Raw genomic sequence first — 209,044 nt, 5'->3', positions numbered from 1 at the left:
TCCAACTCTTTGATTATCAAGGAGTTTTCCGTTTCGTCTGCGCCGGAAGTGGGGCGAATTATAGACACATCCAGAGGGGCGTCAAGCACTTATTTAACGAAACTGTCATATCGGTCAAAAATGGCTGACAGGGAAGGCAAATCAGCAAACTTGCCCTCCCTAAAGTCTTAGAGACTAGGGAAAGCGAACTGGGAAGCCTCATGGCTGGCGCGCTGCGGCCACCGCTGTGTAATGGCTTTGCGGCGGGTATAAAAGCGAACGCCATCCGGGCCATAGGCATGCAAGTCACCAAACAGCGACCGCTTCCATCCGCCAAAGCTGTGATAAGCCACAGGTACAGGCAGTGGCACGTTCACCCCAACCATGCCCACCTCGATCTCATCGCAGAACAAGCGGGCCACTTCACCATCGCGGGTGAAGATGCAGGTTCCATTGCCGTATTCATGGTCGTTAATTGACTGCATCGCATGTTCAAGACTGTCCACACGCACAATGCAAAGCACCGGACCGAATATCTCTTCTTTATAGATGCGCATCTTGGCCGTGACATGGTCGAACAAGCATCCACCCAGGAAGAACCCCTCCTCGTGTCCGGGTACCGTGAGCCCACGACCGTCCACCACCAGCTTCGCACCGGCACCCACGCCGTCTTCTATATAGCTGCTGACTTTGTCACGATGCTGCCCGGTAACCAGAGGCCCCATATCCAGCCCGCTGGAAGTCCCGGCGCCAATCTTCAATCCATTGATTTGCGGCACCAGCTTGGCCACCAGCGCATCGGCGACCTGGTCACCCACGCATACGGCAACCGAAATCGCCATGCAGCGCTCGCCGCACGAACCATAGGCCGCTCCCATCAATGCGCTCACGGCGTTATCCAGGTCCGCGTCGGGCATCAGCACCGCATGGTTCTTCGCTCCACCCAATGCCTGTACCCGCTTACCGCGTGCGGTGGCTTCTTTATAGATGTACTCGGCGATCGGGGTGGAGCCGACAAAACTCAGCGCCTTGACTTCAGGGGCTTGGATCAATGCATCAACTGCCACCTTGTCGCCGTGCACGACATTCAGTACTCCCTTCGGCAACCCGGCTTCATGCAGCAACTCCGCGATCAACAAGGTTGAGCTTGGATCGCGCTCGGAGGGCTTGAGGATGAAACAGTTGCCGCAGGCGATTGCTAAGGGGTACATCCACAGGGGCACCATCGCGGGGAAGTTGAACGGGGTGATGCCAGCCACTACGCCAAGCGGCTGAAAGTCAGACCACGCATCGATGTTTGGCCCGACATTGCGGCTGTACTCACCCTTGAGAATTTCAGGCGCCGCACAGGCGTACTCGACGTTTTCGATACCCCGCTTGAGTTCTCCCGCTGCATCTTCGAGGGTCTTGCCGTGTTCTTCGCTAATCAGCCGGGCAATACGTGCCTCGTTCTGTTCCAGCAGCTGCTTGAAGCGGAACATGACCTGCGCCCGCTTGGCAGGAGGGGTAATGCGCCACGCCGGGAAAGCAGCCTTCGCAGAGTCGATCGCTTGTTGAACGGTTTCGCGACTGGCGAGAGGTACTTTACGAATCACTTGGCCGGTTGACGGATTGAACACATCGGCAGTGCGGCCATTTTCACTGACCAGGTCGCCATGAATCAGGTGCTGAATGTTGCTCATGCATAACTCCGAAAAACGTTAGCCCGCAGGCGCAGCCGGACTGCGCCTGTGCGCAAATAAAAGATGATCAGTCGATTTGATTAAGGGCCTGGCCGACTGCGTCAAACATGCGATCGAGGTCTTCAGGCTTGCTGTTAAAGGTCGGGCCGAACTGCAAGGTATCGCCGCCGAAGCGCACATAGAAACCGGCCTTCCACAGCTTCATGGCCGTCTCAAACGGACGCACGATCGCATCGCCGTCGCGCGGTGCAATCTGAATGGCGCCGGCGAGACCGTAATTGCGAATATCGACAACATTCTTGCTGCCCTTCAACGCATGCAAATAGCCTTCGAAATGCGGGGCAGTTTCAGCGACCTGCTGCACCAGGTTCTCGCGCTGAATGATTTCCAACGCGGCGAGGCCGGCGGCGCAGGCGACCGGATGGGCTGAATAGGTGTAGCCATGGGGAAACTCCACGGCGTACTCGGGCGTCGGCTGATTCATGAACGTCTGATAGATCTCGGTGCTGGCAATGACAGCCCCCATCGGGATCGCACCGTTGGTGATCTGCTTGGCAATGCACATCAGGTCGGGCGTCACGCCGAAGCTGTCGGCGCCGAACATAGAACCGGTACGCCCGAACCCGGTGATCACTTCATCGAAAATCAGCAGGATATTGTGCTGATCACAGATTTCACGCAGCCGCTTGAGATACCCCTGCGACGGAACGATCACCCCTGCAGAGCCTGCCATGGGCTCAACGATCACCGCTGCAATGTTCGAAGCGTCGTGCAGTTCGATCAGCTTGAGCATCTCATCGGCCAGCGCAATGCCGCCCTGCTCCGGCATGCCCCGTGAATAGGCGTTGCTGGCGAGCAACGTGTGAGGCAGATGATCGACGTCCATCAATTGCCCGAACATCTTGCGGTTGCCGTTGACGCCACCCAGGCTGGTGCCCGCGATATTCACGCCGTGATAGCCACGGGCGCGGCCGATCATCTTGGTTTTGGTCGCCTGGCCTTTCAAACGCCAGTAAGCCCGCACCATCTTGACCGCAGTATCAGCGCACTCCGATCCAGAGTCGGTATAGAAGACGTGATTCAGCTTGCCGGGTGTCAGATCGGTGATCTTTTCAGCCAGCTGAAACGACAGCGGGTGTCCGAACTGGAATCCTGGCGAGTAGTCCAGCATGCCCAACTGGCGGGAAACCGCTTCCTGAATCTCCTTGCGCGTATGCCCTGCCCCACACGTCCACAGCCCCGACAGACCGTCATAAATTTTGCGGCCTTTGTCGTCCGTGAGATAGCTGCCTTCGGCGGCGACGATCAGCCGTGGATCGCGATGAAAGTTTCGGTTCGCCGTGTAAGGCATCCAGTGGGCATCTAGTTTGAGCTGGCTAGCCAGAGACATGTCGGACGATTCGGGCATATTCATCGGAATTAACCTCACTGATCGTGGGGGCCTGACTTCCCATTGAAGTGCGGGCGGGTGCGGGCCGGTTGCAGCTAAAGTGCCACGGGCATAAAGTCTGGAAAATGCTGCTTTTACGATCTTCAGTTGACCGGCCACTAAACTATGAGCACCCGCCGTAATGATCCGCTGGCACAAGTCAGCGATTTTGATATTCGTCTGTTGCGCATTTTTCGTAGCGTGGTCGAGTCCGGTGGATTTTCGGCAGCGGAAAGCGCGCTGGGTATTGGTCGCTCTGCCATCAGTCAGCAAATGAGTGATCTCGAGCAGCGCCTGGGACTGCGTCTTTGCCAACGAGGCCGTGCGGGGTTTTCCCTGACGGAAGAAGGCCGCGAGGTCTATCAGTCATCGCTGCAGTTATTGAGCGCCCTCGAAAGTTTTCGTACGGAGGTGAATGGTCTTCACCGACACCTGCGCGGCGAGCTGAACATCGGGCTGACGGACAATCTGGTCACACTCCCCCACATGCGCATCACCCACGCGCTTTCCCAACTGAAAGAACGTGGCCCGGACGTGCACATCAATATCCGCATGATCGCGCCCAATGAAGTCGAGCAGGGTGTGCTCGACGGCAGTTTGCACGTTGGCGTCGTACCCCAGGCCAGCGCCCTGTCGGGACTGGAATATGAGCCGCTGTATAGCGAACGTTCGCTGCTGTATTGCGCCATCGGTCATCCGCTGTTTTACGTGGATGATGCGCAGCTTGATGACGATCGACTGTCCGCGCAGGAGACCATAGCGCCGACGTTTCGCCTGCCCAGTGAGATCCAGGCCCATTATCAGGCGCTGAAATGCACCGCGAGCGCATCGGACCGGGAAGGCATGGCGTTTCTGATTCTGACCGGGCGTTACATCGGCTATCTGCCCGATCACTACGCCAGCCTTTGGGTGCAGCAGGGTCGACTGCGTGCGCTGAAGCCCAAGTCGCGGTTCTACGATGTGAGCCTGGTGACCGTCACGCGCAAAGGCCGCCGCCCCCATTTGGTGCTGGAAAGTTTTCTGGAGAGTCTGGCCGCCACACGATGAAGCCGACCCTACTCAGTCAGCTTCCCTATGACGCGCAATCACACGGCCGATATATCCGACCAGCCCCTTGATAAACGGGGGTGTACGGCGAGTCAGTAAGCACGTAACTGATCAGTTGGACAGGTTTTTGCAGTAAGGCTGAGAGTCGAAGTCCACACAGAATCGAGAGCCAGCATGCAGCCTGAAGCGCCAGACAATAACGACCTCATCTACGGCCTCAATGACCGGCCGGGCATCGGGCCGGCAACCTTGGCTGCTTTCCAGCATGTGCTTGCTGCATTCGTCGGCATCATTACGCCGCCGCTGATTATCGGATCGGCGCTCGGGCTTGGCGCATACATGCCTTACCTGATCAGCATGGCGTTGATGGTGTCGGGTGTGGGCACGTTCATTCAAGCGCGCCGACCATTCGGTATCGGCGCCGGCATGATTTGCCTGCAAGGCACCAGCTTCGCGTTTCTCGGCGCGGTGCTGTCGGCAGGCTTCATCGTCAAGCAGCGCGGTGGCAGCCCGGAAGACATCATGGCCATGGTGTTCGGAGTATGTTTCTTCGGCGCCATGGTGCAGATTGTGCTCAGCCGTTTCATCGGACAGCTGCGTCGAGTGATCACGCCACTGGTCACCGGCATCGTCATCACGCTAATCGGCGTCAGCTTGATCAAGGTCGGCGTGACTGATCTGGGAGGCGGCTTCAATGCCCCGGACTTCGGCGAGCCGGTCAATCTGGCCCTTGGCGTTTTCGTGCTGGCAGTGATCGTCGTGCTCAACCGCTCAAGCGCGCCCTGGTTGAGGCTGTCGGCCATTATTATCGGGCTCGCGATTGGCAGCCTTGCAGCCTGGTTCAGCGGCAAGCTCGTGCCTCACTCAATCGCCGATGTTGCGCTGGTCAGCATTCCCGTGCCCTTTCGGTTCGGATTCAGCTTCGACTGGGCAGCATTCCTACCGGTGGCGCTGATTTATCTGATCAGCAGCATCGAAACCGTCGGCGACCTTACCGCCAACTGCATGCTCTCCCGCGAACCCATCAAAGGCCCCAGCTATATTTCCCGGCTGAAGGGCGGTGTGCTGGGCGACGGCGTCAGCTGCATGATCGCGGCGACATTCAGCGCCTTCCCGAATACGACGTTCGCCCAGAACAACGGCGTGATTCAGCTCACCGGCGTGGCCAGTCGGTATGTGGGTCTGTACATCGGAGCAATCCTGTTTCTACTCGGACTGTTCCCGGTGATCGGTGCGATGCTTCAGCAGATTCCTAAGCCGGTGCTTGGCGGCGCGACATTGGTGATGTTCGGCAGCGTTGCAGCGGCAGGCGTGCGGATCCTCGCGCAAGCGCCGCTGGATCGCCGCAGCATGTTGATCATCGCCACCTCGTTCGGAGTAGGACTGGGTATCGCGGCGCAACCGACGCTGCTGCATCATCTGCCGCAATGGGTGCAAAGCCTGTTCGACTCGGCGATCACCAGCGGCGGGCTCACGGCCATCGTGATGAGCCTGATGCTTCCGGAAGCCAAAGAAACAAATGAAACGGGCGAAGCCAAAAAACACACAACGGAATCCTTTGAGCACTGATTTACGAGGGCAACGCTTGTCGGATCCTCGCGGGTGCGCTATGTGTTCACCGCGTCGCACCCAATGATCCGTCTGGAACCGCACATGACCCTTGAAGTCCCCGCTCACAGCCCCAGCGCCACCAAACCGGCCAGCCGCATTCGCCAGAAAAACGAAGAAGCGATCTTGAAGGCAGCTGAGGACGAATTCGCTCGTCATGGTTTCAAGGGCACCAGCATGAACACGATCGCGCAGAATGCCGGCCTGCCCAAAGCCAACCTGCATTATTACTTCACCAACAAGCTGGGTCTCTATATCGCGGTGCTGAGCAACATCATTGAGTTATGGGACAGCACGTTTAATAACCTGAGCGCAGACGACGATCCGGCACCGGCGCTGACGCACTACATCCGCGCCAAGATGGAGTTCTCACGACGCCAGCCACAGGCCTCGCGCATTTTCGCGATGGAGATCATCAGTGGCGGCGAGTGCCTGAATCAGTATTTCAGCCAGGACTACCGCGAATGGTTTCAGGGGCGTGCCGCCGTTTTCCAGGCCTGGATCGACGCCGGGAAAATGGACCCGGTCGATCCGGTGCATCTGATTTTCCTGCTGTGGGGCAGCACCCAGCATTACGCTGACTTCGCCACGCAGATTTGCCAGGTCACCGGCCGTTCTAAGCTGACCAGGCAGGACATGGAGGCTGCTGGGGATAACCTGATCCGCATCATTCTCAAGGGCTGCGGACTCACGCCTGCTGTATAACGCCTGAAAACCCAAGCGCAGTCTGGAAACTCAATGCCTTTTACGCTCACCGGCCCCTGCGAGTTTCGCGAAGAGATTCGCAAGAGCCGATTCATTACCCTCGCGGCCCCCATCGACACTGCTGCCGACGCTCAAGCGTTCATCGAGCAGCACAGCGATCTCGACGCCACTCACAATTGCTGGGCCTGGAAACTGGGCGCGCAGTACCGCAGCAACGACGATGGCGAACCAGGTGGCACGGCCGGGCGGCCGATACTCGCAGCCATTGATGCTCAGGATTTTGATCGAGTCGTTGTGCTGGTCATTCGCTGGTACGGCGGGATTCAACTGGGCACCGGCGGGCTCGCGAGGGCCTATGGTGGGGGGGCGAACAAGTGCCTGCAGCAGGCGGATCGGATGCCGTTGGTCAACCGAGTGCCGTTGCAATTCGATTGCAGCTTCAGCGAACTGGTGCTGATAAAGCTGCGAGTGGCTGAACTCAACGGGCTTGTGGAGGATGAGCGCTTCAACGCAAACGGCGTCACGCTCTCAATCGCGCTAGGGCCTGATCAGGTTGAGACCCTTCAGCGCCAATTGTCCGACATCAGTCGCGGACGGATCGTGTTGCAGCAGGCGCAGTAGTCGATCCACGGCCACATCGACGCCTTCCCGGTTAAAACTGGCGCTGCACGGAAAGGCAATGGAATGTAATCGCAGTGGCATTTGCTCACATCTACTGTGCACCCGCCTGTGGACAAGCTGAGCGCACATCGCCGCAGGCCTTGATACATAAGGCTTTGCGCTGCTTGATCATTTTTTATCCAAAAGCGTGCGTTGTGAATAAAAGGAGTGGAAAAACAGGACGTTAGCGCCCTTTATGCCGATGCGGCGCTCGTTTCAGGCGCGTTATACCACCAATCCGCAACTACCCACATTACCTGTGGAGCAATCTGTGGATAACCCGTGCAAGCCTCCGCAGAGTGCCTTGTACGACACGCATTGGGCATAGCTGGATGTTTTTTATACAGACACACCATCAGGCGGTGGTCGATCGTGCGCCATCCTGATCGCCTGACATTCATATCGGAAACGTTCACTCACATATGTCGTAAGCCTCTGTCATCCTCTGCCGCTAACTTATGCGCCTCGCGGCAACTCAGCGCCTCAAGAAACCAAATTCTCACCGCGTCGCGATGTCCATCGTTTGAGTGAAATTTTTCGTTTGTCTGTACAGGAGTCATTCCAATGTCCACCCCTAAAACAGCTCTGATCATCGGAGCGTCACGCGGCCTTGGCCTCGGATTGGTGAAACGTCTGACGGAACTGGGCTGGGAAGTCACCGCCACCGTCCGCGACGCTCAGAAGGCCGACGAGCTGAAAGCACTGCAGAATGTGCAATTACAGACACTGGACATCGACGAGCCGTCTTCCCTCGAAGTGCTGACTCATAACCTCAAAGGCCAGACGTATGACCTGCTGTTCGTGAACGCCGGCGTGATGGGCCCGATGCATCCCAACCCGACCGACGCGACGTCCGGCGAACTGGGTCAGCTGTTTCTCACCAACGCCGTCGCGCCTATCCGCCTGGCCAAACGCTTCGTCGACCAGATCCGTCCCGAGACCGGTGTGATTGCGTTCATGAGCTCGGTGCTCGGCAGCGTCACCATGCCGGACGCCCCAGAGATGGCGTTGTACAAAGCCAGCAAAGCCGCGCTGAACTCAATGACCAACAGCTTCGTGACGCAGATGGGCGAGAACAAACCGACAGTGCTGTCAATGCACCCCGGTTGGGTCCGCACGGCGATGGGCGGTGAAGGCGCCGATATCGACGTCGAAACCAGCGTACGCGGGATTGTCGAGCAGCTTGAGCGCTTTGCGGGGAAAGGCGGTCATCACTTCGTGAACTACAAGGGTGAGACGATTCCCTGGTGATCGAGATGCACGTCGCGGCAGCCTGAGCCGTCGCGACTTGCCGACGCCCGCCACAACACTCTAGAATCCGCCCTCGCCTCGCAGCGCGTTCGTTGCTGCGGCGACCCTGGATCAGCAGACAGGGCAACACTGAGCTGGCGACCTGAACCCACTTTCAGAGGAGCCGGCCAATGCCCGCGATCCGTACCTGGTTGAAAAATCCCCTTGCCGTTTTCACGGCCAATGATCTCGATGCTCGCGGCGGTCTGGTGGTCGAGGGCGGGGTTATCGTTGAGATGCTCTCGCCAGGCCAACTGCCCGCACAACCTTGCGAACACGTGTTCGATGCACGCGAGCATGTCTTGCTGCCCGGCCTGATCAACACTCACCACCACTTTTATCAAACCCTCACCCGCGCCTGGGGCCCGGTGGTCAATCAGCCGTTATTCCCCTGGCTGAAAACCCTGTACCCGGTGTGGGCGCGGCTGACGCCGGAAAAACTCGCATTGGCCAGCAAGGTCGCCCTGACCGAGTTGCTGCTGTCAGGCTGCACCGCCGCCGCCGACCATCATTATCTGTTCCCGCAAGGTCTGGAAGACGCCATTGACATTCAGGTGAAAAGCGTCCGCGAACTGGGTATGCGCGCGATGCTGACGCGGGGTTCGATGACCCTGGGCGAGGCAGACGGCGGCCTGCCACCCCAGCAAACCGTCCAGCAGGGCCAGGTAATTCTCGACGACAGCGTGCGCTTGATCGAGACCTACCACGAGCGGGGTGACGGCGCGCAGATCCAGATTGCGCTGGCGCCGTGCTCACCGTTTTCCGTGACCACCGAGATCATGGCGGAAAGCGCAGCCCTGGCCGAAAAACACGATGTGCGCCTGCACACGCATCTGGCCGAAACCCTGGACGAAGAGGACTTCTGCCTGCAGCGCTTCGGCCTGAGGACAGTCGACTATCTGGACAGCGTCGGCTGGCTCGGCCCTCGCACATGGCTGGCCCACGGTATTCATTTCAACAGCGAAGAGATCGCTCGCCTCGGCCAGGCCGGCACCGGGGTCTGTCATTGCCCGAGTTCGAACATGCGCCTTGCGTCAGGCATCTGCCCCACGCTGGAGCTGCTTGCCGCAGGCGCCCCGATCGGTCTGGGCGTTGACGGTTCTGCGTCAAATGACGCCTCGAACATGATGCTTGAAGCCAAGCAGGCGCTTTACCTGCAGCGCTTGCGTTACGGGGCGGAGAAAATCACGCCCGAGTTGGCATTGGGCTGGGCGACCAAGGGCTCAGCGCAATTGCTGGGCCGCCGTGACATCGGCGAGTTGGCGGTGGGGAAACAGGCTGATCTGGCCTTGTTCAAGCTGGACGAGTTGCGCTTCTCCGGCAGCCACGATCCGATTTCAGCGTTGCTGCTGTGCGGCGCTGATCGCGCAGACCGGGTGATGATCGGCGGCACATGGCGGGTGATTGAAGGTCAGGTCGAAGGGCTCGATCTGAAGGGATTAATTGCAGACCATCGCCAGGCAGCGGCGGCATTAATCAGGGGCTGACACGCGGTTTGGCTGGCGCCGCGGGGGAGTGAAACGACTGACTCCCCCACTGCTGGCTTCAGGCGAAAGCCAAGTTATAGCCCCATCAGCGACAGCATGATGAACGTGGCAAACAGCACAAAATGCGTCATACCTTCGATCGCGTTGGTCTCGCCGTCGTTGAGGTTGATGGCGCAGACCAGCAAGGTGACGAAGATCATGACGGTCTGCACGGGCGTCATCGCCATCTGGAAGGCCTGGCCGCTGTAAAGCGCCATGCCTTCCATGACCGGCACAGTCAGAATCACCGTCGACAGCGAAGCACCGAGGGCGATATTGACCACCGACTGCATGCGGTTGGCCAGCGCGGCTCGCAATGCGGTCAGGATCTCCGGCGCTGCCGAAATGGCGGCCACCAGGATCGCCGTCATCACGGGAGGCGCCCCGCTACCCTCCAGGCCCAGATCCACGGTTTTCGACATAACCTCGGCCAACGCGCCGATCACCACTACGCCGAAAACCAGCGTGGCGATCGAGCGCGTCAGGTTGACCGGCTCGTGTGCTTCTTCGGCCTCACCCTTGCGGCGCTTCTTGTCCGGATAGCTGTAGCTGAAGAAGTAGCTGTGTGGTCCGACCTGCATACGCAGGAACAGCGCATACAGCAGGATCATCGCGCCAATGGTGAAGGCCGAATACAGTTTCCATTTCCCTTCGGGAATGAATTCGGGCACCACCATCGACACCGCCATGGCAGTCAAAATCATCACGCTATAAGACCGCGCGGAGTCATCGTTGTAGGACTGCTCACCGTGCTTGAGCCCGCCCATCAACGCGGCAAGACCCAGGATCCCGTTGATGTCGAGCATCACGGCCGAGTAGATGGTGTCGCGCACCAGCGTGGGTGAAGGCTCGTTGCTCATCATGATCGCCAGAATCACGACCTCGACCAGCACCGCCGACAGCGTGAGAATCATCGTGCCGTACGGATCGCCGACCTTTTCCGCCAACAGCTCGGCGTGGTGAGCCACCCGCAACGACGCGCAGATGATGAACCCCACCAGGGCAATGCCCGCGATCAGCGCGACGGTATGACCGTGGCTGAGCAATTGGTGTTCGTAGAAGTAGGCGAAAAAGGTCGCAATGACCGCCAGTAGAAGAAACTTTTCCTGCTTGAGAATCGTGCCCATCGCTGCCTTTTAGCCCTTTGCGACCCTGGCCGCACATCCATGAAGTGAAGTTTACTGAAGCGCTTGAGAGTGTTGATGTAAACAAAGGTTTCAAGACAGCCTAGCAGCGGGTCGCGACAGATCGTCGCGCCGCCGCATCAAATTGCCATTCATCCTGACGCTGATCCGGACATCCAGACGCCGGGAACGCCTACAACTGCGGGCCCGGATCGCCGATACCCGTGGCGATGAGAGCCACGCAGCGTGTGAACCGTCCGGTCAGGTTTTATTCGGCCCGCGCGCCTGACTCTGTAGAATGCCCGCCATAGCACCTTACGAGACAAAGCCCATGTACGACTGGTTGAACGCCCTGCCCAAGGCAGAACTGCACCTGCATCTGGAGGGCTCACTTGAGCCGGAACTCTTGTTCGCTCTGGCTGAGCGCAACAAGATCGCCCTGCCCTGGGCGGATGTCGAAACCCTGCGCAAGGCCTACGCCTTCAATAATCTTCAGGAGTTTCTCGACCTGTATTACCGCGGCGCCGACGTCCTGCGAACCGAGCAGGATTTCTACGACCTGACCTGGGCATACCTGGAGCGCTGCAGGGCGCAGAACGTTATTCACACCGAACCGTTCTTCGATCCTCAGACCCACACCGACCGCGGCATTCCCTTTGAAGTCGTGCTTAACGGCATAGCCGGCGCCTTGAAAGACGGCAAGGAAAAACTCGGGATCGGCAGCGGCCTGATCCTGAGCTTCCTGCGCCACTTGAGTGAGGACGAAGCGCAGAAGACCCTCGACATGGCGCTGCCCTATCGCGACACCTTCGTGGCCGTCGGCCTGGACAGCTCGGAAATGGGCCACCCACCCAGCAAGTTCAAGCGCGTCTTTGATCGGGCCCGCGGTGAAGGCTTCCTGACCGTTGCCCACGCAGGTGAAGAAGGTCCGCCGGAGTACATCTGGGAGGCACTGGATTTGTTGAAAATCCAGCGTATCGATCACGGCGTGCGCGCCATCGAGGACGAGCGCCTGATGCAGCGCATCATCGATGAGCAGATCCCGCTGACGGTCTGCCCGCTGTCCAACACCAAGCTTTGCGTTTTCGACCACATGGGTCAGCACAATATTCTCGATATGCTCGAGCGCGGCGTAAAAGTGACCGTCAACTCCGATGACCCTGCGTACTTCGGTGGCTATGTGACCGAGAACTTCCACGCGCTGCACACCCACTTGGGCATGACCCAGGATCAGGCCAGACGCCTCGCGCAAAACAGCCTCGACGCCCGTCTGATCAAGCCCTGATCAGCAACCCCCCTGGTCAGTGGCACCCTGATCAGCAGCAGCGTGTGGACGTTCTGCTCCACACGCCGCGCGTCCATTTCGCGCCGTCACGCCGCCGAGGCGATCTTGCTGATTTCCCGCTGGCCGTTGGATGAGACCTGCAACGTGCAGGCCTCTTCTGTCGTGCGCAGCCAACCCAACTGCATGAACAGTTGCAAAAGCCCCGCCCCTAAGGCGCCCCCCAGATGGGGTCGGCGTTCATGGCGATCAACACAGGCGCACACAGCTTCACGTCGTCTATGGGCCAGCGCGGGAATAAAAATGCCACGTTCGGCAAAGCGCGAGATGCCGACACTGGTAACCTCAAGCCGGTGTTCGGACTGTTCAATCCAGCCTGCCCCCAACATCCGCAAATACAGCTCAGCGCCCATCTCGCCCCCCAGATGGTCTGCACACACACTGGCTCTGCATAACGGCAGGGGCGGTAACGGTTGCGCCATGCTGCGGCTGATCAGTTCCGCGCTGACCATGGATGCACTGACCAACGCCTGGACGGCGGTCCGGACTTCCGGCGCAGCGAGTCTGAAGTAGCGCTTGCGGGCGCGGACTTCGTGGCGCAGCAACCCGCCTGCGGCGAGGCGCGCCAGATGCGCACCGGCGGAAGAAGTGGAGAGACCTACCAGCAAAGCCACTTCATCAGCAGCCCGGGATGTTCCGTCCATCAACGCCCACACAATCGCGCTGCGTTTGGGGTCGGCGAGCAACGCAGCGATCTGGCTGATGCAAGGTACATATTCCATGTCTTCACTCCCTGTTGAACATTGTCTAAGCGGACCGGAGCCGGTGCGCAGATCAAGGCATGCCTTTGCGTGGAATCACGGGCGTAATCCGGTAAAGCGCAAGGCCGTTGCTGCGGTCAGCATCATCGTTGTTTAAGCCGAACACAGACTTTGATTTAAATCACATCACGCGAACTCTGATCCCTGGAACTTGCACGCCATACAGATAGTTGCGCCTGAGCCATACAGTTAGAAAAGAGAATTAAATCGGATCCATGACGGCGCTTAGTATAAGACCTGGATTCGGTCGGTGGATCAACTTGTCCATCGACTTACCCTTTGTTTGTGGGCCGTATTGGCAAATGTTCAGCACAATCGGTATGCCCATACATGGCGTGATTGCGACCGGATAGCTCGAACCCCTTTAATCACGGGGGCTTGCGCGGAGGATGGCGGCTCGTGGGTTTGAGGTCAAGGCGATTGCCTACATCGAAAACTCAGAAAACCTTCAAGAAAATAATCTGTGCCAAAGGCGCATCAAGGGTGAACTTGTCGCGATCAAGCACGGCAGTCAGGATCGGTATTTTTAGTGCTGTAAGAAGTTTCCAATCAAGGAGTAGTAAAAGGCCGTATATAAACCGCTCATTTTCGACAGACTAAACATGCTTAGACAGGTGCACGTTAAACATAAGAAAAATCGGCAACGCCCGCGCGTTGCCGACGTCGATCAGATACGCACATCCGCGTGGGGCATCAGCGCATCTCGTTTCAGTTGCGCGCGGCGAGTGATCACCGCCAGGGTCACGGCCAGTACGCCGCACAGCGTAATGACGGTCGCCATCGGCACCGCCGTTCCGTCATGCAGCACGCCCACCAATGCCGCCGCGCCCGCTGCGACACTGAACTGCAGGCACCCCAACAATGCCGACGCGCTGCCTGCACGTTTACCCTGCCCGCCCATCGCGCACGCGGAAGCGTTGGGGATGATGCAGCCCAGGCTGGCGATATAGATAAACAGCGGAATCAGCAGCGGCCACAGCTTTTCGGTGTGCAGGGATGCGATGGTCAGCAGCACGACGGCAGCAGCGAGATAGATCCAGACAGTCCGCGACAGCAACCACGCCGGCCCATAGCGGCCAACAAGGCGGGCGTTCACCTGGGCGATGAGGATGAAGCCGGCAGCGTTGATGCCGAACAGCCATCCGTAGTGTTCCGCCGGGACGCCGTAGAGCTTGATGAAAACGAAAGGTGAACCCGCGATGTAGGAGAACATCCCGGCCATGGCGATCCCGCCGGTGAGCGCATGGCCCAGGAAGATCCGGTCGCCCAGCAGATTCCAGTACGACCCGAGCGCGCCCGAGAGCGGCAGTCGCGGGTGGCCGGCCGGCATGCTTTCCGGCAAGCCCCTGAAAACCGCCACTGCGGTGAGTGCGCTGAACACCGTCAAGGACAGGAAGATGGCCTGCCAACCCACAACGTTGACCAACAGCCCGCCCAGCATTGGGGCCAGAATCGGTGCCAGGCCCATGACCAGCATCAATTGCGAGAACACCTTGGCCGAGTCAACCGGCGAACACTTGTCGCTGACGATCGCCCGTGAAAGCACCATGCCAGCACATCCGCCCAACGCTTGTACAAAGCGGGCCGCAATCAGCCATTCGAGCGAAGGCGCCAGGGCGCAAGCCAGCGATGCAAGGGTGAACAAGCCGACGCCAAATAACAGCGGGATCCGGCGACCGAAGCGATCGGCGATCGGGCCGTAGGCGAGCTGGCCGATGCTCAGGCCGAGGAAATAAGAGGCCAGGGTCAGCTGAACGTGTTTCTCGTCGGTGCCGAACGCCAAAGCGATGGCCGGGAAACCTGGCAGGTAAAAGTCGATGGCCAATGGGCCAAAGGCGCTGAGTGCGCCGAGGATCAGAATCGTTCTGAGGTTCATCAATCTTCCTAAACGGTTTTGCGCAGCGCGACAGTTTAACAACCTTGGATCTGCGCGGCCCGGTCACAGGAAAATTACCAGAAGTTTTTTCAAGACGTCGCTGAGCAAAAAAAGGTGGAACTTATTACGCGCGACCGAGCATCGGTTAATGGATTTCCTACAACGTTTTTACCAATAACTCACAGAAGCGCTTCTAAGCTTTTGTCAAGCAGTGAGGAAATCAAAATGAATGCGCGATGGGCTGTGCTGTGGTGCGTTGTCGTTGTCGCCGGATGTCAGTCTACCCACGACCAGTTATTGGCCGAAGGTTACCCACCGGCATTCGCGGATGGTTTTCAGGATGGCTGCGGGAGCGGGCGGCAATCCATTGATGTCATCAAAGGTCAATTCAAAAAGGACGTGCCACGCTATTTGCGTGACACGCTGTATGCGCAAGGTTGGTCGGACGGGTTTCGCCAGTGCCAGGCGCAACTGGCCAACAGCAATGTTCAGGATCAAGGCCGGGACAGTATCTGGAATGACCGCGACCGCGACTGGGACCGTCAGAGAACCCAGGACGCAGCCAAAGCCTACCGATCTCATTAAACGTCGGTCGCGGCTGCATAACGGGTGAAACTATCGGGGACCGCACATGGCCCAATGTGATTAAGCCATGAACAGGAGCCCCGCCATGAGTCGCGCCTTCGTTAACGAAGACAACGCCGCTGCGCAAATCGACCCGCCGGTTGAACGGCAGATCAGCGTGCAGACCAACTACGTCACCCGGCGCGGCCTTGATCAATTGCACGATCAGGTCGAGCAACTGCAAGCCCAATACAGCGAACAGAACGCCCAAGGCGATGAAGGCGACAAACAGCGCATGGCCGAAATCGAACGGGACCTGCGTTACTTCAACCAGCGCCTGCAAAGCGCCCAAGTGGTCAGCAGCACGTCCGATGACAAGGTTCAGATCGGCAGTTGGGTGACCTTTGCCGACGAGGAAAACGTTGAACAGCGCGTGCAGTTGGTCGGCGAGGATCAGGCCGATGCAGGCAGTCAGTTGATCAACTGGGCGTCACCGCTGGGCAAGGCATTACTGGGCGCCAAGGTCGGGGATGAAGTCACCTGGCAGCGGCCGGTGGGCGATGCCGTGATCGAGGTGGTGCGCATCGAAGCCGGCGACTGAGGTCGTCGACCGACAATGAGCCAGACACAAAAAACGGAGCCCAATGGCTCCGTTTTTCGTAACGCCCAAACGTATCAGGCGAGTTTTTTGTGACGCACGCGGTGCGGCTGAGCGGCGGCATCGCCAAGGCGTTTCTTGCGATCGGCCTCGTACTCGGTGTAGTTGCCTTCGAAGAACACCGCTTGCGAATCGTCTTCGTACGCGAGGATGTGAGTGGCAACGCGGTCAAGGAACCACCGATCGTGAGAGATCACAATGGCAGCGCCCGGGAAGTCCAGCAGGGCTTCTTCGAGCGAACGCAGGGTTTCAACGTCGAGGTCGTTTGACGGTTCGTCGAGCAGCAGGACGTTGCCACCCTCCTTCAACGTCAGCGCCAGGTGCAGACGACCGCGCTCACCGCCAGACAGGTCCTTCACGAACTTCTGCTGATCGCCGCCCTTGAAGTTGAAACGGCCGACATAGGTACGCGACGGGATTTCGTAGTTGCCGATCTTGATCTGATCGGAGCCGTCGGAAATCTGTGCGAACACGGTCTTGCTGCCATCCAGGTCGTCGCGGCTCTGATCGACACACGCCAGCTGCACGGTTTCGCCGACTTCAATGGAGCCGGAGTCCGGTTGCTCCTTGCCCATCAGCATGCGGAACAGCGTCGATTTACCGGCACCGTTACCGCCGATCACGCCAACGATGGCGCCTTTAGGCATGGAGAACGAAAGGTTGTCGATCAGCACGCGATCGCCGTAACCCTTGGTGACGTTCTTGAATTCGATGACCTTGTCGCCCAGACGCGGACCGGCCGGGATGTAGATCTCGTTGGTCTCGCTGCGCTTCTGGAATTCCTGGGACTGAAGCTCTTCGAAGCGTTGCAGACGGGCCTTGGATTTCGACTGGCGCGCCTTGGCACCTTTACGGACCCACTCGAGCTCTTCTTTCATGGCCTTTTCATGGGCCGACTGCTGCTTGGACTCGGCCGCCAGACGATCAGACTTGGCTTCAAGCCAGCCGGAATAGTTGCCTTCGTACGGAATGCCCGCGCCGCGGTCGAGTTCCAGAATCCAGCCAGCGACGTTGTCGAGGAAGTACCGGTCGTGGGTGATCGCAACCACGGTGCCCGGGAAATCGTGCAGGAAATGCTCGAGCCAGGCGACGGAATCGGCATCCAGGTGGTTGGTCGGTTCGTCGAGCAGCAGCATGTCAGGGGCGGACAGCAGCAGACGGCACAGGGCCACGCGACGTTTCTCACCACCGGACAAGTGTTCAACCTTGGCGTCCCAGGCCGGCAGGCGCAGCGCATCGGCGGCCACTTCGAGCTGGCGCTCCAGGTTGTGGCCATCGCTGGCTTGCAGGATCGACTCGAGCTTGGCCTGTTCGGCCGCCAGCTTGTCGAAATCGGCGTCCGGCTCCGCGTAAGCGGCATAGACTTCGTCCAGCCGTGCTTGAGCGTCCTTGATCACACTGACAGCTTCTTCGACCACTTCACGTACGGTCTTGGTCGGGTCGAGCTGCGGCTCTTGCGGCAGGTAGCCGATATTCAGCTCGGGCATCGGGCGCGCTTCACCGTCAAATTCGGTGTCGACACCGGCCATGATTTTCAGCAGCGTGGATTTACCCGAGCCGTTAAGGCCGAGGACGCCGATTTTGGCGCCGGGGAAAAACGAGAGGGAGATGTTTTTCAGGATTTCCCGCTTCGGCGGAACAACTTTGCTCAGCCGATGCATGGTAAAGACGTATTGAGCCATGGAATGAAAACCTGGAATGAGACTGTGAATTAAGGTGCGAGCTTAGTGCTGCGTCGCAAAAAATGCGTTTATCTTCGCGCCGCAACTTGCCTTAGCGCGATTCCGGGCCTTGAATTGATCAAAGCCAAACCCGCGCGGCAGGGACAAACTTCCGAGGACCGGTATTAAAGCTGGAGCAATGCTTGCAAGCCCTTTGAGGCTGCAAGCGAGTCGTGCAGAAACCGGGCGCGTCGCGTGTGGCGCAAAGCTACCCGAATGCACGCAACAGGGCAAACCGCCCGGCCCATTAACGCTGGCACTTAGCCACAGCTCGGTGGCATGCTACCCGCCTTTTGCGCACCGGGCTTATAGTGCGTATCGCACATGCTGATTCAGTCCAGTAGTCAGGATCACAGTTTGCTCAAACCGACCCCCATCTCACCCCTGCGCCCATCCGATAGCGCAACGACCGTGCCTTTAAGGGGCGTGCTCAGGGGTGCGCTCGCGGTCCTGGTTCTGATGATGTTGATGCTGTTGTTATGGCAGATGATCGAGCAGTTCCAGCAGTCTCAGGAACGCCAGCACAAGCGCAGCATCGACTACAGCGTGCAGCTCGCCGATCGGCTGAGCCTGAACATGGCGCTGGACGCTCAGGTGGCGCTGAATGTGCTTGACGACACCCAGGACAATTCGCAACCCGTTGACGATCCAGAGGCCGTGCTGGCGAACCTTGGTCAATCGATGCCGGCGGTTAAAAGTCTGGTCTGGCTCGACATTGACGGAAATATCATTGCCGACAGCGAGGGTGACACCCGTGATGTCGGCTTTCTGACCCAGATGCATTCGGTCATCCAGGGCCATCCGTACTTCTATGCCAGCGACCCAGGCGCCTCCACGTTTTATCTGTTCATCCGTCAGCCGCGCACCGGCAATGAACGCTACTGGGCGCTGCGGCTCAAGCCCGACATCCTGAAGTCCCTGACCCGCCAGAGCGATCTGGATTACCAACCCGTCTGGCTGCTGGAAGATATCAGCAGTCAACGGCCCCTCTACAAAAACCTGCCAGGCGCCGGCCAGTCTGCTGACAGCGAGTTGCAGACCGTCCATCTGCAACCACTGCCCCACAGCGACTGGCAAGTGCGTGGCCTGTTCGATCCGCAGAAAGCCCGGCAGGCGCAGCTCTTGCCGCTCATCGGTGAATGTCTGCTCGCCCTGCTCTGTTCCATTATTCCGTTGTTCGCGCTGCGCAGCCTGCGCCGCCGCCAACTGCAGCTGCATCAAAGCCGTCGCCGCTACAAAGACATTTTTGAAGGCACCGGGGTCGCGCTCTGCGTGCTGGACCTCTCCGGCCTGCCGGCATATCTCAAGCAGTTGCAAGTGAACAGCGGCGAGGAACTGAACGCACACCTGAGCCGCCAGCCCGATCTGATCAACAGCCTGCTTCAGCAATTGCGCATCACTGAGGTCAATCAGGTCGCCGCTCAACTGTTGCGCGCCGATTCGGCACAACATGTCTGGCAACAGTTGATCGAAGGCTGCCCTCGCGCCGGAAACGGTATCGGCCTGCAGATACTCCAGGCCGTCCTCGAGGGTCACCGCCAGCTGGAATTCGAAATTCTGATCCCCGACGCGCAAAGCGGTGACCAACACCTGTGGTTGGTCATGCGCCTGCCTGAGCAACCTGAAGATTTCAACGCCGTCATTCTCAGCATCAGCGATTTCACCAACCGCAAACAGGCCGAGCTATCGCTGCAGGAGCGGGAACAGTTCTGGTCGGATGTCGTGCGTACCGTGCCGGACTATCTCTGCGTTCTGGATGCGGCCACGCGGCGGATCATTTACAGCAACCATAATCTGGGCCTGGCCCTTGGCTACGAGTCGGCCGAGCTGGACGAGATGGGTGAGCAGTTCTGGGAAACGCTGCTGCACCCGGACGATATCGTTGCTTATGAGCAGTTGCGCCTTGCACGCACCGAACACGGCCGCAGCGACCTGATCCAGTGCCAGTTGCGTTTCCGCGCGCGACAGGGCAACTGGCGTCGCTTCGATATCTGCGAACAGGCGCTTGCGGCGGACGCTGACGGGCAGATCCGGCGCATCGTGGGCGTCGCCAAGGACATCACCGACCAAGTGGAAGCCAGCCAGTCCCTGCGCGAAAGCGAGCAGCGGTACCGGATGCTGGCGGAAAGCATCAGCGACGTGATTTTCTCCACCGATCGCCAGTTGCACGCCAACTACTTCAGCCCCTCGGTCAATACCGTGCTGGGTTATAGCGCCGAGTGGATTCTGCAGAACGGCTGGAGGGCAATCATCGCCAATCCTCAGCAGCTCAGCGGCTTTTATGCGCTGCTGCAGAGGATCAGTAAAGCGTCGAGCAAGCCCGAGGCGCTGGCGGACCTGCGCCAGGAAATCACCACCCAGTTATTCCTGTTCGATTGCTTGCGCGCCGATGGTCGCAAGATTCCCGTGGAGCTTCGTGTGGTGCTGGTGTGGGATGACTCCGGAACGTTTAAAGGCGTTCTCGGCGTTGGACGCGATGTCAGTCAGCAGCGGCGCGCCGAGAAAGACCTGCGCATGGCGGCCACAGTCTTTGAACACTCGACCTCGGCCATTCTGATCACCGACCCTGCGGGCTACATCGTGCAGGCCAACGACGCCTTCACCCGGGTCAGTGGCTATGCCGTGTCCCAGGTGCTGGATCAACTGCCGATGATGCTGACCGTCGAGAATCAGCAGGCAGCGCACCTGGGTTACATCCTCAAGCAACTGAGCCAGCGCGGCAGTTGGGAGGGTGAGTTGTGGCTCAAGCGCCGCGACGGCGAGCACTACCCGGCGTGGGTCGGGATTACCGCGGTGCTTGATGATGAGGGCGACCTGGCCAGCTATGTGTGCTTTTTCAGCGACATCAGCGAGCGCAAGGCCAGCGAGCAGCGCATTCACCGGCTGGCTTATTACGACGCACTGACCCATCTTCCCAACCGCACGCTGTTTCAGGATCGGCTGCACAGCGCGTTGCAACATGCCGAGCGTCAACACACCTGGGTGGTGTTGATGTTCCTCGACCTGGATCGTTTCAAGCCGATCAACGATTCACTGGGCCATGCCGCCGGTGACCGCATGCTGAAGGAAATGGCTTTGCGCCTGCTTGCATGCGTTGACGAAGACGACACCGTTGCGCGCATGGGCGGCGACGAATTCACGCTGCTGCTGCAGCCCCGCCCCACCCAACAGGCCGCACTGAACCGGGCAATTCATGTGGCCGAGCAGATTCTCGCCAGTCTGGTGAAACCCTTCGTGCTGGAAGGCCGCGAGTTTTTCGTCACAGCCAGTATCGGTATCGCGCTCAGCCCTCAGGACGGTAGCGAACTGAGCCAGTTGATGAAGAACGCCGACACGGCGATGTACCACGCCAAAGAACGCGGCAAGAACAACTTCCAGTTTTACCAAGCCGACATGAATGCCAGCGCCCTTGAGCGTCTGGAGCTGGAAAGCGACCTGCGCCATGCCCTGGAGCAGGGCGAATTCGCGCTGTATTACCAGCCGCAGTTCAGTGGCGACGGCAAGCGCCTGACCGGCGCCGAGGCCTTGCTGCGCTGGCGTCACCCACGTCGTGGCCTGGTGCCGCCCGTGGACTTCATCCCGGTGCTGGAAGAGCTCGGGCTGGTGGTCGAAGTCGGCGAGTGGGTGCTCAAGGAGGCCTGCCGCCAGTTGCGCGAGTGGCATCTGGCGCGGGTTCGCGTGCCGAAGGTGTCGGTGAATATTTCCGCACGGCAGTTCTCGGACGGTCAGTTGGGCACGCGCATCGCCGGTATTCTGCAGGAAATCGGCCTGCCGCCCGCCTGCCTCGAACTTGAACTGACTGAAAGCATCCTGATGCGCGAGGTGAGCGAAGCCATGCAGATCCTGGCCGGACTCAAGCGGCTGGGCCTGAGCATCGCGGTCGATGACTTCGGCACCGGCTACTCGTCGCTGAACTACCTGAAGCAGTTCCCCATCGACGTACTGAAGATCGACCGCACCTTCGTCGATGGCCTGCCGTCCGGCGAGCAGGACGCGCAGATCGCCCGTGCAATCATCGCCATGGCCCACAGCCTCAATCTGTCGGTGATCGCCGAGGGCGTGGAAACCCACGAGCAGTTGGAGTTCCTGCGCGAACATGGCTGCGATGAAGTTCAGGGTTACCTGTTCGGCCGCCCCATGCCGGCGGCGCGGTTCGAGGCCCAGTTCAGCAACGATGCGCTGTTTATGCTCGACTGACGCGAGTTGCAAGCTTCAAGCGGCAAGCTACAAGCAGAAGCCGCGCCGCATTCAGCTTGTAGCTTGAGGCTTGAAGCTTGAAGCTTGAAGCTTGTAGCTTGTAGCTTGTAGCTTGAGGCTTGCAGCCAGGCTTTAGCCTTGCATCGCGCTCATCACGCACATGACCCGCTTTCATATGCCAGATAAAACCCGATGGGTTAGAATGCCCCCCTTTTCTACTGCCCGATCCCCGAGGACCGCCATGTTCAGCCGCAATTTGACCATCGCCAAGTACGACGCCGACCTGTACGCCGCCATGGAACAGGAAGCCAAGCGTCAGGAAGATCACATCGAGCTGATCGCCTCGGAGAACTACACCAGCCCGGCGGTCATGGAAGCCCAGGGCTCGGTCCTCACCAACAAATACGCCGAAGGCTACCCAGGCAAGCGTTACTACGGTGGCTGCGAATACGTCGATATCGTTGAGCAACTGGCCATCGACCGCGCCAAAGAACTGTTCGGCGCCGATTACGCCAACGTCCAGCCACACGCAGGTTCCCAAGCCAACAGCGCGGTGTACCTGGCGCTGCTCAACGCTGGCGACACCATCCTGGGCATGAGCCTGGCCCACGGCGGTCACCTGACCCACGGTGCGAGCGTTTCTTCCTCCGGCAAGCTGTACAACGCCGTTCAGTACGGCATCGACGGCAACGGCCTGATCGATTACGACGAAGTCGAGCGACTGGCCGTCGAGCACAATCCGAAGATGATCGTCGCCGGTTTCTCCGCCTACTCGCAGATCCTCGACTTCCCGCGCTTCCGCGCCATCGCTGACAAGGTTGGCGCCTACCTGTTCGTCGACATGGCTCACGTAGCCGGTCTGGTCGCTGCAGGCGTTTACCCGAACCCGGTTCCCTTCGCTGACGTCGTCACCACCACTACTCACAAAACCCTGCGCGGCCCGCGTGGTGGCTTGATCCTGGCCCGCGCCAACGCCGAGATCGAGAAGAAGCTCAACTCCGCTGTTTTCCCGGGTGGCCAGGGCGGTCCTCTGGAGCACGTCATCGCGGCCAAAGCGATCTGCTTCAAGGAAGCACTGCAGCCTGAGTTCAAGACTTATCAGGAACAAGTGGTGAAAAATGCCAAGGCCATGGCCGGCGTCTTCATCGAGCGCGGGTTCGACGTGGTATCCGGTGGGACTGAAAACCACCTGTTCCTGCTGTCGCTGATCAAGCAGGACATCTCCGGTAAAGACGCCGACGCCGCACTGGGCAAAGCGTTCATCACCGTGAACAAGAACTCGGTACCCAACGATCCGCGCTCCCCGTTCGTCACCTCCGGTCTGCGCTTCGGCACCCCGGCCGTGACCACTCGCGGCTTCAAGGAAGCAGAGTGCAAGGAACTGGCCGGCTGGATCTGCGACATCCTGGCAGACCTGAACAACGAAGCGGTGATCAACGCCGTACGTGAGAAGGTCCAGGCCATCTGCGCCAAGCTGCCGGTTTACGGCGCTTGATAGCGGTTGGTTGATGTGAAAAAGCCCGGCTTGTTAGCCGGGCTTTTTGTTGGGGCTGTCTCCTCGTATCTGCTTCTTGTCTACGTCGAAGAGGCGCAAGTCATCAGGAGTTAGGGCTGAGATTTCGATGGTCTTTCAATCAAGAACTGGCTATACGCTTCCCTGCTTTAGACGCAGGTAGAGCACGGTCATTGCAGAAAGAAGAACTATCGCGGAATAAAAGAAAAATTTGATCCAGAACCGAAAGTGGCCAGGAAGCTTCTGAAGCTTGTACGGTGGAATGACCTCCTGCTTTTTAAATGCACCCGGCATGATCAAGATCATCGTAATGAACGACTCGCGCATTCTTCGGCCCAGCCAAGTATCACCGTAATAGCCTGCATGTAAGCCGATCATCTCGATGTCGGAAAGATAATCTTCAATGCGCTCCATGTATTTCAAGAAAAAGATATGAGACGAGACCAAGTGGATGAAGATCAAAACGAATTCTATCAGCGTCAACCAAATAGCCGCGTCGTATGAAATCAGGGTGTCCATTCGTAGAGCTTCTCCCCAAGAAGTTCGCCACCTGCTTCGCCCATTGTGCCGCTTGCATAGGCTAAAGCCCCGCCGGCAATAATTCCGCAACCTAAAGCAGCTAGCCCCAAGGTAGGCGCACCAAACACAGCCAGACACACCACCGGCCCGGCTACTGCCCCTACTTCCCCCCCGGCAAGTCCGAGTAGCACGCCACCCGCTAACTTTGCTCCCTCAACGTAATGAGCCCGTGTACATAACTCTTCACGTCCCGTAGAACAGGCTTCCTTAATCTCCAGCGCGGTTGATGCGATATTCAACCCAATCCCAACCGCCGTCCCATGCTTCAACAACTTCGCCACTTTGGCGATCTTCGCAATTCGCGTGGCGTACCCCTGTATCTCCCCGGTGCGCAGGTAACTTTTGGTCGATAACCCCAGCATCTTTTTCAGTGGGCCTTTTTTAGTCAACCCAGTCCCCCATCGGGCTATACCTTCCAGCTGAACATCCAGCCTGGCAAACAGCACTCGCCGTTGATTGATGAATTCCTGCCGGGCGATGGGCGTGCCGCGTGCCGCGTGCCAGCGACAGCTTGTACAGCCGCTCGATTTCTTCGAGGGTTTTCTGCACGCCGTTAAGGTGTTTACTCCAACTGCCAGTGGCGGCGCCGACGCCCAGCGATCCGTAACTGAGCATGTTCTGCATCAGGTCGTAGTTCTTGATCAGTTCGCTGCCCGAGCCTTTAACCTGTCGACGGACGTTCCGCGCCAGGTTCATCAGCTCGGTTTCTTCTGCCGTGAGGCTGCCAATCGAACCGTCGCTGACAATCACCAGTTGGCCCGGCATAACCACCACATTGCGAATATGCGCATTCAGCACATCAAACTTTGCGCTACCGCCGACCCGAGCCTTGAGCGTGAAATAGGTTTGTATGCGGTCATTGATGAACACGTAGGGCTTGGACATGAGGCTGCCCGTCCTTGCTTGACTTCAGATCCAGCAAGGATAGGGACGGGATGTAGGGTTTAGAAGCGTAGGGAGGGGGATTGAAAGTACGATTCGGAACGATCCTACGCAGGCGGCATAGCTCGTCTTACGGACCATTCCCGCACGCGATATCTAATCTGCAGCAACGCCTGCAAAGCCGGCCCGGATCTTCTCTTCCGGCAGTTCATCGGCAATGAACACGATCACGCTTTCGCGCTTTTCGCCATCCGCCCACTCCACATCGAAATCAAATCCGTACAGCTTCAGCACCCCCTGAAACACCAGCTTGCGATCCTCGCCGGCGATATTCAGCACGCCTTTGTAACGCAGCAGTTGTTTGCCGTGCTCTTCCAGCAGGTCGTTCATGAAGGTGCTGAGCTTGTCGATGTCCAGCGGCTGATCACTGCGCAGGACGAGGCTGCTGATCCGGTCGATGGAGCGGCCTGTCGGGGCTGCCGGGCGCAGTGTCATGCCGCCGATGTCAGCGTTCAAGTTGAAGCCGCGCACATCCAGCAGCTCGGCCAGATCGATCTTGCCGTGCTCGACCACCCGGATCGGCGCGCGACGGTTGATGCGGGTCAAGCGCTCGCTTAATGCATTGAAGGTTGCTTCGTCCACCAGATCGGTCTTGCTCACCAACAGACGATCCGCGAAGCCGATCTGCGCCTGAGCGATGGTCTGCTCCAAGTGCGTGTCGGCGTGGGCCGCGTCAACCAGCGTAATGATACCGTCGAGGATGTATCGCTCGCGCAGCTCCTCGTCGATGAAGAAGGTCTGCGCAACCGGTGCGGGGTCTGCCAGGCCGGTGCATTCGATGACCAGCCGATCAAACGCGATCTCGCCACTGTCGAGGCGCTCCAGCAGCAGATACAACGCTTTGGTCAAGTCGGTGTGAATGGTGCAGCAGACGCAGCCGTTGGACAGCGTCATCACCTGCACCGGCTCGTCGCCCAGCAATTGGGTGTCAACGCCGGCGTCGCTGAATTCGTTCTCGATCACGGCGATCTTCAGGCCGTGCTCTTCCTTGAGTAAGTGGCGCAGCAAGGTGGTTTTGCCGGCGCCGAGAAAACCGCTGAGGATGGTGACGGGGATAGGTGTGAACAAAAAAAAGACCTCGATTCGCTGAAAAAAAACAGGAGTGAGGTTGCGGGCGATTCGAAATGTCAGTCAGTACAGCGCGACTGAATTAACGCATCGCGAGCAAGCTCACTCCTGCATGACCAAGGGTCACTTCATTAGCAACACTTGGGCCCGCCCTTCCCGCCGTAACGGGCGTCCTGGCGTTCCCGGAAGAACGCTTCGTAGGACATCACCGGCTTGTCCGGGTGGGTCTTCTGCATATGCTCAACGTAATTGTCGTAATCCGGCATGCCCACCATAAGGCGGGCGGCCTGACCGAGATACTTACCCAGGCGACTCAGATCGTTGAACATAGGCAGCTCCTCGCGTTACAGCGCACTCAATGGGTTTCCGGGAACGCCTGGAATGGCGATTCCTTGTCGGTACGCTCCTTCTTGATCCACGCCGCACGCCCCACTTTCAGCGCATAGAACAGAATGCTCAGGACCACGAACAGGAACAGCGTGGTCAGGGTGGCGTTGGTGTAAGCATTGAAGATCACGTGCTGCATCTGGTCCATGGTCTTGGCCGGCGCCAGCACCTGACCGGCATCCGCCGCGGCGCTGTATTTCTTCGCCAGGGCCAGGAAGCCCACCGCAGGGCTCGGGTCGAACAGCTTGATGAAGCCTGCGGTCACGGTGCAGATCAGCAGCCATGAAGCCGGCAGGATAGTGACCCAGACGTACTGCTGACGCTTCATTTTGATCAGCACAACGGTTGCCAGCATCAGCGCGATGCCCGCCAGCATTTGGTTGGAGATACCAAACAGTGGCCACAACGTGTTGATCCCGCCCAGCGGATCGATCACGCCCTGATACAGCAGATACCCCCACAGCGCGACGCATCCACCGGTGCCGATGGCGTTGGCGGTCCAGGACTCGGTGCGTTTCAGCGCAGGCACGAAACTGCCCAGCAGGTCCTGCAGCATGAAGCGGCCGGCACGGGTACCGGCATCGACTGCCGTCAGGATGAACAGCGCTTCGAACAGAATCGCGAAGTGGTACCAGAACGCCATGGTGTTCTGACCCGGGAACGCCTGGTGCAGGATTTGCGCAATACCCACGGCCAGGGTCGGCGCGCCGCCGGCACGAGCCAGCACAGTGTTTTCGCCGATGTCTTTCGCCACAGCGGTCAGTTGATCCGGCGTAATGAGGAAGCCCCAGCTGCTGACCATCTGCGCGACCGAGTTGACGTCGGAGCCAACGATGGCCGCCGGACTGTTCATCGCGAAGTACACGCCTGGTTCGATGACCGAAGCCGCGACCATGGCCATGATCGCCACGAACGACTCCATCAGCATGCCGCCGTAACCGATGTAACGGGCGTTGACTTCGTTATCCAGCAGCTTCGGTGTGGTGCCCGAAGAAATCAGCGCGTGGAAACCGGAGACGGCGCCACAGGCAATGGTGATGAAGAGGAACGGGAACAGGGTGCCTTTCCAGACCGGACCGGTGCCGTCGGTGAACTGTGTCAGCGCAGGCATTTTCAGCTCAGGCGCAAGAATCAGGATGCCGATCGCCAGCGCGATGATAGTGCCGATTTTCAGGAACGTGGACAGGTAGTCGCGAGGCGCCAGTACCAGCCAGACCGGCAGCATGGCCGCGACAAACCCGTAACCAACCAGCATCCAGGTGATCTGCACGCCGGTGAACGTGAACATCGGCGCCCACTCAGGACTCGCTGCGACCAGACCGCCGACCCAGATCGACAGCAGCAACAGCACGACGCCCACCACCGAAATCTCACCGATGCGGCCCGGGCGGATGAAGCGCATGTAGATGCCCATGAACATCGCGATCGGAATCGTCGCCATGACCGTGAACATGCCCCATGGGCTCTCGGCCAGTGCCTTGACGACAATCAACGCCAGCACCGCAAGGATGATGATCATGATCAGGAAACAGCCGAACAACGCGATGGTGCCGGGAATGCGGCCCATTTCTTCGCGGACCATGTCGCCCAGTGAGCGACCGTTACGGCGCGTGGAAAGGAACAGGATCATGAAGTCCTGCACCGCACCCGCCAGCACGACACCGGCAATCAGCCACAGCGTACCGGGCAGGTAGCCCATTTGCGCGGCGAGCACCGGACCGACCAGCGGACCTGCGCCGGCGATGGCAGCGAAGTGGTGACCGAAGAGAATGTGTTTGTTGGTAGGGACGTAGTCGAGCCCGTCGTTCTTGAGCACCGCGGGGGTGGCACGGGTCGGGTCGAGTTGCATGACCTTGGTAGCGATGAACAGGCTGTAGTAGCGATAAGCGACCAGATAAATGGCCACTGCGGCCACCACAATCCAGAGTGCGTTGATCGCCTCCCCGCGACGCAATGCAACCACTCCCAGAGCCCAGGCCCCAAGGATCGCAACAATCAGCCAGGGCACGTGGCGCAGCAGACCATTATTGTTTTTCATTTTTTTTGTTTCCAACTGAGTGGACTTATTGTTGTTCAGCAAGCGGAGTTTAGCGCCGCCCGAGCGAAAGGCTACCCCCACGATGGTCTAGCGCGATATTTGTCCTATAGTCAACGAAGTGGGCGCTTCAGGCGCTGAAGGAGTAGTTGCGTAATGACCGATAACCACACAGAACGTCGTCGCTTCAAACGCGTTGCATTCGACGCGAAAACAAAACTCAACCAGGGGGGCAAAACCTGGGCGGTTCAGTTGATCGACCTGTCGCTCAAGGGACTGCTGATCGAGAAGCCCTCGCCCTGGGAAGGCGATCCCAACGAGCGTTTCATGGTCGACATCGAGTTGCAGGACGGCATTGACGTCGTAATGGAGGTGCAGCTGACCCACGACGACCACAATCACCTGGGATTTGTGTGCAAGCACATCGAGCTCGATTCAGTGACGCACCTGCGTCGACTGATCGAGCTCAATATTGCCGATCACGATGAACTGGAGCGCGAGCTGGGCGCGCTGATGGGGGACTGATTCTGAGAGAGGCGCCGGGCGGGTGCCGGCACCTGATGGGTTAAATCAGCTTTTGCCTGACGGCTTCCTCAAGCGTGCTCTGCGTCAGGTGCTGAATGATGCCCTCGGCCGACTGGTTGAACGGCAGCGCGAACACCAGCAGCAGTTGCATCCAGGTCGTCACGGTTTCGCTTTTCTCAATCCGCCCCAATACTTTCCCATCGCGGTCTTTGTAGACCGTTTCCAGCACCAGCCGATTGTGGGCAACGGTCGGGATCACCAATAACGTGATGCCGGACAGAATGGCACTGCCCGTGTTGCCGGTTTCTTCATTGCGTAAGCTGGCATACACGTAAACGTCGGACTCTACCTTGTCAGTGGTGACACGCTGAAAACGCCCCGACTGGTTGAAGTTGTCGATTAACACCTTCTCCCAGGCACTGACATTGGTGCCGCCGGCTCTCTGCTCGCCGTTAAATGTGTGGAGCGCCGTAAAGCGCACATACGCCGTAGGCTTGGTCGATTTTTGCTGGCTTGCCAGCGGCCAGTTTTCCACGGCCGGCAAATCGTGTTGCGAGTAGGACACGCAGCCGCCCAGCGATACTCCGAGTATCATCACCAGCGCTTTAATCATGGATTTCATGGTGTTCTGATTCCTTTCAACGGGCATTCAATTGGGTGACTGCGGCATCGGTCAGCTTGGCGATCAGGTCACGGAGCTGTCGACTGCCCAGGCCGGGCGCGGCGTAGTCGGCGTCATACAGGCCTACATTGTGGGGCTCGTCGACTTTCTCCATGGATTTGGCCAGCGTCTGGCCAGTGCGGTCTTCAATGGTCAGCTCACCTGCAAGATCGTAGGTGTCGACGTAGATCGGCCCGTTGACCCAGATGTAGATCGTCAGGGTCAGCAATGCACCGGGGAAGTACGCAGGGTGAGTCGAGCGCTTGCCGTGCAGCGAGGTCAGGTTGAATTTCAACATTACGTCCTGATCACCCAGCCTGGCAGGGAATACCGAGACATCTTTGAAGTAGCCGGCACTTTCGATGTAGTGGTTGATTTGCGCCGTCAATTGCCGGCTGACGTTCTTGCGCAGTTCATCGTTGATCTTCGGCACCGATACGACCACGTCCGCCATCTGCGCGACCCGCGGACTGGTGACCACTGCTGCCCTGTCCGGCTCGCCGATCGGGCCGTAGGTATTGAAAGAAAAACAACCGGTCAGCGACAACAACGCGCCAAGCAAAAGCACATGTGCAATCCGTTTCAAACCAACATCCTTAATTTCGGGCGAACGGCCGCACTCCGGTCCAGGTGAACCGCAGCAGGATCATTCGAATTTCAGGGAAACGTCGCCGCAGCCGCACATCAAAGGTGAGCAAGCGGAAACGAGGCGGCGATACTAATGCGCCATCATTATGACGTCAATTTCCGTTTCCGATATTTTTAAGGGCCGGCGCTCTAGCGCCGGCTCTTCTTACTCCTCGAATAACGCGTCCAGAGCTTGATCCAGGCGAGTCACGCCAATCACTGTCAGGCCCGGCGGGGACTCTTTCGGGGCGTTGCCCTTGGGCACGATGGCGCGTTTGAAGCCGTGCTTGGCCGCTTCCTTGAGTCGCTCCTGACCGCTGGGGACGGGGCGGACCTCGCCGGACAAGCCCACCTCGCCAAACACCAGCAAGTCGCCCGGCAGCGCGCGGTTACGCAGGCTGGACATGACCGCAGCCATCAAGGCCAGGTCGGACGCGGTTTCCAGCACTTTCACCCCGCCCACGACGTTGAGAAACACATCCTGGTCATGGGTAGGGATGCCGCCGTGGCGGTGCAGTACTGCGAGCAACATGGCAAGCCGGTTTTGATCCAGACCTAACGTCACGCGACGCGGATTGGAGAGGTGGCTGTCATCGACCAGCGCCTGCACTTCGACCAGCATCGGTCGGGTGCCTTCCCACGTGGCCATGACCACACTGCCCGCGACCTCTTCCTGCGCGCGTGTGAGAAAGATCGCCGAGGGATTCGAGACTTCTTTCAGGCCTTTGTCGGTCATGCCGAAGACGCCCAGTTCGTTAACGGCACCAAAACGGTTTTTGACCGCACGCAGCAGACGCAGGCGGCCATCGGATTCGCCTTCAAAATACAACACGGTGTCGACCATGTGCTCCAAAACGCGAGGCCCGGCCAGCGCGCCTTCTTTGGTGACATGGCCGACGAGAAAGATCGCGGTGCCGCTCTGTTTGGCGTAGCGCACCAGCAACGCCGCGCTCTCGCGAACCTGGGATACACCGCCAGGTGCTGACTGCAGCTGTTCGGTGAAGATGGTCTGGATCGAATCGATCACCATGACTTTCGGCTGCTCGATGCGCGCCGTGGCGATGATGGTTTCGATGCAGGTCTCGGTCATGACCCGCAGTTTGTCCTGGGGCAAGCCAAGCCGACGGGCGCGCATCGCCACCTGCTGCTGCGACTCTTCGCCGGTGACGTACAGCGCCGGCATGCGCTCGGCGATGGCGCAGAGGGTCTGCAACAGAATGGTCGACTTGCCGATGCCAGGGTCGCCGCCGATCAACACCACCGAGCCATCCACCAGGCCGCCGCCGAGAACCCGGTCTAGCTCAGTGGAGTTGGTGGAAAAGCGCGGAATTTCTTCGACACTGACTTCGGCCAGGGTTTTGATCTGTGCCTGTTGGCCGGTCCAGCCGGAACGACCGCTGGGCGCCGCCGCCGTGCTGTTGTCGATCACGGTTTCAACGAGGGTATTCCAGGCGCCGCATTCGCTGCACTGGCCGGCCCATTTGGGAAACGTCGAACCGCACTCGGTGCAGCCGTACATGCGTTTGGCCTTGGCCATGACACCCCCGATTCAAAAAGGGGCAATCATACCCGATGCGTCAAACCGCGGGCGCAGCGCTGGAAAGCCTGCACTCTTTTGGAGGATTAAATAAAACTTACCGGGACGGACCCGGTCGATTGCATGGATTAAGCGAGATGCAGCTAGCTGACTTACACTGCATTGACCACTCTCATCTGTAACAAAGGAATACACCCATGAGCGTACTAAGCGAGTTCAAAGCCTTTGCCGTAAAAGGAAACGTCGTCGACATGGCCGTCGGGATCATCATCGGCGCGGCATTCGGCAAGATCGTTTCGTCGTTCGTCGGCGATGTAATCATGCCGCCACTCGGGTTGCTGATCGGCGGCGTGGACTTCAGTGATCTGGCCATCATGCTGCGGCCCGCCGAAGGGACCGCCCCTGCAGTGGTGCTGGCTTACGGCAAGTTCATCCAGACCGTGATCGACTTCATCATTGTGGCATTCGCCATCTTCATGGGCGTCAAGGCGATCAACCGCCTGAAGCGCGAAGAGGCCAAGGCGCCAACCCTGCCGCCAACGCCATCGAAGGAAGAGGTGCTGCTGGGCGAAATCCGCGACCTGCTGAAAGAGCAAAACAACAAGCCGGCTGCGCCACTGCCGGTGACGCCTGATCGGTTCGTCTAAGGGCTGAGGGCTGCGAGCATCCGGCTGTTTCTCTGCGTACTGAACGCGGGCTTCGCGAGCAAGCTCGCTCCCACAGAATCGGGGGATGGCTCGAAATCACCGCTCGCCGCTGGACGTGTGGGAGCGAGCTTGCTCGCGAAGATGGCATACCCGCCGCTAGAGACCTGGCGGATGTACCCGCTTCTTCGCGAGCAAGCTCGCTTCCACAGGGTTTGCGTTCGCCCCGGTGTTCAACTACCAGTAATTCTCCACCGCGATCTGTCCCGGCTTGCGCGTCAACGCCAGGCGCATGTCGCGGGTTTTGAGTATCGCGCGGGTGTCCTCGATCATTTGCGGATTACCGCAAATCATCACCCGTGAATGTTCAGGCGTCAGCTCGACGCCGGCCGCTTTCTCCAATTCACCGTTCTCGATCAGCGTGGTAATGCGCCCGTTAAGCGCACCCGGATGCGGCTCCCGCGTGACGGTGGCGATGAACGTGAACTTGTGCGCGTACTCGGCCAGATACTCGCGCTGGGTCAGCTCGGCGATGAGCTGCTGATAGGCCAGTTCCCGGGACTCGCGGACGCTGTACACCAAAATGATGCGCTCGAATTTCTCCCAGACCTCGAAGTCCTGCAGGATCGACAGGAACGGCGCCACGCCGGTGCCTGTGGACAACATCCAGAGGTCGCGACCGTCCGTGAAGCGATCGAGGGTCAGGTAACCCACCGCCTGTTTTTCCACCATCAGGGTGTCGCCCTGACGAAGCCGGCTCAACTCGCTGGTGAATTCGCCATTGGGCACGACGATGGAGAAGAACTCGAGAAACTCATCGAAGGGCGAGGACACCACTGAATAGGCCCGCCACACCGTCGTTCCGTCAGGCTTGGTCACGCCCAGTCGTGCGAATTGCCCTGCCGTAAAACGGAAGCCGGGGTCGCGGGTTGTGCGAAAGGTAAAGAGACTGGGAGTCAGCGGCGTAACGTCCAGCAGCGTTTGCCGGGTGAATTTTTCTGCACTGGCAGTCATGGGGCGCTCCTGGCTCCTGTCTCACAAAAAGGGTGATCAGTGTCCCGCAAACACGCTGCGATAAACACCGCCGGTTTGTAGTGACATCTACAGCGGTCTTGCCGATTTTTAGAGTATTTGGCTATCAGCGTTATCGCAAAGCGGTCCGAAACAGGACGCCAGCGGATCTTAAGCTGCTGATTTAGCTGAGTTTTACAGAGCTACCCGCCCAGTGACTTCGGTGTCACTGCGGCGCGACCGTGAGGCTTGCCGCGTTCAGGGCGGCGATTATTTCCTAGACTTCGATCAGGACGATCAACACCGAGCATGGAGGCACACGATGGATATTCGGAAGCTGGGCGAAGACTGCGACGCCTGCGGGGAGAGTCTGGGCTATAAAGGCCTGACGATCCGAGAGGTGGAGGTGTTGAGGTGGTGCGCCACTGGCAAGACGGCTGCAGAGGTTGCGCTGATCCTTGATGTGACAGCGCGCACCGTTAATTTCCACATTGGCAAAGCCATTCATAAAATCGGCGCTTGCAACAAGATGTCGGCCGTGGTCCAGGCGACCAAAGACGGGGTGATCTAGGCACGGGCAAAGCAAGGGTGAAAAGCCCGGTGCGTACGGGCAAAAACACGTAAAATCGCCGGCTTCGCGAACCTGGACACGCCGGCGCACGTGTAATTTCCGCCGACATGCCGGTAGCGCCATCTACGACTGGAACCGCTCCGCCCATGCCCCTGCTTACCACCCCGTTTGCCCAGCTCGACCTGATCCGCCAACCGGAGCAGCCGGATGAGCCCTTGCAGGCCTTCGATGCTGCCGACGAGTACCTGCTCAATCACGTTGCTGAGCAGGGGGTGACGCTGCAAACACGGGTGCTGGTGCTCAACGACAGTTTCGGCGCGCTCGCCGCCAGCCTCGCCCCCCATGCCACTGTGGTCAGCAGCACGGATTCGTTTCTCGGTGCTCAAGCCCTGGGAAAAAACCTGGTGCGCAACGGCCTGACCTATGACGCCGTCCCGGTGGTCCCCGCCAGTGAGCCACTGACCGGCCCCTTCGACTGGGTGCTGATTCGCGTCCCGAAAACCCTCGCCTTGCTGGAAGAACAGCTGATTCGTTTACAGGCCCAACTGGCTCCGAACGCCAAAGTCGTCGCTGCCGGCATGATCAAACACCTGCCCCGCTCGGCAGGCGAGCTGATGGAGGAGTACATCGGCCCCGTGCAGGCATCGCTTGCCGTAAAGAAGGCCCGACTGCTGTTGTGCACCCCTGAAGCCAAAACCGTTCAACCCTCGCCCTACCCCACCCGTTACACGCTGGACGAGCCGAAGATCGAATTGATCAACCACGCCAACGTGTTCTGCCGCGACGGTCTGGACATCGGCACGCGGGCCTTCCTGCCGTACTTGCCCAAGGGCCTGGGCTCAGCACGGGTCGCCGATCTGGGGTGCGGCAATGGCGTGCTCGCCATCGCCAGCGCGCTGAACAACCCCGACGCGCACTACACGCTGGTGGACGAATCGTTCATGGCGGTGCAATCGGCTCAGGAAAACTGGAGACTGGCCCTCGGCGAGCGGCCGGCGGTGATTCACCCAGGTGACGGGCTGGCGGCGCAGGAGCCTGACTCGCTGGACGTGGTTCTGTGCAATCCGCCGTTCCACCAGCAGCAAGTGGTCGGCGATTTCCTCGCCTGGCGAATGTTCCAGCAGGCGCGCTCGGCGCTGGTCACCGGCGGCGCGCTGTACATCGTGGGCAACCGTCATCTGGGCTACCACAGCAAACTGGCGCGTTTGTTCAGGGGCGTGGAACAAGTGGCAGCGACGCCGAAGTTCGTGATTCTCAAGGCGCGTAAATAGCTCGGTGGGCTCGTCGTGCAGCCTCCACAGGTGAAGCAAAAAAAACCCGCCGAAGCGGGTTTTTTATTGAGCGAGCATCACTCAGTGCGACTTCATGCCTGCCGCTGTCATGAACATGCGCAGCAGCATGGCGACCACGAACAGCGCCAGCACGCTACCAGTCCAGATGACCACCAGCCAGCCGATGCGCTGCCACAGTGGCTTGCCCTGCGCTGGATCAACCTCGCGCCTGTGCTCATCCTGGTTCCGGGCGTCGTGCTGAACAGATTCTTTAACCGACATCGCTAAACCCTCTTATCGCGCAGTCCGGCCCCGGCGATACACCGGGGCCGCGACCTGCTAGTGATAGCCGTGTTCGTGGGTGACTTTGCCGCGGAATACGTAGTAGCTCCAGAACGTGTAACCCAGGATCAGCGGAATGATGAACAGCGTACCGACCAGCATGAAACCCTGACTCTGTGGCGGCGACGCGGCGGCCCAGATCGACACGGTCGGCGGGATGATATTCGGCCACAGGCTGATGCCCAGCCCGCTGTAGCCGAGGAAGATCAGCACCAGCGTCAACAGGAACGGTGCGTAGTTGGCATTGCGCGCCACTGCTTTGAACAGGCCGTACATCGTCAGCATGACCAGCGCTGGCACTGGCATGAACCAGAGCAGGTTGGGCAGGCTGAACCAACGATCAGCGATGGCCTGATGGGCCAGCGGCGTCCACAGACTGACGATCGCCATGACCACCAACGTGGCGAGGGCCAAGGGTCGTGCCAGATCATGCATGGCTTTCTGCAGCGGCCCTTCGGTCTTCATGATCAGCCAGGTGCAGCCGAGCAAGGCGTACGCCACGATCAGCGCCAGACCACAGAAGACCGAGAACGGCGTCAGCCAGTCCAGTCCACCGCCGGCATAGGCACGATCGACCACGGGAATGCCGTCGATGTAAGCGCCCAGTGCCACGCCCTGGAAGAACGTCGCCACCAGCGAACCGCCGATGAATGCCTTGTCCCACAGGTGCCGCTTGACGTCGGTGGCCTTGAATCGGAATTCGAACGCCACACCGCGGAAGATCAGCCCGAACAGCATGAAAATCAGCGGCAGATACAACGCTTCAAGCACAACCGAGTAGGCCAGCGGGAAGGCGCCGAACAAGCCGGCCCCGCCCAGTACCAGCCAGGTCTCGTTGCCGTCCCAGACCGGCGCGACGGTGTTCATCATCACGTCGCGGTCGGTCTTGTCCTTCATGAACGGGAACAGTATCCCGATGCCCAGATCGAAGCCGTCCATGATGACGTACATCATGACGCCGAAGATGATGATCACGGCCCAGATCAGTGGAAGATCGATACCCATGGCTCAGTTCCCCTCAGTCAGGCTGTCTTTGCGGTGGTCCGTGCTGCTTTCATCAGCAGCAGAGAGAGGACGCGCCGGGGTGCGTTTCTGCCCTGGTCCGCCATAGGTCGCGTTATCACCTTCGTGGGTTTTAGGCCCTTTGCGTACCAGACGCATCATGTAGCCAAAGCCGGTGCCGAACAGCAGGAAATACACCACGACGAACAACACCAGGGTAATGCTCAACTGCTCGACACTGTGACGGGACGCCGCATTCGCGGTGCGCATCAACCCGTAGACCACCCATGGCTGACGTCCGATTTCAGTGGTGAACCAGCCCGCGAGCATCGCAATCAGACCCGCCGGCCCCATGCACATGACCAGACGCAGGAACCAGCGATTGGTGTACAGCCCGCCGCGCCAGCGCAGCCAGGCGCTCCACAGACCCACCGCGATCATCAGCATGCCCAGGGCCACCATCACGCGGAATGACCAGAACACGATGAGCGAATTCGGACGGTCTTCCGGTGGGAAGGACTTCAGCGCCGGGATTTGCTTGTCCAGGCTGTGTGTGAGGATCAGGCTGCCCAGATACGGAATCTCGACCGCGTACTTGGTGCGCTCTTCTTTCATGTCCGGGATGCCGAACAGGATCAGCGGCGTCGGCTCATCCCCGACGTTTTCCCAGTGACCTTCGATGGCTGCGATCTTGGCCGGCTGGTGCTCGAGGGTGTTCAAGCCGTGGGCATCGCCCACCATCGCCTGAATCGGCGCAACGATCAGCGCCATCCACATGGCCATGGACAGCATTCTGCGAATCGCCGGGTTATCGCGGCCACGCAACAGGTGCCAGGCCGCCGAGGCGCCGACGAAGAAAGCCGTGGCAACAAAGGCGGCGATTGCCATGTGCGTCAGTCGATACGGGAACGACGGGTTGAAGATCACCGCGAACCAGTCCACCGGAATCACCCGGCCATCGACGATCTCGAAGCCCTGTGGGGTTTGCATCCAGCTGTTGGAAGCCAGAATCCAGAAGGTCGAAATCAGTGTGCCGACCGCTACCATGGATGTGGCGAAGAAGTGCAGGCCGCGGCCGACACGGTTCCAGCCGAACAGCATGACGCCGAGGAAGCCCGCTTCAAGGAAGAACGCCGTCAGGACCTCATAGGTCAGCAAGGGCCCGGTTACCGCGCCGGCGAAGTCGGAAAAGCGGCTCCAGTTAGTGCCGAACTCGTACGCCATGACCAGACCCGAAACCACACCCATGCCGAAGTTGACGGCAAAGATTTTCGACCAGAAGTGATAAAGGTCGCGGTAAGTGTTGTCGTGGGTTTTCAGCCACAAGCCTTCGAGCACCGCAAGGAAGCTCGCCAGACCAATGGTGATGGCAGGGAAAAGAATGTGAAATGAAACGGTGAATGCAAACTGGATTCGGGCGAGATCGAGCGCCTCTAAGCCGAACATAGGTCTTCCTCTATCAGGTGGAACTGGCTTCAGACTCGGGGCCTGCAGCGACTGCCCCCACGGTGTATTGAGTACGAGGTATGGCGTTTGTTCTCTTTGATTCGTGCTCAGGTCGGCGACCGGGGGGATGCGTCAGGGGGCCAGTTCGATCAATACAGGCCAGAGCATTGATCCAGGTCAGCTGACGTGGAAAGAGTAGTCCCATTTCGGCACTTGCTCTGCGTGGTCTTTTGTCGCGTGGCGAGTTGACTCACCTTTCAGGCCGGTGCAGTAGGCGGGAAGCAGAACAGAGAGCGCGGAGTTGCAGCACGGCACTTACAACGATGGCATACACCGCCCTACAAAGGATCGCGAATAAAGCCCAACAGCGCAGACACCAGTCGCTGATAAAGCGCATCCACTTCTGGTACCTGGCCTTTAGCCCTGAGACTGCCGTGAAGCAGCCCGAGGCCGGGCTCGAACTCAGTGCGCACGCCCGCTTCACGCAGCGCGCGCTCGTAGCAGACGCCGTCATCGCGTAACGGGTCGAACTGCGCGACGGCGATGAACGCAGGCGCCAGATTGTGGAACTCCCCGGCGTTGAGTGGCCGGGCATACGCCGACTGTTCGTCCGCCATCATGTACAGCTGCCGGTAATACCCGAGCTCATCGGCAGAAAGAAGCGGTGCGTCGGCACATTCACGCCGGGAAGGCAGATCACTGGCCCCGCCCAGTTCCGGGTAAATCAGCGCCTGCCCGACCGGCTGACGCTCACCGGCATCGCGCAGCGCCAGACACACGGCCGCAGCGAGATTGCCACCGGCGCTGTCCCCGGCGATGGCGATGCGGTGCGGGTCGATGTCCAGCCGTTGCGCCTGGATCTGCAGGGCGTGCCAGACCGCCAGACAGTCGCCGAAGCCGGCTGGAAAGGGGTGTTCGGGCGCCAGTCGGTAATTCACGGCGACCACCACGGCATTGAGGTCGGCCGCCAATGCTGCGGTCAGGAAGTCATGGGAATCGAGATCGCCAACGACCCAGCCGCCGCCGTGGATGTACATGACACACGGCGCCGGATGTTCGAGGGATAGCCGCTGAGGCCGGTAACTACGCACCGCCACGCCGCCGAGGGCGAAATCCCGTACATCAAGGTGCGCCGGACGGGTGGGCGTGAACGCTTCACTCATCCGCGAATACGCGCGACGCTGCTCGTCGATGTCCTCGGAGGCGCTGCTGAAACTCAGCGTTTTGGTCACAAACGCCAACATCTCGGAGGACAGCGGGTAAGACGTAGGCATTGGCTACTCCAGCCCGAGCCCTTGGCCAGGCCCGCTTGCTTATTTGTTCACCGCCACTTGCACGGCGGCCGTTGCATCTTTGCCATCGAAGGTCGTCACGCCATCCAGCCAGCGCTTCATGTCTTCAGGATGATCTTTGAGCCACTGGCGAGCAACGTCGTTCGGCGCCTTGCGGTCCATGATCGGCACCATCATCTGGCTTTCCTGAGCGGCGGTGAACTTCAGGTTGCTCATCAATTTGCTGACGTTCGGGCATCGAGATGCGTAATCCGGGGCTGTCACCACGGAAACGGTCGCCGCGCCTTCACTCGGGCCGAACACGTCTTCACTGCCGGTCAGGTAGGCGATCTTCATGTTGATGTTCATCGGGTGCGGGGTCCAGCCGACGAATACCACCCATTCATTACGCTTGATCGCACGCTGCACCGCCGCGAGCATGCCCGCCTCGCCGGACTCGACCAACTGGAAGCCGCCGAGCCCGAACTGGTTTTTCTCGATCATGCCCTTGATGTTGGCGTTGGCACCGGTGCCAGGCTCGATGCCGTAGATCTTGCCACCGAGTTTGTCCTTGAATTTGGCAATATCGCCGAAGGTTTTCAGCCCGCCCGACGCCACATAATCCGGCACCGCGAGCGTCGCCTGGGCGTCACTCATGCTGGGCACGTCGAGCACCTTGACCTGGTTGGCTGCCACAAAGGGCGCGATGTTCTTGTCCATGGCCGGTTTCCAGTAACCCATGAACACGTCGAGCCGATCGTCACGCAGACCGCCAAAGACGATTTGCTGGGCGGCGCTGGTCTGTTTGACCTCGTATCCCATGTTTTGCAACAGCACTTCGGCGACTGCGCTGGTGGCAACGACGTCAGTCCAGTTGACCACGCCCATGCGCACGTTCTGGCACTTGGCAGGTTCCGCAGCCAGCAGGACGCCGCTGCTCAGCATCAACGCAGCGCAACTGATATGACGAATAAATGAGTTCATGGATGCTCCTCGGGTCAGCGCGTTATTTTATTCAGCTCTTTTCGGCAGTTTTTCAAGGCTTGAAGACCCACGGCAATTCGGTGGCTGCCGCGTTGATGCAAAGTACGCAGCAGGCCTGAGCATCAAGCGCACCAGCGCGACCTGTGCTTGCACTGGGGCGACATTGAATGAGGAAGGGTTCAGCAGATGATCGTTCCCACGCTCCGCGTGGTAATGCAGTTCATGACGCTCTGCATCATTAGGTACACGCAGCGTCCGGGGAGGCGTTCCCACGCAGGGCGTGGGAACGATCAGGTACGGCGCGGGTTAAAGCACCTTATCCAGCGTAATCGGGAATTCCCGAACGCGCTTGCCCGTGGCGTGGTAGATGGCATTGGCGATGGCAGAGGCCACGCCGACGATGCCGATCTCGCCCACACCCTTGGAACCCAGGTCGTTGACGATGCTGTCGTTCTCTTCCACGAACAGCACGTCGATCTCGCCGATATCGGCGTTCACCGGGATGTGGTACTCCGCCAGGCTGTGGTTCATGAAGCGCCCGAGGGTGTGGTCCGTCTGGCTCTCTTCCTGCAACGCCTGCCCAATCCCCCAGACCACGCCGCCGAGAATCTGGCTGCGCGCCGTTTTCGGATTGACCACACGGCCCGCCGCAACAGCATCCACGACGCGATTCACACGAATAGTGCCCAGGTCTTCGTCCACCAGCACTTCGACGAATACCGCCGAATGGGTCGCCGTTGAATAACCTTCGCGCTTGTCGTCAGGCTTGGCGTCGATCTGCACCTCCAGCGTGTCGTGGGACGATTCGCGGACGATGTCGGCGTACGCAAAACGCTGATCATCGATGAGCAGATAACCGTCGCCATAACTGACATCAGCCATGTCCACCACCGCGTATTGCGGATGCGCCATGCGCACGGCGTCGAGCAACTTGGCGCGCAATGCGCGGCAGGCCTGCTGCACCGCGGTGCCCACGGACGACACGGTGAACGAGCCGCCCTGCAACGGCGACGTCGGCAGCGACGAATCACCCAGCACGAACGTGACGTCTTCCGGATTTACGCCAGCGGCCTCGGCGGCGATCTGGGTCATGACCGTGTAAGTACCGGTGCCGATGTCAGTGGTGGCGCTGCTGACAGTGATCTTGCCGCTGCTGTCGATACTGGCTTTGGCGCTGGCCGGCATTTGCATGGCTTCCCACACACCGCCGGCCATGCCCCAGCCCACCAGTTGCCGGCCCTGGCGCATGCTGCGTGGTTCAGGATTGCGCTTGCTCCAGCCGAAGCGCTCGGCGCCCTGCTCATAACAGGCCAGCAGTTCTTTGCTGGAGTACGGCTTGCCTTCGTTGCCGTTGCTGTCGGCGAAGTTGACGATCCGCAGCTGCACGGGATCGACGCCGGCGGCAATTGCCAGCTCGTCCATCGCACATTCCAGCGCGACCATGCCGGAGGCGGCGCCCGGAGCACGCATGTCCAGCGGTGTGTACACGTCCAGCGGCGCCAGCTTGTAGCTCAACTGCACGTTGTCGCATTGATAGAGCATGCCGCTCCATTCAACGACGTGCTCGGCAAAGTCTTCGAAACGCGAGGTCTGGCCGATGGCGTCGTGGGCAATCGCCGTCAGCTTGCCGTCTTTGGAAGCACCCAGGCGCATGTGCTGCAGCGTCTGTGGACGGTAGCCGAAGGTGAACATCTGCTGGCGGGTCAGCGTCAGACGTACCGAACGCTGGAGCTTCAGCGCTGCCATGACGGCAAGAGGCAGCTGGTATTGCGGGCGCAGGCCGGAGCCGAACGCGCCACCGACCAAGGCGGCGAGGACGCGGATCTTCTCCTTGTCCAGGCCAAACACGCTGTGCAGATAATCCTGGCAGTTCTGCGTGCCCTGGGTTTTATCGTGGATCTCCAGGCTGCCGTCGGCCTTGTAAAACACCGTGGAGGCGTGGGGCTCCATCGGGTTGTGGTGCTCGTTGGGGGTGCTGTAGTGAGTGTCGACAGTGACCGCTGACTGGGCGAAGGCGCCTGGAAAATCCCCGCGCGGCTTTGGTGTTTCCGCCGGCGCAGTGTGGGCGTCGCTCTGGCCGACGCTGAGGTCGGTCTGGTGCGACTCGGTTTCATACTCGATACGCACCAGGGAGCCGGCGTGCCGCGCCAGTTCAAGGGTGTCAGCCACCACCAATGCCAGCGGCTGACCGCTGTAGAGCACGCGGTCGTTGTAGAGCGGACGGAACGGCGAGCCTTCAGCAGAATCCGCGTCCTGATAATCCTCGTCATAACTGGCGATATGCGGACGGTTGGTGTGGTCGATGACCGCCACCACGCCGGGCACCGCCAGCGCTTGTGAGGCATCGATGCGCACGACGCGGCCTGAGGCGATGCTGCTGGAGACAACGCTGGCGTGCAGCAGGCCTGCCTCCGGGTACTCGCCAGCGTAGCGGGCCTGGCCGGTGACTTTCAGGCGTCCATCGACGCGATCCATCGGTTGGCCCAGCGCGGAGCTTCCCGGGATTGGTGTGTTCGCGTTCATTAAACAGTTCCTCCCAAGGTGGCGTCGCTCAAGGCGCGAACGATCGCGCGGCGCGCCAGCTTGATCTTGAAAGCGTTGTGCGCCAGCGGCTGAGCGTCGCGCAGCATCGCGTCGGCAGCAGCAACGAAGTTTTCCCGCGAGACCGGCTGACCCTTGAGCGACTGCTCCACGGCCGTGTCACGCCAAGGCTTGTGGGCAACACCACCGAGGGCGATGCGCACATCACGAATGACGTCGCCATCGAGCTCAACGGCAGCAGCTACCGAGATCAGGGCAAAGGCGTAAGACGCTCGGTCACGGATTTTCAGGTAGTGGCTGTGCTGCTGGAAACGTGGCGCAGGCAGTTCGACGGCGGTGATCAGCTCATCGTCGGCGAGCTGGTTGTCGCGCTGCGGCGCATCGCCGGGCAGTCGGTGGAAATCAGCAAACTCGATGACCCGGGCACCGGCACGCCCCTGAACATGGACGCGAGCTTCCAGCGCAGCCAGCGCGACACACATGTCCGAGGGGTGCGTCGCGACACAGGCATCGCTGGCACCGAGAATCGCATGGATGCGGTTCAGGCCCTCTTTTGCCGGGCAGCCGGTGCCAGGCTCGCGCTTGTTGCACGGCACGGTAGAGTCGTAGAAGTAGTAGCAGCGGGTGCGCTGCAACAGGTTGCCTCCGGTGCTCGCCATGTTGCGCAACTGCGGCGATGCGCCCGCCAGAATGGCTTGGGACAACAATGGGTAATCACGTTCGATCAACGGGTGCCACGCCAAATCAGCGTTGCTCACCAACGCGCCAATCATCACGCCACCGCTGTCAGTGGCGCGGACGTCCTTGAGCGGCAGCCCGGTAATGTCGATGAGGTGCTCAGGGCGAGCGACGTTTTCTTTCATCAAATCCAGCAGGTTCGTACCGCCGGCAATGAAACGGCTGGCAGGCCCTGCGAGATTGACCGCCTGAGCGATGTCCGATGGCTTGCTGTAGCTGAAGGGATTCATTGGCCGCGCCCTCCCTGATCCGGTGCAGCATTCATCGATGGCAAGACTTCCACCACCGCCGCGCGGATATTGCTGTAGGCGCCGCAACGGCAGAGGTTGCCGCTCATCAGTTCTTTAACTTCGTCATCGGTGCTGGCGCGGCCTTCGTTGGCCAGGCCCACCGCCGAGCAGATCTGCCCGGGCGTGCAGTAGCCGCACTGAAACGCATCATGCTTGATGAACGCTTGCTGCATCGGGTGCAGCGTGTCGCCGCTGGCGAGCCCTTCGATCGTGGTCAGCTCGGCGCCGTCACACATGATCGCCAGGGTCAGGCACGCATTGATGCGTTTGCCGTCGCGCAGCACGGTGCATGCACCGCATTGGCCGTGGTCGCAGCCTTTTTTGGTGCCGACCAGATCCAACTGCTCGCGCAGCAGATCCAGCAGGGTGGTCCAGGGCTGTACGTCCACTTGTCGGGTCTGGCCATTCAACGTCAGAGCGATGGAATGCCCTGCGAACGCCTGTTCATTGGTTGCACTCATGGGAAGCCTCACGGTAGGTACTCGATCAGCGCAGTGATCTGCGTCTTAAGGGGTACGACTTGTGCGGTTTCGGAAACGTTCAGGGTTTGTGACGGGCGTTTTGCCGCAGTTGGCGCGCCCCCACGGGGCAAGCCGATCCAGACATTTGCAATCCGACGACAAGCGCCCGGCCCCATCGCCCGGAGCTGCTGGTATGATGCGCGGCTTTTTGCAACTGGCAGAATTTGTGCAAGCCGTTTCGGTGAGCTGTGCTTTGCTGTTTCAGTCGACTACATAAATGACGCGGAGCGTCACCGGGGAGCCTTAAATGCTGGAGCGGTTGTTTCAACTCAGGGCACATAACACCAATGTGCGCACCGAAATTCTGGCCGGGGTCACGACCTTTCTGGCCATGGCCTACATCCTGTTCGTGAACCCGAGCATCCTTGGCGAGACCGGCATGGACAAGGGCGCGATCTTCGTCGCCACCTGTCTGGCTGCCGCCATCGGCTCAACCGTCATGGGCCTGATCGCCAACTACCCGATCGCCCTCGCGCCGGGCATGGGCCTGAACGCCTTCTTCACCTACACCGTCGTGCTGCACATGGGCCACACCTGGCAAGTGGCGCTGGGCGCAGTGTTCATTTCGGCCGTGATGTTTTTCCTGCTGTCGATCTTCCGCATCCGCGAATGGATCATCAACAGCATCCCGCTGCCGTTACGCTCGGCCATCGCTGCCGGTATCGGCCTGTTCCTGGCGCTGATTGCGCTGCACAACGCTGAAATCGTGGTGACCAACCCGGCCACTATGGTCGGCCTGGGCGATCTGGCCAAACCGGCACCGATCCTCGCCGCCCTGGGCTTCGCGCTGATCGTGGCGCTCGAAGCGCTGAAAGTGCGCGGCGCCGTGCTGATCGGCATTCTGGCCGTCACCATCGTCTCTATTGCCATGGGCTTCTCGCCCTTTGGCGGCGTGGTGTCGATGCCGCCTTCGCTGGCGCCGACCTTCCTGCAGCTGGACATTCCCGGCGCACTGAACATCGGTCTGGTCAGCGTGATTTTCTCTTTCCTGTTTGTTGATCTGTTCGACAACTCCGGCACCTTGATCGGCGTTGCCAAGCGTGCGGGCCTGATGGGCAAGGACGGCCACATGCCGAAGATGGGCCGTGCGCTGATCGCCGACAGCACCGCCGCGATGGCTGGCTCTCTGCTGGGCACGTCGACCACCACCAGTTACATCGAATCGGCTGCGGGCGTGAGTGCTGGTGGGCGAACCGGTCTGACGGCCATTGTGGTTGCCGTGCTGTTTCTTTTGGCGCTGTTTTTCGCACCGCTGGCCGGCAGCGTTCCGGCATTCGCCACCGCCCCTGCCCTGCTGTTCGTGGCCGTGCTGATGACCTCGGGCCTTGCCGAAATCAACTGGGATGACATCACTGAAGCGGCGCCGGTCGTCATTACCGCGCTGGCGATGCCATTCACCTATTCGATCGCCAACGGCATCGCCTTTGGCTTCATTTCCTGGACCGTGATCAAGCTGTTGTCGGGTCGGGGCCGCGAGCTGAATTCGGCGCTGGTGGTGCTGTCGATTCTGTTCGTGATCAAGCTGGGCTTTTATCCATGAGTTCTACGTTCGACCCTGCAAACTACAGCGTTCAGCTCGATGAGAAGGCCGCGCGCCTGCGCGAGTTGCTGGCGCCTTTCGAGGCGCCCGAGCCTCAGGTCTTCGACTCGCCGCGTGAGCATTACCGCCTGCGCGCCGAGTTTCGCCTGTGGCGCGACGACGGCAAGCGTCACTACGCCATGTTCGCGCCGGGCGACAAGCACACGCCGATTCTGATCAACGATTTCCCCATCGCCAGCCAGCAGATCAACACGCTGATGCCGGTGCTGCGGGAGCGTTGGGAAGCCAGCAAGACGCTCAATCACAAGCTGTTTCAGGTGGACTTTCTGACCACGCTGGCCGGTGACGGCATGATCACCCTGTGCTATCACCGCCCGCTGGACGACGCCTGGCAAGTCGAGGCCGAGCAATTGGCCGCCGACCTGAATGTCAGCGTGATTGGTCGTTCGAAGGGGCAGCGTCTGGTGATCGGTCGCGATTATGTGACCGAGCGGTTGGACGTCGCTGGCCGGACCTTCAGCTATCGCCAGCCGGAGGGCGCGTTCACCCAGCCTAACGGCACGGTGAACCAGAAAATGCTGAGCTGGGCGTATGACGCGCTGGGCGACCGCGATGATGATTTGCTGGAGCTGTATTGCGGCAACGGCAACTTCACGCTGCCGTTGGCGACCCGCGTGCGCAAGGTGCTGGCGACCGAGATCAGCAAGACGTCGGTCAATGCTGCACTGAGCAACCTGGCGGACAACGCTGTGGATAACGTGTCGCTGGTGCGCCTGTCGGCTGAAGAGCTGACTGAAGCCCTGAATGAGGTGCGCCCGTTCCGTCGTCTGGCCGGTGTCGACCTGAAGAGCTACGACTTCGGCAGCGTGTTCGTCGACCCACCCCGCGCCGGCATGGACCCGGACACCTGCGAGCTAACGCGGCGTTTCGAACGCATCCTGTACATCTCATGCAACCCGGAAACCCTGGCCGCGAATATCGCACAGCTGCACGACACCCACCGGGTCGATCGCTGCGCGCTGTTTGATCAGTTTCCGTACACCCATCACATGGAGTCAGGGGTTTTGTTGGTTCGTCGGTGACGGCGCGGCATCAACCCTTCCCCGCTAAAAAGCCGGTCCTACTATCATCAGTAGGACCGGCTTCAGCCGGGAACAGACCTCCAGACGTTTCAACTAATCTCCATGCACACGCAGCATATCCGGCGCCATCCATCATTAAATTCCTGACAGCTAGCGGCGAACGGCGCCAGACCGGTGTATAACTCTCGGCCGTCTTTCGCTTCGATGGATGCCTTGCCTTGAGTTCCGAATCGCCCGCCCCGCCCTCTGAATCCGCTAAAAGCGCCCTGCGACTACCCGGCTTTTTTGCCTTCCTGACCGCGCGCCTCGCTGCCGTCTTTGCCATGCAGATTCAGGCAGTGGTTGTCGCCTGGCAGGTCTACGACATGACCCGCAGCCCGATCTCCCTGGCCTATGTGGGTCTGGCGCAGTTCATTCCCATGTTGCTGCTGTTGATGCCGGCCGGCGACCTGATCGACCGCTATGATCGCAAGATGATCCTGACCATCAGTTGGTCGGTGCAAGCGGTGTGCAGCCTGATGCTGATGCTGTTTTCGGTGACACACCATCAGGATACACGGCTGATTTACGCCACCCTCGCCCTGTTCGGCTGCGCCCGCGCCTTTACCGGGCCTGCGTTGCAGAGCCTCCTGCCACAAGTCGTCCCGCGTGAAAAACTCGCGTCGGCCATTGCGACGAACAGCATGATCATGCGCATCGCTACCATCGCCGGGCCTCTGGTCGGCGGCGGCCTGTATGCGGCAGGCGACGGTGGGCTGACCTACTCGGTGTGCATGGCCAGTTTCATCGCCGGTGTGCTGTTGTTGATCCGAGTGCCGGTGCTCTACGCCGGCAAAAAGCAGATCCTCGAGTCCACGGCCTGGAAGCGCTTTACCGCAGGCATTGCGTTCATCCGCTCGCGGCCGATCATCCTCGGCACCATTTCCCTCGACCTGTTCGCCGTGCTGCTCGGTGGCGTCGTGGCGCTGCTGCCGATTTATGCCCACGAAGTGCTGCACCTGGGGCCGCAAGGCCTGGGTGCGCTGCGCAGTGCGATGAGCCTGGGCGAGGTCGGCACCGGGCTGTACCTGAGCTTCCGGCCTTTTGATCGACACGTCGGCCTGGTCATGTTCATCGCCGTCGCGGTGTTCGGCGTCGCCAATCTGGTGTTCGCGCTGTCGACGCTGTTCTGGCTGTCGCTGATGGCCTTGATGATCGCCGGTGCGGCGGACATGGTCAGCGTCTACATCCGCTCCACGCTGGTGCAGTTCTCTACGCCGGACGACATGCGCGGGCGGGTCAACGCGGTGAATATGCTGTTCATCGGCTCGTCCAACGAACTGGGCGAATTCCGCGCCGGCAGCAGCGCAGCACTGTGGGGCGCCGTGCCCGCCGCGATCATTGGCGGGCTGTGCACACTGGGTGTTGTGGGCGCCTGGATGGTCGGCTTCAAGGCCCTGCGCCAGGTCAACCACTTCGCCGACGCCTCGCCGGTCGAGACCACCGAGAAGCAGACTGCGCGGGTTTGATGTAAGCCCTCACGGGTATTTTCTGTTGGCGCGTACCCTCTGCGCGCCGCGCAACTGCGAACACGTCCCCGCCTCTTTTGCACGATCACTGCGACGAATATCGCCCGCTACGGAATGTTCCGTAGGACGGCCAATGGCGCCAGCGTAGGACCGATCCGAATCGTACTTTTGCCCCCCCTCTTGGCGCTTCAAAGCCCAAAGCCCCCTCCCTATCCTTGCTGCATCTGAACTCAGTAAGGACACGCGGCATGGCATTTGACGGATTCATCAAACTGGACGGGATCGATGGCGAGTCGCTGGATGAGCGCAACAAGCGCTGGATCGAGATAGTGGCCTACGATTTCGGCGTCAGCCAAAGCACATCGGCCACCGCTAGCTCGAACGGCGGCGCGGGCTCAGGTCGGGCCAGCCTCAGCGACTTCAGCTTCAGCAAGCGCCTGGACAAATCCAGCGCTTCGTTGTTTGAGGCCAGTTGCGCGGGCACGCACATCAAGGACCTGACCTTGTGCCTGTACCGCGCGGGAGGCGACAAACTCAAGTACTACGAAGTGCGCCTCGAAGAAGTGATCATTTCAGACTTCAGCCAAAGCGGTGAAAGCGGCGAGCTGCTGGAACACGTGCAAATCAACTTCGGCCGCGTTCGCATTCTGTACACCCAGCAGAAACGCAGCGATGGCGCGGCAGCCGGCAATGTAGTTGGCGGCTGGGACCGCATCGCCAACAAGCGCTTTAGCTGAGGACTGGGAATGTCCAAGCCATATGTGTTTATCAATGACCGCATACAGACCTACTTCACACTCAAGAACCGGGTGGGCGGGGGTGCGAAGTTCGATGTGCTGAACGCGCAGATTCGAAACGTTGTGGTGATGCCGGGCCAACTGGTAATTGTCAGCGACGGTTCAAACGGCACTCTCACAGCCGAAGAAACCGAGCTGATGAACCTGGCGCGTAACGTCCATCGTCAGGTGAAAGGCGCGGGCAGCCAGCTCATCGAGAACTATGACCTGCTGCAGAACATGCTCAGTTATGGATCGCTGGGTATTGGCGCTGCCACCGGGAGTTGGGGCAAGCACCTTGAGGGCGTGAAGCAAACTCTGGAAGAGATCGAGCGGCTTTACAAATTGTCGCTGGAGCGCGGAACCCCCATTGCCCGGCAGGAGTTCATCAACCAGCGGCGAGCTCTGTTTGCCACGCTTGATAAGCAACTGGAAGGCATTGCCCGCTGGGGTACCGGGCTACGGAAAAAGGGCCCGCTGAAGAAGATGCTGGGGTTGTCGACCAAGAGTTATCTGCATACAGGTGAGATCCAGGGGTATGCGGAGCGAGTTGGGAGGATCGCCAAGGTGGCGAAGTTGTTGAAGTGGGGGACACCTGTGGGGATTGGGCTGAACACATTGTCCTCTTACTTGGAGATAAAAGAGGCTTGTTCGGTAGGCCGGACGGAAATGTGTACAAGAGCAAAATATGCTGAAAGCGGAAAATTCGTATATGGCGTTGCTGGAGGTATAGTAGGTGGTTCGTTAGGCGCTTTCACACTCGCCCCGATCTGCATCGTTTTAATAGGAGCTGCCACAGGAGGGGTTGGTGCGCTAGGGTGCGGCATCGCAACCAGCGCCCTAGGGGGATACGCTGGGGGATTGCTCGGTGAAAACATCGGGAAATATCACGGAGAGTTAATCTACGACTGGATTCCGTGATGCATTCCATCGTTTTGGGCACGTCATGTTTTATCTTATTATTTTCGATGTGGACAAATATCATCGTAATGGTTTGGTTCACCTACAAAAACATAGAATATCTTGAGCACCTACTATCTGACTGCAGGTGCATCAATGATTTCAGAGCGATTTGGCAGGGAGGAATAATCGGCAGGCACATGAGATTTAATATGGTGATGATGGTAATCACCTTTCCAGGCGCAATGTACCGGCGAGGCGATACCACTCAAGATGCTCACCAACGTATTCCTCTTCGCCTGAAAAGGTGGATCTGGAGAATTTACATCTGGCTTTTTCTGAATGGGTTCTGCCTGGCCCTGTTGGCCTACTTGATAAAGGTGTCACGTTCCGCGCCAACCTGACAAGTACAGAACTGAATCCCTCGGAATAAAGCGAGGCTACTAATGAGTCGAGAACCTGATGCCTGCATTATCTTACGGGCTACTAGGATTAATCCTAACCATTTCTATATGGACCAACCTTCTGCTTTTGCTGTGGTTTGCGTACAAGCACCTGGACCTTCTCGAGCATCGCTTGTCAGGGAGTAAATGCATCACCGAGACGAGAAATTTATGGACAGGAGGGATGATTGGAAGGCTTATGCGACTCGGCATGGTATTTATCGTTATGTCCATGCCAAGACTCATGTACGTCAGGGGTCATGCCGAGAAAGATGCCCACCGGAGTATCCCCCGCCCTTTGAGACGATGGATGTGGGGAATCCACATTGCGCTTCTTACCAACTTCATCGTCTCAATGGCGCTGGCGTGCTTAATAAAAATTTCTGAGCGGTCGTGACTTGCCTTAAGGTTAAACACATGACTTACACTACGACTACTGGCCTGCTCGGGCTGACTTTAATAATATCAATATGGATCAATATCCTCGTCATGGCATGGTTCACCTATCGAAACATTAACCATCTTGAAAACCGACTATCTAACTGCAAGTGCATCAGTGACACCAAAGCCCTTTGGCAAGGAGGATTAATAGGCAGGCAAATGCGGTTGAACATGGTAGTTACAGTCATTACGCTGCCCAAAGCGATGTATCGGCGAGGCCACATCACAAAAAATGCTCACCACTCTGTGCCTCTCCAACTTAAATTGAGGATCTGGGGAATTTACAGCTGGCTTTTCGTTAACTGTACGTGCTTGGCTACATTGGCCTGGCTAATAAAATAATTATGCCCGAGAAAGTCTGGTGGGTGATGGCGGTATTTGGAAGCATATCCCTCAATCTCATCATGATGATTTATTTCCAGCTAAATAAGTTAGCCATGGGGGAAATGGACGCCATGAGTGACAACATCTCAACCGGGCTGCTCTCATTCATCATGCTACTGATGATCGCCGCCCACATTGTGGGCTCCCATATATTCTTCTACATATACCTAGAAAAGATCGAAGACTACCTATGTGATATCGAGATGTTTTCATTGAACAGAGCGGTCTGCGGAGACAGTATTTTTGGACGCAGGATGAGAGAAACGTTCGTAATGCTGGTTGTAGTCGCACCTGAAATCTTCTGGAGGCAGGAGCGCATTCCTAGGCAAAAGCTTCTCAAATTACCTCGCCGACTGCTTTGGGGAGTGCGGATAATTTATGGCTCGATGATTCTCATCGGCGTGAGTAGCGGACTGCTCTACTATTTTCGCGCGCCTCATTAACGCGCTCAAAGGGCGCTGCCTTGGCATGGGCTATTTCTCCGCAGGTTGAAAAACACAAATAAGGTTCCAAGCTGCCCCCCCCCACCAAACAGCTCTGCAGGTGAGCAATACCTCTGAAGAACCGATTCGCGAACTATTCCCCCTCCTCTCCTCTCTTAGTCCAGCAGACCAGACGGCGCACGCCCGCCGTCTACACTTCCCACACGACCAAAAGAGGATTCCCCCATGCTATGGAAAAAAGGACGTCGCAGTGACAACGTCGTGGACGCACGCGGCGATACCGGGGGTGGCGGTGGCGGCGGGATGCGCATTGGCGGCAAGGGGCTGGGGCTTGGCGGGATCGTGATCATCGTCGCGATCGGTCTGCTGACCGGGCAGGACCCGATGCGGATTCTGGGTGAGATCACCGGCCAGATGGGTTCGGAGCAGACCGCAGCGGTCAATCCGCAAACGCGCCAGGCGCCACCGGCCAATGACGAGCAGGCCGATTTCGTCCGCGCCGTCCTGGGCGACACCGAGGACACGTGGCAGCAGGTGTTCCAGCAAATGGGGAGTCAGTACAAGGCGCCGACGCTGATTCTGTTCAGCGGACGGGTGCAGTCGGCATGCGGCTCGGCGTCTTCAGCGAGCGGCCCGTTCTACTGCCCGGCTGACCAGCGCGTGTACCTGGACATGGAGTTTTTCCGTGAAATGAGCCAGCGCTTCAAAGCGGCGGGCGATTTCGCTCAGGCGTACGTGATTGCTCACGAAGTCGGCCATCATGTGCAGACCTTGCTGGGGGTTTCGGCTAAAGTTGACGCCGCCCGCCAGCGTGGCATGAAAATGGAAGGCGACAACGGTTTGCTGGTGCGTCAGGAGCTGCAAGCTGACTGCCTGGCAGGCGTTTGGGCCAACAACGCACAAAAGCGTTTGAACTGGCTGGAGCCGGGTGATATTGAAGAGGCGCTGAACGCCGCCAACGCCATTGGCGACGACCGCTTGCAGCAACAGGGTCAGGGCCGGGTCGTGCCGGACTCGTTTACCCACGGCACCTCTGCCCAGCGGGTGCGCTGGTTCAAGACAGGTTTTGCCCAGGGACAAATCAACCAATGCGACACGTTCGCCGCCAAGAGCCTCTGATCACATGATGAAACCGCTTTCGATCCTGTTGTTGGGCACCCTGATGAGCCTCAATGCTCATGCAGCGGATCAAGCGGTCAAGTCCATCAGCCCCGACCGGCTGCAGATCAACGGGACGACCCAGGCCACCCTCGGTCTGAGTCAGAATTGGGTACATCCCAGTCCGCAGGTCCAGCGGGTAGTCATTGTGTTTCACGGTCGGCTGCGCAACGCGCAAACCTACCTGCGCAGTGTAGAACGCGCCGCCAACCAGTCACGGCAGCGCGCGAAAACCCTGCTGATCGCCCCTCAGTTTCTTGACGAAAAAGACATCGCAGCACACCGTCTGCCCGATTCCGTGCTGCGCTGGCACGCCAATGACTGGATGGCGGGCGAGAAGTCACTGGGGGCCAAGCCGGTCAGCTCTTTCGTGGTTATCGATCACATCCTCAAGCGTCTGAGCGACAGCAAGCTGTTCCCCAACCTGAAGGAGATCGTCATCGCTGGCCATTCCGGCGGTGCTCAGGTGGTGCAGCGTTACGCGATGATTGGTGGCAAGGAAGACGCGTTGCTGAAGAAGGAAGGCATCAAGCTGCGTTATGTGATCGCCAACCCCTCTTCGTACGCGTATTTCGACGCGACCCGGCCCGTGGCGGTTGATGCGGCAAGCTGCCCGACCTTCGACACCTGGAAGTACGGGCTGAACAAGCTGCCTGCCTATGCCGGCAAGGAAACACCGGCCGAGCTTGAGGCCGCGTACGTGAAGCGGGACATTACGTATCTGTTGGGCGAACTGGACACCGATCCTGAGCACCCGGCCCTGGACAAGGATTGCGGTGCCGAAGCGCAGGGGCCACAGCGCCTGGCTCGGGGTCGCAACTATTTCGATTACCTGACCAAGCGTCATCCGGAAGGTTTGAATCAGCGGTTGGTGGAAGTGAAAAACGTCGGCCACAACGGCGACGCGATCTTCACCTCGCCTGAAGGGCAGACTGCGTTGTTCAAGGCGAATTGATATCCGCGCGTTTGGTAGGACTGGTTTCGGCCGGGAAGAGGCTAACGCGTACACCATCAATTTTGCGGTGAATTGCAGGACGCCTTCCCGGCTGAAGCCGGTCCTACAAATGAACGCAGCCGCCGGTCCCACTGTCTAGACGCGGCATTATGTAGGACCGGCTTTAGCCGGGAAGAGGCCGGTTTTCACACCATCAATTTGGCGGTGTAGCGCCAGACGCCTTCCCGGCTGAAGCCGGTCCTACCAGAAGGGTGGAATCAGCTCTTCGCGCCAATCATCTTCTTTAACGCCACGCAATCCGCTGCATGCCAGTCAGTCAGTTCCGGCCAAGGGTTTTCCGGGAGATTGACCAGCACCGTCCGGGCGCCGGCCGCTCGACCACAGGCCAGGTCGAACTGATAGTCACCCACCATCACCATGTCCGAAGGCTGCACGTCCCACGCCTGGGCGAGTTTGAGCAGGCCACCCGGATCGGGTTTCGGCGCAGCTTCGTCACGACCGAGCACATCGTGTACCGCAAAGCAGTCAGCGATGCCGATGGCCTTCAGCGTCACGTGGGCAAGCTCGCGGGCGTTACGGGTCAGAATGCCGAGACGATAACCCCGCCCTGCCAGCTCCCTCACCAACTCGACAGCACCTGTCGCGGGTTTGGATTCGATCGCCAACGCGCGCTCGTGCTCCAGCAGCCAGGCGTGTTTGGCCGCCGCAACATCCGTCGGCAACGCCGCGAGATGCCCGAGGATGTCATCCTCCTGAGGGATATCCAGCGCACGCTTGATCGCTGGAAAATCATGGGCGGCCACGGTTAGCGTGCCATCCATATCGAATACCCAGTGGCGTACTTGATTGAGGCTCATGACCAATCCTTGCGATGGCGAATCAAACCTTCCTGACTGACCGAGGCCACAAGCCTGCCTTCGCGATTGAATACGCTGCCCCGGGAGAACCCGCGCGAATTACCGGCCCATGGGCTGTCCATGGCGTATAGCAGCCAGTCATCAGCGCGCAGTTCACCGTGGAACCACAGCGAATGGTCAAGGCTGGCAATCTGCATGTCTTTTTGCCAAACCGTCTTGCCATGGGGCAGCAGCGAGGTGGTCAAGAGATTGAAGTCCGAGGCGTAGGCAAGCATGTAGCGGTGCAGGGCGGGGATGTCGGGCAGCGTGCCGTCGGCGCGAAACCAGATGTATTTAACCGGGTCGGCAGGCTTCGGGTTATAGGGGTCGGACTCGGTCACCGGCCTGAACTCGATCGGCTTGGGGCACAGCAGTTTGTCCTTCATGTGCTCCGGAATCAGCTGCTCGCGCTGGCGCATCAGCTCAAGCTCGGACGGCAGGTTTTCCGGGCCGACCACGTGCGGCATTTGGGTCTGATGTTCGAAGCCCTCTTCGTCGTACTGAAACGAGGCGCTGCAGGTGAAAATCGGATGGCCTTTCTGAATGGCCGTCACCCGGCGCGTGCTGAAACTGCCGCCGTCGCGGACCCGGTCCACCTGATACACCACGGGCAAGTGCGCGTCGCCGGGGCGCAAAAAATAACCATGGAGCGAATGCACATGGCGCGCGTCTTCGACCGTTTTGCTCGCCGCCGACAGCGACTGGCCCAGCACCTGACCGCCAAACAGCTGGCGAAAACCAAGGTCCTGGCTGCGTCCGCGGAAGAGGTTTTCTTCGATGGGCTCCAGGCTCAACAGCGACACCAGATCATCCAGCACGTGACTCATTCGGGGTTCCTTACACGGTCGTCTCGCCGACCGTTGTTACATCAATCAGGCCATGGGCGCCGAATGTCGGCGCAGATGGAAGTGGGACGAAATGATACAGAGGTTTGTAGCCCGATTCCCGCAGCGAATCACAGCGTCGCCAGCCAGCCCGCCCGGTTGATTCGATACAGCACATGGGGCCTGAGCGGATGGCCGTTGGGTAATTTCGGATGGTCGAAGTTGTCAGCCGGATCGTTGCGCATGCCGATGGCCTGCATGACCTTCTGCGAGGGCAGATTGTTGACCGCCGCGAACGCCACGATTTCATCCAGATCCAGGTGCTCGAAACCGCAGCCGAGGACGGTCCAGGCAGCTTCGCTGGCATAACCCAAGCCCCAATGCTCGCGGGCCAGGCGCCAGCCGATCTCCACCGCAGGCGTAAATCCTGCCTCGAAGCCCACCACGGCCAGGCCGGTGAAGCCGATGAATTCCCCGGTGTCCTTGCGCTCCAGAGCCCAGAACCCAAAGCCATACTCGGCAAAATGCCCGCGCACTCGGCCGATCAGTTTGGCGCTCTCCAAGCGGCTCAAGGGCTGCGGAAAGTAGCGCATTACGTGTGGATCGGCGCACATCTGCGCGAAGGCTGGCAAATCATCATCTCGCCATTGACGCATCAACAAGCGTGCGCTGTTGAGCTCAAGAATCGGCTCCATCGATCGTCTCCCTTGTGCCTCGCCTTTCACATTGCCCGCCGACTGGCGATCTCTCCGCACAGGCAAATCGCTGTGCGGTGATCGTCAGAACTGGCAAGATTCCCCTTCGAACCAGACGCGTGCCCACCATGCCCCTGCCCCTCATTTATCACGAAGACTACAGCCCGGACTTTCCGCCCGACCATCGTTTCCCGATGGACAAGTTCCGGCTTCTGCGCGACCACCTTATCGACACCGGCCTGACCACAGATGCTCAATTGTTTCGCCCGCAGGTCTGCCCAACGGACATCCTAGCGCTGGCCCATGACCCCGGTTACATCAGCCGCTACATGGAAGGCGCTCTGTCGCGGGAAGATCAACGTCGCCTTGGCCTGCCCTGGACCGAGGATCTGGCCCGACGTACGGTACGCGCGGTAGGTGGCTCTTTGCTGACAGCGGAACTCGCGCTGCAACACGGACTGGCCTGTCACCTCGCCGGCGGCACCCACCATGCACACTTCGATTATCCGGCCGGGTTTTGCATCTTCAACGACCTGGCGATCATCAGTCAGTACCTGCTGCAAAGCGGGCGCGTCGACCGGGTGCTGATTTTTGATTGCGACGTGCACCAGGGCGACGGCACCGCACGGATCCTCGAACACACCGATGACGCGATCACGGTCTCGCTGCATTGCGAAAAGAACTTCCCGGCGCGCAAAGCCCAAAGTGACTGGGACATTCCGCTGCCGATGGGCATGGGCGATGACGATTACCTGAAGGTGGTCGACGACACGCTCAATTACCTACTCCCGCTGTACCAGCCCGATCTGGTGCTGTACGACGCCGGGGTGGATGTGCACAAGGACGACGCGTTGGGGTATTTGCAGCTGACCGATGCAGGGGTTGCCCGCCGTGACGAAGCGGTGATGCGCCACTGTCTGGGCCGGGACATTCCGGTGATGGGGGTGATTGGCGGTGGCTATAGCAAGGACCGGGAAGCCCTCGCCCGGCGGCACGGGATTCTGCACCACAGCGCCGAGCGGGTATGGGTGGAGCGCGGACTTTGAATGACCGCTGAAACTCATTCGCCAGCGTGATCGCTCCCCAGACTTACTCACATCCTCTGTGGAACTGCCTGTGGATAACCTGAGTGCAAGGCTACATTCCCCTGACAACACTGGGTCCGGCGCGCACTGTACGTTTTTTGATCGATAAGTTTTCCACAGGCTGGCCGCGTTTCACGAAGCTCGCGTAGAATGCGCGCCCCTCACCCAACCAGTGTCCGCTTAACCATGACGTCAACCGCCACCTCAAGCACCCAGACAGTCACCATCATCGGCGGCGGCCCTGCCGGCCTGATGGCCGCCGAAGTGCTGAGTCAGGCGGGCTTCAAGGTGGACCTCTACGACGCCATGCCCTCGGTCGGGCGCAAGTTTCTGCTGGCCGGCGTCGGCGGCATGAACATCACCCACTCCGAGCCGTCGCCCGCTTTCTTCTCGCGATACGCTGAACGTGCCTCGGTGATCGCGCCCTTGCTGCGCAGCTTCGGCGCACAGGCGCTGTGCGAGTGGATTCACACCCTTGGCATCCAGACGTTCGTTGGCAGTTCGGGCCGCGTGTTTCCCACTGACATGAAAGCCGCGCCGCTGCTGCGCGCCTGGCTCAAGCGGCTGCGCGAGTCCGGCGTCGTTATCCACACCCGTCATCGGTGGCTGGGGTGGAATGCCGACAACACGTTGCGAATCGCCGGTTCCGAAGGTGAAGTCGCCCTGAACCCTGCCGCCACGCTGCTGGCGTTGGGCGGCGCCAGCTGGTCGCGCTTGGGCTCGGACGGTGCGTGGGTACCGCTGCTTGAGCAACGTGGGATCAACGTCACGCCGCTGCAAGCCGCCAATTGCGGGTTCGAGGTCTCGGCCTGGAGCGAACTGCTGCGCAGCAAATTCGCCGGCGCGCCGCTGAAGAACATCGCGATGGGCCTGAAGGGGCAATCCCTGCGGCTGGGAGAATGCGTGGTTACGCAGAACGGTGTCGAGGGCAGCCTCGTTTACGCTTTGTCCGCGCAGATCCGTGAGGCGATCAATCAGTCGGGTTCGGCCACGGTCGAGATTGATCTGCTGCCCGGCAAAACCAGCGCCGAAGTACAAAAGGCCCTGAGCAAACCCCGCGGTTCACGCTCGATGTCCAAGCATCTGCACAGCCAGCTGGGCCTCGACGGGGTGAAAGCGGCGCTGTTACGTGAGCTTACCCCCGCTGCGACATTCGCTGATCCGGCCCTGCTCGCGCTTGCGATCAAGGCCTTGCCGCTGACGCTGATCAAGCCGCGTCCGCTGGATGAAGCCATCAGCACGGCGGGCGGGGTGACGTTTGAAGCACTGAACGAGCACCTGATGATCCCGTCGCTGCCCGGCGTCTTCTGCGCCGGTGAGATGCTCGACTGGGAAGCGCCCACCGGCGGCTATCTGCTGACCGCCTGCTTCGCCAGCGGCCGCGCGGCAGGGCTGGGGATGGTGGACTGGTTGCGCCGCAAGTAAGGCTCAGCGCAACCAAAGGGGACTCACGCCGCGCGATCAACCTGCGGCTTCAGGCCACTGCCGATACCCTGCTTGACCGGCGCCTTGCCGTTCGATGCTCCGGTAACCCACTTGCCCAACTCGACGCCCTTCAGCTCGATGTACTTATGAGCCAGGGCAGCCAGGCCAATCGCCACGAGCGTCACGGCGACCACCAGCGCGTTGTTGCCCAGCTCCGACCCGGTGTCCATGAAACGCTGGCCGTTGATCATCGGCGACAGATCGCGGCCGGTGAGCTTCTGCGCCACGATGAACACCGTCGACAGGCAAAACAGCAGCGCGGCATGGGTCATGTAGATGGAGTACGACAATTTGCCCAGCAGCCTGAATACGGCGGTTTTCAGGAAAGTCGATACCAGCCCGGCCTCGAACGCGAACACCAGCACCAGTACGCAGAACGTCAGACTGGCGATGGGCGAGCGATCACTGAAGTCGTTCATCACCATCCAGTATGTGGCGTAGGTCAGCGCCACTTCGAACACCGTCATCAACCAGCGCACCGGCACGAATCTGTCGCGAACCAGCAGGTAAGCCAGGTACGTGATGTTGCCAGCAAAGAAGCAGGACAGCCCTAGCATCGCGCGCCAGACCAGCGGTTCGTTCTCGGTGAAGATCATCGTGAACGCGACGACGGCCACGCAGGCAAACATCAGAAAGCGGCTTCTCAACGAAAGCAGGCACAAGGCGCCGAACAGCATGTAGATGTAGAACTCGATGCTGATGCTCCAGGACGGGTAGTTAAACGACATGGTTTCGGTGAGCGTGGTCCAGGCTTGCACCAGCAGCAGATTGGGCAGGATCTCTGAAGGGTCGAACAGCCCTGTGAACGGCACGTTGTTCAGGGAGAAGCCCTTTTTGTAGGCGGCCCAGCGCACCAGTTCAAAGAGGATGAACACCAGCAGCATCACGACGTGTAGCGGGTAAAGACGAAACACGCGGGAGACGATAAAGCGCTTAAAGCCGAATCCCGCCTTCATGCCATAAGAGTGGGCGAGGACAAAACCGCTGAGCACAAAAAAGAAGTTGAGCAGGATCTCCGCTCTGCGAAAAAAAGGCAGCTCGATGAACGCGCCCACGACATGCAGGTGATAGAACACCACCAGCAGCGCAAACACGCCTCTGAAGCTGTCTAGCGTGGTGAATCGCTGAACTGATCCCATGGCCCAACGTCCCGTCCTGATTGAGAAAACGCCCTTGGCGGCAGCGAAGTTTCGCGGCCTTTACACGGTAGGGGGTGGGCCGAGTTATCGACAGTTGAAATATTTCATGTCCGATACAAACGACGGCGCAAAGTTTGACGCCAGCGTTTGACATAGGTGACCCATGAGTCACGCTGCGGATGGGAGGTCGCGGCATGAGCGACGCCCGTCAATGTTTTGTTGCCAGCTTTTGCCAGCGGGCTACGTGGAGGTCAACAGCCCTGGCAGCGGGGTGAGCCGCCCGCGGGTCAACTATCAACGCCGACGATGTTCGCTACCACTCGTATTGAGTTCTGATTAATTTTGCGGCGAGTAACATCAGCTCCATACCGAGTTACCCACTCATCAAACGTACTGGAGCAACCCTCATGAAAACCAACACACTGATCCTTGGCATGGCCTTCTCTGTACTGGCAACCAGCGCGTTCGCCCTGCCCGCTGCTGACTCAAGCCCAGTTGCAAACGCGCCGATCGTGGCTGAAAACGGTGCTTCCCACACCAACGTCAATCGCGTTGCTGCTGATGGTGCTGATCGCGTTGGTGCAAACCGTGTTGCTGCTGACGGTGCTGATCGCGTCGGTGCTAACCGTGTTGCTGCCGACGGTGCTGATCGCGTCGGTGCAAACCGTGTTGCTGCTGATGGTGCTGATCGCGTCGGTGCTAACCGTGTTGCTGAAAACGGTTCGTCGCACACCCAACTGGGTCGTATTGCCGCTGACGGTGCAGACCACGTAGGTGCCAGCCGCCTGAGCTGATCGACACCCCGCTCCTCCCCCAGCCCGGCCTTTGCCGGGCTTGATTGTTTCTGGGCCACGCGTTTTTTCTACTGCCTGTACCTCTCCTCTCACACGACTGTCGGACAATTCTGATATCGGTTTCAGATTCTCCCCAGCCTGCCGATGCATTCGTACACATGAATGTTGTGCTGGTTTCCATAACAAAAACCCTCCAGCTGACGATTTCAAATATTTACGGATTCTGGAGAAATGGAATGAACAGCTGGTTTGCAAACATCAGCGTCAACATGAAGTTGGCCCTCGGCTTTGGCGTGGTGCTTGTATTGACCGCCCTGCTGGCCGTCGTGGGCTGGAACAGCCTCGGCAACATGACCTACCGCAGCGACCGCGTTGCCGACATCAACAAGCTTGGCCAGAAGCTGACAGACCTGCGGGTATCACGCCTGCAGTACATGCTCAGCAATGGCGACGAAACCGCAGCGCAGACTGTGCAGACCGCGCTTGACGGCTTCAAGGCGCAGCAGCAATTCCTGCAGAGCACCTTCACTCACCCACTGAACGTCCCGCCCATCAAGGCGATGGGTGAGCAGATCAGTGCGTATCAGTCGTCGCTGAACAAGATGCGCGAGGCCTATCAGGCAAGCGCCAAGGTTCGCGCCGACATGGGTGTCGACGCGGTGAAAGCGGCGGACCTGATCGCGGCGATCAACGACGATGTGATGAAACTTGAGCCGACTGACGAACGCCGTTTCGAGCAGTACGAGGCGGTGATCAAAGCCAAAGAAGACGTGATGCTGGTGCGCTACGAAGTGCGCGGCTACACCGCCAATGTTTCTGCCAAGACGGAAGAAACGGCGACGCGTCAGTTGACCAGCGCCATCGACGGTCTCGCTCCGCTGAACGCCATGTTTGGCGGTACTCAGGCCGAGCGTCTGAAGCAACTGGAAGGGGCACTGCAGGGGTATCGCACCTCGGTGAAGGGCTTCAAGGTCGCGGTCGACAACATCAACGCCGCGCGCACCGAGATGACCGAAGAGCAGAGCGCCATCATCAAACTGGCGCAGCAGTTGAATGACTTGCAGATCACCCTGGGGCAGGCCGACAGCCAGCAAGCCCGTACGCTGCAGTTGGCCGGCACGCTGCTTGCGCTGATTCTCGGGACGCTGGCGGCGATCATCATCACCCGTCAGATCACCCGTCCGCTTCAGCAGACCCTGGCCGTCGTCGATCGCATTGCCTCCGGTGATTTGTCCCACGACATGGTCGTGACTCGCAAAGATGAACTGGGCGTCTTGCAAATGGGTATCCAGCGCATGGGCGCCACGCTGCGCGAACTGATCGGCGGCATCCGTGACAGCGTCACGCAGATCGCCAGTGCCGCTGAAGAACTGTCGGCCGTGACCGAACAGACCAGCGCCGGGGTCAACAGCCAGAAAGTGGAGACCGACCAGGTCGCCACCGCGATGCACGAAATGTCAGCCACCGTTCACGAGGTGGCGCGCAACGCCGAGCAGGCCTCGGTCGCCGCCTCTGCCGCGGACAAGCAGGCACGGGAAGGCGACAAAGTGGTGGGCGAAGCGATCACACAGATCGAGAAGCTGGCCAGCGAAGTGGTTCGTTCCACTGACGCGATGTCCGTGCTGGAACAGGAAAGCGACAAGATCGGCAAGGTCATGGACGTGATCAAGGCCGTCGCCGAGCAGACCAACCTGTTGGCACTCAACGCTGCCATTGAAGCCGCGCGTGCGGGTGAAGCCGGTCGCGGTTTTGCCGTGGTCGCCGATGAAGTGCGTGGCCTGGCGCAACGCACTCAGCAATCGACCGAGGAGATCGAAGGACTGGTCGCCGCGCTGCAGAACGGCACACGCCAGGTTTCGGAGATCATGCTCAGCAGCCGCAACCTGACGGACAGCTCCGTTGCCCTGACCCGCAAGGCCGGCACTTCGCTGGAAAGCATTACCCAGACAGTGTCGAACATTCAGGCCATGAACCAGCAGATAGCCGCTGCCGCGGAGCAGCAGAGCTCGGTGGCCGAAGAGATCAGCCGCAGCATCGTGAACGTGCGCGACGTGTCTGAACAGACGGCCGCCGCCAGCGAAGAAACCGCCGCGTCCAGCGTCGAACTCGCACGGCTGGGCAATCAGCTGCAAATGCTGGTCAGTCACTTCAAGGTGTAAACCCGCTTTATCTGCGTCGGGCGAAAAGCCGCTCGACGCAGGCGGTGCATGGGTTTGAAGACGAAAAGCGCAAGCGCATCGGCAAGAAAGGGATTTACTGATCCCACAATTGCCACATACTGCCCGCGCTGTTTTATTTCGTCATATTCATCTCAAACGCCGGGTTTATCTCCATGAAAAGAATGTTGCCTTACCTCCTCAGTGCCGCCCTCTCCCTCGTTCCAGTCGCTTTTTCCCATGCCGCTACGGCACCTGCCCCTGTTCAACTGATCGTCCTGAGTTCCGGCGGGATCATGGGTGCGTTCAAGGCTGTTGCGCCCGATTACGAACAGCGTGCCGGCGTAAAGCTGCAAGGCGAGGTGGCGCCATCGATGGGCGCGACGCCCCAGGCGATTCCCAACCGACTGGCCCGCCACGAGCCGGCCGACGTGGTGCTGATGGTGGGTGCAGCGCTGGACAAGTTGATCAAGGACGGCAAGGTCGATCCGAAAACCCGCGTCGATCTGGGCAAATCCTACATCGCCATGGCCGTGCGCCATGGCGCGCCGCACCCTGACATCAGCACCATGGAAGCCTTCAAGCAGACCCTGCTGGACGCTAAAAGCATCGCCTATTCGGACAGTGCCAGCGGCGTGTACCTGTCTCGCGTGCTGTTCAGCCAGATGCACATCGCCGACCGGATTCAAAGCAAAAGCCGCATGATCCCCGCCCAGCCCGTCGGAGAAGTCGTCGCAGGCGGAGACGCCGAGATCGGCTTTCAACAGTTGAGCGAGCTAAAGCCGGTAGAAGGCATCGACATCATCGGCCTGATCCCCGACCAGGCACAGCAGATGACGCTTTACTCGGCGGGCGTCGTAACCCAGAGCAAACACCCTGAACAGGCCAAACAGTTTCTGGAGTTTCTGAGTTCAACCGCAGCTGCCCCGGCGATCAAAGCCAGCGGCCTGGACCCGATCGCGAAGTAACTGCGGACGCAGATCCTTCAGTTGGCGGATGACCTGTGGGAGCGAGCTTGCTCGCGAAGAGGCCATTACATCCGCTAGATATTTGGTGGAGGGAAGATCGTCTTCGTGAGCAACCTCACTCCCACAGTGACCGTGTTCGCCGAAGCCCTATCAGCTGCCAGATCACTTGTGGGAGCGAGCTTGCTCGCGAAGAGGCTATTACATCCGCTAGATATTTGGTGGAGGGAAGATCGTCTTCGTAAGCAACCTCACTCTCACACTGGACTGCGTCGTAAGCGCACTGGATGGGCTTATGTGAGCGCCAACTCAATCAACTCACCGCGCACTTGATCACCCTCGATGTGCAGCATGCCCACCGTGATCGGCAATTTGAACCGTCGCGGTCCGGCGCTGCCCGGGTTAATGAACAGCACGCCATCGCGCGTCTGCTGCACAGGCCGATGGGAGTGCCCGGTGACCACCACTCGCACCCCGTCCGGTAAAGAGGCCGGCACATCGGCCAGTATGTGCGTGATGTAAATCGCGACATCACCGATACGCAAAACCGCTTCATGGGGCACGTCGCGAGCCCAGGCATCATCGGTATCGTTATTGCCTCGCACCACCGTCAGCGGCGCGATGGTTTTAAGTGCGTCGAGGATTTCCGGCTTGCCGATGTCGCCGCCGTGGATCAGGTAATCGCAGCCCTGCAACGCTTCAAGTGCCTGAGGACGCAGCAGGCCGTGGGTGTCCGAGATCAAGCCGACCTTTACGCTCATTGTTCAGCTCCCGGATGCCGACAGGGCAGCCTGTTTCGATTGCACGCGCTTCATGCTGATCATCGCCAGCAACGCGACGACGGCCACCAGCGAGGCGAAGAACTCGCCCACATGCTCCAGGCCAAACACCCGCACGCTGAAACCAACCGCCACCACCGGCACCGAGATCGACACGTAAAGCACCACGAAGAAGGCAGACGTGACCGCTGCCTTCTGATCAGCCGGGCTGCTGGCGGTGACCGCACCCATGCCGGCGCGCAGGATCATGCCTTGGCCAACGCCTGCCACCAGCCCCGCGGCGATCAACAGCCCCAACTGCGACGTAGCAATGCTCAGCCCCAGACAGATCATCCCGACAATCAGCCCGACGCAACCGAGGGTCATGTGCCGGTCCTTCGGCAGCACCTGCAGCAACGCCTGGCCGATGATCGACGCGACGAAAAACAACCCGATCACGGCACCGATCAACAACCCCCCTTGCTCGTGCATGACGTGGATCATCACCGACGGGACCATGCTGGTGAACAATCCTGCCACGCTGAAACCTGCCAGCCCGGCGATTGACGCGGAGATAAACACGCTGCGCACGGACGCCGGAACCGATGGTTTCTGAATACCCAGTTTCAGCGTGTGCGGGCGCTGCACGGTCTCCCGAATCAGGGCAATACCGACAGTCGCCAGCACCAGCATTACCAGGTGCACGTAGAACACCAGATGCAGCGCATCCGGCAGATACTGCGAGGTAAAGCCGGCCAGCAAAGGCCCGATGCCGAGGCCGAACATATTCGCGGCCGTGGCCACCAGCGTGGCGTTTTTCCAGGTCTTGGGGGCGAGTTCGATGACAGCAACCGTTGCCGTGCCGGTCATGATGCCCGCGCTGAAACCGGAGAAAAGCCGTCCGATCAGCAAACCGCCAATCGAATCGCTGAGCAGAAAGATAACCGCGCTAATCGCCCCCATTGCCAGCCCTGCCAGCAACAGCGGCTTGCGCCCCAGTTGATCGGACCAACTCCCGACCGCCAGCAACGCTGCGATCACGCCCGCGGCGTAGATTGAGAAAATGATGGTCAGCCAGCTTGCGTCGAAGCCGAGGCGTTGTTGATAGAGGGCATACAGCGGCGTGGGCAGCGTGGTGCCGACCATGGCAATGAGCAACGCGCAGGCGGCGAAGATGAAGTCGCGCGATGAAGTTGAAGCAGGCAGGGACATGAGCGCTCCGGGCACTGTATGAACAAGACACGCAGTGTCGCTGATACCGATCAGGCAAGGTAGACCTGCGAGCGCCGTCGGAGGCTTGTGCTCAGGCAGTTTTGACGAATACGTGAACATATTCATCATCATGTTAAACACTTTGACTTTGCGCGCCTCTCGCCTATTCGACCTGATAAGCCCCCCAACAAAGCCATACTGTGGCGGTGATTAAGGCCAATACGACAGATTTAAAAAACCGCAACACCCGATACAACAAAAGACTTTTACTGAATGGAAGAATAATTAAAAGCGTGCACTAATCCGCTGTTTGGCTAACCAGGGAAAGTTCTTTAGAGTCGCGCCCTTAATACCGGCTCAACAGTGAAAAACGTGTGAATAACGATCTACAACTTGTGAAATCAGCACTGGCGCGATTTGGCGTCATGCTGGCGCTTACGCTCTTCAGTATCGGCATGGTGTTCATCGACATCTTCGTCGCCAAGACCGACATCCTCGAAACCTCGTTCACCGAGGTCAGCCAGGAAGTCATGCTGGCAATCATCGCCGGTCTGTTCTGGCTTTCGGCGCGGCAGCCGGGGCAACGTGGCGTCGGCATCCTGATTGGCGGCTTTTTCGCCTGCATGCTGATCCGTGAGCTGGACGGGCTCTTCGACCCGATCAGTCACAGTTTCTGGCTGTGGCCTGCGCTGCTCACCGCTGGCACCTGCGTATATAAGGCCTTGGGTTACAAGAACGCGTGGCGCGACGTGGTCTCGGGGCTCGCCCGTTTTTCCCTGCGTCCGGCGTTCGGTTTCATCATGGCCGGTTTGTTGGTGCTGATCTTCTCGCGACTCTTCGGCATGGGTTCGCTGTGGCATGGCATCCTTCAGGGCGGCTACGCGCGGCTGGCGAAAACCACCGTTGAAGAAGGCGTCGAACTGCTGGCCTACAGCATCTGCCTGGGCGGCGCGCTGGACTACTTTCTGGAGCTGCGCCGGGATCTCTCGCGCTTTGACGAACTCACCGAATTGCAGATTTCCATGCCCGTCAAAGCCGGACGTCGCGCTGTTGCCGAGGCAATGGAAACCAGCGTCTGACGCTGGCGGCCGGGTATCGACCGAGCGTCATCAGACACTCAACCAGCTCCCGAAAATAAAGGCGTCGGTTTACATGCCCGCGCCGACACGGGCATCCCTTTCGCGCCCTCCATCGTGCTAGCCTTGGCACTCTTTGGAGGGATGCGACTGCCCCGCAGGTTGTCCCGGATTTCAGGCAGCCAATCGCCCATGAGCAAGAAAACCCCCGTCACCATTTCTGACATCGCCCGTCGCGTGAACATGACCCCTGTCACTGTTTCCCGTGCGCTGAACAAACCCGATCTGGTCAAGCCCGCCACGCTCGCACGCATCCTGGAAGTGGCGCACGAACTCGATTACGTTCCCAATGCGTTTGCCCGCAGCCTCAAGCGCAGCGAGAGCATGATCATCGGTGTTATTACCGCGTCGGTGGACAACCCCTTCTACAGCGAGATGATCAAGGCGATCTCCCGCGAGGCGAAAACCCGCGGTTACACCATCATGCTGGTGGACACCGACGGCTCCGAAGAACTCGAAGCCAAGGCGGTGGATACGCTGCTCAGTTACCGCGTGGCTGGCATCGTGCTGTCGCCGGTGTCGGACGAGCCGGCGTACCAGCCGGTCTATCTCAGCCGCCTCAGTAACGGCGACATTCCCGTGGTGCAACTGGACCGCGCATTGCCTGCCAGCCCATTCAGTCATGTGGTGCTCGACAACTATCACAGCGGCCTGAAGGGCGCGCGTTACCTGCTGGCGCAGAGCCCGGCCATGGGGCGCATGCTGGTGCTGACCGGCCCCGCCCATTCGCGGATTTCCGAGGAACGTCTGAAGGGCGTGAAGGCCGCGATTGCCGAGAGCGGCAAGCCGGTACAGCTGGATGTGTTTGCCGGGGACTACACTCTGGAACCGTCGCACCAGAGCACGCTGGATTACTTGCGCGACCACCCGCTGCCGGACGCGATTTTCGGCTTCAACCAGCTCATCACGCTGGGCGCCATGAAAGCCCTGCGCGACCGAGATATTGCCCACCACAGCGTGGCCATCTGCGGCATCGACCGGTTGCCGTTCGCCGACATCTTCGGCATCCCCATCGCCTGCATTGCCCACGACGCCTCGCTGGCCGGAAGCAGCGCGATAAAACTGCTGCTGGAGCGGATCCAGGATCGGCATCTGCCGAAGGCGCAGGTAGTGATTGTCGGAGAGCTGGAGAATGGCGTCGGCGGGTGATGTTTCATCCGCAACCCTCGCTGTGAAACCTACCAGCTCTCAGGGCAGATGCAGATCTTGTGGGAGTGAGCTTGCTCACGAAGGCGGCAGTCCAGCCATTGCATTTCTAGCGGCTGGAAGTCAGCCTTCGCGAGCAAGCTCGCTCCCACAGGAAGTGTGGCTGATCCGCAATACTGTCGGCGCCTGGGCTGGCCTCTTCCCGGCTAAAGCCGGTCCCACTAAAAGCAGCGCGTGCATTCTGTGGGACCGGCTTCAGCCGGGAAGCTTTTGATCTTGATCGTTCCCCCGCTCTGCGTGGGAATGCATCCCGTGACGCTCCGCGTCACCTCCCCCGGCCTGAATGCGCGTCGTCTGCGGGAGGCGGAGCGTCCGGGGCGGCGTTACCACGCGGAGCGTGGGAACGATCAAAAGGGGGATTTCGGCTTGATGGCAACCATAGAATCTCCCACAAGAGGCTCGCATCAAGCCTCAACACTTGCGGCAAAACCGAGCGTCCTAGCGGCTCGTATACCCCCCATCAATCGGCAGCGACACGCCACTGATCATCGACGCCGCGCTGCTCAGCAGGAACAGGATCGGCGCTGCGACTTCTGCGGTTTCGGCGAAGCGGCCGAGGGGGATCGCCGCCAGCGCGGGGTCGCGTTTGCTCGGCTCGCTCCAGGCCATCTGCGCCATGGGCGTCAGCGTTACGGTGGGATTGACGCTGTTGACGCGAATCCCGTAACGGCCCCATTCGCCACACTGCACACGGGTCATGGCATCCATCGCCCCCTTTGATGCGCAATAGCTCAAGTGGTCGTCCAGGGCCACCAACGAGGCCTGGCTCGACACATTGACGATGCTCCCCACCACGCCTTCGCCGATCATCTTCTTCGCCACCGCCCCCGCGATCATCGCCGCCGCCCGCACGTTGACCGCCATGACCTGATCGAACGCCGCAGCGCTTACCTCGGTCGCGGATTCCAGTATGGAAATCCCCGCGCAGTTGACCAGGCCGTGCATCACTGGCAAGTCCGCCAACAGTGCGGCCAATGACGGCTGATCGGCCACGTCCACACGCAAGACCTGACAGCCCTGCCCCGCCAGTTTCTCCAGAGCCGATGCGTCGCGACCCAGGGCATAGACCTCGGCGCCACTGTTCAGCAGTTGCTGCGCGACCTTCCAGCCGATGCCGCTGCTGGCGCCGGTGACCAGAATGCGCTGGCCGCTGAAATCAAATTGAGCCGTGTTCACAGTCACGCTCCCTGCAGACGATGCATGATCGGTTTGAGCGCCGGGTACAGCGCCACGTAATCGGCGAACAGTCGCGAATACAACTCGACGTTCTCCGCTTGAGGCTCGGCCCGGCGCTCCAGTTGGACCCAGCCTTTGTGAACCTGCGCTTCATCCACCAGCCCGACCGCGTGGGCCGCCAGCAAGGCTGCACCGAGCGCCGCCTCGACCTCCTGAACGATGGTGTATACCGGGAAGTGGGTGACGTCAGCGATGATCTGCATCCACAGGTCCGAGTGGCTGGCGCCGCCGACCACGATCAGCCGAGGGTCCAGGGATTGCGCGCCTTTGGTGCCCGCTTCGATGTTGTGGCGAAGCGCAAAAGAGACGCCTTCGAGCACCGCGCGGTAAAGGTGAATCCGGCTGTGATAGAGGCTCAGGCCGACAAAACTGCCGCTGGCTTTGGCGTCCCACACCGGACTGCGCTCGCCCATCAGGTACGGCTGGAACAGCACGCCGTCGCTGCCTGCCGGGATCTTCATAGCCGCGCGTTCGAGAATGACATGACTGTCTTCGCCGGTCTCGCGCCCCTGCTGCTCTTCGGCCTGACAGAACTGCTCGCGAAACCAGCTGACCGAGGCGCCGGCGGTGATCGCGCCGCCGAAGATGTAGAGGTCTTTGGCGCCGTTGAAGACGTGGGGGAAACTGACCAGACCGTGCCGGGCATCGACCTGCTGATTGAGGTAGCCCCAGCACATGCTGGTGCCGATCATTGCCACATGGTTGCCGGCCTGAGTAACGCCCGCGGCGAAGGTCGCCATGGCGGCATCGACACCGCCGCCTAGCAGTGGGATGCCAGGGGTAAGCCCAAGCCGATCAGCCCATTCGGGCAACAAGCCGCCGACCACATCACCGGAATGAACCAGCCGCTGGGGCATCATCGACATCGGGATGCCCAGCGCATCGAGCATTTCTGCCGACCAGCCCCGCGCCTGGACGTCATAGACCCCGCCGATGTTGCCGGCAGAGCTGTGATCCACCGCGACCTCGCCGGTCAGGCAGTAATTGATGTAGCTGTTAGGCGGCAGCAGATAGCGCGTGTCAGCCCAGACCTGCGGCTGTTTGTCCTTGAGCCAGAGCATTTTGGTGAAGCCGTAATAACTGTCCACCGAGTTGCCGGTGATCGTGTAAAGCCGCTCCAGATCCACGTGCTGATTGACCCACTCCACCTGTGCTTCGGCGCGGCGGTCCATCCAGATCAGACACGGATACAAGGGTTCGATCTGCGCATCGACCGCGATGCCGGAGCCGCCATACAGGCTGCTGACACACAGGGCTTTGACGCTGTCCCTGGGCAAGGCGCTCTTGCGCATGCACGCAGCAACGCAGATTTCCACGGCGTCGAGCCAGACCTGCGGCCATTGTTCGGCCCAGCGCGGTTTGGGGGTGTCGACCTTATAACTGTGGCTGTGCTGCGCGATGATCCGGCCTTGGCCATCGACCAGCAATGCCTTGGTGCTTTGGGTGCCAATGTCGACACCGATGACGTAATCCATCCGGGTGCGCTCTTGTTGTTATGGGGTTGCTTGAGGTGTGCCACCGTCCCTTGCAGGAGCCATCGGAGGTCACGACGGTCGCGAAAGCGTTGTGTCAGGTAAACCGCATCGCGACTGTCGTAAACGCCGATGGCTCCTAAAGAGACAGTGTTATCCGTTAACCGGTTTGAGCAGCACCTTGATCGACTTGGTCGAGTCCGCCAGGGCGAACGCTTCGGCGTAGTCGTCCAGACCGAAGTCGTGGGTGACGATGCCTTTCGACGTCACCAGCCCACGCTCGAACAGGTCGATGGCAATCGGGTAGCAATACGGGCCCAAGTGAGCGCCGCGTACGTCGAGTTCCTTGCGGTCGCCGATGATCGACCAGTCAGCGCTGGTCTCGGCGCCGAACACACTGAACTCAACAAACCGGCCCAGCTTGCGGATCAGATCAAGACCTTGGGTAACGCCGATCGGCACGCCCGTGGTCTCGATGTAAACGTCGCAGCCGTAGCCGTCGGTGAGGCCATTGATGATCTCTTTGGCGTTGTCGCGACTCGGGTTGATTACCACGTCGGCGCCAAATTTTTTCGCCAGCTCCAGACGCTCGTCGACCATGTCGATAACCACCAGCTTCTTCGGCGTTTTCAACGCAGCGACTTGCACCATGCACAGGCCCAGGGTGCCGGCACCGGCGATCACCAGCACGTCGTCGAGCTGAACATCACCGCGGTTGACGGTGTGAATCGAACAGGCCATCGGCTCGATCAACGCCGAATCTTCCAGCGACACCGACTCGGGGATGTGATGCACGATGGCGGTCTTCGGGATGCGCATGTACTGCGCCATGCCGCCCTCGGCGACGTCTTTCTGGAAGCCGAAAATGTTGTGCACTTCGCACATCCAGTACTTGCCGGATTTGCAGAACTTGCACTTCTCGCACGGGACGATTTGCTCGGCGATAACCTTGTCACCCACCTTCACGCCGAAGTGCTCTTCAGCGCCCTCGCCCACCGAATCGACGTAGCCAAAGAACTCGTGGCCCGGCACCACAGGCGCCTTGACCCACGGGCTCTCGCCGCCCCAGAACATCGCTGCGCCCGAGTGGCATTTGCAGTCACTGGCGCAGATCCCGCAGGCACCGATGCGAATCACCAGTTCATTGGCCCGCGCAACGGGCTTGCTGATCTGCTCCAGACGGTAGTCTTTCGGCGCATGGCAGACGACGGCTTGCATGGTGTTTGTTGTGTTTTGTTCCATGTCGGGTTACCTGTTTTGATGTTTGGATGACGGCTGAGATAGCCGATATCGTTTCAAATTCATCAGTGACTGGACCGGCCCTATCGCGAGCAAGCTCACTCCTACAATGACCGCGTCGCCCTGTAGGAGTGAGCTTGCTCGCGATGAGGCCAAATCAGTCACTATCAAAATTATTTATGCCGCTGCCGACTGATGAAAATCGCCAGCAAAATGATTCCGCCCTTGATCACGCTTTGCACATAGGGCGAGACGCCCAGCATGTTCAAGCCGTTGTTCAGCACGCCCAGGAGCATCGCGCCCACCAGCGTGCCGATGATTACGCCGCGACCGCCGGCGATCGACGCGCCGCCCAGTACGACGGCTGCGATAGCATCCAGCTCGAAACCGACGCCGGCGTTCGGTTGCCCGCTCATCAGCCGCGACGACAACACCAGCCCTGCAATCGCCGCCGTCAGCCCGCTGATCGAGTACACCAGCAGCTTGAACCGCGAGGCGCGCACGCCGGACAGACGCACGGCTTCTTCGTTGCCACCGATGGCGTAAACGTAGCGGCCCACCCGTGTGTGCTGCAGCAGCACCCAGGCGAAAAAGTACGTCGCCAGCATGATCAGAATCGGCACCTGAATGCCGAACAGCGTGCCGCGCCCGAACCAGGCGAACCAGTCCGGCATGCCTGCAATCGGGTAGCCGTCGGTGTACATCAGGCCCAGCCCGCGGGCGATGCCCATGGTCGCCAGCGTGACGATGATCGGCGGCATTTTCAGGTACGCGACGAAGATGCCGTTGCCCACTCCGAAGCCCACGCCAATCAGCAAACCGATGAGGATCGCGATCGGCGCCGGGACGCCTGCGACCATCAGCCCGGTGGTCAGCGTGCCGGACAAGGCCATCACCGGACCCACCGACAAATCGATGCCGCCGGTGAGGATCACGCAGGTCATGCCGACCGCGATGATGGCGTTGATCGACACTTGGCGGGCGATGTTTTCCAGATTCGCGCCGGTGAGAAACTTGTCGCTGGCGAAGATCATGAAGACCGTCACCACCACCAGGCCAACGAACGGGTAGAAGGCTGGCGAGCGAATCAATCGAGCGAAGTTGACCTTCATCCGGTTGGGCTGCGCGGTCATGGTTTTAATGGAGGTGTTCACTGTTCAGGCTCCCGGTGGCGTGGCGCATCACTTCCTGCGGATTGATGGCCGAAGCCTCCAGCACGTTGACGATAGCGCCCTTGTTGAAAACGGCCACGCGGTCGCACATGCCGATGATTTCCGGCAGTTCCGAAGAGATCATGATGATCGCGAAGCCTTGTTCGGTGAGTGTGCGCATCAGGGTGTAGATCTCCGCTTTCGCGCCGACGTCGATCCCTCGGGTCGGCTCGTCGAAGATCAGGATGTCGCAGTGGTGATTGATCCAGCGCGCGATCACCACCTTCTGTTGATTGCCGCCACTGAGATTGATGACCCGGCTTTCACAGCTCGGCGCCTTGATCGACAGCTGCTTCATCAGCTCGGCGGTGGTGGTGTCTTCCTTGTGCCGGTCGAGCAGGTGCGCCGCGCCTTCGTACTTGCCCAGATTGTTCAGGGAGATGTTCTCGCGAATGGTGAAATCCACGATCAACCCTTCGCTCTTGCGGCTCTCCGGCAACAGGCCGATCCCACTGGCGAGCGCTTGCGCCGGATCATTGAGGTGCGCCGGCTGACCCCGCAGCAGCACATCCTTGCTGAACACCGGCAACGCGCCGATCACGCCCAGCGCCAGTTCCGTGCGCCCGGACCCCACCAGCCCGGCGAAGCCGAGAATCTCGCCCTTGTGCAGATTGAAGCTGTTGTGCGGGCCATTACGGGTCAGCTGAATGTCACGCACTTGCAGCACCACTTCGCCCTGGGCGCGAGACTGCTTGGGCGGAAAGTTCGCTTCCAGACGCCGCCCCACCATCATCTCCACCAGCGTGTCGATGTCACTGTTGGCGACAGTCAGTGCGCCGACATTGGCGCCATCACGCAGCACGCTGATGCGGTCGCAGACCTGAAAGATTTCCTCCAGGTGGTGGGAGATGAAGATCACCGCCACGCCCTGGCTTTTCAGCTCGCGCATGATGTCGAACAACAGCTCGGCCTCGGACGGGGTCAGGGTGGCGGTGGGTTCGTCGAGAATCAGCAAACGCGCCTCAAGGGCCAACGCCTTGGCGATCTCGACAAACTGCTGCTCGGCCACGCTCAAGTGCTGCACCGAGCAATCCAGATTGATCTTCACCCCAAGCCGGTCGAACAAGGCGATGGCTTTCTCGCGCATCTCGCCTTTGCGCAGCAAGCCGAAGCCGTTGACGATCTCGTGACCGAGGAAAATATTCTCCACGGCATTGAGATAGGGGATCAGGCTGAATTCCTGAAAGACGATGCCGATGCCGGCGGCAATGGCTTCGTTGTAGGTCGCGAAATGCTGCTCCGCGCCATCAATGAGAATGCTGCCTTTGTCCTGATGCTCGACGCCCGCGAGGATCTTCATCAGGGTCGATTTGCCCGCACCGTTTTCACCGAGCAGCGCGTGAATTTCGCCGCGCTCGACCTGCAGGTTGATCGACTTGAGCGCCTGCACGCCGGGGTAGCTTTTACAGATGTTTTCCAATTGCAGAAGACAGCTCATGGGCACCTCGTCGCAGCAGAACATCGCTGCGCAACTCACATCAATCTGTGGCGCTCGCCTGGGCCAAAAAAAGTCTCAGGCGAGCAGCGCCACGCCCGTTACCAGCTGAAGGTTTTCGCCTTCGCCTGATCCACCAGTAGGATGTCGACCGGAATGGTCGCCGGGACTTGCGAGCCCCACTTCTTGGCGAGCGCCAGCCCCAGCGCCAGCCGTACCTGGTCGCGAGGGTACTGAGCGGAAGTGGCGATGAACTTGCTGTTGGGCTTCTGGATTTCCTTGATGGCTTCGGGCGCGCCGTCGACGCTGGTCAGCTTGACGTCCATGCCGCTGGACTCGATGGCCGCCAGGGCGCCGAGGGACCCGTTGTCGTTGACGCTGAACAGGCCTTTGAGATTGGGCTGCGCCTGCAGCATGTTTTCAGTCACAGTCAGCGCTTGATCACGCTCCTGCTTGCCGTTCTGAATGCTGACAATCTTGATGTCCTTGTACTTGCCCAAGGCTTCCTTGCAGCCGCGTACGCGCTCAAGAATCGGCACCACCGCGATGCCGTCGAGAATCCCGACGTCACCCTTCTCGCCAATGTGCTTGGCCAGGTAATCGCAGGCCTGCACGCCGGCGTCGAAGTTCTTCGAGCCGACGAAGGAGTCCAGCGGGCCATTGGCCTGAGCGTCCACCGCGACGACCACCACGCCTTTGTCATGGGCCTGCTTGACCGCAGACTGAACGCCGACCGAATCGGTCGGGTTAATGATCAGGATATCGATGCCTTTCTGCAGCATGTCTTCGATGTCGCTGATCTGCTTGGACACATCATGACGCGCGTCAGTGACCAGCAGCGTGGCACCGATGCTGGTAGTGGCGTCCTGAAGGGCGTCCTTCATGGTCACGAAATAGGGGTTGTTGATCTCTTGAAACGAAGCACCGATTTTCAATGGGCCGGTCTTGGCGGCGTCTGCGGCCTGGACATTGATGGCGCTGCCGCAGGCGACGGCCACGGCGAGGGAACAGAGAGCGGCGGAAAAGCCCTTCATGAGGCGAGTTGTCATAGCGAAAAATCCCGTTGTTTTTATTGTTAAAGCGGAAATGTCATCGTTAACATTTTCGAAATTAGCAGAGAAACAGGGGGTTCGCAATATCCGCCGGTAACCGTTGGTAAGCCCGGGATGACGACCGCTGGCGAGTTTCCCGAGCTGGCGCGTTGACAGCGTACAGATCTCTGCCGATACTCCAAATCGCGTTGTACGACAACGCATAACCGATAACAAAAATAAAAAGGAATGCTTCCATGACGATGACAGTCAATCGGCGCCTGTCGCCCCGCGTTATCCGCCACACCTCCCCCTCTCTTTGTGTTCCACCTGCCTCTCTCGTGCCTGTGCGCGCGTGTGTTTTCGCCGACGCACCCGCGAGCGAGTGATCAGCGACGGCCGTTTCGATCAGGCAGTGAGCCTCATTCAAAACCGGTGACGTGAGCACCCCTGTCCACGCCTGCGGCGCCTCGGCGGCGACCTTCGGTGCGGGACCGTTTTGTCAACAGAAAGGGAGAACAATAAGTAATGAAGATCCAGACCAACCGTTCGTGGCTGTTGCTTGGCGCTGGCAGCGTCGCCTTCAGCCTGCCATTGATGAGCCTCGCTGAAGGTTTTATCGATGACACCAAGGCCACGCTCAACCTGCGCAATGCCTACTTCAACCGCAACTTCACCAACGCGGCGAACCCGCAGAACTACGCCGAAGAATGGACGCAAAACTTCATTCTCGATGTGAAATCGGGCTTTACCCCGGGCACGGTTGGCTTCGGCCTCGATGTGCTGGGCCTGTACTCGCAAAAACTCGACGGCGGCAAAGGCACCGGCGGTACTCAACTGTTGCCTATCCATGATGACGGACGCCCCGCGGACAACTTTGGCCGCCTCGGTGTGGCAGCAAAGGCGCGGCTTTCCAATACGGAATTGAAGATTGGCGAATGGATGCCAGTGTTGCCGATACTGCGTTCCGATGACGGCCGGTCGCTGCCGCAAACCTTTCGCGGCGGGCAGATCACCTCCAAGGAAATCGCCGGCCTCACGCTGTACGGCGGCCAGTTCCGCGGCAACAGCCCACGCAACGACGCGAGCATGGAAGACATGTTCATGAACGGTAAATCCGCCGCGTTCAAGTCGGACCGCTTCAACTTCGGTGGCGGCGAATACACCTTCAACGAGAAGCGCACCCAGGTCGGGCTCTGGTACGCGCAGCTGGAAGACGTCTATCAGCAGGAGTTTCTGAACCTCATCCACAAGCAGCCGATCGGTGACTGGACCCTGGGCACCAACCTGGGCTACTTCCTCGGCAAAGAGGACGGCAACAAGCTGGCCGGCGAGCTGGATAACAAGACCGCCTACGCGATGCTGTCCGCCAACTACAAAGGCAACACCGTCTACCTCGGCCTGCAGAAGGTCTATGGCGATGACCAGTGGATGCGCGTCAATGGCACCAGCGGCGGCACCCTGGCCAACGACAGTTACAACTCCAGCTACGACAATGCCAAGGAGCGCTCCTGGCAACTGCGTCACGACCTGGACTTCGCGATATTCGGCATCCCCGGCCTGACGATGATGAACCGCTACATCAGCGGCGATAACGTGCACACCGGCACCGTGACTGACGGCAAGGAGTGGGGACGCGAGTCCGAGCTGGCGTATACGGTGCAGAGCGGCACGTTCAAAAGCCTCAACGTGCGGTGGCGCAACTCGTCGATGCGGCGTGATTACAGCACCAACGAGTTCGACGAAAACCGGGTGTTCATCAGCTACCCCATTTCGCTAATGTAAGGGGCAAACGCTGTCGCATGCAGTCAGTGGGACCGGCTTTGGTCGGGAAGACGTCGGCCGTCACACCGCAAACGTGATGCTGCTCGAACTGACCTCTTCCCGGCTGAAGCCGTTCCTACCATAGGCATGCATTCCCCTGGTGGGACCGGCTTTAGCCGGGAAAGCGTCGGGCGTCACACTGCAATGTGAAAGCACGGCATTCTCTCGGCATCTGGGCAGTTCGGACGAACATTTCAGACAGGCGTCGGATGGCTTACACCTTCGTCGCGTTGACAAAATTTGCGGGCCCTGTTGATAATCCCGCAAGCGTCATACGACAACCGATGACACCATAAAAACAACATCAGAATCAGGGCTTCCCACGATGACTGAATTCAACGCCCAGGCCCCGCTCAACCGCATTTTGCTGACGGGCGCCGCTGGCGGCCTCGGTAAAGTCCTGCGCGAAAGCCTGCGTCCGTTTGCCAAGATCCTGCGTCTCTCCGATATCGCCGACATGGCACCGGCGGCCGGCCCGCGCGAAGAAATCCAGATCTGCGACCTGGCCGACAAAAACGCAGTCCACCAGTTGGTCGAAGGCGTGGACGCCATCGTCCACTTTGGCGGCGTCTCGGTAGAGCGCCCTTTCGAAGAAATCCTCGGTCCGAACATCTGCGGAATCTTCCACATCTACGAAGCGGCGCGCCGGCATGGCGTGAAGCGGGTGATCTTCGCCAGCTCTAACCACGTCATCGGTTTCTATCGTCAGGACGAAGTCATCGACGCCAGCGCCATGCGTCGCCCGGACAGCTACTACGGTCTGTCGAAGTCCTACGGCGAAGACATGGCCAGCTTCTACTTTGATCGCTACGGCATCGAAACTGTCAGCATCCGCATCGGCTCTTCATTCCCTGAAGCACAGAACCGGCGCATGCTCGCCAGTTGGCTGAGTTACGACGACCTGACCCAGCTGATCGAACGCGGACTGTTCACTCCGAACGTCGGCCACACCATCGTTTACGGCGCTTCGGACAACAGCACGGTCTGGTGGGACAACCGCCTGGCCAATCACTTGGGCTATCAGCCGAAAGACAGTTCCGAACAGTTCCGGGCCAAAGTCGAGGCGCAGCCGATGCCGGCTTCCGACGACCCCGCCATGGTGTACCAGGGCGGTGCGTTCGTGGCGTCCGGGCCGTTTGGCGACGAGTAAGACTCAACGACGGCCAGGCCGACTGTGAGGTCGGCCTCTTATAATAAAAATCACGGAATGATCGTCATGGACGCAGAGCTGATTCTCGATGCACGTAACGCGACCGGTGAATCGCCGGTCTGGAACGCCCAGGAACAGGCGCTCTACTGGGTCGACATTCCGGCCCGTCGCCTCCATCGCTGGAGCCCGCAAGACGGTCTCACCACGAGTTGGGAAACGCCGGAGATGCTCGCCTGCATCGCCCGCTACAGCGACGGCAGCTGGCTGGCCGGCATGGAGAGCGGCCTGTTCCGCCTTCATCTCCAGGACGATGGCACTGTCACCACGCAACTGCTCAGCAGCGTCGAGCACGCGACTGACAACATGCGCTTCAACGACGGTCGCTGCGACCGCCAGGGCCGTTTCTGGGCCGGCACCATGTTCATGGACATGGCGAAGGCACTGACCGTGGGTTCGCTGTATCGCTACAGCGCCGGCCAGGCCGATCCGCTGACTGCCCAGCTTACCGACATGATCGTACCCAACGGCCTGGGCTTCAGCCCGGACGGCCGCGTCATGTACCTCTCGGATTCACACCCTTCCGTGCAGAAAATCTGGGCGTTTGATTACGACACCGACACCGGCACGCCGCACAACCGCCGCCTGTTCGTGGACATGAACCAATACGCCGGCCGCCCCGACGGCGCAGCGGTGGACGCCGATGGCTGCTACTGGATCTGCGGCAACGATGAAGGCGTGATCCATCGTTTTACGCCTGCGGGCAAGCTGGATCGCTCGCTGAGTGTGCCGGTGAAAAAGCCCGCCATGTGCGCCTTCGGCGGCTCGAATCTGGACACCCTGTACGTCACGTCCATCCGCCCCGGCGGCGACCTCAGCGACCAGCCCCTGGCCGGTGGCGTGTTCGCGCTAAACCCAGGCGTCAAGGGACTCGAAGAACCCCTGTTCAAGGGCTGAGCCTCAGGCCAGCTCCGTCGCTCCACCGCATTAAAAATGCCCCACCGTTCTATCTGAAAAAACAATAACAACACCGGAGAACATCCATGGACGTCAAACGCAAGTTGCTCCTCGCCGCACTCCCTCTGGCGCTGTGCCTCTCAAACACAGCGCTGGCGGACATCAAAATCAAGTTTGCCGAAGTACACCCCGCAGGCTATCCGCCCGTTGTCGCTGAACAGGACATGGGCAAAAAGCTGGTAGAGCAAAGCAAAGGCGAGATCAGCTTCAAGATGTTCGCCGGCGGTGTACTCGGCTCCGAGAAGGAAGTCGTGGAACAGGTCCAGGCCAACGCCGTCCAGATGACCCGCATCAGCCTCGGCATCGTCGGGCCGGTGGTACCGGACGTGAACGTATTTAACCTACCTTTCGTGTTCCGCGATCACGCCCACATGCGCCACGTGATTGATGGCCCGATCGGCCAGGAGATGCTCGACAAGATCACTAACTCCGAAGCCAAACTGGTCGCACTGGCCTGGATGGACGGCGGCACACGCAACCTCTACACCAAGAAACCGGTACGCACCCTGGCCGACCTCAAGGGCATGAAGATCCGCGTGCAGGGCAACCCAGTGTTCATCGACACCATCAACGCAATGGGCGGCAACGGCATTGCCATGGCGACAGGCGAGATTTTCAGCGCGCTGCAGACCGGCGTGATCGACGGCGCTGAAAACAACATGCCAACCCTGCTCGAACACAACCACTATCAGAACGCCAAGTTCTACACCCTCACCGAGCATCTGATCCTGCCGGAGCCGGTGGTGATGTCCAAAGCCGCCTGGGAAAAGCTGAACCCGGAGCAACAGGCGCTGGTGAAGAAGCTGGCGGTCGAAGCTCAGGCTGAAGAACGCGTGCTGTGGGACAAGAAGTCAGCCGAGAGCGAGGCCAAGCTGAAGGCGGCAGGCGTCGAGTTCATCACGCTGACGCCTGACCAGAAGAAGGCTTTCTATGACGCAACAGCCGAGGTGCGGGCCAAACATGGCGCGCCTTACGCTGACCTGATGAAGCGCATCGAAGCCGTTCAATAAGCCCTTCAGCCCGATAACACTGCGGTGACGGCCCCGGCCGTTCACCGTCGTTGTGGTGAGCCTATGAAAAACACGATTCTGCGCTTCAATGACGCACTGTATCGCCTCTGCATCGGGATCGCGGGCCTGTCGATGCTGACCATGGCGCTGATCATCCCTTGGGGCATCTTCGCCCGCTACGTCCTGGGCACCGGCTCCAGCTGGCCGGAACCCACCGCCATTCTGCTGATGGTGGTGTTCACCTTCTTCGGCGCCGCCGCAAGTTATCGGGCCGGTGCGCACATGGCGGTCAACATGGCCACCGACCGCCTGCCAGAAAACGCACGTAATGCTGCCGCAGTGCTGGTGCAGATTCTGATGGCGGTGGTCTGCGTGTTCATGGCGGTCAAGGGCATGAAGCTGTGCCTGAACACCTGGAACCAGTTTCTGGGCGAGATGCCAGCGCTGCGGGTTGGCATCTCCTATCTGCCGATTCCCATCGGCGGCGTACTGACGCTGATCTTCGTCCTGGAGAAGCTGTTTCTGGGTGACCAGCGTCACCGTCGGGTGGTGAGTTACGACGTGGTCGAATCCAGCGAAGAGGCAGCATGATGGACGCATTTATTCTGTTGGGCAGCTTCATCGCGCTGATCCTGGTCGGCATGCCGGTGGCGTTCGCCCTCGGCCTGTCTGCGCTGATCGGCGCGTGGTGGATCGAGATCCCGTTCGACGCGCTGATGATTCAAGTCGCGGGTGGCGTGAACAAGTTCTCGTTGCTGGCGATCCCGTTCTTCGTACTGGCCGGCGCGATCATGGCCGAGGGCGGGATGTCCCGTCGGCTTGTGGCGTTCGCCGGGGTTCTGGTGGGCTTCGTGCGCGGCGGCCTGTCGCTGGTGAACATCGTTGCCTCGACGTTCTTCGGCGCCATCTCCGGCTCGTCGGTTGCCGATACGGCGTCGGTGGGTTCGGTGCTGATCCCGGAAATGGAGCGCAACGGCTATCCGCGGGACTTCTCCACGGCGGTGACGGTGAGTGGTTCGGTGCAAGCATTGCTGACACCGCCCAGCCATAACTCGGTGCTGTACTCGCTGGCCGCCGGTGGCACGGTGTCGATCGCGTCGCTGTTCATGGCTGGCATCATGCCAGGCCTGTTGCTCAGCGCCGTGATGATGGTGCTGTGCATGATCTTCGCCCGTAAGCGTAATTACCCGAAAGGCGAAGTGATACCGCTGCGCAAGGCGTTGAAAATCGCCGGTGAAGCCCTGTGGGGCATGATGGCGATGGTGATCATTCTGGGCGGCATTTTGTCGGGCATGTTCACGGCCACCGAGTCCGCAGCGATCGCAGTGCTGTGGGCGTTCTTCGTCACCATGTTCATCTACCGCGATTACAAATGGCGCGACCTGCCCAAGCTGATGCATCGGGCCGTGCGCACGGTTTCCATCGTGATGATCCTGATCGGTTTCGCCGCCAGCTTCGGTTACATCCTGACGCTGATGGAAATCCCGATGAAGATCACCACGGCGTTTCTGACGCTGTCGGACAACCGCTACGTGATCCTGATGTGCATCAACGTCATGTTGTTGCTGCTGGGCACGGTAATGGACATGGCGCCACTGATCCTCATCCTCACCCCGATCCTGCTGCCGGTAATCGTCGGCATCGGCGTCGATCCGGTGCACTTCGGGATGATCATGCTGGTCAACCTGGGCATCGGTTTGATCACGCCGCCTGTAGGGGCCGTGCTCTTCGTGGGCGCTGCGGTGGGCAAGGTCACGATCGAGGCCACAGTGAAAGCGCTGCTTCCCTTCTATGTCGCACTTTTCCTGGTACTGATGGCGGTGACGTACATTCCTGCGATCTCGCTGTGGCTGCCAAGCGTGGTGCTGTGATTACGGTGACAAAAAGAAAAGCTGTTGAACTGAAAACGCCCTCCTAGTGAGGGCGTTTTACTGTCGGTGCCTGCGTAGTCGCCTTCAATCCGAGGCATCCACTGACACGCGATTGCGCCCGTTTTTCTTGGATTCGTACAGCGCCTGATCCGCCCGTTCGATCAGCATCTTGTAGTCGTCCATCGGCGAGGTCATGTCAGCGACACCCAGGCTGATCGTGCAATGAATGGCTTCGCCTTCCTGCATGACGTCCAGCGCCTCGACGGCCGCGCGCAGACGCTCGGCAAACATGGCGCCCCCCTGCTTGTCGGTGTCCGGCAGCAGCACTGCGAACTCTTCGCCACCGTAACGGCCGGCGATGTCAGCGTCACGGATGTGCTCACGCACCACGTCCGCCACCCGCTGGATCACCCGATCACCGCATTGATGGCCAAAGGTGTCATTCACGCGCTTGAAGTGGTCGATGTCGAACATCACCAAAGCCGCCGACGAGCCGTACCGCACGTGCCGTGCATGCTCCAGACGCAATGCTTCTTCCCAGTGGCCGCGGTTGTACAGGCTGGTCAGGCGGTCGGTGCTCGACAGCTTCTGCAGCTCGCGGTTGGCCGCCTGCAATTGCAGACGGTTCGTCGCCACATCGGTGACGTCGTAGATCACCAGGCACACATGGGTCACCGCCCCGGTCGTCGACCGCAGGGGATACATCGTGGTGTTCTGGTACATGAAGTCTTCTTGCCCGGTGATGGGCTGATAGCTCTTGAAATGAACCAGATAAGGGCGCTGCTCCCAGATCGTGAACGCTGGCGTGCCGAGGGTAATCACGCTGTCGATCTTGTTCTTCAGCCAGCGTTCGTTGATCTCCGGAAATAACGAAAAGAACGAACGGTTCGCCGCTTCATACGACAGTATCCCGGAACGGTTCTCCATGAAGGTGTTCCAGACCTGCACGCGGTATTCCTGATCCAGCACCACCACGCCGACGTCGATGTTCTGCGTCACGGTAAGCAGCCAGTGCAATTCCTTGAAATCGATACGATCGTTCATGAATCAGCTCATCAAATGGGCGAGTTTCCGCGACAGCAGCTCGACCGAGTCCTCGGTGAACAACATCAACAGATCGAAATGGATGTTATGGCCTTCCAGGCTGTAACTGATCTCCACAGCCAGCGTCTTCTTCCAGCGCCGCTCATTGAGACGGATCAGCTCTTCAATGCCGCTATGCAACCCCAGCACCTGGGGGTGGCTTTGGGAAAATGCGACGTCGAGCTCCTCCGCAATGCCGCTCAGGCAGGCTCCGATCAGGATGGAAGACAGATCCAGCAACATCTCCATATCAGAGTAGTCGGCATCGTCGATTTTCATCAACTGCGCCATATCGGCGATTTCCGAATCATGGAACAACAACAGCGCTTCGCCGGCGATGCCGCCACCGATATAGCCCTGACACACCGCCGTGAGCCGGTCGTTGGCCTGTGCATCGGACAACGCCATGTGCAACTCGCCCACTTCCAGCATATTGACGTTGGGCAGCGGCAGTTGCACAAACACGCCCAACACCCTCGCCAGCAACGCGGCCGCGCGGCCCATCGCGACGTTCACGGTCTCGCGGAATGCATCATTGAAACTGATGGGGGACTGGTCGACGCTCAATGCCGGGGCGACCGACTGATTGGCGCTCTCCCCCAGCAAGCCCAGCCGCTGAAGGGTCTGCTGCAGCTGATCTGGATCGGCCGGTTTTTTCAGAAACGCGAGTGCGCCCAGTTCGAGGGTACGACGCACCGCCTCTTCCTGAACGTCGCCGGAGACAATAATGACGCTGGCTTGCAGGTTTTCCGCGCGAATGGCGGCCAACGTCTGGTAGCCGTCCATGTCCGGCATCGTCAGATCCAGCAACACCACGCTGCCCAGGCCCTGACGAATCGCCTCGACCCCTTCACGGCCATTGGTCGCCGTGGTCACTGACACATCCCACTCAGGCGGCAGGGATTTCATCAGCTGCTTCCGCGCCATATTGGAGTCGTCGCAAATCAATAAGGGAATCGTGGGCATTTACTTCTCACAGCAAAAGAGTTTCAGGCCTGGGCCGATGCAAGGCAGCGCCATTATGGGTGAACAGTGCTTCGCACCAGACTGTAGTTGATGACGGCAGATCAAGGCATTGAGACTGTGGGTAGTTTCTCCACCGAATCCACAAGGGGCTGCGTGATATGCAAGTAATGTGCTCATCAGAATTCGATCATTCCGAACAGATGGATGTCATCAACTCATTTGGATAGTAAGTCGCGCTGTAGCGTAGCGCACCGCGAGTGCAGAGCCTACGTAAGATGCTCCCGAGCTAGCGGAGCAGGCTGAAAGACGCACGGAAATCAGCGCACAAAAAAGCCCCGACGCGAGCGCCGGGGCTTCTGATGACCACATCACTGTGGCCTTCGGGTGAACCGCGAATCAGTCAGCTGACGACTTTCCCACTGTCAGCCGATGGTTCCGCATGTTCTACCGAGTGGAATTACTCAGCTTTCAGGCCATCAGCCGAAACAGCCTTAACGCCTTCGATTTTCTTGGTGATGGCTACAGCAGTTGTTTTCTGTGCTTCAGTCACAGCAACAGTCGACGACAGGGAAACCACGCCTTTGTTAGTCTCAACCTTGATGTCGGAGCCTGGAATGCCTTTTTCGGTTACCAGGTCAGCTTTGACCTTGGTGGTGATCCAGGTGTCAGAGGTAGCCTCTTTGGTTTTGGCAACTTCGTTTGCAGCTACAGTCATTGGCGCTTGAGCAGAGGTCTGAGCCATGGCTACGTTAGCCATAGTCAGAGTCAGAGCAGTGGCGGTAGCAGCAGCAATAGCGAACTTCTTCATACGGGTAACTCCTGTTTTTCTCAGAATCTGCGCCAATCTCGTTGGCTGCAGGGTTACTGGTATATCGCAAGCGCTGTGCCAACCCGCGCTCACAGATATATTCCTTATGAATCAACGACTTATATTTTCATGGATCCGCAGCTGTCGTGCAGATTGCCCGCTTTAAGAAAGTTCCACTTGCAAGATGCATGTTCTGACGAGCCGCCGTAGTCTGGTTTTCGTTTCTAAGCCATTAATTGCATTCAAAAAAAAGAGCCCCGAAGGGCTCTTTTTATCAGCTACAGAAGAGAGGGTTTAAACCCCCGACGCCTTGGCAGCTGCGACGTCTTTGATCGACAGCTTGATGCGGCCGCGGTTATCCACGTCCAGTACCAGCACTTCGACTTCCTGACCTTCTTTCAAGATGTCGGTGACTTTCTCAACGCGAGCGTCGCTCAACATGGAGATGTGCACCAGACCGTCTTTGCCCGGCAGGATGTTGACGAACGCGCCGAAGTCGACAATGCGCTCGACCTTGCCAACGTAGATCTTGCCGATCTCGGCTTCAGCGGTAATACCCAGAACGCGCTGACGTGCAGCTTCAGCCGCTTCCTTGGTTTCGCCGAAGATCTTGATCGAGCCGTCGTCTTCGATGTCGATCGACGCTTTGGTCTCTTCGCAGATGGCACGGATGGTCGCGCCGCCTTTGCCGATCACGTCACGGATCTTGTCGGTGTCGATCTTCATCGCGATCATGGTCGGCGCGTTTTCCGACAGCTCGGTGCGCGACTGACCGATGATGGTGTTCATCTGACCCAGGATGTTCAGACGCGCTTCCAGCGCCTGACCCAAAGCGATCTCCATGATCTCTTCGGTGATGCCCTTGATCTTGATGTCCATCTGCAGCGCGGTCACACCTTTGGCGGTACCGGCCACTTTGAAGTCCATGTCGCCCAGGTGGTCTTCGTCACCCAGGATGTCGGTCAGGATGGCGAACTTCTCGCCTTCTTTAACCAGACCCATGGCGATACCGGCAACCGGCGCCTTCATCGGAACACCAGCGTCCATCAGGGCCAGCGAAGCACCACAGACCGAAGCCATGGAGCTGGAACCGTTGGACTCGGTGATTTCCGATACGACACGAATGGTGTACGGGAACACGTCGGCAGCAGGCAGCATGGCCTGAACCGAACGGCGGGCCAGACGGCCGTGACCGATTTCACGACGACCTGCGCCACCCATGCGACCACACTCGCCCACCGAGAACGGAGGGAAGTTGTAGTGCAGCATGAACGGGTCTTTTTTCTCGCCTTCGAGGGTGTCGAGCAACTGAGCGTCACGCGCAGTACCCAGGGTGGCCACGACCAGCGCCTGAGTCTCGCCACGGGTGAACAGTGCAGAACCGTGAGTCTTCGGCAGAACGCCGACTTCGATGTTCAGCGGACGCACAGTCTTGGTGTCGCGACCATCGATACGCGGCTTGCCGTTGACGATGTTCTCGCGAACGGTGCGGTATTCGATTTCGCCGAAGGCTGCTTTCACTTCACTTGCGGACGGGCTGCCGTCTTCAACAGCCAGCTTGGCAACGATCTGATCCTTCAGCTCACCCAGGCGAGCATAACGATCGGCCTTGACGGTGATGGTGTAGGCCTCGGAGATCGCTGCGCCGAACTCGGAGCGGATGGCGCCCAGCAGTTCAGTGGCTTCGGCTTTCGGCGCCCAGTTCCAGGTTGGCTTGGCAGCTTCGGCGGCCAGCTCTTTGACGGCCTTGATAACCGACTGGAATTCGTCGTGGGCGAACAGCACGGCGCCCAGCATCTGGTCTTCGGTCAGTTCTTTGGCTTCCGACTCAACCATCAGTACCGCTTCTTCGGTACCGGCAACGACCATGTCCAGGCTCGATGCTTTCAGTTGCTCGTAAGTCGGGTTCAGCAGGTAGCCGGTGCTCTCGTGGAAAGCAACGCGCGCGGCACCGATCGGGCCGTCGAACGGAATGCCGGAGATTGCCAGGGCAGCCGACGTACCGATCATCGCAGCGACGTCCGGATCGGTTTTCTTGCTGGTGGAGACGACAGTGCAGACAACCTGCACTTCGTTCATGAAGCCTTCTGGAAACAGTGGGCGGATCGGACGGTCGATCAAACGCGAAGTCAGTGTTTCTTTTTCGGAAGGACGGCCTTCACGCTTGAAGAAACCACCAGGGATCTTGCCAGCGGCGTAGGTCTTTTCCTGGTAGTGAACGGAAAGAGGGAAAAAGCCTTTGCTCGCGTCTGCATGCTTGGCGCCGACCACAGTCACGAGAACGGTGACGTCGTCGTCAACGGTGACCAATACAGCACCAGAGGCTTGACGGGCAATGCGGCCAGTCTCGAGGGTTACGGTCGATTGACCGAATTGAAATTTCTTGATTACCGGGTTCACGGTTTCCTACCTTCTTTGTGGCTCTTGGGGAACTGGTTTCTTGCGAATTCTTGGGCAGCGAGGGGAATCGGACCCTTCGGCAGCCCAGATACAACTAGAGGCTGGGAGCCCGCCAGCCCACTGGTAAAACCAGTGGAGCATGACGAACAACCAACCTCTATCCGAGTCGTTATTAGCGACGCAGACCCAGACGACCGATCAGGGCGCTGTAACGGCTAACGTCCTTACCTTTCAGGTAATCCAGCAGCTTGCGACGCTGGTTTACCATACGGATCAGACCACGACGGGAGTGGTGATCCTTACCGTTGGCCTTGAAGTGGCCTTGCAGTTTGTTGATGTTGGCGGTCAGCAGTGCAACTTGCACTTCTGGCGAACCAGTATCACCAACAGCTTGCTGGTAGTCGGTTACGATCTGAGCTTTATCTTCAACGCTGAGTGCCATTTGGGCATTCCTTTTATCAAGAAACCGCTCCTGGGAGACGGCTTCAACAGGCCGAGAGCTGACTCTCGTATTTAAATGTGAGGAGTGACCATGCCTATTAACAGCCACCCTCGTACCGCCGTGCCAGGAAACCCTGCCGCGACGGGTCCGGTCACTCTGACCGAATCAGTCGACGCGGCGCAATGCGCCCGTCCTCACTCACTTCACCGATCCCGATGAAGCGTCCTTCATGATCCTGCACCCGCACCATGCCAAACTTCGGCGCGTCGGGGGCTCTGACTGGCTGACCATGCAACCAGTAAAACGAACTGTGCTCCGAGAACTGCAACAACGGCCAATCCAGCAACCCGCTGTCCGATGGCATCAGGAAGCGATCGACCGCCTCATTACCGCCTTCGGCATGCACCGCTTCCAGCTCTTCCAGCGTTACCGTCTGGGCCAGCGTGAAAGGGCCGGCCTGGGTGCGACGCAACTGAGCGACGTATGCACCGCAGCCCAGCTTCTCACCGATATCTTCCACAAGGGTACGAATATAGGTGCCTTTGGTGCAGTCGACAGCCAAACGAGCGGTCTCACCTTCACACGCCAATAATTCCAGGCGCGCAATAGTAACAGAACGCGGTTCGCGCTCCACCACTTCCCCAGCCCGGGCCAGCTTGTATAACGGCTGACCGTCCCGCTTGAGGGCGGAGTACATCGGCGGTATCTGACTGATATCCCCGCGAAATGCCGGAAGCACTGCTTCGATATCCGAGCGACCAACGGTCACAGGCCGCGTTTGCAGAACCTCACCCTCGGCGTCGGCCGTGGTGGTGGTCTTGCCGAGCTGCATCAGGGTTTCATAACCCTTGTCGGAGTCGAGCAGGTACTGCGAAAACTTTGTCGCCTCACCGAAGCACAGCGGCAGAACGCCGGTCGCCAGCGGATCAAGACTGCCGGTGTGGCCGGCTTTTTCTGCGTTGAGCAACCAGCGCACTTTTTGTAGCGCGGCGTTGGACGTGAAGCCCAGCGGCTTATCGAGCAGGATGATCCCGCTGACGTTACGGCGAATACGCTTGACCTGAGCCACGCCTTATTCCTCCGGACCGTCTTGCTTGGGTGCGGCTTGGTGCTGACCATCTTCAGCCACGGCACGCTCGATCAAGGCCGACAAGTGCGCGCCACGGGCAACGCTTTCGTCGTAATGGAAATGCAGCTGCGGAACGCTGCGCAGCTTCATCTCACGCGCCAGTTGCATACGCAGGAAGCCTGCAGCGGCGTTTAGCACTTTGATCGACTGCGCGATCTCTTCGGCGCTGTCCTGACCCATCACGGTCATGAAGATTTTCGCGTGACCGACATCACGGCTGACGTCGACGGCGGTGATGGTGACCAGACCCACGCGGGGGTCTTTGATTTCACGACGGATCAGCTGTGCCAGCTCACGCTGCATCTGATCGCCGATACGTTGGGTACGGCTGTATTCTTTTGCCATGTCTTGTTACCTGTCACTGCTGACCCATGGCAAAAGCCATGTGGTCTGAAAGCGGCAAACGCCCGGCCTGGCGAGAGCCGGACCGGGCGTTGCGTTTAGAGTCCATGACCGACGCCTGGCATTTTCATGCGGCGCAAGCCACGACTCCTGAAGCTCGCGATTTAGAGGCTGCGAGCCACTTGGACCTTCTCGAAGACTTCGATCTTGTCACCGACCTTGACGTCGTTGTAGCTCTTGACGCCGATACCGCATTCCATGCCGGCACGTACTTCGGAAGCGTCATCCTTGAAGCGGCGCAGGGATTCCAGCTCGCCTTCGAAGATAACGATGTCTTCACGCAGTACACGGATTGGACGGTTACGGAAGACAACGCCTTCGATGACCATGCAACCGGCGATCGCGCCGAATTTCGGCGAGCGGAACACGTCGCGGACTTCAGCGATACCCAGGATATTCTCCCGAACGTCACTGCCAAGCATACCGGTGAGGGCCTTCTTGACGTCTTCGATGATGTCGTAGATGACGTTGTAGTAACGCATATCCAGACCTTCCTGCTCGACGATCTTGCGCGCGCCAGCATCGGCACGCACGTTGAAGCCGAACAGTACAGCGTTGGAGGCCAGTGCCAGGTTGGCGTCGCTTTCGGTGATACCACCGACACCGCCGCCCACTACACGCACTTGCACTTCGTCGTTACCCAGGCCATTCAATGCACCCTGCAACGCTTCCAGAGAACCACGGACATCGGATTTGAGGACGATATTGAGCGTCTTCTTCTCTTCCTGACCCATGTTCTCGAAGATGTTTTCCAGCTTGCCGGCGTGAGCACGGGCCAGCTTGACTTCGCGGAACTTGCCTTGACGGAACAGAGCCACTTCACGGGCTTTCTTCTCGTCGGCAACAACGCTCATCTCGTCGCCAGCGTCCGGCGTACCATCCAGGCCGAGAATCTCGACCGGGATCGACGGACCGGCTTCCTTGATTGGCTTGCCGTTCTCGTCGAGCATTGCCCGAACGCGACCGTAGTTGGAGCCAACCAGAACCATGTCGCCCTGACGCAGCGTACCGTCCTGAACCAGAACAGTGGCAACCGGGCCACGGCCCTTGTCCAGACGCGATTCAACCACAACACCACGACCCGGAGCCGACGGCGTTGCCATCAATTCCAGAACTTCGGCCTGCAGCAGAACGGCTTCAAGCAGCTCGTCCACGCCGGTACCCATCTTCGCGGAGACCGAGACGAAAGGTGTCTCGCCGCCCCACTCTTCGGACGTTACGCCGTGAACGGACAGCTCACTGCGGATACGGTCCAGGTCGGCGCCCGGTTTGTCGATTTTGTTAACGGCTACGACCAGCGGAACACCGGCAGCCTTGGCGTGTTGCACGGCTTCGATGGTCTGCGGCATCACGCCGTCGTCTGCAGCGACAACCAGAATCACGATGTCGGTTGCCTTGGCACCACGGGCACGCATTGCGGTAAACGCAGCGTGACCCGGGGTATCGAGGAACGTCACCATGCCACGCTCGGTTTCTACGTGGTATGCACCGATGTGCTGGGTGATACCACCGGCTTCGCCAGCAGCCACCTTGGCGCGTCGGATGTAGTCGAGCAGCGAAGTTTTACCGTGGTCAACGTGACCCATGACCGTTACAACCGGCGCACGGGAGAACGTCTCACCTTCAAACTTCAGGGACTCGGCCAGGGAATCTTCCAGCGCGGTGTCGCTGACCAGGGTCACTTTGTGGCCCAGTTCTTCAGCGACCAGCTGGGCAGTTTCCTGATCCAGAACCTGGTTGATGGTGGCCGGAGTACCCAGCTTGAACATGAACTTGATGATCTCGGCAGCTTTGACCGACATCTGCTGAGCGAGATCGCCCACGCTGATGGTTTCGCCGATCTTCACTTCACGAACGACAGGGCCGGTAGGGCTCTGGAAACCGTGCGCGTTGCGCTTCTTCAGCTTGGCCTTGCCGCGACCGCCGCGACGGAAGCCATCGCTTTCTTCGTCGGTAGTACGAGGAGCAACGCGTGGCGTTGGCGCCTTTTCCTTGACCGATGCGCGATGCGGGGCGTTCTTGCGATCGCCATCACCACCGCCGCTGCGACGATTGTTATCGTCGTTGCGTGGTTTGTCAGGGCGACGCTGTTCGTCTTTCTTGCGATCGGCGACAGGCGCAGCAGGTGCCGCAGCCGGAGTCTCCCGAGCTGGCTCGGCAGCTTGCGGAGCCGATGCCGGCGCTGCAACAGCCTCGGCAGCGGGGGCACCCGACGAAGGCTGACGGCGCGCTTCTTCTTCGGCACGCTGGCGGGATTCTTCTTCAGCCTTTTGACGAGCGGCGTTTTCTACCGCACGACGTTCGTCCAGCTCGCGCTTGCGTTCGGCTTCGATTTCTTCCGGGCTGCGCTGAACAAAGACTTTCTTTTTACGTACTTCAACGCTGATGCTTTTGCTGCCAGCAACGCGAAGGGTACTGGTGGTCTTGCGCTGCAAAGTGATCTTGCGCGGCTCTTCCACCTTCGCCTTGTGACCGCTTTTCAGGTGCGTCAACAAGGCTTGCTTTTCGATATCGGTCACAACTTGTTCGGCGGCGTTGTGCGGCAAACCTGCCTCACGCATCTGCTGTAACAGGCGCTCTACCGGTGTGTCGACCGTCTTGGCCAGTTCTTTCACCGTGACTTGCGTCATGCACTTCTCTCCTCAGGCCGCATCTACTTACTCGAACCAATGGGCTCGGGCGGCCATGATCAACTTGCCGGCACGATCATCGTCAATGCCGTCGATGTCGAGCAGATCGTCAATAGACTGCTCGGCCAGGTCTTCGCGGGTAATTACGCCGCGCACCGCCAGTTCCATCGCCAAATCCTTGTCCATACCCTCAAGCGAGAGCAGGTCTTCGGCCGGATGGGCGTCTGCCAGCTTTTCCTCAGTAGCGATGGCTTTAGTCAACAAACGATCCTTGGCACGAGCGCGAAGCTCGTTGACGGTGTCTTCGTCAAAGCCGTCGATGTTGAGCATTTCTTCCAACGGTACGTAGGCAATCTCTTCCAGGCTGGTGAAGCCTTCGTCTACCAGAACCTGAGCGAGATCCTCATCGACTTCCAGCTCGTCGATAAAGTTGCGCAGGATGTCGCCGGTTTCCGCTTGCTGCTTGGCCTGGATGTCCGATTCGGTCATCACGTTAAGGGTCCAGCCAGTCAGCTGACTGGCCAGACGCACGTTCTGGCCACCACGGCCAATCGCCTGGGCGAGGTTGTCTGCGCCTACAGCGATGTCCATGGCGTGGGCATCTTCATCAACGATGATCGCTGCCACTTCGGCAGGCGACATGGCGTTGATGACGAACTGCGCCGGGTTATCGTCCCAAAGCACGATATCCACACGTTCGCCGCCCAACTCGCCGGAAACAGCCTGCACGCGAGAACCACGCATGCCGATGCACGCGCCTTGCGGGTCAATGCGTTTGTCCTTGGAGCGAACTGCGATCTTTGCACGCGAACCAGGATCACGGGAGGCAGCCATCACCTCAATGAGTCCTTCGGCGATTTCCGGAACTTCAATCCGGAACAGCTCGATCAGCATTTCCGGCGCGGTACGCGACAGGATCAACTGAGGGCCGCGGTTTTCGGTGCGGATCTCTTTAAGCAATGCACGGACGCGGACACCCACGCGGAAAGTCTCCCGCGAAATGATGTCTTCACGCGCCAGCAGAGCTTCGGCATTGTTACCAAGGTCGACGATGACATTGTCACGTGTAACTTTTTTAACAGTGCCGGAAATGATTTCGCCCAGACGCTCACGGTAGGCGTCCACGACTTGAGCTCGCTCAGCTTCGCGAACTTTCTGCACAATGACTTGCTTGGCAGTTTGCGCAGCGATGCGGCCGAACTCGATGGAATCGATCTTTTCTTCTACTACGTCGCCAACGTTGGCGCCCGGGTGCGTCAGGGCAACTTTGCTCGGCCACGTTTCGATAGCCGGGTCGTCGAGGTCGTCTTCTTCGACGACGGTCCAGCGACGGAAAGTCTCATAGGCACCTGTTTGACGATTAATCTCGACACGCAGGTCTACTTCATCTTCAAAACGCTTCTTGGTGGCCGTGGCCAGAGCTATCTCAAGCGCTTCAAAAATCACATCGGCCGGTACGCCTTTTTCATTGGATACCGATTCAACAACCAGCAGTACTTCTTTGCTCATCGTACGCCTCGCCTTTCGCAAGCCATTGGATCCGCGGGATCCGCTGTATCTGGCACGTCTTAGTCAAACGTGGGAATAATGTTGGCTTTGTCGATCAGATCGATCGGCAACAGAAACTCGTGATCTTCAACCTGAACCACGACGTCCTGCTCCTCCACCCCGCGGAGAAGGCCTTGAAAGTTGCGTCGACCTTCAAACGGCGAACGCAGCTTTATCTTCACTTGTGCCCCGGCAAACTCGGCAAACTGCTCAATCGTGAACAGTGGGCGTTCCATGCCTGGAGAGGAAACTTCGAGCGTGTATTCGGAGCTGATCGGATCTTCCACATCCAGAATACCGCTGATCTGACGGCTGACGATCGCGCAATCGTCCACCAACACGCCGCCTTCTTTATCGATATAGACGCGCAACATCGAGTGACGCCCTTGAGACGAATACTCGATACCCCAGCATTCATAGCCTAGGGCCACGACCACCGGGGCCAACAAGGCCTGCAACTCTTCTAGCTTGCTCGACACCTGAACCCCCTCGTCCATGCTGCAAATAAAAAATGGGCAAAAGCCCAATCATGAAAACGCCGGCGAAAAGCGGCGTCATAAAGTGTCCAGCTAACAAAAAGCCCCTGAAAAGGGGCTCCGCTAAAACTGGTTGCGGGGGCTGGATTTGAACCAACGACCTTCGGGTTATGAGCCCGACGAGCTACCAGACTGCTCCACCCCGCGACAAAGCTGGGGCGGAAGTATACGACCGATCCAAATTTGGGTCAATCCGACACATCCACCTACAAGAAAGCCCGCTACTGCGGGCTTTCTTGTTAATTGGTACCGAGAAGGGGACTCGAACCCCTACACCCTATGGGCACAACCACCTCAAGGTTGCGTGTCTACCAATTCCACCACCTCGGCATTACAACTCTTTTGCAGCCCCAAAAACAGCTGCGAATCCGTTATTACTTTTGCTCTGGAGTGACAGGAACATCAGCAGGTACTGCAGCTGGTTTCTGTTGCCCTTCCAGAACCGGAACATCATCTGCTGCCGGCTTTTGCTTCACTTCCAGTACCGCTGGATTTGGCAAACCTACTTGAGTCAGCTGGTGAGCTTTCTCTTTAGCAAAGTAACCTAACCCTAAGCTAGTCATGAAGAAACAGGCGGCAAGTATAGCAGTAAGTTTACTGAGAAAGGTAGAGGAACCTTGTCCACCGAACACAGTATTTGATGCACCTGCTCCAAATGATGCGCCAGCGTCGGCACCTTTACCCTGCTGCAGCAAAACCAGAGCAACAACGCCCAGAGCACCCAGCAGATGAAGAACGACTACGACTGTTTCCAGCATTTTTTCAGTTTCCTGCGGCGCGAATGATCGCACCGAACTCATCTGCATTCAGGGAGGCGCCACCAATGAGGCCTCCATCGATATCCGGCATGCCGAACAGTTCGGCCGCATTGGCCGCCTTCACGCTGCCGCCATATAGAAGACGCACACCTTGTGCGACTTCAGAATTCTCTTTCATCAACTGCGCACGAATCGCTGCGTGCACTTCCTGAGCCTGTTCCGGCGAGGCAGTCAATCCGGTACCGATGGCCCAGACTGGCTCATAAGCAACTACCGCATTAACGAAAGCACCGATGCCAAGCTCCTCGATGATGCTGTCCAGCTGCTGCCCGACAACTTCAAGCGTCTTGCCCGCCTTGCGCTCTTCGAGCGTCTCGCCGATGCACAGTATCGGAGTCAGACCCGCTGCCTGGGCAGCCTCAAACTTGCGATTGAGTACTTCATTGCTTTCGCCCATTACCTGGCGACGCTCTGAGTGCCCAACAAGCACAAACTTGCAGCCTGCATCCGCCAACTGAGTCGACGACACCTCTCCGGTCAACGCGCCTTGCCCGGCTTGATGGGCGCAATTCTGCGCACCAACTGAAATCGACTGCCCTTCCAGGCAATCAACTACAAGACTCACGTGCAGGCTCGGCGGGAAGACCGCCACATCTACGCCACCCGGAAGGGCGAGATTTGCAAGACCCTCGATCAGCTCAGCGACGCTGGCGCGGGTACCGTGCATCTTCCAGTTACCAGCTACCATAGGGCGACGCATGCTGTACCTCGTCGGTCAAAGTGGGCGCAGATGTTACCCAACAGTTTCAACACTGGCAAGCCGAAATCAGGCGCAAACTTCAGCAACGAGTTTTGCCAGTTCATCGGCATACCCACGGACCATGGTTTCGTCCTCGCCCTCGACCATTACCCGCACCAGCGGCTCGGTACCGGACTTGCGCAGAAGAACACGCCCACGCCCGCCCATGGCGGCCGTCACGCGGTCACACGCTTCAATGACAGCAGGGTGCTTGACCGGATCAACGCCTCCACCCTCAAAGCGCACGTTAATCAGTACCTGAGGGCATTTCTTCAAACCTGAACGCGATTGCGCGAGGCTCTGACCGGTACGCTTCATCGACAGCAGCACCTGAAGCGCGGCGATGATCGCATCCCCCGTCGTGGTATGCCGGAAGCACACGACATGACCCGAGTTCTCGCCGCCCACCTGCCAGTCACGCTCCAGCAGCTCGGCGATGACATAACGGTCGCCCACGTTGGCGCGCACGAACGGGATGTCCAGATCCGCGAGTGCCAGCTCCAGCCCGAGGTTGCTCATCAGGGTGCCGACGACACCTCCCTGCAACTGGCCCCGCTCCTGCAGGTCACGCGCGATGATGTAAAGCAGTTCATCGCCATCGACGATCGCGCCGGTGTGGTCGACCATCAGCACGCGGTCGCCATCACCGTCAAAACCGATGCCCAGGTCAGCGCCATGCTCGACAACGGCAGCCTGCAGCGCTTCCATGTGGGTGGAGCCGCAGTTGTCATTGATGTTGAGCCCGTTGGGGGCCGCCGACAGCACGGTCACCTCGGCGCCAAGCTCACGGAACACATTCGGCGCCACTTTGTACGTTGCACCGTGGGCGCAATCGACAACGAGCTTCAGCCCCTCAAAATCAGTACTGGTCGGAACACTGCTCTTACAAAATTCGATATAACGACCCGCAGCGTCGTTGATACGCGACACTTTGCCCAGCTTATCTGACTCCTCGACCGTCATAGGCGAGTCGAGGAGCTCTTCGATCATGAGTTCGATTTCATCAGGTAGCTTGGTGCCCTGCCCGGAGAAAAATTTGATGCCGTTGTCGTAGTGCGGGTTGTGCGACGCACTGATCACGATGCCCGCTTCGGCATGAAACGTACGCGTCAGATAAGCAATCGCAGGCGTCGGCATCGGACCCAGCAGCATCACATCCGCTCCGGCTGCGGACAAACCTGCCTCAAGCGCCGACTCGAACATGTAGCCCGAAATACGTGTGTCCTTGCCGACCAGGATCCGGCATGCGCCCATTTTTCGGAAGGCCATCCCTGCTGCCCATCCCAATTTCAGCATGAAATCAGGGGTGATCGGGAATTGGCCTACACGTCCGCGGATACCGTCGGTACCGAAGTATTTTTTTGTGCTCATGGGTGCTCCAGATTTCTTATTTAGCTGATTCAACGGCAGCAATCATACGCACCACGTCTACCGTCTCCGGGACGTCATGCACACGCAGGATTTTTGCGCCTTTGACCATCGCCATGGCGGCAAGCGCCAGCGCACCATTTAGACGCTGATCAACAGGCTTGTCGAGAACCTTGCCGATCATGCTCTTGCGAGAGACGCCGACCAGCAACGGACGGCCCAAAGCATGGAGCGCCTCCATATGCTTGAAGAGGCTCAGATTATGCTCGAGGGTTTTGGCAAACCCGAATCCCGGATCGAGGATGATGTTCTCAACCGGAATGCCTGCCGCGACGCACTGCTCCATGCGCTCGCGCAAGAATGCACTGACCTCGGCGACCAGGTCTGTGTAGTGAGGATCATTCTGCATGTCCGTAGGCTCGCCGCGCATGTGCATGAGGCAAACAGGCAAACCCGTCGCTACAGCGGCGTCCAGCGCCCCGTCTCGACGCAGCGAGCGAACATCGTTGATGAGGCCTGCCCCCAGTCGCGCCGTCTCGCGAATGACGGACGGCGTTGAAGTATCTACTGAGATAATGACATCCAGCTCGGCGCTGATCGCCTCGACGACAGGCGCCACACGCTCCAGCTCTTCAACAGGAGAAACAGATCGCGCACCAGGCCGAGTCGACTCTCCACCGACATCGATCAAGGTCGCGCCGGCCATCATCATCGCTTCGGCATGACGCAACGCGAGGTCGCGCTGCGCAAAGCGCCCGCCGTCCGAGAACGAATCAGGAGTGATATTGAGGATTCCCATCACATGCGTGCGGGATAAATCAAGAACCCGGTTGCCGCAAGGCAACCGGGTCAGGTGAAGCGCAGAAGTCATGTCAGACCTTAGTGTTCAGCAGCAGGGCCGCCAATCGGCGATTCCGGACGCGGACCTACAGGCGCGATTGGAGTACCGGAATCTCCGGAGCCACCTTCCCAATCACGAGGCTCACGCGGTGTGCGGCCTGCCATGATGTCATCGATTTGTTCGGCATCGATGGTTTCGTACTTCATCAGCGCGTCAGCCATTGCTTCCAGCTTGTCACGATTATCCGTGAGGATCTGTCTGGCCGTGCCGTAGCACTGATCAATGATGCTGCGCACTTCAGAGTCGATAAGACGTGCCGTGTCACCTGAGAGGCTGGAATTTTGACCGCCGCCACCACGACCGAGGTACCCGCCTTCGTCTTCGTCCGAATACATCAACGGACCCAGCTTCTCAGAAAGACCCCACTTGGTGACCATGTTCCGAGCGATCTGGCTGGCCCGCATGATGTCGTTGGAAGCACCGGTAGTCACGCCATCGAAGCCCAGTGTCATTTCTTCCGCAATACGCCCACCGTACAGCGAGCAGATCTGACTGATCAATGCACGCTTGGAAAGGCTGTAGCGATCTTCTTCGGGGAGGAACATTGTGACACCCAACGCACGACCGCGAGGGATAATCGACACCTTGTACACCGGATCATGCTCTGGCACGACGCGACCAACGATTGCATGACCTGCCTCGTGGTAAGCCGTGTTCCGCTTCTCTTTGTCGGACATGACCATCGACTTGCGCTCGGCGCCCATCATGATCTTGTCTTTCGCCAACTCGAATTCTTTCATCTCGACGATGCGCTTGCCGGTACGAGCGGCGAACAGCGATGCCTCGTTGACCAGGTTTGCCAAGTCGGCACCGGAGAACCCCGGAGTACCACGAGCAATCACACCTGGCTGAACGTCGTCACCCATTGGCACTTTGCGCATGTGTACCTTGAGAATCTGTTCACGACCGCGGATATCGGGCAAGCCCACGACCACCTGACGGTCGAAACGGCCTGGACGCAGCAGTGCCGGGTCGAGGACGTCTGGACGGTTGGTGGCGGCAATCACGATGATGCCGTCATTCATTTCAAAGCCGTCCATCTCAACCAGCAACTGGTTGAGCGTCTGCTCACGCTCATCATGACCGCCGCCCATGCCGGCGCCACGGTGGCGACCTACTGCATCGATTTCGTCGATGAAGATGATGCAAGGCGCATGCTTCTTGGCCTGCTCGAACATGTCACGGACCCGGCTTGCACCAACACCGACGAACATTTCAACGAAGTCAGAACCGGAAATCGTGAAGAACGGGACCTTGGCTTCACCGGCGATGGCTTTCGCCAACAAGGTTTTACCAGTACCCGGAGGACCCACCATCAGAACGCCACGCGGGATGCGACCACCCAAGCGCTGGAACTTGCCCGGGTCGCGCAGAAACTCGACGAGCTCGCCGACTTCTTCTTTGGCCTCATCACAACCGGCAACGTCAGCCAGTGTCGTCTTCACCTGATCTTCGGACAGCAAACGCGCTTTGCTTTTGCCAAAGCTCATCGGGCCGCCCTTACCACCTGCACCACCTTGCATCTGGCGCATGAAGAACATGAAGACAGCAATAATCACGAGGATGGGGAAGCTGGCGACGAGAAGCTGAGTCCAGATGCTTTGCTGCTCTGGTTGCTTGCCTTCGATCACAACGTTGTTGTCGACCAGATCACCGATAAGACCGTTATCCTGGATAGCCGGTCGGATGGTCTTGAAGGAGTCGCCATCGCTGCGTTTGCCGGTGATGACGTAACCGTCAACGGCAACCTTCTCCACCTTGCCGTCCTTCACCTGCTGGATGAATTCGGAATAGTTGAGGGTCTGCGGCTCGTTAGGACTGGAGAAGTTGTTCATCACGGTCACGAGAACCGCCGCGATGATCAACCACAGGATCAAATTCTTTGCCATATCGTTCAATTAGCTACCCTCTGAAGCAAGCTCCACGCTGGAGCGTGCCTCGCATGATATTTACCGGCCTAACGTACTACAGATCCTACAGGCGTGGCAGGCGGCGTCTGTAACCCTTTGTGAAACTTTGACTACGCGATGTTGGTTACGCTCCCTTGATTAAGCTATTTGAAAAAAGCTATCGCTTGATCAAAGGCGCTCATCGCTTGCCGATCCTTCTATGCCGCGAAACCCGCGACCCAACAAATATTGCTCCCTGGACCGGTCCCGCGACGACAAAGGCTTGCGCATCTGCACCTTGTCGAACAGCTTGCGGATGTCCTTGTGGTACACGTCAAAGCCCTCACCCTGGAAGACCTTGATCAAGAAATCCCCACCAGGACGCAGTACACGGCCGGCCAGATCCAACGCCAGTTCACAGAGGAACATCGCGCGCGGCATATCCACAGCGCTCAATCCACTCATATTGGGGGCCATGTCGGAAATCACAAGGTCTACCTGCGTATTACCCACAGCCTCAAGGATCTGGGCGAGCACTTCATCCTGGGTGAAATCCCCCTGGATGAAGGTCACGTCGGGGATGCTGTCCATTTCCAGAATGTCCGATGCAATCAAACGGCCCTGACCACCAATCAGACGACTGGTCACTTGGGACCAGCCGCCTGGCGCTGCGCCAAGGTCGATGACCGTCATGCCGGGACGAATGATTTTGTCTTTTTCCTGGATCTCGAGAAGCTTGTAACTGGCGCGGGAACGGTAACCATCCCGCTGCGCCATTTTGACGTACTTGTCGTCGAAGTGTTCTTTAAGCCAGTTATGGCTGGTTTTGGAACGTGCCACGGAGCACCTCAAAAAATTAGGACGAGTCGCGATTAACCGGGCGGTCCCGGACTCGCTCGGGTAAACTGGCCGCCGCTTTTTACAAGATCAGACGCAGAGGTCAGATTATGCCGCTCACTCAAGAGCAGAAGAAACAATACAAATCCATTGGTCACCATCTGAAACCGGTGTTGATGGTGGCGGACAATGGTCTGACTGAGGGTGTGCTGGCCGAACTGGAGCGCGCGCTGGGCGATCACGAGTTGATCAAGATCAAACTCAACATCCTCGACCGCGAAAGCCGCCTGGCAGCCATCGCTGAATTGTGCAAAGTCGGCAAGGCCGATCTGGTGCAGGTCATCGGCAAAATGGCGCTGATCTACCGCAAGAACCCGAAGGTCAACAAGCAGCTGTCCAACGTCCACCGCTTCAACTGATCTTGTCAGGTCAGCGAGCGATGATCGCTGGCCTTCCGATTCGGTGCCCACCTGCAAAGATGAGCGCCGACCCGGCAGATCCCGGTCATACCAGAGCTGCGACTGCCGGCTCGAAAGATCAACCAATGACCTTCGAACCGGCTGCCTGAATCAACACCCGCGCAATGCGGGTGTCGATCATCAAACGTGACGCACTTCCACGATTTCGTACTCGATCACACCGCTCGGTGTTTTCACAGCGACGACATCGCCCTCTTCTTTGCCAATCAACGCGCGAGCAAGCGGCGAACCTACCGAAATCTTGCCCAGTTTGAAGTCAGCTTCGTCCTCGCCCACGATATGGTAGGTGACGCGCTCATCCGTCTCTACGTTGGCAATTTCGACCGTCGTGCCGAAGATCACCTTGCCAGTGTGAGGGATGGTAGTGACGTCGATGATCACCTGATTCTGGATCCGGCCTTCGATGTCGCGGATACGCGCTTCGACCATGCCCTGTTGTTCGCGAGCGGCGTGGTATTCGGCGTTTTCCTTGAGATCGCCCAGCTCACGCGCAGTCCCGATGTCCTGGCTGAGCTTGGGCCGAACCACCTTGGTCAGGTGTGCGTGTTCTTCTTCCAGGGCGCGAGCGCCCTGAACGGTCATTGGATACTTGATCATGCTTTGAGTCCTGCGTGTAGATCCTGCAAGCGGCGCACGGTTTTTTCAGGACCGAACTTGAGCGCTTCACAGATGGCCTCGCCCGCAGCAATGGTCGTGGTGCAGTAAATCTTGTGCTGCAGGGCATTGCGGCGAATGGAGTAGGAGTCGGCGATCGACTGACGACCTTCGGTGGTGTTGATGATCAGCGTGACTTCGTCATTCTTGATCATGTCGACCACGTGTGGACGGCCCTCGGTCACCTTGTTGACGCGCCGAACTTTCAGACCGGCCTCTTCGATCAGGCGCGCAGTGCCGGCGGTTGCAACGATGTCGAAGCCCAGCTCGATCAAGCTGCGTGCAACACCTGCCACCAAGGGCTTGTCGTCATCACGCACACTGATGAACGCCGTTCCGCCAGTCGGCAGCACTTCACTGGCGCCCATCTGGGCTTTGGCGAAGGCTTCGCCGAAGGTGTCACCGACGCCCATGACTTCACCGGTCGACTTCATCTCAGGGCCGAGGATCGGGTCAACGCCCGGGAACTTGGCGAATGGGAACACCGCCTCTTTCACGCTGTAGAAATTGGGAATGATTTCTTTGGTGAAGCCGAGTTCTTTCAGCGTTTTACCGGCCATGACGCGAGCTGCAATCATCGCCAGCGAGACACCAATGCACTTCGAAACGAACGGCACAGTACGCGAGGCGCGCGGGTTCACTTCAATGACGTAGATATCTTCACCCTGCAATGCCAGTTGCACGTTCATCAGACCGACAACGCCGAGCTCCAGGGCCATTTTCTTGACCTGCTCACGCATTTCGTCCTGGATATGCGCCGGCAGCGAATACGGTGGCAGCGAGCATGCCGAGTCACCCGAGTGAACACCGGCCTGTTCGATGTGCTGCATGATTGCGCCGATTACCACGTCGGTACCGTCGCAGACCGCATCAACGTCCATTTCGATCGCGCAGTTGAGGAAGTGATCAAGCAGCACCGGGCTGTCGTTGGACACTTGAACCGCTTCACGCAGGTAGCGCTTGAGCTCGTCTTCTTCGTAGACGATTTCCATCGCACGGCCGCCCAGTACGTAGGACGGACGCACCACCAGCGGGTAGCCGATTTTCGCAGCGGCCCGAATCGCTTCGTCTTCGCTGCGCACCGTAGCGTTTGGCGGTTGACGCAGGTTCAGTCGCTCAACCATTTGCTGGAAGCGCTCGCGGTCTTCTGCACGGTCAATGGCGTCCGGGCTGGTGCCGATGATCGGCACGCCTGCGGCCTCCAGCGCGCGAGCCAGTTTCAACGGGGTCTGCCCGCCGTACTGAACGATCACGCCTTTCGGCTTCTCGACGCGGACGATTTCCAGCACGTCTTCCAGGGTCACTGGCTCGAAGTACAGCCGGTCGGAGGTGTCGTAGTCGGTCGATACGGTTTCCGGGTTGCAGTTGACCATGATGGTCTCGTACCCGTCCTCCCGCAGCGCCAGCGCAGCGTGCACGCAGCAGTAGTCGAACTCGATGCCCTGGCCAATGCGGTTCGGACCGCCACCCAGAATCATGATCTTGTCGCGATTCGTCGGGTTGGCTTCGCACTCTTCCTCGTACGTGGAGTACATGTACGCAGTGTCGGTGGCGAACTCGGCTGCGCAGGTGTCAACGCGCTTGTAGACCGGCAACACGTCCAGCTTGTGACGGTGCGTGCGCAGGTTTTTCTCGGTCACACCCAGCAGCTTGGCCAGGCGTGCGTCCGAGAAGCCCTTGCGCTTGAGGCGATACATAATGTCGCGGTCAATCGCCGACAGACCGAGAGTCTTGACCTTCTCCTCGTCCTTGATCAGATCTTCGATCTGCACCAGGAACCAGGGGTCAATCATGTTCATGCCGAAAATCTGTTCAACCGTCATGCCGGCACGGAAAGCGTCGGCTACGTACCAGATGCGCTCGGCACCCGGAACCGTCAGTTCGCGCTTGAGAATGCTCATGCTTTCCGGATTGCTCAGGTCCAGCTTCGGATCGAGACCGCTGACGCCCACTTCAAGGCCGCGCAGGGCTTTCTGCAGGGATTCCTGGAACGTGCGGCCGATGGCCATGACTTCGCCGACCGATTTCATTTGAGTGGTCAGACGCGCGTCAGCTTTCGCGAACTTCTCGAACGCAAAGCGCGGCAGCTTGGTGACGACGTAGTCGATCGACGGCTCGAACGACGCCGGGGTCTTGCCGCCGGTGATTTCGTTCTGCAACTCGTCCAGCGTGTAGCCAACAGCCAGCTTGGCTGCCACTCGGGCGATCGGGAAGCCGGTAGCCTTGGACGCCAGTGCAGAAGAACGAGAAACCCGTGGGTTCATCTCGATCACAACCATGCGGCCGGTGTCAGGGCAGATACCAAACTGAACGTTGGAGCCGCCCGTTTCGACGCCGATCTCGCGCAGAACCGCCAGCGAGGCGTTACGCAGAATCTGGTATTCCTTGTCGGTGAGCGTCTGTGCTGGCGCAACGGTGATGGAGTCGCCAGTGTGGACGCCCATCGGATCGAAGTTTTCGATGGAGCAGACGATGATGCAGTTGTCCTTTTTGTCGCGGACAACTTCCATTTCGTATTCTTTCCAGCCGATCAGCGACTCGTCGATCAGCAGCTCTTTAGTCGGCGACAGATCGAGACCGCGGGCGCAGATTTCTTCGAACTCTTCACGGTTGTACGCGATGCCGCCACCGGTGCCGCCCATGGTGAAGGACGGACGAATGATGCACGGGAAACCCAGCTTTTCGAGGACTGCATTGGCCTCTTCCATGCTGTGAGCGATACCGGAACGCGGGCACGCCAGGCCGATGGATTTCATGGCTTTGTCGAAACGCGAGCGGTCTTCAGCCTTGTCGATGGTGTCGGCATTGGCGCCGATCATTTCAACGCCGAACTTCTCCAGAACGCCCTCGCGCTCCAGGTCCAGTGCGCAGTTCAGTGCGGTCTGGCCGCCCATGGTTGGCAGCAGCGCGTCAGGGCGTTCTTTTTCGATAATCTTGGCGACGGTCGCCCACTTGATCGGCTCGATGTAGGTCGCATCCGCCATGGCCGGGTCGGTCATGATGGTGGCCGGGTTCGAGTTGACCAGAATGACGCGGTAACCCTCTTCGCGCAGGGCCTTGCAGGCCTGGGCGCCGGAGTAGTCGAATTCGCAGGCCTGGCCGATCACGATCGGGCCAGCGCCAAGAATCAGGATGCTTTTAATGTCTGTACGTTTTGGCATGGGTTGTCACTCGAATCCTGTGTCAGTCGGCAAGCCGTCTTGAACATCTCAGGTGCCGGGCGGGCTGTCGGATCGGGTCCGGTCCGCCGCGGTCACCTGTTCGCTACAGTCGCAAGGCAGCCTCAGCGGCATTTGTCCATGGCTGTGATGAAGCGATCGAACAGCGGCGCGACGTCAGTCGGGCCCGGGCTCGCTTCAGGGTGACCCTGGAAGCTGAACGCGTCCTTGTCGGTGCGCTCAATGCCCTGCAGGCTGCCATCAAACAGCGACTTGTGAATCGCGCGAACGTTGCTCGGCAAGGTCGCTTCGTCCACCGCAAAACCATGGTTCTGGCTGGTGATCATGACCACGCCTGTGTCGAGGTCCTGAACCGGGTGGTTGGCGCCGTGGTGGCCCAGATCCATCTTGATGGTCCGAGCGCCGGAGGCGAGCGCCAGCAGTTGGTGACCCAGGCAGATACCGAACACCGGAATGTCAGTCTCCAGCACATCCTTGATCGCTTGAATGGCGTAGTCGCAGGGTTCCGGATCGCCAGGGCCGTTGGACAGGAAAATGCCGTCCGGCTTGAGCGCAAGCACTTCGCTGGCCGGGGTTTGCGCCGGTACGACCGTTACACGGCAACCGCGCTCCACCAGCATGCGCAGGATGTTCAGCTTGACGCCGTAGTCCCAGGCGACCACGTGGTACTTCAAGTCGGCTGCGGCGACTTCGGGGCTGCTGTCGGACTGCAGGTTCCAGACCGTGGAGCGCCACTCGTAGGTGTCTTTGGTGCTGACTTCCTTGGCGAGGTCCATGCCCTTCAGACCTGGGAAACCTCTTGCTGCCGCGATGGCTGCCTCTTCGGAAATGTTGTCGCCAGCCATGATGCAGCCATTTTGAGCGCCCTTCTCACGAAGGATGCGCGTCAGACGGCGCGTGTCGATGCCCGCAATCGCAACGGTTTTATTGGCTTTCAGATACTCATCCAGGGGCATCTTGTTACGCCAGTTGCTCGCAACCAGTGGCAGGTCGCGAATCACCAGACCCGCCGCCCAGACGCGGTCGGACTCAGCATCTTCCGGTGTAGTGCCGGTGTTGCCGATGTGCGGGTAAGTCAGGGTGACGATTTGCTGGGCATAGGAAGGATCGGTAAGAATTTCCTGATAGCCGGTCATTGCGGTGTTGAACACCACTTCACCAACGGTTTGACCGTCGGCACCAATGGCTTCGCCGCGAAAAATGCTGCCATCAGCAAGGGCGAGTATGGCTGGCTTAGTCAAGAAGACCTCCCGTAATAAAGCCTGAAAGGGCGATCGCAGGTTGTAAAAAAGCGGAATGACGTATAGACACGTCACCCCGCTTTTTTCATAGAATTATCTGCGCGCTTTTAGTGGACACACTAAAGCTGTAGCTTACAGAAAGAGGTCTTTTTAATCCACCGCTAAAATTGCCGTGAGGGCTGGGGAGTGCGACGGGACATCGCGTAGCGGGTGTGTGATGGCTTGAAACTGCGGGCAGGATACAGGGAAAGCCCCTCTCCTGCCCGCATTGTTACTGGTGACATCTAAGCGCCGGAAGACTCAGCGCAGGTCGAGTACGTCCTGCATGTCGTAAAGACCCGGCGCCTTGCCATCAAGCCACAGCGCAGCACGCACTGCGCCCTTGGCAAAGGTCATCCGACTGGAAGCCTTGTGCGTAATCTCCAGACGCTCACCCTCGGCGGCGAACAACACAGTGTGATCACCCACAACGTCACCGCCACGGACCGTGGCGAAGCCGATCGTCTCCCGCTCACGAACACCTGTGTAGCCCTCACGACCGTAAACGGCGACCTTGCTCAAATCACGTCCCAGGGCATTGGCAACAACCTCACCCATGCTGACCGCCGTACCCGACGGCGCGTCGACCTTGTTGCGGTGATGAGCCTCGATGATCTCGATGTCTGCATCTTCACCCATCACTCGCGCCGCCAGATCCAGCAGCTTGAACGACAGGTTCACTCCCACACTGAAATTGGATGCGAAGACGACTGGAATATCCCGGCTCGCGTCCACCAGCAGATGCTTTTGTTCGACGCTCAAGCCGGTGGTACCAATGACCATCGCCTTGCCCGCCTTACGGCAGAACGCCAGGTTTTTCAGCATGACGTCGGGCAATGTGAAGTCGATCAGGACGTCAAACTCGTCCATGACCTGCTCCAGATTACCGGTCAACTGAACACCGATACGCCCCAGCGATGCGAGTTCGCCGGCGTCTGCACCGATCATCGTGCTGCCGGGACGGACGATTGCCGCTGTCAGCCCGGTGAGCGGCGCACGATCCTGCACCGCCTCGATCAGGTTCTTGCCCATGCGCCCGGCGGCGCCCATCACAGCAATGCGTCGCATGCCCTGCCCCTTAGAGATCGCCGAAGAAACGCTTCACACCTTCAAACCAGCCACTGGCTTTAGGCGAATGAGAGCTGTCGCCTTCGAGGGATGCGCGGAACTCTTCGAGCAATTCGCGCTGACGACGACCGAGATTGACCGGGGTCTCTACCGCCACACGGCACATCAAGTCGCCCGCGCCACCGCCACGCACAGGGGCAACGCCCTTCCCGCGCAGACGGAACTGCTTACCGGTTTGCGTGCCTTCCGGGATTTTCAGCTTGACGCGACCGTCCAGCGTCGGCACTTCCAGCTCACCACCCAGCGCAGCGTCGGTGAAGCTGATCGGCACTTCGCAGTACAGGTGCTTGCCGTCGCGCTGGAAGATGGCGTGTTCACGCACGTTGATCACAACGTACAGGTCGCCCGTAGGACCGCCCTGCGTGCCCGCCTCACCTTCGCCGGACAGACGAATACGATCGCCGGTATCGACGCCTGGCGGCACCTTGACCGACAGCGTCTTCGATTCTTCGACACGACCTTCGCCATGGCAGGAGTCGCAAGGGTCGGAAATGATCTTGCCGTTGCCGTGGCAACGCGGACAGGTCTGTTGAACAGAGAAGAAGCCCTGCTGCATACGCACCTGGCCAATGCCGCCGCATGTCGGGCAGGTCACAGGGGAAGAGCCCTTTTTGGCGCCGCTGCCGTCGCACGGCTTGCAGTTGACCAGTGTCGGGACACGGATGCTGACGGTGGTGCCACGCACGGCTTCTTCAAGATTCAATTCGAGGGTGTAGCGAAGGTCGCTGCCACGCTGGGCACCGCCACGACCACCGCCACCAGCACGGCCGCCACCGAAGAAGTCGCTGAAGACATCGCCGAAGATGTCAGAGAAGTTGGCGCCACCGCCGCCGAAACCACCACCCCCCATGCCCTGATCCACACCGGCATGACCGTATTGGTCATAGGCCGCGCGCTTGCTGGCATCGGAAAGCACTTCGTACGCTTCGTTGGCTTCTTTGAAGGCGTCTTCCGAAGCCTTGTCACCCGGGTTGCGGTCGGGGTGAAATTTCATTGCGAGACGGCGATATGCCTTCTTCAGTTCCGCTTCGCTGGAGCCACGCTCCACTCCCAATACTTCGTAATAATCACGCTTTGACATAAATTTTCCGCACTCTTGAGGACGTCCGGCATGACCCTCCTGAGCCTGCCGGACTCGTTGAGCCCCTTTCAGGCCCGGACCCAACTCACGTCATTAAACGATCCTGGTCTTGGTTCAGCGGCCTTTGATCGACCGTGAAAAGCGGCAGAACAAGCCGGAGTGCAGGAGCATCCGGCTTTGCCACAAAGCCCGCGATACAGCTTCGCGTGCTTGAAAATTTTGGGTGTTCCAGACACGCCAACGCGGGAGCAAGCTCCCGCGCGGCGACATCCTACCAGCGACTGTTAGAAAGCAGTCAACCGGCGATCAAGTGAGCCTGCGCTTACTTGTGGTCTTTTACTTCTTCAAACTCAGCGTCGACCACGTCGTCAGCCGGCTTGCTTTCTTCCTGAGCGGCCTGCGCACCGCCTTCAGGTTTTTCGGCTTGCTCGGCGTACATCTTCTGAGCGACCGGGGCGGAGACTTTCGACAGCTCTTCGATCTTGGCATCGATGGCAGCCTTGTCGTCGCCTTTCACAGCGGCTTCAAGTGCAACCAGTGCGGCCTCGATAGCGGTCTTTTCTTCAGCGGTGACTTTGTCGCCAGCGTCGGAGATCATTTTGCGAGTCGAGTGAACCAGCGCATCGCCCTGGTTGCGGGCAGAGGCCAGCTCTTCGAACTTGCGGTCTTCGTCCGAGTTCGCTTCAGCGTCGCGAATCATCTGCTGGATTTCTTCATCCGACAGACCGGAGTTGGCCTTGATCACGATCGACTGAGTCTTGCCTGTCGCCTTGTCTTTCGCGCCGACGTGCAGAATGCCGTTGGCGTCGATGTCGAAAGTCACTTCGATCTGAGGCACGCCACGCGGTGCTGGTGGAATCTCGGCCAGATCGAACTTGCCCAGGGATTTGTTCTGGGTCGCCTGCTTACGCTCGCCCTGCAGCACGTGAATAGTCACTGCGCTCTGGTTGTCGTCGGCAGTCGAGAACACTTGCGATTTCTTGGTAGGAATCGTGGTGTTTTTCTCGATCAGCGCCGTCATCACGCCGCCCATGGTTTCGATACCCAGCGTTAGCGGGCTTACGTCCAGCAGCAGAACGTCTTTTACGTCGCCGGCCAGTACCGCACCCTGGATCGCTGCGCCCATGGCAACGGCTTCGTCAGGGTTAACGTCTTTACGCGCTTCCTTACCGAAGAACTCGGTGACCTTCTGCTGAACCAGTGGCATGCGGGTCTGGCCGCCGACCAGGATCACGTCATTAATCGCGCTGATTTCGATACCCGAGTCTTTCAGCGCAATGCGGCAAGGCTCGATGGTACGTTGCACCAGATCTTCAACCAGCGATTCCAGCTTGGCGCGGGAGATCTTCACGTTCAAGTGCTTTGGACCGGTAGCGTCTGCAGTGATGTACGGCAGATTAACGTCGGTCGAATTGCTCGATGACAGCTCGATCTTGGCTTTCTCGGCAGCTTCTTTAAGACGCTGCATCGCCAGCGGATCACCCTTCAGGTTCATGCCGGATTCTTTCTTGAATTCGTCGACCAGGTAATCGATCAGGCGGTTGTCGAAGTCTTCACCACCCAGGAAGGTGTCGCCGTTGGTGGCCAACACTTCGAACTGGTGCTCGCCATCGACTTCAGCGATTTCAATAACGGAGACGTCGAACGTACCGCCACCCAGGTCATAAACGATGACGGTGTGGTCGCCCTTCGCTTTGTCCATACCGTATGCCAGTGCGGCTGCGGTTGGTTCGTTGATGATGCGCTTGACATCCAGACCGGCAATACGACCGGCATCTTTGGTGGCCTGACGCTGGCTGTCGTTGAAGTAAGCCGGAACGGTGATGACTGCTTCCGTCACTGCCTCGCCGAGGTAGTCCTCAGCGGTCTTCTTCATTTTCTTCAGAATTTCAGCCGAAATCTGAGGAGCGGACATTTTCTTGCCGTTGACCTCTACCCACGCATCGCCGTTGTCAGCCTTGGCGATTTTGTACGGCACCATCTTGATATCTTTCTGAACGACTTCTTCGTCGAACTTACGGCCGATCAGGCGCTTCACTGCGTACAGCGTGTTGTGCGGGTTGGTGACAGCCTGACGCTTGGCCGATTGACCAACAAGAATCTCGCCGTCATTGGCATACGCAATGATCGAAGGGGTGGTACGAGCGCCTTCAGCGTTCTCGATGACCTTGGCGACGCCGTTTTCCAGAACCGAGACGCAGGAGTTGGTGGTCCCCAGGTCGATACCGATAATCTTGCCCATGTTGAATCTCCCGAAACTTAAATTTGGTTGCCGCAACTGCATTTACAAATTGCGGTAATTCTTAAACGCTTGGCCTGTAAATGGGGGCCACTCAGCTAATTTCAAGCCTGCTCGTCAATAGACGGCGAAACAGGCGATGGCGCCTTGCTGACCACGACCATGGCCGGGCGAAGCAAACGGCCATTGAGCTGATAACCCTTCTGGAAAACCTTGAGCACGCTGTTCGGCTCCACGTCAGCGCTTTCCTGCATCGCCATTGCCTGATGGTGCTCGGCGTTGAATGGCTGGCCGTGTGGATCAATGGCTTCAAGGTGGTAGCGCTTGAGCGTGTCGTAGAACATCTTCAACGTCAGCTCGATGCCTTCACGCATGGGCCGGATGCTCTCGTCATCCGGGTTGGACAAATCCAGGCCACGCTCAAGGCTGTCAACGATCGGCAGCAGATCGCTGGCAAATTTTTCAAGCGCAAACTTATGCGCCTTCTCTACATCCTGCTCAGCACGGCGGCGGACGTTCTGCAGATCCGCAGCTACACGCAGAGACTGGTCCTGCGCCGCCTTCAGCTGTTCTTCAAGCACTTGCACGCGGGTTGCCAGATCATCTTGAGAAGTCGCCGTGTCAGCAGCCTGATCCTGGGCCTGCATGTCCGGGTTCTGTTCGTCAGCCATAAATTCTCTCCTTCTAATTACATCCGTGAGCTCAACTCACGCCTCTGCCCGGCTATATGGGGTCGTAATTTCCGTGTTCAAGGGGCTTGGGTGCAGGATCGGCCGAATAACCCTACAAATGTGCTGACATGAGATAGGCGGCTATGCGCGCTGGCGAAATGCAGGATTGATGCTAAAAAATTGCCATGACCTATCAAATCGAGCTAAGGCCGGGCATTGTCAGCCCAAAGCAAAACACTGTATAAATAACCAGACAAATTGTTTGGGAGCCGCTCTGATGCTGGTCCACCTGTCCATACATAATTACGCCATCGTTGAACATCTCGATCTCGAACTTGATCGCGGCATGAGTGTGATCACCGGGGAAACCGGGGCCGGCAAGTCGATCATGCTCGATGCGCTCGGGCTGACGCTTGGCGATCGCGCCGACAGTGGTGTTGTAAGGCCAGGTGCCGACAAGGCAGACATACTGGCGACCTTCGACGTGTCGGATATCCCAGAAGCAAGCGCCTGGCTGAAGGAGCGGGATCTCGAAACCGACGGCCCCTGCATTCTGCGTCGCGTCATCACTGCCGAAGGCCGCTCACGCGCCTATATCAATGGGACACCATGCCCCCAGGGCGACCTGAAAGCGCTTGGCGAACTGGTCATCGACATTCACAGCCAGCACGAGCATCAATCGCTCCTGAAGACCGACACCCATCGGCGACTGCTGGACGAATATGCGGGCGCCACCGACCTCGCACGACAGGTGCAACTGGCTTCCCAGCGCTGGCGGCAAACCCGTCAGGAGCTAGAGCGTCTTTCCAACTCTGGCGATGAGCAGCGTGCCAAGCATCAGTTGCTCAGTTATCAGCTTGAAGAGCTGGAGAGCCTGAGCCTCGGCGAAAACGAGCTCGAGCGGCTGGAACAGGAACACACCACGCTGACCAATGCCGAAAGCCTCCTGGGGATCTGCCGGCAAGTCGTCGAGCTGTGCAGTGAGAGCGACTCCGGCAATGCGCTGAACGCACTGACCGCCAGCCTCAACCGACTCAGCAGCGTGAACAACACGCCCGATGCACTCAATGAAGCAACCAACCTGCTTTCCAGTGCGCAGATTCAGGTCGAAGAGGCCGTCGGCGAGATCAACCGCTTCCTCGATCGTTTTGAAGCGGACCCCGCCCGACTGCAGCAAATCGAAGAGCGCCTCGACACCATCTATACGCTGGCACGCAAACACCGCGTGCAGCCGACAGAAGTCGCGGCGCTGCATCAGAAATTGCTCGACGAGATCGAAACCCTTAACGCCAACGATGAAGCGATCGAGAGACTGGAACACGAGGTAGGTTCTTACGCGCGGCACTATCAAGAGAAGGCGCGCGAGCTGAGCGACCTGCGTCACCGTGCTGCGCCGGAACTGGCCCACAAGGTCGAGCACGAAATTCAGCGGCTCGGCATGCCGGGCGGCCGTTTCAATATCGAGCTGCGCGAGAACGTAGACAAAGAGCTGTCACCCAACGGGCTGGAGCAGGTTGAACTGCTGGTCAGCGCCAACCCGGGCCAGCCACTCAAAGCGCTGGCGAAGGTGGCGTCGGGCGGTGAGCTGTCGCGGATCAGTCTGGCGATTCAGGTGATCACCGCGCAGACATCCCGGGTTCCGACGCTGGTGTTTGACGAAGTGGATGTCGGTATCGGCGGCCCTACGGCTGAAATCGTAGGTCAGCTGCTGCGCCGCCTTGGCGAACGCGGCCAGGTCATGACCGTCACTCACTTGCCCCAAGTCGCAGCTCAAGGGCATCAACACCTGTTCGTGCACAAGGTCCGGGACGCGGACGTCACGCGCACTGCGGTTTCCAAGCTCAGCAAGAATGAACGGGTGGAAGAGGTGGCACGAATGCTGGGAGGGATCGACCTGACCAAGGAGTCGCTCGCGCACGCCAAGAAGATGGTGGTCACCTCCAAGTCGTGATGACCGTCACGGCCTGGCCCGGCCCACACCGATCCCAGCCGCCGAACGCGGAGTGCAGAAGCAACAAAGGCGACCCGAAGGTCGCCTTTGTCGTACTTCACAAGAGGCTTACACCTTTTGCTTGCGTACGTAGAGCACCAGATTGTGATCCACCAGCTCGAAGCCGTGCTTGCTCACAATGGCTTTTTGCAGTTTTTCGATCTCTTCGTCGAAGAACTCGATGACCTCACCGGATTCCACGTTGACCATATGGTCGTGGTGGCCTCCGTCAGCCAGTTCAAATACCGCGTGGCCGCCGTCGAAGTTGTGGCGAACCACCAATCCGGCTGCTTCGAACTGAGTCAGAACTCGGTAAACCGTTGCCAGACCGACGTCTTCGTTGGCCTCCATCAGCGCCTTGTAGACGTCCTCTGCGCTCATGTGGCGCTGCTGCGCAGAATCGAGCATTTGAAGGATCTTGACCCGCGGCAGGGTCACTTTTAGTCCGGCTTTGCGTAGTTCGCTATTTTCAACCATGGTCAGCTTTCTCGCAGACGCTGCTTCGCAGCTTCTCTTAATGCAGGTATGATCGGGGTTTACGTTGTCCCAGCCAAGATAGTGGAAGTCGCCCACCGATGCAAAACACCAAGCTCTTGCTAACCAGTTTCACCTTTGTGGGACTGCTCGCACTCGCCGGTTGTTCATTCCCCGGGGTTTATAAAATCGACATCCAACAGGGCAATGTCGTCACGCAGGACATGATAGACCAGTTACGCCCGGGAATGACCCGTCGGCAAGTAAGGTTTATCATGGGCAACCCCTTGTTGACCGACACTTTCCACCCTGAACGCTGGGACTATCTGTACAGCCTGCAGCCTGGTGGTGGCGAACGCCAGCAGGAGCGCGTGAGCCTTATCTTCAATGGCAACGACCAGTTGGCGAGTCTGTCAGGTGACTTCAAGCCGGGTGTCAGCCGCGACGAAGCCATTCTCGGCAAGGGCAGCGATACAACTGTCACCCCCGAAAACCAAGGGACAGAGCCGCCGAAGGAAGAGCCACCGAAGCCTGGCTCGTTGCTTGAGCAGATTCAAAACGACGTCGACAAAGTCGAAACCGTGCCCATTCCTTCCCAGGAACCACTGGATACGAATCCGCGTTGAGCCACCGTTTCCTTGTGGAATCAGCCGCATAAAAAAGCCCGGACATCCCGGGCTTTTTTACGTCTCTCAATCGAGCCGATGAGAAAATTAAATCGGTTTTTGCGCCTTTCTTGAAGCCGCAGCTTTCAGAGCACGCAGACGGCGTATCTCTTTCGGATCGGCCAGCAACGGGCGATAAATCTCAACCCTGTCACCGGCCTCCAATTCGTGCTGCTCCGACCCATCGATAAGCTTGCCGAAAATGCCCAAGGGGCAGTGTGCGAGATCCAGCTCAGGAAAGCGCTCGGCCATGCCCGACGCGATGGCTGCGGCACGTACCGATGTTCCGAGGGGCACGTCCAGTGCAAGCAGTGCCTGACGGTCGACGGCGGCATAGACCACCTCGACCCGAATCATCGGCTCAGCCATGCAGCTCTTTGGCTCGCTGGCAGAACGCGTCAACCAACGTGTTGGCGGCCTGATTGAACAGCGGCCCCAAGGTCGCGCGTACGATGGAGCCGCTGTAGTCGAACGACAAGTCCAGGCTGATCTTGCAGGCCTTTTCATTCAGGGCCTTGAAAGTCCAGACACCGTGAAGCTGGCTGAAGGGCCCCTCCACCAGATTCATCTCGATGGTTTGCCCAGGCGTCAGCGTATTACGCGTGACGAAGTGCTGGCTCAAACCGCCTTTGGCGATCTCGACACGCGCACGCATTGAGGTATCACTCTGCTCCAGCACACTGGCGCCGGAACACCAGGGCAGGAACTCGGAGTAGCGACTCACGTCATTGACCAGGTCGTACAGCGCCTGGGCGGGATATGGCAAAAGGGCGGAACGTTGAATATGCGTAGTCATGTCAGCGTCATTTCCAAAGCTGAGCGGCAAAGACAATCAGGATGCCGATCGGCGCCACATAGCGCATCAAAAAGAACGTTAAAGCGAACAGAACCGGGCTGCGTACCGACAATTCGTCACGCACCGCGCCGCGTCCCATCACCCAACCTGCGAATACCACAAAACACAAACCACCCAGCGGCAACATGATCCGCGAGGTGAAGAAATCGATCACGCCGAAGAAATCCAGTCCCGACGACGCTCCCCACTGATAGAGATGGAAGCCGGCGCCTTCGTTCACGAAGAATTTGGCCTGCTTCCAGATGTTGAACGAGAACACCGTCCCCAACCCGACGAACCAGCAGATAAACGATAGCCAGAAAGTCACCCAGCCGCGGCGAACCTTTGTGCGCTCGACCAAGTACGCGACCATGGGCTCGAGCAAGGAAATGGCCGAGCTCCAGGCCGCGACGGCCACCAGAATAAAGAACACCACGCCCATGACGGTACCAAACGCGACGTTACCAAACGCGTAGGGCAGCGTAACGAACATCAGGCCCGGCCCTTCGCTTGGGTTTAGGCCGGCTGCGAACACAATTGGAAACAATGCGAGGCCCGCCAGCAGTGACACGAACGTGTCGAGCAATGCAACGCCCACGACGGTTGCGCTGATCGAGGCCTCTTTGGTCATGTAGGCGCCATAGATCATGATCGAACCGACGCCCACACTGAGTGAGAAGAACGCGTGGCCCATGGCCGGGAGAAGACCATCCAGCAGCTTTTCGGGCGTGAAGTCGAACATGAAATGCACGCCTTCCATGAAATGCCCGGTGGTCAGGCTGTAGCCCAGCAAAATCACGATGAGCACGAATAACAAAGGCATCAGGATGCGCAAACTGCGCTCAAGGCCGGCGTTGACGCCCTTGGCGATGGTGATCGCGGACAGCAGCATGAACAGCGTGTGCCAGCCCACCAGACGCCATGGATCGGCGATCATCTCGCCGAAATAGGCACCGACACCGTCAGGCGTCACGCCCTTGAAATCGCCTTTGCCGACATCAATGATGTACTCGAGCGACCAGCCGCCGACGACGCTATAAAAAGAGAGGATCAACAACGCGGTGATCATGCCGGCAAACGCGCCCCAGGACCACTTCGACGAATGCCCGGCGGCGAGTGCCAGCGAACGCAGCGCGTTGGCCGGGCTCTGCCGTGCGCGGCGACCGATGAGCGTCTCGGCAATCATCACCGGAATCCCGATCAGGGCAATGCACGCCAGAAACACCAGCACGAACGCACCACCGCCGTAGACGCCGACCATGTAAGGGAATTTCCAGATGCTGCCCAACCCCACGGCAGAGCCGGTGGCAGCCAGGATGAACACCCAGCGACTGGCCCAACTCCCGTGAACCGAAACCTTGTCCGTCGACATCGTTGACACGTCCAACACGCAAAAAAGATCGCGCATTGTCCGGGATTCACTCCACGTGCTCAAGCACGCAGCTTCAGCGCGCGAGCCCATAGCCGAGACGCCCGTTGATCCCTATAATGCGTCGCCTATGGCTAAGCTCAAGAAACATCCCACAGGGACCATCGCGCAAAATAAAAAGGCGCGTCACGATTACTTCATCGAACACAAGTTCGAGGCCGGTCTGGTCCTGGCTGGCTGGGAAGTAAAAAGCCTGCGTGCCAACAAGGTGCAGCTGGTTGACAGTTACGTGTTGCTCAAAGACGGTGAGGCCTGGCTGATGGGTAGCCATATCTCGCCACTGACGACAGCCAGTACCCACGTCATCGCTGACCCGACACGCACCCGTAAACTGCTGCTCAACAAGCGCGAGCTGGAAAAGCTGACGTCGTCTGTTCAGCAAAAAGGCTATGCCTGCGTGGCCCTTGCCCTTTACTGGAAGCAGCACTTGATCAAGTGCGAGATTGCTCTGGGCAAAGGCAAGAAGGAATACGACAAGCGCGACACCGAGCGCGAACGCGACTCCAATCGCGAGCTGCAACGCGCGGTGCGTAACAAGGGCAAGGAAGACTGATTCAGTCTTCCTTGCCGCTTCGAAAAGCAGCGCCTGTAGATGACGCACGGCCCGCAACCACTCCGGCGCCGTGCAACATCTTCAAATCCGGTTCCGCCGTTCGGCCCGCGCAGTGCGCTGCACCTGCTGGCGCACTTCCTCCAGCACCTCCTGCACGTACAGCAAATGACGGCTCGACACCTCTCGGGCATCGTCCGCCCGGCCTTCGATAATCGCCATGTACAACTCACGATGCTGATCAATCAGCATGTCGCGGGTTTCTGCGCGCTGTTTGTACATGCCGCCAATGTTGGTGACCACGCTGCGCCGCAGCAGATCGAACAAGCCACGAATCGTATGCAGCAACACAGCGTTATGGCTGGCTTCGGCGATGGCGAGGTGGAAGCTGGCATCTGCAGCGCCCTCCTCCGCACGGCTCACTTCTTCCGCACGGCTGTAGCAATCCTGCAGCGCATCAAACGCTTCACGCAGCCGTAGCCGGTCGACATCGGTTGCACGTATGGCCGCGTAATAAGCGCAGGAGGCTTCCAGGGTGTGGCGGAATTCGAGCAGGTCGCGCTGGGCTTCCGGGCTGCTTTCCAACAGATGAAGCAGCGGATCGCTGAATGTGGACCCGAGACTGTCGACGACGTAATTGCCGCCGCCCTGACGACTGACCAGGAGCCCTTTGGCCGTAAGCTTTTGAATAGCCTCACGCAGCGAGGGACGTGACACCCCAAACTGCTCGGCAAGTGCTCGCTCAGCTGGCAGACGACCGCCGGAGCTCAACGTGCCCTCCAGAATCATCCTTTCCAGCTGCTCGACAATCTCGTCGGACAAGCGGCGCTGGCGCACCTGATCAAAGCCCATAACCCTTCACTCCACAACCCGGCAGCCCCGTCTGACGTGATGCGGGGCGCATATTCTCGCCGATCGCGATCAGACATTCACCCGCCAGGTGTAGGAGAAATCTCCCTCTCAGGCGAAATGCGGGCGAGCTACTACGAAAGTTTACGCGTCATAAATTGACACACCGTCAACAAGGCTTCTAACCTAGCTCCAAGACATTGTAAATTGGTATTACCAATTTACAATGCCGGCGACGGACGGCTACCACCGTACTGCGCCGCAGGCACTTCCCGACGGCGGAACGCTTGAGCTGGTGAGCTGTGCGACTCGTTCGTCAGCGCCGACAGGAAGACAGAAAAGCAGTTGTCGCCTGCAGGAGCCGCGCACGTAAGACATGGACACCGGGCCTAACCAAAAACAATTAGGGGCCTCATACATGCAAACCTGGCAACAGCTCTACACACCTCTTGGCGGCCTGGGCCTTTCGGCGCTGGCGGCTGTCATTCCGATCGTTTTCTTCTTTCTGGCGCTGGCGATATTCCGGCTCAAGGGCCACATCGCAGGCGCGATCACGCTGCTGCTCGCCATTTTGATCGCGATCTTCGCGTTCCAGATGCCTGCCGACATGGCTGTCGCGTCCGCCGGCTATGGGTTCCTTTATGGCCTGTGGCCCATCGCGTGGATCATCATTGCGGCGGTGTTTCTCTACAAACTCACGGTCAAAAGCGGCCAGTTTGAAATCATCCGCAGTTCGGTCATGTCGATCACCGACGACCAACGCATTCAGGTCTTGCTGATCGGTTTCTGCTTCGGCGCATTTCTGGAAGGGGCGGCGGGCTTCGGTGCGCCGGTGGCGATCACCGCCGCATTGCTGGTCGGGCTGGGACTGAACCCGCTGTATGCCGCCGGCCTCTGCCTGATCGCCAACACCGCACCGGTGGCGTTCGGCGCACTGGGCATCCCGATCATTGTGGCTGGCCAGGTGTCCGGCCTCGACCCGTTCAAAATCGGCGCCATGGCCGGTCGTCAATTGCCACTGTTATCGGTGTTCGTGCCGTTCTGGCTGATGTTCATGATGGATGGCGTAAAGGGCGTCAAGGAGACCTGGCCAGCGGCTCTGGTCGCGGGCGGCAGTTTCGCCATCGTGCAATTTCTGACCTCCAATTTCATTGGCCCGGAACTGCCTGACATTACCTCGGCGCTGGTCAGCCTCGTGTCCCTGACCTTCTTCCTGAAAGTCTGGCAGCCAGCCCGCTCAGCCGACGCGCAAATCGTCGGTGCGTCCGGCGGTGCTGCGGTCATGGGCGGCGGCGCTGGTAATGCGGGCGGCTTTGGTCAACCGCGCACTACCAAGAAATCCCCGTACTCGGCGGGCACCATCATCAAGGCATGGTCGCCCTTCCTGATCCTGACTGTCGTCGTGACGATCTGGACGCTGAAGCCGTTCAAGGCGCTGTTCGCTGCGGGCGGTCCACTGCAGGCACTGACCATGAACTTCCCGGTGCCTCATCTGGATCAACTGGTCATGAAGATGGCGCCGATTGTCGCCAACCCGACGGCCATGCCAGCGGTGTACAAGTTCGACCTGCTCGCCGCCTCGGGCAGCGCGATTCTGATCTCGGCCATTCTGGCGATGATCGTGCTGCGCATTACCCCTAAAACAGGTGTGGTCACTTTCAAAGAAACGCTGATCGAACTGCGCTGGGCAATCGTCTCCATCGGCATGGTGCTGGCCTTCGCCTTCGTCATGAACTACTCCGGCATGTCCTCAACGCTGGCGCTGGTCCTTGCGGGGACGGGTAGCGCGTTCCCGTTCTTCTCGCCGTTTCTCGGCTGGCTGGGCGTGTTCCTGACAGGCTCCGACACCTCGTCTAACGCGCTGTTCGGCTCGTTGCAGGCCACCACTGCGCATCAACTGGGCGTCAGTGACGTGCTGATGGTCGCGGCGAACTCCAGCGGCGGCGTAACTGGCAAGATGATTTCCCCGCAATCGATCGCGGTGGCCTGCGCGGCGACTGGCCTGGTGGGTAAAGAATCCGACCTGTTCCGCTTCACCCTCAAGCACAGCATTTTCTTTGCCACCATCGTTGGCTGCATCACCTACGCCCAGGCGTACTGGTTCACCGGCATGCTGGTTCATTAATCAGACGAGCGCCGGGCGTGTTTCATGCGCTCGGCTGCGGCCCCGCTCACTCATCTGCGAGATCCCATGATCATTTCTGCCTCCACCGACTACCGCGCCGCCGCCCAGCGCAAGCTCCCGCCGTTCCTGTTTCACTACGCCGACGGCGGCGCCTACGCCGAGCACACCCTGCGCCATAACGTTTCTGACCTGGCCAGCATCGCGCTGCGCCAGCGCATCCTGAAGAACATGTCCGAGCTGAGTCTGGAGACGACGCTGTTCGGTGAAACCCTGAGCATGCCGATGGCACTCGCACCGATTGGCCTCTGCGGCATGTATGCCCGTCGGGGCGAAGTCCAGGCCGCCCGCGCTGCAGATGCCAAGGGCATTCCGTTCACGCTGTCGACAGTTTCGTTGTGCCCGATTGAAGAAGTCGCCCCGGCGATCAAGCGGCCCATGTGGTTTCAGCTGTACGTGCTGAAGGATCGCGGTTTCATGCGCAACGCGCTGGAGCGAGCCAAAGCCGCCGGCGTCAAAACACTGGTGTTCACCGTCGACATGCCTGTCCCGGGCGCTCGCTACCGTGATGCGCACTCCGGCATGAGCGGCAAAAGCGGACCGATGCGACGCGTCTTGCAAGCCATGACTCACCCGCAATGGGCGTGGGACGTGGGCATCAACGGCCGGCCCCACGATTTGGGTAACGTGTCGGCCTATCGTGGCAATCCCACGGGGCTTACCGATTACATCGCCTGGCTGGGCAACAACTTCGACCCGTCGATTTCATGGAAAGACCTGGAATGGATTCGTGATTCCTGGGACGGCCCGATGATCATCAAGGGCATCCTCGACCCGGAAGACGCTCGCGACGCCGTTAAATTCGGCGCCGACGGCATCGTCGTGTCCAATCATGGCGGCCGCCAGCTCGATGGTGTGTTGTCCAGCGCCCGTGCGCTGCCCGCCATTGCCGACGCCGTGAAAGGCGATCTGAAGATTCTCGCGGACTCCGGCATCCGCAGCGGCCTGGACGTGGTGCGCATGATCGCCCTCGGGGCCGACACCGTGCTGATCGGCCGCGCGTTCATCTACGCCTTGGCCACCCACGGCGAGGCTGGGGTGAAAAACCTGCTGGATCTGTTCGAGAAGGAAATGCGCGTCGCAATGGTCCTTACCGGCGCCAAGTCGATCAGCGAGATCACCCGTGATTCGCTGGTCCGCGAACTGGGCGCCTGACTCCGCCGATTCCCCGCATGCGGCCCGACAGAGGCCGCAGCGCCACCGAGATGCCCCACGAGGAAAACAGCATGACTTTGCCCGCCGCGTTTCTGGCCGGTGTGAACAGCCTCATTCCTGCCGGTCGACGCTTCGACGACCCGCTCTCGACCCTGGCATTCGGCACCGACGCCAGCTTTTATCGGCTGGTCCCCAAACTGGTCATCCGCGTCGAATCCGAAGATGAAGTCGTGACGCTGCTCAAACTGGCGCAGGCCGATAAAGTCCCGGTGACCTTCCGCGCGGCCGGCACCAGCCTCTCGGGGCAGGCGATCAGCGACTCGGTGTTGATCGTTCTCGGCGACAACTGGAACGGCCGTGAAATACGCGAGCAAGGCGCGCAGATCCGTTTGCAACCCGGCGTCATCGGCGCACAGGCCAACGTCTGGCTGGCGCCATTCGGACGCAAGATCGGTCCGGACCCTGCGTCCATGCATGCGGCAAAGATCGGCGGCATCGTCGCCAACAACTCCAGCGGCATGTGCTGCGGCACGGCCCAGAACACCTACCACACCCTCGCCGGCATTCGGCTGGTGCTTGCCGACGGCGCCCGCCTGGACACGGAAGATGCTGCTAGCGTCGATGCTTTTCGCGTAAGCCATGCCGATCTGCTGGAGCGCCTTGCGCAACTGGGTCGCGAGACCCGCGCGAATACCGAACTCGCTGCAAAGATCCGCCACAAGTACCGCCTGAAGAACACCTGCGGCCTGTCGCTGAACGCCCTGGTGGACTTCGACGAGCCCCTCGACATCCTCAGCCATCTGCTGGTGGGTTCGGAGGGCACGCTGGGTTTCATCAGCGCGGTGACCTACGACACGGTGCCTGATCACCCGAACAAGGCGACGGCACTGATTGTCTTTCCCGACATCGAAACCTGCTGCAACGCTGTCACGGTTCTGAAAACCCAGCCGGTCGCCGCCGTCGAACTGCTTGATCGACGCAGCCTGCGCTCGGTGCAGAACAAGCCAGGCATGCCGGCATTCGTTCGTGAGCTGTCGGAGGGTGCCTGCGCACTGTTGATCGAAGCCCGCGCCGCGACCCGACCGTTGCTGCACGAACAACTGGCGCAGGTCATGGCGTCCATCGCGCATTTCCCGGTCGAGAAGCAGGTCGACTTCACCGAAGACGCGACCGAGAACGCTCGGCTCTGGGCCATTCGCAAGGACACATTCCCTGCCGTCGGCGCGGTGCGTGAGACGGGTACGACGGTGATCATCGAGGACGTGACCTTCCCCGTCGAGCAACTGGCCATCGGCGTTCGGCGATTGATCGAGCTGTTCGAAAAGCACCGCTACGACGAGGCGATCCTGTTCGGCCACGCGCTGGAGGGCAACTTGCACTTTGTCTTCACTCAGGGCTTCAACGACCCGACGGAGATCGCGCGCTATTCAGCCTTCATGGACGACGTCACGCACCTGGTGGCCGTGGAGTTCAATGGCTCACTGAAAGCCGAACACGGCACCGGCCGCAACATGGCGCCCTTCGTGGAGCTTGAGTGGGGCCGCGAGGCTTACGCGCTGATGTGGCAACTCAAACGGCTGCTCGACCCCGCTGGCATCCTCAATCCCGACGTCGTGCTCAGTGAAGATCCGCAGGTGCACCTCAAGCACCTGAAACCCATGCCGGCTGCCGATGCGATCATCGACAAATGCATCGAGTGCGGCTTTTGCGAACCGGTGTGTCCGTCGAAAGGGCTGACCCTGAGCCCACGGCAACGCATCGTCATGTGGCGCGACATTCAGGCGAAGAAACGCGCAGGCACGGACACAACTCAGCTGGAGCGCGACTACCAATACCAGGGCATCGACACCTGCGCTGCCACCGGTTTGTGCGCGCAGCGTTGCCCGGTCGGCATCAATACAGGCGAGCTGGTGAAGAAGCTTCGCGGGCAGCAAGCGCATCATGACAAGGCCGCCAGCTGGATCGGTCAGCACTTTGCGACAGCCATGAAGGGCGCGCGATTTACGCTGCATGCGGCCAATGGCGCCCGCATGCTGCTTGGCGCACCGAGGCTTGCGAAGATATCCAGCGCGCTGAGCAAGGCGTCCTCAGGCCGCATGCCGCAGTGGACGCCAGCCATGCCGCAGCCCGAGAACGCTACTCGATTCTCCCCGCCGGTTGAAGATCAGCGCCCTCGTGTGGTTTATCTGGCGGCGTGCGTGTCCCGTGTCATGGGGCCTGCGGCAGGTGATCGCGAACAGACGTCGCTGATGGACAAGACCCAAAAGCTGCTGGAGAAAGCCGGTTATCAAGTGGTGTTTCCGGAAGACCAGGACAGCCTGTGCTGCGGCCAGCCTTTCGCCTCCAAGGGCTACGCCGAACAGGCGGAAGACAAGCGTCAGCAACTGCTTGCCGCGTTGACCAAGGCCAGCCGCGGCGGGCTCGATCCAATCTACTGCGACACCAGTCCCTGCACGCTGCGCCTGGTTCAAAACCTCAAGGAAACCCGACTCGACCTGTACGATCCAGTCCGTTTCATCCGCACCCATCTGCTGGACAAACTGGTGTTCACCCCGCAGCAGGCACCCATCGCTGTTCACGTCACCTGCAGCACGCAACAGCTGGGCGAGAGCCAGGCGCTGGTCGACCTCGCGCGGATGTGCAGCGTGAATGTGGTCATCCCCGAAGGTATTCATTGCTGCGGGTTCGCGGGGGATAAAGGGTTCATGACGCCCGAGCTGAATGCCCATGCGCTGCGCTCGTTGAAAGACGCTGTTCAGTTCTGCGATGAAGGCATCTCGACCAGCCGGACGTGCGAGATCGGGCTCACGCGACACGGCGGCATCGACTACCACGGTCTGGTCTATCTCGTGGACAGGGTGACTCAACCAAGAACCGCTTGATGCACACAAATGGGGCGTAGATCGCACCATTATCTCGAAACATCCGGCAACGTGGCTTTTTCACAGCACTGTGAAAAAAAATAGAACCCCTGCGATGGTCGGCAGTCCATCTCTTTAAGCGCCACAACCCATTCGGCGCTTTTTTCCTCTATCTCGGGCACCGGCGGAATCAGTCGGCGATACCGAGTCAACAGGCTCAAGGAGATACACATGAAGCGCACCGCACTGACTGGACTGTTTCTTACCGCTGCACTGTTGGGTTCCCCGGTCTTCGCTGCTGATGACCTGTGCGGCGCGAACATCGCGGCACTGAAAAATGCTGAGGCGTCGACCACCACCAACCTGACCGGCGACAGCAAGACTGACATCGAAAAAACCGTTGCTGATGCCACCGCTGCGCAAAAACGTGGCGATGACAAGGAGTGCATTTCGATCACTACCAAGAAAATCACCGAGCTGAAGACCGGCGGTGACGGTAGCGACGGCGGTGCCGCCAAGTAATGACCGAATCGCGACTGGCCCAACGCCGTCGCGAGCGGAATGTCAGGCGAACGGTCGACGTATCTCATTGATTCGGGTAGACTCCGCCGCCTGACTGCTAGAGCAGCAGAATTGGGGCCGATTAGGATTCGACGCCGGTGATGAAACTCTAGGGGCATGCCGACTTGGTAACAGAAGTCGTAAATCCACTGTTGCAACTTTCTATAGTTGCCAATGACGAAACCTACGGGGAACAAGCTCTCGCCGCGTAAGCGGTGCTAGCCTTCCTTCTGGTAGCTTCGGCTCCAGCAATCACCAGGGGATGCCTGTAAACCCAAAGTGATTGTCATATAGAACAGGATCGCCGTGCAGTACGCTGTGGACGAATCGGCTAAAACTTACACAGCTCGCCCAAAGCACCCTGCCCGTCGGGTCGCTGAGGGTTAACTTAATAGACACGGCTAAGCATGTAGGCCCGAAAGCGGAGTACTGGCGGACGGGGGTTCAAATCCCCCCGGCTCCACCAAATCCAAAAAAGAAGACGTCCTCGGACGTCTTTTTTTGTGCCTGAAATCCAGTAAACACGAGGGTTTCAGCTCTTTTGGGGGCTTTGGAGGATTTCTGAGTTCCAGGCGCTTTGGTATCCCAGGTGGTATCCCGAGTTACCAAATGCTATTTTCAGGATACCAAAACGGTGCTGGAGGTAGCCCCCATGCCTACTAACGCAACCCGCCTCTCCGATCGCCAGCTCAAGGCAGTCAAGGCAACTGGTAAAGACTTCGTCCTCAGCGACGGCGACGGCCTGCAGCTTCGAGTACGCGCCAGCGGCTCGATGATGTGGAATTTCAATTACCGCGAGCCGTTGACCAGAAGCCGTCTTAATATGGCGCTCGGTCCATACCCCGACCTCTCGCTAGCCAACGCCCGGAAGAAAGCAGCAGAGGCGCGTGAGTTGCCCGCTTTGGGCACTGATCCCAAAACCAAGCTTGATGAGGTAAGGCAGGCCAAACTTGCTGAGACTGAACACACTTTCGTGAAGGTGGCCACTGCCTGGTTCCCGGCCTTGTTCGTTACGCGTCAGTTAACACCTCACAGGACGCGGGGGCCTGACTCGATGCGCTTACTGAGCTTGGGATCGAACCCGCCAGCGCCAGCATAAGCGGCAGGCTCATCCGATCTTCAGAAATGATAAACCGGCCGGAGCGGTATTGATCGGCTCAATAGGATCACCTGTCGAGTTGCGCTTGGGCTTCCTGCTCCTGGTCAATGCAACCTGACAATATTTGGTAGCTCCCGCCTACCGCTTTCGCTACTCGATCACAGTAAGCCAGTATTTTTGGTGAAGGGTTCTTGGCGGGGATCTCAGCCCGGGCGTCTGCTTCTTGCTCTCGACACCCAAGCTCAATCTGAGCACTACCGCCCACTGCATCCGAGACTTTTCCACAGTATATTTTTATATCGAAACAGCGGCTTGAGAGAGAGCAGGCAAGCAGCTAAGGCACAAGATCAGGGAAAGTTTGCGGTGCACAGGCGGAATCCTTTCGTTGGTGAGACCAGACAGTGCCATCATTCGGCTGGGCATTTCAATGACCAGCTTGGGACCTCACAAATGGAATGTATTACACGGACATCCCCTTGGGCGCTGCTAGAGTCGGCTGCCTTTACCCTGATAGATCACCCCAGACTTATCCGGTGCTCCGGCATCCACGACTAGCCGCAAAGAGTCCCCTTGGCTCGAATCCAAAAAGACACCCACAGATGTCTTTTTTCCTTGATGACAATGGCAATGAGCATTCAGGTGCTCTGGCATCTGTTGGAGGGTTGGCGAGGTTTGATAGCGGCGTTAAGCTTTGCCCCTGACATCAATCAAATCCGCACGATCAGTTGCAGGGAGCAGGAATGGCATTTGATACTTTTTTGTGCATAGACGGTCTTGATGGCGACTCCTCGGACTCCGAGCATAAAAACTGGATAGAGATATCCGCGTATAACCTTGCCGCTACTCAAGCGGTCTCCAGGACAGCGAGCTCGGCTGGCGGTGCCACAGTAGGCCGCGTTTATTTAAGTCACTTCAGCGTTGTAAAGCGAGTGGATATTGCAACACCTAAAATACTCGAAGCCTGCTGCGCGGGACAGCACTTCAAAAAGATAGTAATGAGCGTGCATAGAGCAGGTGGAGAAAAACAAAAATTTCTGGAGATTGTATTCGAGGAAGTTATCATAAGTGGCATCCACAGCGGAAATATTTTCGACGCTGCGGCCTCGTCATTCCCTGAAGAGGTCGTATGGTTTGATTATGCCAAAGTCAACATAGTGTACTCCCAGCAAAGCCGCATCACCGGGCTAATCACAGGGCAAATCTCTGCCGGCTGGGACCAAACCCGAAACAACACTTACGCATAAGGACGGTATAAGTGCCTAATATATATTGCTATGACGGCGATTGTGGGCTTACGGCGGATCAGTTGCTCTGGGTGATTGCCGCTGAGACGACAATGGAAGAATTTGGTCTAGACGATGTAGCATCTGCGTTGGCAATCGTTAGCGGGGCTAATGTAATTCCAACTCGGGGGAAGCCTGGGGGCGCGATTCCGAACACTTCCGTAGCGTCTGTCCTTTCCCGACGCGTGCTTAGAAAAACAAAGTTTCCTGGCGGGTATCGGGCACCAACAGTTGTTGGAATGTGGCCGCCCAGATTAAGACGAACCCCTTATCTCGCTGCATTCGTAGGGCGTGCCATACCTGTATTCGGATGGGCTTACACTGCCGCCGAGCTAGGCCTAATAGGCTACAAGACTGTCGTTACCTACAACGCTATTGTGCGCCCTGAAGATCAGGTATTTTGAATGAACAATAATGAAGTTGATTACGAACTGCTCGGCAAAATAATAGAGTGCATTCACGAAACCTTTGAATTCAGCGCAACCGCATTTAAAGATTTAAGCCTATCTACGGATATCAACCGTGATCTAGGTATTGAAGGCGACGACGCCAACGAGCTGATGCCAGAGTTTTTCCAACGGTTCTCGGTGAACATCGATAACTATGACCCTTACAGATACTTCGTGCCAGAAGGTTTTGACCTGCTCTCTTTCAGGCGTGGTAAGGAGAGACAGGGGAATATACCAATTAAGCTAGGGATGTTGTATCTGGCCGCCAAAACGCAGACTTGGGATCCGACTCTGCTGGAGCAGGTCAGCTACAGCAATATCCCTTTATACAACAGCAAGACCGACATACCGCTGCCAGGGTACGAGATATAGCGGAAAGGGTCTCTGTCGTGAATGGTATATACCTCAAACCGAAAAATTATTTGGCCACGTCGTCAGACTCTAATCCGCAATTGGATTTGCAGCCCCTAACAACCCAAAACCAGGACCGCTCATGAAGCAATGGATTGCAGCGTTCCTCATCACAACCCTATCCGGCTGCGGCACGATCATCACGCTCTACAACGCACCCAAGGCAGCCGACAATCTTGCCGGCTGGCATTCGTACTGCTCTCAGATCCCGCGCGTTTACAGCGGCTTCGCTTACGGGTATTGCACCATGGATGCGCCGGTAAGGTACGGCGTCCATGACTCGGCTCCGATCGCCGCGGCCGACATGCTGCTTTCAGGGATTGCAGACACCCTCGTCCTGCCCTACACGATTTATCAAAAGAATGAGCTCGGTGTCATCCCGGTCAAGTGCAGGCAGCGCTGATCAGAACGCCGTCAGCATTCGCCAACAGCCATAAAAAAGCCCCGCTCGAATCAGCAGGGCTTTTAGGTTCAGCGCGAGTCGATCAGACCCCGCCCTTCCCCGGCAACGGCTCGTCATTACCGCGGCGAGTGGTTGGCTCTTCCGTCACCGGATCGTTCTCGGTCCGCGCGGGCTCAGTCGGGTCTACCTGCGGATCGGAGACATCGGGCGATTCTTCATTAAACCCAAGATCCTTATCCGGATCCGTCTGCGCGCTGGTCCCTGTAAGCGAAGCGTCATTAGCCATGAATTCGATCTCCTCGTTTACGTGCGAGTTATCCGCACCATGACTATCTGAATCCCCCAAGCGCGCCAAGTGCCACGGATTAGACAGGCGGTTTCAAAATCGCCTACCCGTCCCATGGCTCACCAACTCGCACGAACGCCGATACTGCCGCTGGCCTCCGCCCGTTCATTACTGTCGAGCTGTGCGGCGTAGTCCACGGCGATGAAAAGGCTGACGCCTTGCGCCACGCCGACGACCAGCCCGACGCCGATGTCGGTGGATGACGACCTGTGTTGGCTCTTGATCCGGTCGACACCGTTGTAGGTCACGGTGTCCTTGCCAGCCAGCACATGCCAGACGTTCGCGCGCAGGTAGGGTTCGACGGGCAGGGTGTCGATCAGGTATCGGCCCTTCAGGCGCGCGCCGACTCGACTCGTCCAGTAGTCCTGCGAATCAAACGAGACGTCGGAGATGCCGTCGTTCTGGCGGTCGAGGTCGATCCGTTGATGGATAACCTGCGCTTGTGGTTCAACGACCCAGCGTTCGGAGACGGCCATCGGGTAGCCGGTTTCCAGGGACAGGCTGACGGCGTGACCGTCGGTGTCGAGCCTGATGCCTTGATCGGACCGACTGCTGCCGCCAAGACGCGTGCCCATGGCGACGGCGTCCAGGTACCACCCGCTTGGATCGACCAAGGTCCAGTAGGCGCCAAAGTGATCACCCTTGACTTTCATACGTCCGGCCTTCGTGCCCTTGAACCCTTCGGCGAATCCTTCGACGCTGCCTTGCAAGCGGATCTGGCCGACGAAGACACCCGCACGTTGCACCCGGCCGGAATCCGTTGGCGCGACAAACAGGTCGTGGCCCACCTGATAGCCCTTGGTTGACCCATCGAAATGCGGCGACGCATCGCCGGCCCAGTCCCTGCGTATATCGCTGCCATAAAGCCGCGTCCACCCGGCCGGAGCGCTGTTGGTGTCGCTGAGCAGACGCTGATCACCCTGGCGATCGTGAAAAGTGCCCAGTGCCTCACGCACCGTGATCTGCGCAGCCGGCACGAACACGGAATAGATCGGCACTTCCGGGCGATACAGCGGGATGGGCTCAGCGCCAGGGGACGCTGCTGGCAATGGCGCAGTCAGTGGCGCCGGAACGGGCGAGACAACGGCGGGCGCGGCGGAAGGCGTCACCGGCGCAGCAGGCGGTGCGACGGGAGCGAGGGTCGGTGGCTCAACGGCCGGTTCGTCCGCATCGACAGGAACGGGAGGCACTGGCTCGGGAGCGGGAACAGGAACGGGCGCAGGTATCGGTGTCGGAATAACAGGGTTCGTGACGGGCGACGATGCCGGATCAACCACCGGAGTTGCTGCAGGCGGCGCTACGCTCAGTGGGCTTCGGACGGGCGCCACCGACGAGCGCAGGAACCAGCTGTTCTCGGTCCCGGCCGTCACGCCGCCCTTGAACAACTGATAGCGGTAAGCGCCGGCCACGACGCGGTTGCCGAGCACAAAGGCATCGCTGGTGCTGGTCGCTCCATTGACGGCCTGAACCACCTCAATACCATTGTCCTGCGTCAGTCCGCCCAGCCCGTTGAGGTTGCTGATGCCCAGCTGGGTGTTGCCGCTGATTGCACCTTGGGACACTACCAGCCGGTCACTGGCCGAGCGGTCGTCACCCAGCGTTGTCTGCAACAGCAATTGACCGTTGTTACCGGCATAGTTGCCGTACACGGTGAGCGTGTCGCCCGCCACGGCGCTGTTGGCGGTCATGTCGATAAACCCGGCATTGCTCAACGTCGCGGTCTGCCCCGCGCTGTATGGGCGAATAGCGCCTTGGGTCACTTCCAGCGTACTGGAGCTGTCGATGTTGAATGTGCCGGTGTTGCTCACGCTGTCGCCAAGAAAGAGGTCGGTGTCGAGCGTGAAATGCGACTGCTCGGTGAGATCAATCGCCTCCCACCCCAGATAGCGCCCGGCCCCGGCGCTGGAGGTCTGGAACAACGTCAGTTGGTCATTACCCAGTCCGCCGTCTACGAAAGGGGTCGAACTCAGCGTGCTTTCTTTGAGGTTGCTGACTGAGGCGCGGTCATTGCCGTCGCCCATAAGCACGGAGGACTGGATCACTCCTGCCCCGTTCCACGCGAACGTGTCGTCGCCGAAGCTGGCGCGGATTTCGCCGGATACCGTCCCGCCGCTCACGCTGATGCTGTCGTTGCCGCCACTGACGCTGATGTTGCCGCCAATGCTCCCGCCCCAAACGACAATAGTGTCGCGGCCGAAACCGGTGACGAGGTTGCCGATGATCCGGCCGCCCGACATGTCGAAAAGATTGTTGTCGAGCTTCATATCGACGCGGCCAATGGTGCCGCCGCTGAGGGTCGCGACATCACCGTCTTCAAACGCCCCGACGATGGTCCCGCCGCTCATGGAGAACACGTCGCGGCTATCACCCTGCGCCAGTGACTGGAGGGTGCCCTCGCTCATGAAAAAGTTGTCGATCCCGGGACCCTGCATGAGGCTGCCGGTTATGGTCCCGGCCTCCATCACCATCACGTTAGTGCCCGCGCCCTGGTTGATGGTGCCCTGCACCCGGCCGGAGCTCATGACGATCCGGTCGGCGCCGTTGCCAAACAGGATGTTGCCCGTCACCACGCCCGTGCCGCCAGTTGGAAACGTCAGCACGTTATCGCCGGCCAGATCGACCAGGCCCGGACTGGTGCTGCTGTCGCACACATAGTTGTCATTTCCTGTCCCTGAGACCAACGTGCAAGCCGCTTCGATCGGCGTGACTGGCAACAGCATTGATACACAAGACACACGGAGAAACTGGCGGAAAAATGCCCGACCGGGCTGTTTCATCACAACGTCCTGCGGAATGACCCGCGTGCTTACATCCCTATAAAGAGCGCACTCAAGCAAGTGCGTCCAATTGTCGCCCTGACATAACAAGCGAAGGATACATACCCCAAGATGTCAAATGGCGAGGGCCTGATCGACCGGGGCTTGCTGGAAAAACGCTGCTCATTCACGTGCCCAAAGCGTTGATCAACGCCGGCCTGCGAACCCCTGAGCGCGCCCGGCCTTGGTTGTGACAACGATTACAACGGCGTAGAATCCGCAACATCTCGTCGCATCTCCCCATACTCATAATATTCAGCTGACCGCATGCACCGCCCAGGCAAAAGCCTCGAGCGGTATTCCTGCTTGTCGGCGTTTTTGTTGGGACGCGGCCAACCGAATTATTCAGGAGGCATTCGTTTTAATGAATACCACTAACGCACACACCGGAAGTTGGCTGAGCGTCATCGCGCTGGCCTTGGCAGCCTTCATCTTCAACACCACCGAATTCGTGCCGGTGGGCTTGTTGAGCGCCATCGGCCACAGCTTCGACATGACCACCGCACAGGTCGGCCTGATGCTGACGGTGTACGCGTGGATCGTCTCGCTGACCTCGCTGCCGATGATGCTGCTGACCCGCAACATCGAGCGACGCAAGTTGCTGTTGTTTGTGTTTCTGACGTTCATCGCCGCTCATGTGATGTCGAGCCTGTCATCGAGCTTCGGCATGCTGTTGGTCAGTCGCGTCGGTATTGCGGTGGCCCACGCGGTGTTCTGGTCGGTCACGGCATCGCTGGCGGTACGAGTCGCACCGGAAGGCAAGCAGGTTCAAGCCCTCGGCCTGCTGGCCACCGGCACCGCGCTGGCGATGGTGCTTGGCATTCCGCTGGGGCGCGTGCTGGGCGAAGCGCTGGGCTGGCGCGCAACATTCCTGGCGATTGCCGTGGCGTCAGGCCTGACCGTGCTGGTGCTGATGAAGTCGTTGCCGCTGCTGCCAAGCCAAAACTCGGGCTCGCTGCAAAGCCTGCCGATGCTGTTCAAGCGCCCGGCATTGATGTCGCTCTATCTGTTAACGGCTCTGGTGGTCACCGCGCAGTTCACGGCTTACAGCTACATCGAACCGTTCGCACAGCTCGTGGCGAAGATGACCGGCGACATGACCACCGTCATCCTCTTGCTGTTCGGCGGCGCCGGCATCGTCGGTTCGGTGATCTTCAGCCGCTACAACAACCGTTACCCACGTGGCCTGCTGATCACCGCGATCGGCGCCCTGGCGGCCTGTCTGATTCTGTTGCTCCCGCTGTCCGGCAACTCATCGTCGATGGGTGTGCTGAGCGTGGTCTGGGGCATGGCGATCATGTGCTTTGGTCTGGTGATGCAGTCCAAGGTGCTGGCGATGGCGCCGGATGCAACAGACGTGGCAATGGCGCTGCATTCAGGCATCTACAACATCGGTATCGGCGGTGGCGCGCTGCTCGGCAGTGTGGTGATCAGCCAGCTCGGCGTGGCCAATATCGGTCTGGTCGGCGGGATGGTAGCGATCAGCGGCCTGCTGCTGGCGTGCCTGGCGACCCATCGCTATGGCGAAACCATTCGGGCATAGAGGCGAAACCCCGAACGCAGTCTGGAAGGCGGGAGCGACCGTGAGGTCGCTCAAGCCTCCTCGCAAAACAGCTGCGTATCCGCTAGACAGCCGGCGTCTCAAAGCCGTATTCGTGGGCAAACTCACTCCCCCATGAACTGCGTTCGCCGCGCCACAGCGACCGATCCATCATTCCCATCGATAACCAACATTCCCGCGAATGCCTTCCGCTCAAAACTGATGGGCGTACCATCGCCCTCACACCCAAACACGACCGAGGGCAGGAAAATGATCGTTCATCTCCTTACTTGCTTGACGCTCGCAGCGCTCACCAGCTACGTCGTCGCCCTCAAACTCTTCGATCTGGGATCGGTCTTGATGACCGCAGACGAAGAGGACAGTCGTGTTGTGGCACCGGCCAACTAAGGCCAAGTAGCTGACACTTATCAGCACCTTTCACGCTTTCAACTTGCTGTTAGATGCGGAGCAATCGACATGACCCGAGACGTCACTTTGCACGTTAGCTTTCCCACATTCGGAAAGAACTATTACTCACAACATGTCATCGCCCGCAAGAATAGCCACGGTCTCGTTGAGGACAATCGCTTCGGCGGCTTCATGATGCCGTCGGCGGAAAACCACTTCAGCAACGAGGTGGTAGGTTTCAACGATCAGTTCCGGTTTTTGACTGACGTATTGGCCATGCACTTGCTGGAAGTTGAAGAGGCCCGACCTGCACGCCGAGCTCGACAGTCAGCTCAGTCGCGCAGCATGTAACGCAGTATTGAACAATGCCATCCATGCAGCCAGGTAACCCCGACTTTGGCGACATGGGTGGCTTTTCTTTTTGCCGCATTTGCCCCCTGTCTCCGGCGTCGTGAATCTGGCTCGGTTCACGTTTGCCTTCGTTGGCCAATGCATTGAGAATCCCGAGCACTTTTTCCCCCTTTAAAATTTGCCGATCGTGAAAAACCTCTTACGCAGTTTCATCCCCCATTCGTCTAACACTCATCCTGCCGAGTGGTGGCGCGCCGCAATTGGCGCGTGCCTGGGCATATTCGTCAGCGCTGTGTTCTGCCGCGAGTTGTACGGCATAGACATCACGCTGCACCTGCTGGGTCCGGTGGGCGCATCGGCGGTGCTGCTGTTTGCGGTGTCGACCGGCGCGCTCGCTCAGCCGTGGTCGATCCTCGGCAGTTATCTGATCGCCGCACTGGTAGCGCTGTTGTCGATCAGGCTGCTTGGCAACACCATTAACGCCGCCAGCCTGGCGGTCTGCTCGTCCATCCTGCTGATGTGCGTGTTCCGCTGCCTGCACCCGCCCGCTGCCGCGGTGGCCATCTGCATCGTCACGTCGAAGAACGAGCTGTCGCCCATGGGCCTGCACGTGCTTGGCCCGGTGATGCTCAACGCGGTATGCCTGCTGGCCGGCGCGCTCATCTACAACAACCTGACCAGGGTGCGTTACCCCAAGGCGCAGGCCAAGGAGCTGCCGGTGCTCGACCAGGTGCCGCTCAACAGCGACGGCTTCAACGCTGAAGACCTGGACAAAGCGCTAGAGGAAATGGGCGAGTTCGTCGATGTCTCTCGCGAGGACCTCGAGGAGATTCTGCACAAGACCGAAGAACACGCGCTGCGGCGCAACCGTTCCGATATCGACGCCGCTCGGATTGTGTCGCGCAGCACGCAAAGCCTGTCTCTTGAGCACTCGATGGCTGACGCGATGAAGATGCTGGCCGGGAATGACAGCAAATACCTGCCGGTACTGGACGAGGACAAGAAAGTGGTGGGCATCATCACGCTGGTCAGGTGACAGCTCGCGCCAAGCACCCACTGGCGGAAATCCGGAATCTGAGGTCTGATGCGCAAAGCTCGTACAGATAACGAGCCACATCCCTACTTCTGCGGAAACCCACATGAAACACGCCCTGCTCGCCGGCTTGCTCCTGACTGTATGTGCCCTGCCCTTCGTGGCGTATGCCAACGACGACAACAATCAGTGCCAGATGAACCTGAGCAAGGTTCGTGACGCAAAAGTCGCCAATCCCAACCTCAGCGACGCGGTCAAAAGCGATATCGACACGACCGTGCACCGCGCCGAAGCGGCCTTGGCGCGGCACAACGATGACGGTGGGCGTGAATGTGTGGCGCTGACGCAGCAGGCGCTGCAAAAGGCCCAGAGCCACTGAGCCGGAGGTGCGCCAGACGGCTCACCTCCCTCAGCACTGTAGCTATTTCAGCACCAGCATCCGATAAACCCCCGCTTCGTTTTCAATCCCATGGGTGTCGTGAGTGAACCCGGGGAATGAGCGATCGAAGCTTTCAAGCGCCCGAAGATAGGCTAGCAACGGCCCGTCCGCAGGCCCTGCGTTTTCCCCGGGCATCAACAGCGGGATGCCCGGCGGATACGGCACGATGCCCGTCGCGGCAATGCGCCCCGCGGCCTCTTCCAGGGTGACCTGCTCCACTTCGTTTTTGACCAACTTCTCGTACGCCTCCACCGGGCTGAACTCCGCCTTGGGCAATGTGCCGAACGCCTTCGACATGGCCGCCGTGGTCTTGGTCTCTTTCATCGCGGCAAAGATGTCTTCCGCCAGATCCTTCAACCCCATTCCGGCATAGCGCTGCTGATTCGCGGTGAGCAAATCGGGCAGGCAAAGCTCCAGCTCAAGGTTGGTGTCGTAGTCGCGTTTGAAGTCCAGCAACGCGTTGACCAACGTGCCCCACTTGCCCTTGGTGATGCCGATGGAAAACAGGAAAAGGATCGTGAAGTCGGTGGTCTTTTCGACGACGATGCCTTGGTGCCCCAAATAGGCACTGAGCACACAGGCTGGAATGCCAAAGTCCAGGAGGTTGCCGTCGTCACCCATGCCCGGGCTGAGGATGGACACCTTGATCGGATCGAGCATGCAGTAGCCGTCTTCGATGTCGCCGAAGCCGTGCCACACCTCGTTGGGGTGCAAGACCCAGCAATTCGGATCGGTCTTGAGCCGGACGGGATCGACTTCGTGAAACGGAATCGCCGTAGCCCCGACCTGCACTGAAGGCGGCTGCCAGCAGGAGAAAAACCAGTCATCGCGGCTCTGCATGTCAGTCTGCATGCGGGAGATAACCTGCCGGAACGCCACCGCTTCTTCGATGGATTCGTTGGTCAGAATCTGGCCACTGGGCGCTTCCATCATTGCCGAGCTGACATCGCACGACGCCATGATCGCGTAATTGGGCGAGGTCGACGCGTGCATCATGTAGGACTCGTTGAACCGCCCGTGGGGAATCGGGTTGCGGCCGTTACGGACATGAATCATCGAGGCCTGGGACAGCGCCGCAAGCAACTTGTGGGTCGACTGCGTGGCGAACACGGTGGGCTTGGACGGATCGTGATCGTCCGGGCTGCCGTGCATGGCGAAGCGGTCTTTATACAGCGGATTGAACCGCGCATAGCCGTACCAGGCTTCGTCAAAATGCAGCCGGTCAACGCTTTGCCCCAGCAACGCTTCGACGCGAGTGACGTTGTAGGTCAGGCCGTCGTAAGTAGAGTTGGTGATGATGGCATGCACGGGCGTCGGGTCGATGTGGCTTTTGACCAGCGGGTTGCTGGCGATGGCGGCTTTGACGCTCTCCGCGCTCAGGGTCTGCGGCAGGATCGGGCCGATGATGCCGAAGCGGTTGCGGGTGGGCACCAGGTAGGCCGGGATCGCGCCAGACAGCGTCATCGCGTGCTCGGCGGACTTGTGACAGTTGCGGTCGCACAGGGCGATCTGGTCCCGGGTCACGCTGGCCATCAGGATCACCCGATTGGACATCGATGAACCATTGGTCACGTAATACGTGCGGTGGGCGCCAAACACCTTCGCCGCATAGCGTTCGCCCTGGCCGATCGGGCCGCTGTGGTCGAGCAACGAGCCCAGTTCGCCGACCGAAATCGACAGGTCGGAGCGCAGCAGGTTCTCGCCAAAAAACTCGTAAAACGCGCGGCCTGCGGTGCTCTTCAGAAACGCCGTGCCGCCGGCGTGGCCCGGGGTGTGCCATGAATATTCGTAGCTGCGGGCAAACTTCAGCAGCGCGCCGAACATCGGTGGCAACACCGCCTGACGGTAGCGTTCAATGGCCGCCATGATGCGTCCGCTGAGGAAACGGCTGGTGTCTTCCGGCAACCAGATGAAGTCATCGGCGTGCTGCATGACGATCAGCGGCACGCTCGACGCCGTACTGCGATCGCTGATCAAAAAAACTGGCACCCGGGTATTGCGCTCACGCAAGGTGGTGAGCAGATCGATGCATTCCTTGTGGTCGTTACTGCTGTCCATTTCCCAACTGAGCAACACACACTGGATCGCCGGATCAGAGCTGAGAATCGACTTCGCATCGCTCAGGCTTTCGGAGGTCAGCACACTGATGGCGCGGTCTTCGACGTCGCTGATCAGCTGGATCAAGGCCCGGCCGAACACGCTGCGTTTGTCGGGCTGGCTGCTGACCAGCAGCGCCAGCATGCCGAGCAAGTGTCTGTTGTCGCTCATGGTCGAGTCTCCAGGGTGGCCAGGTTCAGGTTATTGACGGGGATCGGCTCGCCGACGATGTGCTGCGCCGCGACAGTCTGGGTCGGCACGCTGTTGTTCAGCGCTTCGAGTTTGATCAGGCGCGTGTTGACGAAGCCGAACAGCGTGTAGCCAACGATGGTTGCTACCCCGCCGAGCATCAACGCTTCAGCGCCGGAGCTGTACAGCGCCAGATAGCTGTACGCGGTCGCGATGCCGGCCACGATGTTGGTGATGAGCGCCTTTTGCGGTGGCACGTTGGAAACCTTTTGCAGGGTCATCAGTGTCGCCATCGACAGGATGTACGGCACCAGGTTGGTAACCACCGCGAGATTGACCAGTGTGTCGAACTGCTTGGCCAGGTCGGGGCTGATGGTCAACAGCGCCAGAGCGGTCTGGATCGCCAGCAGAATCAGCATGCTGATGATGGGCACCCCGTGCTTGTTGGCCTTGGCGAAGATCGGCAGGAAGTAACCGGTGTCTGCGGAGCTTTTGAATACTTGAGCCACCGTGAACTGCCAGCCCAACAGCGAGCCGACGCAGGCGAGGACCATGAGACCCATGATGATGTCGCCGATCATGGGGTTGAACATCTTGGCGAACACCAGCCCGAAGGGTGCGGTGGAAGAAACCAGTTCCGCGTTATCGACGATGCCCGCAATGACGTTGGTCGACACGATGTAAATCACTGCTGCGCCGAGGGTCCCGCCAAGCACTGCGATGGGCACGTTCTTCTCGGGGTTCTCCACCGCATCGCCGTTGGCGCACGCCGACTCCAGGCCGAGAAACGCCCACAGCGTGATCGCCACCGAAGCGCCCGCGGCTTCATACCAGGTTTTGTCATGGGGATTCCATCCTGCAGCGTAAGTGCTGCTGTCGAACCAGAACCAGCCGATTGTCGAAACCAGCACCACAGGGGCAATAACGCCCCACACGGTCACTGCACCAATCTTGCCGGTAATACTCGCGCCGCCGAAGTTGGCGAACGTGGTAATCCATAACAGAGCAATGGTCGCCAGGCCCACTTCAAGCGAACCCAACTTGATATCGAACAGCGTCTGGATATATCCCACCGCAGTAATGCTGATCGCCACATTGGCAATCAACAACGACAAGCCGTAGGTGTAGTTAGTGATGTAGTTGCCCGATTTACCGAAGGTGTATTCAGCGTAACCGCCCATGCCGCCGGTCTTGCGACTGAGCATGCCGCATCGCGCAAAGGCGTAGGCCAGAGCCAGCGAGCCGGTGGCGGTGATCAACCACGAAAGGATGGAGATGCCGCCAACCTCGGCCAGTTTGGTAGGCAGCAAGACGATGCCGGACCCCAGCATGTTGACCGCAGTCAACATCGTGAGCTGGCCGACGCTCATTTTCTTAGCGACTGACATTCCTTTGCCCTATTTGAAGGAAGTGAGAGGGTTTAGCTATAGCAAAGGAGTCTTGTTAATCAAGAAACGGCCGATCGCTAGTTGCTGGCGACAAGCCACCTTTGCTCGGGCTAGTTATATTTATAAAGGATTAATAAGATTGAAAAGAACTGTGAGTTCAGAGAGATGGCGGCGTATGCCGAAGGCAAAAGAGGATAGCGTCAAGAACCGGCGGGGTATTGATCTATGTCAATCAACGGCCAGGTCGCGGAGCGGCAACACCTCGTACTCCGGAAGGGCGCAAGGGGCCGAGCGAAACAAAGGCATGCAGGAGCCGGGTTGCCGGCTCCCGACGATCAAACGAATAACGTGATCAACGCAAAGCCGACGTACCAGACGATGGCCGAGCGGATGAGCAATTCCCACAATACGTCCAGGCTGTTGACGCCCTCGACGCCCACCACTGGCGCCGGAACCTCGCCAGCGACGCAGCCGACTTTGCTGATCAGGCACGAGGCACTGATGTTCCAGTTCAGCAGTTCGCTGAGCATCACCCGGCTGACCGCTACGAAGTTTCCGACCAGTGCGAAGCTGGCCGCCAGCAAACGCACGGGCACCCAATCAAAGGCATGCCTTGCCTGGGTCGCGCGCTCAACCACCGCTGGTGTCTTGCCGTGCTCCGAGGCCAGCGCCAGCAAGCGGTACGCCAACGCGGCAACCGGGCCGAGCACGAAATACCAGAAAATCACCGCGAAAAACCCCTGATAGATCTGCCACAGCAAATACGTTTGAGCGCCGCCCAAGAGCTGCTCTTCATTCTCGGCCTGAACCCCCAGATCACGCTCGGCAACCAGCACTGCCGCTTCCTGATCGCCCCGACGGCAAGCGTCTCGAAACGAGCCGAGGGTGGCTTTGACGTCGCCACGGCCCAGGCTGTAAATCAGCACCAGCAAATGGATCGGCAGCGCGAGCCAGCCATAGGCCACTGAGCCGACAATGACCAATATCAGGGCCAGGACCACCAAAGGCAGCACAACCGTCACCATCAGAATCCACCACGGCCGTTTGGCCGAGCGCGGGTTGGATTCCAGCCGACTCAATTGATTGAGCCATGGCCCATCGCGCTGGATACGCCGGCGCAGGGCCGAGAACTTCTCGATCCAGACCGCCAGCAGCAAAACCAGAAAACTCATCAGCTGTTCCTCATTTCAAACGTCCAGGGCGGCACGAAACCGCGCCCAGTCAAAACACGGACCCGGATCGGTCTTGCGCCCCGGCGCGATATCGCTGTGACCGCATATGCGTTGCGTCGTAATTGTCGGCCACGCCGCTTGCAGCTGGCGGGTCAGCTCGACCAACGCCTCATATTGCGCGTCGGTGAAAGGTTGATCATCAGTGCCTTCCAGCTCGATGCCAATGGAAAAATCATTGCACGTCTCGCGACCCTCGAAGACTGACACACCTGCATGCCAGGCACGATCCAGGCACGACACGAATTGCGTCACCTCGCCGTCGCGCTCAATCAGAAAGTGCGCAGACACCCGCAGCTCGGCGATGCCTTCAAAATAGGGGTGTTCTGTGACGTCCAGCCGGTTCTGGAAAAACGCCTGGACCTTGCCGGTCTTGAACTGCGCGGGTGGCAGACTGATGTTGTGGATCACCAGCAACGAGATTTCGTTTTCCGGGCGGGGATTGAAATTGGGTGAAGGGCATTGCTGCGCGCCGTGGCACCAGCCTGTGGCAGGGTCCAGATGCATGAGAAGTCCTTAGGGCGTAAAACGACAGCGCGCAGTATGCCCGCGACAGGAAAGGATGTGGATGGCGAATCTACGCGGAAGGCGCACAGATTCGCAGTCGGAAGTCGTAGGACCGATCTGGGGCTTAGCCCCTGAGCTTGCGCAAATTGCCCAGTACCGACTCCAGTGCACGGTCGAACAGCAGGGCGTCGTCGAGAACACGAATCGTGCCGCGACGGAATTCCACCGCCAGACCCATCCGGGTTTTCTCAAGCACCTTCATGCCAGTGCGATTGACGAATACGTAGCGCCCGCTCGGCTCAACGATCGCCGCCAGCTTGCAGCGCAGCTTGTGGGATTCGTCCTCGTGGATCTCGACCCAACTGCCGAGACGAAGCTTTTCGACCTGCATCAAGCCTTCGTCATCGGCAGGAAGCTGCATCGACGGTTCGTTCTGGATTTGCTCGCCCGGCCCGACCAGCACGATCTCCTCGACCACCGCCATCATCGTCGGGCCGTCAGAAGGCTGGGGCTGATCGCCTTCCGCATCGCCTTTTGGCGTCCGCGGCACATGGCTGAACGCCTGGACGTGAAGCACTTCGAGCTGGCTGAAGAATTCGCTGGTGGCAAACGGATCAAAAGCCGCACTGCTCAGGCCGTCGCGCAGGGATTTCAGCAGCCCAGGTACCACTTCAAGCAAACGCTGTCGGGCATCCGGCTCGTCATGGGGCTCGACGCTCCAGATCAAATCGTCCATTGCCTGAAGGCCTGACGCCCATTCAGCCGACTGATCGCCGTGCTTCAGGCAGGTGAGTAACAGCACCTTGCTCCACGCCTCCTGCAACAGGCGAACAACCACCTGCGGCAGCGTCTTGCCGAGCAGGCGATCGTTGAGCGCCTGCTGCACACGTTGACGCGCCAACTCTGCCAACGCGCGGCCTTGTTCAGCGTCACGGGTGCGTTGCTCGAGCAGCTCACTGCGGCGGCGCTCGTCGCTGGTGAAGGCCAGAAAATCCACCAGTAATTCCGTGAAGATCGCCGGATCATCGACGAAATCGTGGAGCAGACGCTGAACGATCTGGTCGATGCGGGCATAAAGCGAGTCGCGCTGGGTGTCATCGCGCCCACCCCAGCCGAGCGCCGCTGACGCGATTTCGTTCAGCAGCCGGCGCGCAGGGTGGCTGCCACGGCTGAAGAAACTCTTGTCGATGACCGCGACCTTGAGCATCGGAATCTGCAAACGGCCGATCAACGCGCGCAGGGAACTTGGCAGGTTGCGGTCGTCGAGAATGAATTCGAAGAGCATCGAAATGAGGTTGATAACGTCCTCATCCATCGTGCCGACGACGCGAAACTTGCCGCTTCTCGCGCTCACGCGGCTGATCAACTGCTCAAGCTGGGCGCGCAGGTCGAAATCGTCGCTGTCTTCGACTTTCGGGACGTACTGCTGCAAGTGGGACAGCAGACGCAGCAAGTCCTGGCTTGAAATCGGACGCGCTTCAGTCACCGAATCGGGGCGCGGCGTTAGATTTCCACGCACGTGCACCAGCAACTCCTGCAGCGCCGAAAACACGTCTTGCACGCTTTTATCGAGGCTCTCCGTCGCTTGAAGAATGGCGGCGTTGTCGGCGCGCACGGCTTCGCTCGAAGGCGGCACGCTGGCGATACGATCGGTGGAGCGGCGGGACGGCAATGCCTTAAGTTCCGGCAATACACCTGCGGAAATCAGCAACTGGTTGGCTTCCTCATAAAGCTGATCAGCGTTGCTCAAGGCGTATTTCTCAAACAGCTTGAGAATGATCAGCTTTACCTTGATTTCAACACCGAGGCTGCGCCCGGCCTGCAGGAAATAGTCGCACAGGAGCGTCGGCCCCAACGGATTGGTCTCGTCGGTCAACGGCTGGGGGATGAGTACGTTCAAACGCGTGGTCAGTTGACCCAGGGCGATACCGTCGCGACTCATGACCTTGACCACCATGGCATCAACCGCCACGGTGCGCTCGAGATCATCGTTATGGACCAACGCAAGCTTGTCGTAGGAGACAGGCTCGGGAATCGGGGGCTCAGAAACTTCGTACTGCCCCAGGCGCAGGAACGCTTCAAAGAATTTGTCGAGGAAATTGCGCTCGATGCTTTTACGCTTCAGGCGCAAGTCGCGCATGGCTTCGAAAAAAATGTTCTGCTCAGTGTTGTTGTGAGCACGGTCGGCCATTTCGAAAAGCGTGTCGTCAGCATTATCGAAAAGCGTCTGCAGGCTTTCCTTGAGCTGCTGCGCCGCCCGGTCACGAACCTGAAGCAAAACGACGGGCAGCCGAGCAACAGGCGAGGATCCCGAATGATCCGCACCTGCCTTCAAGGGCACCACTTTGTTACCGTCGTTCTGCATCAAGGACTCCTTCACACCGTCGACACAACTGCTCAGACAACAGTTACACCCCGCAGCGAATGAAGACTCGACTCCATTCGAACGGATCTCAAAATTTTATCCCTGGGGATGTTGCAGGCTAACGTCAACACCATGACGTCAAATACAAGGCGAAAGTATCGAGTAAAACCGGGTCGCTCGCCAGCGAACTCTTCGCCTTTATTGGAATGATAGAAGGCGGCGAAGGGACATGTGCAGCGATAGACCACGGAAATCGCAATCTGTCGCATAACCAAAGAAAAAACCGACAAAGTGCATCTAATGCATCCGACTGGACACTTGCCGTGCGTAGGTTGGTACACCCGTCTGCCATATACTCGGCGCACTTAGTCCGTGGAGCTCGTTATGCCAAACCTACGTCTTGATGCCCTCGCTGCTGAAATCGAAGCCAACGTGCGCCGCGCGTTGCTGGAGGATGTGGGCAGTGGCGACATCACCGCGCAGCTGATTCCGGCGGAGCGACTGGCGAAGGCCACGGTGATCTCCCGCGACGCAGCGGTGATTGCCGGTACAGCATGGGTCGATGGGGTTTTCCGTCAGCTTGACCCGCGAGTGGCCGTGCATTGGCAGGTCGTTGATGGTGATCGCGTGCAGCCCAATCAGGCGCTGTTCCATCTAGAAGGCCCCGCCCGCTCCTTGCTGACGGGCGAACGCAGCGCGCTCAACTTCCTGCAGCTGCTCTCAGGCGTCGCTACCCGCGCGCAGCATTACGCCGACATGGTCGCGGACACTCAGGTCAAACTGCTCGACACCCGCAAAACCCTCCCCGGCCTGAGGATGGCGCAGAAATACGCGGTCACCTGCGGCGGCTGTCATAACCACCGCATCGGCTTGTTCGACGCCTTCCTTATCAAGGAAAACCACATCGCCGCGTGTGGCGGCATTGCGGAAGCCATCACCGCCGCGCACAAAATCGCGCCGGGCAAGCCTGTGGAAATCGAAGTGGAAAGCCTCGACGAACTCAAACAAGCCCTCTATGGCGGCGCCGACATCATCATGCTTGATGAACTGAGCCTGGACGACATGCGCGAAGCCGTACGCCTCACGGCGGGTCGTGCGAAGCTGGAGGCCAGCGGGGGTGTGACTGACGCTACCCTGAGGACCATTGCTGAAACTGGGGTTGATTACATTTCTATCGGGACGCTGACCAAGGATGTGAAGGCTGTGGATTTGTCGATGCGATTGAGTACCTGAGAGCGTCCCGACGCCTTAAAGGTTGAACTGCGACGGCTGGTCGGGCTCTGCTTGTTACTACCCCATGGAGACCGTGGCGTAGATCGCCCGCAAGACGGCGGTTTTGGGCTGGGCTTTAGGTTTCGGTATTGATAGCGAAGATGAGGAAGCGACGATGACTGACGAGAAAAAACCTGTCGAACCTGAAGAAGACGTTCCCGCACATTCGACTGAAGAGGAGAAGGAGCGGTTGAAGGATTTCAATAAGGACGGGATTCCGCCGGGGATTTGCTGATTGGCGGGATGTGGACGATGGTACGAAAAAGCCCGGTCTTGATGACCGGGCTTTTTGTATTTCTGGTGCCGAAAATAGGAATCGAACCTACGACCTTCGCGTTACGAGTGCGCTGCTCTACCGACTGAGCTATTTCGGCTTTAGCATAAAACAACGGTGCTTAACTCTAGCAAGCAACGATTCACCATGACACCGTCTTCCGCCACACGGATCTATAATTCTTAGCACCCCAGCACTGTTTGAGAGGTAGGTTGTGACATTAATCAGTCTTGAAGCCGCTATCGCGATCGGTGGCGGCAGTCGCCGCACTTGGTGGAGAAGAATCTCGGAAAACCCTGGAATGAAAAAAGGTGCCGACTCGCGGGGTCGCACCATGCTTTCGCTCACGTCCGCATCCGAATTCATTTCAATCCCAGATGAACACAACGCGTTGGCGACTCTCGTCGCAGCTGATGCAGGAGACCTCGCAGCTCAGAATGATGCGGGGTTAATGTTCGCGGAAATGGAAAACCAGAAAGCTGCAATTTATTGGTGGAGAGCCGCAGCGGATCAAGGAGATGCCGACGCGATGCATCATTTGGGGCGGTGTTACACCGCCGGATTTGGGGTGATTGCCGATGAAAACACTGGGATTATGTGGATAGCTAAAGCTGCAGCGACTGGGCATCTTATTGCCCATATCCAAATTCAAGCACTTCGACCGAATTCAGAATGGCGCTCCATCAAGCTGCCTTAAGGCATTGGCACACCGTAGGGTGCGCCATTATGTCTTATGACACGTTACCAATAGCGCCACTGGTGCGCTTAGATGTTCACTCCTACATTTGAAAAGGCATAAATTAGGACATGAAGGGTGTTCGGCATTTCTGGCATGTGAATTGCGTTACCGGACACGGAAGTCAAAATCCTAACTAGCCTTTGAGGAAATTAATATGCAGTCCGTACAGAAGGGTTTTACGCTCATTGAGCTTATGATTGTCGTTGCTATCATCGGCATCCTAGCAGCGGTAGCCATTCCCGCATATCAGGACTATGTCGCTCGGTCTCAGATGGCTGAAGCGATGACTCTCGCTGATGGCCTAAAAACAAACGTTACCGAAGTCTTCGCCCAAGCCGGTACGTGTCCAGCTAACGGAAGTGGCGGCATCGCAACAAATACTGATATCAAGGGCTCATATGTCCTTCAAGTCGACACCGGTGGTACTGCTGCGGCAGGCGGTGGCTGCACAATCGTTGCCACAATGAAAAGCTCTGGTGTAGCCACCGGCATTGTCAGCAAAACGCTCACGCTTACGCTCTCCAACGCTGATAAGGGTTCCAACATCTGGACCTGCACGTCATCTGCCCCTCAAAAGTATCTGCCTAAAGCATGTACGACTACAGCTACGTAATCGTAAGGTCCCTAAGACACGCCTTTCAGCGGTTTATAGATCGCTGAAAGGTTTTTTTGGAAGCCCGAATCTTCAGCTCGTAAACCCTGAGTGTCCTCGGATAGCTTACCCTCGTGCGTCCTGACGACCCTACGTGGGTGAATCGCATGTTTGGCATCAGGACGTGACTACGCTATAAATCCGTATTGCATGCGCCTGGTGGTTCTATGAGTGATGTCGTCCTTACCGGTTTGGCGAAACAAATCGTCCTAGCCGAGCTTCTTAACGAAAAAGCTGCTCAGGAGGCTTTTCAACAGGCCCGCCGCGACAAGCTTTCGCTCGTCAGTTATCTGGTGCAAAACAAGCTAGTGAACGGCTTGGTTCTCGCAGAGATGGCGGCAGAGCAGTTCGGCCTCCCCTTTCTGGACATCAGTAGCCTTGACAAAGAAAGCCAGCCTAAAGGTCTTGTTAGCGAAAAACTAGTACGTCAGCACCACGCGTTGCCGTTATGGCGACGTGGTAACAAACTATTTGTAGGCGTCTCGGACCCAACGAACCATCAAGCGATCACTGACATTCAGTTCAGCACAGGTCTGAATACGGAAGCAATTTTGGTAGAGGACGGTAAATTATCCTCTGCAATCGACAAATTCTTTGACTCCAACAGCGGCCTTGGTGAAATGGCTGATGTGGATCTGAGTCTGGAAATAGAAACTTCGAATGAATCCAAAGAAAGCATGCTTGGCGATGTCGATGCTGAGGATGCACCAGTGGTTCGATTTGTTAATAAAATGTTGATGGACGCGATTCGATTGGGTTCGTCGGATCTTCATTTCGAGCCATATGAAAGAATATTCCGAGTTCGTCTGCGGACTGACGGAATTCTCCACGAGGTCGCAAAACCGCCGACCCAACTTGCGGGCCGTATCGCCGCTCGGCTAAAGGTCATGGCGGGGTTGGACATCTCTGAGCGCCGTAAACCTCAGGACGGGCGCATCAAACTGCGCATATCTAAGAACCGTGCCATCGATTTTCGTGTTAATACGCTTCCGACGCTGTGGGGCGAGAAGATTGTGATGCGAATCCTAGATCCGACTAGTGCTCAGATGGGGATTGACGCACTGGGTTATGAGCCAGACCAAAAAGCACTGTATCTCGATGCTTTGAGCAAGCCGCAGGGCATGATCCTAGTCACCGGTCCCACTGGTTCGGGTAAGACCGTATCGTTGTATACGGGCCTTAACATTCTGAACACTCCAAATATTAATATCTCAACGGCAGAAGATCCGGTTGAGATCAACCTTGAAGGCATCAATCAGGTAAACGTAAACCCGCGTCAGGGAATGGACTTCTCACAGGCCCTGCGGGCGTTCCTGCGTCAGGATCCTGACGTAATCATGGTGGGCGAAATTCGAGACTTGGAAACAGCCGAAATCGCGATCAAGGCTTCCCAGACTGGGCACATGGTCTTGTCGACCTTGCACACCAACAGCGCGGCAGAGACACTCACCCGCCTGCATCATATGGGCGTTGCGGCTTTTAATATCGCAACCGCAATCAACCTGATCATCGCTCAACGTCTTGCGCGAAAACTGTGCTCGCAATGCAAGAAAGAAATCGAGATCCCACGCGATACTTTGATTGCAGAAGGTTTCCCCGAGTCGCAGATCGGCCTATTCCAGCTTTACTCTCCAGTTGGCTGCGAGTACTGCAATGGCGGCTACAAAGGCCGAGTAGGTATCTACGAAGTGGTGAAGAGCACGCCAGCGCTGGAGCGCATCATCATGGAGGAAGGCAACTCGATCCAGATTTCCGAACAGATGCGAAGAGACGGGTTTAATGATTTGCGCACTTCGGGGCTTGTGAAGGCGATGCAGGGCGTGACCAGCTTGGAAGAAATAAACAGGGTGACCAAGGATTAACATGGCGACCAAAGCAGTAAAAGTCAGCGTCTATGCTTGGGAAGGGGTAGATAAAAAAGGGACTAAGGTCACTGGCGAAATCAATGGGCACAATCCTGCGCTGGTGAAAGCTCAGCTCCGCAAGCAAGGAATCAATCCCACTAAGGTCCGTAAAAAATCTGCTTCGTTCTTCCGAAAGGGTAAGAAGATCAAGCCGCTGGATATCGCGTTTTTCAGCCGCCAGATGGCCACAATGATGAAAGCGGGCGTGCCGCTTTTGCAGTCGTTTGACATTATCAGCGAGGGCCATGACAACCCGAACATGCGCAAGCTCGTTGACGATATCAAGCAGGAGGTTGCGGCAGGACACAGCTTCGCCACAGCGCTACGGCAGAAGCCGCTTTATTTTGACGATCTTTTCTGTAATTTGGTGGATGCGGGGGAGCAAGCGGGAGCACTTGAATCGCTGCTAGACCGGGTGGCGACTTACAAAGAGAAAACTGAGTCGCTGAAAGCGAAAATCAAGAAGGCAATGACCTACCCCATCGCGGTCGTGGTTGTAGCATTTGTCGTAACGGGCATTCTACTCATCAAGGTCGTGCCTCAATTCCAGAGCATCTTCCAGGGTTTTGGAGCAGAGCTGCCTACATTTACGCTGATGGTAATTGGGCTATCTCAGGTTGTTCAGGACTACTGGTGGCTGCTGCTCGCCGGACTCGCCCTAAGCATTTTCGCTTTTCGTCGCGCCTACAGAAATTCCGAGAAGTTTCGAAATGGTCTGGATCGAGCCCTGTTGAAAGTGCCTGTGATTGGCCCCCTTTTATACAAGTCCGCGGTAGCCCGTTATGCACGTACCCTTTCGACAACATTCGCGGCGGGTGTTCCGCTCGTTGAAGCACTTGATTCGGTAGCAGGAGCCACTGGGAATATCGTTTTCAAAAACGCAGTAAATAAAGTTAAACAAGACGTCTCAACGGGTATGCAGCTCAATTTCTCGATGCGCAGCACCGGTGTATTTCCAATGCTCGCAGTGCAGATGACCGCGATCGGTGAAGAATCCGGCGCGCTTGACTCCATGCTAGATAAGGTCGCTACCTACTACGAAGACGAGGTCGACCATATGGTCGACAGTCTCACCGCGTTAATGGAACCGATGATCATGGCAGTACTCGGCGTAATTGTCGGGGGCCTCGTCATCGCCATGTACCTCCCAATCTTCAAACTCGGCAGCGTCGTCTAACATGCCCCTCCTCGACCTCCTGGCCAGCTCCCCGCTGGCCTTCGTTCTATGCACCCTAATCCTCGGCCTACTCGTCGGCAGCTTCCTGAACGTCGTGATCTATCGCTTACCGCTGATGATGATCCGCGACTGGAAAATCCAGTCCCGGGAAATGCTCGACCTCCCCCCAGAGCCGCAACCAGAAACCTTCAACCTCATCCTCCCCCACTCCCGCTGCCCGCACTGCTCACACAAAATCCGTGCGTGGGAGAACATTCCGGTCTTGAGTTATCTGTTCCTCGGCGGCAAATGCTCACAGTGCAAAGCCCCCATCAGCAAGCGCTACCCGCTGGTTGAATTAGCGTGCGGCTTGCTGTCGGCCTTCATCGCCTGGCATTTCGGTTTCGGCTGGCAGGCTGGGGCGATGCTGGTGCTGACGTGGGGCTTGCTGTCGATGAGTCTGATCGACGCCGACCACCAGCTTCTGCCGGACGCAATTGTGTTGCCGCTGCTGTGGCTGGGGCTGATCGTGAATGCGTTTGGCCTGTTCACGTCGCTGACCGATGCGCAGTGGGGCGCGGTCGCGGGGTATCTGGTGTTGTGGTGTGTGTTCTGGCTGTTCAAGCTGATCACCGGCAAGGAAGGCATGGGTTACGGCGATTTCAAGTTGCTGGCCATGCTTGGCGCGTGGGGCGGGTGGCAGATTTTGCCGCTGACGATTCTACTGTCATCGATTGTCGGGGCGGTATTGGGCCTGATTCTGTTGCGCTTGCGCAATGTCGAGACCAGCACGCCGATCCCCTTCGGTCCTTATCTGGCCCTCGCGGGGTGGATCGCTTTGCTCTGGGGTGATCAAATAACGACTTCGTATTTGCAGATCGCCGGTTTCAGATGACTTCTCCTGCGTCAAAACCCTGGATTCTGGGCCTCACCGGTGGCATCGGCAGCGGCAAGAGTGCGGCCGCTCAGTGCTTCGTCGATCTCGGCGTGCACTTGGTGGACGCCGATCACGCCGCCCGCTGGGTGGTCGAACCCGGGCGTCCTGCCCTGGCGCAGATTGCCGAGCACTTCGGCCCGAGCGTGTTGCAGGCCGATGGCACGCTGAATCGCTCGGCGTTGCGCGAGCTGATTTTCAAGGATCCGCAACAGCGGGTCTGGCTCGAAAGCCTGCTGCATCCGCTGATCCGAGAGGAAATCCGGCAGTATCTGGCGCGCGCCGAATCGGCTTACGCGATTCTGGTGTCGCCGCTGTTGCTGGAGACTTCTCAGCACCAGATGGTGCAGCGGGTGTTGGTCATTGATGTGCCGGAATCGGTGCAGATCGAGCGCACGGTGTTGCGCGACAAGACCAACGAGGAACAGGTGCGGGCGATTCTCAAGGCGCAGGCCAGTCGCGAAGAGCGCTTGAGCCGGGCCGACGATGTAATCGTCAATGACCGTGACCCGGCCTGGCTGAAAAGCGAAGTCGAGCGTCTGCATCACTTTTATTTAACTTTGCGTGGAGGCTAATGATGAGCCAACCAATGACCGTCGATTGCCCAACCTGCGGAGCGCCCGTGGAATGGACGCCGGAGAGTAAATTCCGGCCGTTCTGCTCGGACCGTTGCAAGCTGATCGACCTGGGCGCCTGGGCGTCGGAAGAACATGCGATTCCGGTTGCGCCGGATGCGGAAGACGAGCTGTTTTCGGGTGACTTCGACCCCCGTCAGCACTGATCAAATTCAGCGGCCGTATGGCTCGCTCCCCGCAATAAATCGCAAAAACAAAAAAGCTTCACGACCTGGATCGTGAAGCTTTTTTTGTGGCCGAGCGTTTTAGCCCAATTTACGCTGCGGCGCGCCGTGGACCATGGTGTAGGCGTAATCGACGCCCATGCCGTATGCACCGCTGTGCTCCAGGACCAACTCCATCACCGCCTCGTAGGTTTCCTTGTGTGCCCAGTCGCGCTGGAATTCGAGCAGAACCTGCTGCCAGGTGACCGGCACAGCGCCTGCCTGAATCATCCGTTGAACCGACATGTCGTGCGCTTCCTTGGTCGTGCCGCCGGAAGCGTCAGTGACGATGTACACCTCGTAGCCTTCAGCCAATGCGTCCAGCGTCGGGAAGTTCAGGCAGACCTCGGTCCACAGCGCGGCGATGATCAGCTTCTTGCGGCCGGTCGCCTTGACCGCTTCCACCAGTTTCTTGTCTTCCCACGAGTTCATCGACGTGCGCTCGATCGGTTGCTGATCCGGGAACACCGCCAGCAGTTCAGGCCAGATGAAACCGCTGAAGCTTTTGGTTTCGACCGAAGTGTAGATCGTCGGCACGTTGAAGATCTTGGCGGCCTTGGCCAGGCCAACAGTGTTGTTCTTCAGGGTCTGGCGATCGATCGATTGAACGCCGAAAGCCATTTGCGGCTGGTGGTCGATCAGGATCAGGGCAGCGTTGGTTGGGTTCAGCAGTTCGCGAATGGACATGGGTAGATTCCTTAAATGGTCAACAGTGAGTTCTTTATGGGTTAGCCGCTGCGCTGGTTAAGCGTGTTGGCTGGCTTAGGAGTGAATTTACGGGCTGGCCGACAAAGGAACAATCCCATAGAATCGGGACTCATTGTTTCCAAATCAGGAACGGTCATGGATCGTATCGAATGCATGCGCGCGTTTGTCGCCACCGTGGGCGCCAATGGCTTTGCCGCAGCGGCCCGCGCACTGGACGTGCCGCGCTCGAAAATCAGCAAGCAGATTCAGGCGCTGGAAGAGGCCATCGGTGTGCAGCTGCTGCAGCGCACCACGCGCAGCCTGCATCTGACCGAAGCGGGCGCCGAGTACTACGACGCGTGTCGGGATGTCATCGCTTCGCTGGACGAAGCCGAACAACGGGCGCGGACCGGGATGGGTGAGATACGCGGCGTGTTGCGGGTCAACGCGCCGATGTCGTTCGGACTGAGTCGTCTGGGGCCGCTGATTCCGCGCTTCAACGAGTTGCACCCGAACGTTGAGCTGCAGGTCGTGCTGAGCGATCAGCAGGTGGATCCGGTCAAGGGCGGTTTTGACGTGACGATTCGGATTGCCAGCCTGCCGGACTCATCAATGATCGCGCGTTCACTGGCACCGGCGCCGAGGATCATGGTGGCTTCGCCCGACTATCTGGCTCGCGAAGGCACGCCGCAGACGCCCAAGGATTTGGCACACCATAAGTGCCTGAGTTACGGCTATTTGCAGAGTGGCGTGAGCCTGCAGTTATGCAACGGCAAGGAAACACAGCGGGTGACGGTGAGCGGGCCGTTGCACGCCAACAACGGTGACATTCTGGCGCAGGCTGCAGTGGCGGGAATGGGCATTGCGCTGCTGCCCAATTTCATCATCGAGCGCGCCGTGGCGGATGGGCGGCTGGTACCGGTGCTGTGCGATTGGGAAGCGCCGGCGATTACGGTGAACGCCGTGTACCCCTCGTCCCGACGGGTGCCGATGAAGACCCGAGCGTTCATTGATTTTCTGGTGGCTGAGTTGTCGGTTGAGTCGGGGGCGTTTTGAAAGCAGCCGTTGGGGGAGCGTGCTCGTAATACAGGCAAGTACATCCGCTAAATCTTCAGCGGCTGGAATACCGTCTTCGTGAGCAAGCTCACTCCCACAGGGGCCGTGTTACAGCGCGAAACCGTGGCGTGTCCCACAGGTCCTTGATCAGCCCGGGATTCCTGATACGGCGCCGATCATGTGGGAGCGAGCAAAGAGATAGGACCATCCGCTAAAAATTCAGCGGCTGGAAGGCCATTTTCGTGAGCAAGGTGGAGCGCCCCCCGGTCACTCCCACAGGTCCGTGATCTACCCAGAATTCTTGGGTATGGCGCCGATCATGTGGGAGCGAGCTTGCTCGCGAAGAGGCAGGAACATCCGCTGCATCTGTGGCGTCTGGAATACCAACCCTGCGAGCAGCGCGTTTCAGCTCAGTCAATCAAGCCCTTCAAACCACACTCCCCACCGGCACCTTCCCTGCGAGCCCATCCGCCAGGCTCGCCAATACCATCTCGCCCATCCGCGTCCGGGTTTGCACGGTGGCGCTGGCGCGGTGGGGTTGTAGAACCACGGTTTCCAGGGCGAACAAGGCATCCGGCACGTGGGGCTCATCGGCGAATACGTCGAGCCCCGCGCCCGCAATCGAGCCAGCTTCCAGCGCTGCAACAAGGTCCGGCTCATTGACCAGACTGCCGCGCGCCACGTTAATCAAGAAACCTTGCGCGCCCAGCGCTTCCAGCACCTTGGCGTTGATGATGCCTTTGGCTTTGTCGGCGGCTGCCGCCACGATCAGCGCGTCACTTTGCGCGGCCAGTTCGACCAGATCGCTGACGAAGGTGTAAGGCACGTCGCCCATGGCGTTAAGGTCGGTGTAGCTGATCGGGCAGCCGAACGCAGCGGCACGCGTGGCGACGGCCCGCCCTACCCGGCCCATGCCGACGATGCCGATGCGCATGCCGCTGAATTGACGCGCCAGTGGCAGCGGCACCAGCGGCGTCGCGGTCTTGGTCCATGCGCCGGAGCGTACATATCGGTCGCCCGTGCACAGCCCGCGACAGGCTGAAATCAGCAGACCGATGGCAAGGTCGGCGACGTCTTCGGTCAGCGCGCCGATTGTCGCCGAGACGCGAATGCCACGGTCCCGCGCGTAGGCCAGATCAATCGCGTCGGTGCCCACGCCGTTGACCGCGATGATTTCGACCTTCGGCAACTGCTCCATCACTTCACGGGTGATACCGGTGTGGCCGCCGGTGACCACGCCGCGGATATTGGCGCCGTGCTCGCGCAGGTAAGCAGCCTTGTCGGCCTGCTGGAAATACGGGCGAACGGTGTAGCGCTCGTTCAGCCGCGCGTTGATGTCAGGGATCAGGATCGGGCTTAGCTGGAGGATTTCAGGTTTCATCGGTATCTCGCTCATCTCGAATTTGGACGGTTCAACCACGGCCCACGAAGGGCATGTTGGTGGCCATGACGGTCATGTTCAGCACGTTGGCCGACAGCGGCAGTGCAGCGATGTAACGCACCGCGTCGGCGATGTGCTTGACGTCGATCATCGGCTCGACCGCTGTCGAGCCATTGGCCTGACGCACGCCTTTGGTCATGCGCACCGACAGCTCGGTCAGCGCGTTGCCGATGTCGATCTGGCTGCAGGCGATGTTGAACTCGCGACCGTCCAGCGCCAGGCTCTTGGTCAAGCCCAACACTGCGTGCTTGCTGGCGGTGTAGGGCGCGGTGAACGGCCGTGGCACGTGGGCGGAGATCGAACCGTTGTTGATGATCCGGCCACCCTGGGGCGACTGTTTGCGCATCAGGCCAAACGCGCCGCGGCTGCACAGGAAAACGCCCGTCACATTGGTGTCGATCACGCTCAGCCACTTCTCGATGGGCAGCTCGTCCATCGGCACAGCAGGGGCGTTGACGCCGGCGTTGTTGAACACCAGATCGAGTCGGCCATACACCTCCTCGATGGTGGCGAACAGGTGGTCAACACTCGCCGGATCACGCACATCGCACGACACCGCCAACGCTTCCCCGCCCTGCTCGCGGGCCTGCGCCACCAGCTCTTCAGGCGGCTCGATACGGCGCCCGGTCACCACTACTTTGAAGCCATCTTCCAGCAGGCCTAACGCGACGGAGCGGCCGATGCCACTGCCCGCGCCAGTGACCAGGGCAATTTTTGAAACGGATTGATCAGTCATTATTGTTCTCCTTGTTGCTCATCAAAAATGCGGCTGTTCTGGATGAATTGCTCAGCGGCGCTCACCCACCCTCACTTCAAATTCGCCGACGCCGTCGATACCGCCGTTGATCACGTCGCTCGCTTCGAGCGCAGCAACGCCGGGCGGCGTGCCGGTCATGATCAGGTCGCCAGCGCGCAACGTGATGGAATGGGATAGCTGGCTGATGACCTCGCTCACCGACCAGATCTGGCCGTCAAGGTCGGAACGCTGACGCTCGACGCCGTTGACGCTCAGCCAGATGGCGCCTTGTTGCGCATGGCCGTCACGGCCTGCCGGGCGGATGGGCGTGATCGGCGCCGAGCCGTCGAACGCCTTCGCCGGCTCCCATGGATTGCCCACCGCCTTGGCCGCCATTTGCAGATCGCGACGGGTCAGGTCGAGCCCGGCGGCGTATCCCCAGACGTGGTCCAGCGCATGTTCGGCGTCTATCTCGAAACCGTCCTTGCCGATGGCGACGACCAGTTCGATCTCGTGGCAAAACTGGTCGGTCTGGGTCGGAAACGCGATCTCGCCCACTGCGTCCATCACCGATGTCGCCGGTTTCATGAAGAACGCCGGAACCTCGCGCTCAGCGGTGGCAGCATCGCCCCACAGGTAATTGCGACCCAGGCAAAACACCCGGCCAACGGGGAACCGCGCATCGCTGCCATGCACCGGCAGGCTGCTGACTCGGGGCGGTTCAAATACAAAGTTGCTCATGAAATTCCTTATCACCGAAAGACGCTCAATCCCGCCAGTTGCAGTTCAGACTACGGGATCAACCGACGGGAAAGTTGGACAAAACCGTGTTTGCGCTGGACTAAAAAACTCAATACCGCGGGCATTAAAAAAGGCGTATTTGCATACGCCTCTGCCCAATACGGCATAAGTTCACACACACATTCTTGAGCGGTTACCGGGCCTTCAGCTCGATGCGATAAATGCGGCCCAGCAACAGTGAATAAGAGAGCGTGCCGATACACGCGACCCCGCCGATGAACCAGAACGCCCACGCGAAGTTGCCGGTGACATGCAGGATCTGCCCGATAACAATCGGCGTGACGATGCCGCCAATGTTGGCCGCCAGGCTGGTGATGCCCCCGGTCAGGCCGATCAGTTCCTTGGGGGCGATTTCCGACACGGCTGCCCAGGACGATGACGCGATGCCCTGTGCGAAAAAGGCGATTGTGAGCAGCGCGATGCAGACTTCGTTGGAGTCGGTGAAGTTGACCAGCATGATCGACATGCCGAGCGCCGAACCCACCACCAGTGGCAGCTTGCGGGAGAAGGACAGCGAATAACCGCGGCGGATCATCCAGTCGGCGATAAAGCCTGCCAGCAGCACGCCGACCGTGGCGCCAATGAACGGCAGCACTGCGAAGATGCCAACTTTGACCATGGTCAGATGCCGCTCTTCAATCAGGTAGGTCGGGAACCAGGTCAGGAAAAAGTACAGCGCCGAGGTGCTGGCGAACTTGCCCAGGCAGATGGCCCAGACCTGACGGTATTTCAGCAGCTCGGCAATTTGCGCCCACTTGAATTTGTTTCGTTCCTGACTGCTTTTGACCAGGCCGCCGCCGTCTTCGATGTAAGCGAGTTCTTCCTTGCTGACTTTCTTGCAGTTCATCGGGTCGCGATACAGGTACAGCCAGGCAATCCCGAAGACGATGCCGATGACGCCGGTGCTGTAAAACACGTGGCGCCAGTCGTAGGTCGTGGCGAGCCACAGCAACAAACCGGTGAACAGCGCCGTGCCCAAATACTGCCCGCACACATAGATGCTGCTGGCCATGCCGCGTTCCCGCGCCGGAAACCAGACCGTGACTGCGCGGCTGTTGGCCGGAAAGGCCGGTGCTTCCATTGCGCCAATGGCCAGACGCAAGCCGAACAGCGAAGCGAAACCGCCTGCCATGCCCTGGCATACCGTTACCGCGGACCACGAGATAAGTGAAGCGCCGTAGGTGAAGCGCGAACCGAACCGGTCGGCGATGAAACCGGCGGGCACCAGGGCGAAGGCGTAGGTCCAGGCGAAGGCGGAGAAGATAAGGCCCATCTCGACCTTGTCCAGACCGAGGTCTTTGGCCATGAAAGGTGCAGCGATGGAGATGTTCACGCGGTCGACGTAGTTGATGATCGTGGCGATCAGCAACAGCGACAACATGAACCAGCGGCGGTGGGTCATCGGGCGGGCGGGAGCGGCGGTGACTGGAGCGGCCACGACAGCATCCATCGCCTGAATATCAGGGTTGCTCGACATGAGAATTCCTCATTGTTTTTATTGGTATCGAGTGATGAAGCGCGCCCCCAACTTATCGTACGACCGGTTTTAAACAAGCCGACGCTTAGAACGTTTTTGGATTTCAACAGCCGCCCGTAATGAATTGTCCAAAAAACTGCCCGCGTGTTAAAACAGCACCGAGCAATCGGATGCGCACGCAAACGCCTGCGCTAGAGCAGTCCGCTGAGGGCGAGCGGTAAAACGATTCTTGGACAAATCGACTCGCCTCCTCCCTAAGCAAAAGTTTGGATTTGGTCATACGACGACCGACAATAAGAAACACAAGACGAGGAGCACTCGATGGATTCCATCAATCGCGTCCCCACCTACGGCATGCAGCAGCGCAGTGAGCGGCCGGATTTTTACATCCGCGGCAAGACCGAGGGCAAGGCAGAAACCGCGCCTCATCGCCACGAGTACTTTCAGATCCAGATCAACCTCGGCGGCGACACCGTGCAGCATATCGGCGGTGTAGTACGGCCCTTCCCGCGCAACACGCTGGCGTTCATCCTCCCGCATAAATTGCACCTCATTCCGCATCCACCGGAAGGCAATTTCCTGCTGATCAATTTTGCCCAGAATTTCCTCCTGCCCCAGTTGCAATGCGACCCGCTGGACCTCGAAGACGTGGCGATCGCCCTCGCCCCGGAGCTGTCGCCGTTTCGTTTTCAGGAGCACCTGGATTTCACGCTGGGCGCCGCTGATTTTGCCGAGATCAAGCATTTGCTGGGCCGCATGCGTGAGCTGGACGCGAACCGGCAATTCGGCTCGCGGGAGATTCTCAAAGGGTGCCTGCTTCAACTGATCGGCACGATCTGCCAGTTGTACGCTGAGCCGATCAAGCTGCTGGCCGACGACAATGCCGCCGAGCGCAGCCGCCGCGACGCGCTGGCGCGGATGTCGGAGTACGTGCGCAAGAACCTCGATGACCCGGACCTGAGCCTGAAAAAAGCCGCCTCGGCCGCGTTTCTGTCGCCCAACTACCTGACCCACTGGCTGCGCAAGGAAGTCGGCAAGACCTTCAGCGAGCTGGTGCTGGAACGGCGGATGCACCTGGCGCGCACGCTGCTGCTTAACGGCAGCAAACCGGTGGGGGAAGTGGCGCGGCTGTGTGGTTTCGCCGACGAGGCGTATTTCTCGCGACGCTTCCGCCACGCCCACGGCATGCCGCCGGGGCAGTTCAGGAAGCAGCGGGATTTGTAAGCCTGACGCCCCCGCTCCACCGCTGGGCAACATGTCCGTGGGAGCGACCTTGCTCGGGAAGGCATGTACATCCGCTGGTTATGTGCCGATTGATGATGACGCTTTCGTGAGCAAGCTCACACCCACAGTAGTTCTGGGTTGTCCGGGATTCAGCGTAGGGCACATAACCTGTGGGAGTCAGCTTGCTGGCGAACGCGGCGATTCAGGCGCCACTCATGACGAAGGCAGACCGCATTAACTAGCAAGCCCCCGCAATTGACTTGCGGTGGAGCCCAAGTGAATTGAGTCACGTCAGCCCAACTTTATCTCGGCCCCCATGTTTCTTCTCGCCTCCGGAGCGTTAAGCTTGGCGCCATGGATGACTCCGATTATCTGCGTCTTTTGACGATCCAGGCCGAGCAAGCCAATGCGTTTCTGTCCAATGCGCGCAAGTGGGAGCGCGAGCGTTGGGTGTGCGAACGGTTGCTGCAGGGCCTGAACATTCCCCATCGCACCGACGACTTCCTGCCTGCCGGGCAAGAGCCGCCGGACGTGCTGTTTCGCGATGCGTGTTTTGAAGTGTTCTTTGTTCTGGATGAAGGTCGTCGGCTCAACGATGAGTGGCGCGAAGAACTGCAACGTCGGCGCAGCGCGTTTTCCCTCAGCCAACTGGTACGACGCGAAGCCAAACCCAAGCGCATTCCCGCTGCCGAATTGCTCCGGCGCCTGGCGCCAACCCTGCGCAAAAAGGCCCACAACTACACAGAGCGCGGCCTGGATTTGGGCGAGCTGGACATCATTGCCTTCGCCAGCCTCAAGCGCGAGGTGCTCGACCTGAACAGCCACTTTCCGCCGCCCACCGAATATTTGCGCCAAGGCTGGCGATCACTCTCGCTGGTCGGGCCGACCTTCGCCCGGGTATTGTTCGCCCATCCGGATGCCCCGGATTTTCTGCGGACCAATCTGGGCCGCAGCGTGGTGTTTGATGTAGGAATCAGTTTATGAGCCCGTTGCAGGAATTGATCGCCGATGTCCCCCAGCGCGGGCGCGTGCGCTGGATCGGCGTGCGCCCCGAATCCCGAGGCGAGATGGTTGAGCTGGAAGCCGTGGAAGCACGCCGTGAGGCTGGCCTGACCGGCGATCACGCGCGCCCGGGCCCGCGTAACGCTCGACAGGTAACCCTGATCCAGTGGGAGCATTTCGCCGTGGTCAGCTCGTTGATGGGGAGGGCCGAGGACAACCCGGTGTTGCCTCAGGATTTGCGACGCAACATCGTGATCAGCGGCATCAACCTGTTCAGCCTGAAGAACCGACGCTTCCGCATCGGTCAGGCGATCTTTGAAACAACGGGCTGGTGCCAACCCTGCGCACGCCTTGAGCAACGCCTGGGCCACGGCATTTTTCAGGCCGTCCGTGGCCATGGCGGAATCACCGCGCGGGTGATACAAAGCGGCATCGTGCGTCTGGACGACGTTTTGTGTATCGAGCCGATCGAACCGAGCGTCCAGGACTTTAACGCAGCCAACAGCGCGGTCTCCTGATCCGGATCAACAGTGATAAAGAGCCTCAAATGATCAGCCCCCTGAAACCTGCCGACACCGCGCGTGTCGAAGCGTACATTCGAGCTCCCCGCCCAAGTCGAGCGCCGACCCTTTTGGCGTTGGATGCTCCTTGTAATGGTGCTCGGACCGGGCCCTTTGAGCCGTTTACTGAGCGATCTGACGCTATGAGCTGCCTTGCGCTCGCGCGGATTGCGCTGACACAGAATTCCTTAAGCCTTATGAGATATCCCCATGACCCATCGTATTGTGATTGTCGGCGGAGGCGCTGGCGGTCTGGAGCTGGCTACCCGTCTGGGTAAAACCCTGGGCAAGAAAGGCACCGCCAGCGTCACGCTGGTCGACGCCAACCTGACCCACATCTGGAAACCGCTGCTGCACGAAGTGGCCGCCGGCTCGCTCAACTCTTACGAGGACGAGCTGAACTACGTGGCGCAAGCCAAGTGGAACCACTTTCAGTTTCAGATGGGCCGCATGACCGGGCTGGATCGGGAGAACAAGCAGATTCACCTGGCCGAGACCCTCGACGAAAACGGCAATGAGCTGGTCCCGGCGCGCAGCCTGGATTACGACTCCCTGGTGATTTCCGTCGGCAGCACGACCAACGACTTCGGCACCAAAGGTGCGGCGGACCACTGCCTGTTCCTCGACACCCGCAAGCAAGCCGAGCGCTTTCATCAACAATTGCTCAATCGCTACCTGCGCGCCCACGCGAGCCAAACGGATGTGGCCGAAGAGATCAACGTCGCCATCGTCGGTGCCGGTGCGACCGGTGTCGAGCTGGCCGCAGAGCTGCACAACGCGGCCCATGAGCTGGCGGCTTACGGACTGGGCCAGATCAAACCGGAAAACCTGCGCATCACAGTGATCGAGGCCGGGCCGCGCGTCCTGCCGGCATTGCCGGAACGTATTGGCGGCCCGGTGCACAAGACGCTGGAGAAATTGGGCGTCACGGTGCTGACCAATTCGGCGGTCAGTGAAGTAACAGCCGAAGGCCTGGTGACTGCGACCGGTCAGATGATTCCTGCGACGCTGAAGGTCTGGGCGGCAGGCATCCGCGCTCCGGCGTTTCTGGAGGGCATCGCCGGTCTTGAGACCAATCGCCTCAACCAGCTACAGGTGCGTCCGACGCTGCAGACGACCCGCGACGACAACATCTTCGCTTTCGGTGACTGCGCGGCGTGCCCGCAAAAAGGCACGGACCGTAACGTGCCGCCCCGTGCGCAAGCGGCGCATCAGCAGGCATCGTTGCTGGTGAAGTCGCTGAAGCTGCGCATCGAGGGCGGCACGCTGCCGGAGTATCGCTACCAGGATTATGGCTCGCTGATTTCGCTGTCGAAGTTCTCGGCGGTCGGCAATCTGATGGGCAACCTGACCGGCAGCGTCATGCTCGAAGGCTGGCTGGCGCGGATGTTCTACGTCTCGCTGTATCGCATGCACCAGATGGCGCTGTACGGCATGTTCCGCACGCTGATGCTTATGCTGGGCAGCCGAATCGGCCGCGGCACCGAGCCACGCATGAAGCTGCACTAAGGCTGAGTCCTGCAGGTCCGCCGCGCCAATGCGGCGGGCCTCATCCCTCCCTCATTCCAGACACCTGCCTTGCCGGGCGGGCGCGAGAATGCGCGCCCATTACGGCATCACCCGCCCCTTGCCCAGATGCTTGGCCTTGTACATCCAGCGGTCGGCTTCGCGCATCAGTTCGTCAGGGGCCTTGCCCGAGCCGGGTTCATACATGGAGAAGCCGATGCTGGCGTTGCTGCGAATGACATCGCCCTTGATCGTGAGGGGCTGAGCAATCGCCGTGAGGAGTTTCTGAGCCACTTCACGGGCTTCTTCCACCCCCGGCGTGATGCCTTCGAGAATCACGATAAATTCGTCACCGGCCAGCCGCACCAGGCTGTCAGTCCTGCGGATGCAGCTCTGCAAACGTGTGGCGATAGCGCGCAGCAGATCATCACCGGCATCGTGCCCGTAACTGTCGTTGATGACTTTGAATCCATCCAGGTCAATGAACATCAGCGCCATTTGCAATCTGGAACGATCCGCCCGCGCCTGAGCGATGGGCAACAGGGAGTCCAGCGCGCGGCGATTGTGCAGACCGGTCAGAGAATCATGCCGGGCTTCCTGCTCAAGCTCTTTGCGCGCTTGAATGTTCTGGATGATTGAAATGAAATATTCCAGCTCTCCTGCTTCAGACAGCTTCTTCGTTACGCTCAGATTGACCCAGACCGCGCTACCGTTTTTGCGCAGGTAACGCTTTTCCATCTGGTAGCTGTTGATTTCACCGACACTCAGCTGATGAAGCATCTCAAGGTCACTGTCCAGGTCCTCAGCATGGGTGATGTCCTGAAACGTCAGGTGTTTGAGCTCATCGGGCGCGTAACCAAGGACATCACACAGCGCGGCGTTGACGCTGATCCAGCCACCGTCGGGCGCTACCAGCGCAATGCCTACCGAGGCCAGCTCGAACATTGAGCGATACCCCGCCTCACTGGCTTCAAACAAGGCCTCGGAGCGATTCTTCTGAATCCGCGTCAGCATCAGGTTTTCCCGCAGCTGCATTTCGCGGCTGACGATCTCGGCCAGGTCGTGGAGGATGGACAACTCGTCCGGGGTGAGGATTCTGGGCCGCGCGTCAATGGCGCAAAGCGTGCCCACGGCGAAGCCCTGGCTGGTGCGGATGGGCACGCCGGCATAAAAGCGGACATGGGGATCACCGGTGACCAGCAGGTTGTCGCAGAACCGCGCGTCTTCGAGGGCATCGGGCACCACAAGCTCGGTGGCCTCAAGGATGGCGTGCGCACAGAACGCAACCTCCCGCGGCAGTTCCACCGCTTCAAGCCCCACTCGGGATTTGAACCACTGACGGTCCTGATCCACCAGCGATATCAGGGCGATTGGCACGTTCAGCACTTGCGCCACCAGACGCGTGATCCGGTCTAGCGCGACCTCGGGTGGCGTGTCGAGTACTTCGAGAAGATGCAGCGCTTCAAGTCGCTGTTGCTCGAATGAAGGAGTTGGCGACTTCATAAACGGCCGATCCTGGAAAGACTGCCTGAAGTCTATACCCGGCGTCATGAATCCGCACCGGAGCGCCGCGTAAATAAACGACCTGGGCGTCGCGATTGATCCGGCTGCCGGTGAAGAAATCTGTCATGCCTTGTCATAAAAACGTGCTGTTTGCTGTGATCCCATCAACGCATCTCACCCCGATGTCGCTCGATCACAGGAAGTCATCCATGTTGCAGCTCTCCCGTCTGATGCTGGCCGCAGGCCTTGGCATCGCGCTTAATCTATCCATGGCCGCCACGGCAGGCGCAGCGTCCGAAGTTACCGGCGCCGGCTCCACGTTTATCTATCCGGTGCTGTACAAGTGGGCCACCGACTACAACCAGAAGACCCAGATCAAGGTCAACTATCAGTACATAGGCTCCGGCGCAGGCATTGCACTGATCAAAGAAGGCGCCGTGGATTTCGGCGCGACTGACCGGCCGATGAGTTCGGCAGACCTGGAATCCTTTGGCCTGCAGCAGTTTCCCTCGGTGATTGGCGGCATCGTCCCGGTCATCAACGTCGCCTCGGTCAAACCGGGCACGCTGAAATTCACCGGGCCAGTGCTGGCGGCCATCTATCTCGGCAAAATCAACAAATGGAATGACCCGGCGCTCACTGCTCTGAACCCGGGTGTGAAGCTGCCTGACGCGAATATCAGCGTCGCCTATCGCTCTGATGATTCTGGCACCACGTTCAACTGGGTCAGTTATCTGGCGAAGGTCAGCCCGCAATGGAAGAGTCAGCTCGGCGCAGGGTCTTCGGTCAAGTGGCCGGTGGGCATGGGCAGCAAAGGCAGCGAGGGCGTGGCGACGTACGTGAAGCAGGTGCCGAACTCGATCGGCTACGTCGAGTACGCCTACGTCAAACAGCAGAAGTTGAATTACGGGCTGTTGCAGAACGCTGCGGGCGCATTCGTGACGCCGAGCACCGAGAGCTTTCAAGCGGCAGCCGCGACGGCAGACTGGAAGAATGCCAAGGATTTTGATCTGTCGATGCTCGACGCGCCGGGGGAAAACGCTTACCCGATTACGGCCGCGACGTTCATCGTGATGTACAAGCAGCCGAAAGATGCTGATCGTCAGAAGACTGTTCAGGATTTCTTCCGCTGGACGCTGGAGAGCGGGCAGGAACACGCACGTTCGCTGGACTTCGCACCGATCCCCGATGATCTGAAGAATCAGATCGAGGCCTACTGGGATAACCCGCCCAACGCTCAATGAATGCCAGAAACGAAAAAAGCGCCCCGAAGGACGCTTTTTTGTAGCTTCAGCGCGAGTGGCGCTTCAGCGGTATTTTCTGCCCGGATACAGCTGGGGCGAAAATGGTCGGGGTAAGGGGATTCGAACTCCTGACATCCTGCTCCCAAAGCAGGCGCGCTACCGGACTGCGCTATACCCCGGTGAAACATGAAAACACCCTAAGGTGTTTCCAGAGCGGGTGACGCGGATGGCGTCACTCCCTAAGATCCAACCCGATGAAGCCAGGTCAAAAATGGTGGGTCGTGTGGGATTCGAACCTACGACCAATTGGTTAAAAGCCAACTGCTCTACCAACTGAGCTAACGACCCAAATAATGGTCGGGGTAAGGGGATTCGAACTCCTGACATCCTGCTCCCAAAGCAGGCGCGCTACCGGACTGCGCTATACCCCGACGGTACTACCTCTTGAAATTGGCTCCGTGACCAGGACTCGAACCTGGGACCCAATGATTAACAGTCATTTGCTCTACCGACTGAGCTATCACGGAACGATCTTTTCAAATCTATCAATTTCAGATGCAGCGTTTGACGCGCTTCAACACAACAAATTCAGTAAATCTTCACCAGATAAATCCGGCATTTACCTCACTGAACCTACTGCATATTCAGCCTCTTCGACCTGTTTGCATCGCTGCGTTCACGTCTCTGAGGCGCGCTATTCTACATTTCCAGAAACACCTGTCAACCCTCTAAATTGCTTTCAAGACAATGATTTGCGAATTTTTTGCGGATCGCCCTTTACCCCCCGAAAATCCTGCGGTTCAGTGAATAAATCACCGCGCATAAAAAAGGGCTCCCGCTTGGAGAGCCCTTTTGCGCCTCTATATAGAAGTGCAGATCAGCCGAAGACGATCTCGTCGTCCTGCACCGTACCTCTGATGCTGGTGCCAGGCATGAAGCCACCCGACAGGATCAACTGAGCCAGCGGGTTTTCGATCCAGCGCTGGATCGCTCGTTTAAGCGGCCGCGCGCCGTAGACAGGGTCGTAGCCGACGGCGATCAGCTTGTCCATCGCCTCGGTGGACAGCTCCAGGCGCAGATCGCGCTCCGCCAGACGCTGGCGCAGACGACCCAACTGGATCTCGGTGATGCCTGCAATCTGATCGCGGGCCAGCGGTTCAAAGATCACCACTTCGTCCACCCGGTTGATGAACTCCGGACGGAAGTGCGTGGTGAGCGCATCCATGACTGCCGCGCGCTGGCCTTCACGATCGCCGACCAGCTCCTGGATGCGAGCCGAGCCCAGGTTGGAGGTCATGACGATCACGGTATTACGGAAATCCACCGTACGCCCGTGACTGTCGGTCAGACGCCCGTCTTCGAGCACTTGCAGCAAGACGTTAAACACGTCCGGGTGTGCCTTCTCGACTTCGTCCAGCAGGATGACCGAGTAAGGCTTGCGGCGCACCGCTTCGGTCAGATAGCCACCCTCTTCGTAACCGACATAGCCAGGTGGCGCGCCGATCAGCCGCGCCACGGAATGTTTCTCCATGAACTCGGACATGTCGATCCGCACCATCGCTTCTTCGGTGTCGAACAGGAATTCCGCCAGCGCCTTGCACAGCTCGGTCTTACCCACACCGGTTGGGCCGAGGAACATGAACGAGCCGCTCGGGCGGTTCGGGTCCGACAGCCCGGCACGCGACCGTCGAACAGCATTGGCCACCGCGACAACCGCTTCGTTCTGGCCGATCACGCGCTGGTGCAACAGCTCTTCCATTTTCAGCAGCTTGTCGCGCTCGCCTTCGAGCATCTTCGACACCGGAATACCGGTCCACTTGGACACGACTTCGGCAATCTCTTCCTCGGTCACCTTGCTGCGCAGCAACTGGTTTTCCGGCTTGCCGTGCTGGTCGACCATCTGCAGGCTGCGTTCCAGGTCGGGAATCACGCCGTACTGCAATTCGGCCATGCGGTTCAGGTCGCCCTTACGCCGTGCCGCTTCCAGTTCCTGACGGGACTGCTCGATCTTTTGCTGAATCTGCGCAGAACCGGTCACTTCCGCTTTTTCAGAGGTCCAGATTTCTTCGAGGTCGGCGTACTCCCGCTCAAGGCGCTGAATCTCCTCCTGAAGTTTTTCCAGGCGCTTGATCGCGGCCTCGTCGTCTTCCTTCTTCAGCGCCTGCGCTTCTACCTTCAGCTGGATCAGGCGACGTTCAAGGCGGTCGAGCACTTCCGGCTTGGAGTCGATCTCCATACGAATGCGGCTGGCCGCTTCGTCGATCAAGTCGATGGCTTTGTCCGGCAGTTGCCGATCGGTGATGTAGCGATGGCTGAGCTTGGCCGCCGCGATGATCGCGCCGTCGGTGATCGCCACCTTGTGGTGAACTTCATAGCGCTCTTTCAAGCCGCGCAGGATGGCGATGGTGTCTTCTTCGCTCGGCTCGTCCACCAGCACTTTCTGGAAGCGACGCTCGAGAGCGGCGTCCTTCTCTATATATTGGCGGTACTCGTTGAGCGTCGTGGCGCCCACGCAATGCAGCTCACCACGGGCCAGCGCCGGCTTGAGCATGTTGCCAGCGTCCATCGAGCCCTCGGCCTTGCCGGCACCAACCATGGTGTGCAGCTCGTCGATGAACAGAATGATCTGCCCTTCCTGCTTGGACAGTTCATTGAGCAGCCCTTTCAGGCGCTCTTCGAACTCGCCACGGAACTTGGCACCTGCGATCAGCGCACCCATGTCCAGCGACAGCAGACGCTTTCCGCGGAGGCCGTCTGGCACTTCACCGTTGATGATGCGTTGGGCAAGGCCTTCGGCGATGGCGGTTTTACCCACGCCAGGTTCACCGATCAGCACCGGATTGTTCTTGGTCCGGCGTTGCAGCACCTGGATGGTCCGACGGATTTCGTCGTCGCGGCCGATCACCGGGTCGAGCTTGCCTTCCTCGGCGCGCTTGGTCAGGTCAACGGTGTACTTGTCCAGCGCCTGACGGGATTCTTCCGCGTTTGGGTCGTTGACAGCATCGCCGCCACGCAGGTTGCTGATGGCGTTTTCCAGGGCTTTCTTGCTGACGCCCTGACCGAGCAGCAGCTTGCCGAGTTTGCTGTTCTCGTCCATGGCGGCGAGCAACACCAACTCACTGGAAATGAACTGATCGCCTTTTTGCTGAGCCAGTCGATCAGCCTGATTCAACAGGCGCGCCAGGTCCTGGGACATGTTCACGTCGCCAGTCGGGTTCTGGATTTTCGGCAGTTGATCGAGCTCTTTGCTCAACGCAGTGCGCAGGCTGTTGACGTCAAAGCCCACTTGCAGCAGCAAAGGCTTGATCGAACCGCCCTGCTGTTCAAGCAATGCCTGCATCAGATGCGCAGGCTCGATGGCCGGATGGTCCAGACCCACCGCCAGTGATTGAGAATCTGATAGAGCGAGTTGTAACTTGCTGGTTAAACGGTCAATACGCATGGGTCACCTTCCTAAATGGGCAGGCCGGAGTAATGAACACACCTAATAAAGAAAACCTGCCAGATGGTTCTTTACATGCGGCCGATTAGGCAGGATTCAAGCGCCGACGGGTTGACATGGATCAACATTAGCTTGAAGGCAGGGTTTCGGGAGGAATGAGTACCGCAGCGCGGGAAAGGCTACCGGGCTTCGATCCAGATGAGAGACGCGAACCGTCCGGTGCGCGCGCCACGGCGATAAGAGAAGAATCGCTCATCATCGTAGGTCGAGAGACCGCCGCCATACACCGCTGTGACGCCGTGGGCGGCGAGACGCAGACGCGCCAATTGATAGATGTCAGCCATGAACTTGCCGTCGTTGGCGCCCGACACGAATGCATCGGCTGTCTCTGGGTGCGTCGCCATGAAGGCCTCTCGCACCTCGGTACCCACTTCAAATGCCTGGGGCCCAATGGCAGGGCCGAGCCAGACAAGGATGTCGGAGGGCGCATCGGCAAAACTGTCCACCGTCGCCTCAAGCACACCCGCCGCCAGACCGCGCCAGCCCGCATGGGCAGCGGCAACCTGAGTGCCCGCTTTGTTGCAGAACAGTGCGGGCAGGCAATCGGCCGTCATGATGGTGCAGGCCACGCCCGGGGTTTGACTCCGGCTGGCATCAGCCTCAGGCACTTCTGCGGGCGTGGCCTCGACGACGTCAGTGCCATGAACCTGCTTCAGCCATGCAGGCTGAATGCTCAGGCGCGAGGTGAGTAAGGAACGGTTGTGCGCAACGGCCGCTGGATCGTCCTCAACGTGGTCGCCCAGATTGAAGCTGTCGAACGGCGCCACACTGACTCCGCCCGATCGCGTCGTGACGCAGGCTTTGATACCCACTGGCGCAGGCCAGTCGGGAATAAGCCAGTCCGCCACGGGCTCGGTCATCCGATGAAGGCTTCGCGGTCTTGCTTGAGCAGGGTCAGCAGCCAGACAAAGTCGTCCGGCAACGGCGATTCCCAGCTCATGCGCTTACCGGTCGTCGGATGATCCAGTTCAAGGAAACGCGCATGCAGCGCCTGACGCGGGAAATGTTTCAACGATTCGACCATGTTCACGTTGGCCGCAGGCGGGATCCGGAAACGACCGCCGTAGGCAGGATCGCCTACCAAGGGGAAGTTGATGTGGGCCATGTGCACACGAATCTGGTGAGTACGCCCGGTTTCCAGCTTGACCCGCACGTGGGTGTGGGAACGAAAACGCTCCAGAACCCGGTAATGGCTGACCGCTGGCTTGCCGCCTTCCATGACTGCCATGCGCTGACGCTGCTGACCATGACGACCGATCGGTGCGTTGATCTTGCCGCCGGCAGTCACTACCCCGATAACGATGCACTCATAGATGCGGCTGACGCTGCGGTTCTGCAGTTGAGTGACCAGTTGGGTCTGCGCCTGAATGGTCTTGGCGACGACCATCAGACCGGTGGTGTCCTTGTCCAGGCGGTGCACGATGCCGGCACGCGGGACATTGATGATGTCCGGCACGTGGTGCAGCAAGGCGTTGAGCAGGGTGCCATCGGCGTGACCGGCTGCCGGATGTACAACCAGGCCGGAAGGCTTGTTGATGACCAGGATCTGGTCGTCTTCGTAGACGATATCGAGCTCGATGTCCTGCGCGATCCACTCGCCCTGGGCTTCCTGCTCGGCTTTGAGGAGCAGAACGGCGCCACCATGCACGATGTCACGCGGGCGCAAAACGCCACCGTCCACCGTCAGGCGACCGTCTTTGATCCAGGCGGAAAGGCGCGAGCGCGAGTGCTCTGCGAATAGTTGGGCGGCGACTTGGTCGAGGCGTTGACCGCCCAATTCGGACGGCACCTCTGCGCGGAGTTCTATGATCTCAGACATGCTCAAACTAGGAGGTGGCACTGGCCTTTGGTTTCGGCTGTGCGCTTGTGGTTAAATACGGCGTCTTTTGTCCCGGGGGTTCCACGGGGCGCCCATCATAACAGGACGGTCCTGCGCAAGACAGCAGGCCGTTATAGGGACGCAAGCCGCCATGCAAGTGAAACACCTGCTGCTGATAGCCATCCTCGGACTTACTGTTGCCTGTTCTTCGAAGAAAGAAGTCATCGACGAAAACCTCAGTGAAGTCGAGCTGTACCAGCAGGCGCAGGCCGATCTGGACAACAATAGCTATAACAGCGCCACCGAGAAGCTCAAGGCGCTGGAGTCGCGTTATCCGTTCGGTCGCTACGCTGACCAGGCGCAACTCGAGCTGATCTACGCCAACTACAAGAATGGCGAGCCGGAAGCTGCCAAGTCGGCCGCCGAGCGTTTCATTCGTCTGCACCCGCAACACCCGAACGTCGATTACGCCTATTACCTCAAGGGCCTGACCTCGTTCGACCAGGACGTCGGCATCATCGCCCGCTTCCTGCCGCTGGATCAGACCAAGCGTGACCCGGGCGCTGCTCGCGATTCGTATAACGAGTTCGCCCAGCTGACCAGCCGTTACCCGAACAGCCGCTACGCACCCGACGCCAAGCAGCGCATGATTTATCTGCGCAACCTGTTGGCGGCCTACGAGATCCACGTTGCCGACTACTATCTGACCCGTCAGGCCTACGTGGCAGCGGCCAACCGCGGTCGCTACGTTGTCGAAAACTTCCAGGAAACCCCATCGGTCGGTGACGGCCTGGCGGTCATGGTTGAGGCCTATCAGCGTCTGCACCTGGACGACCTGGCTGACACCAGCCTGCAAGTCCTGAAAACCAACTACCCGGATCACCCGCAGCTGGTAGACGGCAAGTTCGAAGCGCGCACGGCCGAGGCCGACAACCGCTCGTGGCTGTCCAAGGCGACGCTGGGCCTGATCGAAAGCCGTCCGCCGTTGCCGCCAGGGCAAACCCGCGCCAACCAGGACGTGATCAAGCAGTACCAGGACGCCAAGGAAGCCATCCCTGCCGACCTGCTGCCTGAGAACCAGTCGGCTGACGAAGAGAAGAAAAACGATGACGACGACGGCACGCCGAAAAGCCGCTCGATCTTCAGCTACATGACCTTTGGCCTGTTTGACTGATTCAGTCCCTGCCAAACGTCAGCTAAAAGAGGCCCTTCGGGGCCTTTTTTAATGCCCGACCGTTTTCCGACAGCATCCGACGATGGAGATGACTGTGCGCCCGACACCCGCTTGGCTACACTGCGCGCTCTTCACTTCATAAGCTGACAGACATGATTCGCTTGATTATGTGGATCGCCCTGATCGTGGCGGCCATCTGGTTTTTCAAACGCCTGGTTAAGGGCCCTGCCCCACGCCCGAAACCCGCAACGCCGGAACTCGACGCTGCGCCCATGGTGCGGTGCGCGCAATGTGGCGTGCATGTTCCGCGCGATCGCGCGCTGAGCCAGAACCAGCAATGGTATTGCACCGAAGCACACCGTTTGCAGGGCCCCGCCACACGTGACCGCTGACAGCCTGTCGCTGACCACGCCTCAGGCCCAACGCATCCTGCGGCTGTATCACCTGTACCGTCTGAGCATCGGCGTCCTGCTGGTGCTGCTGATTTCCAGCAGCCTGGACGCCGAGTTGCTGGAACTGGCCGATATCGAGCTGTTCCGGATCGGCTGCTGGCTGTATCTGGTGTTCAACATCCTCGTGGTCGTGCTGCTTGAGCGCCCGAGCCGCCAGGGGCAACTGTTCTCCCTGGCCATGGCCGACACGCTGATGCTGGCCGCGCTGTTCTATGCCGGAGGCGGTGCACCGAGCGGCATTGGCAATTTGATCATTGCCTCCGTAGCGATCAGCAACGTGCTGCTGCGCAAGCGAACCGGGCTGCTGATTGCCGCGCTCTCAGCCATCGGCATCATTTATCTGACCTTCTACATCAGCTATCACAAGCCCTCCGCTGCCAATCATTTCGTGCAGGCCGGCTCTCTCGGTGCCCTGTGCTTCGCAGCAGCGCTGCTGGTTCAGGCCCTCGCACGACGCCTGCAGCTCAGCGAAGACATCGCCGAACGTCGCGCTGCTGACGTCGACAACCTTGAAGAGCTCAACGCGCTGATCCTGCAACGCATGCGGACCGGCATTCTGGTGCTCGACGAAGATCACAAGGTGCTGCTCGCCAACCAGAGCGCGCTGAACCTGCTGGGCCACGAGCGCTTGCTCGGCGAAATCGTCGACGCCTATTCGCCGCAACTGGTCGAACGCTTGGGTCAGTGGATGACCAACCCGTCCATGGCACCGCGGAGCATCACGACCTCGGTCATCGGTCCGGTGCTGCGCCCGGGGTTCATCGCACTGGCGCGGGGCAGCCATCGCCACACCCTGGTGTTTCTCGACGACCTGTCCCAGATTTCCCAGCAGGCCCAACAGCTCAAACTCGCCGCGCTGGGCAGACTGACCGCTGGCATCGCCCACGAGATCCGCAACCCGCTGGGCGCCATCAGTCATGCCGCACAGCTGCTGTTGGAATCCGAGGAACTGACCGCGCCGGACCGTCGTCTCAGTCAAATCATTCACGATCAATCGCGGCGGATGAATCTGGTGATCGAGAACGTTCTGCAGCTGTCTCGTCGACGTCAGACCGAACCCCACCTGCTCGATCTCAAGCAGTGGATCGAGAACTTCGTCCGTAACCTGCGCGGTGACCTGATGGCTGATCAGGCCGTGCATCTGGATATCGGTCCGGGCGTGCTCAGTACGCAGATGGATGCCGAACAGTTGCAGCAAGTGATGAGCAATCTGGTGCAAAACGGTTTGCGCTACAGCGGCCAGCTGCACGAACACGCCCAAGTGTGGCTAAGGTTGTTTCAAGCCCCGTTCAGCGAACTGCCGACGCTGGAAGTCCTCGACGACGGGCCGGGTGTTGCCGAAGAGCATCTCGGGAAAATCTTCGAGCCCTTCTTCACCACCGAAAGCAAAGGAACCGGCCTGGGCCTGTACCTTTCGCGCGAGCTGTGCGAAAGCAATCAGGCGAGCCTCAATTACACTCCACGGGAAGGTGGCGGTAGCTGCATGCGAATAACCTTCGCCCATCCGTTCAAGCTGAGCTGAACATGAGCCAACGGCAAAAGATCCTGATCGTCGACGATGAGCCGGACATTCGTGAGTTGCTGGAAATCACGCTCGGACGGATGAAACTGGACACTCGCAGCGCGCGCAACGTCAAGGAAGCCCAAGAGTGGCTGGCGCGCGAGGCATTCGACCTGTGCCTGACCGACATGCGTCTGCCGGATGGCAATGGCCTGGAGTTGGTGCAGCACATTCAGAAGCGCCACAATCAGGTACCGGTGGCGATGATCACCGCCCACGGCAGCCTCGACACGGCGATCCATGCACTGAAAGCCGGCGCGTTCGACTTCTTGACCAAGCCGGTTGATCTGACGCGATTACGTGAGTTGGTGACCAGCGCCTTGCGCCTGCGCATCGCCCCTGCCGAAGACAACCGCATCGACCATCGCCTGCTGGGCAGCTCTCCACCGATGCAGGCGCTGCGTAAGCAAATCGCCAAACTGGCGCGTAGCCAGGCGCCGATCTATATCAGCGGCGAGTCGGGCAGCGGCAAGGAGCTGGTCGCACGCTTGATTCACGAGCAAGGCCCGCGCGCCGAGCAGTCGTTCGTACCCGTCAACTGCGGCGCGATCCCGTCGGAACTGATGGAAAGCGAATTCTTCGGGCACCGCAAAGGCAGTTTCACTGGCGCCCATGAAGACAAACCCGGGCTGTTTCAAGTGGCCAATGGCGGGACGCTGTTTCTGGATGAAGTGGCTGATCTGCCGCTGGCGATGCAGGTGAAACTGCTCCGCGCGATCCAGGAAAAATCCGTCCGCGCGATTGGCGGCCAGCAGGAGCAAGTGGTGGACGTTCGCGTGCTGTGCGCGACTCACAAGGACCTCAATCAGGAAGTAGCCGCCGGGCGTTTTCGGCAGGATTTGTATTACCGGCTGAACGTCATCGAACTGCGCGTCCCGCCCCTGCGCGAGCGCCGCGAAGACATTGAAGAGATCGCCAACAGCGTGCTGCGCCGCCTGGCCGAATCCGCCGGAGAGCCTGCCACCCTTCTCCCGCCCCACGCGCTGGCGGCCCTCAAGGGCTACCGTTTTCCCGGCAATGTGCGCGAGCTGGAAAACATGCTGGAACGGGCATACACACTCTGCGATAACGATCAGATCAATATCGAGGACCTGCGCCTTGCCGAGCCATCACGCCCTACCGAGCAGGACGGCCCGAGCCTGGCGAACTTCGATAATCTGGAAGACTATCTGGAGAGCATCGAGCGCAAACTGATCCTGCAGGCGCTGGAGGAAACTCGCTGGAATCGTACGGCGGCGGCGCAGCGCTTGAATTTGACGTTCAGGTCGATGCGTTATCGGTTGAAAAAGCTGGGGTTGGAGTGAGTGACTTCGCGACGTCGGAAAGGTCCCAAAGAAGGACCGATCGTTCCTCTTTTGGGACCTGTTCTTCGGCTGAACCACTTAAGCGTTGAGTCTTCCCGCAGGCGCATACGGCGCCTCATCAATAATCGGCTCATCGCCCACCAGCAAATCCGTCAACAACTGACATGAGGCCGGCGCCAGCACCAGGCCGTTGCGATAGTGGCCGCAGTTCAGCCACAAGCCTTGATGATCCGGCACCGGGCCGATGAAAGGAATGCCGTCCGGCGAGCCCGGTCGCAAACCCGCCCAGTGCCCGACCACATGGGCATCCGCCAGCGCGGGGATCAATTCAATCGCCGAAGCTTTCAAGCTGTCCAGGGCATTTTCGGTGGGTGTCTTATCAAACCCTTCGTGCTCGAGCGTACTGCCGATGAGGATATGTCCGTCGCGCCGGGGGATGGCGTAACGACCCTTCGCGAGGATCATGCTCGGAAGAAAGTCGGCCGCGCATTTGTAGAGGATCATCTGCCCTTTGACCGGCTCAACGGGCAGCGCCAACCCCAGTTTGCCGAGCAGATCGCCGCTCCATGCACCTGCGGCCAGCACCACGCTGTCGCCGAGCACATCGCCCTCTTCCGTCGTGACGCCCAGTACGCGATCACCCTCGCGCAGGAAATCAATGACCTGGCAGTGCTCTCGAATCACCACATTGGGCAACGCCAATAATGCAGCCTTTAGCGACTTGACCAGACGCGGGTTGCGCACGTTGGCGACGTCGGCCATGTGCACCGCACGTGAATAGCCACCGCCCATGACGGGCACGGCGTCGTAGACCGCAGAGATATCCACCGACCTCAGCGGGCGATTCACCCGCGCCGCCCACTGGAGCGCTTCTGCTTCGTCATCCAGGTCCAGCCAGTAAAGGCCGGTCTTATGCACTTGCGGATCGATGCCGGTGATCGCCAGCAAGCGTTCGGCGAGCTGTGGGTAAAAATCCTGCGACCAGTGCGAGAGTGCCGTTACGGCCGGGCTGTAGCGCCATGGGTAAAGCGGCGACACGATGCCGCCGCCGGCCCAGGAGGATTCCTGGCCGACATCCGAACGGTCGATCAGCGTTACGCTTCGGACTTTGGAGGCGAGGTTGAAGGCGGTCAGGAGGCCGCTGACGCCGCCGCCGATGATAATGATGTGTTGATCTAGCACAGCGGCCACGACTTGTTCATCTGCATGGATTCAACGGCCCCAACAGTCTTTGTTCGACAGGCCGGTGGAGTTGGTGCGCGCGCCGGTATTGGTGATCTGGAAATTGCCGCACTTGTCGCCGTTCATCATGGAGTCGGGGACGGGTGTTGCCGTCAAGGTAAAGGTCGTAGCGTCGGACACTAACGCAACTTTGTACCAAGCGTTGGAGACTGTCACCGTAGCGTCTTTATAGCTACCGGTCTTTGTGAAGTAACGCTCCAGAACCTGGCTCTGCTCCATCAGAGTTGCGGCAATTTCTGTCCGATGAGTGCGCCTCACGTACTCGGTATAACTGGGGTAAGCGATCGCCGCCAGAATGCCGACGATGGCGACCACGATCATCAGCTCTATCAGGGTAAAGCCCCGCGCCTTACAGCCAGCCATGTTTTTTCCTCATCTTGTTTGTCGCCACATAATGCGCCGGTTTGAAACTCCACCCAACTCTGTCGCGATAGCAGGATTGGCAGGGTCGCCGCTTAAAACGATTTCCTGATTGCCGTTGTCCTTATCCAATGCTGCGGCCAGATAAGGGACACCGCCGCTCACCAGAAAGCCGCTGGAATTATTATCTGCGCTGTTAATCTGCCGATCGCTGTTGGTATCCAACACGGGATAACTGAGCATACGCCCGCTTAACGCATCCAAGTCCACGAATCTCCCTGATCCCGAACTGGAGCAGGGATCACCCGTGTCGACTATGGCCGTGGTGAATCGAACCCGACCAAACGCTAGATCCGCAGGATAGATAACTCGTTCACCCGTAGCGACGTTGTTGTAGATCAGCGGGAGGTAGAAGCCCTTCTTGGCGGCGTAGTTCACGTCATTTTGAGTGGTCGTAAAGAACTGCCCATTCGGGCCGCTGGACACGCCATTAATGGACTGAGCGACGAGGTCGGTTTCTCGGTAATTGGCACTCGTAGCGTCATTGTCCCAAACGGCATAAAACGCTTGAGTCGTGAGCGTGGTTTTGTCGGCGGTTTCAAGCAATTTGCCGGTTCCGAAGTAAACCATCTTGCCGCCGTTCGGATTGTTCGATACCACCGGTTGCGCAGTAATGGGTTGACTCGCCCCGCCAGCAGCGGTGAACAGTGGACTGCCCCCCAACCCCACCTTCCACGAGGCCGCAGTCAGTCCCCTAAAGTCAAATTTCCACATCTGCCCTTTCAGATCACCTGCATAGGCATACTGAACCATGCTCTGGGCATCGACGCGCAACCTCACTGAGGACAGGCCGTTGTTGCCGGACGTATCGACCGGTATCTCTCTGATCAGCGAGCCGTTGCTGACATCCACCACAAACAGTGAAGCCACGCCGTTAGTGCTGCCATAACCATTCGCAATGAAAGCTGCCCATCGACCATCCGGCAATTGGGCCACTTCGGGCTTGGCGTAGGCGTACCCCATATTGGCGTATCCGGTAGAACCGCTGCTTATGTCCCAAAGCGCCTTTACCGTGTTTGACTTATCTGCGTTGAACAATTGCAACGCATAAAACCCTTTCCCCCCTGCCCCGGTGCCGCCGATGGCCAAGGTTTTCCATGATGAGGCGAACTGCACGTCAACAATGGATATCTGGCCGTCCACCAAAAACTTGTGGGAATCGCCGTTGATGTAGTCCGTATCAGCGACGTAATGCAGGTTAGGAAGAACCGTGGACGGCATGTAGGCATATCGTCTGGTGCCCAAGGCCGGGTCGATGACATTGACCAACCCGTCGTTGGCATTCACGACAAGACTAGGCGTCATGGACCCGGCCTTTGTATCGAGGTAAGTGGTGTAGCTGTTATCGGCGGCAGGGTCCGAAGCAGGGTTTGCCGTGGGAGAGGCATAAGCGAGCGGGGAGTTAATCACGTCCCCTAGAAGCACTGTCCGCGTTTTCAGCCCTGTTTTGTTTGTTCCCTTGCTCCACTCAACCAAGTCTGAGCCGGACACTCCCAATGGAAGATTGAGGCTGAGTGCCAACTGCTGCGGTAAGGAGAAGCTGAGGAACGATAGGGGGATGACCCTATTCGTCAGGGTGTTCCAGGACTCATAGGTTGATTTGATGCCCGGAACAATCTGTAGATCGGTGGACCAGTTGGGCTGAGCTGTATTGATGGCGCCATCTGCTGCAATCGCCAATGACTTGATCGTCCCGCGCCAGTCAGTGGGGTCATATTGGGTCTGAAAGAAAACAGAACTGCTCGACAGCGAAGAGGAGTTCGAAGCTGCGCCGCCCCCGGTGCCTGCGCGAGAAGTAATGTCATTCAGCGCGGCCGACAATGCCGCGTTAAGACCAGCGCTGTCGGTTGCTTGATAATAGGTTCCTTTGCCGTAAACCGCCGCGTCAGAAAGCATGGCATTCGCGGCAGTAAACCCCACGGTATAGGTGAACATATTCTGTTTGATAAAATCTGGCGCATTCCAACTCTTGTTTGCGCCATCAGTACCGTCCGTTCTCATATCGATGTCGTAGGCAAATTTCGCGATGTCGTCGAGGTAGAGCGTGTCGCCCTCACCGTCGCCATTAAGGTTGTCCCCGTCATTATTTTTGCCATCCCAATTCGGTAAACTCGCGCCGCCCTGGGGATCGTTGGTGGGAAAGGTCCGGTCGTAAGTGGGCAGCCCATCGGTGATCACGACACCATAGTTGCGTTGGCACCGGTACTGAATGGGGCTCGTATAAGTAGTTGGCGTCGTGTTGTAGTAGGGCGTCAACCCGCGGAAATAACGAGTGACTTCATAGTACGTCTCAGCCAATGGCGTGTTCGCAATTGCAGCCAAGCCGTTAATGGAGGAAATCAGTGCGTTGTAATTTGTATTGGCCTGAGCAGCGGTCGTGGAGGCTGTCTGAGACAGATCATTTACCCCTCTAGCGATATAACCGCCGGGGCCGGAATTTCCCGTGACAGGTGGGTTGAAGGTAGCCAGGCCGATCCTAAGATTCCGATTACTTGCTACCAGCGACGCAGAGACGTTGCGAGCAACGTTGATTCGGTAATCGTTCGGGATAGAACCGTCGGTATAGTCCTTTCTCGCCAAGGACGTGGCAGAGATCAGATAGCTGATATAGGCGGTGCTATACCGAGTATTACCATTACCCACCGGATCCGGTAATTTGAGACAGATGATGCTGTCGGTAGAGACCTTGTAAAAGCCGTCGTAGCCTGCAAAGCACCCACCCCCCCTTAAATTCCCCACAAAGAAATTGGTATCACTCAGATCAAGGCTGTTAACGTTACGGCAGGATGTGTCCGAGCTGCAGTTGTACACCGGGAGGGGCACCGCATTGGGATCGAATCCGGCGGCCCAAATGATGCTGTTCATGCTGCCGGAGTCGTCCACCAGCAGCATGACATTCGGCGTCACGGAACCTGCGGTCAACAACGGCGAGTCCGAAGGAATGAACGCGGCGTAAGCTGTCGCCGAACCATAAAGGCCGAAAAATGCCCCTAGCAAGAGCCCGCAGACATACTGCTTGGCTGTGCGGTACCACTCAACGCTTGGCATAGATACTTTCCACTACAGTTCGCGAGTTACCGGAGACGCCAACACCTGTGATGCGATACAGCGTCCACGACTTGCTTTCATCCCACCCTACCGAATTGATATTGACCGGATCTTTGGTCGTAGCTATTTTCTGGGCTGCCCAAAATCCGTTTGTTACCGCTATCCACGTTACGCCGGACGCAGCGCTGACTCCCGCTTTTATATCGTTGACGTTTTCAGCCGGTGGCGCGCATCTCGTGCACGTCGCCAGTGTGTAGCTGCTGGCCTGCACCGCCGCTTCACCTGCACGCACTGCTGCTTCGGCCAACTGAAATGACTCATTGCGCAGCTTGACACTGCCCGACATTTTTTCCTGAAAAGTCGCACTCTGCATAGAAGATATGCCGACCAGCGTCAGGAGCAAAAGAAAGACGAGGCTTACAATCAGCGCCATTCCTTGCTCGCGAAAGGGGGTAAGTGGAAATGCTTTGTGTCTCGCTGCTTTCACTGTGGCGCACCTAGTAGAGACGATTACGCAGCGCGATCAAAACGCTGAACGACTGATTTTGGACCCGGTTAGCCGGGTCCTTCAGCACGAGCGTGATACGCACACTGCGCACCAGATCAGTGTTGCCAGGGTTGGCGGTGTATCCAGTAACCGCTGGCCCCGAGGCCGCGCTGGCCGTGCCAAACATCAACAGAAACTTATCCACGTTATTGACGATGGCGGCCCCGCCCAGCATGAGTTGGTTATTCACAAGCTGGTACTCAAGTTGCCGTATCGGGAACGCCAATTGTCCTGCCGCAGGAGCCGCGGTTCCTGTTCTGGCTGTCGCCGAGGATTTGCAGTCTGAGAGAATTGTCCAGGAAGGTGTTCCGCCGTTGTTTCCCACATCAGCGGTCACCAGCGTCAGCTTTGCAGTGGCGTTATCCCATCGAATCGGCGTCGCCTGCGCGGCTGCAAAATCAGCTTTAGCGCTCGCGTCCGCGACGGTTGCCAGGCAGCCGAACATGCCCACCATGCGAATTTCCTGCGACAACTTGGTAAGAATGAAACGCGCATCTTCTTGCATCGCGGCGGACGCGTTCTGCGTCGAATAAGTATTTTTCGCAGAAATAAAAATCTGAATGATCCCGGCTACGATCAGCAGGCCCAACAATAACGAGATCATGATCTCTATCAGGCCGAAGCCTCTGGCACGATGGTTCATGGCGTCGCCTTAGGGTCGGCCACAACGCGACTCCTTACGCTAAAGGTCTGCTGCGCATTTGCGGTGTTAGCAGCACGGGCATCGTTCCATGTCACTGCAATCGTCACCCAACCTTGATTGACGGTAATGACGCCGTCGCCACCCGGTCCGGCAAAGTTAGTGATGTTGTTTTTAAAATCTACCAAATCCTGGGTTCGCGGAACGTTCAAGTTCGCCGCCGAAGGTGCGGCAGCCAATGACGCCAAACGGTAATCCGCATCTGGATTGGCACGAATGCGGTCCATCATGTCGTAAGCCACGAAGCTGGCCTGGCTGCTCATTGTTGAGCTATCGGTGTACTTCAATGCGTTCAACTGCAGCGCAGCCGCTCCCAACAATCCGATGGCCAAGACAAGCAGCGCCACCAGTACTTCAATGAGCGTCATGCCTTGCTGCGAGGAGTCGATTTTCACGCTCATATGCAATTACCTAATACGATGCGCCCGCTTAGGCAAACGTTGATCACCCTGCTGATGGTGCCTCGGGTATATGTGATGCTCAGCGCCGCGGCAGGCGTCGGCACCGGGGCAGCCAAACCACCCAAGTTATTGAAATCGATAGCGCTCGGATTCCCGTTGACGGTCAGCACTGAGCCCGTGTCCATCGCTGATAGCACACGCAACGTCGTAACAGGACTCGTTGCAGGGTCGACGATACTGAGTTGCGTATTCCATGCGCTTCCGGCAACCGTTGGCGTGATGCGAATCACAGTCCCACTATTTATCGCCTGCTGACGTGCATAGTTGAGGAAACGCTGAAAGTCGCTGACCTCTGTATCTGCCTTGGTATTTTGAATTGCCGTGCTGAAACTCGGAATGGCGATCGCGGCGAGGATGCCGACCAACGTGATAGTCACCAGCAACTCGACCAGCGTAAAACCCCGACACCGTTTGGGCATTTAATCTCTCCTTAATGGAGAAACTATATCGCAACCGGTTGTTTCAATATTTGTCGGGGGGATGTGTGGCTGTTTTCGACGGACGAATGCCCTGACGCCTTGTGTCGTAGGCCTCATATGTCATTTCAGCGCCCCCAACACCCCGGCACACTGGCAGCCCCCGACATCCCGAGATTGTCGCGCCCGCCAGTGTTTTCCAGCACAAAGCTGCCGCAGGCATCGCCCGCCATCATCCCCCCGCCAATCGGCGACGCAGTCAGCGTAAACGTTCGCTCCTTCCGCTCTGCCTCTATCCGGTAAAACGCATTCCCGAACGACACTTCATGACTAAATGCCGGCGGCCCGCTGACGTCCGAATACTGCCCAGCCCGTGAGTGAAACCGCTCCAGTTTCTGCGCTTCTTCAACCAGCATCCCAGCGATCTCCGAGCGGCGGGTTTTCCGGGTGTATTCGCTGTACTGCGGGTACGCGACGGCGGCAAGTATCGCGACGATCGCGATGGCAATCAGCAACTCAATCAGGGTGAAGCCTCTACCCGTCCTGCTCATTGCCGCTGCCGCCACATCACGCGACGCTCCTGGGTGTGGATGCTTTCAAGCACAGTCCGTGAGTCGCCTTCGATGCCAATGGCCGTCACGCGGTACAAGGTCCAAAGTTGACCGTCTGCGCCACCGGCGGGGTGATCGGTTTGGCCGACATGCTGAATGCCGTAGAAACCACCCCGCGTTGCGACCCAATTCACTCCTGAAGGCCCGCCGGCGCCGCTGCTTGAAAGGGTCAGCGCTTCGGGCGGCGGCAGACACTTCGCGGGCGACGAACAGCCCTGCAGGGAAAAACCCGTTGCCACGATTCTCGCTTCCGCAATGCGCAGCGCTGTCTCGGCGGATTGAAACGAGGCATCGCGCAGCCTCAGCGTGCCTGCCACTTTTTCCTGGAGCGTGGCGTTCTGCATCGACGATGTCGCCAACAGGGTCAGCAACAACAGAAACACCAGGCTGACAATCAACACCGCACCACGTTGTGCATTCATCTTCATGCCCTCACCCCAGCCGATTACGGATGGCGGCAACAACGTCGATGGTCTGCTCCTGAGCCCGGTCTGCGGGGTCGAACAGGGTGAGGGTAAGCCGTACGCTGCGGATCAACGAGGGTTCGGCAGTGGCAGCGTACCGCGCGATGGAGCGATCGTTGAGCGATCCGGCGACGCCGAACAGCACATCGAACGCGCCCACGTTGCTGACCAGAGGTTGGCCGTTCAGGGACAGCTCATTGCGTGCCTTGTTGAAGCGATAGACCTGCCGGTGAATGGGCATCGCGGTCTCATCTGCGGAAAGCCGAGGCGCCCGGCCGTTGGTGTAAGCGGTGGCGGACGACACGCAGTCAGTGTGAATAACCCAGGTTGACCAGCCGCCGCCCTCCCCGGTCCCTGCCGTGGCGAGGGTCAGAGTTTTCGAATTGACGTCCCACGTGATGGGGTCTTGAAACGCCTTGGAAAAGCCTTTGCCGGCACTGGCATCCTCAACCTTCCCCAGGCAGCCGAACATGCCCACCAGCTGCACTTCCTGGACCATTTTGCTGAGCACGAATCGTGCGTCTTCCTGCAGGCTGGCGGACGATGTCTGACTGGCATAGCTGCTCTTCGAGCTGATGAATATCTGCGCCAAGGCCAGCGACATCACCAATCCCAACACCAGCGCCAGCATGACTTCGACGAGGCCAAAGCCCTTCTCCAGAGGCCTCATCGTGCGACCCGCTCGGCAGAGACATCGGCGCTCAGCGTAAGCGTTTGCTTCTGCGCGGCGTCCTGGCTGGCACGCGAATCATCCCACTTCAATGTGAGGGTCACGCTCGATCCCGCCACCGCTATGGATGCCTCGGCGTCATCACCGGCCGCGCGTTTCAACTGCGTCGCGAAGTCGTACAGGTCTTGCTGGCGAGGCACGGCGAGACTGCCGGAGGTTGGAGCCTGACTCAGAGAAGACAGCGCGTAGCGGGTGCCAGGATTGGCTCGGATGCGCTCGAAAAGGTCATGGGCGATGAAGCTGACGTGCAGGCTGCGCATGGAGCTGTCGGTGTACTTCAGCGCATTGAGCTGCAACATCGCCACGCCCAATATGCCGACGCTGAAGATCAGCAACGCGACCAGCACTTCGATCAATGTCATCCCCGATTGCATCGTTTTCCCTCGCACCATTCACCTCGACGATTCCCATGCAGACGCCATTGAAGACGATGCGCAGCGGTTTGCCCGGAGGATGTGTAACGGCGGCTTGCGGACATACCGGCTGACAATCGACCCGGTTGTCAGGGCGGCCGAGCAGGTGTTTCCTTGAGCGCCGCACTCAACGGAAGACGCTCGTGAACCAGCAAGGATTGACGCTGATAGAACTGCTGGCAGGGCTGGTGATTGTCGGCATCGTCGCCACGCTGGCGATCCCCGCCTTCGGGCAATTGATCGACTCACAGCGCCGTCAGGACACGGCCCAGCAACTGGCCAGCGGGCTGCGAATGGCCAGGACCGAGGCAATTCTGCGCAGTCAGCCGGTGGTGATGCAGGCGCTGGAAAATGACTGGAGCCGAGGCTGGAACGTGTTCGTTGACAGCAACCGCAACCAGTTCAAGGACGAGGGCGAGCTGTCACTGACCGAGTTCGCCAGCCACCGAAATGTCAGGGTCGTCGGCAACAGCAAAGTGGCGGCGCGAATTGGCTTTGATAACACGGGGCGGCTGCTGAACAACGCCAACGGCACACTGGCAGTGTGCCTCAAAGACTCACCTGTCAGTCGCTATCAGTTGGCGATTGCGGTGACCGGCAGGGTCACGCTGCGATCCGAAGGATTCGGCAGCGAGCCCTGTGCATGATGCGGTGACAGGATGACCGGATTACAGCAGCGATTTGACGCGCAATTCTTTGGGCATCGAGAAGGTGATGTTTTCCTCGCGCCCGGCCAACTCGTCTTCGCCGGTGGCACCCCATGCGTGCAGCTGCTGAATCACGCCGCGCACCAGGACTTCAGGCGCCGAAGCACCGGCGGTAATGCCGATGCGGCCAACGCCGTCGAACCAGCTGCGCTGCATGTCTTCAGCGCCATCGATCAGATAGGCCGGGGTCGACATGCGCTCGGCCAGTTCACGCAGGCGATTGGAGTTGGAGCTGTTCGGGCTGCCCACCACCAACACCACGTCGCACTCATCGGCCAGAACCTTGACCGCGTCCTGACGGTTTTGGGTGGCGTAACAGATATCGTCCTTGCGCGGCCCGCCAATAGCCGGAAACCGTGCGCGCAAGGCGTCGATCACACGGCTGGTGTCGTCCATCGACAGCGTCGTCTGGGTCACGAAAGCCAGGTTCTCGGGATTGCTCACCTGCAGGTTGGCGACGTCGGCTTCGTCTTCGACCAGATAGATCGCGCCACCGTTGCTCGCGTCGTACTGACCCATCGTGCCCTCGACCTCAGGGTGGCCGGCGTGACCGATCAGGATGCACTCGCGGCCGTCGCGGCTGTAGCGCGCGACCTCAATATGCACTTTGGTCACCAGCGGACATGTGGCGTCGAACACCTTCAGGCCGCGCCCTGCCGCCTCGGTACGCACCGCCTGCGACACGCCGTGGGCACTGAAAATCACGATGACGTCGTCCGGCACCTGCTCGAGCTCTTCGACGAAGATCGCGCCACGGCTGCGCAGGTCTTCGACGACGAATTTGTTATGAACCACTTCATGGCGCACGTAGATCGGCGGGCCAAACACTTCCAGCGCGCGATTGACGATTTCGATCGCACGGTCCACCCCGGCGCAGAAGCCGCGTGGGTTGGCGAGTTTGATTTGCATGATGTGCCTCGTGTCTACGCGCAATGAAACATATAAACGAAAAGGCCCCGAACTGTGCCGGGGCCAGGCGCTCTGGCAATGCTCAGAGTGCTCTCACCTCGAAGATTTCCACTTCAAAGGTCAACGTCTTGCCCGCCAGCGGGTGATTGAAATCGACGGTGACATGATCATCGTCTATTGCTTTCACCACGCCCGGCAGTTCGGTATTAGCCGCATCGTTGAAGATCACCAGCAGTCCTTCGGACAGCTCCATGTTCTGGAACTGCGAACGCGGCATGACCTGCAAGTTTTGCGGGTTCGGCTGACCGAAAGCGTTTTCCGGCGGCACCTGCAGCGTACGCTTATCCCCGGCTTTGAAACCGAAAATCAGCGTTTCGAAGCCCGGAAGCAGGCTGCCATCGCCGACCTTGAAGGTCGCCGGCGCCTTGTCGAACGTGCTGTCGACGGTGTCACCGTTTTCCAGGTGAAGCGCGAAATGCAGAGTGACTTCCGTGTTCTGACCGATCCGTGTTTCCTGAGTAGCCTGTTCGGTCACCAACTGATCAGTCATTGACGGTTTCTCCGGTTTTCTTGCTCTTGAACATGTCCAGAGCCAGCATGATCGCGCCAACGGTAATGGCGCTGTCCGCGACATTGAAGGCCGGGAAGCCGTGTTGTTTCCAATGCACGAAGATGAAGTCTATGACATGGCCGACGACGATTCGGTCATACAGATTGCCGAGCGCCCCGCCCAATACAAGGGCAAGGGCAATCGCCAGCCAGGTTTCGTCGCGCCCGAGCCGCTTGAGCCAGACCACCAGCACAACACTCACCACGACCGCAATCAACGCAAACAACCAGCGCTGCCAGCCGGAACTGTCGGCCAGAAAACTGAACGCAGCACCGGTGTTGTAGGCCAGCATCCAACTGAAGTAGTCGGGAAGGATGACGATCTGCTCGTACAACTCCAGGCGATTTTCGAAGTAGAACTTGCTGGCCTGGTCAATGACCACCACCAGCACGCTCAACCACAACCAACCCAGTCGGCCCATGCGGCCAGCTGATGCATTAGGCATAGTGACGAACCTCGCCTGCGCCGCTGATGTTGTCGACGCAACGGCCGCAGATTTCCGGATGTTCAGGATCGACCCCGACGTCCTCACGGTGATGCCAGCAGCGCGCGCACTTGGCGTGGCCGGATTTGACGACCTTTAGCTTCAGACCGGCCACTTCGGTAACCACGGCATCGGCAGGCGCGCTGACGAAAGGCGCGACGCTGGCCGTCGAGGTGATGAGCACGAAACGCAGCTCATTGCTGAGCTTGGAGAGATCCGCTACCAGCGCGTCTTCGGCGTACAGCGTAACTTCGGCTTGCAAGTTGCCGCCGATGGCCTTGGCCGCGCGCAGGTTTTCCATTTCCTTGTTGACCGCCACCTTCACCGCCATGATCCGCTCCCAGTAGGCGCGATCCAGCTCGAAGCCTTCCGGCAGCTCACTCAGCTCCTGATACCAGGTATTGAGCATGACCGACTCGTTACGCTCGCCCGGCAGGTACTGCCACAGCTCATCGGCGGTAAACGCCAGAATCGGTGCGATCCAGCGAACCAGCGCTTCGGAGATGTGGAACAGCGCGGTCTGGCAGGAACGACGCGCCTTGCTGTTGGCGCCGGTGGTGTATTGGCGATCCTTGATGATGTCGAGGTAGAAACCGCCCAGCTCCTGCACACAGAAGTTGTGCACCTTCGAGTAGACGTTCCAGAAACGGTACTCGCCGTAGTGCTCTTCCAGCTCACGTTGCAGCAGCAGCGCGCGATCCACGGCCCAGCGATCCAGCGCCAGCATGTCTTCGGCGGGCAGCAAGTCGGTGGCCGGGTTGAAGCCGGTCAGGTTCGAGAGCAGGAAGCGCGCGGTGTTGCGGATGCGACGGTACGCATCGGCGCTACGCTGCAGAATGGTGTTGGAGACGGCCATTTCGCCGGAATAGTCAGTCGCCGAAACCCAAAGACGCATGATGTCGGCGCCGAGCGTGTCGTTGACGGTCTGCGGCGCGATGACGTTACCCAGCGACTTGGACATCTTGCGGCCGTTCTCATCCACGGTAAAACCATGGGTGAGCAATTCGCGGTACGGCGCGTGATTGTCGATGGCGCAACCGGTCAGCAGCGATGAGTGGAACCAACCACGGTGTTGGTCCGAGCCTTCCAGGTACAAGTCGGCGCGTGGGCCGGTTTCGTGGCCCATGGGGTGCGAGCCGCGCAGGACGTGCCAGTGCGTGGTGCCGGAATCGAACCAGACGTCCAGAGTGTCGGAGATCTTGTCGTAGTGCGGCGCTTCGTCACCCAGCAGCTCGGCAGCGTCCATTTTGAACCAGGCTTCGATGCCTTCCTGCTCCACACGCTGAGCGACTTCTTCCATCAGCTCGACGGTTCGCGGGTGCAGCTCGCCGCTTTCCTTGCTCAGGAAAAACGGGATCGGCACGCCCCAGTTACGCTGACGGGAGATGCACCAGTCAGGGCGGTTGGCGATCATCGAGTGCAGGCGCGCCTGCCCCCACGCCGGGACAAATTTGGTTTCTTCGATGGCTTTAACGGCGCGATTGCGCAGCGTGTCGCCCGAAGTCGGCTGCTTGTCCATGCCGACGAACCACTGCGCGGTGGCGCGGTAGATCAGCGGGGTCTTGTGACGCCAGCAGTGCATGTAGCTGTGGGTGATGGTCTCGGTGTGCAACAACGCGCCGACTTCGGTCAGCTTGTCGATGATGGGCTGGTTGGCCTTGAAGATGAACTGGCCACCAAAGAACTCCAGCGACGGGCTGTACACGCCGTTGCTCTGCACCGGGCTGATGATGTCGTCGTTGGTCAGGCCGTAGGCTTTGCAGATCACAAAGTCATCGACGCCATAGGCCGGCGAGCAGTGAACGACACCGGTACCCGCGCCCAGCTCCACGTAGTCGGCCAGATAGATGGGCGACAGACGATCGTAGAACGGATGACGGAAGTTGATCAGCTCAAGTGCTGAACCCTCGGCGGTCGCCAGCACCGAACCTTCGAGATTCCAACGCTTCAGGCAGGACTCAACCAGCTCTTCGGCAAGCACCAGCAGACGCTCGCCGGTATCGACCAGCGCGTAGGTGAATTCCGGGTGAACGTTGAGCGCCTGGTTTGCCGGGATGGTCCACGGGGTGGTGGTCCAGATCACGATGGCAGCGGGCTTGTTCAGGCTTGGCAGACCGAAGGCGGCGGCGAGCTTGTCGGCATCAGCAACCGGGAAGGCCACATCGATGGTGGACGATTTCTTGTCCTGATATTCGACTTCCGCTTCAGCCAGTGCCGAGGCGCAGTCGAAACACCAGTTGACTGGCTTCAGGCCCTTGAACACGAAGCCGTTCTTGACCATTTCGGCCAACGCGCGGATTTCTCCGGCCTCGTTAGCGAAGTCCATGGTGCGGTACGGGTTGTCCCAGTCGCCGAGCACGCCCAAACGAATGAATTCGGCTTTTTGCCCTTCGATCTGTTCGCCCGCATACGCACGGCACAGCTCGCGGGTCTTGTCCGCAGGCAGGTTTTTGCCGTGGGTGACTTCGACCTTGTGCTCGATCGGCAGACCGTGGCAATCCCACCCCGGCACGTAAGGCGCGTCGAAGCCCGACAGGGTCTTCGAGCGCACGATCATGTCCTTGAGAATCTTGTTGACGGCGTGACCGATGTGGATATTGCCGTTGGCGTAAGGAGGCCCGTCGTGCAGCACGAACTTGGGCCGATCCTTGCCAATTTCGCGCAGCTTCTGGTACAGGCCAATGCTGTCCCAGCGCTGCAGAGTTTGCGGCTCGCGCTGGGGCAGGCCGGCCTTCATCGGGAAGGCGGTGTCCGGAAGATTAAGCGTGGCTTTGTAGTCGGTCATTTCAGGCTCTAAAGTTTAGCGGTTGATCGTGCCAGTGGGCACGAGCGGCAGCGACATCCGCATCGATCGCCGTCTTGAGCGCCTCAAGGGAGGCAAAGCGCTGCTCATCACGCAGCTTCTGGTGGAATACCACCGTCAAACGCCGGCCATAGATATCGCCGGTAAAATCCAGAAGGTGAATCTCCAGGTGGGGACGCCCATCGCCCGCCACGCTAGGACGCACGCCAATGTTGGCAACGCCCGGCCATACCTTGCCGTCAATCTGCGCGCTGACCAGATAGACACCGGTCAATGGCACGCGACGACGTTTGAGTTGCACGTTGGCGGTGGGTGTACCCAACTGACGCGCCAGTTTCTGGCCATGCAGCACGCGGCCGGATATCTCGAACGGACGGCCCAGCAAATGCTCGGCAAGGGTGAAGTCTGCGGCGGCCAACGCGGTGCGCACCTTGGTGCTGCTGACGCGGAAGCCGTCGATCTCGACAGTCTGTGCCGCCTCGACGGTAAAGCCCTTCTCGGCACCTACCTTTTGCAGGAATTCAAAATCACCGATCCGGTCGCAGCCAAAGCGGAAGTCGTCTCCGACCTCCAGATGCTTCACGCCCAGGCCATCGATCAGCACGGTGTCGACAAACTCCGATGCACTGAGCTTGCTGAAGCGCTGGTTGAATGCCAGACACAGCACCAGATCAACACCCTCGGCAGCGAGCAGATCGAGCTTGTCACGCAGTCGCGCCAGCCGGGCCGGCGCCGTGTCGGGAGCAAAGAACTCGCGCGGTTGCGGTTCGAAGATCACCACACAACTGGGCAAGCCCAGCTCGACGGCACGCTCACGCAGTCTCGCCAGGATAGCCTGGTGACCCCGGTGAACACCGTCGAAATTGCCAATGGTGGCGACGCAGCCCCGGTGCTGCGGGCGCAGATTGTGAAGGCCTCGAACCAGCTGCATAACGCGCTTCTTGCTCATAAAGTGGCCGATTATAACCACACACCGCCATCAACGACAGGCGACACATCCGGGCAAACCACAACAATCGACGTTAACCGGCAGAAAACGACGACTGATCCTACAGGATCGCCTTGCGAGCAAAATGCCTGACCCGGAAACCCAACACCAGCAGAGAGCCGAAATACGCCACGACGCCTGCCAGCACCAACGCGCCCAGGCGCAGAAATCGCTGCAGCATCTCACCGTCCGACCAGGCCGGCATCACATGCATCAGGCCCAGCAGCACCGCGGACATGATGGCCACGGCGACAATCAGCTTGCCCAGGAACACCGGCCACCCCGGCTGCGGCTGAAACAGATCCTGCTTGCGCAGCTGCCAGAACAACAGCAAAGCGTTCAGGCATGCGCCCACACTGATCGCCAGCGCCAGACCGGCATGAGCCAAGTGAATGACGTAGACGAAAAGCAGGTTGAACAGCTGAGTCACTATGAGGGTGAAGATCGCGATTTTCACCGGCGTGCGGATATTTTGTTGAGCATAAAAGCCCGGCGCGAGCACCTTGATCACGATGATGCCCAGCAGCCCCACCGAATACGCGACCAGCGCACGCTGGGTCATCGCGGCATCTTCACCGTCGAACTTGCCGTACTGGAACAGCGAGACGGTCAGCGGCTCGGCGAGCAGTCCGAGCGCCAGCATGCAAGGCAGCACCAGCAGAAAACACAGACGCAGGCCCCAGTCCAGAATGCGCGAATACTCCTGGCGATCCCGACTGGCGTAGGTTTTCGAGAGAATCGGCAGAAGAATCGTCCCCAATGCCACGCCGAGCACACCGGAAGGCAACTCCATCAGACGGTCGGCGTAGTACATCCACGACACTGATCCGGCAACAAGAAACGACGCAAATATCGTGTTGATGATCAGCGAAATCTGACTGACAGAGACGCCGAGCATGGCCGGCAGCATTTGCTTCATTACTCGCCAGACTCCGGTGTCGCGAAGATTCAGGCGCGGCAGCACCAGCATTCCGATCTTTTTCAGGTGCGGCAGTTGATAAAGAAGCTGTAGCAGCCCGCCCGCCAGCACCGCCCACCCCAGCGCCATCACGGGCGGGTGGAAATAAGGCGTTAGAAACAGGGCGAAAAAGATCATCGCCAGATTGAGCAGCGTCGGCACGAACGCCGGAACGGAAAAGCGATTCCACGTATTGAGGATCGCGCCAGCCAGCGACGACAGCGAGATGAGCAATATATAAGGAAAGGTCACCCGCAACAGGTCCGAAGTCAGCTGGAATTTCTCGGGCGTATCGGCAAACCCCGGCGCAGTTGCCCAGATGACCCAAGGAGCAAACACGACGCCCAATACAGTGACGATCGCCAGCGCCAACGTCAGCAGGCCGGTGACATACGCGACAAATGTGCGGGTTGCTTCTTCGCCCTGCTGGCTTTTGTATTCAGCAAGGATCGGCACGAACGCTTGGGAGAAAGCGCCTTCGGCGAAGATCCGGCGCAGCAGATTGGGCAGTTTGAAGGCAATAAAGAAGGCATCGGTAGCCATGCCGGCGCCGAATGCGCGCGCGATGATGGTGTCGCGGACAAAGCCCAGCACCCGCGAAAGCATCGTAATAGAGCTAACGGCGGCAAGCGATTTGAGTAGATTCATCGAAAGGTTGTGCGCCTGACCAAAGGAAGCGCCAAAGCGCGTTCCATATATGCGATACTCCGCGCCGCAAAACAGCTCAGAGCCAAAGCCCGCGAGTTTACAGGTCGCACGCCGGAAAGAAATCACCTCGGCACCACACGGCGACCACTCAGCGGAACGCATCAACTGCCCTTGACAAGCGTCAATCTCATCGGCATGATTCGCGGCCTATTTTGTTAGCTATTTCCCAAGTCTTTCGAGGAGCTCGACGGTGGCCAACACACCTTCCGCCAAAAAACGTGCAAAACAGGCTGAGAAGCGTCGCAGCCACAACGCCAGCATGCGTTCCATGGTTCGTACCTACATCAAGAATGTAGTTAAAGCCATCGACGCTAAAGACGCTGAAAAAGCGCAAGCTGCTTATGTTCTGGCCGTGCCAGTTATCGACCGTATGGCCGATAAAGGCATCATCCACAAGAACAAAGCTGCTCGCCATAAAGGTCGCTTGAATGGCCACATCAAGGCTCTGAACCTTGCTGCTGCAGCCTAAGCGATTCGCTTGTTAAAAAACCGACCTCAGGGTCGGTTTTTTATTGCCTTCGATTTAGCGCTTCAGCATCAAGGCGCCGGAGCTGGCGTCCATGGCAGAATCGGGATCGCGGTCACGGCATTCTGCGGACTGCCTTCGATGACCTTGTCGCTGTAGACGAGGTACACCAGCGTATTGCGCTTCTTGTCCAGGAATCGCACGACCTGCATGGTTTTGAACACCAGCGAGGTCCGTTCCTTGAACACCTCGTCACCGTCTTTCAATTGCTCTTTGAAATGAATGGGACCGACCTGCCGGCATGCGATGGACGCCTCTGCACGGTCTTCAGCCAAACCCAGGCCGCCCTTCACCCCACCGGTCTTCGCACGGGACAGATAGCAGGTCACGCCATCGACCTTAGGGTCGTCAAAGGCTTCGACCACGATCCGATCGTTAGGCCCCACCATCTTGAACACGGTCGATACCTGGCCGATCTCTTCAGCTGACGCCAGTAACGGCAACATCAGCAACGCGCCTACCAGCCCTTTCATGACTCGCATGTATGCTTCCTTCTTTTGATGATGCACTTCAGACCAGAATCAGGTTGTCACGGTGCACGAGCTCAGGCTCAGCCATGTAACCCAGTTCCCTGACGATAGCGTCGGAAGGCAGGCCAATGATCTTTTGCGCTTCCAGGGCGCTGTAATTGCTGAGACCCCGGGCAATCTCGCGACCGTCAGCCGCCACGCACACCACCATCTCGCCACGACGGAAACTGCCTTGCACCAGCTTGACGCCGACCGGCAACAGGCTCTTGTGGCTTTCGGTCAATGCCTTCACCGCCCCCTCATCCAGCACCAGCGTGCCACGGGTCTGCAGATGCCCGGCCAGCCACTGCTTGCGAGCGGCGAGCATTTCGCGCTCCGGTGAAAGCAACGTTCCCAGGCGCTCACCGGCTTTCAGACGCGCCAGCACGCGCTCGATGCGCCCCCCCACAATCACGGTGTGCGCGCCGGAACGGGCGGCGAGTCGCGCAGCACGCAATTTGGTCTGCATGCCGCCACGACCCAACGCACCGCCGGTGCCGCCGGCCACGGCATCAAGGGCAGGGTCATCGGCGCGCGCTTCATAGATGAGCTGCGCCTCGGGATTGTTGCGAGGGTCGGCATCGAACATGCCATCGCGGTCGGTCAGGATGACCAACAGATCAGCTTCAACCAGGTTGGCAACCAGCGCCGCCAGCGTGTCGTTGTCGCCGAACCGAATTTCGTCGGTGACGACCGTGTCGTTTTCATTGATGACAGGGATGACACCCAGCTCAACCAGGGTGCGCAAGGTGCTTCGGGCGTTCAGGTAGCGCTTGCGGTCAGACAGATCGTCGTGGGTCAGCAGAATCTGCGCAGTGTGCCGCTGATGCTCGGCGAAGCTGGATTCCCACGCTTGCACCAGGCCCATCTGACCAATCGCGGCGGCCGCCTGGAGCTCATGCATGGCGCTCGGTCGCGCAGTCCAGCCCAGACGGCTCATGCCGGCCGCTACCGCGCCGGATGACACCAGGACCAGTTCAACACCTGCTTCATGCAGGGCGACCATCTGCTCAACCCAAACACCCATCGCGTTGCGATCCAGACCCTTGCCGTCCGCTGTCAGCAGCGCACTTCCGATCTTCACCACCCAACGCTGGGCACCTGTCACCTTGCTCCGCATGATCTTTCAACCTTAAGCCAGAGAGTCCGAATTCTAGATACCAAAACGCCGCTTCAAGAGCGGCGTCGTAGTTTACTTCAGTCGATCAGTCGCGGACGTAAATGATTTCCGGACCATCTTCGTCTTCCACGTCTTCCTCATCCCAATCGTCGTCACCGATGTCATGGACGCTCTTCACGCCGCTGCGGCGCAAGGCACGCTGGTCATCCAGCGCCTGCAACTGGGCGCGGGCTTCGTCTTCGATGCGCTGATCCAATTCAGCCAGCTCGGCAGCGTAGGCCGGGTCATTGGCCAGACGATCAGCGCGGTCTTCGAGATAGCGCATGATGTCGTGGGTCAGGCGATCGGTGCCTTCTTTGGCAATGGCCGAGATCACGTAGACAGGGCCAGTCCACTCCAGGCGATCAATGATCTCCTGCTTGCGGGCCTCGTGCTCTTCTTCGAGGATCTGGTCGCACTTGTTCAGCACCAGCCAGCGGTCACGATCGGCCAGCGCAGGACTGAACTTGAACAGCTCGGTGACAATGACCTCAGCCGCATCCGGCGCACTGCTGTCGTCCAGCGGCGCCATGTCGACGAGGTGCAGCAGCAGACGCGTACGCGCCAGGTGCTTGAGGAAACGAATCCCCAGGCCGGCGCCGTGGGAGGCGCCTTCGATCAAGCCGGGAATATCGGCAACGACGAAGCTTTTCCAGCGATCGACACTGACGACACCCAGATTCGGCACCAGAGTCGTGAACGGGTAATCAGCAACCTTGGGCTTGGCAGCCGACACCGAACGAATGAAGGTGCTCTTGCCAGCGTTCGGCAAGCCGAGCAGACCGACGTCAGCCAGTACTTTCAGCTCAAGCTTGAGGTCACGCTGCTCACCCGGCTTGCCCGGCGTGGTCTGACGCGGTGCACGGTTGGTACTGGATTTGAAGCGCGTATTACCCAGACCGTGCCAGCCGCCATGGGCAACCAGCAGACGCTGACCCGCCTTGGTCAGGTCGCCGATGACTTCCTGGGTACCGGCGTCGATCACGGTAGTGCCGACCGGCACGCGCAGTACCAGCTCTTCACCCTTGCGACCGGTGCAGTCGGTGCTGCCGCCGTTCGAACCGCGCTCGGCGTCGAAATGGCGGGTGTAGCGGTAGTCGACCAGGGTATTGAGGTTTTCGTCGGCGACCATGTAGATCGAGCCTCCGTCACCGCCATCACCGCCGTTGGGACCACCGTTCTCGATGAATTTTTCGCGACGGAAGCTCATGCAACCGTTACCGCCATCACCGGCCTTTACTCGAATGGATACTTCATCAACAAATTTCATAGCGCACGCCTCCCGTCACAAAGACGAGCAAACAACATAAATTCATAAGGCTCTTGCAAAGATGAGCGTTGCGATACCGATCAAAAACCAGCGACTTCACACCACAACGGCCCACACAAACAGCTTTGCAAGAGACTCACCAGAAACAGGACCTTCTACAAACGAAAAAGCCCTGTCATCGACAGGGCTTTTCAGCTCAGGAGGCGTGAAGGCGAGGCCCTCACACCCCCTGAACGCAAGATTATGCCGCGACTTCAGTCTTTGGCACGATGCTTACATAGCGACGACCGAAGGCGCCTTTAACCTGGAACTTGATCACGCCTTCGACTTTAGCGAACAGGGTGTGATCCTTGCCCATACCAACGCCGTAGCCAGCGTGGAATTGGGTGCCGCGCTGACGCACGATGATGTTGCCCGGAACGATAACCTGGCCGCCATACATCTTCACGCCAAGGCGTTTGGCTTCTGAGTCGCGACCGTTACGGGTACTACCACCAGCTTTTTTGTGTGCCATGAGTCAATTCTCCTAGTGAGGATTAGGCTGAAATTAAGCCTGAATACCGGTGATTTTGATCTCGGTGTACCACTGGCGGTGGCCCATACGCTTCATGTGGTGCTTACGACGACGGAACTTGATGATGCGGATTTTATCGTGACGACCTTGGGAGATCACTTCAGCCACAACGGTAGCGCCTGCAACAACTGGAGCGCCGATGTTCACGTCGTCGCCATTGGCAACCAACAGAACGCGATCAAAAGTGACGGATTCGCCGGTAGCGATTTCCAGTTTTTCAATCTTCAGGTATTCACCTGGGGCGACCTTGTATTGCTTGCCGCCAGTAACGATTACTGCATAAGACATGGTGTATCTCCGATAATCCTGCTCACCCAGCTCTTTATAGGAAGAGGTATTGGCTGGCATGGCTGCACAAGGCTGGAAGGCCGACATGCAATTGCGTAAGGCAGGTGCTGCCCAGGAAGTTAGGGTGCGCGATTGTACGCAAGCGATCAACGCCTTGCAAGCTGCGTTATGTCACGCCTTGACAGGGTTGGGCCTGCAACCTAGCATGCCGCGCAACCCTTCTGGAGCACGTCTCGCTGATGCAACCCCAAGCCTTCTACACCGCTGTGGCGGACGACTTTACAGCCGTCGACCACATTATCAAGAAGCAGCTGACATCGCGCGTGCCGCTGGTCTCCAAAATCGGCGACTACATCACTTCTGCTGGCGGTAAACGTCTGCGCCCGTTGCTCGTTCTGTTATGCGGCAAAGCGCTGGGCTCTGGCGGTGATGACCTGCGCCTGTTGGCGGCGACCATTGAATTCCTGCACACCGCGACCCTGCTTCACGACGACGTGGTGGACATGTCCGGCATGCGCCGTGGTCGCTCGACTGCCAATGCAATGTGGGGCAACGCGCCGAGCGTGCTGGTGGGTGACTTCCTGTATTCGCGTTCATTCGAGATGATGGTCGAACTCGGCTCGATGCCAGTGATGCAGATCCTGTCGAAGGCCACTCGGGTCATCGCAGAGGGCGAAGTGTTGCAGCTGTCCAAGGTGCGCGACGCCAGCACCACCGAAGAAACCTACATGGAAGTCATCCGCGGCAAAACCGCGATGCTCTTTGAAGCGTCGACCCACAGCGCAGCTGCTCTGGCCAACGCCGGTCCGGAGCAGAGCGAAGCCCTGCGCACCTTCGGTGATCATCTCGGCGTGGCATTCCAGCTGGTCGACGACCTGCTGGACTATCGCGGCGATGCGGAAACCCTTGGCAAGAACGTCGGCGACGACCTCGCCGAAGGCAAGCCTACCCTGCCGCTGATCTACACCATGCGCGAAGGCACTCCTGAACAGGCCGCGCTGGTCCGTCAGGCCATTCAAAAGGGTGGCCTGGAAGATCTCGAAAGCATCCGCAATGCCGTGGAGCAGTCAGGTTCCCTCGAGTACACCGCCCAGCTCGCACGCGACTACATCGCTCGCGCCATTGCCTGCCTAGATGTGCTGCCACCGAGCATTTATCGCGACGCTCTCATCGAATTGAGTGAATTTGCGGTCGCTCGCACGCACTGATCGCCGCCCTGCTCCACCGAAAGCCCGTCCACGTGACGGGCTTTTTGTTGCCTGCGATCCAGGGCCGCCCCACTGCGAATACAGCCAATGCGAATTAATCTCAAATAGATCCTTGCTATTCCTCAGATAAGAATTATTCTCATTGAAACATTTTAAGGAGAATCACATGACGTATCTGATTGATGCCTGGCTTGATCGGCCACAGCCCTACCTGCGCATCCTCGATCGTGAGACAGGCCAAGTGTGCGCGGTGCTGGAGGAAGAGGCGCTCGACGAATTACGCGATCAGGGTGATCTGGATGTCAGCAGTCTGAGTTCAAGCGAACCCGGCATTCAGAAGGAGATGGTGCGAAGTCTGTTTCTGTTCTGTTATGCGCGGGCATTGCGTCCGGGCAGTGAACTGCATTGATGGAAGAGATAAAACGACAATGCCGAGCCAGCGCGGGCTGACTCGGCATATGTCGATGCATGACGCGGTCGCTACAGAACCTTACAGAACGTCGAGCAGCTCGACGTCGAATACCAGAACGCTGTGCGGCGGAATGCTGCCTACGCCCTGAGCGCCGTAGGCCAGTTCGCTAGGAACGTACAGACGCCATTTGCTGCCGGCTTTCATCAACTGAAGGGCCTCGGTCCAGCCTGGAATCACGCCGCCGACCGGAAATTCAGCCGGCTCGCCACGATCGTAGGAGCTATCAAACACGGTGCCGTCGATCAGCATGCCGTGGTAATGGGTGCGTACGTTGCTTTCGCGGGTCGGCTGAGCGCCTTCGCCTGCCGTGATCACTTCATACTGCAGACCGGAGGCCAGAGTGGTCACGCCGTCACGCTTGGCGTTCTCAGTCAGGTATTCCTTGCCAGCGCCAGCCGCTGCTTCAGCTTTGGCAGCTGCTTCGGCCTGCATGATTTCGCGGATGACTTTGAAGCTCGCGCCCATTTCTTCCTGGCCAACGCGGCTCGGCTTGCCGGCGAAAGCGTCGGTCAGGCCAGCCAGAATAGCGTCCAGGTCAACGCCCGGTGGCGGGTTGTCACGCAGTTGGTCGCCCAGTTGACGGCCAATACCGTAGCTGACGCGGGTTTCGTCGGTGGACAGATTGACTTCGGACATGAGACTGCTCCGCTGAAGAGCGCCCTCGGGCGCCCGTATTTAAAGGCCGGGCAGCCTAGCACAAAGCGTAATACCCGTAACCACTACCAGGCGGATCGAAAGGCCAGGGGAATTTTGACGTCCTGATTCAGGTTGTCGTGCCCACCGCACATTTCGTCGTGAACCACGGCGTGGACCAGATGGAACGGCATCGGCGCAACCGGCTGCAGCAGTTCGCGCGCATGCTCGACTGAGCGCAGGTGCAAAGCCTTGTTCTGCGCATCGACCAAACGATGCGCGACGCCCTGCATCCTTGCTTCCAGTAAGTAAATGCCGCCTTCGATGGAGATCAGATTCAGCTCTTCAACACCACCGGTGCTGGCGTGGGAAATGAGTTCCTGAAGGTTCATGGCAAATCCTCGCGGGCCGCAGGAAGTCGATCAGTGCTTGGTGACTTTGTCCAGAAAGCCCATGGCGCAGGCCGACACAACAAAGGTCATGTGGATGATCACGTACCACATGAGGTACTGCGGCTCGATGTTCTTGGCGTCCATGAACACCCGCAACAGGTGAATGGACGAAATCGCGACGATGGACGCAGCGACTTTCATCTTCAGGGACGAAGAATCCATCTTGCCCAGCCAGTTGAGCTTTTCTTTGCCTTCGTCGATATCCAGCTGGGACACGAAGTTCTCGTACCCGGAGATCATCACCATAACCAGCAGCCCGCCGACCAGCGCCATGTCGATCAACGACAGCAGCACCAGGATCAGATCAGACTCCGCCAGCGCGAATACATTGGGGATGATGTGAAAGATTTCCTGGAAAAACTTCAGCGCCAGCGCCAGAAGCCCCAGAGACAAACCAAAGTAGATCGGCGCCAGCAACCAGCGCGATGCGTACATGGCATTTTCGATAAAACGTTCCATTGAAGCTCACAGATAATTTAAAAGCCCGCGAGTATAGGGCGAAGGCCGATTAGCACAACCCACGGTGAAAAGAGTTGAAACAATAACGCCAGATCCGACGCCGGAAGCGCCGGACGATCCGCGTCTGCAGGTAGCACAAAGCAAACGCGGAATGCATCGAAACGCAGGGGTCAGTTGGCGGGAGACGTCCGCTGACCCACGGCGGCGTCGCTGTTGATTCTTCGCAGCTCCCCCTGAAGGTGAAGGCCCCAGATCGGGATCTCCTCCGCCGTTTGATAACCATGCATCAGGAGGCTTTCGGCAATCGCATCAAGCACCGATTCGGCAGCAATCGGCCCATGAAACGGTCCCTGAGCCTTGAGTGCGGAGGGCTGTTCGCCAGACATCCCGGCGGCGAACAACAAGGTCCACATTCCTTTATCGCCTGACAGCGGGCGTACAACACATTCGATTCGGGTCACCAGACCCAGGCATTGGCGGGTAAGACAGAGGCTGCGCGGCATGGCGAGCTCCTCATTGATTGCAGTATTCATCTCCTTCGCATAGCGAGGGAAACGCGTCAGTCCCTTTGACAACTGCTGCAACCCGACAATATCGAACAAATACCCCGTTGGAAAAGCGCGAAAACGAAAAGGGCGCCGAATGGTCATTTGGCCATCAAGCGCCCCGTTTCATTGACGTCAAAGGCCTAGCTTTTCAGCTCGGGCTGTAATTGTGGCGCCTCCTTTTCGAGCTCTTTGAGGTCGTCGTCGCTGAGCATTTCAGCGATGTCGCGCAGACGGTCCACCACCCTGCCGTTGACCGAATCGTCGGGGAATTGACCGTCCTTGTCTGCTTCTCCCACCGGCATACCCACCAGCAGGCTCAGCGCCTCATCCACCTGACGCACGGCGTACACGTGGAACTGCCCGGCACGCACGGCTTGCAGCACGCGCTCGTCGAGCATCAGCGTGGCGACGTTGGCGTGAGGGATGATTGCGCCTTGATCGCCGGTAAGACCGCGGGCTTCACAGAGTCGGAAGAAGCCTTCGATCTTCTCGTTGACGCCGCCCACCGCCTGAACTTCGCCGAACTGATTGATCGAGCCGGTGATGGCGAAGCACTGTTTGAGCGGGGTTTTCGACAGTGCGGAAATCAGCGTGCAGACCTCGCCGAGGGAAGCGCTGTCGCCATCGACATAGCCGTAGGACTGTTCCAGCGCGATGCTCGCGGAAATGGCCAGCGGGAATTCCTGGGCGTAACGGCTGCCCAGATAACCGGTGAGAATCATCACGCCCTTGGAGTGAATCGGCTGGCCCAGGTTGACCTCACGCTCGATGTCGACGATGCCGCTGCCGCCCGGGTAAACCGTCGCCGAGATCCGCGCTGGTACTCCGAACGCGGAATCACCCACCTCCAGCACTGTCAGGCCGTTGCATTTGCCGACCGCCGCACCGTGGGTGTCGATCAGGATGATGCCAGCGAGCATGTCATCGAGAATTCGGGCCGACACACGACCGGTGCGCGTGGCCTTTGCCTTCAGCGCGCGCTCGATGTGCCCGGCATCAGTGCGCTCGTCACCGGCGACGCTGCGGATGAAGTCGGCTTCGCTGACCAGCTGGAAAAGATCGCCAATGCGCGCCGACAAACGCCCCTGATGCTCGGCGAGACGCGCGCTGTACGTGGCAAGCCGCGCGACCGCATCCGCCGTCAGGGGCGCCATGCCCTCCTCCGAGGTCCGGGTTTTGAGCAACTGGGCGAACTGCTCCAGACTCTCGTCGACCATCGGAATGTCTTCGTCGAAGTCCACCAGCACCCGGAACATCTCCTGGAAGTCCGGATCGAGGTCCTGCAGCGTGTAATACAGCGACCGCGCACCAATGATGATGACTTTGACCTGCAACGGGATGGTCTGCGGGGTCAGGGTCACGGTGGCCAGACGACCCAGTTCACCCAGCGGCGCTTCCATCTTCAGCTTGCGCGATTGCAGGGAGCGCTTGAGGGCGTCCCACACAAACGGCTCGCTGAGCATTTTCTCGGCTTCCAGCACCAGGAAGCCGCCGTTGGCGCGGTGAAATGCGCCGGGGCGCAGCTGACGGTAGGTGGTGTAAAGCGCGCCCTGATCAGTGCTGTATTCGATGCGGCCGAAGAGGTTGTCATAGGTCGGGTGCGGTTCGAACACCACCGGCGCGCCACCGCTTGCGGAATGACCGACCATCAGGCTTGGGCAGTATTGCTCTTCAAGCAGCTTGCGCGCCTGAGCATCGGTCTTGCTGTCGTCGACCAGTTGTTCGACCACGGTTTTAAGCAGGTTGACCTGCACGGCCTGAAGGTAGGCGCACACTGCGGCGTTTTCGGCGTACTGCTCGGACAACGGTGCCAGCAGCGGCTGGAGCGCGAGGATGATGGTTTCCTCATTGAGCTCACGCATCTGGTTGTTGGACTCGCGTTTCCACTGCGGCAGGCTGGCGAGCTCTTCATTCAACCGCTCTTCCAGCGCCGAAATATCAGTGTGAAAACGCTCGCGCTCGGCTTCCGGCAGTTGCGAAAACTCGGCCTCGTCCAGCGCCTTTCCTTCGAGCATCGGGGTGAAGGCGATGTTGGTGTTGTCGCGGTAAAGCGCGATGTCCTTTTCCAGCGCAAGACGCTCAATGACATCGAGGGCGCGGTCGTAGCGCTGATTGAAGGCGCGGTCGATCGCGCTCTTCTTCTGCTGGTAGGACGGATGCTCGAACACCGCAGGAAACGTCGACAGCAGGTTGTCGATCAGTCCGTTGATGTCGGCGATGAAAGCGCTGGCGCTGCCGGGCGGCAGTTCCAGGGCGCGCGGCTCACGGGCGTCGTCGAAATTGTTGACGTACACCCAGTCCGACGGCGTTTGCATGCGTTTGGCTTCGGCCTTGAGGTAGCGCTTGACGAAGGAAAAGCGCCCGGTGCCGGGCTCGCCCATCACGAAGACGTTGTAGCCAGGGCGCGGCATGGCGACGCCGAACTGCAGGGCTTCGACCGCTCGTTCCTGGCCGAGCACGCCGCGAAAGGGTTCCAGATCGTTGGTTGTCGTGAAGCTGAACTGTTCAGCGGAAAAGGGACGGGTCAGCGCTTCGGGCGCGAGTCGCAAGCTGGCAGCAACAGAATCGGGCATCGGACATCCTTACATCAGGCGGGGCAGATGGGAGCATTCTGGCGCTCGCCGCACCGCACTGGCAAGGCATGAACCACCTGATCGCTTCTCCGTATGAGGAACCGGCCTACACACCCGGCGGAGGCGGATTACACGCAACAATCTGCAATTACTCACGGAACGTTCATATCGTGCCTAAACTCCAACTTGCGCGACCGGTAACAATTTAAATAACCGGTTCGCCCTGGCGCCCTACCGGCCAGGAATCCGACCCTTGGTTGAAACAACAGAGACTAAAGCTATGAAACGGATTCTTCTTGGTACTCTCTTCGCCGCTGTGTCCATCAACGCCATGGCTCAAGCGCCTGGCGGTCCGGACTGCGGTTGGGGCAACATGCTGTTTGAAGGTCAACGCGGCACTCCCGCTCACTTCCTCGCTTCCACCACCAACGGTACTTCGGGCAACGCCACCTTCGGCATGACCTCGGGCACCAACGGTTGCTCCACCAACAGCGCGCTGACCTACGGCGGCAAATCCTGGATTGCAATGAACGGCATGATGGATGAGCTCTCCAAAGACATGGCCATGGGCCAAGGCGAAGCACTGACCACGTACGCGGTCGTGTTGGGCGTTGCACCGGAAGACCGTGCGCATTTCGCCGCAGTCACCCACGAGCACTATCAGCAGATCTTCACCAAGGCCGATGCCACTGCTGAAGATGTTCACACCAACACCATCGACGTCCTGAAGAACGATCCGACACTGGCTAAATACGCGACCCAAGCTTAAAGTCGTGCCGCCTGCCTTCCTCCCCGGAAGGCAGGTTCTCCGCCCTGCCCATTTCTGACTAGTTGCCTATCTATGCTCAAACGCCTTGCCTGGCTGGTGCTGTGTGTCTGCGCCCCGCTGTCCGCCGCGCCTCACGTCGACAATGATCGTTTGCAGCAACTGGCCAGTTCCAGGTTCTGGATCTCCATTGGGCACTACGAAGCCGGCAAGCTGGGCGGCTGGCGCAGCTATGTCGATGATCCGAAATTCTTCCTCGCCCAGAACGGCGCTCATGATCCCAAAGCCGAGCTCGCGGCGACGCTTGAGGCGATCTACCGCCCCGTCACCCAGGGCCAGGAAAACGCACACCCGCAATGCGTTTACCCCTCTCGCACGCGATTTTTGCGTGACGAACTGAAGCTGACCGATCTGCCTGCCGTTGACTGCGCAGAATTCAACAAATGGTTTTCCGATGTGGCCCCGGACAGCACGGTGCTGATTTTCCCGGCGGCGTACCTCAACAGCCCGTCCTCCATGTTCGGCCACACGCTGCTGCGCATCGATCAGGCAGACGTGCAGGCCAACAAGACCGCCTTGCTCAGCTACGCGATCAATTTCGGCGCGTACATCGAAGGCTCCGACAACAGCATTCTGTATGCGTGGAAAGGCCTGGCGGGTGGCTACCCCGGGTTGTTCGCGCTGGTGCCGTATCAGGAGAAGCTTTCCGAGTACCGGAGTCTTGAGAATCGGGACCTGTGGGAATACCGCCTCAACCTGACGACGGAAGAGACCCGGCGCATGGTCGAGCACGTGTGGGAACTCAAACAGATTCGCTTCGGGTATTTCTTCTTCGACGAAAACTGTTCCTATCGTCTGCTTGAGCTGCTTCAAGTGGCTCGCCCGAGCCTGGACCTGACGCCGCAGTTTCGTCTCACGGCCATTCCCACGGACACCGTGCGCGCGGTGAAGGAAGCGGGTCTGGTGGAGAAGATCGAGTATCGCCCGTCGAGGGAGCGCGAACTGCTGAGCCGCGCCGAGCCGTTGAATCACGACGAGCAGCAATGGGTTTTGAAGGTCAGTGCGGACCAGAAGCAGATGCAAAGCGCCGAATACACCGCGCTGCCGAAGGAACGTCGCGCATTGATTCAAGACGCGGCCTACAGGCTCGAGCGGTATCGCGCCAACGGCCAGGAACGTGACCCGACCAGCGCACAACGCAGCTATGACCTGCTGCGCGCCATCAGCACCAATCCGCCGCCTGCGCTGGAGATTGAGCGCCCGGGACTGCCGGAGGACGGGCATGAGTCGCGCACCTGGCAACTGGGTGCGGGCACGCGGGATGACAAGGCATTTGCCGAATACGGCCTGCGCATGGCGTATCACGATTTGAACGACAACGCCTACGGTTTCCCGCTGGGTGCGCAGATCGAAATCCTGCAGCTCAAGCTGCGCCAGTATGAAGACAACCATTGGCAGGTGCAGCGGCTCGATCTGGCGACCATCCGCTCGCTGACTCCGCGCAATGAGCTATTGCAGCCGTGGTCATGGCAAGTGGCGGGCGGCCTTGAGCGGGTGCTCGGCAAGCATGGCGACGAGAATCTGGTCAGTCACGTCAACGGCGGCGCGGGCGGCACGTGGAAATTGGGTGATGACGTGCTGGGCTTTGCGATGGGAACGGTGCGGGTGGAGCACAACAACGATTTCTCCGCATTGATTTCGCCGGCGGCGGGTTTTAATACCGGCGTGCTGTGGCGCAATCCGCTGGGTAATTTCAGCCTGGAAACCAAGGGCGATTACTTCACCAACGGTGAGGTGCGACGCAATATCAGCCTTAACCAGCAATGGGAGCTGTCGCGCAACCTCGGCCTGCGGCTCAGCGCGCAGCGGGATTTCAGCCAGCTGACTTCGCCGGTGAATGAGGTGATGCTGGAGCTGAAGTGGTATCACTATTGAGTAGCAGGCGCCTGAATTATTCAATGTGATGCCGGGGGCCTTCCCGGCTGAAGCCGGTCCTACGATGCGCGCGACGGTTCTGTAGGACTGGCTTTAGCCGGGAAGAGGCCAGCCCTGCTATGTGCGCGTCGTGGCGTAACCTTCTTCTTCGATCAATTCCACAATCTGCTCGGCGCCAAGCTGGCTCTGGACTTTCAGCTCGCCTTTGGCCAGATCAACCTGCACCTGTGCCGTGGGGTCTTGCCCCTGGATGGCATTGGTGACGGCTCGCACGCAATGCGCGCAGGTCATGCCTTGGACCTTGAATACCTGCATGTGCTGACTCCTCTTCTCATCGAAAACACGCGATGGCGCTATCTAAGACCTTCCCGTCGGGGCAAGGTCAAGTTTCCGGAGGATCTGCCGGGCTGGCGTTCATCTGCACTCTGCGCCAGAGTGCGACTACAACCGTCATATCAGGAGATTCAGCCATGCGCTGGTCAGCCTTTCGTATTGCAGGTTTTGCCGGCCTGTTGGCGTGCGCATCCTGGGCCCACGCCGATCAGGACTATGGCGTGCTGATCATTTCCCGCGAGCGCCTGGAGGTTTCCACTTCCTGCGAAATCGGAATCTTCATGCAGGACCAATTGGTCGGCCGCCTGTACCAAGAGGAGTCGCGCTCATTCAATCTGCCAGCCGGCGACCTGTCCGTGCGCTTGCGGGTGCTCCCGGGGCAGACGCCGGGCTGCTCGCCGGGCATTGAGGCTCAGAACAACACGCGTCTGCACATCAATGCGGGGGACGTTCTGAAATACCGCATCGCGTCCGGGCCAAACGGGATGTACCTGAAGAAAGCAGATTTGAATTATTAGCGTGCAACGAAAAAACCCGGCCTGAGCCGGGTTTTTTCTGGGTCGATCACTGCATCCAGGGCGGAGGCGGTTCTTCGGTTTTTCCAGGTGGCGCGTCGTCTGCAGCACGTGCTGCCTGACGCCTTGCATCATCCAGCCGTGCCGCTTCAATCTCGCGCAGCACACCCCCAACGTCAGCGTCCTCTTCTGGCTCGTCAAACTCGCCGGTCAGCACTGTTGCGGGCGACAAGGTGCCAGCTTCGTAGTAAGACCACATTTCCCTGGCGTAGCGAGTCTTCTTGAGCTCTGGCGCAAAACGACCAAAGTACGATGCCATGTTGCCGACGTCGCGCTCCAGCATGCTGAATGCGTGGTTGTTCCCCGCAGCGTCCACGGCCTGCGGCAGGTCAATGATGACCGGCCCGGTTGGCGTGAGCAGCACGTTGAACTCGGACAGGTCACCGTGCACCAGACCGGTACACAACATCAGCACGATCTGCTGAATCAGGAACGCGTGGTACTCACGCGCCTGATCCGGCTCCAGCGTCACGTCATTCAGACGCGGCGCCGCATCGCCATACTCGTCGCAGATCATCTCCATGAGCAGTACGCCCTCAAGGAAGTCGTACGGCTTGGGTACTCGCACGCCGGCCCCGGCCAGACGGAACAGCGCCGCCACTTCAGCGTTCTGCCACGCGTCTTCGGTTTCCTTGCGGCCAAACTTCGACCCCTTGGCCATGGCGCGGGCCTGGCGGCTGTTGCGGACCTTGCGGCCCTCCTGGTACTCCGCAGCCTGGCGGAAACTTCGTTTGTTGGCCTCCTTGTAAACCTTCGCGCAGCGAAGCTCTTTGCCGCAGCGCACCACATAAACAGCTGCCTCTTTGCCGCTCATGAGCGGGCGCAGCACCTCGTCGACCAGACCGTCTTCGATCAGGGGTTCAATGCGTTTAGGAGTCTTCATCAGCTTTTATTAGGGGTCCTTCGTTGCCAAACACGCGATTGTTGCTCGTTATACGGCAATCCTCTGCCAGCGAGTAGGGGGTAGGCCGATTGAGTTGAGGGTCGGCCGTTGTCCCGACTGGGTAAAGCAGTTTTTTTGCCGCCCCGAGCCAAGGCGCGCAGAGCGCCGTAAACCTGATGCTGCCCAGACCTGTTTGCAAGTAAAAGAAGGCCGCCCATTGCCAAATTAAACGACGACTAAAAAAGGGGCCATCAGCAGCCCCTTTGTCATTCGGTCATGAGTTGCGTCGCGTCACCAGTTGTAGCGAACGCCGACATTCACCCCCCAAGGCTGCTCAATATTGCTGCCCTTCATGTAGTCCACATCCGCATGCACGGACAGGACGTCCGTCAGTTGCGCCGCGACGCCCGCGCCCAGTTCACCACGGAAACCAGAAAGATCATTATGGAAGCGGTTTCCGTTAATGCTGACCTGATTGCTGCTGACGAACTCATGAGCGGCAGCCACTTTCACGTATGGCTGTACGAACCCGCCCTCGTCGAGCGCAAACTTTCGACCGACATACGTACCCACTTTGCCTAACAGAGAGTCAGCCTGATTGCTGCTGGCCTCCATACCATTGTCCAGCTTGTAGTCCTGGCCACTGACCCACAGTCCCGAAACCTGGGCAAACGGCTCGACAAACCATTCGTCGTTCATCTTGATGTGCTTGCCCGCTTCGACCGAGACACCTACGCCATGATTGGTGTAGTCGCCCTTGGATTTTTCGCCGTCGCGCATCACCACGTCCGATGAATTCTGAAAGCGGTTGGCCTTGATCAGCGCATCGATGTAGAAGCCATCATCAGCCAGCCAAGTGGTGTAGGCGCCAACGTAGTAACTGTCGACCTTGCCGGTGGTGCCTTCCTGCAGGTCCAGGTCGGACTTGCTGTAGCCGCCCATCAAACCCATAAGCCACTGGCCGTTGCTGCTCGGCAGCGGCGCATCGGCACCGAAGGAAAGCCCCTGCTGGTTCTGCCTGTATGCCACGCCACCTCCGGCGGACATGGTGTATTTATTGCCATACGCACGCATCCAGCCGCCACTTGAATCCTCGCCATTGCGCAGTTCGCCCATGCGGCTGCGCAGGGTCGCGGACTCGCCGTACCAGACGGTCGGCGCGGCGCTGAACAGGCCGATCACCGAGCGCGAGCCCGCCGACACTTCTTCGGTTTGCACCAGCGACCAGTCAGCACCGCCGGTAGCGTTTTTCTGTTGCTCCAACTGGTAGGCGTAGGTGCCGAAGTCGACTTTGTCGCCAATCAGCGAAAACTGCGCATCGCCGCTGCCGGTGTGCACGATCTGTTGAGGTGACGCACCTTGGAGTGGATTGATCCCGCTGTTCTGCACCTGTAGCCGATGGGTGCCCGTTGCGCGGCCAGCAACGTTCAGGAAGTCTCCTTGTTGGTCCGCCAGGTCAGTGCCCAAGGCGAATGTACCCGAGCCAGACAACTCGTTAACGCTGAGCGTGTGGAAACCTTCCGTCTTGCCGCGAAGGTCAACCGAGCCACCGTTCAAGTCGAGTTTGCCGACACTGGAATCACC

At 59.1% G+C, this 209,044-nt stretch carries 187 protein-coding genes, 7 tRNA genes, 1 other RNA gene and 3 pseudogenes (1 of these 198 running past the window's edge); 81 read left to right on the top strand and 117 right to left on the bottom strand.

Annotated elements, in window-relative coordinates:
* Positions 1–167: 167 nt before the first annotated feature.
* Positions 168–1,661 carry a CoA-acylating methylmalonate-semialdehyde dehydrogenase gene (locus AC0Z8Z_RS12330; protein ID WP_485619273.1) on the bottom strand — a complete coding sequence of 498 codons (1,494 nt, stop codon included), beginning with the start codon at positions 1,659–1,661 and terminating at the stop codon, positions 168–170.
* 67 nt (positions 1,662–1,728) lie between these two features.
* A complete protein-coding gene (gene aptA / locus AC0Z8Z_RS12325; RefSeq protein ID WP_485619272.1) occupies positions 1,729–3,075 on the bottom strand; it encodes an omega-aminotransferase AptA in 1,347 nt (448 codons plus the stop codon).
* A gap of 141 nt (positions 3,076–3,216) precedes the next feature.
* On the opposite strand from aptA, the gene AC0Z8Z_RS12320 reads away from it, so the two are divergent.
* The 6 genes from AC0Z8Z_RS12320 to AC0Z8Z_RS12295 all read left to right on the top strand — a co-directional run bounded on the left by AC0Z8Z_RS12320 (position 3,217) and on the right by AC0Z8Z_RS12295 (position 9,887).
* On the top strand, positions 3,217–4,137 hold the full coding sequence (locus tag AC0Z8Z_RS12320) for a LysR family transcriptional regulator (RefSeq protein ID WP_485619271.1): 921 nt from the start codon (positions 3,217–3,219) through the stop codon (positions 4,135–4,137).
* Positions 4,138–4,311: 174 nt separating this feature from the next.
* On the top strand, positions 4,312–5,706 hold the full coding sequence (locus AC0Z8Z_RS12315; protein WP_485619270.1) for a uracil-xanthine permease family protein: 1,395 nt from the start codon (positions 4,312–4,314) through the stop codon (positions 5,704–5,706).
* An 84-nt stretch (positions 5,707–5,790) separates the two neighbouring features.
* Complete coding sequence (locus AC0Z8Z_RS12310) at positions 5,791–6,450, top strand: TetR/AcrR family transcriptional regulator (RefSeq protein WP_485619269.1); 660 nt, start codon at positions 5,791–5,793, stop codon at positions 6,448–6,450.
* A 33-nt stretch (positions 6,451–6,483) separates the two neighbouring features.
* Positions 6,484–7,071 (top strand): IMPACT family protein, encoded by a 588-nt coding sequence (locus tag AC0Z8Z_RS12305; protein ID WP_272632553.1) that lies wholly within the window; start codon positions 6,484–6,486, stop codon positions 7,069–7,071.
* 603 nt (positions 7,072–7,674) lie between these two features.
* On the top strand, positions 7,675–8,361 hold the full coding sequence (locus AC0Z8Z_RS12300; protein WP_485619268.1) for an SDR family oxidoreductase: 687 nt from the start codon (positions 7,675–7,677) through the stop codon (positions 8,359–8,361).
* 170 nt (positions 8,362–8,531) lie between these two features.
* Entirely contained in the window at positions 8,532–9,887 is a 1,356-nt protein-coding gene (locus AC0Z8Z_RS12295) for an 8-oxoguanine deaminase (protein ID WP_485619267.1), read from the top strand.
* A 74-nt stretch (positions 9,888–9,961) separates the two neighbouring features.
* On the opposite strand, the gene AC0Z8Z_RS12290 is transcribed toward AC0Z8Z_RS12295, so the two are convergent.
* Positions 9,962–11,053 carry a calcium:cation antiporter gene (locus AC0Z8Z_RS12290; protein WP_122536699.1) on the bottom strand — a complete coding sequence of 364 codons (1,092 nt, stop codon included), beginning with the start codon at positions 11,051–11,053 and terminating at the stop codon, positions 9,962–9,964.
* A gap of 328 nt (positions 11,054–11,381) precedes the next feature.
* Here AC0Z8Z_RS12290 and AC0Z8Z_RS12285 point away from each other — a divergent pair, with 328 nt between their 5' ends.
* Positions 11,382–12,335 (top strand): adenosine deaminase, encoded by a 954-nt coding sequence (locus AC0Z8Z_RS12285; protein ID WP_485619266.1) that lies wholly within the window; start codon positions 11,382–11,384, stop codon positions 12,333–12,335.
* 86 nt (positions 12,336–12,421) lie between these two features.
* Here the strand turns inward: AC0Z8Z_RS12285 and AC0Z8Z_RS12280 are convergent, their stop codons facing one another.
* Together AC0Z8Z_RS12280 and AC0Z8Z_RS12275 are read right to left on the bottom strand one after the other, a co-directional pair.
* Positions 12,422–13,114 carry an ArsR/SmtB family transcription factor gene (locus tag AC0Z8Z_RS12280; RefSeq protein WP_122536697.1) on the bottom strand — a complete coding sequence of 231 codons (693 nt, stop codon included), beginning with the start codon at positions 13,112–13,114 and terminating at the stop codon, positions 12,422–12,424.
* 706 nt (positions 13,115–13,820) lie between these two features.
* The gene (locus AC0Z8Z_RS12275) at positions 13,821–15,029 is read right to left on the bottom strand and encodes a multidrug effflux MFS transporter (protein ID WP_172610722.1); all 1,209 of its coding nucleotides are present in this window, start codon (positions 15,027–15,029) and stop codon (positions 13,821–13,823) included.
* Positions 15,030–15,254: 225 nt separating this feature from the next.
* On the opposite strand from AC0Z8Z_RS12275, the gene AC0Z8Z_RS12270 reads away from it, so the two are divergent.
* Entirely contained in the window at positions 15,255–15,614 is a 360-nt protein-coding gene (locus AC0Z8Z_RS12270) for a hypothetical protein (protein WP_122536695.1), read from the top strand.
* An 85-nt stretch (positions 15,615–15,699) separates the two neighbouring features.
* Entirely contained in the window at positions 15,700–16,194 is a 495-nt protein-coding gene (locus AC0Z8Z_RS12265; RefSeq protein ID WP_485619265.1) for a GreA/GreB family elongation factor, read from the top strand.
* Between the two features lie 74 nt (positions 16,195–16,268).
* Here the strand turns inward: AC0Z8Z_RS12265 and ettA are convergent, their stop codons facing one another.
* A complete protein-coding gene (gene ettA / locus AC0Z8Z_RS12260) occupies positions 16,269–17,933 on the bottom strand; it encodes an energy-dependent translational throttle protein EttA (protein WP_065987538.1) in 1,665 nt (554 codons plus the stop codon).
* Positions 17,934–18,347: 414 nt separating this feature from the next.
* On the opposite strand from ettA, the gene AC0Z8Z_RS12255 reads away from it, so the two are divergent.
* Complete coding sequence (locus AC0Z8Z_RS12255) at positions 18,348–22,169, top strand: bifunctional diguanylate cyclase/phosphodiesterase (protein ID WP_485619285.1); 3,822 nt, start codon at positions 18,348–18,350, stop codon at positions 22,167–22,169.
* A gap of 241 nt (positions 22,170–22,410) precedes the next feature.
* Positions 22,411–23,664, top strand: a complete 1,254-nt coding sequence (gene glyA / locus AC0Z8Z_RS12250) for a serine hydroxymethyltransferase (RefSeq protein ID WP_485619264.1) — start codon at positions 22,411–22,413, stop codon at positions 23,662–23,664.
* Positions 23,665–23,814: 150 nt separating this feature from the next.
* Here glyA and AC0Z8Z_RS12245 read toward each other — a convergent pair whose 3' ends face one another.
* From AC0Z8Z_RS12245 to AC0Z8Z_RS12220, 6 genes are all read right to left on the bottom strand, one after another.
* Complete coding sequence (locus AC0Z8Z_RS12245) at positions 23,815–24,201, bottom strand: hypothetical protein (RefSeq protein ID WP_485619263.1); 387 nt, start codon at positions 24,199–24,201, stop codon at positions 23,815–23,817.
* Positions 24,189–24,650: a hypothetical protein gene (locus AC0Z8Z_RS12240; protein WP_485619262.1), complete on the bottom strand. Its 462-nt coding sequence runs from the start codon at positions 24,648–24,650 to the stop codon at positions 24,189–24,191. Before AC0Z8Z_RS12240 ends, AC0Z8Z_RS12245 begins: the two co-directional genes overlap by 13 nt.
* The gene (locus tag AC0Z8Z_RS12235; protein WP_485619261.1) at positions 24,643–25,146 is read right to left on the bottom strand and encodes a hypothetical protein; all 504 of its coding nucleotides are present in this window, start codon (positions 25,144–25,146) and stop codon (positions 24,643–24,645) included. Before AC0Z8Z_RS12235 ends, AC0Z8Z_RS12240 begins: the two co-directional genes overlap by 8 nt.
* A 153-nt stretch (positions 25,147–25,299) precedes the next feature.
* Entirely contained in the window at positions 25,300–26,271 is a 972-nt protein-coding gene (yjiA, locus tag AC0Z8Z_RS12230) for a GTPase (protein ID WP_485619260.1), read from the bottom strand.
* A gap of 131 nt (positions 26,272–26,402) precedes the next feature.
* Positions 26,403–26,600: a YbdD/YjiX family protein gene (locus tag AC0Z8Z_RS12225; RefSeq protein ID WP_065987541.1), complete on the bottom strand. Its 198-nt coding sequence runs from the start codon at positions 26,598–26,600 to the stop codon at positions 26,403–26,405.
* 26 nt (positions 26,601–26,626) lie between these two features.
* A complete protein-coding gene (locus AC0Z8Z_RS12220; protein ID WP_172610717.1) occupies positions 26,627–28,696 on the bottom strand; it encodes a carbon starvation CstA family protein in 2,070 nt (689 codons plus the stop codon).
* 153 nt (positions 28,697–28,849) lie between these two features.
* On the opposite strand from AC0Z8Z_RS12220, the gene AC0Z8Z_RS12215 reads away from it, so the two are divergent.
* Complete coding sequence (locus AC0Z8Z_RS12215; protein ID WP_485619259.1) at positions 28,850–29,218, top strand: PilZ domain-containing protein; 369 nt, start codon at positions 28,850–28,852, stop codon at positions 29,216–29,218.
* A 40-nt stretch (positions 29,219–29,258) separates the two neighbouring features.
* Here AC0Z8Z_RS12215 and AC0Z8Z_RS12210 read toward each other — a convergent pair whose 3' ends face one another.
* The 3 genes from AC0Z8Z_RS12210 to radA all read right to left on the bottom strand — a co-directional run bounded on the left by AC0Z8Z_RS12210 (position 29,259) and on the right by radA (position 32,043).
* Complete coding sequence (locus AC0Z8Z_RS12210; RefSeq protein WP_485619258.1) at positions 29,259–29,840, bottom strand: hypothetical protein; 582 nt, start codon at positions 29,838–29,840, stop codon at positions 29,259–29,261.
* Between the two features lie 16 nt (positions 29,841–29,856).
* Positions 29,857–30,465: a hypothetical protein gene (locus AC0Z8Z_RS12205; protein WP_485619257.1), complete on the bottom strand. Its 609-nt coding sequence runs from the start codon at positions 30,463–30,465 to the stop codon at positions 29,857–29,859.
* A 207-nt stretch (positions 30,466–30,672) separates the two neighbouring features.
* Complete coding sequence (radA, locus tag AC0Z8Z_RS12200; protein WP_122536686.1) at positions 30,673–32,043, bottom strand: DNA repair protein RadA; 1,371 nt, start codon at positions 32,041–32,043, stop codon at positions 30,673–30,675.
* A gap of 197 nt (positions 32,044–32,240) precedes the next feature.
* Here radA and mscL point away from each other — a divergent pair, with 197 nt between their 5' ends.
* A complete protein-coding gene (mscL, locus tag AC0Z8Z_RS12195; protein WP_172610712.1) occupies positions 32,241–32,690 on the top strand; it encodes a large-conductance mechanosensitive channel protein MscL in 450 nt (149 codons plus the stop codon).
* A gap of 234 nt (positions 32,691–32,924) precedes the next feature.
* Here mscL and AC0Z8Z_RS12190 read toward each other — a convergent pair whose 3' ends face one another.
* The gene (locus AC0Z8Z_RS12190) at positions 32,925–33,701 is read right to left on the bottom strand and encodes a ferredoxin--NADP reductase (RefSeq protein WP_485619256.1); all 777 of its coding nucleotides are present in this window, start codon (positions 33,699–33,701) and stop codon (positions 32,925–32,927) included.
* Positions 33,702–34,020: 319 nt separating this feature from the next.
* Between AC0Z8Z_RS12190 and AC0Z8Z_RS12185 the strand changes: the two genes are divergently transcribed.
* Both AC0Z8Z_RS12185 and AC0Z8Z_RS12180 read left to right on the top strand, forming a co-directional pair.
* Positions 34,021–34,269 (top strand): helix-turn-helix transcriptional regulator, encoded by a 249-nt coding sequence (locus AC0Z8Z_RS12185; protein WP_485619255.1) that lies wholly within the window; start codon positions 34,021–34,023, stop codon positions 34,267–34,269.
* A 146-nt stretch (positions 34,270–34,415) separates the two neighbouring features.
* On the top strand, positions 34,416–35,540 hold the full coding sequence (locus AC0Z8Z_RS12180) for a methyltransferase (protein WP_485619254.1): 1,125 nt from the start codon (positions 34,416–34,418) through the stop codon (positions 35,538–35,540).
* An 81-nt stretch (positions 35,541–35,621) separates the two neighbouring features.
* Here the strand turns inward: AC0Z8Z_RS12180 and AC0Z8Z_RS12175 are convergent, their stop codons facing one another.
* The 8 genes from AC0Z8Z_RS12175 to AC0Z8Z_RS12140 all read right to left on the bottom strand — a co-directional run bounded on the left by AC0Z8Z_RS12175 (position 35,622) and on the right by AC0Z8Z_RS12140 (position 44,615).
* Complete coding sequence (locus AC0Z8Z_RS12175; RefSeq protein ID WP_122536681.1) at positions 35,622–35,822, bottom strand: DUF2474 domain-containing protein; 201 nt, start codon at positions 35,820–35,822, stop codon at positions 35,622–35,624.
* A 57-nt stretch (positions 35,823–35,879) separates the two neighbouring features.
* On the bottom strand, positions 35,880–36,887 hold the full coding sequence (cydB, locus tag AC0Z8Z_RS12170; RefSeq protein ID WP_122536680.1) for a cytochrome d ubiquinol oxidase subunit II: 1,008 nt from the start codon (positions 36,885–36,887) through the stop codon (positions 35,880–35,882).
* A gap of 3 nt (positions 36,888–36,890) precedes the next feature.
* Positions 36,891–38,330, bottom strand: a complete 1,440-nt coding sequence (locus AC0Z8Z_RS12165) for a cytochrome ubiquinol oxidase subunit I (protein ID WP_122536679.1) — start codon at positions 38,328–38,330, stop codon at positions 36,891–36,893.
* Positions 38,331–38,668: 338 nt separating this feature from the next.
* The gene (locus AC0Z8Z_RS12160) at positions 38,669–39,604 is read right to left on the bottom strand and encodes an alpha/beta hydrolase (RefSeq protein WP_485619253.1); all 936 of its coding nucleotides are present in this window, start codon (positions 39,602–39,604) and stop codon (positions 38,669–38,671) included.
* A gap of 39 nt (positions 39,605–39,643) precedes the next feature.
* Positions 39,644–40,585 carry a choline ABC transporter substrate-binding protein gene (gene choX, locus AC0Z8Z_RS12155; RefSeq protein WP_485619252.1) on the bottom strand — a complete coding sequence of 314 codons (942 nt, stop codon included), beginning with the start codon at positions 40,583–40,585 and terminating at the stop codon, positions 39,644–39,646.
* A 306-nt stretch (positions 40,586–40,891) separates the two neighbouring features.
* On the bottom strand, positions 40,892–43,060 hold the full coding sequence (locus tag AC0Z8Z_RS12150) for a xanthine dehydrogenase family protein molybdopterin-binding subunit (RefSeq protein WP_485619284.1): 2,169 nt from the start codon (positions 43,058–43,060) through the stop codon (positions 40,892–40,894).
* Between the two features lie 47 nt (positions 43,061–43,107).
* Entirely contained in the window at positions 43,108–44,094 is a 987-nt protein-coding gene (locus AC0Z8Z_RS12145; protein ID WP_485619251.1) for an FAD binding domain-containing protein, read from the bottom strand.
* Positions 44,091–44,615: a (2Fe-2S)-binding protein gene (locus tag AC0Z8Z_RS12140; RefSeq protein ID WP_485619250.1), complete on the bottom strand. Its 525-nt coding sequence runs from the start codon at positions 44,613–44,615 to the stop codon at positions 44,091–44,093. Before AC0Z8Z_RS12140 ends, AC0Z8Z_RS12145 begins: the two co-directional genes overlap by 4 nt.
* Before the next feature lie 307 nt (positions 44,616–44,922).
* Between AC0Z8Z_RS12140 and AC0Z8Z_RS12135 the strand changes: the two genes are divergently transcribed.
* The 8 genes from AC0Z8Z_RS12135 (at position 44,923) to AC0Z8Z_RS12100 (ending at position 54,305) form a co-directional block, all read left to right on the top strand.
* Complete coding sequence (locus AC0Z8Z_RS12135; RefSeq protein WP_485619249.1) at positions 44,923–46,215, top strand: NCS2 family permease; 1,293 nt, start codon at positions 44,923–44,925, stop codon at positions 46,213–46,215.
* The gene (gene trmA, locus AC0Z8Z_RS12130; RefSeq protein WP_485619248.1) at positions 46,212–47,297 is read left to right on the top strand and encodes a tRNA (uridine(54)-C5)-methyltransferase TrmA; all 1,086 of its coding nucleotides are present in this window, start codon (positions 46,212–46,214) and stop codon (positions 47,295–47,297) included. Before AC0Z8Z_RS12135 ends, trmA begins: the two co-directional genes overlap by 4 nt.
* A gap of 218 nt (positions 47,298–47,515) precedes the next feature.
* Positions 47,516–48,805 (top strand): MFS transporter, encoded by a 1,290-nt coding sequence (locus AC0Z8Z_RS12125; RefSeq protein ID WP_485619247.1) that lies wholly within the window; start codon positions 47,516–47,518, stop codon positions 48,803–48,805.
* A gap of 248 nt (positions 48,806–49,053) precedes the next feature.
* On the top strand, positions 49,054–49,542 hold the full coding sequence (locus AC0Z8Z_RS12120) for an Hcp family type VI secretion system effector (protein WP_485619246.1): 489 nt from the start codon (positions 49,054–49,056) through the stop codon (positions 49,540–49,542).
* 9 nt (positions 49,543–49,551) lie between these two features.
* On the top strand, positions 49,552–50,502 hold the full coding sequence (locus AC0Z8Z_RS12115) for a hypothetical protein (protein WP_485619245.1): 951 nt from the start codon (positions 49,552–49,554) through the stop codon (positions 50,500–50,502).
* Positions 50,503–51,709: 1,207 nt separating this feature from the next.
* Positions 51,710–52,192, top strand: coding sequence for a hypothetical protein (locus AC0Z8Z_RS12110; protein ID WP_485619244.1), 483 nt, complete (start codon positions 51,710–51,712; stop codon positions 52,190–52,192).
* 225 nt (positions 52,193–52,417) lie between these two features.
* Entirely contained in the window at positions 52,418–53,311 is an 894-nt protein-coding gene (gene ypfJ, locus AC0Z8Z_RS12105) for a KPN_02809 family neutral zinc metallopeptidase (RefSeq protein WP_485619243.1), read from the top strand.
* 4 nt (positions 53,312–53,315) lie between these two features.
* The gene (locus tag AC0Z8Z_RS12100) at positions 53,316–54,305 is read left to right on the top strand and encodes an alpha/beta hydrolase (RefSeq protein ID WP_122622816.1); all 990 of its coding nucleotides are present in this window, start codon (positions 53,316–53,318) and stop codon (positions 54,303–54,305) included.
* A gap of 257 nt (positions 54,306–54,562) precedes the next feature.
* On the opposite strand, the gene AC0Z8Z_RS12095 is transcribed toward AC0Z8Z_RS12100, so the two are convergent.
* The 3 genes from AC0Z8Z_RS12095 to AC0Z8Z_RS12085 all read right to left on the bottom strand — a co-directional run bounded on the left by AC0Z8Z_RS12095 (position 54,563) and on the right by AC0Z8Z_RS12085 (position 56,720).
* Positions 54,563–55,162 carry an HAD family hydrolase gene (locus AC0Z8Z_RS12095; protein ID WP_485619242.1) on the bottom strand — a complete coding sequence of 200 codons (600 nt, stop codon included), beginning with the start codon at positions 55,160–55,162 and terminating at the stop codon, positions 54,563–54,565.
* Positions 55,159–56,028 carry an acyl-CoA thioesterase II gene (tesB, locus tag AC0Z8Z_RS12090; RefSeq protein ID WP_205484762.1) on the bottom strand — a complete coding sequence of 290 codons (870 nt, stop codon included), beginning with the start codon at positions 56,026–56,028 and terminating at the stop codon, positions 55,159–55,161. Before tesB ends, AC0Z8Z_RS12095 begins: the two co-directional genes overlap by 4 nt.
* Before the next feature lie 128 nt (positions 56,029–56,156).
* The gene (locus tag AC0Z8Z_RS12085) at positions 56,157–56,720 is read right to left on the bottom strand and encodes a GNAT family N-acetyltransferase (RefSeq protein ID WP_272632598.1); all 564 of its coding nucleotides are present in this window, start codon (positions 56,718–56,720) and stop codon (positions 56,157–56,159) included.
* 128 nt (positions 56,721–56,848) lie between these two features.
* Between AC0Z8Z_RS12085 and AC0Z8Z_RS12080 the strand changes: the two genes are divergently transcribed.
* Together AC0Z8Z_RS12080 and AC0Z8Z_RS12075 are read left to right on the top strand one after the other, a co-directional pair.
* Positions 56,849–57,766: a histone deacetylase family protein gene (locus AC0Z8Z_RS12080; RefSeq protein WP_485619241.1), complete on the top strand. Its 918-nt coding sequence runs from the start codon at positions 56,849–56,851 to the stop codon at positions 57,764–57,766.
* 225 nt (positions 57,767–57,991) lie between these two features.
* Positions 57,992–59,230: a TIGR03862 family flavoprotein gene (locus AC0Z8Z_RS12075; RefSeq protein WP_485619240.1), complete on the top strand. Its 1,239-nt coding sequence runs from the start codon at positions 57,992–57,994 to the stop codon at positions 59,228–59,230.
* A gap of 23 nt (positions 59,231–59,253) precedes the next feature.
* Here AC0Z8Z_RS12075 and AC0Z8Z_RS12070 read toward each other — a convergent pair whose 3' ends face one another.
* On the bottom strand, positions 59,254–60,429 hold the full coding sequence (locus AC0Z8Z_RS12070) for an acyltransferase family protein (protein ID WP_485619239.1): 1,176 nt from the start codon (positions 60,427–60,429) through the stop codon (positions 59,254–59,256).
* Between the two features lie 407 nt (positions 60,430–60,836).
* Here AC0Z8Z_RS12070 and AC0Z8Z_RS12065 point away from each other — a divergent pair, with 407 nt between their 5' ends.
* From AC0Z8Z_RS12065 to AC0Z8Z_RS12050, 4 genes and pseudogenes are all read left to right on the top strand, one after another.
* The gene (locus tag AC0Z8Z_RS12065) at positions 60,837–61,223 is read left to right on the top strand and encodes a hypothetical protein (protein ID WP_485619238.1); all 387 of its coding nucleotides are present in this window, start codon (positions 60,837–60,839) and stop codon (positions 61,221–61,223) included.
* 158 nt (positions 61,224–61,381) lie between these two features.
* A pseudogene (locus AC0Z8Z_RS12060) lies at positions 61,382–62,527 on the top strand (methyl-accepting chemotaxis protein); the annotation flags it as partial.
* On the top strand, positions 62,504–63,382 hold the full coding sequence (locus tag AC0Z8Z_RS12055) for a methyl-accepting chemotaxis protein (RefSeq protein WP_485619283.1): 879 nt from the start codon (positions 62,504–62,506) through the stop codon (positions 63,380–63,382). The pseudogene AC0Z8Z_RS12060 and the gene AC0Z8Z_RS12055, both read left to right, overlap by 24 nt.
* A gap of 173 nt (positions 63,383–63,555) precedes the next feature.
* Entirely contained in the window at positions 63,556–64,347 is a 792-nt protein-coding gene (locus tag AC0Z8Z_RS12050; protein WP_485619237.1) for a substrate-binding domain-containing protein, read from the top strand.
* Between the two features lie 290 nt (positions 64,348–64,637).
* On the opposite strand, the gene AC0Z8Z_RS12045 is transcribed toward AC0Z8Z_RS12050, so the two are convergent.
* Both AC0Z8Z_RS12045 and AC0Z8Z_RS12040 read right to left on the bottom strand, forming a co-directional pair.
* The gene (locus AC0Z8Z_RS12045; protein ID WP_485619236.1) at positions 64,638–65,105 is read right to left on the bottom strand and encodes a metallophosphoesterase family protein; all 468 of its coding nucleotides are present in this window, start codon (positions 65,103–65,105) and stop codon (positions 64,638–64,640) included.
* A 3-nt stretch (positions 65,106–65,108) separates the two neighbouring features.
* On the bottom strand, positions 65,109–66,314 hold the full coding sequence (locus AC0Z8Z_RS12040; RefSeq protein ID WP_485619235.1) for an MFS transporter: 1,206 nt from the start codon (positions 66,312–66,314) through the stop codon (positions 65,109–65,111).
* Between the two features lie 395 nt (positions 66,315–66,709).
* On the opposite strand from AC0Z8Z_RS12040, the gene AC0Z8Z_RS12035 reads away from it, so the two are divergent.
* Entirely contained in the window at positions 66,710–67,393 is a 684-nt protein-coding gene (locus tag AC0Z8Z_RS12035; protein ID WP_205484772.1) for a hypothetical protein, read from the top strand.
* Positions 67,394–67,582: 189 nt separating this feature from the next.
* A complete protein-coding gene (locus tag AC0Z8Z_RS12030; protein WP_485619234.1) occupies positions 67,583–68,599 on the top strand; it encodes a LacI family DNA-binding transcriptional regulator in 1,017 nt (338 codons plus the stop codon).
* Positions 68,600–69,094: 495 nt separating this feature from the next.
* Here AC0Z8Z_RS12030 and AC0Z8Z_RS12025 read toward each other — a convergent pair whose 3' ends face one another.
* From AC0Z8Z_RS12025 to AC0Z8Z_RS12000, 6 genes are all read right to left on the bottom strand, one after another.
* On the bottom strand, positions 69,095–69,832 hold the full coding sequence (locus AC0Z8Z_RS12025; protein WP_485619233.1) for an SDR family oxidoreductase: 738 nt from the start codon (positions 69,830–69,832) through the stop codon (positions 69,095–69,097).
* Between the two features lie 2 nt (positions 69,833–69,834).
* Positions 69,835–71,367, bottom strand: coding sequence for an FGGY-family carbohydrate kinase (locus tag AC0Z8Z_RS12020; protein WP_485619232.1), 1,533 nt, complete (start codon positions 71,365–71,367; stop codon positions 69,835–69,837).
* 150 nt (positions 71,368–71,517) lie between these two features.
* Positions 71,518–72,606, bottom strand: coding sequence for an alcohol dehydrogenase catalytic domain-containing protein (locus AC0Z8Z_RS12015; protein ID WP_369303568.1), 1,089 nt, complete (start codon positions 72,604–72,606; stop codon positions 71,518–71,520).
* A gap of 170 nt (positions 72,607–72,776) precedes the next feature.
* Complete coding sequence (locus tag AC0Z8Z_RS12010; RefSeq protein ID WP_485619282.1) at positions 72,777–73,736, bottom strand: ABC transporter permease; 960 nt, start codon at positions 73,734–73,736, stop codon at positions 72,777–72,779.
* A gap of 4 nt (positions 73,737–73,740) precedes the next feature.
* Positions 73,741–75,252: a sugar ABC transporter ATP-binding protein gene (locus AC0Z8Z_RS12005; RefSeq protein WP_485619231.1), complete on the bottom strand. Its 1,512-nt coding sequence runs from the start codon at positions 75,250–75,252 to the stop codon at positions 73,741–73,743.
* Between the two features lie 98 nt (positions 75,253–75,350).
* A complete protein-coding gene (locus AC0Z8Z_RS12000) occupies positions 75,351–76,283 on the bottom strand; it encodes a substrate-binding domain-containing protein (RefSeq protein ID WP_485619281.1) in 933 nt (310 codons plus the stop codon).
* 525 nt (positions 76,284–76,808) lie between these two features.
* Here AC0Z8Z_RS12000 and AC0Z8Z_RS11995 point away from each other — a divergent pair.
* The 6 genes from AC0Z8Z_RS11995 (at position 76,809) to AC0Z8Z_RS11970 (ending at position 83,149) form a co-directional block, all read left to right on the top strand.
* Positions 76,809–78,065, top strand: a complete 1,257-nt coding sequence (locus AC0Z8Z_RS11995; protein WP_485619230.1) for an OprD family porin — start codon at positions 76,809–76,811, stop codon at positions 78,063–78,065.
* A 364-nt stretch (positions 78,066–78,429) separates the two neighbouring features.
* Positions 78,430–79,254, top strand: coding sequence for an NAD-dependent epimerase/dehydratase family protein (locus AC0Z8Z_RS11990; RefSeq protein ID WP_485619229.1), 825 nt, complete (start codon positions 78,430–78,432; stop codon positions 79,252–79,254).
* Positions 79,255–79,320: 66 nt separating this feature from the next.
* The gene (locus tag AC0Z8Z_RS11985; protein WP_485619228.1) at positions 79,321–80,208 is read left to right on the top strand and encodes a glucurono-1,5-lactonase; all 888 of its coding nucleotides are present in this window, start codon (positions 79,321–79,323) and stop codon (positions 80,206–80,208) included.
* 86 nt (positions 80,209–80,294) lie between these two features.
* Positions 80,295–81,278, top strand: coding sequence for a TRAP transporter substrate-binding protein (locus tag AC0Z8Z_RS11980; RefSeq protein ID WP_485619227.1), 984 nt, complete (start codon positions 80,295–80,297; stop codon positions 81,276–81,278).
* 63 nt (positions 81,279–81,341) lie between these two features.
* Complete coding sequence (locus AC0Z8Z_RS11975) at positions 81,342–81,869, top strand: TRAP transporter small permease (RefSeq protein WP_122535434.1); 528 nt, start codon at positions 81,342–81,344, stop codon at positions 81,867–81,869.
* The gene (locus tag AC0Z8Z_RS11970; RefSeq protein WP_485619280.1) at positions 81,869–83,149 is read left to right on the top strand and encodes a TRAP transporter large permease; all 1,281 of its coding nucleotides are present in this window, start codon (positions 81,869–81,871) and stop codon (positions 83,147–83,149) included. The genes AC0Z8Z_RS11975 and AC0Z8Z_RS11970 overlap by 1 nt, the downstream gene beginning before the upstream one ends.
* Before the next feature lie 84 nt (positions 83,150–83,233).
* Here the strand turns inward: AC0Z8Z_RS11970 and AC0Z8Z_RS11965 are convergent, their stop codons facing one another.
* From AC0Z8Z_RS11965 to rlmE, 18 genes are all read right to left on the bottom strand, one after another.
* Positions 83,234–84,193, bottom strand: a complete 960-nt coding sequence (locus AC0Z8Z_RS11965) for a sensor domain-containing diguanylate cyclase (RefSeq protein WP_485619226.1) — start codon at positions 84,191–84,193, stop codon at positions 83,234–83,236.
* Positions 84,194–84,196: 3 nt separating this feature from the next.
* Positions 84,197–85,198 carry a response regulator gene (locus AC0Z8Z_RS11960; RefSeq protein ID WP_485619225.1) on the bottom strand — a complete coding sequence of 334 codons (1,002 nt, stop codon included), beginning with the start codon at positions 85,196–85,198 and terminating at the stop codon, positions 84,197–84,199.
* Between the two features lie 457 nt (positions 85,199–85,655).
* Positions 85,656–86,006, bottom strand: a complete 351-nt coding sequence (locus tag AC0Z8Z_RS11955) for a BON domain-containing protein (protein WP_485619224.1) — start codon at positions 86,004–86,006, stop codon at positions 85,656–85,658.
* Between the two features lie 294 nt (positions 86,007–86,300).
* Entirely contained in the window at positions 86,301–88,406 is a 2,106-nt protein-coding gene (gene pnp / locus AC0Z8Z_RS11950; RefSeq protein ID WP_065987598.1) for a polyribonucleotide nucleotidyltransferase, read from the bottom strand.
* A 172-nt stretch (positions 88,407–88,578) separates the two neighbouring features.
* A complete protein-coding gene (gene rpsO, locus AC0Z8Z_RS11945) occupies positions 88,579–88,848 on the bottom strand; it encodes a 30S ribosomal protein S15 (RefSeq protein ID WP_037015114.1) in 270 nt (89 codons plus the stop codon).
* 151 nt (positions 88,849–88,999) lie between these two features.
* The gene (gene truB, locus AC0Z8Z_RS11940) at positions 89,000–89,917 is read right to left on the bottom strand and encodes a tRNA pseudouridine(55) synthase TruB (RefSeq protein ID WP_065987599.1); all 918 of its coding nucleotides are present in this window, start codon (positions 89,915–89,917) and stop codon (positions 89,000–89,002) included.
* Positions 89,918–89,920: 3 nt separating this feature from the next.
* Positions 89,921–90,322 (bottom strand): 30S ribosome-binding factor RbfA, encoded by a 402-nt coding sequence (rbfA, locus tag AC0Z8Z_RS11935; protein ID WP_122535428.1) that lies wholly within the window; start codon positions 90,320–90,322, stop codon positions 89,921–89,923.
* 161 nt (positions 90,323–90,483) lie between these two features.
* A complete protein-coding gene (infB, locus tag AC0Z8Z_RS11930; RefSeq protein ID WP_485619223.1) occupies positions 90,484–93,009 on the bottom strand; it encodes a translation initiation factor IF-2 in 2,526 nt (841 codons plus the stop codon).
* 27 nt (positions 93,010–93,036) lie between these two features.
* Entirely contained in the window at positions 93,037–94,518 is a 1,482-nt protein-coding gene (nusA, locus tag AC0Z8Z_RS11925; protein WP_065987602.1) for a transcription termination factor NusA, read from the bottom strand.
* A 59-nt stretch (positions 94,519–94,577) separates the two neighbouring features.
* The gene (rimP, locus tag AC0Z8Z_RS11920) at positions 94,578–95,036 is read right to left on the bottom strand and encodes a ribosome maturation factor RimP (RefSeq protein WP_163022007.1); all 459 of its coding nucleotides are present in this window, start codon (positions 95,034–95,036) and stop codon (positions 94,578–94,580) included.
* A 127-nt stretch (positions 95,037–95,163) separates the two neighbouring features.
* A tRNA-Met gene (locus tag AC0Z8Z_RS11915) sits at positions 95,164–95,240 on the bottom strand.
* Positions 95,241–95,337: 97 nt separating this feature from the next.
* Positions 95,338–95,423, bottom strand: a tRNA-Leu gene (locus AC0Z8Z_RS11910).
* A 44-nt stretch (positions 95,424–95,467) separates the two neighbouring features.
* Complete coding sequence (secG, locus tag AC0Z8Z_RS11905) at positions 95,468–95,851, bottom strand: preprotein translocase subunit SecG (protein WP_122535425.1); 384 nt, start codon at positions 95,849–95,851, stop codon at positions 95,468–95,470.
* A gap of 4 nt (positions 95,852–95,855) precedes the next feature.
* Entirely contained in the window at positions 95,856–96,611 is a 756-nt protein-coding gene (gene tpiA / locus AC0Z8Z_RS11900) for a triose-phosphate isomerase (protein WP_485619222.1), read from the bottom strand.
* A gap of 66 nt (positions 96,612–96,677) precedes the next feature.
* Positions 96,678–98,021 carry a phosphoglucosamine mutase gene (gene glmM, locus AC0Z8Z_RS11895; protein ID WP_485619279.1) on the bottom strand — a complete coding sequence of 448 codons (1,344 nt, stop codon included), beginning with the start codon at positions 98,019–98,021 and terminating at the stop codon, positions 96,678–96,680.
* Between the two features lie 16 nt (positions 98,022–98,037).
* Positions 98,038–98,889 (bottom strand): dihydropteroate synthase, encoded by an 852-nt coding sequence (gene folP, locus AC0Z8Z_RS11890; RefSeq protein ID WP_485619221.1) that lies wholly within the window; start codon positions 98,887–98,889, stop codon positions 98,038–98,040.
* Positions 98,890–98,897: 8 nt separating this feature from the next.
* Complete coding sequence (gene ftsH, locus AC0Z8Z_RS11885; protein ID WP_122535421.1) at positions 98,898–100,808, bottom strand: ATP-dependent zinc metalloprotease FtsH; 1,911 nt, start codon at positions 100,806–100,808, stop codon at positions 98,898–98,900.
* A gap of 189 nt (positions 100,809–100,997) precedes the next feature.
* Positions 100,998–101,648: a 23S rRNA (uridine(2552)-2'-O)-methyltransferase RlmE gene (gene rlmE, locus AC0Z8Z_RS11880; RefSeq protein ID WP_065987607.1), complete on the bottom strand. Its 651-nt coding sequence runs from the start codon at positions 101,646–101,648 to the stop codon at positions 100,998–101,000.
* A gap of 107 nt (positions 101,649–101,755) precedes the next feature.
* On the opposite strand from rlmE, the gene AC0Z8Z_RS11875 reads away from it, so the two are divergent.
* Complete coding sequence (locus AC0Z8Z_RS11875) at positions 101,756–102,064, top strand: YhbY family RNA-binding protein (RefSeq protein WP_074888472.1); 309 nt, start codon at positions 101,756–101,758, stop codon at positions 102,062–102,064.
* Between the two features lie 180 nt (positions 102,065–102,244).
* Here the strand turns inward: AC0Z8Z_RS11875 and greA are convergent, their stop codons facing one another.
* The 7 genes from greA to grpE form a co-directional block, all read right to left on the bottom strand.
* Complete coding sequence (gene greA / locus AC0Z8Z_RS11870; protein ID WP_122535420.1) at positions 102,245–102,721, bottom strand: transcription elongation factor GreA; 477 nt, start codon at positions 102,719–102,721, stop codon at positions 102,245–102,247.
* A complete protein-coding gene (carB, locus tag AC0Z8Z_RS11865) occupies positions 102,718–105,939 on the bottom strand; it encodes a carbamoyl-phosphate synthase large subunit (protein WP_369318943.1) in 3,222 nt (1,073 codons plus the stop codon). The genes greA and carB overlap by 4 nt, the downstream gene beginning before the upstream one ends.
* A 122-nt stretch (positions 105,940–106,061) precedes the next feature.
* Positions 106,062–107,198 carry a glutamine-hydrolyzing carbamoyl-phosphate synthase small subunit gene (gene carA / locus AC0Z8Z_RS11860; protein WP_485619220.1) on the bottom strand — a complete coding sequence of 379 codons (1,137 nt, stop codon included), beginning with the start codon at positions 107,196–107,198 and terminating at the stop codon, positions 106,062–106,064.
* A 300-nt stretch (positions 107,199–107,498) separates the two neighbouring features.
* Positions 107,499–108,305: a 4-hydroxy-tetrahydrodipicolinate reductase gene (gene dapB / locus AC0Z8Z_RS11855; RefSeq protein ID WP_485619219.1), complete on the bottom strand. Its 807-nt coding sequence runs from the start codon at positions 108,303–108,305 to the stop codon at positions 107,499–107,501.
* Positions 108,306–108,315: 10 nt separating this feature from the next.
* Positions 108,316–109,446, bottom strand: a complete 1,131-nt coding sequence (dnaJ, locus tag AC0Z8Z_RS11850; protein ID WP_172610668.1) for a molecular chaperone DnaJ — start codon at positions 109,444–109,446, stop codon at positions 108,316–108,318.
* A gap of 322 nt (positions 109,447–109,768) precedes the next feature.
* A complete protein-coding gene (dnaK, locus tag AC0Z8Z_RS11845) occupies positions 109,769–111,730 on the bottom strand; it encodes a molecular chaperone DnaK (RefSeq protein WP_172610667.1) in 1,962 nt (653 codons plus the stop codon).
* 59 nt (positions 111,731–111,789) lie between these two features.
* Positions 111,790–112,356 carry a nucleotide exchange factor GrpE gene (grpE, locus tag AC0Z8Z_RS11840; RefSeq protein ID WP_122535414.1) on the bottom strand — a complete coding sequence of 189 codons (567 nt, stop codon included), beginning with the start codon at positions 112,354–112,356 and terminating at the stop codon, positions 111,790–111,792.
* 277 nt (positions 112,357–112,633) lie between these two features.
* Here grpE and recN point away from each other — a divergent pair, with 277 nt between their 5' ends.
* Positions 112,634–114,307 carry a DNA repair protein RecN gene (recN, locus tag AC0Z8Z_RS11835; protein ID WP_122622784.1) on the top strand — a complete coding sequence of 558 codons (1,674 nt, stop codon included), beginning with the start codon at positions 112,634–112,636 and terminating at the stop codon, positions 114,305–114,307.
* Positions 114,308–114,415: 108 nt separating this feature from the next.
* Here recN and fur read toward each other — a convergent pair whose 3' ends face one another.
* Positions 114,416–114,823 carry a ferric iron uptake transcriptional regulator gene (gene fur / locus AC0Z8Z_RS11830; protein ID WP_065987616.1) on the bottom strand — a complete coding sequence of 136 codons (408 nt, stop codon included), beginning with the start codon at positions 114,821–114,823 and terminating at the stop codon, positions 114,416–114,418.
* Between the two features lie 98 nt (positions 114,824–114,921).
* On the opposite strand from fur, the gene AC0Z8Z_RS11825 reads away from it, so the two are divergent.
* The gene (locus AC0Z8Z_RS11825; protein WP_122535412.1) at positions 114,922–115,446 is read left to right on the top strand and encodes an outer membrane protein assembly factor BamE; all 525 of its coding nucleotides are present in this window, start codon (positions 114,922–114,924) and stop codon (positions 115,444–115,446) included.
* 87 nt (positions 115,447–115,533) lie between these two features.
* Here AC0Z8Z_RS11825 and AC0Z8Z_RS11820 read toward each other — a convergent pair whose 3' ends face one another.
* Genes AC0Z8Z_RS11820 through AC0Z8Z_RS11810 form a run of 3 tightly spaced genes read right to left on the bottom strand, consistent with a single transcriptional unit; the run spans position 115,534 to position 117,692 of the window.
* Entirely contained in the window at positions 115,534–115,854 is a 321-nt protein-coding gene (locus tag AC0Z8Z_RS11820) for an RnfH family protein (protein WP_485619218.1), read from the bottom strand.
* Complete coding sequence (locus AC0Z8Z_RS11815; RefSeq protein WP_485619217.1) at positions 115,847–116,281, bottom strand: type II toxin-antitoxin system RatA family toxin; 435 nt, start codon at positions 116,279–116,281, stop codon at positions 115,847–115,849. Before AC0Z8Z_RS11815 ends, AC0Z8Z_RS11820 begins: the two co-directional genes overlap by 8 nt.
* A gap of 7 nt (positions 116,282–116,288) precedes the next feature.
* Positions 116,289–117,692 carry a sodium-dependent transporter gene (locus AC0Z8Z_RS11810; RefSeq protein ID WP_485619216.1) on the bottom strand — a complete coding sequence of 468 codons (1,404 nt, stop codon included), beginning with the start codon at positions 117,690–117,692 and terminating at the stop codon, positions 116,289–116,291.
* A gap of 127 nt (positions 117,693–117,819) precedes the next feature.
* Here AC0Z8Z_RS11810 and smpB point away from each other — a divergent pair, with 127 nt between their 5' ends.
* Positions 117,820–118,302: an SsrA-binding protein SmpB gene (gene smpB / locus AC0Z8Z_RS11805; protein ID WP_065987620.1), complete on the top strand. Its 483-nt coding sequence runs from the start codon at positions 117,820–117,822 to the stop codon at positions 118,300–118,302.
* An 81-nt stretch (positions 118,303–118,383) separates the two neighbouring features.
* Here the strand turns inward: smpB and AC0Z8Z_RS11800 are convergent, their stop codons facing one another.
* Positions 118,384–119,151, bottom strand: coding sequence for a GntR family transcriptional regulator (locus AC0Z8Z_RS11800; RefSeq protein WP_122535409.1), 768 nt, complete (start codon positions 119,149–119,151; stop codon positions 118,384–118,386).
* 415 nt (positions 119,152–119,566) lie between these two features.
* Between AC0Z8Z_RS11800 and AC0Z8Z_RS11795 the strand changes: the two genes are divergently transcribed.
* The 10 genes and pseudogenes from AC0Z8Z_RS11795 (at position 119,567) to AC0Z8Z_RS11750 (ending at position 129,552) form a co-directional block, all read left to right on the top strand.
* The gene (locus AC0Z8Z_RS11795; protein ID WP_485619215.1) at positions 119,567–121,273 is read left to right on the top strand and encodes a lactate permease LctP family transporter; all 1,707 of its coding nucleotides are present in this window, start codon (positions 119,567–119,569) and stop codon (positions 121,271–121,273) included.
* A gap of 66 nt (positions 121,274–121,339) precedes the next feature.
* Positions 121,340–122,485 (top strand): FMN-dependent L-lactate dehydrogenase LldD, encoded by a 1,146-nt coding sequence (lldD, locus tag AC0Z8Z_RS11790; RefSeq protein WP_205484792.1) that lies wholly within the window; start codon positions 121,340–121,342, stop codon positions 122,483–122,485.
* Between the two features lie 71 nt (positions 122,486–122,556).
* Entirely contained in the window at positions 122,557–125,367 is a 2,811-nt protein-coding gene (locus AC0Z8Z_RS11785) for an FAD-binding and (Fe-S)-binding domain-containing protein (RefSeq protein ID WP_485619214.1), read from the top strand.
* A gap of 210 nt (positions 125,368–125,577) precedes the next feature.
* Complete coding sequence (locus AC0Z8Z_RS11780) at positions 125,578–125,868, top strand: hypothetical protein (protein WP_074888420.1); 291 nt, start codon at positions 125,578–125,580, stop codon at positions 125,866–125,868.
* A gap of 113 nt (positions 125,869–125,981) precedes the next feature.
* Positions 125,982–126,373, top strand: a transfer-messenger RNA (tmRNA) gene (ssrA, locus tag AC0Z8Z_RS11775).
* Between the two features lie 186 nt (positions 126,374–126,559).
* Positions 126,560–126,904, top strand: a pseudogene (locus AC0Z8Z_RS11770) (integrase arm-type DNA-binding domain-containing protein); the annotation flags it as partial.
* A gap of 842 nt (positions 126,905–127,746) precedes the next feature.
* Entirely contained in the window at positions 127,747–128,250 is a 504-nt protein-coding gene (locus AC0Z8Z_RS11765; RefSeq protein ID WP_485619213.1) for an Hcp family type VI secretion system effector, read from the top strand.
* Between the two features lie 11 nt (positions 128,251–128,261).
* Positions 128,262–128,693, top strand: coding sequence for an STM2901 family protein (locus tag AC0Z8Z_RS11760; protein ID WP_410935800.1), 432 nt, complete (start codon positions 128,262–128,264; stop codon positions 128,691–128,693).
* Entirely contained in the window at positions 128,694–129,110 is a 417-nt protein-coding gene (locus AC0Z8Z_RS11755; protein WP_485619212.1) for a DUF1493 family protein, read from the top strand. It begins immediately after the preceding gene.
* Between the two features lie 121 nt (positions 129,111–129,231).
* Positions 129,232–129,552 (top strand): YceK/YidQ family lipoprotein, encoded by a 321-nt coding sequence (locus tag AC0Z8Z_RS11750; protein WP_485619211.1) that lies wholly within the window; start codon positions 129,232–129,234, stop codon positions 129,550–129,552.
* 82 nt (positions 129,553–129,634) lie between these two features.
* Here AC0Z8Z_RS11750 and AC0Z8Z_RS11745 read toward each other — a convergent pair whose 3' ends face one another.
* Positions 129,635–129,838 (bottom strand): DUF6021 family protein, encoded by a 204-nt coding sequence (locus AC0Z8Z_RS11745; protein WP_485619210.1) that lies wholly within the window; start codon positions 129,836–129,838, stop codon positions 129,635–129,637.
* Positions 129,839–129,957: 119 nt separating this feature from the next.
* Positions 129,958–132,618 carry an autotransporter family protein gene (locus tag AC0Z8Z_RS11740; protein WP_485619209.1) on the bottom strand — a complete coding sequence of 887 codons (2,661 nt, stop codon included), beginning with the start codon at positions 132,616–132,618 and terminating at the stop codon, positions 129,958–129,960.
* Between the two features lie 460 nt (positions 132,619–133,078).
* On the opposite strand from AC0Z8Z_RS11740, the gene AC0Z8Z_RS11735 reads away from it, so the two are divergent.
* From AC0Z8Z_RS11735 to AC0Z8Z_RS11720, 4 genes are all read left to right on the top strand, one after another.
* Entirely contained in the window at positions 133,079–134,257 is a 1,179-nt protein-coding gene (locus AC0Z8Z_RS11735) for a sugar transporter (protein WP_122622763.1), read from the top strand.
* Positions 134,258–134,731: 474 nt separating this feature from the next.
* Positions 134,732–135,013, top strand: coding sequence for a hypothetical protein (locus tag AC0Z8Z_RS11730; RefSeq protein WP_485619208.1), 282 nt, complete (start codon positions 134,732–134,734; stop codon positions 135,011–135,013).
* A 187-nt stretch (positions 135,014–135,200) separates the two neighbouring features.
* Positions 135,201–136,049: an HPP family protein gene (locus AC0Z8Z_RS11725; RefSeq protein ID WP_485619207.1), complete on the top strand. Its 849-nt coding sequence runs from the start codon at positions 135,201–135,203 to the stop codon at positions 136,047–136,049.
* 103 nt (positions 136,050–136,152) lie between these two features.
* A complete protein-coding gene (locus AC0Z8Z_RS11720; protein WP_485619206.1) occupies positions 136,153–136,425 on the top strand; it encodes a hypothetical protein in 273 nt (90 codons plus the stop codon).
* 42 nt (positions 136,426–136,467) lie between these two features.
* Here AC0Z8Z_RS11720 and AC0Z8Z_RS11715 read toward each other — a convergent pair whose 3' ends face one another.
* The 5 genes from AC0Z8Z_RS11715 to AC0Z8Z_RS11695 all read right to left on the bottom strand — a co-directional run bounded on the left by AC0Z8Z_RS11715 (position 136,468) and on the right by AC0Z8Z_RS11695 (position 144,260).
* Positions 136,468–138,753, bottom strand: coding sequence for an Orn/Lys/Arg family decarboxylase (locus AC0Z8Z_RS11715; RefSeq protein WP_485619205.1), 2,286 nt, complete (start codon positions 138,751–138,753; stop codon positions 136,468–136,470).
* Positions 138,750–140,159 carry a putrescine-ornithine antiporter gene (gene potE / locus AC0Z8Z_RS11710; RefSeq protein ID WP_205484806.1) on the bottom strand — a complete coding sequence of 470 codons (1,410 nt, stop codon included), beginning with the start codon at positions 140,157–140,159 and terminating at the stop codon, positions 138,750–138,752. Before potE ends, AC0Z8Z_RS11715 begins: the two co-directional genes overlap by 4 nt.
* Before the next feature lie 335 nt (positions 140,160–140,494).
* Positions 140,495–141,331: a regulatory signaling modulator protein AmpE gene (gene ampE, locus AC0Z8Z_RS11705; protein WP_485619204.1), complete on the bottom strand. Its 837-nt coding sequence runs from the start codon at positions 141,329–141,331 to the stop codon at positions 140,495–140,497.
* A gap of 15 nt (positions 141,332–141,346) precedes the next feature.
* Complete coding sequence (gene ampD / locus AC0Z8Z_RS11700; protein ID WP_485619203.1) at positions 141,347–141,895, bottom strand: 1,6-anhydro-N-acetylmuramyl-L-alanine amidase AmpD; 549 nt, start codon at positions 141,893–141,895, stop codon at positions 141,347–141,349.
* Between the two features lie 124 nt (positions 141,896–142,019).
* Positions 142,020–144,260, bottom strand: coding sequence for a DUF1631 domain-containing protein (locus AC0Z8Z_RS11695; protein ID WP_485619202.1), 2,241 nt, complete (start codon positions 144,258–144,260; stop codon positions 142,020–142,022).
* A 384-nt stretch (positions 144,261–144,644) separates the two neighbouring features.
* On the opposite strand from AC0Z8Z_RS11695, the gene nadC reads away from it, so the two are divergent.
* Positions 144,645–145,493: a carboxylating nicotinate-nucleotide diphosphorylase gene (gene nadC, locus AC0Z8Z_RS11690; RefSeq protein WP_485619201.1), complete on the top strand. Its 849-nt coding sequence runs from the start codon at positions 144,645–144,647 to the stop codon at positions 145,491–145,493.
* A 337-nt stretch (positions 145,494–145,830) separates the two neighbouring features.
* Here the strand turns inward: nadC and AC0Z8Z_RS11685 are convergent.
* A tRNA-Thr gene (locus AC0Z8Z_RS11685) sits at positions 145,831–145,906 on the bottom strand.
* A 114-nt stretch (positions 145,907–146,020) separates the two neighbouring features.
* Here AC0Z8Z_RS11685 and AC0Z8Z_RS11680 point away from each other — a divergent pair.
* The 7 genes from AC0Z8Z_RS11680 to yacG all read left to right on the top strand — a co-directional run bounded on the left by AC0Z8Z_RS11680 (position 146,021) and on the right by yacG (position 151,972).
* Positions 146,021–146,503 carry a hypothetical protein gene (locus AC0Z8Z_RS11680; protein ID WP_485619200.1) on the top strand — a complete coding sequence of 161 codons (483 nt, stop codon included), beginning with the start codon at positions 146,021–146,023 and terminating at the stop codon, positions 146,501–146,503.
* Between the two features lie 196 nt (positions 146,504–146,699).
* Positions 146,700–147,158, top strand: coding sequence for a pilin (locus AC0Z8Z_RS11675; RefSeq protein WP_485619199.1), 459 nt, complete (start codon positions 146,700–146,702; stop codon positions 147,156–147,158).
* A 206-nt stretch (positions 147,159–147,364) separates the two neighbouring features.
* Complete coding sequence (gene pilB, locus AC0Z8Z_RS11670; protein WP_485619198.1) at positions 147,365–149,059, top strand: type IV-A pilus assembly ATPase PilB; 1,695 nt, start codon at positions 147,365–147,367, stop codon at positions 149,057–149,059.
* A 1-nt stretch (position 149,060) separates the two neighbouring features.
* On the top strand, positions 149,061–150,278 hold the full coding sequence (locus AC0Z8Z_RS11665) for a type II secretion system F family protein (RefSeq protein ID WP_485619197.1): 1,218 nt from the start codon (positions 149,061–149,063) through the stop codon (positions 150,276–150,278).
* 1 nt (position 150,279) lies between these two features.
* The gene (locus AC0Z8Z_RS11660; RefSeq protein WP_485619196.1) at positions 150,280–151,152 is read left to right on the top strand and encodes a prepilin peptidase; all 873 of its coding nucleotides are present in this window, start codon (positions 150,280–150,282) and stop codon (positions 151,150–151,152) included.
* Entirely contained in the window at positions 151,149–151,766 is a 618-nt protein-coding gene (gene coaE, locus AC0Z8Z_RS11655) for a dephospho-CoA kinase (protein WP_485619195.1), read from the top strand. Before AC0Z8Z_RS11660 ends, coaE begins: the two co-directional genes overlap by 4 nt.
* Before the next feature lie 2 nt (positions 151,767–151,768).
* Positions 151,769–151,972, top strand: a complete 204-nt coding sequence (gene yacG, locus AC0Z8Z_RS11650) for a DNA gyrase inhibitor YacG (protein ID WP_062378727.1) — start codon at positions 151,769–151,771, stop codon at positions 151,970–151,972.
* A gap of 99 nt (positions 151,973–152,071) precedes the next feature.
* Here yacG and AC0Z8Z_RS11645 read toward each other — a convergent pair whose 3' ends face one another.
* Positions 152,072–152,716: a hydrolase gene (locus AC0Z8Z_RS11645; protein ID WP_122535388.1), complete on the bottom strand. Its 645-nt coding sequence runs from the start codon at positions 152,714–152,716 to the stop codon at positions 152,072–152,074.
* A gap of 156 nt (positions 152,717–152,872) precedes the next feature.
* Between AC0Z8Z_RS11645 and AC0Z8Z_RS11640 the strand changes: the two genes are divergently transcribed.
* Entirely contained in the window at positions 152,873–153,772 is a 900-nt protein-coding gene (locus AC0Z8Z_RS11640) for a LysR family transcriptional regulator (RefSeq protein ID WP_122622750.1), read from the top strand.
* 427 nt (positions 153,773–154,199) lie between these two features.
* On the opposite strand, the gene AC0Z8Z_RS11635 is transcribed toward AC0Z8Z_RS11640, so the two are convergent.
* The 4 genes from AC0Z8Z_RS11635 to AC0Z8Z_RS11620 all read right to left on the bottom strand — a co-directional run bounded on the left by AC0Z8Z_RS11635 (position 154,200) and on the right by AC0Z8Z_RS11620 (position 158,200).
* Positions 154,200–155,153, bottom strand: coding sequence for a 2-hydroxyacid dehydrogenase (locus tag AC0Z8Z_RS11635; protein ID WP_485619194.1), 954 nt, complete (start codon positions 155,151–155,153; stop codon positions 154,200–154,202).
* Positions 155,154–155,184: 31 nt separating this feature from the next.
* A complete protein-coding gene (locus AC0Z8Z_RS11630; protein WP_485619193.1) occupies positions 155,185–155,949 on the bottom strand; it encodes an SDR family oxidoreductase in 765 nt (254 codons plus the stop codon).
* Positions 155,950–156,000: 51 nt separating this feature from the next.
* A complete protein-coding gene (locus AC0Z8Z_RS11625) occupies positions 156,001–156,690 on the bottom strand; it encodes a fumarylacetoacetate hydrolase family protein (protein ID WP_485619192.1) in 690 nt (229 codons plus the stop codon).
* A 193-nt stretch (positions 156,691–156,883) separates the two neighbouring features.
* On the bottom strand, positions 156,884–158,200 hold the full coding sequence (locus AC0Z8Z_RS11620; RefSeq protein WP_254074922.1) for an MFS transporter: 1,317 nt from the start codon (positions 158,198–158,200) through the stop codon (positions 156,884–156,886).
* Positions 158,201–158,548: 348 nt separating this feature from the next.
* On the opposite strand from AC0Z8Z_RS11620, the gene AC0Z8Z_RS11615 reads away from it, so the two are divergent.
* The 5 genes and pseudogenes from AC0Z8Z_RS11615 (at position 158,549) to AC0Z8Z_RS11595 (ending at position 162,522) form a co-directional block, all read left to right on the top strand.
* Positions 158,549–159,451 carry a helix-turn-helix transcriptional regulator gene (locus AC0Z8Z_RS11615; RefSeq protein ID WP_172610640.1) on the top strand — a complete coding sequence of 301 codons (903 nt, stop codon included), beginning with the start codon at positions 158,549–158,551 and terminating at the stop codon, positions 159,449–159,451.
* A 354-nt stretch (positions 159,452–159,805) separates the two neighbouring features.
* Complete coding sequence (locus tag AC0Z8Z_RS11610) at positions 159,806–160,435, top strand: DUF1780 domain-containing protein (RefSeq protein ID WP_122535381.1); 630 nt, start codon at positions 159,806–159,808, stop codon at positions 160,433–160,435.
* The gene (locus AC0Z8Z_RS11605) at positions 160,432–160,971 is read left to right on the top strand and encodes an MOSC domain-containing protein (RefSeq protein WP_122535380.1); all 540 of its coding nucleotides are present in this window, start codon (positions 160,432–160,434) and stop codon (positions 160,969–160,971) included. Before AC0Z8Z_RS11610 ends, AC0Z8Z_RS11605 begins: the two co-directional genes overlap by 4 nt.
* A 29-nt stretch (positions 160,972–161,000) precedes the next feature.
* Positions 161,001–161,160, top strand: a pseudogene (locus AC0Z8Z_RS11600) (DUF3094 family protein).
* A gap of 63 nt (positions 161,161–161,223) precedes the next feature.
* On the top strand, positions 161,224–162,522 hold the full coding sequence (locus tag AC0Z8Z_RS11595) for an NAD(P)/FAD-dependent oxidoreductase (RefSeq protein WP_485619191.1): 1,299 nt from the start codon (positions 161,224–161,226) through the stop codon (positions 162,520–162,522).
* Positions 162,523–162,621: 99 nt separating this feature from the next.
* Here the strand turns inward: AC0Z8Z_RS11595 and AC0Z8Z_RS11590 are convergent, their stop codons facing one another.
* Positions 162,622–164,022, bottom strand: coding sequence for a diguanylate cyclase domain-containing protein (locus tag AC0Z8Z_RS11590; protein WP_485619190.1), 1,401 nt, complete (start codon positions 164,020–164,022; stop codon positions 162,622–162,624).
* A gap of 209 nt (positions 164,023–164,231) precedes the next feature.
* On the opposite strand from AC0Z8Z_RS11590, the gene pstS reads away from it, so the two are divergent.
* Positions 164,232–165,266: a phosphate ABC transporter substrate-binding protein PstS gene (gene pstS, locus AC0Z8Z_RS11585; protein ID WP_485619189.1), complete on the top strand. Its 1,035-nt coding sequence runs from the start codon at positions 164,232–164,234 to the stop codon at positions 165,264–165,266.
* A gap of 102 nt (positions 165,267–165,368) precedes the next feature.
* On the opposite strand, the gene AC0Z8Z_RS11580 is transcribed toward pstS, so the two are convergent.
* The 7 genes from AC0Z8Z_RS11580 to rluD all read right to left on the bottom strand — a co-directional run bounded on the left by AC0Z8Z_RS11580 (position 165,369) and on the right by rluD (position 170,587).
* Positions 165,369–165,445: transfer RNA gene (locus AC0Z8Z_RS11580), tRNA-Pro, on the bottom strand.
* A 93-nt stretch (positions 165,446–165,538) separates the two neighbouring features.
* A tRNA-Lys gene (locus AC0Z8Z_RS11575) sits at positions 165,539–165,614 on the bottom strand.
* A gap of 6 nt (positions 165,615–165,620) precedes the next feature.
* A tRNA-Pro gene (locus AC0Z8Z_RS11570) sits at positions 165,621–165,697 on the bottom strand.
* Between the two features lie 20 nt (positions 165,698–165,717).
* A tRNA-Asn gene (locus tag AC0Z8Z_RS11565) sits at positions 165,718–165,793 on the bottom strand.
* Positions 165,794–166,143: 350 nt separating this feature from the next.
* Positions 166,144–168,708, bottom strand: coding sequence for an ATP-dependent chaperone ClpB (clpB, locus tag AC0Z8Z_RS11560; RefSeq protein ID WP_122535376.1), 2,565 nt, complete (start codon positions 168,706–168,708; stop codon positions 166,144–166,146).
* A 179-nt stretch (positions 168,709–168,887) separates the two neighbouring features.
* Positions 168,888–169,616: a peptidoglycan editing factor PgeF gene (gene pgeF / locus AC0Z8Z_RS11555; RefSeq protein ID WP_485619188.1), complete on the bottom strand. Its 729-nt coding sequence runs from the start codon at positions 169,614–169,616 to the stop codon at positions 168,888–168,890.
* Positions 169,617–169,624: 8 nt separating this feature from the next.
* Positions 169,625–170,587, bottom strand: a complete 963-nt coding sequence (gene rluD, locus AC0Z8Z_RS11550) for a 23S rRNA pseudouridine(1911/1915/1917) synthase RluD (RefSeq protein WP_074890541.1) — start codon at positions 170,585–170,587, stop codon at positions 169,625–169,627.
* Between the two features lie 151 nt (positions 170,588–170,738).
* On the opposite strand from rluD, the gene AC0Z8Z_RS11545 reads away from it, so the two are divergent.
* The 4 genes from AC0Z8Z_RS11545 (at position 170,739) to AC0Z8Z_RS11530 (ending at position 175,078) form a co-directional block, all read left to right on the top strand.
* A complete protein-coding gene (locus AC0Z8Z_RS11545) occupies positions 170,739–171,761 on the top strand; it encodes an outer membrane protein assembly factor BamD (protein ID WP_122535375.1) in 1,023 nt (340 codons plus the stop codon).
* 152 nt (positions 171,762–171,913) lie between these two features.
* Complete coding sequence (locus tag AC0Z8Z_RS11540; protein WP_122535374.1) at positions 171,914–172,153, top strand: PP0621 family protein; 240 nt, start codon at positions 171,914–171,916, stop codon at positions 172,151–172,153.
* A complete protein-coding gene (locus AC0Z8Z_RS11535) occupies positions 172,143–173,735 on the top strand; it encodes a sensor histidine kinase (RefSeq protein ID WP_485619187.1) in 1,593 nt (530 codons plus the stop codon). Before AC0Z8Z_RS11540 ends, AC0Z8Z_RS11535 begins: the two co-directional genes overlap by 11 nt.
* 2 nt (positions 173,736–173,737) lie before the next feature.
* Positions 173,738–175,078: a sigma-54-dependent transcriptional regulator gene (locus AC0Z8Z_RS11530; RefSeq protein WP_485619186.1), complete on the top strand. Its 1,341-nt coding sequence runs from the start codon at positions 173,738–173,740 to the stop codon at positions 175,076–175,078.
* A 78-nt stretch (positions 175,079–175,156) separates the two neighbouring features.
* Here AC0Z8Z_RS11530 and thiO read toward each other — a convergent pair whose 3' ends face one another.
* The 11 genes from thiO to pilV (AC0Z8Z_RS11475) all read right to left on the bottom strand — a co-directional run bounded on the left by thiO (position 175,157) and on the right by pilV (AC0Z8Z_RS11475) (position 184,091).
* Positions 175,157–176,260 (bottom strand): glycine oxidase ThiO, encoded by a 1,104-nt coding sequence (gene thiO / locus AC0Z8Z_RS11525; protein ID WP_485619278.1) that lies wholly within the window; start codon positions 176,258–176,260, stop codon positions 175,157–175,159.
* Positions 176,261–176,290: 30 nt separating this feature from the next.
* Complete coding sequence (locus tag AC0Z8Z_RS11520) at positions 176,291–176,683, bottom strand: type IV pilin protein (RefSeq protein ID WP_485619185.1); 393 nt, start codon at positions 176,681–176,683, stop codon at positions 176,291–176,293.
* Between the two features lie 9 nt (positions 176,684–176,692).
* On the bottom strand, positions 176,693–179,788 hold the full coding sequence (locus AC0Z8Z_RS11515) for a pilus assembly protein (RefSeq protein WP_485619184.1): 3,096 nt from the start codon (positions 179,786–179,788) through the stop codon (positions 176,693–176,695).
* The gene (locus AC0Z8Z_RS11510; protein WP_485619183.1) at positions 179,775–180,221 is read right to left on the bottom strand and encodes a pilus assembly PilX family protein; all 447 of its coding nucleotides are present in this window, start codon (positions 180,219–180,221) and stop codon (positions 179,775–179,777) included. Before AC0Z8Z_RS11510 ends, AC0Z8Z_RS11515 begins: the two co-directional genes overlap by 14 nt.
* 64 nt (positions 180,222–180,285) lie before the next feature.
* A complete protein-coding gene (locus AC0Z8Z_RS11505; RefSeq protein WP_485619182.1) occupies positions 180,286–180,978 on the bottom strand; it encodes a PilW family protein in 693 nt (230 codons plus the stop codon).
* Complete coding sequence (gene pilV / locus AC0Z8Z_RS11500) at positions 180,975–181,436, bottom strand: type IV pilus modification protein PilV (RefSeq protein WP_485619181.1); 462 nt, start codon at positions 181,434–181,436, stop codon at positions 180,975–180,977. Before pilV (AC0Z8Z_RS11500) ends, AC0Z8Z_RS11505 begins: the two co-directional genes overlap by 4 nt.
* On the bottom strand, positions 181,433–181,915 hold the full coding sequence (locus AC0Z8Z_RS11495) for a GspH/FimT family pseudopilin (RefSeq protein WP_485619180.1): 483 nt from the start codon (positions 181,913–181,915) through the stop codon (positions 181,433–181,435). The genes pilV (AC0Z8Z_RS11500) and AC0Z8Z_RS11495 overlap by 4 nt, the downstream gene beginning before the upstream one ends.
* A gap of 125 nt (positions 181,916–182,040) precedes the next feature.
* On the bottom strand, positions 182,041–182,463 hold the full coding sequence (locus AC0Z8Z_RS11490; RefSeq protein ID WP_485619277.1) for a type IV pilin protein: 423 nt from the start codon (positions 182,461–182,463) through the stop codon (positions 182,041–182,043).
* The gene (locus AC0Z8Z_RS11485; RefSeq protein WP_485619179.1) at positions 182,460–182,951 is read right to left on the bottom strand and encodes a pilus assembly PilX family protein; all 492 of its coding nucleotides are present in this window, start codon (positions 182,949–182,951) and stop codon (positions 182,460–182,462) included. Before AC0Z8Z_RS11485 ends, AC0Z8Z_RS11490 begins: the two co-directional genes overlap by 4 nt.
* A 4-nt stretch (positions 182,952–182,955) precedes the next feature.
* On the bottom strand, positions 182,956–183,657 hold the full coding sequence (locus AC0Z8Z_RS11480; RefSeq protein ID WP_485619178.1) for a PilW family protein: 702 nt from the start codon (positions 183,655–183,657) through the stop codon (positions 182,956–182,958).
* Entirely contained in the window at positions 183,654–184,091 is a 438-nt protein-coding gene (gene pilV / locus AC0Z8Z_RS11475; RefSeq protein ID WP_485619177.1) for a type IV pilus modification protein PilV, read from the bottom strand. The genes AC0Z8Z_RS11480 and pilV (AC0Z8Z_RS11475) overlap by 4 nt, the downstream gene beginning before the upstream one ends.
* Before the next feature lie 182 nt (positions 184,092–184,273).
* On the opposite strand from pilV (AC0Z8Z_RS11475), the gene AC0Z8Z_RS11470 reads away from it, so the two are divergent.
* Entirely contained in the window at positions 184,274–184,777 is a 504-nt protein-coding gene (locus AC0Z8Z_RS11470) for a GspH/FimT family pseudopilin (RefSeq protein ID WP_172610623.1), read from the top strand.
* A 21-nt stretch (positions 184,778–184,798) separates the two neighbouring features.
* On the opposite strand, the gene ispH is transcribed toward AC0Z8Z_RS11470, so the two are convergent.
* From ispH to murJ, 6 genes are all read right to left on the bottom strand, one after another.
* The gene (ispH, locus tag AC0Z8Z_RS11465) at positions 184,799–185,746 is read right to left on the bottom strand and encodes a 4-hydroxy-3-methylbut-2-enyl diphosphate reductase (RefSeq protein WP_122622728.1); all 948 of its coding nucleotides are present in this window, start codon (positions 185,744–185,746) and stop codon (positions 184,799–184,801) included.
* An 82-nt stretch (positions 185,747–185,828) separates the two neighbouring features.
* Positions 185,829–186,296: an FKBP-type peptidyl-prolyl cis-trans isomerase gene (gene fkpB / locus AC0Z8Z_RS11460; protein WP_172610622.1), complete on the bottom strand. Its 468-nt coding sequence runs from the start codon at positions 186,294–186,296 to the stop codon at positions 185,829–185,831.
* Complete coding sequence (gene lspA, locus AC0Z8Z_RS11455; protein ID WP_485619176.1) at positions 186,289–186,801, bottom strand: signal peptidase II; 513 nt, start codon at positions 186,799–186,801, stop codon at positions 186,289–186,291. Before lspA ends, fkpB begins: the two co-directional genes overlap by 8 nt.
* Entirely contained in the window at positions 186,794–189,625 is a 2,832-nt protein-coding gene (gene ileS, locus AC0Z8Z_RS11450; protein ID WP_485619175.1) for an isoleucine--tRNA ligase, read from the bottom strand. Before ileS ends, lspA begins: the two co-directional genes overlap by 8 nt.
* A 1-nt stretch (position 189,626) precedes the next feature.
* A complete protein-coding gene (ribF, locus tag AC0Z8Z_RS11445) occupies positions 189,627–190,574 on the bottom strand; it encodes a bifunctional riboflavin kinase/FAD synthetase (protein WP_485619174.1) in 948 nt (315 codons plus the stop codon).
* Between the two features lie 118 nt (positions 190,575–190,692).
* A complete protein-coding gene (gene murJ / locus AC0Z8Z_RS11440; RefSeq protein WP_122622724.1) occupies positions 190,693–192,237 on the bottom strand; it encodes a murein biosynthesis integral membrane protein MurJ in 1,545 nt (514 codons plus the stop codon).
* Positions 192,238–192,487: 250 nt separating this feature from the next.
* Here murJ and rpsT point away from each other — a divergent pair, with 250 nt between their 5' ends.
* The gene (rpsT, locus tag AC0Z8Z_RS11435; protein WP_037015424.1) at positions 192,488–192,766 is read left to right on the top strand and encodes a 30S ribosomal protein S20; all 279 of its coding nucleotides are present in this window, start codon (positions 192,488–192,490) and stop codon (positions 192,764–192,766) included.
* 68 nt (positions 192,767–192,834) lie between these two features.
* Here the strand turns inward: rpsT and AC0Z8Z_RS11430 are convergent, their stop codons facing one another.
* The 5 genes from AC0Z8Z_RS11430 to rplU all read right to left on the bottom strand — a co-directional run bounded on the left by AC0Z8Z_RS11430 (position 192,835) and on the right by rplU (position 196,623).
* The gene (locus AC0Z8Z_RS11430; RefSeq protein WP_108118986.1) at positions 192,835–193,305 is read right to left on the bottom strand and encodes a CreA family protein; all 471 of its coding nucleotides are present in this window, start codon (positions 193,303–193,305) and stop codon (positions 192,835–192,837) included.
* A 28-nt stretch (positions 193,306–193,333) separates the two neighbouring features.
* On the bottom strand, positions 193,334–194,452 hold the full coding sequence (gene proB, locus AC0Z8Z_RS11425) for a glutamate 5-kinase (protein ID WP_122535354.1): 1,119 nt from the start codon (positions 194,450–194,452) through the stop codon (positions 193,334–193,336).
* 85 nt (positions 194,453–194,537) lie between these two features.
* Positions 194,538–195,761 (bottom strand): Obg family GTPase CgtA, encoded by a 1,224-nt coding sequence (gene cgtA, locus AC0Z8Z_RS11420; protein ID WP_122535353.1) that lies wholly within the window; start codon positions 195,759–195,761, stop codon positions 194,538–194,540.
* A gap of 241 nt (positions 195,762–196,002) precedes the next feature.
* Positions 196,003–196,275 (bottom strand): 50S ribosomal protein L27, encoded by a 273-nt coding sequence (gene rpmA, locus AC0Z8Z_RS11415; RefSeq protein ID WP_037015434.1) that lies wholly within the window; start codon positions 196,273–196,275, stop codon positions 196,003–196,005.
* 33 nt (positions 196,276–196,308) lie between these two features.
* Positions 196,309–196,623, bottom strand: a complete 315-nt coding sequence (gene rplU, locus AC0Z8Z_RS11410) for a 50S ribosomal protein L21 (protein ID WP_003230856.1) — start codon at positions 196,621–196,623, stop codon at positions 196,309–196,311.
* A gap of 239 nt (positions 196,624–196,862) precedes the next feature.
* On the opposite strand from rplU, the gene AC0Z8Z_RS11405 reads away from it, so the two are divergent.
* Both AC0Z8Z_RS11405 and AC0Z8Z_RS11400 read left to right on the top strand, forming a co-directional pair.
* Entirely contained in the window at positions 196,863–197,831 is a 969-nt protein-coding gene (locus AC0Z8Z_RS11405) for a polyprenyl synthetase family protein (RefSeq protein ID WP_485619173.1), read from the top strand.
* 166 nt (positions 197,832–197,997) lie between these two features.
* On the top strand, positions 197,998–198,240 hold the full coding sequence (locus AC0Z8Z_RS11400; protein ID WP_122535351.1) for a PA4570 family protein: 243 nt from the start codon (positions 197,998–198,000) through the stop codon (positions 198,238–198,240).
* An 81-nt stretch (positions 198,241–198,321) separates the two neighbouring features.
* Here AC0Z8Z_RS11400 and bamJ read toward each other — a convergent pair whose 3' ends face one another.
* The 5 genes from bamJ to AC0Z8Z_RS11375 all read right to left on the bottom strand — a co-directional run bounded on the left by bamJ (position 198,322) and on the right by AC0Z8Z_RS11375 (position 202,968).
* Positions 198,322–198,939, bottom strand: coding sequence for a BamJ family beta-barrel-assembly machinery protein (gene bamJ / locus AC0Z8Z_RS11395; protein WP_122535350.1), 618 nt, complete (start codon positions 198,937–198,939; stop codon positions 198,322–198,324).
* 83 nt (positions 198,940–199,022) lie between these two features.
* On the bottom strand, positions 199,023–199,328 hold the full coding sequence (locus AC0Z8Z_RS11390; protein ID WP_485619172.1) for a DUF6482 family protein: 306 nt from the start codon (positions 199,326–199,328) through the stop codon (positions 199,023–199,025).
* Positions 199,329–199,358: 30 nt separating this feature from the next.
* Complete coding sequence (locus AC0Z8Z_RS11385; protein ID WP_122535348.1) at positions 199,359–199,847, bottom strand: TIGR00645 family protein; 489 nt, start codon at positions 199,845–199,847, stop codon at positions 199,359–199,361.
* Between the two features lie 170 nt (positions 199,848–200,017).
* Positions 200,018–200,350, bottom strand: coding sequence for a PA4575 family protein (locus tag AC0Z8Z_RS11380; RefSeq protein WP_172613027.1), 333 nt, complete (start codon positions 200,348–200,350; stop codon positions 200,018–200,020).
* A 185-nt stretch (positions 200,351–200,535) separates the two neighbouring features.
* On the bottom strand, positions 200,536–202,968 hold the full coding sequence (locus AC0Z8Z_RS11375; protein WP_485619171.1) for a Lon protease family protein: 2,433 nt from the start codon (positions 202,966–202,968) through the stop codon (positions 200,536–200,538).
* 280 nt (positions 202,969–203,248) lie between these two features.
* Here AC0Z8Z_RS11375 and AC0Z8Z_RS11370 point away from each other — a divergent pair, with 280 nt between their 5' ends.
* Together AC0Z8Z_RS11370 and AC0Z8Z_RS11365 are read left to right on the top strand one after the other, a co-directional pair.
* Positions 203,249–203,737 carry a DUF3015 domain-containing protein gene (locus AC0Z8Z_RS11370; RefSeq protein WP_122535346.1) on the top strand — a complete coding sequence of 163 codons (489 nt, stop codon included), beginning with the start codon at positions 203,249–203,251 and terminating at the stop codon, positions 203,735–203,737.
* 72 nt (positions 203,738–203,809) lie between these two features.
* A complete protein-coding gene (locus AC0Z8Z_RS11365; protein WP_485619170.1) occupies positions 203,810–205,669 on the top strand; it encodes an Lnb N-terminal periplasmic domain-containing protein in 1,860 nt (619 codons plus the stop codon).
* Positions 205,670–205,786: 117 nt separating this feature from the next.
* On the opposite strand, the gene AC0Z8Z_RS11360 is transcribed toward AC0Z8Z_RS11365, so the two are convergent.
* Positions 205,787–205,984 (bottom strand): heavy-metal-associated domain-containing protein, encoded by a 198-nt coding sequence (locus AC0Z8Z_RS11360; protein WP_485619169.1) that lies wholly within the window; start codon positions 205,982–205,984, stop codon positions 205,787–205,789.
* 155 nt (positions 205,985–206,139) lie between these two features.
* Here AC0Z8Z_RS11360 and AC0Z8Z_RS11355 point away from each other — a divergent pair, with 155 nt between their 5' ends.
* On the top strand, positions 206,140–206,520 hold the full coding sequence (locus tag AC0Z8Z_RS11355) for a hypothetical protein (protein ID WP_205484840.1): 381 nt from the start codon (positions 206,140–206,142) through the stop codon (positions 206,518–206,520).
* Positions 206,521–206,566: 46 nt separating this feature from the next.
* On the opposite strand, the gene AC0Z8Z_RS11350 is transcribed toward AC0Z8Z_RS11355, so the two are convergent.
* Together AC0Z8Z_RS11350 and AC0Z8Z_RS11345 are read right to left on the bottom strand one after the other, a co-directional pair.
* Positions 206,567–207,460, bottom strand: a complete 894-nt coding sequence (locus AC0Z8Z_RS11350; protein ID WP_122622716.1) for a PA4780 family RIO1-like protein kinase — start codon at positions 207,458–207,460, stop codon at positions 206,567–206,569.
* A 291-nt stretch (positions 207,461–207,751) separates the two neighbouring features.
* On the bottom strand, positions 207,752–209,044 hold the 3' portion of the coding sequence (locus tag AC0Z8Z_RS11345) for an autotransporter outer membrane beta-barrel domain-containing protein (protein WP_485619168.1). It continues 954 nt past the right edge of the window; the window shows 1,293 of its 2,247 coding nt (coding positions 955–2,247); its start codon lies off the right edge, out of view; its stop codon occupies positions 207,752–207,754.

It is taken from the genome of Pseudomonas sp. 1L-C-7-B-C1 (assembly GCF_057291635.1).
This window is presented reverse-complemented; position numbering and strand designations above follow the sequence as displayed.

What these genes read in the sequence shown, in the direction of transcription:
- AC0Z8Z_RS12330 (WP_485619273.1), bottom strand. Translation starts at nt 1,661, where the DNA reads ATGAGCAACATTCAGCACCTGATTCATGGCGACCTGGTCAGTGAAAAT.
- aptA (WP_485619272.1), bottom strand. Translation starts at nt 3,075, where the DNA reads ATGAATATGCCCGAATCGTCCGACATGTCTCTGGCTAGCCAGCTCAAA.
- AC0Z8Z_RS12320 (WP_485619271.1), top strand. Translation starts at nt 3,217, where the DNA reads ATGAGCACCCGCCGTAATGATCCGCTGGCACAAGTCAGCGATTTTGAT.
- AC0Z8Z_RS12315 (WP_485619270.1), top strand. Translation starts at nt 4,312, where the DNA reads ATGCAGCCTGAAGCGCCAGACAATAACGACCTCATCTACGGCCTCAAT.
- AC0Z8Z_RS12310 (WP_485619269.1), top strand. Translation starts at nt 5,791, where the DNA reads ATGACCCTTGAAGTCCCCGCTCACAGCCCCAGCGCCACCAAACCGGCC.
- AC0Z8Z_RS12305 (WP_272632553.1), top strand. Translation starts at nt 6,484, where the DNA reads ATGCCTTTTACGCTCACCGGCCCCTGCGAGTTTCGCGAAGAGATTCGC.
- AC0Z8Z_RS12300 (WP_485619268.1), top strand. Translation starts at nt 7,675, where the DNA reads ATGTCCACCCCTAAAACAGCTCTGATCATCGGAGCGTCACGCGGCCTT.
- AC0Z8Z_RS12295 (WP_485619267.1), top strand. Translation starts at nt 8,532, where the DNA reads ATGCCCGCGATCCGTACCTGGTTGAAAAATCCCCTTGCCGTTTTCACG.
- AC0Z8Z_RS12290 (WP_122536699.1), bottom strand. Translation starts at nt 11,053, where the DNA reads ATGGGCACGATTCTCAAGCAGGAAAAGTTTCTTCTACTGGCGGTCATT.
- AC0Z8Z_RS12285 (WP_485619266.1), top strand. Translation starts at nt 11,382, where the DNA reads ATGTACGACTGGTTGAACGCCCTGCCCAAGGCAGAACTGCACCTGCAT.
- AC0Z8Z_RS12280 (WP_122536697.1), bottom strand. Translation starts at nt 13,114, where the DNA reads ATGGAATATGTACCTTGCATCAGCCAGATCGCTGCGTTGCTCGCCGAC.
- AC0Z8Z_RS12275 (WP_172610722.1), bottom strand. Translation starts at nt 15,029, where the DNA reads ATGAACCTCAGAACGATTCTGATCCTCGGCGCACTCAGCGCCTTTGGC.
- AC0Z8Z_RS12270 (WP_122536695.1), top strand. Translation starts at nt 15,255, where the DNA reads ATGAATGCGCGATGGGCTGTGCTGTGGTGCGTTGTCGTTGTCGCCGGA.
- AC0Z8Z_RS12265 (WP_485619265.1), top strand. Translation starts at nt 15,700, where the DNA reads ATGAGTCGCGCCTTCGTTAACGAAGACAACGCCGCTGCGCAAATCGAC.
- ettA (WP_065987538.1), bottom strand. Translation starts at nt 17,933, where the DNA reads ATGGCTCAATACGTCTTTACCATGCATCGGCTGAGCAAAGTTGTTCCG.
- glyA (WP_485619264.1), top strand. Translation starts at nt 22,411, where the DNA reads ATGTTCAGCCGCAATTTGACCATCGCCAAGTACGACGCCGACCTGTAC.
- AC0Z8Z_RS12245 (WP_485619263.1), bottom strand. Translation starts at nt 24,201, where the DNA reads ATGGACACCCTGATTTCATACGACGCGGCTATTTGGTTGACGCTGATA.
- AC0Z8Z_RS12235 (WP_485619261.1), bottom strand. Translation starts at nt 25,146, where the DNA reads ATGTCCAAGCCCTACGTGTTCATCAATGACCGCATACAAACCTATTTC.
- AC0Z8Z_RS12225 (WP_065987541.1), bottom strand. Translation starts at nt 26,600, where the DNA reads ATGTTCAACGATCTGAGTCGCCTGGGTAAGTATCTCGGTCAGGCCGCC.
- AC0Z8Z_RS12220 (WP_172610717.1), bottom strand. Translation starts at nt 28,696, where the DNA reads ATGAAAAACAATAATGGTCTGCTGCGCCACGTGCCCTGGCTGATTGTT.
- AC0Z8Z_RS12215 (WP_485619259.1), top strand. Translation starts at nt 28,850, where the DNA reads ATGACCGATAACCACACAGAACGTCGTCGCTTCAAACGCGTTGCATTC.
- AC0Z8Z_RS12210 (WP_485619258.1), bottom strand. Translation starts at nt 29,840, where the DNA reads ATGAAATCCATGATTAAAGCGCTGGTGATGATACTCGGAGTATCGCTG.
- radA (WP_122536686.1), bottom strand. Translation starts at nt 32,043, where the DNA reads ATGGCCAAGGCCAAACGCATGTACGGCTGCACCGAGTGCGGTTCGACG.
- mscL (WP_172610712.1), top strand. Translation starts at nt 32,241, where the DNA reads ATGAGCGTACTAAGCGAGTTCAAAGCCTTTGCCGTAAAAGGAAACGTC.
- AC0Z8Z_RS12190 (WP_485619256.1), bottom strand. Translation starts at nt 33,701, where the DNA reads ATGACTGCCAGTGCAGAAAAATTCACCCGGCAAACGCTGCTGGACGTT.
- AC0Z8Z_RS12185 (WP_485619255.1), top strand. Translation starts at nt 34,021, where the DNA reads ATGGATATTCGGAAGCTGGGCGAAGACTGCGACGCCTGCGGGGAGAGT.
- AC0Z8Z_RS12180 (WP_485619254.1), top strand. Translation starts at nt 34,416, where the DNA reads ATGCCCCTGCTTACCACCCCGTTTGCCCAGCTCGACCTGATCCGCCAA.
- AC0Z8Z_RS12175 (WP_122536681.1), bottom strand. Translation starts at nt 35,822, where the DNA reads ATGTCGGTTAAAGAATCTGTTCAGCACGACGCCCGGAACCAGGATGAG.
- cydB (WP_122536680.1), bottom strand. Translation starts at nt 36,887, where the DNA reads ATGGGTATCGATCTTCCACTGATCTGGGCCGTGATCATCATCTTCGGC.
- AC0Z8Z_RS12165 (WP_122536679.1), bottom strand. Translation starts at nt 38,330, where the DNA reads ATGTTCGGCTTAGAGGCGCTCGATCTCGCCCGAATCCAGTTTGCATTC.
- AC0Z8Z_RS12160 (WP_485619253.1), bottom strand. Translation starts at nt 39,604, where the DNA reads ATGCCTACGTCTTACCCGCTGTCCTCCGAGATGTTGGCGTTTGTGACC.
- choX (WP_485619252.1), bottom strand. Translation starts at nt 40,585, where the DNA reads ATGAACTCATTTATTCGTCATATCAGTTGCGCTGCGTTGATGCTGAGC.
- AC0Z8Z_RS12150 (WP_485619284.1), bottom strand. Translation starts at nt 43,060, where the DNA reads ATGGATCGCGTCGATGGACGCCTGAAAGTCACCGGCCAGGCCCGCTAC.
- AC0Z8Z_RS12145 (WP_485619251.1), bottom strand. Translation starts at nt 44,094, where the DNA reads ATGAATCCCTTCAGCTACAGCAAGCCATCGGACATCGCTCAGGCGGTC.
- AC0Z8Z_RS12140 (WP_485619250.1), bottom strand. Translation starts at nt 44,615, where the DNA reads ATGAGTGCAACCAATGAACAGGCGTTCGCAGGGCATTCCATCGCTCTG.
- AC0Z8Z_RS12135 (WP_485619249.1), top strand. Translation starts at nt 44,923, where the DNA reads ATGCTGGAGCGGTTGTTTCAACTCAGGGCACATAACACCAATGTGCGC.
- trmA (WP_485619248.1), top strand. Translation starts at nt 46,212, where the DNA reads ATGAGTTCTACGTTCGACCCTGCAAACTACAGCGTTCAGCTCGATGAG.
- AC0Z8Z_RS12120 (WP_485619246.1), top strand. Translation starts at nt 49,054, where the DNA reads ATGGCATTTGACGGATTCATCAAACTGGACGGGATCGATGGCGAGTCG.
- AC0Z8Z_RS12115 (WP_485619245.1), top strand. Translation starts at nt 49,552, where the DNA reads ATGTCCAAGCCATATGTGTTTATCAATGACCGCATACAGACCTACTTC.
- AC0Z8Z_RS12110 (WP_485619244.1), top strand. Translation starts at nt 51,710, where the DNA reads ATGCCCGAGAAAGTCTGGTGGGTGATGGCGGTATTTGGAAGCATATCC.
- ypfJ (WP_485619243.1), top strand. Translation starts at nt 52,418, where the DNA reads ATGCTATGGAAAAAAGGACGTCGCAGTGACAACGTCGTGGACGCACGC.
- AC0Z8Z_RS12100 (WP_122622816.1), top strand. Translation starts at nt 53,316, where the DNA reads ATGATGAAACCGCTTTCGATCCTGTTGTTGGGCACCCTGATGAGCCTC.
- AC0Z8Z_RS12095 (WP_485619242.1), bottom strand. Translation starts at nt 55,162, where the DNA reads ATGAGCCTCAATCAAGTACGCCACTGGGTATTCGATATGGATGGCACG.
- tesB (WP_205484762.1), bottom strand. Translation starts at nt 56,028, where the DNA reads ATGAGTCACGTGCTGGATGATCTGGTGTCGCTGTTGAGCCTGGAGCCC.
- AC0Z8Z_RS12085 (WP_272632598.1), bottom strand. Translation starts at nt 56,720, where the DNA reads ATGGAGCCGATTCTTGAGCTCAACAGCGCACGCTTGTTGATGCGTCAA.
- AC0Z8Z_RS12080 (WP_485619241.1), top strand. Translation starts at nt 56,849, where the DNA reads ATGCCCCTGCCCCTCATTTATCACGAAGACTACAGCCCGGACTTTCCG.
- AC0Z8Z_RS12075 (WP_485619240.1), top strand. Translation starts at nt 57,992, where the DNA reads ATGACGTCAACCGCCACCTCAAGCACCCAGACAGTCACCATCATCGGC.
- AC0Z8Z_RS12070 (WP_485619239.1), bottom strand. Translation starts at nt 60,429, where the DNA reads ATGGGATCAGTTCAGCGATTCACCACGCTAGACAGCTTCAGAGGCGTG.
- AC0Z8Z_RS12065 (WP_485619238.1), top strand. Translation starts at nt 60,837, where the DNA reads ATGAAAACCAACACACTGATCCTTGGCATGGCCTTCTCTGTACTGGCA.
- AC0Z8Z_RS12055 (WP_485619283.1), top strand. Translation starts at nt 62,504, where the DNA reads ATGGGTATCCAGCGCATGGGCGCCACGCTGCGCGAACTGATCGGCGGC.
- AC0Z8Z_RS12050 (WP_485619237.1), top strand. Translation starts at nt 63,556, where the DNA reads ATGAAAAGAATGTTGCCTTACCTCCTCAGTGCCGCCCTCTCCCTCGTT.
- AC0Z8Z_RS12045 (WP_485619236.1), bottom strand. Translation starts at nt 65,105, where the DNA reads ATGAGCGTAAAGGTCGGCTTGATCTCGGACACCCACGGCCTGCTGCGT.
- AC0Z8Z_RS12040 (WP_485619235.1), bottom strand. Translation starts at nt 66,314, where the DNA reads ATGTCCCTGCCTGCTTCAACTTCATCGCGCGACTTCATCTTCGCCGCC.
- AC0Z8Z_RS12030 (WP_485619234.1), top strand. Translation starts at nt 67,583, where the DNA reads ATGAGCAAGAAAACCCCCGTCACCATTTCTGACATCGCCCGTCGCGTG.
- AC0Z8Z_RS12020 (WP_485619232.1), bottom strand. Translation starts at nt 71,367, where the DNA reads ATGGATTACGTCATCGGTGTCGACATTGGCACCCAAAGCACCAAGGCA.
- AC0Z8Z_RS12015 (WP_369303568.1), bottom strand. Translation starts at nt 72,606, where the DNA reads ATGGAACAAAACACAACAAACACCATGCAAGCCGTCGTCTGCCATGCG.
- AC0Z8Z_RS12010 (WP_485619282.1), bottom strand. Translation starts at nt 73,736, where the DNA reads ATGACCGCGCAGCCCAACCGGATGAAGGTCAACTTCGCTCGATTGATT.
- AC0Z8Z_RS12005 (WP_485619231.1), bottom strand. Translation starts at nt 75,252, where the DNA reads ATGAGCTGTCTTCTGCAATTGGAAAACATCTGTAAAAGCTACCCCGGC.
- AC0Z8Z_RS12000 (WP_485619281.1), bottom strand. Translation starts at nt 76,283, where the DNA reads ATGAAGGGCTTTTCCGCCGCTCTCTGTTCCCTCGCCGTGGCCGTCGCC.
- AC0Z8Z_RS11995 (WP_485619230.1), top strand. Translation starts at nt 76,809, where the DNA reads ATGAAGATCCAGACCAACCGTTCGTGGCTGTTGCTTGGCGCTGGCAGC.
- AC0Z8Z_RS11990 (WP_485619229.1), top strand. Translation starts at nt 78,430, where the DNA reads ATGACTGAATTCAACGCCCAGGCCCCGCTCAACCGCATTTTGCTGACG.
- AC0Z8Z_RS11985 (WP_485619228.1), top strand. Translation starts at nt 79,321, where the DNA reads ATGGACGCAGAGCTGATTCTCGATGCACGTAACGCGACCGGTGAATCG.
- AC0Z8Z_RS11980 (WP_485619227.1), top strand. Translation starts at nt 80,295, where the DNA reads ATGGACGTCAAACGCAAGTTGCTCCTCGCCGCACTCCCTCTGGCGCTG.
- AC0Z8Z_RS11975 (WP_122535434.1), top strand. Translation starts at nt 81,342, where the DNA reads ATGAAAAACACGATTCTGCGCTTCAATGACGCACTGTATCGCCTCTGC.
- AC0Z8Z_RS11970 (WP_485619280.1), top strand. Translation starts at nt 81,869, where the DNA reads ATGGACGCATTTATTCTGTTGGGCAGCTTCATCGCGCTGATCCTGGTC.
- AC0Z8Z_RS11965 (WP_485619226.1), bottom strand. Translation starts at nt 84,193, where the DNA reads ATGAACGATCGTATCGATTTCAAGGAATTGCACTGGCTGCTTACCGTG.
- AC0Z8Z_RS11960 (WP_485619225.1), bottom strand. Translation starts at nt 85,198, where the DNA reads ATGCCCACGATTCCCTTATTGATTTGCGACGACTCCAATATGGCGCGG.
- AC0Z8Z_RS11955 (WP_485619224.1), bottom strand. Translation starts at nt 86,006, where the DNA reads ATGAAGAAGTTCGCTATTGCTGCTGCTACCGCCACTGCTCTGACTCTG.
- rpsO (WP_037015114.1), bottom strand. Translation starts at nt 88,848, where the DNA reads ATGGCACTCAGCGTTGAAGATAAAGCTCAGATCGTAACCGACTACCAG.
- rbfA (WP_122535428.1), bottom strand. Translation starts at nt 90,322, where the DNA reads ATGGCAAAAGAATACAGCCGTACCCAACGTATCGGCGATCAGATGCAG.
- infB (WP_485619223.1), bottom strand. Translation starts at nt 93,009, where the DNA reads ATGACGCAAGTCACGGTGAAAGAACTGGCCAAGACGGTCGACACACCG.
- nusA (WP_065987602.1), bottom strand. Translation starts at nt 94,518, where the DNA reads ATGAGCAAAGAAGTACTGCTGGTTGTTGAATCGGTATCCAATGAAAAA.
- secG (WP_122535425.1), bottom strand. Translation starts at nt 95,851, where the DNA reads ATGCTGGAAACAGTCGTAGTCGTTCTTCATCTGCTGGGTGCTCTGGGC.
- tpiA (WP_485619222.1), bottom strand. Translation starts at nt 96,611, where the DNA reads ATGCGTCGCCCTATGGTAGCTGGTAACTGGAAGATGCACGGTACCCGC.
- glmM (WP_485619279.1), bottom strand. Translation starts at nt 98,021, where the DNA reads ATGAGCACAAAAAAATACTTCGGTACCGACGGTATCCGCGGACGTGTA.
- folP (WP_485619221.1), bottom strand. Translation starts at nt 98,889, where the DNA reads ATGACTTCTGCGCTTCACCTGACCCGGTTGCCTTGCGGCAACCGGGTT.
- ftsH (WP_122535421.1), bottom strand. Translation starts at nt 100,808, where the DNA reads ATGGCAAAGAATTTGATCCTGTGGTTGATCATCGCGGCGGTTCTCGTG.
- AC0Z8Z_RS11875 (WP_074888472.1), top strand. Translation starts at nt 101,756, where the DNA reads ATGCCGCTCACTCAAGAGCAGAAGAAACAATACAAATCCATTGGTCAC.
- greA (WP_122535420.1), bottom strand. Translation starts at nt 102,721, where the DNA reads ATGATCAAGTATCCAATGACCGTTCAGGGCGCTCGCGCCCTGGAAGAA.
- carB (WP_369318943.1), bottom strand. Translation starts at nt 105,939, where the DNA reads ATGCCAAAACGTACAGACATTAAAAGCATCCTGATTCTTGGCGCTGGC.
- dapB (WP_485619219.1), bottom strand. Translation starts at nt 108,305, where the DNA reads ATGCGACGCATTGCTGTGATGGGCGCCGCCGGGCGCATGGGCAAGAAC.
- dnaJ (WP_172610668.1), bottom strand. Translation starts at nt 109,446, where the DNA reads ATGTCAAAGCGTGATTATTACGAAGTATTGGGAGTGGAGCGTGGCTCC.
- dnaK (WP_172610667.1), bottom strand. Translation starts at nt 111,730, where the DNA reads ATGCAGTTGCGGCAACCAAATTTAAGTTTCGGGAGATTCAACATGGGC.
- grpE (WP_122535414.1), bottom strand. Translation starts at nt 112,356, where the DNA reads ATGGCTGACGAACAGAACCCGGACATGCAGGCCCAGGATCAGGCTGCT.
- recN (WP_122622784.1), top strand. Translation starts at nt 112,634, where the DNA reads ATGCTGGTCCACCTGTCCATACATAATTACGCCATCGTTGAACATCTC.
- fur (WP_065987616.1), bottom strand. Translation starts at nt 114,823, where the DNA reads ATGGTTGAAAATAGCGAACTACGCAAAGCCGGACTAAAAGTGACCCTG.
- AC0Z8Z_RS11825 (WP_122535412.1), top strand. Translation starts at nt 114,922, where the DNA reads ATGCAAAACACCAAGCTCTTGCTAACCAGTTTCACCTTTGTGGGACTG.
- AC0Z8Z_RS11820 (WP_485619218.1), bottom strand. Translation starts at nt 115,854, where the DNA reads ATGGCTGAGCCGATGATTCGGGTCGAGGTGGTCTATGCCGCCGTCGAC.
- AC0Z8Z_RS11815 (WP_485619217.1), bottom strand. Translation starts at nt 116,281, where the DNA reads ATGACTACGCATATTCAACGTTCCGCCCTTTTGCCATATCCCGCCCAG.
- AC0Z8Z_RS11810 (WP_485619216.1), bottom strand. Translation starts at nt 117,692, where the DNA reads ATGTCGACGGACAAGGTTTCGGTTCACGGGAGTTGGGCCAGTCGCTGG.
- smpB (WP_065987620.1), top strand. Translation starts at nt 117,820, where the DNA reads ATGGCTAAGCTCAAGAAACATCCCACAGGGACCATCGCGCAAAATAAA.
- AC0Z8Z_RS11800 (WP_122535409.1), bottom strand. Translation starts at nt 119,151, where the DNA reads ATGGGCTTTGATCAGGTGCGCCAGCGCCGCTTGTCCGACGAGATTGTC.
- AC0Z8Z_RS11795 (WP_485619215.1), top strand. Translation starts at nt 119,567, where the DNA reads ATGCAAACCTGGCAACAGCTCTACACACCTCTTGGCGGCCTGGGCCTT.
- lldD (WP_205484792.1), top strand. Translation starts at nt 121,340, where the DNA reads ATGATCATTTCTGCCTCCACCGACTACCGCGCCGCCGCCCAGCGCAAG.
- AC0Z8Z_RS11785 (WP_485619214.1), top strand. Translation starts at nt 122,557, where the DNA reads ATGACTTTGCCCGCCGCGTTTCTGGCCGGTGTGAACAGCCTCATTCCT.
- AC0Z8Z_RS11780 (WP_074888420.1), top strand. Translation starts at nt 125,578, where the DNA reads ATGAAGCGCACCGCACTGACTGGACTGTTTCTTACCGCTGCACTGTTG.
- AC0Z8Z_RS11765 (WP_485619213.1), top strand. Translation starts at nt 127,747, where the DNA reads ATGGCATTTGATACTTTTTTGTGCATAGACGGTCTTGATGGCGACTCC.
- AC0Z8Z_RS11755 (WP_485619212.1), top strand. Translation starts at nt 128,694, where the DNA reads ATGAACAATAATGAAGTTGATTACGAACTGCTCGGCAAAATAATAGAG.
- AC0Z8Z_RS11750 (WP_485619211.1), top strand. Translation starts at nt 129,232, where the DNA reads ATGAAGCAATGGATTGCAGCGTTCCTCATCACAACCCTATCCGGCTGC.
- AC0Z8Z_RS11745 (WP_485619210.1), bottom strand. Translation starts at nt 129,838, where the DNA reads ATGGCTAATGACGCTTCGCTTACAGGGACCAGCGCGCAGACGGATCCG.
- AC0Z8Z_RS11740 (WP_485619209.1), bottom strand. Translation starts at nt 132,618, where the DNA reads ATGCTGTTGCCAGTCACGCCGATCGAAGCGGCTTGCACGTTGGTCTCA.
- AC0Z8Z_RS11735 (WP_122622763.1), top strand. Translation starts at nt 133,079, where the DNA reads ATGAATACCACTAACGCACACACCGGAAGTTGGCTGAGCGTCATCGCG.
- AC0Z8Z_RS11730 (WP_485619208.1), top strand. Translation starts at nt 134,732, where the DNA reads ATGACCCGAGACGTCACTTTGCACGTTAGCTTTCCCACATTCGGAAAG.
- AC0Z8Z_RS11720 (WP_485619206.1), top strand. Translation starts at nt 136,153, where the DNA reads ATGAAACACGCCCTGCTCGCCGGCTTGCTCCTGACTGTATGTGCCCTG.
- AC0Z8Z_RS11715 (WP_485619205.1), bottom strand. Translation starts at nt 138,753, where the DNA reads ATGAGCGACAACAGACACTTGCTCGGCATGCTGGCGCTGCTGGTCAGC.
- potE (WP_205484806.1), bottom strand. Translation starts at nt 140,159, where the DNA reads ATGTCAGTCGCTAAGAAAATGAGCGTCGGCCAGCTCACGATGTTGACT.
- ampE (WP_485619204.1), bottom strand. Translation starts at nt 141,331, where the DNA reads ATGAGTTTTCTGGTTTTGCTGCTGGCGGTCTGGATCGAGAAGTTCTCG.
- ampD (WP_485619203.1), bottom strand. Translation starts at nt 141,895, where the DNA reads ATGCATCTGGACCCTGCCACAGGCTGGTGCCACGGCGCGCAGCAATGC.
- AC0Z8Z_RS11695 (WP_485619202.1), bottom strand. Translation starts at nt 144,260, where the DNA reads ATGCAGAACGACGGTAACAAAGTGGTGCCCTTGAAGGCAGGTGCGGAT.
- nadC (WP_485619201.1), top strand. Translation starts at nt 144,645, where the DNA reads ATGCCAAACCTACGTCTTGATGCCCTCGCTGCTGAAATCGAAGCCAAC.
- AC0Z8Z_RS11675 (WP_485619199.1), top strand. Translation starts at nt 146,700, where the DNA reads ATGCAGTCCGTACAGAAGGGTTTTACGCTCATTGAGCTTATGATTGTC.
- pilB (WP_485619198.1), top strand. Translation starts at nt 147,365, where the DNA reads ATGAGTGATGTCGTCCTTACCGGTTTGGCGAAACAAATCGTCCTAGCC.
- AC0Z8Z_RS11665 (WP_485619197.1), top strand. Translation starts at nt 149,061, where the DNA reads ATGGCGACCAAAGCAGTAAAAGTCAGCGTCTATGCTTGGGAAGGGGTA.
- AC0Z8Z_RS11660 (WP_485619196.1), top strand. Translation starts at nt 150,280, where the DNA reads ATGCCCCTCCTCGACCTCCTGGCCAGCTCCCCGCTGGCCTTCGTTCTA.
- coaE (WP_485619195.1), top strand. Translation starts at nt 151,149, where the DNA reads ATGACTTCTCCTGCGTCAAAACCCTGGATTCTGGGCCTCACCGGTGGC.
- yacG (WP_062378727.1), top strand. Translation starts at nt 151,769, where the DNA reads ATGAGCCAACCAATGACCGTCGATTGCCCAACCTGCGGAGCGCCCGTG.
- AC0Z8Z_RS11645 (WP_122535388.1), bottom strand. Translation starts at nt 152,716, where the DNA reads ATGTCCATTCGCGAACTGCTGAACCCAACCAACGCTGCCCTGATCCTG.
- AC0Z8Z_RS11640 (WP_122622750.1), top strand. Translation starts at nt 152,873, where the DNA reads ATGGATCGTATCGAATGCATGCGCGCGTTTGTCGCCACCGTGGGCGCC.
- AC0Z8Z_RS11635 (WP_485619194.1), bottom strand. Translation starts at nt 155,153, where the DNA reads ATGAAACCTGAAATCCTCCAGCTAAGCCCGATCCTGATCCCTGACATC.
- AC0Z8Z_RS11630 (WP_485619193.1), bottom strand. Translation starts at nt 155,949, where the DNA reads ATGACTGATCAATCCGTTTCAAAAATTGCCCTGGTCACTGGCGCGGGC.
- AC0Z8Z_RS11625 (WP_485619192.1), bottom strand. Translation starts at nt 156,690, where the DNA reads ATGAGCAACTTTGTATTTGAACCGCCCCGAGTCAGCAGCCTGCCGGTG.
- AC0Z8Z_RS11620 (WP_254074922.1), bottom strand. Translation starts at nt 158,200, where the DNA reads ATGGATGCTGTCGTGGCCGCTCCAGTCACCGCCGCTCCCGCCCGCCCG.
- AC0Z8Z_RS11615 (WP_172610640.1), top strand. Translation starts at nt 158,549, where the DNA reads ATGGATTCCATCAATCGCGTCCCCACCTACGGCATGCAGCAGCGCAGT.
- AC0Z8Z_RS11610 (WP_122535381.1), top strand. Translation starts at nt 159,806, where the DNA reads ATGGATGACTCCGATTATCTGCGTCTTTTGACGATCCAGGCCGAGCAA.
- AC0Z8Z_RS11605 (WP_122535380.1), top strand. Translation starts at nt 160,432, where the DNA reads ATGAGCCCGTTGCAGGAATTGATCGCCGATGTCCCCCAGCGCGGGCGC.
- AC0Z8Z_RS11595 (WP_485619191.1), top strand. Translation starts at nt 161,224, where the DNA reads ATGACCCATCGTATTGTGATTGTCGGCGGAGGCGCTGGCGGTCTGGAG.
- AC0Z8Z_RS11590 (WP_485619190.1), bottom strand. Translation starts at nt 164,022, where the DNA reads ATGAAGTCGCCAACTCCTTCATTCGAGCAACAGCGACTTGAAGCGCTG.
- pstS (WP_485619189.1), top strand. Translation starts at nt 164,232, where the DNA reads ATGTTGCAGCTCTCCCGTCTGATGCTGGCCGCAGGCCTTGGCATCGCG.
- clpB (WP_122535376.1), bottom strand. Translation starts at nt 168,708, where the DNA reads ATGCGTATTGACCGTTTAACCAGCAAGTTACAACTCGCTCTATCAGAT.
- rluD (WP_074890541.1), bottom strand. Translation starts at nt 170,587, where the DNA reads ATGTCTGAGATCATAGAACTCCGCGCAGAGGTGCCGTCCGAATTGGGC.
- AC0Z8Z_RS11545 (WP_122535375.1), top strand. Translation starts at nt 170,739, where the DNA reads ATGCAAGTGAAACACCTGCTGCTGATAGCCATCCTCGGACTTACTGTT.
- AC0Z8Z_RS11540 (WP_122535374.1), top strand. Translation starts at nt 171,914, where the DNA reads ATGATTCGCTTGATTATGTGGATCGCCCTGATCGTGGCGGCCATCTGG.
- AC0Z8Z_RS11530 (WP_485619186.1), top strand. Translation starts at nt 173,738, where the DNA reads ATGAGCCAACGGCAAAAGATCCTGATCGTCGACGATGAGCCGGACATT.
- AC0Z8Z_RS11520 (WP_485619185.1), bottom strand. Translation starts at nt 176,683, where the DNA reads ATGGCTGGCTGTAAGGCGCGGGGCTTTACCCTGATAGAGCTGATGATC.
- AC0Z8Z_RS11515 (WP_485619184.1), bottom strand. Translation starts at nt 179,788, where the DNA reads ATGCCAAGCGTTGAGTGGTACCGCACAGCCAAGCAGTATGTCTGCGGG.
- AC0Z8Z_RS11510 (WP_485619183.1), bottom strand. Translation starts at nt 180,221, where the DNA reads ATGGCGCTGATTGTAAGCCTCGTCTTTCTTTTGCTCCTGACGCTGGTC.
- AC0Z8Z_RS11505 (WP_485619182.1), bottom strand. Translation starts at nt 180,978, where the DNA reads ATGAACCATCGTGCCAGAGGCTTCGGCCTGATAGAGATCATGATCTCG.
- pilV (WP_485619181.1), bottom strand. Translation starts at nt 181,436, where the DNA reads ATGAGCGTGAAAATCGACTCCTCGCAGCAAGGCATGACGCTCATTGAA.
- AC0Z8Z_RS11495 (WP_485619180.1), bottom strand. Translation starts at nt 181,915, where the DNA reads ATGCCCAAACGGTGTCGGGGTTTTACGCTGGTCGAGTTGCTGGTGACT.
- AC0Z8Z_RS11490 (WP_485619277.1), bottom strand. Translation starts at nt 182,463, where the DNA reads ATGAGCAGGACGGGTAGAGGCTTCACCCTGATTGAGTTGCTGATTGCC.
- AC0Z8Z_RS11485 (WP_485619179.1), bottom strand. Translation starts at nt 182,951, where the DNA reads ATGAAGATGAATGCACAACGTGGTGCGGTGTTGATTGTCAGCCTGGTG.
- AC0Z8Z_RS11480 (WP_485619178.1), bottom strand. Translation starts at nt 183,657, where the DNA reads ATGAGGCCTCTGGAGAAGGGCTTTGGCCTCGTCGAAGTCATGCTGGCG.
- pilV (WP_485619177.1), bottom strand. Translation starts at nt 184,091, where the DNA reads ATGCAATCGGGGATGACATTGATCGAAGTGCTGGTCGCGTTGCTGATC.
- ispH (WP_122622728.1), bottom strand. Translation starts at nt 185,746, where the DNA reads ATGCAAATCAAACTCGCCAACCCACGCGGCTTCTGCGCCGGGGTGGAC.
- fkpB (WP_172610622.1), bottom strand. Translation starts at nt 186,296, where the DNA reads ATGACTGATCAGTTGGTGACCGAACAGGCTACTCAGGAAACACGGATC.
- lspA (WP_485619176.1), bottom strand. Translation starts at nt 186,801, where the DNA reads ATGCCTAATGCATCAGCTGGCCGCATGGGCCGACTGGGTTGGTTGTGG.
- ileS (WP_485619175.1), bottom strand. Translation starts at nt 189,625, where the DNA reads ATGACCGACTACAAAGCCACGCTTAATCTTCCGGACACCGCCTTCCCG.
- ribF (WP_485619174.1), bottom strand. Translation starts at nt 190,574, where the DNA reads ATGCAGCTGGTTCGAGGCCTTCACAATCTGCGCCCGCAGCACCGGGGC.
- murJ (WP_122622724.1), bottom strand. Translation starts at nt 192,237, where the DNA reads ATGAATCTACTCAAATCGCTTGCCGCCGTTAGCTCTATTACGATGCTT.
- AC0Z8Z_RS11430 (WP_108118986.1), bottom strand. Translation starts at nt 193,305, where the DNA reads ATGCGAGTCATGAAAGGGCTGGTAGGCGCGTTGCTGATGTTGCCGTTA.
- proB (WP_122535354.1), bottom strand. Translation starts at nt 194,452, where the DNA reads ATGCGGAGCAAGGTGACAGGTGCCCAGCGTTGGGTGGTGAAGATCGGA.
- cgtA (WP_122535353.1), bottom strand. Translation starts at nt 195,761, where the DNA reads ATGAAATTTGTTGATGAAGTATCCATTCGAGTAAAGGCCGGTGATGGC.
- rpmA (WP_037015434.1), bottom strand. Translation starts at nt 196,275, where the DNA reads ATGGCACACAAAAAAGCTGGTGGTAGTACCCGTAACGGTCGCGACTCA.
- rplU (WP_003230856.1), bottom strand. Translation starts at nt 196,623, where the DNA reads ATGTCTTATGCAGTAATCGTTACTGGCGGCAAGCAATACAAGGTCGCC.
- AC0Z8Z_RS11405 (WP_485619173.1), top strand. Translation starts at nt 196,863, where the DNA reads ATGCAACCCCAAGCCTTCTACACCGCTGTGGCGGACGACTTTACAGCC.
- AC0Z8Z_RS11400 (WP_122535351.1), top strand. Translation starts at nt 197,998, where the DNA reads ATGACGTATCTGATTGATGCCTGGCTTGATCGGCCACAGCCCTACCTG.
- bamJ (WP_122535350.1), bottom strand. Translation starts at nt 198,939, where the DNA reads ATGTCCGAAGTCAATCTGTCCACCGACGAAACCCGCGTCAGCTACGGT.
- AC0Z8Z_RS11390 (WP_485619172.1), bottom strand. Translation starts at nt 199,328, where the DNA reads ATGAACCTTCAGGAACTCATTTCCCACGCCAGCACCGGTGGTGTTGAA.
- AC0Z8Z_RS11385 (WP_122535348.1), bottom strand. Translation starts at nt 199,847, where the DNA reads ATGGAACGTTTTATCGAAAATGCCATGTACGCATCGCGCTGGTTGCTG.
- AC0Z8Z_RS11380 (WP_172613027.1), bottom strand. Translation starts at nt 200,350, where the DNA reads ATGCCGCGCAGCCTCTGTCTTACCCGCCAATGCCTGGGTCTGGTGACC.
- AC0Z8Z_RS11375 (WP_485619171.1), bottom strand. Translation starts at nt 202,968, where the DNA reads ATGCCCGATTCTGTTGCTGCCAGCTTGCGACTCGCGCCCGAAGCGCTG.
- AC0Z8Z_RS11370 (WP_122535346.1), top strand. Translation starts at nt 203,249, where the DNA reads ATGAAACGGATTCTTCTTGGTACTCTCTTCGCCGCTGTGTCCATCAAC.
- AC0Z8Z_RS11365 (WP_485619170.1), top strand. Translation starts at nt 203,810, where the DNA reads ATGCTCAAACGCCTTGCCTGGCTGGTGCTGTGTGTCTGCGCCCCGCTG.
- AC0Z8Z_RS11360 (WP_485619169.1), bottom strand. Translation starts at nt 205,984, where the DNA reads ATGCAGGTATTCAAGGTCCAAGGCATGACCTGCGCGCATTGCGTGCGA.
- AC0Z8Z_RS11355 (WP_205484840.1), top strand. Translation starts at nt 206,140, where the DNA reads ATGCGCTGGTCAGCCTTTCGTATTGCAGGTTTTGCCGGCCTGTTGGCG.
- AC0Z8Z_RS11350 (WP_122622716.1), bottom strand. Translation starts at nt 207,460, where the DNA reads ATGAAGACTCCTAAACGCATTGAACCCCTGATCGAAGACGGTCTGGTC.